The organism is Croceicoccus sp. Ery5 (assembly GCF_020985325.1).
Taxonomy (GTDB): Bacteria; Pseudomonadota; Alphaproteobacteria; order Sphingomonadales; family Sphingomonadaceae; genus Croceicoccus.
The window spans coordinates 3447068-3674719 of record NZ_CP087587.1 but is presented as its reverse complement, the minus strand read 5'-3'; the positions used below and the strand labels follow the sequence as shown (position 1 = coordinate 3674719).

Below are 227652 nucleotides of genomic sequence, written 5' to 3'. Positions count from 1 at the left end.
CGCGCGGGTTTCGGCGGTGGGGGCGGCGAAGGGATCGCGGATGCGGGCGGTGTTTGCAGGCCGTTCAGGGTTACAAAGGTGACACGGCGTAACCCGGCTGTCACCCTACCAAACCCCGCAGGAATGCGCGGGTTTTCAGCGGCCCGGCGACACATCGGCGGTGCGGACAAATCGACGGTTTGAAAGAGCCATGACGCATGGCTGCGCCGCGCATGCCATTGCCCGATGGCCGCGATGTAGGACAGGAAAATGCGACGCTGGCAGTGTTTGGCGTCGACGGTCGCGGCGGCGATCAGCGTAGCACGCGCGGGCCCGATCCGTTCTCGCCCCATTTGTCGCCCGCGTTGTAAAGCGCGCATCGTTTCAGGCTGAGGCAGCCGCAGCCGATACAGCCGTCCAGATCCTGCCGCACCTTTTCCAGCCGCGCGATCTGGTCGTCGATGCGCGTGCGGATCGCGCCGCTGATGCGCGCCCAGTCGCGCGTGTCGGGCGTGCGGCCATGGGGCAGGCTGGCCATCGCCTCGGCAATCTCACCAAGCGAGAGGCCCAGCCTTTGCGCGATCAGGATAAAGCTGAGGCGGCGGATGTCGGCGCGCAGGAACCGGCGCTGGTTGCCGCCGGTCCGCAACGGCTCGACCAGTCCCTTCGCTTCGTAAAAGCGGATTGCCGACACGCTGAGGCCGGTGCGTTGCGCCAGTTCGCCGATGGAAAGCAGATCGTTCGGATTCATCGATCAGTGTCATAGGGAAATCGGACCTTGATCTCAACTTAGCTTGAGGTTGCATGGTGAGGCCGTCGCAGATTTTTGCAGGAGGCGATTATGACGATGGCACGGCTTGAACACGTGAATTTCTCGGTCAGCGATGTCGAAAAGACGGCGCTGTTTCTGGAACGGCTGACCGGCTGGCACCGCCGCTGGGAGGGGCCGTCGATCAACGGCGGCTATACGATCCATCTGGGCGGCGACGATGCCTATGTGTCGATCTATTCCAATCCCGCCGTGGCGGGCGGCTTTGCGAATGGCGCGCCGATGAACCATATCGGCATCGCGGTCGACGATCTGGCCGCCGCCGAGGAATTGGTCGCGGCAGAGGGTTTCGAGCCGTTCAATCACAGCACCTATGACCCCGGCCCGCGCAGCTTCTACTTCTTCGACAGCGACGGCATCGAGTTCGAGGTGGTGCAGTACGAAACGCCGCCCGCGACGTAAGCCGAGCATTGCGAAGCAAGCGGAGGCTTAGGGCGCCGGAGGCGGCGCCCTCGGCCGACGACCGCGCGGGCCACAAGGTCCGCGCGTGTCGTTCGACGACACAGCCGCGGCTTCGCCGTGGCTGCGGCAGCTTTCGGGCGCTTGGTTTTTACGCGCTAATGACCGGAATGGGGTGGTTAGCTGCCGGTAGCACCCTCGCGAGGCACTATTTCGGACACAAGAAGAATAGGGCCGCCGGTGTAGTGACAGTATCCCATGACCATCATTGCGCCGGGCCATTGTGTTTCACATTCCCCGACACGCCCCACAAATTCAGTCTTTGAGGGTTCCGCTGGTGGTTCGCCAATATTCTCCCATTGGGCGTATAAACCGACCCGCTTTCCCGAAAGGCGGTCGGACGTGAATGCACGGCTGGAATTGGCCTGCTTTGGTGAGCCAAATAATGCACGGCCATACCAATACCCCTCAACCACGACGCATTTGCCTCGGATCGCATTGAAGTCTTTGGCGAGGGTTGTGAATTTTATCCGCAACGCATTGTCGCGGTTGCAGTCAGACGGATTAGACCACGCATTCACAATGATGTCGTCACTAGGTGCCGGATCGGCTTCCTGTGCCGAACCAGCTACAGTGCTAGTCAGGCACGCGATAGCTGCAACAATCCCGATCACCTGAACTGTCATAGTCCGACGCTATCATATGTGCCAACGTCCACAAACGGTCGCTAGCAGAAACCCCGCTTCCAGCCGACACCCGCCGGAAGCGGCCCTGCAACCTCAATCGATAAACAACAGCGCGGGCGTTTCCAGCAGGCGTTTCAATGCCTGAACGAACATGGCCGCTTCATAGCCGTCGACGATGCGATGGTCGAAGCTGGAGGAGATGTTCATGACCTTCCTCGTCACGATCTCGCCGTTCACGCGGGTCAGCTTTTCGCTGATCTTGTTGGGGCCGACGATCGCGGTTTCGGGCGAATTGATGATCGGCGTGGTGGTGACGCCGCCGACAGGCCCAAGCGAGGTAATGGTGATCGTCGATCCGGTCAGCTCGTCGCGGCTGGCCTTGCCGTCGCGGGTGGCGGCGGACAGGCGGGCAATTTCCTCGGCGCATTTCCACAGGTCCATGGTCTCCGCGTTTTTCAGCACGGGAACCGCAAGCCCCTTGTCGGTCGCGGTAGCGATGCCGCAATGGATCGGATTATGCTGGCGCAGCACGCCCGCCTCATCGTCGTAATGCGCGTTGCAATGCGGGAATTCGGGCAATGCCTTGACCAGTGCGCGCACGAAAAAGGGCAGGATGGTCAGCTTGGGCTGACCCTCTTGCCGCGCGGCATTCAGCGCATTGCGGGTGTTTTCCAGCTCGGTGACGTCCACTTCCTCGACATAGGTGATATGCGGGATGCGGCGCCATGCGTCCTCCATGCGCTGCGCGATCTTGCGGCGCAGGCCGATCACCTCGATCTCGTCCACGCCCGCGCGGGCGGCATAGCGGTCGTCCCCGCCTGCCAGATAGCGGTCGATATCCTCGGGCGTGATGCGTCCGTTGCGGCCCGATCCGCGCACGCGTTCCAGATCGATGCCCAGCTTTGCCGCGCGGCGGCGGGTGGCGGGGGCAGCCAAAGGAAATCCGGAAGGCGGGAAGCCTGCCGGCGCGGTGCGTGTCGCAGAGGGTGCGGGCGCGGGCCTGGTCTTTGCGACGGGGGGCGGTGCCGGTGCCGGTGCCGGTGCGGGCGTGGGCGCGGGTGTGGGGGCCGGAGCGGGCGCGGGCGTCGGCGTCGGCGCAGGTGCCGACGCGCTGGCATTGCCTTCGCCCTCGACCTCAAGCTCGACCAGAACCGATCCCACGGCGCGCATGTCGCCGACCTTGCCGTGCAGCGCCACGACCTTGCCGCCGACCGGCGTGGTCATGTCGACGGTGGCCTTGTCGGTCATCACGTCGCACAGCGGATCGTCCTCGGCAATCTCGTCACCGATCTTGATATGCCATTCGACGATCTCGGCCTCGGCCACGCCTTCGCCGATGTCGGGCAGGCGGAAGTGATAGATACCCATCAGCGGTACTCCACGGCAGTCTTTAGGGCCTCGGCAAGGCGGATCGGGCCGGGGAAATAATCCCATTCGAACGCATGCGGATAGGGCATGTCATAGCCGCAGACGCGGGCGATGGGCGCGCGCAAATGGTCGAAACAGCGTTCCTGCACCAATGCCGACAATTCCCCGCCGAACCCGCCAAAGCGCGATGCCTCGTGCAGGATGACGCAGCGGCCCGTCTTTTTCACCGACCGCACGATGGTGTCGATGTCGAGCGGGACGATGGAGCGCAGATCGATCAGTTCCGCATCCACGCCGCTGTCGTCGATCCCTGCCTTCGCCACATGGACCATGGTGCCATAGGCAAGCACGGTCGCCTCGCGCCCTTCGCGCAGCACGGCGGCCTGTCCCAGCGGAACCGAATAATGATCCAGCGGCACCTCGGCGCTGGGGTCGCCCGAATTGGCCCATGTCTTCAGCTCTTCGTCGGGCCGCCCGAAAAAGGGTCCGTTATACAGGCGCTTGGGTTCGAGGAAGACGACCGGATCGTTGCTTTCGATGCTGGCGATCAGCATGCCCTTGGCGTCATAGGGGTTCGACGGGATCACGGTTTTAAGGCCCGTGACATGGGCGAAGATCGCCTCGGGGCTCTGGCTATGCGTCTGCCCGCCGAAAATGCCGCCGCCATAGGGAGTGCGCACGGTGATCGGGGCCCAGAACTCGCCATTGGAACGGTAACGCAGCCGCGCTGCCTCGCTCACCAGCTGGTCGTATGCAGGCAGGATGTAATCCGCGAACTGGATTTCGGGCACGGGGCGCAGGCCGTATGCGCCCATGCCGATGGCGCTGCCGATGATGCCGCCTTCGGTCAGCGGCGCATCGAAACAGCGTTTGAGGCCGTGCTTCGCCTGCAAACCCTCGGTCACGCGGAAGACGCCGCCGAAATAGCCGACATCCTCGCCAAAGATCAGCACGTCCTCGTCGCGGCCCAGCATCACGTCCAGCGCGCTGTTCAGCGCCTGGATCATGTTCATCTTCTTCGATCCGGTCTCGGCAATGCCCGCCTCTACGGCGGCATCGTTCACGGAAGGCTGGTTCTCTACCATCTCAATTCCTCCCGTCCCGGCGTTGATGAAGTTCGGCGCGCTGTTCCTTCAGCCTCCAGTCGAGCTCTTCGAACACGTCCTCGAACATCTCGTCGATGGGGGGCTTGGACTGGCCCAGCGTGCCGATGGCCTCGGCTTCCTTGACCGCGATTTTCACCTTTTCCTTCAGCTCGGCTTCCAGCGCGGCGTGCCTGTCCTCGTCCCATTCGCCCAGCGCGACCAGATGGTCCTTCAACCGCTTGACGGGATCGCCCAGCGGCCAGTGCTTGGCCTCGTCCTTGGGGCGATAGGCGCTGGGATCGTCCGAAGTGGAATGCCCCTCGGCGCGATAGGTGTAGAATTCGATCAATGTCGGCCCGTTATTGGTCCGCGCGCGTTCGGCGGCCCATTGCGTCGCGCCCCACACGGCAAGGAAGTCGTTGCCGTCGACCTTGATGCCGGGAAAGCCGTAAGCGAGAGCCTTGGCCGCAAAGGGCAGGCGTTCGGGCGCGGCGAAACCGGCGAAGCTGGAAATGGCATACTGGTTGTTCGTCACGCACAGGATCGTCGGCGCGCGATAGGCAGCGGCAAAAGTCATCGCCTCGTGGAAATCGCCCTCGGCCGTGGTGCCGTCACCGACATAGGCGAGGCTGATCTTGGTGTCGTTCTTGTAGGCAGACGCCATCGCCCAGCCCACGGCATGGACGAAACGCACGCCCAGATTGCCGCTGATCGAATAGAAATCATAGTCGCGCGCCGAATGCAGGATCGGCAGCTGCTTGCCCGCCAGCGGATCCTCGGCATTGCTGAAGATCTGGTTGCACAAAGTCGTCAGCGGATAGTTGCGCGCATGCAGCCACGCCATGGCGCGATAGGTGGGGAAGAACATGTCCCCCTTGTCCAGCGCCATCGACTGCGCGGCGGCAATCGCCTCCTCGCCCGTCGATTTCATGTAAAAGCTGGTCTTGCCCTGCCGGTGCGCGCGGAACAGGCGGTCGTCGAAGGCGCGCGTCAGCATCATCGCGCGCAGCCCCTTGATCAGCGTGTCGGCACCCAGCTTGGGGTCCCACGGTCCCACGGCCCGCGCCTCGTCGTCCAGCACACGGATCAGCTCGTACGGCAGATCGCGCATATTGCTTTCGTGTTCGGCAATATCGGGGCGCCGCACTGCACCCGCCTCGCCGCGGTTCACGTGCCGGAAATCGATTTCCTCACCCGGACGCGACGGCGGTTCGGGGATGTGGAGTTCGAGCTTGGGGAGATTCGTCCCCTTAAGATCGGAATGGGCCAAATTATCCTCTCTCAGCATTTTTGCTCATCATCGTGCCCGAAAAAGCAGAAGAATGAAATTTTATAACTGAGTAATTATATTACCACGATTTCGCAGCCGGTTCAATCGCGGCGGTCAGCGCCGGGTATTATGGTGGGCGGACATTATGGAAGATAGCGCATCAGCGCCCCTCCGGTTCCGAAGGGGCTTTGCCTCTCAGCCGTGCGGGCGCAGTTCGAAGCGTGCGCCGCGCGTGGTGGGGGCCAGCCGCAATTCCATTCCGTGGCGTTCGGCAATCGCGCGCGCCAGCGCAAGGCCCAGCCCCGCGCCTTTCTGGTCGCTCGACGCGTTTTCGCCGCGGCCAAAGCGTTCGAAGATCGTTTCGCGAAATTGCGCCGGCACGCCCGGCCCGTCGTCGGCCACCGCGATCAGCGGCGCGCCATCGGGCCTGCGCATGACGATCAGCCGCACCCGCCCGCCCGACGGCACATATTTGAACGCATTGTCGAGCAGGTTGGTAATCAGGCGCGAGATCTGGATCTCGTCCCCCTGCATCGTCACCCCTGCCTCGGCCTCCAGCCGGAAATCATGGCCGGTATCCTCGGCGCTGGCGGTGTAGAGATCGGCGATATTTTCGGCCAGCGCGCTGACATCCACTTCGGCAAGCCCCTGCGGATCGCCGCGCTGAGCCTCGCTATGCGCGATATCCAGCAGCGATTCGAGCGTGGTGACGACCTGCCTGATCTCGCCGCGCGCCGCGACCAGCCGCTCGGTCGTTTCGGCATCGGGGTCGCGCGCCTGTTCCTGCGCCTGGATCGCGCGGATCAGGCGGTTGTCCAGATGCATCAGCGGCGTGCGCATTTCATGGGCGATCTGGTCGGTGGTGTCGCGCTGTGATCGCGCCAGCCGCTGCAGGCGTTGCAATGCCTCGCCCGAATGGCGGGTCAGTTCCCCGATCTCGTCCGTGTCGCGCTGCCCGTCCGACAGCGCGGCCAGCTTGCGCGGTTCGGGGTCGCGAAAGGCCGCATTGATCAACTTGACGCGGTCGGACAGGCGGCGCGCGGTGATATAGCCCGCGACACCCACCGCCATCACCACGAACAGGCCCCCCGCGACGAAAGACAGGCCGATCTGGTTCAGCTGGATGATGGTCCACCCCGTCTCGCGCGCGGCGAGCAGGCGCATGCCGCCCGGAAAATTCACCGCGCGGGCAAAGGCGGGCCTGCCGCCCGACAGGATGATCGTGCCCGCCTGTGTCTGTTCGTCCGCGAATCGCGGCCATTGCGCCAGATCGCCCGCCAGCCGGTGCCCGTCGATATCCAGCAGCAGGAAATGGCTGCCCGTGCCCGCGGGCCGGTCGATATCGGCGCTTTCCTCGATATGGGCGATCAGCTCGCCCCGACCGCGTGCGGCCAGAATATCGGACATGTGGCGGATATCGGCGTCGACATTCCACTGCACCGTGGCGTCGGACATCTGTTCGAACTTGGTCGTGACCAGCCAGCCCAGCACCAGCACCACCGCGATCGAAACCGCGATCGCCCATGCGACCAGCCGCGTGAAGATCGAATCGAGCAGTGATACCCGTTGCAAGCGCGCCCCCGTAAAGGACGGCCGTGGTCTAACGGCCGTCGAGCAGACGGTAGCCGGTCCCCCAGATGGTTTCCAGCGCGGGCGAGCCGAAACCGTCCTCCAGCTTGCGGCGCAGGCGGCCGATATTCACATCGACCACATTGGTCTGCGGGTCGAAACCCATCTTCCATACGTCGCGCAGCAGCATTTCGCGGGTGACCACATCGCCCGCATTCTCGATCATATAGCGGAAGAGTTCGAATTCCTTGGGGCTGAGCGACAGGTGCTTGCCCGAACGGAATGCCGTGCGCGCCTTGACGTGGCATTCGAACGCGCCGTGAATGATCACCGCGCTATGCGTCTGGCCCGCGGCGCGGCGATGCAGCGCGCGCAGACGGGCCAGCAGTTCGGTCGCCTCGAACGGTTTGGCCAGATAATCGTCGGCCCCCGCGTCCAGCCCCTCGGCGCGGTCGATGGTGCGGCCCAGCGCCGACAGCATCAGCACCGGCGTGCCCACGCCGCTTTCGCGCAATTGCTTTACCACGGTCAGCCCGTCGAAATCGGGCAGCATGCGATCGAGGATGATGACATCGAACTGGCCGACGCCAGCCTGCTTCAGCCCTTCCGATCCGGTCGAGGCCCAGGTCACGCGGTCGCCGCTGGCCTTCATCAGCTCCTGAAGATCGGACGCGGTGCGGTTGTCATCCTCGATATGCAAAATCTCGAGGCCGGTCTGGGCCATCCGTTTCATTCCTTCCCAAGGCAGCGGGCCGAAAGCCACGCCAGCGCGCAAGATTGGTTTGCCTGCGGCTCATAAACCGGCAGCATCATAACCGATCCCGCTTGCTCGCAATCGCACAAACTCCGACAGAAATGTAACACGGGCCGTCATACAGATGGCAGTCCCGTATTGGGGCATGGTTAACGCCACGCTGGACGCGACTCATGCTAACTGCAAATGAGAGCGGTTTGCAAGAAGCTATTGCGCAAGCCATCGCGCAAGCACGGCATCCAGCCGCACCAGCATGGCCGGATCGCGCGCATCGGGTGCGGTAATCACCGCGTGGTCCAGCGCCGTATCGACGGGCGAGGGTGCGCGGGTCGCCGGCAGGGCGGCGATGAACCGTTCCACCGTGCGCCGCGCCAGATCGCCATTGGCCTGCATTTGCGCGATCACATCCGACACTTCGACGGCCTCGTCCTCGCTGCGCCAGCAATCGTAATCGGTGACCATGCCGACCAGCGCATAGGGCAGCTCCGCCTCTCGTGCGAGGCGCGCCTCGGGCATGGCGGTCATGCCGATCACATCGGCGCCCCACTGGCGGTAAAGCCGGCTTTCGGCGCGGGTGGAGAATTGCGGCCCTTCCATCGCGAGATAGGTGCCGCCGCGCGCCACCGTGCCGCCCGCTGCCTCCACCGCATCCGCCGCCATGGCGGACAGGCGCGGACAGACCGGATCGGCCATCGAGACATGGGCGGTCAGCCCGCTGCCGAAAAAGCTCGATTCGCGGGCGAAGGTGCGGTCGATGAACTGGTCCACCGCGACGAATTGGCCGGGCGGCAGATGTTCCTGCAGCGATCCGATGGCAGAGATCGCCAGAATATCGGTGCAGCCCGACCGTTTCAGCGCGTCAATATTGGCGCGGGCGTTGATGTCGGTCGGCGGGATGCGGTGGCCGCGTCCATGGCGGGGCAAGAAACGCAGCTTCACATTGCCGATGCGCCCGAACAATATCTCGTCCGACGGCTTGCCGAACGGGCTGCTGACGGGCAGCCATTCGGCGTCTTCCAAGGCGTCGAGCCGGTAGAGACCCGACCCGCCGATTACCCCGATGGTCCATTCGCTATCCATGCCCCGCTTCATAGGACCGGCGGGGCGGGCTGGACAAGCGGCGCATTTCCCGCTTGGAGCGCGGGTGATGAGCCGATGGGACGCCATATTAACCGACAGGCTGGCCGCGCTGGACGAACGCGAACAGCGCCGCGTGCTGCGCGCGGCGGCCTTGCGGCCCGATGGCAGGCTGCTGCGCGACGGGCGGCTGGCCCTCGATTTTTCGAGCAATGACTATCTCGGTCTGGCGCTGCATCCCCTGCTGGCGCAGCGCGCGGCGGAGTTTGCGGCGCGCTTTGGTGCAGGCGCGGGTGCGTCGCGACTGGTGACCGGCACGCTTGACGCGCATCTGGCACTGGAAGCGCGCATCGCGGCGCTGAAAGGCACCGAAAGCGCGCTGCTGCTGGCCAGCGGGTGGCAGGCGAATGCCGCGCTGGTGCCTGCCCTGGTCAGGGCGATGCCCGGTGCGGCGGTGTTCACCGACCGGCTGGTTCATGCCAGCATCCACCACGGCTGCGCGGCAGCGGGGGTGCGGCAGAAACGGTTCCGCCACAACGATCTGGCCCATCTGGACGAATTGCTGACTGCCCATGCCGCTGCGCCCGCGCGCATCATCCTGACCGAAAGCGTGTTCTCCATGGACGGCGACTGCGCCGATGTGGCGGGGCTGGGCGCGCTGGCCGACCGTCACGACGCTCTGCTGGTGGTGGACGAGGCGCATGCGACTGGCGTGCTGGGGCCAGACGGCGCGGGGCTGTCGCACGGGGTTGCGGGAGTCGATATCGCCATGGGCACGTTCAGCAAGGCGCTGGGCGGGTTCGGCGGCTATCTCGCCTGTTCATCGGCCATGCGCGACTGGCTGGTCAATGCGGCGGGGGGCTTCGTGTTCTCCACCGCCGTGCCGCCCGCCGTGCTGGGCGCCGCCGATGCCGCGCTCGACCTGTTGCCGCAGATGGGGGTAGAGCGGGCGCATCTGGCGGCTTTGGGCAAGCAATTGCGCGCCGGACTGGCCCGATTGGGCATGGATACCGGCGGATCGACCACGCAGATCGTGCCTGCCATCATCGGAGCGGAAGAGGACGCGCTGCGCCTGTCCTCCTTGCTGGAGGAGCGCGGCATGATTGCCGCCGCGATCCGTCCGCCGACCGTGCCGCCGGGCACCAGCCGCCTGCGCATCGCCTTGCGCGCCAGCCATTCCGAAGACGACGTGGCGCAATTGCTGGCCGCGCTGGGGGAAGCGCGGTGAAAATTGTCTTCGTGCATGGCTGGGGATTTGGTCCCTCGCTTTGGGATGGGGTGATCGCGCATTTGCCCGACGTGGACGTGGTGCGGGCGGATCGCGGATATTTCGGGGCGCCCGAATGGCTGGCGGTCGACGGGCCGTGCCTTGCCGTGACGCATAGTTTCGGGGCGATGGCCCTGCTGGGCGATGCGCCGCAGGGCTGTCGCGGCCTGCTGGCGATCAACGGGTTCGACCGTTTTACCGCGGCGGACGGACATGCAGGGGTCCATCCGCGCGTGATCGACCGCATGATCGCGCGGCTGGAGAGCGATCCGGCTGCCGTTTTGCGCGACTTCCATGCGCGGCTGGGCAGTGCGGTTCCAGCGGGGACGCCCGATGCGGCGCGATTGCACGATGATTTGCTCGCGATGCGCGACGGCGACCGGCGAGAGGCCAGCGCGGCATGGCGCGCGCCGTTGCTGGCACTGGACGGGGCGGACGATCCGCTGCTGTTTCCCGATATGCGCGCGGCGCAGTTCGCGGCAGCGCCCTATGTGGAACGCGCCACGGTTGCGGGCGGCCATGTGCTGCCGCTGACCCATCCGGAAATCTGCGCCGCATGGATCGAACGGCTGCGGGTGGCGGCATGATGGCGCGCCGCGACGCCATCGCCCGCGCATTCGGCGCGGCGCAGGATTACGACCGCCATGCCGCCATCCAGCGCCGCGCCGCCGGGGCACTGGCCGACCGTATTGCCGCACTGGATCTGCCATCGCCCGCCCTGCTGGAATTCGGCTGCGGCACGGGTTTTCTGACACAGGCGATGCAGGCGCGCGGGATTGGCGGGCACTGGACCGTCAGCGATCTGGCACCGCCCATGGTGGAGCGGTGCCGCCAGCGGGTGAGCGGCCCCCATCTAACCTTTGCGGTTCTGGATATGGAGCGCGACGAACCGCCAGCGGCTGGCGACTATGATCTGATCACCGCCAGCCTTGCGGCGCAATGGTTCGACGATCTGGATGCGGCGGTGGCGCGGATGCTGCGCTGGGTCAGGCCGGGCGGCCATGTGCTGTTCAATACGCTGGCATCGGGCACGTTCCGCGAATGGCGCGATGCACTGGCCAAGGCGGGGGCAGGGGCAGGCACGCCCGTATATCCGTCCGTGAAGCAGATCGCCGCGATTCATCGGCAGGCGCAGGTCGCCCCGTCCGTTGCCGGGCTGCTGCACGACCGCCATGATGATGCGCGCGGCTTCCTCGCCTCGGTCAAGGCTATCGGCGCGGGCGTGCCGGCGCGGGGCCATCGTCCGGTCGGCCCTGCCGCCATGCGCGCCGCCATGCGCCATTTCGAGGATGCCGGATCGACCGCGACCTATGAAATCGTCACCTGCCATTTTCGCCGCCCGTTGAAAGACAGCAGCCCGTTGAAAGACATAGGCCTATGACCCGCCCCATCGTCATCGCCGGAACCGATACCGATGTCGGCAAGACCGTCTTTGCCGCTGCGCTGGCGGGGGCGCTTGGTGCGCATTACTGGAAACCGGTGCAGGCCGGCTTTGATCCGTTCGAGGGGAAGATGGAAGGCGATGCCGACCGCGCCGCGCGGCTGGGCGGCATTCCCGCGGATCGGGTGCTGCCCGAAATCCACCGGCTGAACACGCCCTGTTCGCCGCATCTGGCGGCAGAAATCGACGGGGTGACGATCGACCCCGCCACGCTGGCGATTCCCGAAGTCGATGGTCCGCTGGTGATCGAAATGGCAGGCGGGCTGATGGTGCCATTGACGCGCGATACCACTTTCCTTGACGTGATCGCCCGCTGGCAGGTCCCCGTCGTGCTGGTCGCGCGCACCGCGCTGGGCACGATCAACCATAGCCTGCTGTCGATCAGCGCGCTGCGCCAGCGCGGCATTCCGCTGACCGGCGTGGCCTTTACGGGTGAAGCGAATGCGGACAGCGAACGCACGATCTGCGAGATGGGGCAGGTCAGGCGGCTGGGCAGGCTCGACCCGCTCGACCCGCTAAATGCCGATACGCTGGCCGCTGCCTTTGCCGCATCGTTCGACCCGCAGGATTTCGCATGAGCCCGATCTGGCACCCCTTTACCCAGCACGGATTGAACGAGCCGATCCCCCTGATCGAACGGGCCGGGGGCGCGCTGCTTTATGGCGAGGACGGGCGGCAGATCATCGATGCCATATCGTCGTGGTGGGTGACGACGCATGGCCATTGCCACCCCCCGATCATGCAGGCGATCGCGGAGCAGGCCGGCAAGCTCGACCAGCTGATCTTTGCAGGCTTTACCCACCGGCCCGCAGAGGATGTGGCCGCCGGTCTGCGCGCGATCATGCCCGACAACCTGACCCGCGTGTTCTTTTCCGATTCGGGGTCCACCAGCGTAGAGGTCGCGCTGAAAATGGCGCTGGGCTTCTGGGCGCATCAGGGCGAAAGCCGCAGCCGCATCGTGGTGATGGAACACAGCTATCACGGCGATACCATCGGCGCGATGAGCGTGGGCGAACGCGGCGTGTTCAACCAGCCCTATGATCCGCTGCTGTTCGATGTCACCAGCATCCCCTTTCCCGCAGCCGATCCGCAGCCGACACTGGACGCGCTGGAGGCTGCCTGCCGCGACGGGGCGGCGGCGCTGATCGTGGAGCCGCTGGTGCTGGGCGCGGGGGGGATGAAGTTCTATGCACCCGCCGTGCTGGCCGAAATGCACGCCATCTGCGCGCGGCACGGCACATTGTTCATCGCGGACGAGGTGATGACCGGCTGGGGCCGCACCGGCACGCTGCTGGCCTGCGCGCAGGCGGACATCGTGCCAGACATACTCTGCCTGTCGAAAGGGCTGACCGGCGGGGCGATCCCGCTGGCCGTCACCATGGCGAGCGAGCCGGTTTACGCCGCGCATCTGTCGACCGACCGGGCGAAGATGTTCTTCCATTCGTCCAGCTATACCGCCAACCCCATCGCCTGTGCCGCCGCCAATGCCAATCTGGCGATCTGGCGCGACGAGCCTGTGCTGGATCGGGTGAAACGGCTGGAAACGCGCCTGTCCGAACGCGTCGACGCGCTGGCGGGCAAGCGGGCGATCCGCAATGCGCGGGTCAGCGGCGGTATCGCGGCGTTCGAACTGGGGGAAGGCGACGGCTATCTGTCGGGCGACGTGCCCGCGATGATGCGCCATTGCCTGGACCGCGGCGTGCTGCTGCGCCCGCTGGGCAGCACGATTTACACGATGCCGCCCTATTGCATTACCGAAGAGCAGCTGGACGCGGTGTTCGACGCCATCGCCACGATCTGAATTCTGCACTGTCCCACAAATGGACGCCCGCCGCCGGTAAGGGGTTCTAACCCCGAAGGACAGTTGGTCCGACTCCGCCATGAATCCTAGAACACCGGCGCGCAGGTCGGGGCATCGATTGACCTTGCGCATGATCCATGACCGGGGGGTTTTGAATGCGCGTACTTGTAACGGGATCGGACGGCTATATCGGCGCGATCCTTGGTCCCGATCTGATGAAGCGCGGCTTCGACGTGGTCGGCTGCGACACCGGTTTTTACGCGGCGGGCTGGCTGTATCCCTCGCCCGATCCGGTGCCGATGGCGATCCGCAAGGATATCCGCGCCATCACGGCAGAGGATCTGAAGGGTTTCGACGCGGTGGTCCATCTGGCCGAATTGTCGAACGACCCGCTGGGCCAGCACGATCCGCACATCACCTACAAGATCAATCATGAAGGCACGCTCAGCCTTGCGCGCGCGGCGCGGGCGGCGGGCATCCGGCGCTTCGTCTATACCTCGTCCTGTTCGGTCTATGGCGCGGCCAATGCCGATTACGAATTCGTGGACGAAACGACGCCGCCCAATCCGCAAACCGCCTATGCCGAATGCAAGGTCAAGGTGGAGCAGGATCTGGGCGCGATGGCGGGCGAGAATTTCGCCCCCTGTTTCCTGCGCAATGCGACGGCATACGGGGCCAGCCCGCGCATGCGGTTCGACATCGTCCTCAATAATCTGTGCGGCCATGCGATGACATCGGGCGAAATCGTGCTGACCAGCGATGGCACGCCGTGGCGTCCGCTGGTGCATGTGAAGGATATTTGCCAGGCCATCCGCCTGTCGCTGATGGCGCCCGAGGATGATATCCGCGGCCAGATCTTCAACGTGGGCGATACCGATTCCAACTATCGCATCATCGATGTGGCGACGATCGTTTCGGAAACCTTCCCCGGCTGCAAGCTGACCGTGGGGAAAAGCGATGGCGACAATCGCAGCTACAAGGTCGGTTTTTCCAAGATCAAACAGGTGCTGCCCGGGTTCCAGTGCGAATGGACCCCCGAACGCGGCGCGCGCCAGTTGCGCACCTTGTTCGAGGCGATCCATCTGACCGCAGAAGATTTCAATGCGCCGCCCTATACGCGGCTGAAGATCCTGTTGCAGAACAAGGAAAAGAAGCTCCTCGATTCAGAGCTTTGCTGGACCTTGCCGGTCGTCTGACCGGACCCCGCATCCATTGCTGCGCCGCCAGTCGATCGTGCGGCGCAGCGCCTCGTCCAGCGGGGTGCGCGCGTGCCAGCCGGTATCGCGCGCGATTTTCGAAACGTCGCCCGCGATCAGCGGAGCCTCTCCCCCGCGGTCGGGCAGCGCGCCGATGGCGACCAGATCGGGCCGCCCCATGATCGCGCCGATCCGCGTGACCAGATCGCGCAGCTTGATCGCATCGCCCGATCCCACATTATAGGCTCCCGTTACCCCCGCATCGGCCAGCGCCAGCAAGCCGCCCGCCACATCGTCGATAAAGGCAAAGTCGCGCCGGATCGTGCCGCTGGCGGTTTCGGCGGTTTCGCCACGCAGCAGGCTGTCGATCACCGAAGGCACCAGCCGCGCCGCCCCCTCGTTCGGGCCAAAGAGATAGAAGATGCGCGCCCATGCCAGCGACAGGCCGCGATCCGCACAAAGCGTGGCGGCCCTGTCATGCAATTCCGCCTTGGCCCTGCCGTAAAGCGAGGCGGGGGCAACAGGGGTGACGCCCTCCACACAGGGCGTGTCATAAGGCGCATATTCGGCGCAGCTTCCGCAGGCGGTGATATGCCGCCCGCCTGCCCGCGCGAATGCATCGAACAGCATCAGACCGGCATCGCGCCATTCGGTATTGTCGGGGGCGTCCCACATGCCGCCGGGGCGGCTGCGCGCCCATGCGGCGTGGATCAGCACAGCGGGACGGTGCCGCGCCATCAGCGCCGTGACCTCATCGCGGTTCAGCAGGTCGATGCTCTCCCATGCCTCGCCGTCTTGCGCATCGTCTGGCCGCTTGCCCAATGCCACAAAGCGCCGCCCGCCTGCCCGCAAGGCGCGCACCACCGCGCTGCCGACGAAGCCGGTCGCACCGGTGACCAGAATAAGCGTTTCTTCATGCATTCGGATTACCCCGCCAAAGGGCAGGCAGATAACCCGCATGCCCCGCCGCCACAGCTTGCATGGAATCGCCAAGGCTGGGAAAATTCAACCCGAATATTGGGGGGCACCAATGAAAGTAGTTATCCTCGCGGGCGGTCTGGGCACGCGGTTGAGCGAAGAGACGTCGGTTCGTCCGAAGCCGATGGTCGAAGTCGGCGGGAAGCCGATCCTGTGGCACATCATGCGCCATTATGCGCATTTCGGCCATAAGGAGTTCATCGTCTGCTGCGGCTACAAGGGTGAGGTGATCAAGGAATATTTCCTCAATTACCGGTCGATCAGCAGCGATTTCTCCATCGACCTCAGCAGCGGGCAGATCGATTTCCATTCCCCCTCGGAAGAGGACTGGAAGGTTACGCTGGTCGATACCGGCGCGGATTCGATGACCGGCGGGCGCGTGCGCCGCGTGCGCGACATCGTGGGGAACGAACCCTTCTGCCTGACCTATGGCGATGGCCTGTCCAATGTGCCCGTCGACCAGCTGGTCGCGTTCCACAAGGCGCAGGGCAAATGGGCGACCGTGACCGCCGTGCTGCAACCGGGCCGCTTCGGCGCACTGGGGATGAGCGAGGACGGCGCCAAGGTTACCGGATTCCGCGAAAAAGGCATGCATGACGGCGGGCATATCAATGGCGGCTTCTACGTTTGCCAGCCCGAAGTGTTCGATCTGATCGAAGGCGACAGCACGATCTGGGAACGCGGCCCGATGGAAAGGCTGGTCGAACTGAACCAGCTGACTGCGTTCCGGCATGACGATTTCTGGCAATGCATGGATACGCTGCGCGACAAGACCGTGCTGGAGGAAATGTGGGCGCAGCCCGATTGTCCGTGGCGGCAGGTCTATGCGGGGAAGCCCGCACTGGCCGAAACCATCGCCTTTCCCAAGGTGGCGACGGCCGGCTAACGCCCGTTTCGCCCGTTTCAGTCGAAGCGGGCGAAGGGATTGCCGCAGACCTGCGCGATCGACACATATTCGACCGGATCGCTTTGCAGCATGCGCTGAAAGAATGTCGATCCCAGCATGAAATTGGTCGTCACGCGGCGGACGAAGGTCTCATAGGGCCCTTGCCCGCCAAGTATCTCGTCCAGCCCGACAAAGCCTGCCACCTGCTGCATATACATCAGCGGCTTGACCTTGCTCAGATCCTCGTCCGCGCTCATGTAGTCGCTGGCAAAGGCCTCTGCCGCGCCGGGCGCGATGGGTTCGCCCGGCAGGTAATGGCGTACCAGCCTTGCGTAAAAGCTCTCGATCTCGGACGACAGGACCAGCGCGCCGCCGCCCGCCAGCACTGCCGCGCCTGCCGTGCCGCCCAGAATGGCGTTGCGGCGCGTGAATTTCGGCATGAATTTCACCATGGCCCTTACCCCGTCAGATGTTGTGCCGAACGCAGCGACAGCGCCGCCGCGGTCAGCGTGGGATTGACGCTTCCGCTTGTCGGAAAGACCGACGTGCCCACGACCACCAGATTGCGCACCGCGTGGCTGACCAGATGGTCGTCCACCACCGAATTCTCGATGCCGGTGCCCATCCGGCAGGTGCCTTGCACATGGCCCAGCGTCGGCCAGATCTTCGGCTTGCGGATTTCCTCTACGGGCAGCGGTTTCAGAATATCGGGCAGGCGGCTCATCGCATGGGCCAGCGTGTTTTGCGCATATTCGGACCAGTGGCCGAACTTCACCGCCGGCGTATCGCCGCCGTCGTCGAACACGCCGTTTTCGTACTGCATGTGATCCTCGACATACAGGCCCAGCGGCAGGCATTCGCGCCAGCGCCCCGGCGGATCGAGCCGCAGCCCGTGGTCGAAGCCGTTCTTGAAGATCAGGAATGTCGTGCCGCGATCCTTTGTCCGACCTTCCTTCAGCAGCGACAGGTTCATCGCGGTCGTCGCCGTGCCGCCGTCGTAATGCTGCAGCCCGTCGAGATAGACCTCTACATTGGCGAGCATCTTTTCGCCCAGATAGCGGCCCACCCCGTGTCCGCCGATGCCCGAACGCAGCATGATGAACGGTGACCACAGCGCATTCGCGCCCAGCACGCACAGGTCGCACGACGCCTTGTAATCGCTGGTCCCGTTGCGGAACTGCACCGATTTCACCACCCCGTCCGCCGTATCCAGCATCTGGACCTCGCTTTCGAGGCAGATCGAGACCGACGGGTGCGACAGCACATCCTCGAACCCGTTCAGCGCGTTGAATTTCGCGTCCACCGGACAAAGATGGCACCGCGAGGTAGAGCAGCAACGGTTTCGCCGCGATGCATCGGTCGCGCGCGACAGCTTGGCCGTGGGCATGGGGTAATGCAGATGATCGGCCTGCTGCCGCATCAGCCCGTCAACCGTCGTCAGGTGATGCGCGGGCTGCGGATAGGGGGCCGTGCCGGGATAATGCGCCTCCAGTTCGTCCGAACCGGCGATCAGCATGATGTTTTCGGCCTGCTGGTAATAAGGGACCAGATCGTCATAGCCGACCGGCCAGTCCACGCTGGTGCCCGTCAGCGTATGGATGCGGAAATCGTCGGGATGCAGCCGCGGGGTCAGCGCCCACCAGCAATTGCTGCTGCCGCCCAGCCCGATCGTATAGGCCCATTCCTTGTGGAATTCGCCGATATTGCGATAGGTGCTGTGATTGTCGATCGGCGCGTTCTGCAGATGGTCAAGCTGCCACTGGTGGGTGTTGTACCCGCCCTTTTCCACGATCAGCACGCGCTGGTCAGGCTTGGCTTCCAGAAATTTCTTCAGGAAAAACAGCGACCCCATGCCCGAACCGACGGTGACGACGTCCCACGCTTCGGCTGCCGCTTTTTCCGCGCTGATGAATTTCATCGTCGATCCCCCCACTGGGTCTATGGTCCGAAATCACTCCTGCCCGTTGCCACCCGATTGCGGGCATTTCCGGTGCCCGCGCTGTATTCGATGCCTTGTTCCGGTCAGCCCGCCTGCGCGGGACTGTCCTGTCGCTTGCTTTTCTGCCGCTCCGCGACTTCGGACGAAAAGACGAGGATGCCGTCCTCGGGCTTTTCGCCAATGTCATAGGGCGCGATCACATCGTCGGCCAAAGCTGCCTCGTCGCTCATCCGGCGGAAGTCGCGCAGGGCAGTGCCGGTAGAGCCATTGTCCACGTTCAGCGCGCCCAGCCCCTGCGCCACATGCTCGCCGTCGACGATGCGGAAATCGATGCTGAACCGCGTCATCCCCGTCACATTGTCCGATGTCGCATGCAGCTGGTTGGCCGAAAAGATCACGGCCCCGCCCACCGGCAGCGTCACCTGTACCGCGGCAGGATGGTCGAGCGGGGCGAAAGGCTGCGGAATGCCGCGCTTGTCCTCGCCCTGCTTGTGTTCGGCCGCCTTCAGCCTTCCGCGCGCGTTCCATGCATAGATGTTGAAATCGTCCGAGCTGTTCTCGACCCCCGTTTCCACATAATGCGGATAGAATTCCATCGAGCATTCGCGGCTCATCGCGAAGACCGGCAGCCAGAACTGGATCTGCTGCATCGGGGCGGACCACCAAGTGTCGCGATGCGGCGGCTGTTTGTGCCCCACGCCCGAGGTGAGATAGCCGTCGCTCGACACCACCCGCATGCGCGGCACATCGAGGAAGGTGCGGTCGGGATCGAAGCCCAGCTCTTCCAGATATTGCTTTTGCAGCACGCGGGTTTGCGGATCGTGGATGAAACGCGGTTTGACCGCCGCCGCGCGCGCGACGAAATCGTCGACCGACAAATGGTGCTGCGCCGTGCGCGGGTCGTGCGGGGCGAATGCCTCTTCCACCATGCGCTGCGCATGTTCGCACAGCGCGATGCTGGCAGGGGTGGGCGGCAACAGGTTCAGCTGTCCGCGATAGATCGCCTTTTCCTCATCCTCGATCGAACCGGGCAGGCCGACGGTGACGGCAATCGAATGCCGGTCGTTGGGACGTTCGCCTGTGCGGCCTGCCGGTGGCGTCATATTCATAGCAGGATCCCCTTTTGCTGCGCCGGAATGGCGGGCTTGGGCAGATAATTCGCCTCGGTCAAAGCGCGCAGGAACACGCCGATGCCCGATTTGAAACAGCGCGGCGTATCGCGGTAACGCCAGCTATTGCCGATCAGGCTGAGCCCGTTGGCGATGCGTGCGCGCGTCGCGCCGATGCGGCGGCCCTGACGGTCGACCCCGCCATAGACCATCATCTTGTCGGGAATATTGTCATAGCTTTCGATCAGCGCGGCCATTTCGGCCTGCGGGCCCATTTTTTCCTTGGCGAAATCCTTGTAAATGCCGCCGGTCGCATGCGGGCGCGTGTGCAGCATCGAGATTTCGTCGATGATCGCGGATTTATACACCGGATCGGGCATGGTGACGGTCCAGATCCGGTCCATCCCCCAGCCCGATTTCACCTTGGACAGGGTGGGCATGAAGCTTTTGAGATAATCGGTGCGGATCGCGGTCGCCATGCATTCGACAAAGTTCGAAAAGCGCAGCTTCGTCCCCTTGCATTGCAGCAGGATGGGATAGCAGAAATAGCTGTCGGCATGCAGCGAGGGCTGGGCCAGCAGCAGATCGTGCTCCGCGCAAATCTCGAAATAGCGGTTGAGGTCGGATTTGGTGAAGACCAGATCATCGTCCATGAACGCGATATAGCGATAGCGGTCCATGATGTCCGGATTGGCGGCGAGATAGCGATAGATGCTGTCCCACTTCGTCCCCTTGTCGATCGAGATCGGCAGGTCGCCGTCGGCCCCGATCTCGGGATCGTCGATCCACTGGCTGACGATAAGGTCCCAGTTGCGGTCCCCCGGCCCTTCCAGCCAGCCATGGTGGAGCGAGGTTTTGCCCCCGCGCACGAAAACGAGATTTTCTCTCGTGCTGCTCACGTCAGTCCCCCGAAACTCTGGCCGCCAGCGACGGCTGCCCCCGGCCGCCGCGATTGCAGGCGATCCAGCGCCTTTTGCGCGGCATTCTCGCCGCTTTTGAAAGCCTGATCGGTCCAGATGTAACCCCAGTCGCCGAACCGCCCGCAAAAAGCGACGCCGATCTCGTCCAGATAGTCGTGGATCAGCTTTACCGCGGCGGGGCGGTCATGGTCGAAGATGATATTGGCATAGGGCGCGACGATGGTGCTGGTATGGTTCACCTGGTCGCGCCCGTCGATCAGCCCCGCTTTCAGCAGGCCGTCGATCACCGGTTCGATATAGGCATCGGCAGGCTTGGTGCGCGGCTTCCATTTCTGGCTGAAATAGACCTCAGCCTGCAGCGCGCTGCACCCTTTGGGCGCAACATTGGGCGAGAAGTTCGACGGATAGGACAGCCGCGCAAAGCAGATATCCTCGTCATAGAAATACGTCCAGTGCGCGTCCTTGATGAACGGCTTGGTGACGCCGATGTTGACCAGCACCACTTCGGTGCAGGCGAGCTTTTCGGCGGCCGCCTTCACATCGTCGGGCGCGCCCTTGATCATCGGGATCAGGCTGGGCAGTGCGACCGACGACACCACCGCGTCATAGGGCGCCACCCGCCCGTCGCGCATCGTCAGCGTGCGGGCGACCGGATCGATTTCGGTGATTTCCGAATTCACCTGCAGGTTCGCACGGTCGCGGAAACCGTTGAGATAGGACACGAAGCCGCCATGCGTGGGATAGCGGAAATGGTCGACGTAATGCACGTCGGGCGATTGTTCGTTCAGCGCGCCGACCAGCATCTGTTCGAGGCTGGGCCTGTAGAGCCGCGGACCGAGCCAGTCGGTCGTCAGGTTCTTCGCCTCGGTCGAATGGTATTTCTTGGTATATTCCATCGGAAAGGTCCGCGCAAACGTCTCTCCGAAGGCGGCGAGCAGCCAGTCCTCGTAATTCCCGATCTTCGCTTCCTCGATCGGCGTTTTCGACGCTTCGACGAAGTCGCGGATGGACTTCATGATCAGATCGGTGGGAAGCCCGTGCAGATTGGTCTGCGCCGGATGCTTGATGAAATGGCCCTGCCAGAAATTATCGACATAGGCGCGCAGCCGTTCGAACGTGCCGCCAATGGAATCGGCGAACAGTTCCTGCAGGCGCTTGTCCTCTGTGAACGAGATATGCGGCCCTTCGTCGAACAGATATCCGTCGGCATAGGCATGGGTAGAGGTATGCCCGCCATGCACGGGGCGCTTTTCGTAAATGGTCGCGTTCACTGCCTCGCCCGACAGCGCGTGCGAGGCGCCGAAACCGGCGAAACCGGACCCGATGATGGCGATATTGGGCTTGCTTGCCACGATTGTCTGCGTCCCCGTTGTTCTGCGTTATCAGTCTTCGATCTGCGCCTTGGGGACGGGAACGATGAACTTGCCGCCCCAGTCGCGCACGGCGGCCATCTGTTCCTTGATCTCGTCCTTCAGGTTCCACGGCAGGATAAGCACATAGTCGGGCCGCGTATTCAGGATCTCGCCGGGGTCCAGAATCGGGACGCCGACGCCGGGGAAGTAACAGCCCTGTTTGGAAGGGGCGCGGTCCACTGTGTAATCGATGAAGTCGCGGTCAACCCCGCAATAATTCAGCAGCGTCACCCCCTTGGCCGGAGCGCCATAGCCGACGATGGTCTTGCCCTGTTTCTTCAGGTCGAGCAGCAGTTCGAGCAGCGCGAATTTCGTTTGCAGAATATCGGCCCGCCACGCCCGATAGGTGGCCGGATTGTCGAGCCCGTATTCCAGCTCTTCACCCCGCATCGCTTCCAGCGAAATCTCGTTCGGGCGGGCAGCGTCCTTGCGGCACACGAAAAAGCGCACCGATCCGCCATGGGTCGGCAGGTTGTCGACCGCAAAGACGCGCAGGCCCGCCGCATCGAACAGCCGTTCGGCCGCGATCAGCGAGAGATAGGAGAAATGTTCGTGATAGATCGTGTCGAACTGGCGGCCCTGCATCAGGCGGAGCAGATGCTGCACTTCGAACGTGGCGACGCCCTCGGGCTTCAGGATCGCCGCGATGCCGCGCACGAAATCGTTGATGTCGGGCACATGGGCCAGCACATTATTGGCGGTGACCAGATCGGCCTGCCATCCCCGCGCGGCCAGCGACTTGCCATAGGCCTCGGTCATGAATTCGACATCGACGTCGATGCCCAGCCGCCGCGCCATTTCGGCGGGGCCTGCGGTCGGCTCTACCCCGAAACAGGGGATGCCCGCCGCCTTGACATATTGCAGCAGATAGCCGTCGTTGCAGGCAACCTCGACCACCTTGCTGTCGGCCGTCAGCCCGAACCGTTCGATGGCCATGTCGACATAGGCCCTGGCATGCGCCAGCCATGTCGTCGAATGCGACGAGAAATAGGTGTAATCGGCGCGGAACAGCGCGTCGGCAGGCAGCACGTCGCCCGCCTGCGCCAGCCAGCATTGCCCGCACACCCGCACCGCCAGCGGATAGGTCGCCTCCGGCTCTCCGATACGGTCGTTGGGGATCATGTCGTTGGCGACGGGGCTGTGGCCCAGATCGGCCAGCACGATGTCCAGCGGGGCATCGCAATGGCGGCATGTCGCGCCGCCCTGTGCCGTACCGGTCACGCTGCCCGTTTCGGGATCGCTCTGGATCGCCGCTGCCCCGCCAATGTTCATGTTCCGATCAACCCCCCGGTTCAATGCTGGAAAACCTTCCGCCCCTGTGCGGAGCGGACTAGCCTGTCGCCGCCTCGCTATTTTCAAAGCGCTCGGTAAATCTCTTGCGGATCAGCTTGCGGGCCAGCGGCGCGGGCGCCGCCAGAACGGCCAGCACCCAGCCTGCCACGATCACCCGCTTTTTCAGCGGATCGAAATTCTTGCGAAAGACCGAACCGATCGCGTCGATCCCTGCCGTCACCCGCCCGTCGCCCGGCATGGGATGGCTTTGCGGTGCCATGCGCAGGCTGGCGGCGCGCAATTGCAGCAAATGGCGGCTGCGGCGCAGGCTGTTCGGGCGCGGCAGTTCCACGCCCAGCTTCGCGCAAATCGCCTCTGCACTGTGTTGCCGCTTCATCGCGCGCGCCACTTCACGCCCGAAATTGTCGGGCCGCGCGCCCATGTTGGAATCGTTCGCGCCATGCTGGCGATATTGCACCAGCGGTTCGACCACCGTCACCACATCGCCCATCAGCGGGGCGAGCGCGAGGCAGGTGGAATCGGTGGCATTGTCATGCTCGTCCCCGATGGGGAAGAACTGTTCCAGAAAGCGGCGCGCATAGGCGTTGGCCGACCCCGGCGGCGTGGGATATTCGGTCGAACTGCGCGCCCATGCGGTGATCTGCGCGGGTTCGGGGCGAAAGGCGAAATTGGGGATCAGATCGCCGAACGGCCGGTCCTCGGCATCGATCAGCTGCATCTGGACCTGCACCTTGGTCACTGTCGGCCCCCATGCGGCGGCCACGGCCCGCGCGAAGGCGGGGTCAAGTACATCGTCGGCATCGAGGAAGACGACCACATCGCCGGTGGACCGTGCGAAAGCCGCATTATTGGCGGCGCGCTGGCCCGCATTGTCCTGATAGACCGCAGTGATCGAACCGGCGAAGCTGTCGATCACCTCGCGCGAATTGTCGGTCGAGCCGTCGTCGACGACGATCACCTCGATGTCGGGCCAGTCCATGGCGAGCGCGCTTTCGATCGCGCGGCCCAGAAACCGGTCGTAATTGTAATTGGCGACCAGAATGGAAAAGCGCACCGGCGCATCCGTCGGTTTCGCGCCCGCATCCGAACGCACAGCGGCTGGGGCGGCAGCCGGCCCCTGCGCGGTTTCCGGATCGGGATGCACTGCAACAGACATATGCTCTTGAGTCCTTTCCAGACCCGCAGGAAGTTCGAAACCGGATTGCTGCCCCCAGCACTGCCATTCTGGCCCTTGTGCGGGTGCGACCTCAAGGTCCAATTCGATAGCTACCCCTAAGGGTCATGGCGTCGGGCGGGCGATTTTTCCGCCTTGTTAAAGGTCGAGAATCCGTAACGGATCGGCGCGGCCGCGCAACATATCGCCAAAGGCGCGCATGTTTCCTTTCAGCCGCCCGCGCCGGTCGATCAGCGGTTCGGGCCGGATGCTTTTCGCCAGATTCGCGGCCACATTCTTGGCCATCAACGTCCAGCCATGGGCCGCGCCGATGGTGCCCTTGCGCCGCAGATAGACGATATTGGCGACTTGCGAATAGCCCAGCTTCAGCCCCGATGTGCGGCCGCCGCGCGTGCCCATATGGATGCCGGTGATCGCATTGGTGCGCAGCATATGGCCGCGCCGCGCCAGCTGTTCGGTAAAGTCCACGTCTTCCTGCCAGCCGTACAAAGGCAGGTTCTCGTCGAACGACAGATCCTCGCACGCGCTCATGCGGAAGGCCATGTTGCAGCCATAGAGCCAGCTGGTCTTTTCATCGGGCTTGTCGGGGCGGGGCGCGCCCGCGTCCAGCATCGCCTCGGCTTCTTCATAGCTCAGCGCGCCGGTCTGCGCGCCGTCGGCGATCAGCCAGCCGGTCAGCCCGACCAGCTTGGGGTCGGCCACGAACAGCCCCTCCAGCTTTTCGAGAAAATCGTGCGCGACCACGAAATCGTCGTCGAAGAACACCACCGCATCGCTTTTGCCGCGCAGCAGCGACAGCGCGACATTGCGCTGGCAGCACAGGCCCTTTTTGGGCGAAACCACCGCATGTTCGGGCGGCATGTCCAGCGCCTCTACGCCCGCGATATCGTCGGGCGATGCGCCGACGACGACGATCCCGTCGGGCAGGCGCGTCTGGTGCTTGAAGCGGTCGACCACCTTGCACAGCACATCGGGCCGCCCGGTGGTGGCAATCGCCACATGGATCCGCATGGTTCAACTTCTCCGCTTGAACGCCCGTCGCCGACGGGGCCATCTCGCGCCATCAATACGCCGCGCGCAGCTGTTCTGCCATGGCGAACAAGGTCGAACCCCCAAAGGGTTAAACAAAGGGTTAAGGCTGCCCCATGGGGATCGGCCGGTTCTGTTCCGGCCCGCCCGATCCGGGAGGTAGCCTCAGGCCAGCGCCCCCTCGAACCCGGCGGCAAAGCTGTCCCAGCTCAGGCTGTCGAGATAATGCGACAGCATATCGGCATCCTTTTTCAGCACGCGGTAATGGATCACGCTGTCGATCTGCGCCGCCAGATTGCTGCCGTCGGGCTTGTAACAGGTGATCCACGGGCCGACGCTCTCACCAATTTCGCGGAACAGCGGCAGATCGGCACAAAGCAGCGCGGTCGAATGTTCCAGCACTTTCACCGCCATGCCTGAATTCCAGCATACGGTATAAGGCAGCACGATCGCCGCCGACTGCGCGATGATCGTGTCCAGCTCGTCATGGCCGGGGCGGCGGTCATCCCAGTCGATGGTGCAACCCGCCTCGCGCGCCTTGTCGATCAGTGTCCGGATCGTCGCGGCATATTCCGGCTCGTCGCAATGGCCGATGATTTCCAGCGGCGTTGCAATCCGCTGCTTTGCATAAAGCGCAAGGAAACGGTCCAGCCCCTTGTACACGCGGATATCGCCGACAAAGCGCAGCGCGGCGCGTGCCGGCGCGGCGGCGGCCGGCGTGGGTGCGTGGCCACGGAAATGCGGGTGGAACAGGGTCTGGTGGTCGGGGCTCGCCAGTTCGGGGAATTTGGCGGCAAACGCCTCGCGCGAGGAAGCGGAGAGGAACACATATTGATCGGTCAGCCACGCGCTCAACCGGCGGTTGATGCGGCGCAGCAGGCGGCGATGGCGATGCAATTCGTCGACATCATGCACGATCCGCACCACCCGCGCGCCCCGTAACTTGAGGTAGGAGAGTAACGAGAAGAACATTCCCGTGCGCACCCACGCCACCGGCAGTGAATGGGTGGTCGAGAAATGATCGGGCCAATGGATGATCACCGCATCATAAGCAGTGCGCAAATATTTGCCCGGTTCATTATCGTCCACGCGCCAGCCACGCGATTCGAGGCTGTCGGCCAACAGGCCGGGGAACGGATTCAGTTTCGACATTCCGCGGGACGGAATACTCAATGCTGCCCGATCTTTCAAAGTAAAGACCCCCTTTATTCAGCATAAGTAATCGGAATAATTGATTTTAATTCCCGTCCCAAAAATATCTCGACACAGGCCTGCGGTTTTTCCGGAGTGCCCGATATTATTTACATTCTTGTAATTTGCGATTCCGACAAGATCGGATTTCCGTTAACCACGATATAAAGTACCCCTGTTGCGAGCAACTAGCCAATAGGGGTTACCCTAGGAATCGACATCGCCCATCACTGCAACTCTTGTTACTTTTGCCAAGTTACAGGGCGGATGGCGATCACCCGGTAATTGATCAAGTAATTGACTCTGCGCCCGAAAATAACGGCGCCTCAGAAACGAAAGGGGCTTTCACGCGATGAGCGTCGAGCATCTGTCGGGTTACCAAGCGCGTGATTACGCCGTCGTCGATTACAAAATGTATCAGGATCAGGACACCGGCCTGTCGTTTCGCGGGCCCGAACCGGTGGTGGAAGGGGGCAATTACGTCACCTGCCTGGGCGCGGCGCAGACCTTCGGCTGTTTTTGCGAACGCCCGTTTCCGGCGATCCTGCAGGACCGTTTCGGCATTCCCTTCGTCAATTTCGGCTATGGCGGGGCGGGGCCGGCGTTCTTTCTGCGCCATCCCGAACTGATCGATTTCGCCAATCGCGGCCGCGCGGTGATCCTGCAGGTGATGTCGGGCCGCAGCGAAAGCAATTCGGTCTATGACAGCGGCGGGCTGGAATATATCACCCGCCGCGCCGACGGGCAAAAGCTGTCGGCGCAGCAGGCATGGGCCGACCTGCTGGCGCAGGAACCGCCGCCCGCCTTTCTGCCGCCGCCCGCGGGCAAGGCGCTGCGCATGTTCGTGGGCCCGCCGCATGTGCGCGAGATATTGGCCGAAACGCGCGCCAACTGGATCGCGAACAACCGCGAGCTGATGGACCGGCTGACGGTGCCTGTCGTCTTCTTCTATTTCTCGCGCCGCGCGCCCGATCTGCACAAGACGGGTAAGTTCGCATGGTGGTGGCAGCGCTATGACAGCGAAAACGCGATGTTCGGCGATTATCCGCAACTGGTGAACCAGGCGATGATCGATGCGACCGCGCGCAAGGCGCAGGACTACGTCCATTGCCATTCGCGCCGCGGATCGCCGCAGCCGCTGATCGACCGGTTCACCGGCGGACCCGCGCGCATCGACAATAGCGCCGACCGCAAGGACCTGTCGGTCGAGACCTATTCCGAAAACGATTATTACCCCTCGCCCGAAATGCACGAGGACGCAGCCGACCTGCTGGAGCCGGTGCTGCGCCGCAAGCTGGAGTGGCGCATTTCCAGCGGTGTGCCACAGGCGATGGCATCGTGATGCGGGGCGCTGAAAAAGGGGCGGCGCAGGGCACGCAGCGGCCGATCCTCGTCACCGGATGCCCGCGATCGGGCACCACCTTTGTCGGCAAGGTTATCGGCCAGTCGCCAGAAGTGTTCTATATCTACGAGCCTTTCAATGACGAGGCGCCGCATCATCTGGATCTGCCCGAACGCTTTGTCGCGCTGGGCGCATCGGGCGCTGAAACGGGCGGCCACGGCACCGCGCTGGACGCACAGATCGGGGATATGATCGCTTTGGGCCGTCCGGCAGTCCGCTGGCGCAAGGCGATGCAGGGCGCGCTGGAGTTCAAGGCGCGCGAACCCGATCTGGCGGGGCGGCTGGCGGCCCGCGAATTCGCCTATCGCCGCGAAAGCTTTGCGCGGGCGAGCCGCGTTTGCATCAAGGACCCGCTGGCCTTTTTCGCGGCCGAATATCTGGCCGACGCACATGACGCGCAGGTCGTGGTGATGGTGCGCCATCCCGCCAGCGTGATTTCCAGCTATCTCGCGCTGGACTGGCCATCGGAAATGGGCGCCATCGCGGGGCGCGATCTGGCGCTGGACGATGCGGCGCTGGCGGCGGAAGTGGCCGGTTTCGATCCGGCGGCACGCCCGAATATCGACGGGCTGATCCTGCAATGGCGCTTGTTCGCCACGGCCACGCTGGAACTGGCAGAAAGGCGGCCCGACTGGATCTTCGTGGTCCACGACGATCTTTGCCTTGATCCCGAAACGCATATGCGCGCGATGTTCGATGCGCTGGGGCTGACGTTCGGCGATGCGATCGCGGGCAGGCTGCGCCGCGATACGACCCATGCCGCGCCCGAATCGGTCCAGAACCACAGCCAGCACCGCCACCGCCGCAACAGCCGCGAACTGGTCGATGGCTGGCGCGACCGGCTGGAACCGGCGGTCGCCGACCGGATTATGGCCGAAACGGTGGTTTTGTGGGAGCGGGTGCAGGCGACATTACGCCCGGATTACCAGTTTGAATCGCTTGCGAAAAAGGATGGTCGGCAAAACTATTCATAAGGTCGCATTTGTCGGCACAAATCTACGCATGGGCAGTTTCTGTCGCCACTGGCAATTGTTAGGATAGCGCCGTTGCCGTCTTGAAGGCTGCGGATCTGTCCGGCAATCGCGCGTGGATGCGCTCGATAACGGTTACGGCCATGCAGGAAACATGGGCCGGAAACCTCGGGCGGCAAGACGGGGTAGCGCAAGTGTTGGATGAAGAATTTCTTGGCGCGGTCGATGCGGCCAGCCAGGACCATGAAATTATCGCGGCCTGCGTGTGCAGGAACGAATATGACCGGCTGCAATCGTGGCTGGCGCACTACCGCGCCATTGGCGTGACGTGTTTTGCCGTGATCGACAACGGTTCGGACGACGGCACCTATGAATTTCTCGCCGCGCAGCCCGATGTGATCCTGACGCAGACGACGGCCAGCTATGCGCAGTCGAATTTCGGCATGGTCTGGGTGGATCAGGTGCGCGCGCGGATCAGCCGCAAGATCTGGCTGCTCTATACCGACGCGGACGAGCAGATCGTCTATCGCGGCTGGCCCGAACGCCCGCTGACCGATCTGGTCCGCGAGGCGGAGAGCGAGGGGGCGGACACGATCTTCGCCTTTATGCTCGACATGTATCCCGACGGTAAGGTCGACGAAGGCAAGCCCGAGACGGGCCGCGATCTGGCCGAGGTCGCGCCCTTGTTCGACAGCGAATATCATTTCCGTCTGCGCCCCTGCAAACCGTGGCGGAACCCCGATGGCTGGGTCGAGGTCGTGGGCGGCCCGCGCGTGCGCCTGATGTCGAGCGTGCGGCGCGAATCGCGCAGCAACTGGCGCACATACTGGCTGCGCGGGCAAAGCGACCGCGTGCTGCCGCGCGTGCCGCGCCGTTTCCTGCCGCTGGCCTTGCGCGCGTTGCCCACGCAAATGCCGGTGCTGGCGAAATATCCGCTGGTCCGCACGCAAAGTCCGGTGCGCTATATCCATGCCCATGCGGTCGGCGGTGCGACCATCTTTCGCGAAAGCACGGTGCTGCTGCACTTCAAGTTCCTCGCCGATTTCGCCGCGCGCGTTCACCGCGAGGTGGAGCGGGGCGAGCATTACAACGGCGGGGCGGAATATGTGCTCTATGCCGACATGATCCGCCGCAACAAGGGGATGGACCTGCGTTATGACGGCAGCGTGCGGTTCAAGGGGGCCGACCAGCTGATCGACATGGGGCTGATCCGCGACCTGTCGGGTTTCGGCGATTATCCGATTCCTGCCAATGTCGCCTGACCGTCGGGATTAATCCGACTTCACGCCGCCAAATTGCGCGATGATTCACCTATTGTCATGATCCGGCTGATAATGATGCGCCGCGAATCCATGCCAAAGCTGACCAGAAAGATGTTCTGCCCATGACCAAGTTTCCCGTCCTTGTGACCGGCGGTGCCGGCTATATCGGCAGCCATGCGGTGCTGGCGCTGGTGGATCGCGGCTGGCCCGTGGTGGTGCTGGACGATCTGTCGACCGGCTTTCGCTGGGCGGTGCCCGATGGCGTGCCGTTCTATCAGGGCGACGTGGCCGACGGCGCGCTGGTAAGGCGGATTTTCGACGAACAGAAGATCGGCGCGATCATGCATTTCGCAGGATCGATCATCGTGCCCGAATCGGTCGAAAACCCGCTGAAATATTACGACAACAACACGGGGAAGAGCCGGAACCTGATCGCTTCCGCGGTCGAGGCGGGAATCCCCCATTTCATCTTCTCGTCCACCGCCAGCGTCTATGGCGAGGCGGAGGCGAAGCCTTTGTCCGAAGATGATCCGATCCAGCCCTTCAATCCCTACGCCATGTCCAAGGCCATGACCGAGCGTGTGCTGGCCGATACCGCCAGGGCGCATGACATGAATTATTGCGTGCTGCGCTATTTCAACGTGGCGGGCGCCGATCCTGCGGCGCGCAGCGGCCAGTCGGGCGTCGGCTCCACCCATCTGATCAAGGTCGCGCTGGAAGCGGCGCTGGGCAAGCGCAAGGAAGTGGCGGTCTTCGGCCTCGACTATCCGACCCGCGACGGCACGGGCATCCGTGATTATATCCATGTCAGCGATCTGGCCGCCGCCCATGTCCATGCGCTGGAGGCCCTAATTGCCGAGCCTGCGCGCAACCTCACCATGAATGTCGGCTATGCCAAGGGCTTCTCCGTGCTGGAAGTGCTGGACGCGGTGGACCGGGTGGTCGGCACGCCGGTGCCCCGCCGGATGGAAGGGCGCCGCGCGGGCGATGTGCCGGCGTTGCTGGCCGACAACTCCCGATTGCTTGCCACCACGCCCTGGCGGCCCGCGTTCGACGATCTGGAGCAGATCATCACCGACGCCTTGCGGTGGGAGACGAAGCTGCAGGCGATGCGCGATGCCGAAAGGGAACGCGAAAACGCCTGATTCGCGCCGTTTCGCGGGGCGGCGGGCGCTTTCCCCGCTTGACTCGGCGGGCTGCGCCCCCTAACGGGCCAGCCTTGATTTTCGCCCGCCCGCGCCCCGTTGGCGTAGCAGGCGGGGCATTCACGCTTTTACCGGATAGATACAATGAAGATTCGCAACAGCCTCAAGTCGCTGAAGGGCCGTCATCGTGACAATCGCGTGATTCGTCGCCGTGGCCGCACCTATGTGATTAACAAGACCAACCGCCGCTTCAAAGCCCGCCAAGGCTGAAGTCGGGCCGTCATTCCGCCTGCGCGGGCTGCGAACGGCCGTCTGCTGCGCTTCCGGTGCTCACGTACTAAAGTACGCTGCGCGCCGGTTCTCGCAGCCAGCCATTCTCGCTCCGCCCAGCCGAAATGCCGACCCAACTTCACGTCGGTCTTCTGCCGCGATGCGTTTGCGACCCGTCCATTGCGTCGTTTTCGACGTTGGGCGGGTTCTGTTTCGTTGGGACATGCGCTGTCTGTTCGGGCAGCTGGTCGACGATGCGGATGCGCTGGATTATGTCCTTGGCCATGTGGTGACCGAGGAATGGCATTTCGAACATGACGCGGGGCGCGACCTTGGCGAGATGGTGGCAGAGCGCAAGCTGCTGTTCCCCGAACATGCCGCGCTGATCGATGCCTATGCCACGCGCTTTGTCGAAACGATCCCCGGCCCCGTTCCCGGCTCGCTGGAGCTGGTAGAGCAGCTGGACAATCGCGGCGTGCCGCTGTTCGCCATTACCAATTTCGCCGATTCGTTCTGGAAGCAGTTCCGCCCGACCCAGCCGGTGTTCGACCGGTTCCGCGATATCGTCGTGTCGGGCACCGAGAAACTGGCCAAGCCCGCCCCCGCGATTTTCGATCTGGCCGCCGCGAGGTTCGGTATCGATCCGGCGGGCGCGCTGTTCATCGACGACAATGAAGCGAATATCGCCAGCGCCGAACGTCTGGGCTGGCAGGTCCATCATTTCCACGATGCCCCCGCGCTGCGCGACGATCTGGCGCGGCGGGGATTGATCGCGCGCTGATCTTCATGCCCCTCTTTCCTGCTGTGCCCGCCCGCGATAAAGCCACCATGGCATGACCCGATTTACCGTCAACGACCGGCCGGTCCAGTTCCTGATGGACCCTGAAACGCCGCTTTTATGGGCGCTGCGCGATGCGGCGAACCTGACGGGCACCAAATATGGCTGCGGCAATGGCGATTGCGGCGCCTGCACCGTGATCATCGACGGAGAGGCGATCCGGTCCTGCCTTGTCAGCATTGCCGAGGTCGAAGGCCGTTTCGTCACCACGATCGAGGCGCTGTCGGGCGACCGTTCGCATCCGCTGCAACAGGCGATGGTGGCCGAAGGGGCGATCCAGTGCGGGTTCTGCACGCCCGGCGTGGTGATGGCGGGTGCGGCGCTGCTGGCGCGCAATCCGCGCGCGGGGCGCGAGGAAATCGCGCAGTCGGTGCGCAATCTGTGCCCGTGCGGTGCCGGTCCGCGCATCATCCGCGCCATCGAACGCGCGGGCCGCGCCATGCGGCGGCGCGAGAATCTGGAAACCCTGCCAGCCCCCGGCATCGATCCGGCAGAGGCGGCGCAAGTGGTGCCCGCGATCAGCGCGGCGACCCCTGCCAATACGGAGGACGAGGAATGAAGGCGACCATCTGGCACAACCCGAAATGCGGCACGTCGCGCAAGACACTGGCGATTCTGGAAGAGGCGCCCGATGTCGAAGTCACCGTCATCGAATATCTGAAAAACCCGCCGACGGCGGCCAGGTTGGCGCAGCTGTACAAGGATGCGGGCATCAGTCCGCAACAGGGCCTGCGCCTGCGCGGCACCGATGCGGAAGATCGGGGCCTGCCCGATGCCGACGATGCGACCGTGCTGGCCGCGATGGCCGCCGAACCGGCGCTGATCGAACGCCCGCTGGTCGAAACCGACAAGGGCGCGCGCCTGTGCCGCCCGCAGGACAAGGTGCACGAGATTCTGTAATCCGCCATCCTCTGGCTGCGTCGTGACGGTCGGGCGGTTGTCAGCCTGTGTTCAATTCACCGACGCAAACTTGCAATAAAGTCCGGCATTTGCCACGCCATGGGCAGGACAGATAACAAGCCTCGCGAGGGCGCAGCATTTCATGAATTCTACCGACTTGGCGGATAGCTCCGCGGTTTCCCGTGCGAAACGGCGGATCGGGCACAAGCTTGGACCGTGGGCCGTTTTCTTTAAAGGCTTTGTCCAGCATCCGGTGATGGTCGGTTCGATCATCCCGTCCTCGCGCTTTACGATCAACCGCATGCTGGCCCGCACCGACTGGGACCGCTGCAAGCTGTTCGTCGAATATGGCCCCGGCGTCGGCACGTTCTGCCAGCCGGTGCTGGACCGGCTGCGCCCCGATGGCGCGCTGATCGTGATCGATACCAACCCGCTTTATATCGATTATCTGAACCGCACGATCCACGACCCGCGCTTTACCGCCGTGCTGGGGTCGGCGGCCGATGTCGAAAAGATCGTGCGCGACCACGGGCATGACGGCGCGGATTACGTGCTGTCGGGCCTGCCCTTTTCAACGCTGCCCGACGGGGTGGGGCCGGCCATCGTCGATGCCACCCACCGCGTGCTGAACAGCGGCGGGGCGTTTCTGGTCTATCAATTCTCGGCCGCGGCGCGCGATTTCATGGCCAAGAGATTTAATCGGATCGATTCCGATTTTGAACCCCTGAACATCCTGCCGTGCAAGCTGTTCTGGGGGCACAAGGACTAGGCGCACAAGTTCGGTCAGCTTGGCCCCGTCAGCCTGCCCCGTCAGCCTGCCCAGTCAGGATGGCCCGGTCAGGATGGCCCGACCGGCGCCAGTTGCCGCCACGCGGCGGTCAGCACCACGGCGCTGAGCAACGAGAAGCAGGCCGCCACCACGCTGCCGAAAAGCGCGACCGCGATCCCACCTGCCTCTGCGCCGCCGATCACCGCGACAAGGGCGGCGGGAATGCTGGTGGCGACCAGATAGATCACCGTCGTCGCCAGCATCAGCAGCAGGAAAAACAGCAGCAGGCGCGATGCATTGCCCTTTGTCGCGTGCCAGCTGCCGGTAATCGCATCGAAGGGATTGCGCGTGCCGCCTGCGGCCACGATGGGCGATATCAGCATGGTGCGCGCATAGATCCACATCGCGAACGCCAGCGCAGGGATCAGCGCCAGCCCCGCCATCGCCTCTCCGCCGATGGCGGCAAAGGGCATCAGCAGCAGCAACATGCCCAGCCCGACGCCCGCGCCCACCACCAGCTGCGCGCCGACCATGGTGGGAAGCGCCTTTAACCCCGTGACCATTGCCTGTTTCACCGTGGGCCGCCCCGCGCCCGCGATCAGCGCAATCACGGCCAGCAGCCCCGCGCCCTGCACGATAAAGCCCAGCAGGATCAGCGGCCACCACACGGCATAGATCTCCAGCAGCGCCTTGCCCGCCGCGTTCCCTTCCAGCCCCGGCGGCGGGGCGGGCAGCATGAAATCGACTGCCAGCTGCGGCAGCAGAAAGAACAGCCCCGCCATCACCAGCAGCACCTGCCGGTTGGCGCGGATCACGTCGACGGCGCTTTTCCATGCGGCATTGGCATCGAAACGCGGTCGAACGGGGCGGGGTGCAGACGGGGGAAGTTGCGCGCTCATAATGCTCTTGATTGGCATGGCATTCGGGTCCACGCAACGCGCATGGCCAGTCTGACCGACAAGAAATCCCCTGCGCTTCCTGCCGATATCGAATGGCGCCGCGAAACCGCGCAAATTCCCTATCGCGAGGCGCTGGCCGCGATGGAGGCGCGCAACCGCGCGATCCACGAAGGGAGCGAGAGCGAGCTGATCTGGCTGCTGGAACACCCGCCCGTCTATACCGCGGGCACCAGCGCGAAGGACGACGACATGCTCGACCCGCGTTTCGACGTGGTCAAGGCGGGGCGCGGCGGGCAGTTCACCTATCACGGGCCGGGCCAGCGCATCGGCTATGTGCTGCTTGATCTGTCGCGCAGGGCACGCGACGTGCGCGGTTTCGTCCATGCGCTGGAAGGCTGGGTGATCGGGGCGCTGCACGATTTCGGCGTGGAAAGCTGGCGGGCCGAAGGGCGGATCGGCATCTGGACCCGCGATATCGACGGGACAGAGGCCAAGATCGGCGCGATCGGCGTGCGCGTGCGCCGCTGGGTCACGATGCACGGATTTTCGGTAAACATCGCGCCCGATCTTTCGCATTTCACCGGCATCGTCCCTTGCGGGATCAGCGAATATGGCGTGACCAGCCTGCAGAAGCTGGGCCTGAACATCAGCATGGAGCAATTCGATCAGGCGTTGCTGCGGCACGGGCAGGAATTTCTGGCCGCGCTGGACCGCGCCTGTCCCAGCGACTAGCGATGCACAGCATGACCCGAACGCGAATCATTGTGGCCCTGACCTGCGCCGCCCTGCTGGCTGCTTGCGAGAGCGAGCCCGAGCGGGCCGCGAACGATAGCCGTGACGCGGGCGGAGAGGTTCTGGAAGGCACGATCAGCGACGAGATGATCCAGCTGGACCGGCTGCAATCGCAGGGCGATCCGGAAGAACCGGAAGACGCGGTAGAGGGTTCCGAAGCCACGGAACCGGCGGGCGGGGACGTGAACGACGGGGACGACGGGGACGGGGCGGCAAGCGCTGTGCCCGACGAAGCCGGACCGGCCGGTACCGACGGCGAAACCGCCACACAGGCAGCGCCCGCCGCGTAATCGCGGCCAGCACCGGCACGGACCCGGCACCGGCAGATATGGACGATACCGACAATCGCACGGGCCGGTTCATCCGGCTTGCCCTGCTGATCGCGGCCAATGGCGTGCTGGCGCTGGGGCCGTGGCTGGTGCGGCTGGCCGACACGGGGCCGGTGGCGGCGGGATTCTGGCGGCTAACGCTGGCATTGCCGCTGGTCGCGCTGCTGGCGTGGAGAGAACCGTCGGGCAGGCCGCCGCTGGGGCGTGCAGGCTTTGCGCTGGTGGTCGGCGCGGGGATATTCTTCGCGCTCGATCTGGCCAGCTGGCATCTGGGGATCGAACGCACGCGGCTGGGCAATGCGACCTTGTTCGGCAATGCGGGCAGCGTGATCCTGATCGCATGGGGCCTGATCGCCGCGCGGCAGCGCCCGCGCATGGCCGAAATGGGCGCGGTAACGGCGGCGCTGGTCGGTGCGTTCCTGTTGATGGAAGGCTCGCTGCAGATCTCGCACGAAAATCTGGTCGGCGATCTGTTCGCCCTGCTCGCGGGGCTGTTCTATGCCTTCTATCTGCTGATGCTGCGCAGCGTGCGGGCGCGGATGGGGCCGTGGGGCATGCTGGTCATGGTGATCGCATCGGGCGCGCCCGTCGCCTTATTCGTGGCGATCGCGCTGGGAGAGGCGATCTGGCCGCAGAACTGGACCCCGCTGCTGGTGCTGGCCTTTAGCAGCCAGGTCGTGGGGCAGGGCTTGCTGATCCGCTCGCTGTCATGGTTCAGCCCGGTGGTGATCGGCCTTGCCCTGCTGACGCAGCCCGCGATTTCGGCGCTGGCAGGCTATCTCGCGTTCGGAGAGGTGTTGTCGGTTCAGGACGTGCTGGGCATGGCGCTGATGGGCGCGGCGCTGGCGCTGGCGCGTGCGGCGGAACCGCGCGGCGGCGGCGCGCGACCCTATAAACCGCGGCCCTAGGCCCCGGTTTCAGCCCAGCGCGCGCAGAAAGCGGCGGTGGCGGTCCTGCAATTCGTCCAGATCGGGGCCCGACAGGGCGGTTTCGGCCTGCGCCAGCAGCCGGTTCCCTTCATCGCGGATGATGCCGCGCCGCTTGTCGCTGCGCATCGCCTCGGCACAGTTTTCCAGCGCGTCGAACATGCAAAGCGCGGCCTTGCGGCTGGTCGCCACGGCCGAACGCGCCGCGCCGAAACCCGCACCGACATAGCCCGCAATGCCGGTCGTCAGCGGGACGATCCGTGCCTCGTCGCGGTTCGTTTCTTCGTCATTGGCCGATTCGCGCAGCACCCGCGTGCCCAGTTCCGCCGTTGCCGCGCCGATCCAGTGCAGCGCGGTCATCGCCGTGAACGGATCGTTGATGCCGGGTGAAAGGGCGCGCAGGGCAATCTCGACCAGCTCGTCCAGCAGGAACCGCAAGTCCTGTGTCGGCGTGCGCAGGCCCGACAGGACGAAGCAGTCGCGCACTTGTCCCGCGATGGCGTCGTTCCCGCCCATATTGGCCAGCCCTGCCAGAGCTCGGGGCGGGTGGATGAAATCGCCTGCCTCGACCAACAGCACGATGCGGCCGTCATGGTCGCGGGCAATATCCTCCAGCCCGTCGAAATCGATAATCTCGATATAGCCGGCGCGTTCGGCCCGGACCCGGGTATCGGTGTCGATATCGGGCGCATCGCCATCGTCCCCCTCACGCGGGAAGCGGCGCCGGATCTGGCGGATGAGGCGCTTGCCGATATCTTCCAGCACCGTGTTGATGCGGATCGAATCGGGCACGTGGTTGAGGAAATAGACCAGCACCCCGATCGACATCAGCATCAGCGCGATGGCGACCAGCAGCGATAATTGCGGCACGAAACCGGGCAGCGCATCGCCGCTGGCGCCAAGGACGGGTGCCTCGTCCTCGCGCCGCACCACGCGCAGCACCATGACCGCATAGACGAAGGTGCCGATGAAGGTGGCAAGCGACAGCTGGTTGCCCTTGTCCTCCATGAAATTGGTCAAAAGGCGCGGGCCATAGGTGCCGCTGGCATAGGATACGGCGACGATGGTGATCGAAAACACCGTGGCGGCAACGCCGATGGTGCTGCCCGCGATGACCTGCAACATGTCGCTGGCGCCGCCGGGGCGGGCGGGGACCAGCCAGTCGCTGCTGGCCAGAATATCGGCGGCACGCCCGCGATCGAGCGCAACGGTCCCCAGCGCGAGGAAAAACGCGAGCACCGAAAAGATCGCCGGATAAAACCAGTAGCTGGCGTTGATCCGGCTCCAGATCGAAAGAAGGCGGGCGGTCATCGCATGATGAACGCGCCGCCGCGCTTATGGGTCCGGTATGATCTGATCGGAAGTGCCGAACACTGCCGTTTCGCGCAGGCCCGTGCTGTCGATCCGGCCGCGATGCATGCCGGGCGTGTTGAACGCGAATCCGGTGCTGCCATCGGGCGCGGCCACGATCACCCCGCCATCGCCGCCCAGCGCGCCGACTTCGCCGATGACATGGTCGGCGGCCTGCTGTGCGGACTCGCCCCTGAACCGCATGCGCGCGCAGATCTCATGCGCGACGCCCAGACGGATGAAATATTCCCCCGCGCCGGTCGCGGAAACGGCGCAGGCGCGGTCGTCGGCATAGGTGCCCGCGCCGATCACCGGCGAATCGCCCACGCGGCCCCAGCGCTTGCCGGTAAGCCCGCCGGTAGAGGTCGCGGCGGCGACATGGCCCTGCGTATCGACGGCCACCGCACCGACCGTGCCGTATTTCAGGTCCGCGTCGAACCAGTCCTCGCCAGATGCGACGCGGTCACGGAATTCCTGCCATTGGCGGCGGCGTCCCTCGGTCGCGAAATAGGCGGGATCGACCTGTTCCAGCCCCTGTTCCTGCGCAAATATATTCGCGCCGTCGTGCGACAGGAACACATGCGGGCTGTTCTCCATCACTGCCCGCGCGGCAGTGACGGGGTTTTTTGTGGTCAGGATACCCGCGACCGCGCCCGCCATGCGGGTCTCGCCATCCATGATCGCGGCGTCCAGTTCGTTCTTCCCCTCGAACGTAAACACCGCGCCGCGGCCCGCGTTGAACAGCGGATCGTCTTCCAGCATCATCACCGCCGCCTGCACCGCGTCCATCGACGTGCCGCCATCGGCCAGAACCGCGCTGCCGGCTTCCAGCGCCTTGTCCAGCGCGGCGCGATATTCGGCGACCTGCTCGGGCGAATAGCGTTCGGGCGTCAATACGCCTGCGCCGCCGTGAATCGCCAGCGACCAGCGGGGGGTGTCGGTCATGGTATCCTCTTGTGCATGGGCCGTCGCGGCACCCGGCGCCGAAAGCAGGGCGGCCAGAATAGCGACGGCCTTGAATATCGGAGGCATTACGCCCGCCCCAGATCGCCCTTGCCGATCGTGCCCGACGCCATCTCGATCATCTTGTCGAGGCTCTGCTTCGCCTTCAGCCGCAGGCCTTCCTCGATCTCGATCCGCGGTTCCAGATCGCGCAGCGCCAGATAGAGCTTCTCCATCGTGTTGAGCGCCATATAGGGGCAGATATTGCAGTTGCAGTTGCCGTCCGCACCCGGCGCGCCGATGAAGGTTTTCTCGGGCAGCGCGGTTTCCATCTGGTGGATGATATGCGGCTCGGTCGCGACGATCAGCGTATCCCCTTCCATCGTCTTGGCATATTGCAAAATGCCGCTGGTCGACCCGACGTAATCGGCATGGTCCACGATATGCGGTGGGCATTCGGGATGCGCGGCGACGGGGGCGTCGGGGTGCTGTTCCTTCAGCTTCAAAAGCTCGGTCTCGCTGAACGCCTCGTGCACGATACACACGCCCGGCCACAGCAGCATGTCGCGGTCGAACTTGCGGTTGAGGTATCCGCCCAGATGCCGGTCGGGACCGAAGATGATCTTCTGGTCCTTGGGGATCTGCGCAAGGATCGTTTCGGCCGATGAGCTGGTGACGATCACGTCGGACAGCGCCTTAACCTCGGTGCTGCAGTTGATATAGGTCAGCGCGATGTGGTCGGGATGCGCTTCGCGGAACGCCCTGAACTTTTCGGGCGGGCACGAATCCTCAAGGCTGCAACCGGCATCCAGATCGGGCAGCACCACGATCTTTTCGGGGCTGAGGATCTTGGCGGTGTCGGCCATGAACTTGACGCCGCAGAATGCGATCACATCGGCATCGGTCGCGGCGGCCTTTTTCGACAGTTCCAGCGAATCGCCGACGAAATCGGCAAGATCCTGCAATTCCGGCTTCTGGTAATAATGCGCGAGGATCACGGCATTGCGCTCCTTGCGCAGCCGCTCGATCTCGGCACGAAGGTCGAGGCCGGTCAGAGATTCGGGGGGCTGGGCAGTCATCAAAGGCTCCTTAGCGTAATGCCTGGGCCCCAGATGGACTGCCCGCCCTTTCAGTTCAAGCAGATTGGGCGCGGCATCACATCGCCATGCCGGGCGGCATGAACGCTTCCATCGGGCGATCCGCACCCGGCGTGCCGGCCACGAACTGCTGCGTAAAAGCGATGCCAAAGTCGGAATAGGCCACAAGATCGGCCAGAACCTGCGATGCCAGCAATGTGCCGATGCCCCGCAGCCATGCGGGATGGATGCGGCCCGACACCATCCTGTCGCGAATCATGCCGATGGCGGGCCAGATCAGCACGATCGCCAGATTGACATGCCACGCATGCGGCATGGCCAGCGGCATCGGCAACAGGCGGCCCAGCCCGGGCCCCGTCAATATCGCAAACCCGACCAGCATCAGCCGCCGGTGCCAGCCCGCGTGCCGCCGCACTTTCAGCGCGGCAAAGGTCAGCCCGGCAAAACACAGCAGATGGGCGGGATTGGAAAACAGGAACTGGTTCTGATCGAAAAAGAACGGCCCGCCGGTGCGCTGCATCACCGTGACGATCAGCATCAGCCCAACCGCCACCATCAATGGCACCCAGCCGAACGCGACCATGCCCAGCCGGCGGTGCCATGCCGCATTGTTGCCTGCGATCAGGATCGATTGCGCCAGATACAGGCCGATCCATGCAAAGGACACGAAAGCGTGAATGTGAAAGATCGGCGGCACGGCAAAGCTGGACCGCCCCATCGCCAGATGCAGTGAAAATCCGGCGACGATCGTAAAAGCCATGGCCAAAGCCATCGCCATATGAAACCGGCGATCGGCCATTTCGGGCGATCGTGCCGGCATTTCCATGATCGGTGAAGTCGCCATCTTGGCCAACCCCTCTCCTGTACTCGACCCGGCGCGGCTTTTACGCCTGTCGGGGCCGAAACGGAAAGATCAGTTGGTCAGATGCCATATGTCGTTGGTGGAATCGGCTTCCCCGCGATTTTGCAGTTCGGTCAGATGCGCCAGCACCGACATGCCCGCCGCGCCGACCAGCCGCGAATCGAGCCCGACATACATCGCCGCGACCATTTCGGGGATCGATTTGGGCCCGCCGTCCAGCAGGCGGCGGATCTGCCGCTCGCGCTGGCGGCGGTGGCCGATCATGCCGCGCACCAGCTGGCGCGGTTTGGTGACCGGCGCGCCATGGGCGGGGTAATAGATGCGGTCCTCCCGCTCGTACAGCAGCTCCATGCTGGCCATATATTGCCCCATGTCGCCATCGGGCGGGATCACCACCGTGGTCGACCAGCCCATCACGTGATCGCCGGTGAACAGGGCCCCCGTCTCCTCCAGCGCAAAGCACAGATGGTTCGACGTATGGCCGGGAGTGGCAATAGCGGTCAGGGTCCAGCCGTCGCCCGCCAGTCGCTCGCCGTCGTGCAGCACGCGGTCGGGCGTATAGCTGGGGTCGAACGGGGCGTCGCCGCGCGGGCCGATGCTTTCCAGATTAAGCGCCGCGCAGCCGATGACCGGCGCGCCGGTACGGGCCTTTAGCGGGGCGGCGGCGGGCGAATGGTCGCGGTGGGTATGCGTGCAGCAGATCGCCGCCACGCGCCTGTCACCGATGGCCGCGACCAGCGCGTCGATATGCGCCGCCTCGTCCGGACCGGGATCGATCACGGCGACATCGCTGCCACTGCCGACCAGATAGGTCTGCGTGCCGTGCAGCGTAAAGGCGCTGGGATTATCGGCCAGCACGCGGCGGACCAGCGGTTCCAGCGCGATCGCGGCGCCGACGGGCGGGGCGGGTTCGGTCTGCGTTGCCATGGGGGGGATATGGGGGTGCGGCGCGCGACTGTCGAGCGGCCAGTGGGGCAGGCCCTTAGCTCTGCACGGACGCCGTACCGCAGGCGCTGCATCCCGGGTCCTTCATCACGCGTATCGTGCGCAATGCAGGTTTCAGCCCGTCGAACAGTTGCAATCGCCCGAATTGCGGATCGCCCAGCGCCGCAACACCGGCAACCGCGATCCGCACGGCCATCATCGCGCCCATGCTGCCCGCCATGCCGGTAAAGGCACCCAGCACGCCATCGGCGGCGCAAGTGTCGCAATCCTCGGCATCGAAGGCATCGCCGACCCAGCAGCGATAGCAGGGCTGATCCGGCAGATGCCCCGCGAAATTGGCCATTTGCGCCTGAAACCGCCCCACGGCGGCGCTGGTCAGCGGCTTGCCCAGCCGGACACAGGCGTCCGACACGGCCAGCCGAGTCGCGAAATTATCGCAGCCATCGAGAATCTGTCCCGCATCGCCCAAGAGGCTGGCGGCATTGCCGCCATCGATGCGCGCGCGGACCGGCGTGACCTGCAAGGCGGGATCGAAGCGTCGCACCCATGCGGCGGCGGCTTCGGCCTTGGGCTGGCCCAGATCGCTTTCGGTAAAGATCGTCTGGCGCTGCAGATTGCTCGGCTCGACCAGATCGTCGTCGATGATGGTGATGCGTCCGAAACCCGCAGCGGCAAGATACTGGATGGCGGGCGATCCGATCCCGCCCGCGCCGATCACCGCGATATGCGCCGCCGCCAGCGCCGCCTGACCCGCGCCGCCCAGTTCGGGCAGCACGATATGGCGGGCGAATCGGTCGAGGCGGTCCGGATCGGTGACCGAATAGGCCGGATCGGTAACCGAACGGGGCGGTATTTCGTGCGAAGGCGCGTCCATGGCATGCCCTTGCATCCGCCGCGCGCGAAGGGCAAGTGCCGCCCGCACGGGACGATCGTCGCAATGTGCGGCAATCCTTGACGATTCGCCCTGCCGTCGCTATGCGGCGCGCTTTCCGTGGAACCGGCCCCGTTGGGGGGCGGCGATTCCGTGCGGATTTCATTTACGGATTTTCGGGCTGCTCGGGCTTTCGGGCTCACAGCCGCCAACCGGTCTTGAACCAATAGCGGGCTGCCCGTCAGCCGAGAAGGAATATACGAATGGCCAATACGCCGCAGGCGCGCAAGCGCATCCGCCGCAACGAGCGGCGCGCCGAAGTGAACGGTAACCGCATCAGCCGCATCCGCAGCTTTGTGAAGAAGGTCGAGCTGGCCATCGCCAGCGGCGACAAGGCAGCAGCCACCACCGCCCTCGCCAGCGCACAGCCCGAGCTGGCCCGCGGCGTGGCGCGCGGCGTGCTTCACAAGAACACCGCTTCGCGCAAGATGAGCCGGCTGACCAAGCGCGTCGCCGCTCTCTGATCGGGGCGCTCTGATCGGGGCGCGTCGATTCGCCCGCTTCCTTGCCGGCGCCGCGCAATGCGTGGTGCGTCAAGGAAATCGGGCTGAGTCGCGAAGCTTTCACATTCCGCAGTTCGCCAAGGGGTGATTCGGACCGAATCGGTCCCGCCCGCGCAGCGAAATTGCCGCCGAAGGGCCGGAGATGTTATCTCCGGCCTTTTGTGTTGCGCTGCGGCAAGACCGGCAAAAAATTGCTGCACTGCACAATTTGACGGTTAATCCACGATTCGGACGCGGTGAACCGAGTGCTTGCCGCCAAAAAACCGCGCATTTCAGCCGTTTAATTCAGAAGCGTAGCGTTTCTGCGGTATTGCACGAGTCAACTGGCTTTATTTCAGATTTTTTACCTGTCCACCCTTGCCGCTTTGCCCTCCACAGCCTTAGAAACTGACTCGCCGGTCAATTCATGGGCGGCACCACTAGACAACGCAGATTCATCTTCCTGCCGTTAGGGGTCGGCAGAGGACTGTTGAGCCGTGCCGGTTTCAAAGGCATGGTGTCGGAATCGATTTGGCAATCACTTCGGTTCCGCGTTTTCTACGAGGTGCTCCTTATTGTGACCGGCATGATGAAATGGGCATTCAGGACATGGTTCGAGGGTCGGGCCATGTTCGGGGGGCCGGCAGGGTTCGAAGTCGGGATCGGAGCAATATGGTCATGGGACGAACGGGGGCAGGTCCGCTGGCGAGCGGCTTTTCCGCTCAGCAAAATCCGGGGCCCAAACAAACGGGTCAGAACAAGGCGGTGCGCGGGCCAATGGACAGTGAAGTGAATAATCTGATGGCGGAAGAAGAGCGTGAGGCCCTGGCGGCGGACTGGTCGGACATTTGCGTAGGGCTGCGCAAGGATCTGGGCCAGCAGTTGTACGGCCAGTGGATCCGCCCGATCGAGCTGGGCAATTTCTGCCGCGAGACGGGGACGCTCGACCTGTACCTTCCCACCGAGTTTTCGGCCAATTGGGTGAACGACCGGTTTTCGGACCGCTTGTCGCTGGCATGGAAGATCGCGCGCAGCGAAGTGCGCAATGTGCGCATTTCGGTCCATCCCGGCCGCCGCAAGCTGCCCGAACTGCATGTCGGCCCTGCCGCCGCGAACGATCACACCCCCGCGCCGACCAATCCCGCCGATGCGATCGCGGAACTGGGCAGCGCAGGGCTCGATCCCACGCTGACCTTTGCCAGCTTCGTGACCGGCGAAGGCAATGTGCTGGCCTATAATGCCGCGCAGCGCATGGCCGCCTCCGAAGCGCCGCAATTCTCGCCCCTCTACCTCAAGGCCGCGACGGGGCAGGGCAAGACGCATCTGCTTCACGCGATCGGCCACCAGTTCGCGGCTGCGAAACCGGGTAGCCGCATCTTCTATTGCTCGGCCGAGCGTTTCATGGTCGAGTTCGTGCAGGCCCTGCGCCAGAACCAGATGATCGAATTCAAATCGCGCCTGCGCGGTTTCGACATGCTGCTGGTCGACGATATCCAGTTCATCATCGGCAAGGCGTCGGCGCAGGAAGAGCTGCTTTATACGATCGATGCGCTGCTGGCCGAAGGCAAGCGGCTGGGCTTTGCCGCCGACCGCGCGCCGCAAGCGCTCGACGGGGTGGAACCGCGCCTGTTGTCGCGCCTGTCGATGGGTCTGGTCGCCGATATTCAGGCTGCCGATATCGACCTGCGCCGCAAGATCCTCGAACATCGGCTCACGCGGTTCACGTCGAACGATGTGCCCGACGATGTGATCGAATTCCTTGCCCGCACGATCAGCCGGAACGTGCGCGAGCTGGTGGGCGGCCTCAACAAGCTGATCGCCTATGCGCAGCTGACGGGGCAACCGGTGTCACTGAACCTTGCCGAGGAACAGCTGACCGACATCTTGTCGGCCAACCGCCGCCGCATCACCATTGACGAGATTCAGCGCACGGTCTGCCAGTTCTACCGGCTCGACCGCAGCGAGATGGCGTCGAAGCGCCGTGCCCGCGCCGTGGTGCGTCCGCGTCAGGTGGCGATGTATCTGGCCAAGGTGCTGACCCCGCGCAGCTATCCCGAAATCGGACGCAAGTTTGGCGGGCGCGACCATTCGACCGTGATCCATGCCGTCCGCCTGATCGAGGATTTGCGCACGCGCGATGCCGATATGGACGGCGATGTGCGCAGCCTGCTGCGTCAGCTGGAAAGCTGAACCCGCCAGTTGCACGAATGACGGGGGCGGTGCTCGCAATCGGCGGGTGCCGCCCCTATTTCATGTGCCTTATGCCTTTGTCCGCCCATGCCTGAACTTCCCGAAGTCGAAACCACGATCCGCGGGCTTGCCGGATTTCTGGAGGGCGAGACGATCGCGCGTATTGCCGTCAACCGCCCCGATCTGCGCCGCCCGTTCCCGCCCGAACTGGTGCAGGTGATGACGGGCGCGGTGGTGACGCATCTGTCGCGCCGCGCGAAATACGGGCTGATCCATCTGGATCGGGATCAAACCGCGATCTTCCATCTGGGGATGAGCGGCCGCTGGCGGATCGACCCCGCCGAAATCGGCAAGCACGATCATCTGGTGCTGGAAACGGGGGCCGGACATGTTCTTGCCCTGAACGATGCGCGGCGTTTCGGTTCGGTCGATCTGGTCGCGGGCGATCCGTTGACGGCATTCGCCCCCTTTGCCGCCATGGGGCCCGAACCGCTTGGCCCCGACTTTACCGCTGCCTATCTGAAGGGTGCGCTGGCGGGCAAGGTTCCGGCGATCAAGCTGGCCCTGCTGGACCAGCGGATCGTGGCAGGTCTGGGCAATATCTATGTGTGCGAGGCGCTGCACCGCGCCGGCATCCGCCCCGACAAGCCCGCAGGCCGCGTGTCTCTGCCCAAGCTTAAGCTACTGGTCCCCGCGATCCGCGATGTGCTGGGCGAATCGATCGCGGCGGGCGGATCGTCGATGCGCGATTATGCGCGGCCCGATGGCGAGCTGGGCTATTTCGCGGCCAGCTGGCGCGTTTACGGGCGCGAGGGGCAGCCATGCCATTGCGGCGGCACGGTCGAGCGATTCGTGCAGGGCGGGCGATCCACCTTCTGGTGCCGCCAATGTCAGCGCTGAATCGCATCGCTTTTCCTTTGCCCCAGGCAGATTAGGCCCTAAACCGCCCGCCATGACGGATATCAGCCCCAAAACGGCCTCTTTCGGCTATGAGGAAATCCCCGAAGACGAAAAAATCGCCCGCGTCGGCGCGGTGTTTTCGGGCGTGGCCAAAAAATACGACATCATGAACGATGCCATGTCGGGCGGCATGCACCGCTTGTGGAAGGACCGTTTCGTGCGCCGCGTCAAACCGCGCGGCGGGGAACGCATTCTCGATATGGCGGGCGGCACCGGCGACATTGCGTTTCGCATGGCCGATTCGGGCGCGGACATCACCGTGTCCGACATTAATCAGGACATGCTGGACGTCGGCCTTGAACGCGCGGTGAAGCGCGGCCTTAATGATTTCGTCTGGTCATGCCAGAACGCCGAGGCGCTGTCGTTTCCGGATCGCAGTTTCGATGCCTATACGATCGCGTTCGGCATTCGCAATGTCACCCATATCGACCGCGCTCTGGCCGAGGCATATCGCGTGCTGAAACATGGCGGGCGGTTCTTCTGCCTTGAATTTTCGACCACCGAATGGCCGGGTTTCAAGGAAATCTACGATCAATATTCGCACAGGCTCGTGCCCCAGATCGGCAAGATGATCGCAGGGGACGAGGACAGCTATCGCTATCTGATCGAATCGATCCGCCGCTTTCCGACCATGCCCGAATTCGAACGCATGATCGGCAATGCGGGTTTCGTGCAGACGAAGGTAGAGCCGATCATGGGCGGGCTGGTCGCGATCCATTCGGGCTGGAAGATCTAAGAAGCCCGTGACCAAACCCGCCACCCATATCTACCGCCTCCTCAAATGGGGCCGCATCCTTGCGCGGCACGGCGCGCTGCGCATTGTCGAGGATCATCCGCAAACACCCGGCCCCGTCCGCCGCCTGTGCCGGATCGCGCGCTTCGGGACGATCCAGCCCAAACAGCCCCAATATGCCGCGGCGTTTCAGGACATCGGCCCCGCCGCGATCAAGCTGGGCCAGACGCTGGCCACCCGCCCCGATCTGGTGGGCGAGGAAGCCGCGCGCGATTTGCTGACATTGCAGGATTCGCTGCCGCCCGTGCCGTTCGACCGGATCGCCGCGGCCATCGAGGCGAGTTTCGAGCGGCCATGGACCGATCTGTTCGATTCGATCGGGGAAACGCCCGTCGGCGCGGCCAGTATCGCGCAGGTGCATCGCGCCATTACCAGGGACGGCCGCACCGTCGCCGTCAAAGTGCTGCGCCCCGGCATTCGCGAACAGTTCAGCCGCGACATCGACACCTATGAATGGGCCGCCGCCCATCTGGAAGCGCTGGGCGGAGAGGCGAAACGCCTGCGCCCGCGTCTGACCATCGCCAATTTCAAGCGCTGGACCAATCGGGAGCTGGATTTGCGGCGCGAGGCGGCAAGCGCGTCGGAACTGGCCGACTCGATGCATGCGGTGGCGGGTTTCGCCGTGCCCGGGATCGACTGGGACCGCACCAATGGCCGCGTGATGACGATCGAATGGATCGACGGCATCAAGATGTCGGACCGCGAGGCCTTGCTGGCTGCGGGTCACGATTTGCAGGATATCGCGCAAAGGCTGGTGCTGGCGTTCCTGCGGCAGGCGATCAGCGGCGGGTTTTTCCATGCCGACATGCATCAGGGCAATCTGTTCGTGCAGGCCGACGGCACCATCGTCGCCATCGATTTCGGCATCATGGGCCGCATCGACCGCCGTGCGCGGGCATGGCTGGCGGAAATCCTCTATGGGCTGACCACGGGCAATTACCGCCGCGTGGCCGAAATCCATTTCGAGGCGCAATATGTGCCCAGCCACCATTCGGTCGACGAATTCGCCACGGCCCTGCGCGCTGTGGGCGAACCGATGCGCGGCAAGCCGGTCAGCGAACTGAGCGTCGGCCAGATGCTTGACGGGCTGTTCGCGATCACGCGCGATTTCGACATGCAGACGCAGCCGCATCTGTTGCTGCTGCAAAAGACGATGGTGATGGTCGAGGGGATCGCAACCCAGCTGTATCCCGGCATCAACCTGTGGGATGTCGCGGCGCCCTTCGTGCGCGAATGGATCCGCGACGAGCTGGGGCCGGAGGCCGCGATTGCCGAACGCATCCGCACCGATACACAGACATTGCTGCGCATCCCCGACCTTGTCCGTCGCATCGAAGAGCAGTTTCCGGCCAAGGGCGGCGCGCCCGAACCGCCGCCGCTGGCCGATGTGGAGCTGATCTGGGAACGCCGCGCGCGCAAGAAGGTGCAGGGCGGCGCATCGCCGATGCCCTATGTGCTGGGTGCTGGCATCGGCGGCGCGGCGGTCTATGCTGCGATGATGATGGGCTGGATCGGATAGGAGCGAACAGGTGGCACCGCGAAAGATCCTGCTGATCGTTGGCGGCGGCATCGCGGCCTATAAGGCGTGCGAGCTGGTTCGCCTGATCCGTAAAGGCGGCGCGGAGGTGACCTGCGTGGTCACCGAAGGCGGCCAGCATTTCGTGACTCCGATGACGCTGGCGGCCCTGTCGGAAAAGCCCGTTTACACCACCTTGTGGGACCTGAAGAACGAGGCGGAGATGGGCCATATCCAGCTGAGCCGCGAGGCCGATCTGGTGGTGGTCTGCCCCGCGACGGCCGATCTGATGGCCAAGATGGCGGCGGGGATCGCCGATGACCTTGCCACCACGCTGCTGCTGGCCACCGACAAGCCGGTGATGGCCGTGCCCGCGATGAATGTGCGCATGTGGGACCATCCCGCCACGCGCCGCAATGTGGCGCAATTGCGCGCCGACGGGGTGACGGTTCTGGAACCCGACGAAGGGCCGATGGCCTGCGGCGAATTCGGCGCGGGTCGCTTGCCCGAGCCGGAAGGCATCTGGCAGGCGATCACCCGTTTCGGCGAAGTCGATCCGCTGAGGGGCCAGCCCGATTTCGCGGGCGAAACGCATCGTCCGCTGCATGGCCGCCACGTCCTCGTCACCGCAGGCCCCACGCATGAGCCGATCGACCCCGTCCGCTATATCGCCAACCGGTCGAGCGGGAAGCAGGGCTTTGCCATTGCCGCCGCTGCCGCCGCGGCGGGGGCGCAGGTCACGCTGATCGCGGGGCCGGTCCATCTGGACACGCCGCCGGGCGTCGACCGCTATGACGTCGAATCGGCGGTCGAAATGCTGGAAGCGGTGGAACAGGCGCTGCCTGCCGATGTGGCGATCATGGTCGCCGCCGTCGCGGACTGGCGCGCCGCCGACCGGTCGGCGCAAAAGATCAAGAAGGACGGTTCGGGTCAGGTCCCGCCGCTGCCGCTGGCCGTGAACCCCGATATTCTGGCCAGCGTCGCCGCATCGCCAGCCCGCCCGCATCTGCTGATCGGTTTTGCAGCCGAAACCGACCATGTCGTCAGCCATGCGCAGGCCAAGCGGCTGCGCAAGGGCGCGGACTGGATCGTCGCCAATGACGTATCGGGCCCGCCCGGAAGCAGCGTTATGGGGGGCGACAGCAACACGGTCCATCTTGTCACCGGCGACGGGGTAGAGGACTGGCCCGCCATGCCCAAGGACAAGGTCGCCGCCGCTTTGGTCGAGCGGATTGCCGCGCATTGCAACAAGGACGCCGAATGATGAAGCCGCACGACCCCGTACCCGTTCCCGTGATGCGCCTGCCCGGCAATGACGATCTGCCGCTGCCGTCCTATGCGACCGAGGGTGCGGCGGGGATGGATGTGATTTCCGCCGAGGACTGGATCATCGCGCCCGGAGAGCGTGTGGCTGTCGCCACCGGCCTCGCCGTCGCCATTCCCGAGGGGTTCGAGATCCAGATCCGCCCGCGTTCGGGGCTGGCGCTGAAGCACGGGATTACCGTGCCCAATACGCCGGGCACTATCGATTCGGATTATCGCGGCGAGTTGAAGGTGATCCTGATCAACCACGGTCAGGAACCCTATGAGGTGCAGCGCGGCGACCGGATCGCGCAAGCGGTGCTGAGCCCCGTGGTGCGCGCCAGCTGGCTGAAGGTGGAGCATCTGGACGAGACGAAGCGCGGTGCAGGCGGTTTCGGCTCCACCGGCTTCGGTTCGGCGGAAGTCAGCCCGATCAAGGGCGATCAGGACTAGATTTTGCCAAAAGGCCCGGCCGCCCCTCAGTAACGTCGGCCCTGCGCCCTTCTCTCTGACGCTGGGGCCTAACGGCCGGGCAAGTCATGCGGGGCGGGTGTGGCCTCATAACAGATGAGTCCGCCCCGAGGGAAACGCTTCGCCCCGACGCATGAGGCCGTCGGGGACGAATCGCCCTGCTTCTATAGGAAATGCGCGCTTTCCCGACCCTGAACGGTCAGAATGCGGGGAACGGTCAGAATGCGGGGAGCGTTCAGTCCAGCGAGCGAACCTTTTTCGACCCGTCTTCGGGCGCGATCGAGATACGCACGGTTTCGCCCGACTGGCCGGGGAAGTCGGTGAACATCGCATCGACCAGATTGGGCACCAGATATTGCAGCCGGTTCGATGTCGACACCGCCTCTGCCTTGCCCTCGAACAGGCGTTCGCCCGACACGCGATTGTCGATCTTCATATCGATGCCGCTGGTATAGACGGTATAGCTGCGCACATCGGGGCCGCCCGCGAAGAACGGATCGTACCAGCCATAACCCCATGCCGACCGGTAATAGGGGCGGCGGCCATAGAAACCGCCGTACCACGGGCTGAAATAGGGATCGCGATAGAAACCGGCGCCGGTCGTCGTCACCTTTTCGCGGCCCGTATCGACGCCATAGTCAAAGCTGACCAACAGATCCGCCGTTTCGGGCGATGCCTGCGTATAGCCCAGCTGCGTCATTTCCTGCGCGACATAACCCGCATATTGCGAGAATTCGAGGCCGCCCTTCAATGCCGGATCGTCGGCGACGACGGCAAAGCTCATCCCCTGTGGCGCGGGCAATTGCGCCTGAAAGCGCGAGACATCGGCCTTGAACGGCGTGGAGCAGGCGGCGACGCCCGCGACCAGCAGCGGTGCGGCCAGCATTTTGGCCCAAAAGCCGAAACGGGCGGTCTGTCGCGGGGATGTCATCGACTTGCTCTCCAATTGCAGTCCACGGGCGCCGGTCCGCTGCCAATATCGCGCAGGACGCCGCAAATCTTGCACATCCTGTAGCGATTCGCCGGTGAACGAAAGTTGAATATCGACTTTCAAACGCCCGACAAGCTTCGCTGTTTCATGGCCTTAGGCGCACATGGCCTAACGCAGCAGCCCCAGCGCTTTATACGCCCCCGCCAGCGTCGGTGCCGCCGCCTCGCGCGCCTTGGCCGCGCCGCGCGCCAGAATGGCGTCGATCTGCTCCACATCGCTCTTCAGCTCGTTGAAGCGGGCGGTCACGGGGCGCAGATGTTCGACCAGCAATTCGCCCAGCGCGGGCTTGAACTTGCCGAAACCCTCGCCGCCGAAATCGGCCAGCACGCCCGCAACCGTGTTGTCGGTCAGCGTGGCATAGATGGCGACAAGGTTCAGCGCCTCGGGCCGGCCAGCCAGCCCCGCGGGCTCCGACGGCAGCGGTTCGGGATCGGTCTTGGCCTTCTTCACCTTTTTCATCACCGTGTCGGGATCGTCCGACAGGTTGATCCGGCTCATATCCGAAGGGTCCGACTTGCTCATCTTCGATGTGCCGTCGCGCAGCGACATGATGCGCGCCGCATCGGGCGGGATGATCGGTTCGGGCAGGGTGAATAGCGGTGCGTCTTCGGTGCAGAAGTCGTTGTTGAACTTTTGCGCAATGTCGCGTGCCAGTTCCAGATGCTGTTTCTGGTCCTCGCCCACCGGCACATGGGTCGTCTGGTACAGCAGCACATCGGCAGCCTGCAGCACCGGATAGGTGAACAGCGCGGCGCTCGCCCCCTCGCGGTTCTTGCCCGACTTGTCCTTGAACTGCGTCATGCGGTTCAGCCAGCCCATGCGCGCCGTGCCGTTCAGCAGCCATTGCAGCTCTGCATGGGCGGGAACCTGCGCCTGGTTGAACAGCACCGATTTCTTGCTGTCGATCCCGCATGCCGTCAGCGCGGCGGCCATGGTGCGCGTGTTCGCCGTCAGCGCGGCTGGATCGTGCGGCATGGAAATCGCATGCAGATCGGCCAGGAAGAAAAAGCAGTCATGCCCGGCCGCCGCCGCCTCGTCCTGCATGCGCACCCAGTTGCGGATCGCGCCGAGGTAATTGCCGAGGTGAAGATTGCCGGTGGGCTGGATGCCCGAAACGATACGCATGAAAACTGCCTTTTTGGGATTATTCCGATAGGTCGACGGGCTTGGCCGGTCGCTTGCGCCGTAGCTGCGCGATCAGGTCTTTGTCGAGTGCGCCGATGATCCACGCCACCGCGAAGAACACGAAAGCGCCCGCGCCGACCAGCGCGGCCAGCGACCAGACCCGTTCGATCACGCTGGCGCCATAGCGGTCCGCCATCAGCGGCACGATCAGCCACAGCACCGCACCCATGGCCGCCGTCGCCACCAGCTGCCGCGCGATCCGCCCGCCCAGTTTCGCGGTGAAATGGAACCAGCCGCGCATCTGTAACACGGTATATAGCGTCAGCACGTTCAGCGTGGAGGTGATCGCCGTCGCCGCCGCCAGCCCAACGATGCCGTAACGCGGCACGACATAGAAATTGATCGCGATATTCACGGCCAGCGCACCCGCCGCGATCCACACCGGCGTCTTGGTGTCCGACCGGCTGAAAAAGGCAGGCTGGAACACTTTGACAAGCACATAGGACGGCAGGCCCGCGACCAGTGCCATCACGATATTGCCCATGATAAGGCCATCGTTCGCCGTCATCTTGCCGCCGACGAAAAACGCCGTGGTGAAGGCAGGGGCGCAGATCGCCAGCGCCACGGCGGCAGGCAGGGTAAGAAGCGTCGCCATCTCGACCGCATTGGTCTGTAGTCGCTGCGCCTCGCGCGTGTCGCCGGTCTGGATATGGCGTGCCAGCATCGGCAGGATCGCGGTGCCCAGTGCAATGCCGACAATGCCAAGCGGCATCTGGTTCAGCCGGTCGGCCAGTTTCAGCAGCGTCAGCGAGCCTTGCGGCAGGCTGGTGGCGAAGAACGTGTCGACGAACTGGCTGATCTGATAGATGCCCGCGCCGAAGGTGGCAGGCAGGATCAGCATGCCAAGCCGCTTTACCTCTGGCGTGAAATGGGGGCGGGTGATTTTCAGCGTTACCCCCGCCTTGCGCACGGCCCAGACCATATAGGCCAGCTGCACCGCCCCCGCGGCAGGAACCGAAATGGCAAGCGCGGTGGCGATATCGGCATCGCTACCGCCGTGATGCCCGATATAAAACCCCGCACCCAGACCGGTAATCAGCACGATATTCAGCAGCACCGGCACGAAAGCACCGGGCGCAAAGCGCGAGCGCGCGTTCAGCAGGCCCGACAGCATGGCCACAAGGCTGACCAGCGCGAGATAGGGAAAGGTCACGCGGCTGAGCATGACCGACAGCTCGAATTTGCCGGGCACCTCTTGATACTCGCGCGCGAGCAGCCACACGATTCCCGGCATCGCCAGCATGGCCAGCGCCGAAAAGCCCAGCAGCACCCAGACGAATACCGACAGCGTATCGTTCGCGAACCGGTTCGCCGCCGCCTCGCCCTCTTCGGAATGGAGGCGGTGCGAATACATCGGCACGAAGGCGACCGAGAAGGCCCCTTCGGCAAACAGGCGGCGGAAGGTGTTGGGCAGGATGAATGCCAGCTGGAACGCGTCCGCCGCTGCCCCCGCGCCCAGCACGCGGGCAAGCAGCATGTCGCGCGCAAAGCCGAACACGCGGCTCAGCGCGGTGAGCCCTCCGATCGTCCCGACATTGCGGACGAGGCTCATATATTAAGGCTTTTCCGGCTCGCGGTTCAGGCCTGACCGGCGAACGGCTGTTCGCCCGCCTGACGGCGCTGTTCCATCTGTTGCTGGTAAAGCCCCGCGAAATCGATGGGGTCGAGCAGCAGCGGCGGATAGCCCGCATCGCGCACGGCATCGGCCACGACGCGGCGCAGGAAGGGGAACAGGATGCGCGGCGCTTCTGCGAACAGGAACGCATGGCCCTGCGCTTCGGGAACGTTGCGAATGCCGATCAGGCCGCAATAGGTCGCCTCGACGATATAGGCCGTGCCCTGCGCCGCCTTGGCCGTGCAGGTCACTTTCAGCGCGACTTCGTGCACCTCGCCGTCGATCTGGTTCGACTGGATGTTGAACTGCACGTCCAGCTGCGGCTGGTCGTTCCACTGATAGCTTTTCGGCGCGTTCGGGTTTTCGACCGACAGGTCCTTCACATATTGTGAAATCAGCCCGATGGCGGGCTGGTTGTCGGTGCCGTTGCCTGCGTTGGTGCCAGCGTCCAGATCGGTCAGGATATTGCCTTCGTCGGCCATGATGTCTTTCGTTTTCCGATTGCGGTCGGCGCGCCCCTCGCGCGCCCGTGTCGGTTGCGGCGCGTAGCATCGCGCGGCGGCGCGGGCAACCGGCCAGCGCCGGAGGGCGCGAATTGGCAGCAAGCGCCAGAGGGCGCAAATTGGTGGCCAGCGCCGGAGGGCGCAAATCGACAACATGCGCCAAGACGCGAAAATGCGCCCGTTTTGCGCCGGATCGGTCCGGTCACCGGTTGTTCACCCTGTTTGTATATTTGTGTTTGTTGCCTATTTAAGGCAGGTTCGCCTTTCATGCCGGCGATGGGGCCGGCCCAATGCTTAATTACGGATGGATCACTCGTGATCGTCGAAATCGTCATTCTCGCCATGATCGCCGCCTTTCTGGGCCTGCGTCTCTATTCCGTCCTCGGCCGCCGTGCCGAGCATGAGGAGGAGATGCTGGGCCGAATGCCGCATACGCCCGAGGCGCAGGCACCTTCGCCGCGCTCGCAAGCGGCGGACGGCACCGGCGCGGCGGACGACCGGCAGCTTCCCGGGCTGGAACGCGCGCTGGCGGGCATTCCGCTGGGCGCGCAGCGCGCGGTGCGCGAGATTGCGAATGCAGACCGCCGCTTCACGCCTGTCGCCTTTATCGAGGGCGCGAAGAGCGCGTATGCCATGATTCTGGAAGCGTTCTGGAAGGGTGACCGCGAGACTTTGAACGAGCTGTGCGACGATGATGTCTATGCCAGCTTCGTCGCCGCGATCGATGCGCGCGAAGCGGCCGGCGAATCGGTCGAGAATCGCCTGATCCGGATCGAGGAAGCGGAAATCGTCGGCGCCGATTTCGATCATCCGATGGCGCGCATCACCGTGCGTTTCGCATCCGATATTGCCGCCCTGACCAAGGACAAGGACGGGAATATGATCGCGGGTTCGCTCGACGATGCGATCCAGTCGCGCGATGTCTGGACCTTCAGCCGCAAGGTGACCGCGATGCGTCCCGACTGGCTGCTCGACGAAACCGACGAAGGCTAAGCCCGCGGGGCTGGCGGGGGGACAGACCGTGCCGCGCAATCGGGCTGCGCCTGCTGCCGCTTTATTGCTTCCTGCCATGGCGCTGCTGGCCGCTTGCGCCGGTTCGCCGCCCGAACCCGTTCCCCCGCCCGCGCCCGACAGGGCCGCCGATGCCGCGCTGGATGCTGGCCCTGCGGTCAGCACCATGGCGCTGGAACCCGGCGATGCGGCGGCGGCGCTTGCTTCCTTTGTCGAAAGCTGCCCCAAGCTATTGGTCCGCACCGATGCCAGCGGGCTGACACGGGCCGAAGACTGGCGCGCAGCCTGCGATGCAGCGCGCGTCTGGCCTGCCGCCACAGCGCGCGATTTCTTTGCAGGCTATTTCGAATCGGTGCGGGTCGCGCAGGGTGACGGGTTCCTCACCGGCTATTTCGAACCGCAGATAGAGGGCGTGCGCGAAAAGGCGGCAGGCTATGACGTGCCCGTCTATGGCATGCCCGCCGATCTGGTGCGCCAACCCGGCTATACGGGCGAAGGGCGTGCGCCTTTGGGCCGTGTGACCGATGACGGGCGGTTCACATCCTATTACGAACGGTCCGAGATCGTCGCGGGCGCGCTGGACGGACGCGCGCCGGTGATCGGCTGGGCGAAAGACCCGATCGATTTCTTCTTCCTGCAGATTCAGGGCTCCGGCCAGTTGCGCGCACCCGATGGCAGCGTGATGCGCATCGGCTATGCCGGTCAGAACGGGCGCGAATATGTCGCCATCGGGCGCGTGCTGCGCGAACGCGGCGTATTCCAGCCGGGCGAGGCGACGATGCAGGGCATTGTCGACTGGTTGCGCGCCCATCCGGACGAAGCCGAAGAGGTGATGAGCGCCAATAAAAGCTGGGTGTTCTTTCGCGAGCTGACCGGTGATGGCCCGCTGGGCGCGCTGGATGTGCCCGTTCGTCCCCATGCCAGCGTCGCCGCCGATCCGCGCTTCGTGCCGTTGGGCGCGCCGGTCGTGATCGATGCCGACCATGACGGCGATCGGTTCGGGGCGGACGGCATCTGGATCGCGCAGGATACGGGCGGCGCGATCAAGGGCGCAAACCGGCTGGACACGTTCTGGGGCGCGGGAGAGCGCGCGAAAGAGATCGCGGGCAGCATGTCGAGCGAGGCCGAAGTCACTTTGCTGCTGCCGCGCGGCACGCTGGCGCGGTTGGGTGCCGCGAGGCGATGAGGCGCCGCCAGCGCGAATTGGATGCAGAAGAGCGACGGGCATGGGCGCATCTGGCCGCCACCGTCACCCCCATGCCCGGCCGCAAACGGCCCGAAACGCCGAGGAAAGCGCCGGAGCAACCGCCGCCGCCGCCCAAACAGGCGCCCAAATCCGCATCGCGTTTGAAATCGCCCCGCCCGCAGCGCGCAGCGCCCCCGCCGCCTCCCCCACCGCGCGTTCCGGACGAAAGCGGTGGCGGGCTGGATCGCGGCTGGGACCGCAAGCTGGGGCGCGGCACGATCGACCCCGATTTCACCATGGACCTGCACGGGCTGGGGCTGGACGCGGCCTATCGCAGGCTGGAAGCGGGGATGACGCAGGCCATCGCGCAACAGGCCCGCGTGCTGCTGGTGGTGGCAGGCAAACCCCGTCCCGTCGATGCGGCGGACAGGGGCAGCAAGCGCGGCGCGATCCGCGCAAAACTGCTCGACTGGCTGGCGGCCGGTCGTCATGCCGGACAGATCGCCGCCATACGCAAGGCCCATCCCCGCCACGGCGGCGCGGGCGCGATCTATATCATTCTGAAACGCCAGCGATAACGGGCGGTCAGTCCATCCCCATGCTCCACGCATGGCCGAACTGGATGTAGAAGATCGCGCCATCCGGCCCGAACGCCACATCCATCCCCGCATCCACGCCCAGCTTGCGCGCGATGCGATAGCGGAAGCCCCCGCCGCCCGCGAATACCGCGCCCGAATCTTCGAAGAACTTCGACGATCCGGCATAGGCCGTGCCATAGCCCGCAAATCCGACGACCGACCAGCGCGGGAACAACTGGCGCGTCACCTCGACTTCCGAACTCCATGCCGTGCTGCCCTGATAGCGGCCCGCCTGCACCCCGCGCAGATCGACCGAAGGCGCGAAAAACGACGGGAAATCGCCGCGCGCGGCATCCACCTCGGTCTTGGCGCCCAATGTCCATTTTTCGGCGAGCGGATAGAATGCATAGACATCCGCGTCATAGATTTCGAAATTGCGGTCGCTGCCGAAACTGTCCGAATTGAACTTGCCCTCGACAAAGGCGTTGAACCCGCTGCGCGGCGTGACCGCATTGTCGCGGCTGTCGAAATGCATGCCAAAGCCCAGCGCGCCGGTCGTCAGCTTGCGTTGAAAGTCGGACGGGAAATCGTCGGGCACGCCCTCTATCGCGGGCAATTCCACGCTGGTCTTCAGCCCGCGAAAATCGACGATCGGCCCCAGCGAAAAGCGCGGATCGGCCAGATGCAGCCGTGCCGATCCGAAAATGCCATATTGGTATTTGTTCGTATATTCGATCCCGTCGGGCGCAAAGGCGGGATACATGTCGAGCGATATTTTCCCGTGCCCGATCCCGAATTTATAGGAAACGCGCCCGTCGAATGCCTGTCCCGACTGGAAATAGCCGATACCGTATGACCCGTTTCCCGTCTTGATGCCGCCCAACATGCGCCGCGTGGTGCGTTGCGGCTGGCCGGGAGTCATGTCCACGAATTGCGCCACCACGCCGAAACCGCCGTCGACTGCCGGTTCGGTGATGATCACGGGCATGGGAAAAAACCCGCCCGTCATCAGGCTTTCGGAAAAGTCGAGCTTGCCATCCTCGTCATCGTAGAACGGGTCGAGGAAGCCGCCATGCTTGCTGCCATGCGGCTGATCCACCGGTGCAGGTGCAGGCGGCGATATCTCACCCTCGGCAGGGGCGTCCTGCGCCAGAGCGGGTTGCGCCATCAAGGCCAGCGCCGCCACCAGAAAAACCCGATTCAGCCTGCGCCCCACACCAAACACCCATGCCTGCATCGCCGCGACCGGCGGCGTTCCGGCAGGCAGGATAGCGCGGCGCATGGGCGCGAATATCGGGGTAAGCCCCGATGCGGCCTGTTTTATGCAAGCAAAAGGGGCGCCCCGCCAATCGGCAGGACGCCCCCGATGATAGCGCGGCCGGTGCCGGATCAGGCCGGTTGCGGTGCCTGTTCCGCCTGCGCGATCTGGTCCGCCGGCTCGGTGCGGATCAGATAGTCGAAGGCCGAAAGCCCTGCCGTCGCGCCCTGCCCCATCGAAATGATGATCTGCTTATAGGGCACATCGGTCGCGTCGCCCGCCGCGAACACCCCGGGCAGGTTGGTCGCGGCTCTGGCGTCGGTCACGATCTCGCCGTGCTTCGACAGTTCGAGCCCCGAATCCTTCAGCCACTCGGTATTGGGCACCAGACCGATCTGCACGAACACGCCCTGCAATTCGACCTTGTGAAGCTCGCCCGATTCGCGGTCCTTGTATTCAAGGCCCGACACACGCTCGCCATCGCCGAGGATTTCGGTCGTCGCGGCAGAGGTGATGATGTCGACGTTCTTCATCGACCGCAGCTTGTCCTGCAACACCTGATCGGCGCGCAGCTTGCTGTCGAATTCGATCAGCGTGACATGGCCGACGATATTGGCCAGATCGATCGCCGCCTCGACGCCCGAGTTGCCGCCGCCGATCACCGCGACATGCTTGCCCTTGAACAGCGGGCCATCGCAGTGGGGGCAATAGGCAACGCCCTTGTTGCGATATTCCATCTCGCCCGGCACGCCCAGATTGCGCCAGCGCGCACCGGTCGTCAGGATCAGGCTGCGCGCTTTCAGCGATGCGCCATTAGCCAGCTTCACCTCGTGCAGTCCGCCCGCTTGCGATGCGGGGATCAGCTTTTCCGCCGTCTGCAGGTTCATCACGTCGATGTCATACTCGCCGACATGTTGTTCCAGCGCGGCGGCCAGCTTGGGCCCTTCGGTATAGGGGACGGAAATGAAATTCTCGATCCCCATGGTGTCGAGCACCTGCCCGCCAAAGCGTTCGGCCGCGATGCCGGTGCTGAAACCCTTGCGCGCGGTATAGACCGCTGCCGAGGCACCGGCAGGGCCGCCGCCGACGACGAGCACTTCGAACGCGTCCTTCGCGGCGATCTTTTCGGCCTGCTTTGCGGTTGCACCGGTGTCGATCTTGGCAAGGATTTCCTCGACACTCATCTTGCCGCTGGCGAACATCTCGCCATGCAGGAAGGTGGCGGGCACGGCCATCACGCCGCGCGCGTCGACTTCGTCCTGAAACGTCCCGCCCTCGATCAGGGTGGCGGTGATGCGCGGGTTATACAGCGCCATCAGGGTCAGCGCCTGCACCACGTCGGGGCAATTGTGGCATGACAGCGAGAAATACATCTCGAAATCGAAATCGCCTTCAAGACGCTCGATCTGTTCCAGCACTTCGGGCTCGACCTTGGGCGGGTGGCCGCCTGCCCACAACAGGGCAAGGACGAGCGAGGTGAATTCGTGGCCCAGCGGGATACCGGCAAAGCGGACCCATTTGGCGGGATCGCTGGCGCGGCGGATGATAAAGCTGGGCTTGCGGTCGTCATTGCCGTCGAAAGAGGCGCTGACCTTGTCGTTCAGCTCTGCGATTTCGTTCAGCAATTCGCGTGTGTCGTCGGACTTCTTCCCCTCGCCGAGCGAGGCGACGAGTTCGATCGGCTCACGCAGATTGTCGAGATACTGCTTAAGCTGCTGTTTCAGATTGGCTTCAAGCATGGCGGGGGCCTCCTGTTTCACATATTCTGGACGCAAAAGCGGCCCGGACGGCGGGACCATCCGGGCCGCTCCGCTTTTCGTGCCCCTTCACGGGAAGAGGGCGTGTGTTGGATCAGATCTTGCCGACGAGGTCGAGCGAGGGAGCGAGGGTCTCGCTGCCTTCTTCCCACTTGGCGGGGCAGACCTGGCCGGGGTTGTTGCGGACGTACTGGGCAGCCTTGATCTTGCGGACCAGTTCCGACGCGTTACGGCCAACGCCTTCGCAGGTGATTTCCATGATCTGGATCACGCCATCGGGATCGACGACAAAGGTCGCGCGGTCGGCAAGGCCCATTTCCTCACGCAGCACGCCGAAATTGTTCGACAGCGTGTGCAACTGGTCGCCCAGCATCGGGAACTGGATCTTGCCGATCTTTTCCGAAGTGTCGTGCCATGCCTTGTGGCTGAAGTGGGTGTCGGTCGAAACGCCGTACACTTCCACGCCCATGCCCTTCAGCGTTTCGTACTGGTCGGCCAGGTCTTCCAGCTCGGTCGGGCAGACGAAGGTGAAGTCGGCGGGGTAGAAGAAGAAGACGGCCCAGTTGCCCTTCACGTCGGTGTCGGCAACGTCGAAGAAGTCCTTGCCGGCCTGAAAAGCGGTGGCCTTGAACGGCTTGATCGTGCTTCCGATGATACCCATGCGGTGTTTACTCCATTGGTGTTTGCCGGGATGCGATAGTGCACCACGGACGTGAATTTCCGTTGCGAGACACCAGATAGGCGCTGCACCCGCGAACCCCAAGCGGAGAAAGCCGATAAGTTTGATAGAATTATTCAATGAAACGGAATTAATCGGTTTACCCGATCAATTGCACGATCCGTCAGCGGCAATTTCCGGCGTCGCCGCGGATGCTTCGTTTCAGGATTTTCGCAATTGCAACAAAGGCTTCACCCGCATTGCGCGCGATGCAGCAGGAAATGATCGGCCAGCGTCAGGGCCATCATCGCTTCTACCACCGGCACGCCGCGCAGGCCCACACAGGGGTCGTGACGGCCCTTGGTCACGATCTCACCCTCGGTAAAACCGTCCGAATCATCGCTTCTCCTGATTGTCGGCACGGGAATCAGGATCGAACTGGTCGGTTTGAACGCCACGCGCAGGCGCACGGGCTGTCCGGTGGAAATGCCGCCCGCGATTCCGCCTGCGTGATTGGCATCGAATGTCACCCCGCCCTGTGCAGGCCGCATCGGATCGGCGTTTTCCTCGCCCGACAGGCGTGCGGCCTCGAACCCGTCGCCAATCTCGATCCCCTTGACGGCATTGATGCCCATCATCGCGGCGGCCAGATCGGCATCCAGCTTGCCATAGACCGGCGCGCCCCAGCCCGCTGGCACGCCCGTCGCCTCGCACGTCACGACCGCGCCCAGCGACGACCCCGCCTTGCGCGCGGCGTCGAGCTTTTCGGACCAGCGGGCGACGGCGGCGGCATCGGGGCAAAAGAACGGATTGGTCGGGATCAGCGCGGGATCGAAACGGGCCGGATCGATGGCATCGCCGCCCATTTCCGACACCCATGCGCGGATCGTCACGCCCGGGATGATCTTGCGCGCGATCGCGCCTGCCGCGACACGCGCGGCGGTTTCGCGGGCGCTGGACCGGCCACCGCCGCGATAGTCGCGAAAACCGTATTTCGCGTCATAGGCGTAATCGGCATGGCCGGGCCGATAGCTTTGCGCGATGTCCGAATAATCCTTGGACCTTTGATCGGTGTTTTCGATCATCAGGCTGACCGGCGTGCCGGTGGTGCGCCCCTCGAACACACCCGACAGGATGCGCACCTCGTCCGGCTCGCGCCTTTGGGTGGTAAACCGGCTGGTGCCCGGGCGGCGCGCGTCGAGGAAGGGCTGGATATCCGCTTCGTCCAACGCGATCTGCGGCGGGCACCCGTCCACCACCGCGCCCAGCGCGGGTCCGTGGCTTTCGCCCCATGTGGTGAAACGCAGCACGCGGCCGAAACTGTTGACGCTCATGACTGTCCTTCCTGTCCGGCCCTATTCATCCGTTGCGCGCAAAAGTCCACCTGCCCTATCGGCGGCGGCACACGAAAATGACGCGAAAGGCAGCATGATGAGCACGATTCTATATGGCATCCCCAATTGCGACACGGTGAAAAAGGCGCGCAAATGGCTGGAGGGCGAGGGGATCGATTATGCGTTCCACGACTATAAAAAGGCCGGTGTGCCGCAAGATCATCTGAAAGCATGGATCGCCGACATGGGCTGGGAAGCGATCCTGAACAAACGCGGCACCACGTTCCGCAGTCTGTCCGACACGGACAAGCAGGATATCGATGCCGCCAAGGCAGAGGCGCTGCTGATCGCCAATCCGTCGATGATCAAGCGGCCCGTGGTGGAATATGACGGCGGCCTGCTGGTCGGGTTCAGCGATAAGGAATGGGCTGCCGCGATAAAAAAATAATGCGAGGCACTCGCAATACGATCCATCCGCCCTATATGCGGGACGAATAATGGATCAAAGGAAGCCCATGGCCCGCCCCGAACCGCGCACGCTCGCCCTCCTGTCTCGCACTCAGGTTACGCCCCATATGGTGCGCTTGCGATTGGGCGGTCCGGGGTTGGCCGGCTTTCCGCAAGGGTCCGAAGGCGGCTATGTCAAACTGCGCCTGTCAGAGGGCGGCGATGGCGCAAAGCCGGTGGTGCGGACCTATACCATCCGCCATCAGGGCGAGGACGGGCTGGATATCGACTTCGTCGTCCACGGACTGGATCACGATACGCCCGGTCCGGCGGTCAGCTGGGCGCTGAATGCCGCGATCGGCGACACGATCAAGGTGGGCGGACCGGGGCCAGCCAAGCCGCTGCCCGAAGCCATGGACCGCTATCTGGTGGCGGGCGACATGACCGCCTTGCCCGCGATCTCGGTCAATCTCGAATCGCTGCCCGCCGATGCGCGGGGTGCTGCCGTGATCGAAATCCAGCACGAAGACGACCGGCAGGACATCGCCGTGCCCCAGGGGTTCGCGATCCACTGGCTGGTCAATCCGCATGCGGGCAATGATCCCGAACTGCTGCTGCGAACAATGCGCGGACTGGGCTGGCAGGACGGCGAAACCTATGCATGGGTTGCCGCCGAATTTTCGACCATGCGTGCCCTGCGCGATTATTTCCGCATCGAACGCGGGCTGGGTCCCGACCGGCTCTATGTCTCCAGCTATTGGAAACAGGGCGAGGACGAGGATAACCACCGCGTAACCAAGCGTGCCGATCTGGACGCGGTGGGCTGACCGCTTAACCCTTTCCCCGTCTTGCCTTTTGTGCCAGTCCGATCGCTGGACTGACAGGGGAAGGGTCGCACCATGAAATCACTGAAACTCGCCGCCGCGGGGCTTGCATTGGCCACCGCCACCATTGTCGTGCCGGCCTATGCGCAGGACGCGGCAGCAGAGGCCGCCCCGCTTGACCCTGCGCGCCTTGCAGCGGCGCAAAAGATGGTCGCCTATTTGCTGCCCGACGGTTCCTATGCGCGCATGATGGAACAGAGCATGGACCAGATCGTCGCCATGTCGATGAATTCGGTGATGGACCTGCCGATGCGCGATCTGGCCGCGCTGGGAGGAGTGAGCGAACAGGACCTTGCCAGTGCTGGCGAGGGAACGATGCGCGAGATGATGGCGATCCTCGACCCCCATTTCGAAGAGCGGCAGACCCTGTCGATGCGCGCCATGATGTCGGCCATGACCGGCGTGATGACATCGATGGAGCCCAAGATGCGCGAGGGATTGGGCGAAGCCTATGCCGCGCAGTTCACCACTGCCGAATTGAACGAGATCACGCGCTTTTTCGAAACGCCCGCTGGCGGGAAATATGCGGCCAGCGCGATGATGGTCTATATGGACCCTGCCGTGATGGCGCGGATGCAGGAAATGGTCCCCGCGCTGATGCAGGAAATGCCCGCCATCATCGAAGAGACCAAGCAGGCGACCGCCCATTTGCCCCCGTTGCGCTCGGTGGACGAGCTGACCGAGGACGAGCGAGAGAAGCTGGGCGGGATGATCCGCGAGGATTAGGCCCGCCGCGCCGTGACGATATAGTTCAGCGCCAGATCGTCCGAAATCTCAAGCCCGCGCAGGGGCGAAAAGGCGATGCCCCTCGGCTCGTCCATCTTTAGCCCTGCGGCGGACAGCAATTCGCGCAATTCGTCGGGCGTGACGAAGTCGTCCCAATGATGCGTGCCGCGCGGGACCATGCCCATCCGCTCGGCCCCCTCGACCAGCAGCAGTTTCGACCGCGTGGTGCGATTGGGGGTCGACAGCACCATCAGCCCGCCGTCGGCCAGCCGTTCCTGTAACTGGTGAACGAAAGCGCCTTTGTCGGCCACATGCTCGATCACTTCCATCGATGTGACGAGGTCGAACCGCCCTTCATCCAGCGATGCAAGTTCCCCCGCGTGATAGGCGATGTCCAGCCCGCCCGCGGCGGCATGGGCGCGGGCAGCCCCGATATTTTCGGCCGCGGCATCGACGCCGGTCACCGCCGCGCCCAGCCGGGCCAGAGGTTCGCACAACAGGCCCGCGCCGCAGCCCACATCCAGCGCCCGTTTGCCCGCCAGCGGATGGCGCGCGCGTATATCGCCGCCCCAATGCAGATCGATGGCATCGCGGATAAAGCCCAGCCGCACGGGATTCAGCCGGTGCAGCATGGCCGACGACCCCTTGGGGTCCCACCAGTCCGCTGCCAGCGCGCCGAAATGCGCGGCCTCTTGCGGCCGGATCGTATTGGCCGGCAGACTGGTTACAGGTGATATTGTTGCATTGCCCATGCCATCCCCTTAACAGCGCGCCATTCGAACGGCCAGCATTCGCATGGCCCCACTCGCAAACGGACAGGAAGAGGCGAAGCATTTGGCGCGCATCGTGATGAAATTCGGCGGCACCTCGATGGCGGGGACGGAGCGGATCCGTCGCGTCGCCAATATCGTGCGCCGCCAGCAGGCCGCAGGGCACGAGGTGGCGGTCGTCGTCTCTGCCATGGCGGGCGAGACCGACCGGCTGGTCAATTTCTGCCGCGAGGCGAACCCGCTGTACGATCCGGCCGAATATGATGTGGTGGTCGCGGCGGGCGAACAGATCACCAGCGGCCTTCTGGCGCTGACCCTGCAGGCTTTGGGCTGCAAGGCGCGGTCGTGGCTGGGCTGGCAGCTGCCGATCCATACCGACAATGCCCATGCCAAGGCCCGCATCGGCGAGATCGAGGCCGATGCCGTCATCGCCAGCATGCAGGCGGGCGAGATTGCCGTGATTCCCGGCTTTCAGGGCCTTGCCGAGGATGGCCGCGTGGCCACGCTGGGACGCGGCGGCAGCGATACCAGCGCGGTCGCCGTGGCGGCGGCGGTGAAGGCGGACCGCTGCGACATCTATACCGATGTCGACGGCGTCTATACCACCGACCCGCGCATCGTGGCCAAGGCCCGCAAGCTGAAGGCCGTGACGTTCGAGGAAATGCTCGAACTCGCCTCGGTCGGGTCCAAGGTGTTGCAGACCCGTTCGGTCAGCCTTGCGATGAAGGAAAAAGTACCCGTTCAGGTGCTGTCGTCATTCGTCGACGACGATGCGCCACTTGCTGATGAATTGCCCGGAACGCTGATCGTCAGCGAGGAAGAGCTTGAAGGACTCGACATGGAAAGCCAGCTGATCACCGGCATCGCCGCCGACAAGAACGAAGCCAAGGTCATCCTGACCCGCGTGCCCGACCGCCCCGGCGCGGTGGCCAGCGTATTCACCCCGCTCGCGGCGGCGAATATCAATGTCGACATGATCATCCAGAACGTGGGCCGCGAAAAGGGCGAGACCGACGTGACCTTTACCGTGCCCAGCGCCGATCTGGTGCGCACGCAGGCCCTGTTGGAAGAGCATAAGCCGCATATCGGCTTCAACCGCATCATCACCGACCCCAAGGTGGCCAAGATTTCGATCGTGGGCGTCGGCATGCGCAGCCATGCGGGCATCGCCAGCACCATGTTCAAGGCGCTGGCCGACCGCGGCATCAATATCCAGGCAATCTCCACCAGCGAGATCAAGGTATCGGTGCTGATCGACGAGGATGAGACCGAACTGGCCGTGCGTGTGCTGCACACGGCCTATGGCCTCGATTCGGTCGACGACGCGGCCTGAGCCATTGCCAGCGCGGATTCGTGACGAGCGCGAATCCGATGCGGGCGCGATCGCCAGCCTGATCGAGCGCGCCTTCCTGACCGCGAAACACGCGGGCGGGAACGAAGCTGCGATTGTCGCCGCCTTGCGCGCCGCCGATGCGTTGAGCGTCTCCTTGGTGGCGGAAAGCGACGGTATTCTGACAGGCCATGTCGCATTCAGCCCCGTTCTGATCGACGGGCGCGATATGGGCTGGTTCGGGCTGGGCCCGCTGGCCGTGGCGCCCGAACACCGGCATCACGGCACGGGCGCGGCGCTGGTGCGCCAGGGGCTGGCGCGCCTGCGGGCGGCAGGTGCGTCGGGCTGTGTGGTGCTGGGCGATCCGGACTATTACGCGCGCTTCGGCTTTGCTCCCGACCGGGCGCTGGTCTTGCCCGATGTGCCCGCTCCGTATTTTCAGGCTCTGCGATTCGACGATGCCGAAGGCGCGGGCATCGTCGCCTATCATCCGGCATTCACTGGCTGACCGCCAAACGAAAACCCCCGCCGGACTTGCGCCAGACGGGGGTCTTGGTGATTTGCCGGTCGCAGCCGCTTATTCGGCGGGTGCTGCCTCTGCCGGTGCTTCTGCCTCGGCGGCTTCGGTCGCGTCGGCGGCGACTTCGGCTTCGGTCTCGGCAGCCACTTCGGCGCCTTCTTCACCCTCTGCCGCTTCGTCGGCGGGCGCTTCTACCACTGCGGGCAGCGGCAGGTTCGAACCCATGGTGTTCAGATAGGCGATGATATTGGCGCGGTCTTCGGGATTGCTCAGGCCAGCAAAGCTCATCTTGGTGCCGTTTGCGAAATTGCGCGGGCTGGTCAGCCACGCATCCATATTCTCGAACGTCCAGGTGCCGCCATGGCCCGACAATGCGGAGGAGAAGGCGAAGCCCGCCTTACCCTGACCGATCGGCTCGCCCATCGTGCCATAAAGATTGGGGCCGATCCCGTTCGGTCCGCCCTGATCGATGGTGTGACATGCGATGCACTTGGCGAACACCGCCTCGCCCTTGGCGACATCGGCGGTCGACAGCAGCATGGCCAGCGACGGCCCCTCGGCGCCGCCCTCTTCCTCGACGCCCTGGATCACGTAACCCAGCTCTTCCGGCCGCTCCATGTCGAAAATCTGGCCGCTGATGCTGGAAAGGCCGAGGGCGACGACGCCGCCGAACAGGGTCCAGCCGAAGATGGTATTGAGCTTGCCGTCCATCAGAGAAAATATCCGTCTGCGAGTGCGTGCTAGAAAAGCGTAGGTATCGATTGGGGCCGATATGGCTCGCGCGCCGCTCTAAATAAGGGTTTGCCGCATGACAAGGGCGTTTCATGCCCTAATGCGATTCCTCCCCTTGCTTAACCCACTTGGCACGGGCGCGGCGAAGCCGTAACGGCTGGCCCCATGAACGCGCCCGTATCCCAGAAAGCCAGCCCCTATGCCGCTCCGGCGATGGCGCTGGTCAGCAAGATGACCCGTGCCGCCCTGGCAGAGCCGGAGCGCGCGGTATCGTTTCAGGGCGCGCCGGGCGCGAATTCGCATATCGCCGCGCTGGAATACGATCCCGACTGCCTGCCGATGCCGTGCTTTTCCTTTGCCGACGCGATCGACGCAGTGAAAGAGGGGCGGGCCGCGCGCGCGATCATCCCGATCGAGAATTCGCATAATGGCCGCGTGGCCGATATCCATTTCCTGCTGCCCGAATCCGGCCTTGCCATCACGGGTGAGCATTTCATGGAAATCCATCACAATCTGATGGGCCTGGGCGACGGGCCGTTCCGCGCGGTGATCAGCCATCCGCAAGCCTTGGGCCAGTGCCGCCACCGGCTGCGCGCCGACGGGCTGGTGGGCATGGATCACGCCGACACGGCGGGTGCGGCGGCGACCGTTTTCGAACAGCAGGACCCCGGCCTTGCCGCCATCGCGCCCGAAATGGCGGCGGGGCTGTACGGGTTGAAGATCGTGGCCCGCGATATCGAGGATGCGCATGACAATATGACGCGCTTCGTCATGCTGGCGAAGGACGGGCTGGACCCGGCGACCATTACCGGCCCTGCAATGACCACTTTCGTGTTCGAAGTGCGCAATATCCCCGCCGCGCTGTACAAGGCGCTGGGCGGTTTCGCGACCAATGGCGTCAATATGACCAAGCTGGAAAGCTATCAAAAGGGCGCCGCATTCGCCGCGACCGAGTTCTATGCCGATATCGTCGGCGCGCCGGGCCAGCCCGCTGTTGACCGCGCATTGGAAGAGCTGGGCTTTTATTCAAAGCATTTGCGGATTTTGGGCAGCTATCGCCAGGCGCGTCCGCGCGGTTGATTGCGCGCCGATAACGGGTCGCGGGTCATCCGCCGCGCTTGCGCCTAGCCGCCGATCAGGAACCAGACCAGCGCGCCCGTCATGCTGATGACTGCGCCGACCATCCGATCGGTCCATGTCGTGCGATAGGGCGCTGACCGCGCCTGCATTGCGGCAGGCGCGGGCTGTTCGGGCGTAGATCCGGTTTCGATCCAGATGGCGCCTTGATCGATAGTCGTATCGACCGGCCCCGCAGCCTCCGGATCGGTGAAGGCAAGATCGTCAGGGAAGTCGCGCTGCCGCATCACGGTCATGGTCATGATGCGACAGCGCGATCAGGACTGTTGTCGCGCCACCCGTCCATCCCCCAACGGCGGATGTCGCGCCATGTCAGTTGCGATAAAATCGCGCAGGTCCTGCTCTCTGACATGAAATAATACTATAAACGCTGGCTGAACGTTGGCATCATCCAAATTGATGATATGGCAAATTTGAACTATCGCACAGTGAAGTTATCATTCCGATTCGGGGACGGAATATACAAAAGTTAATTGACCATATTTACGACAGTCTGGTCGATGAAGAGGTTCTGGCCACCCTGCCGCAGCGGATTGCGGACGAAATGGGCACGCGCAGCGCGCTGATCCAGGCATGGGGACGCGATGGTTCGGTGCGGCTGTTGTACAGCAACAGCCATTATTCCGACGAAATGCTCCATCATTATGTGGTGGAAGGGTTCAACCGGCTGGACCATTGGGCCGAGGTGCTGTTCCACCCCGACCGGCTGGACAGGGGCGTGGCGCGCTCTACCGAATTCATTTCGACAGAGGCGCACCGGCTGACCGATTTCTATAACGAGTTTTTTCGACGGTTCGGCGACGATCCCGGACAATGCCTGGGCGGGGGCTTCAGCTTTCCGCAGGACAGCGCACTGGGCATTGCGGTGCATCGCGCCATCGACGAGGCTGAATTCGACACGAACCATGTCACGCGGATGCAGGAAATCGCCGGTCACGTGGCGCGCATGATGCGCGCGCGCGACCGGATGCATGACGCAAGGCTGCATTCCGATCTGCTGGAAGCCTCGCTCGACACTATGGGCGCGGCCATCGTCATGCTCGATGCGTCGGGCAAGGTGAACTTTGCCAATGCAAAGGCGCGCGAACTGGACGAGCGGTCGGAATGTATCTCGCTGGCCGGCGGACGGGTCATGCTGCGCTCGTCCCGCGAAAACCAGCGTTTGCAGGCGGCCATCGCTTCGCGCCACCGTGTCGGCGGCAGCGGCGATGCCTTTGCCTGCTGCGCGGATCGCGGCCAGTCGTGGCGCATCCACGTGCTACCTTGCCAGCGCGGCGGAGTCAGCGGCTGTATGGTGATTGTCGAGAATGGCCTTATCCCGATGGACATGGGGCGGCGCCTGCAATTGCTTTATGGCCTGTCGCCTGCCGAAAGCCGTGTGGCGATGGGCATTGCCGAAGGGCAGAGCGCGGCGGAACTGGCATCGACCCTGCTGGTCAGCCCTGCCACGGTGCGCACCCAGATCCGCCATGTTTTCGAAAAGACGCAGATCAGCAAGGCAACGCAATTGTCGCGCCTGATTGCATCGCTGCCGCCGGTGCCGGCCGTCTGACGCAGCAATCCACGGGGACGCTTGCGATGGAAGATTTTCGCCTGCGCGATGCCGCGGTTGCCGATGCGGCGGCGTTGTCGGCATTGGGGCGCAGCAGTTTCGACGCCGCCTTCGGCCACCTCTACCGGCCCGAGGATCTGGCGGGATTTCTGGATACCGCGCATGATCCGGCGGCCGTCGCGGCAGAGATCGCGGACCCTGCCTTTATCCACCGGCTGGCCGTGGACGCGGACGATAGCCTGCTCGGCTATTGCAAGCTGAACGCGGTCAGCGCCTATGCCGGATATTCCGATGCCACCGCGCCGATCGGCCTCAGCCAGCTTTACACCGATCCGGCGCTGACGGGCAAAGGGCTGGGCGCGGCGCTGATGGACTGGGCGCTGGATACCGCGCGTGACCGCGGGGCCGATGCGGTACAGCTATCGGTGTGGAGCGAAAATTTCGGCGCGCAGAAGTTCTATCAGCGATACGGTTTTACCAAGATCGCCGATATCGATTTCTGGGTCGGCAGCCACCGTGACGACGAATTCCTTTATGAATTGCGGCTATAGGCTGCGGGATGCGAACCCTCACAGCCATTTCCAGCGCCAGAATAGGTAAAGCTGCACGGCCAGAATCGCGCTGCACAGGGCGACCACTTCCCAGAATGCATTGCCGTCGTTGACCCCCGGCATGCCGCCGACATTGATGCCCAGCAGCCCCGTGACAAAGCCCAGCGGCAGGAAGATGCCCGCCACGATGGTCAGCATATAGGTCGCCTTTTCGCTGCTGGATGCGGCGCGGGCGCGGATTTCGTCCTGCATCACCACCGCGCTTTCCTTGGATATGTCGATATCGTCGAGATAGCGGCGCAGCCTTTCGATGGTCTCGGCAATCTCGCGACGGTCGTGATCCTCAAACCAGGCGGGGGCGTCGCGGCTGATGCGTTCCAGCGCTTCGTGCTGCGGGCTCATATGCCGTTTCAGCGCAAGGCAATTGCGGCGGATCGTGGTGATCTGGCCCAGCATCTCTTCGGCATCTTCGTCGGGGTCCTGATCTTCCAGCGCGTCCAGATGATCGTTCATATCGACGATGGAACGGCTCATCCGCGCGATCATATGCTCGGTCAGCGCCGTGATCAGCGATCCCGCGTCGGTGGGGCCGATGCCCCGGTCGATCTCTGCCAGAGTGTCGCGCGGGGTCTGCAGCCTTTCGCGGCGCAGCGTGATCAGCCGCCGCCCGTCGCACCATAATTGCATCGAGACCATGTCTTCCGGCTCGGCATTCGGATTGAAATTGATCCCGCGCAGCGTGGCGACCAGGGTCTGCCCTTCGCGAAAGGCGCGCGGGCGGGTGCGGTCGCTGACCAGCAGTTCGGCGGTGGGTTCGGAAAGGCCGATCACCCCTTCCAGCCAGTCCTGCACGCCGGGCTGGTTGCGGCAGATATGCATCCACAACACCTCCAGCGGGCGCGCCGGATCGGGCTGCCAGTCCCGCGCTTCTTCCCACTCGATCCTGCGCCCGCCACCCGCGCCGTCGAGCACGCGGGCGAACAGCAGTGCATCCTCGCCCGTCTGGTCGTCGTAAAGCTGCTCTTCCAAATCCGTCTCCTTGACCGGCGATTGATGGCGGATCAGCGCATTTGTGGCAAATGCGTCTTTGCCCCGTAAAGGAAGCGGTTGTATAGGCGGGCCCATGTCCACAGACAGCATCGCAGCAATCCGCCCATGGCGCATGATCGACCGCCGCAAAAGCCGCCAGATCATGGTGGGCCGCGTACCGGTCGGCGGCGACGCGCCGATCAGCGTGCAGACCATGACCAACACGCTGACCAGCGATGCAAAGGCGACGATCGACCAGATCCGCCGGTGCGAGGATGCGGGCGCGGATATCGTGCGCGTGTCCTGCCCCGACGTCGAATCGACCGCCGCGCTGCGCGAGATCGTGCGCGCCGCGGATGTGCCCATCGTCGCGGACATCCATTTCCATTACAAACGCGCGCTGGAAGCCGCCGATGCGGGCGCGGCATGCCTGCGCATCAATCCCGGCAATATCGGCAGCGACGAACGCGTGGCCGAGGTGGTCCGCGCGGCCAAGGCGAACGGCTGTTCGATCCGCATCGGCGTGAACGCAGGCAGTCTTGAGAAGGACTTGCTGGAGAAATACGGCGAGCCTTGTCCCGAGGCGCTGGTCGAATCGGCGCTCGACCATATCAAGCTGCTGCAGGACCACGATTTCCATGAATACAAGGTCGCGGTGAAGGCCAGCGACGTGTTCCTTGCGGTCGCGGCCTATCAGGGGCTGGCCGACGCGGTCGATTGCCCGTTGCATCTGGGTATTACCGAGGCGGGCGGCCTGATCGGCGGCACAGTCAAATCGGCGCTGGGCATCGGCAATCTGCTGTGGGCGGGCATCGGCGATACTTTGCGCGTCTCCCTCTCGGCAGAGCCGGAAGAGGAAGTGCGCGTCGGGTTCGAAATTCTGAAGGCGCTGGGCCTGCGCACCCGCGGCGTGCGCGTGGTATCCTGCCCGTCCTGCGCGCGGCAGGGTTTCGACGTGATCCGCACCGTTCAGGCGCTGGAAGAGCGTTTGCAGCACATCAAGACGCCGCTGTCGCTGTCGGTACTGGGCTGTGTCGTCAACGGTCCCGGCGAGGCGCGCGAAACCGATATCGGCATTACCGGCGGCGGTAATGGCAAGCATATGGTCTATCTGTCGGGCGTAACCGACCACCATGTGCAAAGCGCCGACATGCTCGATCACATCGTCCGGCTGGTCGAGGCGAAAGCCGCCGAGATCGAGGCGCAAGCAACCGACGCGGGCAAGGCCGCCGAGGCTGCCGAATAAGCAAGGGTTTTACCCTCGCTTAAGCATGGCGTGCCTATGGTCGGGGCATGAGCATGCACAAGGTTTTCTGGATCGGTTTCGCCGCCTGCGCCGTGGGCGCGTTCATGACGGGCATGCCCGAACCGGACGACGCCGGCGAAGGCGGCACGGCGCCCGGAGCGTCGCTGATGGCCGCACCCGCGCCTGCCGCCGCGAATGACGGCTGGGGCGGCGGCGATATCCGGCTCGACCGCCGCGGCGACGGACATTTCTATGCGCAGCCGTCCATCGGCGGGCGGCAGCTGGACGTGATGGTCGACACCGGTGCCAGTTTCGTCGCGCTGACGGGCGACGATGCGCGCGCGGCGGGCATTTACTGGAACGAGGCGGACATCCGCCCTGTCGCGCGCGGGGCCAGCGGCATGGTCGAAGGCGTGCCGGTGATGATCGACCGGATCGAACTGGGCGGCACCGAAATGCGCGACGTAGAAGCAGCCGTCATTCCCGATGGGCTGCCGGTCACACTGCTTGGGCAAAGCTATTTGCGGCGTTTCGACAAGGTCGAGATCGAGGGCGATTCGATGATTCTGTCCCGCGACTGAGCGTTTTTGCGCAAACGGGTAAAGAACATCGGTTAACTTTGAAGCCAGACCCTGTTTGGTATAGATAGTAATCATGAAGAATCGAACCGAACAAAATTCCCTGACGTCCGGTTTGGACAGGAATCGCGCGACTGGCGGGGCTGTATCGCGCCGCGCGGTGCTCGGCGGCGCTCTGGTTGCGGGGGCCGCGCTGGCCGCACCCGCGCGCGCTTTTGCCAGCGCCAGTCCGCTGACGCCGAACCAGCGCCGCGTTCTCGACGTGGCCAGAGACCAGATGGACCGCGCGGGCGATGTGCTGTGGCGCCGCGATATCGCGGGGATTGCCGATTTCGGCGTGCATTCGTCCGTCCCGCGTTTCCACTTCGCCAATGTAGAGGCAGGGACGGTGCGCAGCTTCCTTGTCGCCCACGGCACGGGTTCCGATCCGGAGCATGACGGCTGGCTCAATAATTTCTCGAACACGCCGGGTTCGAACGCGACCAGCCGCGGCGCCTATGTCACCTATGAATGGTACAAGGGCCGCTATGGCACCTCGATCCGGCTGGGCGGGCTGGATCAGGACAATTCCAATGCCCTGCCGCGCTATATCGTCGCCCATTCGGCCGATTACGCGACCAAGGCGCATGTCGAACGCTGGGGACGGCTGGGCCGCTCCAACGGTTGCTTTGCCATGGACCCCGCCGATTTTAACGAGGCATTGTGGAACCTTTCGGGCGGCCGGCTGCTTTACGCCGACCGCCTCGGGATCAGCTGACCGGAACCTGCGGGCCCGGCCGGGGGCGCATCAGGCACCCGGTGCTTCGATCGGAACGATGGCCTCGTCGGTCACATGCTGGCCGGTCTTCACCTTGCGCGGCGCGGCAAAGCTCGCCAGCACCGGTTCGTCGCGGCCATAGATATCGTCGAAGCTGCGCATCACCCCGTCAATGTCGCGGGCCATGGTGAAATAGGTGATATAAACGGGCAGCTCCTTCTTCAGCTCGACCCGCGTATATTTGCGCGAATTCGCGATCTCGACCGCTTCCTCGCTCGACAATCCGCCAAGGCCCTTGGCAAGGATCATGGCAAGCTTCATCGCGTTTTCTGTCCGCACGCAGCCATGGCTCAACGCGCGGCCGCTGTTGTTGAACAGCGATTTCGACGGCGTATCGTGCAAAAAGATCGCATGCGGGTTCGGCATGTCGAGCTTCATCAGGCCCAGCGAATTGCCGGGGCCGGGCTGTTGCACCACCACGGTCATGCCCGCTTCGGTCTTGTATGCCTTATACCCGTTATTGCGTGCATAGGACGGGTTGTTCAGAACGCGCGCGCCCAGACCCTCGCCCACCACGATCGATTGCGGCACGGTCCATGTCGGGTTGAAGATCACGCCCTCGACCGTTTCGGCCAGCTGCGGCGTGGCCGTGCGCCCGGGCTTCCCCACGATGGTGCGGAACGAGGTATGGACCTTGTTATTGATCACCAGCCGCAGCTGGTATTCGGGCACATTGGTCAGCAGATAGTTCTTGCCCAGATCGCGGCCCAGCCAGCGCCAGCGGTCCATATTGGCGCGAATCTTGGCGCGCGCCGCCTTGTCCCCCTCGCTCGTTTCCAGCAGCATCTGCTTGAGCACGGCATAATCGGGATGCACGGGGCTGAGCGAATCGAGCGCGGCCACGATCCCGCCCGTCTGGCCGCCCGCGGCAAGCGCGTCCTGCAGCAACGGCTTGATCGGGTGCAGTTTCCAGTCGGGATCCTCGACGAACCATTGCGCGCGCGAATCCATTTCGGTCCGCCCGTCGCGCAGATCCTCGGCCACCCATGTGAACAGGCGCGTCGCGGTTTCGTTCAGGTCCTTGCCCGCGCCCCTGGCGATGGCGGCCTGCAACGTGTCGGGCTGGTAATCCCTGGGGAACAGCCCTTCATTGCCGATCGCGCGGATATAGCTCAGCAGCGCTTCGGCCTGCGCCACCTGCCAGACGGGGGCGACGGTGAAATAATCGGTCGGGATTTCCTGAATCACCGGTGCCGAAGTCATATCCGTGGGCACTTGCCGGGCCTGATTGGCGGGGGCCTGCTCCTCGGGAAGCAGCGGCTTGGGCTGCGAATTGGCGGGTACGGTCTTTAAAGGCGCGGTTTGGGCCAGCGAGGCGGCAGGCATCGCCAGCGCCCCGGCCCACAGCGCCGCGCCCGCCATCGCGCGGGCGGCATGGCGGGTCTTGGTCGAACGGCAGTCGGTCTTGTTAAAAATCATCGCGATTTCCCGGGCGGGCGATCCGGCCATCCGGTCCCCTCTCTCTTCCATGTCGATACCACGCTTCGGCGTCCTGACCGATACAACGCATGCATCCCCATGGGGTTTCGGCCCCGCTAATCCTCTTTTTCGGCTTTCGCCATGCTGAATCGTGCGCCTGTGCGGCATTTCATGGCAAGATTCGCCTTTTCTACGCCTTGACGAAACGGGCGATCCGGCCCATCGCCGCCGCAAATATTTCGCACCTGCAAACCCGCGCTTGCGAGCCGTTCTTAACTGGCTTCGGCGCGGTCAGATCTGAAGGGAAAGGTCACCCATGACTTCTATCGGCAAGGACACGCTTGGCACCCGCTCGACGATGAGCGTCGGGGGCAAGGAATATGCTTTCTACTCGCTGGCCAAGGCAGCGGAAAAGCTGGGCGATGTTTCGAAGCTGCCCTTCTCGCTGAAGGTGCTGCTGGAAAACATGCTGCGGTTCGAGGATGACGGATTTACCGTGTCTGCCGACGACGCCAAGGCCATCGTCGACTGGCAGAAGAACCCCAAGGCGCCGCACCCCGAAATCCAGTATCGCCCAGCGCGCGTGCTGTTGCAGGATTTCACCGGCGTTCCCTGTGTGGTCGATCTGGCGGCGATGCGCGATGCGATTGCGAAGCTGGGCGGCGACACGCAAAAGATCAATCCGCAGGTTCCCGTGAACCTCGTCATCGACCACTCGGTCATGGTCGATGAATTCGGCCACCCCAAGGCGTTCGAAAAGAACGTCGAGCTGGAATACCAGCGTAATGCCGAGCGTTACGACTTCCTCAAATGGGGCGCGAAGAGCCTTGATAATTTCTACGCCGTGCCCCCGGGCACCGGCATCTGCCACCAGGTAAACCTGGAGCATATCGGTAAGGGCGTGTGGACGTCGAAGGACCCGTCGGGCGCGGACATCGCCTATCCCGACACCTGCGTCGGCACCGATTCGCACACCACCATGATCAACGGCCTTGGCGTTCTGGGCTGGGGCGTCGGCGGGATCGAGGCCGAGGCCGCGATGCTGGGCCAGCCGGTTTCTATGCTGATCCCCGAAGTCGTCGGCTTCAAGCTGACTGGCGAGATGGCAGAGGGCATCACGGCGACCGACCTCGTCCTTACCTGCGTGCAGATGCTGCGTGAAAAGGGCGTGGTGGGCCGCTTCGTCGAATTCTACGGCGAAGGCACGGCCAAGCTGTCGCTGGCCGACCGCGCCACCATCGCCAATATGGCGCCCGAATATGGCGCGACCTGCGGCTTCTTCGGCATCGACGACAAGACGCTCGACTACATGCGCCTGACGGGCCGCGATGAAGACGCGATCGCGCTGGTCGAAGCCTATGCCAAGGAACAGGGCCTCTGGTTCTCGCCCTCCAACCCCGAGCCGATCTTCACCGACACGCTCGAACTCGACATGGGTTCGGTCGTCCCCTCGCTTGCAGGGCCCAAGCGTCCGCAGGACAAGGTCGCGCTCGACAAGGTGGACGAGCTGTTCAACACTGACCTCGAAAAGCTGTATAAAAAAGCGTCGGCCCAGCGCGTTCCGGTCGATGCAGCAGGCCATGACATCGGCGACGGCGACGTGGTGATCGCCGCGATCACCAGCTGCACCAATACCTCGAACCCGTCGGTTCTGGTCGCTGCCGGTCTTGTCGCCAAGAAGGCGCATGAAAAGGGCCTGACCCCCAAGCCATGGGTGAAGACCTCGCTCGCACCAGGGTCGCAGGTCGTGACCGACTATCTGGTGAAGGCCGGCCTGCAGGATCACCTCGATGCGATCGGCTTCGACCTCGTGGGCTATGGCTGCACCACCTGCATCGGCAACTCGGGCCCGCTGGCGGAACCGATCTCGAAGGCGATCAACGGCAATGACATTGTTGCCGCCTCGGTCCTGTCGGGCAACCGCAACTTCGAAGGCCGCGTGTCGCCCGACGTGCGCGCCAACTTCCTCGCATCGCCGCCGCTCGTCGTCGCCTATGCGCTGAAGGGCACCGTCACCGAAGACATCACCGAAACGCCGATCGGCACCGGTTCGGACGGCAGCGAAGTCTATCTCAAGGACATCTGGCCGACCAATTCGGAAGTGGCCGACGTCATGGCCGGCGCGATCAGCCGCGACATGTTCCAGGCCCGCTATGCCGACGTGTACAAGGGTGACGAGCACTGGCAGACGATCGACGTGACGGGTTCGGAAACGTACCAGTGGCGCGCCGGTTCGACCTATGTCGCCAACCCCCCGTATTTCGAGGGGATGAGCATGACCCCCGCGCCGGTGAACGACATCATCGACGCCAAGCCGCTGGCGATCCTGGGCGATTCGGTCACCACCGACCACATCTCGCCCGCAGGTTCGATCAAGGAAGACAGCCCCGCGGGCCGTTACCTGAAAGAGCATCAGGTCGCCAAGGCGGACTTCAACAGCTACGGTTCGCGCCGCGGCAACCATGAAGTGATGATGCGCGGCACCTTTGCCAATATCCGCATCAAGAACGAAATGGTCCCCGGCGTCGAAGGCGGCGAAACCGTCTATAACGGCGAGCAGATGGCGATCTATGACGCCGCCATGAAGCACAAGGCCGACGGCACCCCGCTGGTCGTGATCGGCGGCAAGGAATACGGCACCGGCTCGTCGCGCGACTGGGCGGCGAAGGGCACGATCCTCCTGGGCGTTCGCGCCGTGCTGGTCGAAAGCTTCGAACGTATCCACCGCTCCAACCTTGTCGGCATGGGCGTGCTGCCCCTGCAGTTCAAGGCGGGTGACACGCGCGAAACGCTGGGCCTGACCGGCGACGACAGCTTCACCATCGAAGGGCTCGACAGCCTGAGCCCGAGCCAGGACATCACGGTAAAGGTGACCCGCAAGGACGGTTCCACCTTCAGCTTCGACGTGCTGTGCCGCATCGATACCGCGAACGAGATGGAATATTACCGCAACGGCGGCATCCTCCATTACGTTCTGCGCAAGCTGGCTGCCGACTGAGCCTGACGGTTCGGCCGAACGAAAAAGGGGCGGCTCTCTTGCGAGGGCTGCCCCTTTTCTTTTGGCCCTTTTCTTTCGGCCCTTTTCTTTTGGCCTTTTTTCCTTTGGCCTCTTTGCCTCAACCTTATGTGTCAGCCGCCCAACGCGATGCCATAGCGCGCCTTGACGGCGGCCAGTTCGCCCTGCGCGCCTTCGATTGCCTTGGCGACACAGGCCTGCTCCTCGCTTGACGGAGCGGCGGAGTTGTCGGCCCGCACACAGACCTTGCGGGCGGCGCGACGGATCTGGCGCTGTAAATTGGCGATGCTGTCGCTGCTCGCGAAATCCTCGTCGGTAACTTTGACGCGCACGGTGCGCGTATCGGTTTCCTGCGCCATGGCGGGGGCAGTCAGAGCGGCCGATGCGCCCAGCGCAAGGGCAAATGCTGCAATTCGCATGATGATCCTTCCTCTTCTGTCGAGCGCTTTGCGGCTCTTGTCGAAGTGAAGAATAGGCTGCGCGTAACAGGCCCGCCGCTGCGGATCGACGGAATTGCCAACAGGGTCTGCCAATCGCCAACCGGCCCGACGAAGCGCGCAAACCGCCCGCCGAACGACCGTCAATCGTCGAACAGACCGCCCGGCGGAGCGCCCTGTTGCGGCGGGACCAGCCCCAGATGCTGCCAGCCGCGATCGTTCAGGCAGCGTCCCCGCGCCGTTCGGGCGACAAGGCCAAGCTGGATCAGATAGGGCTCGATCACTTCCTCGATCGTGTCGCGCGGTTCGGACAGGCCCGCGGCCAGCGTCTCGACGCCCACCGGCCCGCCCTTGTAGATATCGGCGATCATGTGGAGATAGCGCCGGTCCTGCGCGTCGAGGCCGAGCGAATCGACCTCCAGCCTTGTCAGCGCGTCGTCGGCCAGCCGGTCGGTAATGGTCGGCGCGCCCGCGACATCGGCGAAATCGCGCACGCGGCGCAGCAGGCGGCCCGATACGCGGGGCGTGCCGCGCGACCGCCGTGCAATTTCCCGCGCGCCGCCGGGATCGATCCCGATATTGAGCAGCCGCGCCCCGCGCGACACGACGCTCTCCAGTTCCTCCACCGTGTAGAAATTCAGCCGCACCGGAATGCCGAAACGGTCGCGTAATGGCGTGGTCAGCAGCCCCTGCCGCGTGGTCGCCCCCACCAGCGTGAAGGGCGGCAGGTCGATCCGGACGCTGCGCGCCGCCGGACCCTCACCGATAATCAGGTCGAGCGCGCGATCCTCCATCGCGGGATAGAGCACTTCCTCGACTACGGGGTTCAGGCGGTGAATCTCGTCGATGAAAAGAACGTCGCCTTCTTCCAGATTGGTCAGCAGCGCGGCCAGATCGCCCGATTTGGCGATCACGGGCCCGCTGGTGGCGCGAAACCCCACGCCCAGCTCGCGCGCGACGATCTGTGCCAGCGTGGTCTTGCCAAGGCCGGGAGGGCCGAAGAACAGCACATGGTCCATCGCCTCGCTGCGCGACTTTGCCGCTTCGATAAAGACGCGCAGGTTTTCGCGCGCGGCTTGCTGGCCGACGAATTCCTCAAGCGTCTTGGGACGCAGCGCCGCATCCGGATCGTCGGGCTGCCGCTCGGGCGAATGGAGGGGGACGGGGTCGGTCATCAGAACGGGTTCAGCGTATAGCCCTGCTGTTGCAGCAAAGCATGGGCAGTCATTGCCGACAGCGCCATTTCGACGCCAGGGAGCAATTCTTCCCTTGCAATGCCCATTGCGGCGGCGCTTTGCCCGCACAAGATCACGCGTACGCCCTTTTCCACCAGTGCCGAGACGATGGCGGCATTGGCGCTCTCCGTCCCGTTCTTACGTTTGGCATAGGCATCCGATGTCAGCACATCGACACCCGCGCCGCCATGGACGACGACCGCAAGCCGGATGCTCCCTTCCGGAACGCCGCTTCGCACATGCATGTTATAGAACCGCGCCAGCGATACCAAACCGCGATTGGCTTGACCGTCGGGCGCAGCCTCGGTCAGGTCGAAGGCAACGTTGAACTCCGTCCCGTCGGGTATCGGCATGTCGCTCTCCACCTTGGCGACGGGGCCGAAGGGAAAGACGGGGCCGGGGGTCATGCCTGCGGGCAAATCCTGCGCGGCGGCAGGCATGGCGATGGCTAGCAGCGGCAATAGCAACAGATTTCGCATACAGGGCTCCTAGCTCGCCGCCTTCTTCAATGCCGCGCGGATCAGTGCGCTTTCGCTGGCATCCGGCCCCAGTTCGCCCTGCGCTTCGGCCACGGCCTTGGCAGCGATGGCGGGCTTGAATCCCAGATTTTCCAGTGCCGACACAGCATCGGCGCTGTTCCCGCCGACAGGCGCGGCGACCATGCCGCCCGCCCCGGCCACGACCGGCATGCCGCCTGCCTTTTCCTTCAACTCGTTCACGATGCGGCCTGCCAGTTTCGGCCCCACGCCGTTCGCCCGCGCGACCATCGCGGCGTCTCCGCCCGCGCAGGCCTGCTGCAACTCCTCGGTCGAAAGCGCCGATAGAATGGCCAGCGCCACTTTCGACCCCACGCCCTGCACGCCGTGGAGCAGGCGGAACCAGTCCCGCTCTGCCCCTTTGGCAAAGCCGATCAGGCGCATGTCGTTCTCGCTTACTTGCAGGTCGGTATAGACCGTGCAGATCTCACCCTTCTCGCCCAGCGCCGATAAGGTGCGTGCCGAACAATGGACCAGATAGCCCACGCCGCCCACGTCGATGACGGCCCAATCCGTGCCGGTTTCGTCCAGCCTGCCTGCAAGTTTGGCGATCATGCTTGCTGCCTAGCGTTGTTTCTGCTTTGTTTCGAGGGGGGAACCGATTCAACCCACAAGCCTTCTGTAAAAGGGCCCGATGTGCACTGGCCCGATCCTCACAGTCAGGGCGAAAGGATGGCGACATGGCAGGCGGATGGTCGCGCGATGGCGCGGTGCAGGACCAGATCGACGATACGGTAAAGGATGCGGTCGCGGGGGCGCGGGCGCGCATGCCGGCGGGCGAAGGGCTGGAATATTGCGAGGAATGCGGCGAGCGTATTCCCGACAAACGGCGCGCGGCATTGCCCGGTGTGCGCACCTGCGTACCCTGCCAGACGCAGACAGACCGCACCATCCGCCACAGCGCGATCAACCGGCGCGGCAGCAAGGACAGCCAGTTGCGCTGATCCGTCTAAAGAATGCCGTTTCCGGTGCCGGAATACCCTCAGGCGATGCCGCGCTGCCTGCCGTCGGTTCCGTCGAACAGCGCCAGCACCGAACGGGCCTGCGCCTGCTTGGTAAATTCGCGCCGCGCCTTGCGGATCGTGCCCTGTGACAGGCGGGTGCGTTCGGCGTCGTCCGACAATTGCACCATGGCGTCGGCAAAGCCTTCGACATCTTCGAAATCGACCAGCAAGCCGTTATCGCCCTGCTCGATCTGGTCGAGCGCGCCGCCACCGGGCGTGCGGATCGGCACCAGACCGGTCGCCATGCCCTCAACCACGACCAGCCCGTACCCTTCCACCCGGCTGGGCAGGATAAAGGCATCGCTCGCCCAGTAATAGCTGAGCACATCGGTTTTGAACCCGTCAAAGCGGAACATGGCCTGGTCGCCATCGGATTGCAGCGCGTATTCGCGGATTTCCTGCTCTTCGGCGGCGGTGCCATTGCCGATCAGAATGGCTTTCAGCGGGCGGTCGATGCGGGTGGCGGCAAGGCGGGCGGATTGCACCAGAATGTCGATGCCCTTGTTCCAGCTGATCCGCCCGACTTGCAGGCAGACGAAATCGCGCGCTCCGATGCCCAGCCGCTCGCGCGCGCTGGCCCGTTCGGCCGGTGTCGGCGGGCGAAAGCGGGCCTCGTCGATGGCGCCGACGACCTTGCGGATGCGCCGCGCCGCCGGAGGGCATTCCGCGGCCAGCTGGGCGCGCGTTTCCTCGGACAATACGACGATCGCGTCCACTGCGCAGACCGACACCACGATCCGCGCGGGCAGCGACAGCGAGGCGCGGGTCTTGCCCACGATATCGGCCTTTCCGGCATGGAACGACGGGTGATAGGTCGCCACCACCGGCACGCGCGCCAGCAGCCGGATCGCCTTACCCCACATGATCATGCCCAGCCCGTGCACGTTCACGCTGTCGATCGCATGTTTGCGCATAAAGGCGCGGATCGTGCGCCATTGCGACCATGTCGGGCGTCCGGCGAGGTCGGGGATGCACAGCACATCGTCGCACAGGCGGTCCAATTGTCCCACGCGGTCGGCATCGGCACCGGCGGCGATCACGCGGCTGGTCACGAAATGGACCTTGCAGCCCTGTTCCCTCAATCCTGCGGCCAGCGTCATGCAATAGGAGAAGATCCCGTCATTGCAGTCGGTCTTGCGCATCAGGAACATGACGTTGCGGGCCTGCCGTGCGACGGGCAGGCGCGGCTTTGCCGTGCCGGCGACGGGCCGGCCCTTGGCCAAGGTGCTCATGACTTACCCCCGTAGTCATCATGCGCTGCCGCGACTCGAAACGGGCGGCGCGATGGGGGCAAGGATCACCCTCCCCATGGCGTTCGCGCAACAAGATTACGCAAGTGCAGCATGGGAATTTAGGGGGATGCGATGGTTAACGGCTGAAAACTATAGCGTTCTTGTCAGATGCGCATGCGCAATCGCGACGGCCAGAGCGTCGGCGGCGTCCGATCCGGCGATGGCAACGCCGGGAAGCAGCACCTTCAGCATCGCCTGAACCTGATTCTTGTCGGCGCCGCCCGTGCCGACGACCGACTTTTTCACGACCTTGGCGGAATGTTCGTGAACGGCAAGACCGGCCGTGCCGCAGGCCGCCAGCACTGCGCCGCGCGCATGGGCCAGTTTCAGCGTCGATTGCGGGTTCTTGTTGACGAACACTTCCTCGGCGGCGGCGACATCGGGGCAATGAACCCTGATCACCTCGGCCAGCGCCTGCTGCAATGCGGCAAGGCGAAACGACATCTCGTCCCTGCTGCTGGTCGGCACCTGCCCGTTGGCAATATGGCTGAGGCGCGATCCCGATTTGCGGATCACGCCCCAGCCGGTGCAGGTCAGCGAAGGGTCGAGGCCCAAGACGATCATCGGCGCCCTGTCATGCAAGGACCAGGAAACAGGGGCGGTCAGGCCCCGATCTTCTCCATGATCTCGTCCGAAACCTCGTAATTGCCCCAGACGGTCTGCACGTCGTCGTCGTCGTCCAGCGCGTCGACCAGCTTGAACAATGTGCCCGCGCTATCCTCGTCCACTTCGACGGTGATGTTGGGCTTCCATGCCAGCTTGACGTTCTCGGCCTCGCCCAGAACCTTTTCGAGGGCGCCCGCCACTTCGTGCAGCGCTTCCATCTGGGTCCAGATGGTGTGGCCGTCCTCGCTCGATTCGACATCGTCGGCACCAGCCTCGATCGCGGCTTCCAGCACCTTTTCCTCGTCACCGGCAGAGGCGGGATATTCGATCAGGCCCAGCCGTTCGAAGCCGTGGGCGACCGCGCCCGCGGTGCCCAGATTGCCGCCGTTCTTGCTGAACGCGGTGCGCACATTGGTGGCGGTGCGGTTGCGATTGTCGGTCAGCGCCTCGACGATCAGGGCCACGCCGCCCGGGCCATAGCCCTCATAGCGGATTTCCTCGTAATCGTCGCCTTCGTTCGCCGATGCCTTGTCGATGGCGCGCTGGATATTGTCCTTGGGCATCGACTGGGCCTTGGCGTTGTTCACGGCAAGGCGCAGGCGCGGGTTCATGTCGGGATCGGGCGTGCCCATCTTGGCGGCGACGGTGATCTCGCGCGACAGTTTCGAGAACATGGCAGAGCGCTTTTTGTCCTGCGCGCCCTTGCGATGCATGATGTTTTTGAATTTGGAATGGCCGGCCATTGCCGTTCTCGTCCTCGGGTCGTTTTGTCGGTAAGGCGCGCCCTTACAGCAGGGGAGAGGGGCAGGGCAAGCGCGGCGGTTCGCAGGATAGGGGCACCCTGCCTCGGTTGACAAAGGTGACATGCACCGCGCGGCCTGTCACCCGTTGCCAAGGCGCGGTTTCATGCGGCTTTGCGGCCCATTGGTTGACAGCTTGGCGGATCGGGGAGAATGCACGGAAGGAAAGAGCGTTTCCGGCCTGCGATGGCGGATTGTCCGTCAGTAGGAAAATAAAGGCCAGTAGGAAAATAAGGGCGCGATAAGGCAGGGGTTCCGGTTGCATGACCATCGGCAAGATCGACCATATCAATATCAGCACGACCGACCTTGCCGCGACGGTGGCGTTTTTCCGCGACATGCTGGGCCTGATCCCGACCGATCCGCCGGGCATGGACCCCGCGCTGAACAGCTGGATGATAAACGAAGAGGGCGAGGCGCTGGTCCATATCAACACGCGCGAGCATGAGCGCGAGGCAGGGCCGATCAACCATGTCGCCTTTGCCTGCACCGGCTATGACGACTATCTCGCCCGCCTGAAAAGCGCGGGATACGACGTGGCCGAAAGCGACCGCTGGGACGTGGCGAAACTGCGCCAGATTTTCGTATTCGGTCCGGAAGGGTCGAGGATCGAACTGAATTTTCGGGAGCCGCCTGCGAACTAGCTCGCAGAACTGATTCACCAAAGGCGGCGACCCGGCAGACGGTACCGAAGGTCCCTAGGCCGAAGCGGCCCGTTTGACGTAACAGCCAAAGCCGTCTCCGAACCACTGCCTAAAGCAGTTTCTGCCACCAGCTGACATCGCGCCAGTCTTCCAGCTTCCAGCCGACTTCGCGGTAGATGCCGACCTGTTCGAACCCGAAAGATCGGTGCAGCGCGATGCTGGGGTCGTTGGGCAGGGAAATCCCCGCAAAGGCGGCGTGATAGCGTTCCTTCAGCATGGGCATCAGCGCGGAATAGAGCGCGGTGCCGACACCGCGTCGCGCCATGGCGGGATCGACATAGACCGCCACGTCGCAGGACGAGCTATAGGCGTCGCGCGTGCGGTGGGGGCTGCCATAGGCATAGCCGATCACTGCCATGCCGCGCACCGCGACCAGCCAGCCATAGGTGCCGCCATAGGCGTTGATCCGCTTCAGCATCTCGCCCGCCGAAGGCGGTTCGGTTTCAAAGCTGATCCATGTATCGGTGACGAACGGGGCGTAGATCGCGGCGCAGGCGGCGGCATCGTCTGCCCGCGCGCGCCTGATACGGAAATCGGTCAAGCTGCTATCAGTCCAGAATAACGGCAGTGCCCGACACGCTGACCATCAGCATGGAGCCGTTCTGGCCCAGCACTTCGTAATCGATGTCGACGCCGATCACCCCGTTGCCGCCCAGCGACAAAGCCTCTTGCCGCATTTCAGCGAGGGCTTCCTTGCGCGCGCGGGCCAGCACTTCCTCGTACTTGCCCGAACGCCCGCCGACCAGATCGGTGATCGAGGCGAAGATGTCGCGGAACAGGTTCGCGCCGACGATCACCTCGCCCGTAACGATGCCCAGATAGTCGCGCACCGTGCGCCCTTCGACCACGGCGGTGGTGGTTACCAGCATGCCGCCGCCATCGCCGCGATTGCTCCAGGGATTTGCCATCGTTCCGGTCTCCTCATCCAACGGTCGCACCGGTTACTAGCCTGTCGCATGAATGTGACAAGCCACCGGCCCGACCAGAGGAATTGTGCCAGCGATCAGCCGATGCCCAGAGCCGCCTTATAGGTTTCGAGGATCAGCTCCATCTCGCGGCGGTCGTCGGCGTTCATCTTACGCAGGCGGACGATCTGGCGCATGATCTTGACGTCATAGCCCACGGCCTTGGCTTCGGCGTAAACGTCGCGGATGTCGTCGGCGATGCCCTTCTTCTCTTCTTCAAGGCGCTCGACGCGCTCGATCAGAAGGCGCAGGCGATCGTCGGTGGTTTCGGCTTCGGCCATCGGTCAGCTCCGGTGAGAATCGGTTGGGAGAATCGTAAAGAGCGGGCCTGATAGGCAGGGCGGCGCGCGGGGTGAAGATGCGCGCCCGCGAAAATTGTGCCGCGCGTGGATAAGTGGCGCATCAGGATGTGTATCAGGGCAGGGCGCTGCGCACCTTGTTGAGGGCAAGGCTGCTTTCCATCCGGTCCAGCTGTTCCTGTGTGGCCGGGGTCTGGTGGTTGGCCTTCCACTCTTCCATCGGCATGCCGTGGATCAGTTCGCGCGCCGCTGCCTTGTCGCCGGGAAAGCCCGCGTCCTGTATCCAGTCGGCCAGGCAATTGCGGCAGAACCCCGCCAGCCCCATCAGTTCGATATTCTGCGCATCGTGGCGATGGCGCAAATGGCGGACCAGCCGGCGGAAGGCGGCGGCGGCAACATCGTCGGGCAGCAGGTCAAGCTGGTCGGGATGCGGGGTATCGGGCATGAAATTCACTCCAGTTTCGCAATTCGCGTGCATCAGCCCGTATCATGGCTTGCGCCTGACCCGCATGGGCCATTAGGTGCAGGCTGAACCCGTCCTTCCCATAGCAATAATCGGGCAATCGACCTTGGCCAAAATCGAACCGCGCGACCGCAAGGTCAAGATCCTCGCCACGCTGGGCCCTGCCAGCGCCAATCCCGACATGATCGCCCGGCTGCACAAGGCGGGCGCCGATGCGTTCCGCATCAATATGAGCCATGCGGACCACGAGACGCATGCCAGGACCTTTGCCGCGATCCGCGAGTACGAGGCGAAGGTGGGCCAGCCCATCGGCATTCTGTGCGATCTGCAGGGGCCCAAGCTGCGCGTCGGCAAGTTCGATTGCGGACGCGCGGTGATCCCGCATGGCCGCCATTTCACGCTGGACCGCAATCCCGAACCGGGTGACGAGACGCGCGTGCAATTGCCGCATCCCGAATTGTTCGGCCTGCTGCAAAAGGGGCAGCGTCTGCTGCTCGACGATGGCAAGCTGCGGCTGCGCGTGATCCGCGCGGACGAGAACGAGATCCTGTGCAGCGCCGAGGTGGGCGGGGTGATTTCCGACCGCAAGGGCGTGAATATCCCCGATGCCGAAGTGCCGATCCCCGCGCTGACCGACAAGGATCGCCGCGATCTGGCGTTCGCGATCGAGCAAAAGGCCGACTGGATCGGCCTGTCCTTCGTTCAGCGGCCCGAGGATCTGGCCGAGGCCCGCCGCCTGATGGGCGGCTATGGCGCGCTGATGGCCAAGATCGAAAAACCGCTGGCCGTGCGCCATCTGGACGAGATTCTGGAGATGTCGGACGGGCTGATGGTCGCCCGCGGCGATCTGGGCGTGGAGCTTAATCCCGAAGAAGTCCCCCCGCTGCAAAAGCGCATCGTCCAGCAGGCGCGCAAGGCGGGCAAGCCTGTCGTCGTGGCGACGCAAATGCTGGAATCCATGATCGAAAGCCCCGCGCCGACCCGTGCGGAAGTGTCCGACGTCGCCAATGCGGTTTACGACGGGGCCGATGCGGTCATGCTGTCGGCCGAAACCGCCGCGGGCCAGTGGCCCGAGGAAGCCGTCACCATCATGCACCGCATCGCACGGCAGGTGGAACGCGACCCCGGCTATGACGAACGTATCTCGCTGGGCAAGGTCGAACCCGATGCGACCACCTCGGACGCCTTGGCAGAGGCTTGCGCGTCGATCGCCCGTGCATTGAAGATTTCGGCGATCAGCGTGTTCACCTCGTCGGGATCGTCGGCCCGCCGCGTGGCGCGCGAGAGGCCGCGCGTGCCGCTGCTGGTGCTGACCCCGTCGCTGATCACCGCGCGGCGCGTGGCATTGCTGTGGGGCGCGCATGCGGTGCGAACCAAGGATATCGGCAGTTTCGAAGAGATGATCGCCAAGGGCAAGCGCATGGCTCTGCGCCACGGTTTCGGCAGCGCGGGGGCAAAGCTGGTCGTGCTGGCGGGCGTGCCGTTCGGCAAGCCGGGGGCGACCAACCTTTTGCATGTGGTGACATTGCAGGGCGACGAGCTGGCGAAGCACAAGCCGGAAGGCGCGGCTTCTTGACGCGGGCTGGCGTGCGCCGCATTGCGCGGGCATGAAAACGCGCCTTTTCGTTTCCGACAATGCCGCCGCGGTCCACCCGCATGTGTGGGATGCGATGCGCGCCGCCGATGCGCCCGACATGCCCTATGACGGGGATGCGCTGTCGCAGGCGCTGGATGCGCGTTTTTCGGCCCTGTTCGGGCGCGAATGCGCGGTTGTCTGGACGGCGACCGGCACGGCGGCCAATGCGCTGGCGCTGGCCTGCCTGACCCCGCCCTATGGCGGGATCGTGTGCCATTACGACGCCCATGTCGAAGCGGACGAGGCAGGCGCCCCCGAATTCTTCACCCACGGGGCCAAGCTGATGCTGGCACAGGGCGAAGGGGCCAGGGTTACGCCCGCCACCATTGCCGCCGTGATCGACCCCATCCGCAGGGACGTGCACCGCGTTCAACCGGTGACGCTGGCGCTGACGCAGGCGACCGAGCAGGGCGAGGCCTATAAGCCCGACGAACTCGCCGACTTGACCGGTTTTGCGCGCGAAAGGGGCCTGCGCGTCCATCTGGACGGCGCGCGTTTCGCCAATGCGGTGGCGCATCTGGGCTGTTCGCCTGCCGATGCTGGCCCCGCCCATGGCATCGACAGCCTGAGCTTTGGCTTTATCAAGAACGGCGGGCTGGGGGCCGAGGCGCTGGTCCTGTTCGATCTGTCGCTGGCGGACGAATGCCGCCGCCGTCACAAGCGCGCGGGACAATTGCAGTCCAAGGGGCGCTATATGGCGGCGCAGCTTCACGCCATGCTTGACGACGATATCTGGCTGGAGAACGGCCGCGCGGCGAATCGTGCCGCGCAAACCATCGCCCGCGCCGCGCCCGACCGGCTGATCGGCAAGGTGCAGGCGAACGAGATATTCATGACGCTGTCGGCGGCGGAGCGCGGCGTTTTGCGCGAACAGGGCTTCGTCTTTTACGACTGGTCCGACACATCGGCCCGCTTTGTCACCGCGTGGAACACATCCGCCGGGGATGCGGGCGCGCTGGCGCAGGCGCTGGCAGCCCTATGACCGGCGCGTCAGGCGAAACGGCCGCGCCCTCGTTGCTGAAACGATGGGGGCCGTTCGTCCTTGTCACCCTGATCTGGAGCTCGACCTGGCTGGTCATCAAGGACCAGATCGGGCTGGGAACGCCCGGCTGGTCGATCGCGCTGCGCTTTGCCATCGCCACCGTTTGCATGTTCGCCCTGTGCGCCATTCGCGGCGATGGCTGGCGGCTGGAAAAGGGCTGGCTGCCGGTCGTCGCCATTGTCGGGCTGTGCCAGTTCATGGGCAATTTCCAGCTGGTCTATCGCGCCGAAATCTATCTGACATCGGGCATTGTCGCGGTGTTTTTCGCCCTGTTGCTGGTGCCCAATGCGATCCTTGCGCGGTTGGTGCTGGGGCAGCGCAGCTCTCCGCGTTTCGTGCTGGGATCGGCCATCGCGATTGCGGGCATCCTGCTGCTGTTCGTGCACGAATACCGCACCGCCGGGATCAGCGGCGGCGTGGTGGCCGGCATCGTGCTGGCCACGCTGGGCATGCTGGCCGCATCCATCGCCAATATCACGCAGGCGACCCCCGCCGCGCATCGCCAGCCCTTCATGCCCCTGCTGGCATGGTCGATGGCGCTGGGCACGATCGTCGATGCCGTCATGGCCTATGCGATGGAAGGGTGGCCGGTATGGCCCGACGGCTGGCGCTATTACGCGGGGGTAGGATATCTGGCCATCGTCGGTTCGGTGGCGACCTTCCCGCTCTATTTCGGGCTGGTGCGCACCATGGGCGCGGGCCATGCCGCCTATGTCGGGGTGGCGGTGCCGCCGATCGCCATGCTGCTGTCCACCGCGTTCGAGGGATACCGTTGGAGCGCGATGGCAGCGGGCGGCGTCGTGCTGGCGATGATCGGCCTGTTGATCGCGATGCGCACAAGGCCCAAGCCGCGCGGCGACGATGGCAAGGCCGAACCCCCGCTATCCGCCGAAACCGCGATCCGCGAAGCAGGCGAGTAACCCGTCGCGAAAAGTGGGAAAGCGCGGTTCCCAGCCCAGCACGCGCCTTGCCTTACCATTGGCGACGCGGCGGTTCTCGGCATAAAAGCCGCGCGCCATGGGCGACAGATCGGCCTGTTCCAGCGTTTGCATGGGGGGCGGGTTCACGCCCAGCAGGCGACAGGCTTCGACGATCACATCGTTCTGCGGGCAAGGCAGGTCGTCGGCCAGATTATAGGCACCGGCGGGTGCGTCCTGTTCCAGCGCCATCGCCACCCCTTGCGCGATATCGTCGACATGCACGCGGCTGAAAACCTGATCGGGAATGTCGATGCGACTGGCGCGCCCTTCGCGCACGCGGTCCAGCGCGCTGCGACCCGGTCCGTAAATGCCCGGCAGCCGGAACACCCGCGCGCCCAGCGCCAGCCATGCCGCATCCGCCTCGCTGCGGGCGGAACGCCGCCCCGTGCCCGTCGGCGCGCTTTCGTCGACCCATGCGCCGCCCGCATCGCCATATACGCCGGTGGAGGAGAGATAGCCGGTCCAGCCGGTAAAGCCCGCCAGCGCCTCTGCATAATTGTCCAGCACCGGATCGCCGCCGCTCTGCCGGTCGGGCGGGACGGAGGACAGCACCGCATCGACATGATCCAGTGCAAAGCGGATCGCATCGCGGTCGGCAAAATCCAGCCCGCCGTCGCGCCCCGTCGCCTCCACCGCCCAGCCAAGCGGTTCAAGCCGCGCCGCAATGCGTTTCGCCGTATAGCCAAGGCCAAAGATCAGGAGTCTCATACCCACTAGCTAGGGGCGGCTGGCCGCGCTGCGTAGGGGCAATCGGGCCGGTGGATGCGATTTTCCTGCGGATAGAGGGCGCACGGGTCAGAAACCCCTTGTGTAACGGCCTGCAAACCGCATCTAACACGAATTATGGATATCGCGCGCAACCCCACATCGATCCCCGGCAACCCCGAACTGGCCGACGCGGCTGTTGAACCTGCCGCCCCCGAAACGATCCGCCGTCTGGATTATACGCCGCCTGCATGGCTGGTCCCCGAAATCGCGCTGGATTTCGATCTGGGGGTGGAACTGACCAAGGTGCGCGCCACGCTGAAAGTGGAACGCAACCCCGATGCCGCCGCAGACCAGACGCTGCATCTGTGCGGCGATAATATCGCGGTGATGGAATTGCTGGTCGACGGCAAGCCTGCCGAGGGCTGGAGCATGAGCGGATCGAACCTGCTGCTGCCCTTGGCGGGAGAGCGGCACGAGGTGACGGTCGAAACGCATCTGCACCCCGCGACCAACAGCCAGCTGATGGGCCTGTTCGCATCGAACGGGATGCTGTGCACCCAGTGCGAGGCGGAGGGGTTCCGCCGGATCACATTCTTCCCCGACCGGCCCGATGTCATGTCGCGCTATACCGTCAGGATGAGCGGGCCGAAGGCGGAGTTTCCGATCCTGCTGTCGAACGGCGATTGCACGGCGAGCGGAGAGGGTGAGAACGGCACCCATTGGGCCGAATGGACCGATCCGTGGCCGAAACCGTCCTATCTGTTCGCGCTGGTCGCGGGCGATCTGGTGGCGCGCAAGGACACATTCACCACCATGAACGGGCGCAAGGTGGATCTGGCCGTCTGGGTCCGTCCGGGGGACGAGGATCGCACCGAACACGCGATGCGCTCCCTCATCAACTCGATGAAATGGGACGAGGAGGCGTTCGGCCGCGAATATGACCTCGACACGTTCAACATCGTTGCCGTGTCCGATTTCAACATGGGCGCGATGGAGAACAAGGGCCTCAACATCTTCAACACGCGCTATATCCTGGCCGATCCCGATACCGCCACAGACGGCGATTTCGACGCGGTCGAAGGCGTGGTCGGCCATGAATATTTCCATAACTGGTCGGGCAATCGCGTCACGTGCCGCGACTGGTTCCAGCTGAGCCTGAAAGAGGGCTTTACCGTGCTGCGCGACCAGATGTTCAGCGCCGACATGGGCAGCGAGCCGGTGAAACGGATCGAGGATGTGCGCATCCTGCGCGCCGCCCAGTTTCCGGAGGATTCGGGCCCGCTGGCGCATCCGATCCGGCCCGATTCCTATCAGGAAATCAGCAATTTCTATACCGCGACCGTCTATAACAAGGGCGCGGAAGTCATTCGCATGATGCACACCATGGCGGGTCCCGAACGCTTCCGCGCGGGCAGCGACCTGTATTTCGAACGCCATGACGGGGAGGCCGCGACCTGCGAGGATTTCGTCAAGGCGATGGAGGATGGCGCGGGGCTGGACCTGTCGCAATTCCGCCTGTGGTACGAACAGGCCGGCACGCCGCGCGTGACTGTCGCGATGAAGCATGACGCGGCGACCGGCACGGTCACGCTGGACGTGAAACAGCTGGTGCCGCCCACACCCGGCCAGCCGGTGAAGAAGCCGATGCCGATCCCGCTGAAGATCGCGCTGTTCGACCGCGATACCGGCAGCCATGACGGCGAACGCATGCTGAACATCACCAAAGCGGCGGAGAGCTTTACATTCGGCGGGTTCGCCAAACCCCCCGTGCTGTCCGCCAATCGCGGCTTTTCCGCGCCCATCCAGCTTGAGAGCGAGGCGACCGACGCCGACCTTCAATTCCTGGCGGCGAAGGATGACGACAGCTTTGCCCGTTACGAGGCTTTGCAGCAGCTGTTCACGCGCGAATTGCTCGGCGCGGTCGAAGGCGGGCCGGACGAGACGCGCCGCGCCGCGATTGTCGAGGCGATGGCCGCCGTGATCGACGATACGGCCATCGACGACATGATGCGCGGCGAGCTGCTGATGCTGCCCGCGATCAATTTCCTGATCGAGCTGGCCGCGCCCGCCGATCCGGTTGCCCTGCACGAAGCGCGCGAACGGTTGAAGGCCTATCTGGGTACGCGGCTGCGCGACCGGCTGACGGCGCTGCACGACCGTGCATCGACCATTCCCTATTCGCTGGAGGCGGACAGCCGCGGCGCGCGCAAGGTGAAGACGCAGGCGCTGATCCTGCTGGCCGCTGCGGATGTGGCGGAAACGGCAAAGCGGGCAGAGGCGCAATATCGCGCGGCGGACAATATGACCGACAGGCAGGGCGCGCTGGCCGTGATCTCGGGCCTCGACGTTCCGGCGCGGGGCGAGTTGCTGGCCGATTTCCATGCGCGATACGCGGGCAATGCGCTGGTGATCGACAAATGGTTCGCCATTCAGGCCAGCGCCCTGCGCAGCGACGTGCTCGACGCGGTAGAGGCATTGGCGGGTCACGAAGACTTCACCATGAAGAACCCGAACCGCGTGCGCGCGCTTTATATGACGATGGCGGGCAATCCCTCGGCCTTTCACGACGCCAGCGGGCGCGGCTATCGCATGATCGCCGATCTGGTGCTCGCTCTCGACCCGATCAACCCGCAGACGGCCGCGCGTTTCGTGCCGTGGCTGGGCCGCTGGCGCAAGATCGAGCCGGTGCGCGCCGAGCTGATGCGGGCAGAGCTGATGCGCATGGCGGCGGTCAGGTCCCTGTCCAAGGATGTGCGCGAACAGGTGACCAAGAGCCTCGACACAAGTGCCTGACATCATCACCGCCGCCCCGCTGGCGGGCGTGCCGCACGGCTTTCTGGGTCGGCGTGGCGGAGTGTCGGCGGGGCCCTATGCCTCGCTGAACGTGGGCACGGGCTCGCCCGACGATCCCGCTCTGGTCGAACGCAACCGGCGGATCGCGGGCGATGCCGTTCTTGCGGGGGCGGCACTGGCCACCGTCTATCAGGTGCATTCCGCGCTGTGCGAGACTGTGACCGCGCCATGGCCGTTGGACGCGCGGCCGCATGCCGATGCGATGGTCACCGACCGGCCCGGCGTGTTGCTGGGCATTCTGACAGCCGATTGCGCGCCGGTGCTGCTGGCCGACCGGCAGGCGGGCGTGGTCGGCGCGGCCCATGCCGGATGGAAAGGCGCGTTCGGCGGCGTGACCGACAGCACCATTGCCGCGATGGAGGCGCTGGGCGCCGACCGCAGCCGGATCGCCGCCGCCGTCGGCCCCTGCATCGCGCAGGCAAGTTACGAAGTGGACGATGGCTTCCTGAACCGCTTTGTCGAGGCGGACGGGACCAACGAGCATTTCTTCAAGCCCGGCAGACCCGGCCACCAGCAATTCGACCTTGCCGGCTATGTCGCCGCGCGCCTGGCGGCCGCGGGGGTCGGCACGGTGGCGATCACGGGGCACGACACGCTGGCGGACGAGGAGCGCTTCTTCTCCTATCGCCGCGCGACCTTGGCCGGAGAGGATAGTTACGGGCGGCAGATCAGTCTGATTGGAGTAACGAGCTAGTCTGGTCAGGCGTATCTCGCCGTGCCTTCCAAAAACGGATGCGAAGTCCGAACTTATGCAAGACCCAGCGTATGGCTATTACGAGCAGCGTGACGGGCACCAGCGCCGTAAGAATATAGATCAGGACGGCAACCGTTGTGCCCAATGTCGTGCCTATCGATCGCAGCGCGGTGACCACTGGCCGGGAGAAGCCCAACTGCGTTTCGCCGAACTCCGGCTGATACTCGATTTTAACGTCACTATAATGGATGCGGTTACGATCCCGCTTCAGTTTTGAGCGCGTCGCATCGATATCCTCGTTCACTTCGGCAATTGCCTGCTCTGCCTTGACGAGTTCAGCTGCCGAACCGGTGCTATTGCGCAGGACTGCGGTTAGTTTGTCGCGCAAAACAAGGCGAGATTGAAGCCGCGCCTCGGTATCGATGATGCTTTCTGACAGGTCCTCGCCGTCGCGCACAGAAGAGACAAGCTCGCCGCCAAGCTGCTCGACCGGTTCGATAAGCGCCTCTTTGAACGCTCCGGCTTGCGATGATGCAACTTGCAGTTTGACTTCGCCAAAACCGTCCCAGTCGCTATTGGCTTGGGAAATACGTAAAACGCGGCATTCAGGACCCATCGCTTCACACAGCGCTGAATGAGCTTGCTGCAATTCGGTAATACGGTCCTTGGCGATCCGAAAACCGAAACCGTAAGAATAGGCAATTTGCGTATCGCCGGTTGCTACGGTTTTTTGGTCAGCAACGGTGGTTGAACCGGTTTCGGTCGCATCTGTATGTACGATCGAAGACTGTGCATCCGGTGCATCTTCCCCGAACAGGTCTGGACCGGTTGCGAGGGCCTCGCGGAAGCCGAAACTGTTCGAGGGCATATCGCCATTCACAGGGTCGATTTCAGCGACGAGCGCCCGGGCGGAAGTGTCGGTTTCGGCTTCCCCGCAAGCTGCCAACAAAACGAGCGAAATCAATGCAAAAATGCGGCTTTTCATCCTGCCCCCAATTCCGATCAGCCATGCATATTTGCAGGTAAGGCCAAGTTTGCAAGCCGAACCGGCAGTCTGCCCCCCCCCTACAGCCCCCCGAACGCCTCCAGCATCCGCGCCCATGCCCGTTCCGCTTCCATCTCGGCATATTTCGGACTGTCGAGCACGGTCCAGCCGTGGTCGGCGGGATAGACAGTGATCTCGGCCTTGGCGCCGGCGGCCTCGGCGGCGGTTTGCAGCGCGTCTTTGGCGTCGGGCTGTTTCGCATCGTCGTCCTGCGAGATGCACACCAGATACATTGCGCCAGCCTGCATGATCCGGTGCGGGCTGGTCGGGGCGTCGGTGACCAGACCGCCGCCATGCATCGATGCAGCGGCCTTGACCCGTTCGGGCGCGGCGGCGGCGGCGTAAAAGGTCCACGAACCGGTCATGCAATGGCCGTTCGCACCGATCCCGCGCGATGTGTCCACCGCATCCTGCGCGTCGAGCCATGCGACAAAGGCCTTGCTGTCCGCCATCACCGCCTCGGGCGTGTTCTTTTCGCGCCACGGGCCGACCTTGGCAAAGCCTTCCTCGCCCATAAAGCTGGCGAAATCGGCAAATTGCTGGCCCTTGACCGACCGGTAATAGGGATTGGGATGCAGCACCGCATAGCCCGCCGCCGCGAGCCGCTGGGCCATTTGCTGCGAGGCGGGGCGAACGCCCGCAATATCGGGCCACATGATGATCGCGGGATGCGCGCCCTGTGCGGGGCGATAGAATGTCGCGTCCGCCGTGCCCGCAGGGGTTGCAATGGCGACTTCGCTGCGCAGCACGCCCGATGCGCCCGGAACACCATCGCCCGCCTGTGCCGGTTCACCGGCGGAGGTGCAGCCTGCCAGCACCGCCGCGCCGCCCAATGCGGCAAAGCTGCGGCGATTCATCGCGCCCGGTGATCGGGCCATATCGGCCAGCTGGCGTTCGTCGCACATCGTCAATCTCCTCGCACCTGTCCCGTCGGGCGCGAGAATAGGCGAGGGTCGGCCAGAAGCAACCGGCCTTTCGGAATTGCCTTACCGGCGGGAGAGGGCGGCCTCGCTCTCGTCCAGCAGGCTGGCGATGATGTCGGCGACGGGCTCCTCGGCCTTGACCATGCCGACCGACTGGCCCGCCATCAGCGACCCGTTCTCGATATCGCCGTCGATGACCGCGCGGCGCAGCGCGCCCGCCCAGTAATGTTCGATCTGCAATTGCGCCTCGATCATGGGGATGCCTTCGCCGTCGAGCAATTGCGCGACTTCGCGCTGCTTCGCGGTGAACGCCTCGGTCCCCTTGTTCTTCAGCGCGCGGACGGGGATGACGGGCAGGCGCGGATCGACCTGAACGCTTGCCACCGCATCGCGGGCACCGGCGCGGAAGAACGCCTTTTTGAAATCGGGATGCGCGATGCTTTCGGTGGCAGCGGCAAAGCGCGTTCCCAGCTGCACGCCCGCCGCGCCCATTTCCAGATAGCCTGCGATCGCCTCGCCCCGACCGATGCCGCCTGCGACGAAGACGAGGTGGTCATTCGCCAGTTCGGGCAGGAATTCCTGCGCCAGAACGCTGGTCGACACGGGGCCGATATGGCCGCCGGCCTCCATCCCCTCGATCACCATGGCATCCGCGCCCGAACGCAGCAGTTTCTTGGCCAGCGCCAGCGTGGGTGCGAAACAGATGACCTTGGCACCAGGCCCATGGGAGGATCCGGCCTTGATCGCCTCGACACTGCCCTTGGGCGGCAGGCCGCCTGCCAGCACGACATGGCCGACCGAATGTTTGGCACATACCTCGATCAGATCCATGATCTGCGGGTGCATGGTGATCAGGTTCACGCCGAAAGGCTTGCCGGTCATCGCCTTGGTCGCGGCGATCTCGGCGTCGAGCAATTCGGGTGTCATCGCGCCGCACGCGATCACGCCGAACCCGCCCGCATTGGAAATGGCCGAGACAAGGTTACGCTCTGAAACCCAGCTCATCGCGCCGCACAGGATCGCATATTCGCTGCCAAGGAATTCCGCACCGCGCGCCATCAGCGCCTGTGTTTTGGTGTGGCTGGTCATATGTCTCTTGCGTCCTTGCCTGCGGCGTAAAAGGGGTTGCGGGGCTTTAGGCAGGGCGCGGGCGATGGGCAAGGGTGATTGGGGGCAAGAGCCTGGTCGTACGGCGCAAGCCGATTCGGCTGGCAAGTTCCGGCAAAGCGGATAGAGTTGGCCAAAACAATAACAGGCCACGCGCCAAACACAGGAGAGCATGCCATGTTCGTCAAATTCACCGCCACGGACCGGGTGCCCGTCATCGTCAATGCCGCGCAGGTCACCTTTATCTCCGAGGTGGAGGAAGGCACCCGCATCCGCTTTTCCGAGAACCGCAGCGTGACCGTGGTGGAACCGCTGGCCGAGGTGATGGAGCGGCTGGATCACACCATGCAATTACCCGCCGGTTAGCGACCGCGGGCGAGCCGCCGGATCAGACGTTGCGATCCGCGGGCGTGCCCTTGCAGCCTGCCGCGATCACATACCATTCCGAACTGTCCTTGCGGCTGGCAGGCGGCTTGGCGTGTTTGACGCTGGTGAAATGGCGCTTCAGTACTGCCAGCAGGGCCGTATCGGTGCCGCCTGCAAAGACCTTGGCGACGAAAGTGCCCCCTTCGGCCAAGGTGCGGATCGCGAAATCGGCGGCGGCCTCGACCAGTCCCATGGTGCGCAAATGGTCGGTCTGTTTGTGGCCCACCGTATTCGCCGCCATGTCCGACAGCACCAGATCGGGCGCCTCGCCCAGCGCTTCCGTCAACATGTCGGGGGCGGCGTCGTCCATGAAATCCATCTGGAAAATGGTCACGCCGGGCAGCGGTTCGACTTCCAGCAGATCGATGCCGACGATCCTGGCCTGCGGGCATTTCTTGGCGACCAGCTGGCTCCACCCGCCCGGTGCAATGCCCAGATCGACCACCGCGCGCGTGCCTTTCAGCAGGCCGAATTTTTCGTCCAGCTCGGCCAGCTTGAACGCGGCGCGGCTGCGGTATCCTTCGGCCTTGGCCTTGGCGACATAAGGGTCGTTCAATTGCCGCGCCAGCCAGCGCGCGCTGCTGGCCGTGCGTTTCTTGTTGCTTTTCAGCTTCTGGCGGTCGCTTCCCGATCTGCTCATGCGCGTAGTCTCATGCCTGCGGGCCTTACAGCGGGTGTTCGCGGTGGGGAAGGGGCGGCCTTGAATGCCCATGGGTGCCGCCCATCAGCGACCGCAGGATGCCTTCGCGAATGCCGCGGTCGGCCACGCCCAGCCGCGTCGCGGGCCACAGGTCGAGGATGGTTTCAAGGATCGCACAGCCCGCCACCACCAGTTCGGCACGGTCGTGCCCGATACAGGGCAATTGCGCGCGCTGCCCCATGTCCATGCCCGAAAGCTGACTGGCGATGTCGCGCATCGCGCCGGCGGGCACGATCAGCCCGTCGACCGCCTGCCTGTCATATTGTTCCAGCCCCAGATGCACGCTGGCCAGCGTGGTCACCGTGCCGCTGGTGCCCAGCAGGCGGGGGCCGTTCTCGTTCTCCTCTCGCGGAATGTCGCGATGGGGGTCGAGCCGCGCCGAAAACTCGCTGAAACTGTCGGCCACCTGTTGGCGCATTGCGGCATAGCGGGCCAGTCGCGCCCCGTCGCTCTCGCCATCGGGGGCGGGGAAGCTTTCGGTCAGCGAAACGACGCCCCATGGCACCGATTGCCAGTCCATGATGCGCGGGACGACATCGCCCGTTTCGATCAGCACCAGCTCTGTCGATCCGCCGCCGATGTCGAAGATCATCGCGGGCCCTTCGCCGCGTTCCAGCAGGACGTGGCAGCCCAAAACGGCCAGTCGCGCCTCTTCCTGCGCGCTGATCACGTCGAGCACGATTCCCGTTTCCCGGCGCACACGGTCGATAAAATCCTGACCGTTGGCGGCGCGACGGCAAGCCTCGGTCGCGACGCTGCGTGCCAGATGCACATTGCGGCGGCGCAGTTTCTGCGAACAGACTTTCAACGCACCCAGCGCCCGCTCCATCGCCTCGTCCGACAGCCGCCCGCTTTGTGCCAGCCCTTCGCCCAGACGGACGACGCGGCTGAATGCGTCGATCACCATGAAATTCTCACCCTGCGCGCGGGCGATCAGCAGGCGGCAATTATTGGTGCCAAGATCGATCGCGGCATAGGCCTGCCGCGATGCGGGAGCCTGATGCAAAGGGGCAGCGTTTGCCGAACGCGCCGGTCGGGGCGCATCGGCAGAACGTCGTTCCGACGGCTGCTTGCCATTCTTGCGGGACGGTGCGCGGCCGTTCGGCCTGACATCTCTGCCTTTCGCGCCATCCCTGCTTTTTACGCCGGCAGCGGGACCCGATTTGCCCTTGCGGGCCTCTCTGTCCGGATCGGCGTGGGCACGGCGACGACCGCGCCTGCTGCGCCGATCCCCGTCATGCGATGCCGGCGGAAGCGATTCCGCCATGTTTCGTAACTTTCCAAATTCACATCGACCGCGCCGGTAAAGGGTGGCGCGGGGGACCTGAAACCGATGCTAACGGCCGCAATGCACGCTGGCAAGCGCGCCGGACGGTTGCAGCGAAACGCCGGACCGTTCGGGCCCTCGCGACGGACCGCGCTATTGGCGGCGCGACAGGGGGCCGGACGCACCAGAATCCCGGTTGACCCCGCGCCCACCCCGCGCTAATGGCCCGCCCTCTCGGCGCAAGCCCGATGATGCCCCGTCGTCTAATGGTAAGACTACGGACTCTGACTCCGTCAATTGAGGTTCGAATCCTCACGGGGCATCCAGCTTTCCTGAAATCGTTGAAAATCCGAGCCTTTCTGGGCCATCGTCGCGTGCGTGTGACACACAACTGTCGCACACGACCGTCTCCGATCATCACCTAACTGTCTCTGATCGTTCGGGAATCTCCGTCGCCAACTGTAGCACACGACTGTCGCACATTGGTTCTAATCATAAGTTTCGAGGGCTCTGGCGGCGGGGTGCCGTTTATCAATATCGGGTCAGGGTTCCTGTCGATCTCGTCTCGGTCATCGGACGCTCGCACATTAATCGTTCGTTGAAGACCACTTCATTGCGCGAAGCACAGCGTGCGATGATGGCAATTGGCCATGATCTCGAACGGTTCTTCGACAGTGCGCGTAGTGGCAACGCTAATGCGGGTGGGCTCAATGAGGCCGTTGAATTATCGCCGTCGATGTCCGCCCAATCACCCCCGCATGAAATCACGCTGCGCGAAGCGTATGATGCCTACCTTGCCGATCCATCGCGGCGAGCGTCGCCTAAATCGCTACTGGCTTATCAAACCGTTGGCGATGTGATCATGGCCCTCATCGGTCCCGATGTTCCCTTGCGGGCGATCACGCGCACGGTCTGTCGCGATCTGATGACCGACCTGACCAAACTTCCGCGCAATGCGAAAAAGCGATGGCCCAGCCTCGATGCCCGCCAAGCTATAGCCAGAGGCCAAAAGGAGCGTCTTCCCGCGGTCAGCATTGCCAACATCAACGGCCACCTGAACAAGTTCTGCGCGATGCTGAATTGGTCCGTTCGCGAGGAGTTGCTCGACAAGAACCCTGCTCTCGGCCTTCGCTTGCCAGACGCCGTTCAAGCGAAGGATAAGCGCAGGCCGTTCAGCGCGGAGCAACTCGGCCAGATTTTCCACGCACCGCTGTTCAGCGGCTGCGTGGACGACGAGCATGGCTACGCCAAGATTGGCCCCAATCGTCCCCGCCGCGCTCGATTTTGGGTGCCGCTTATAGGTCTTTTCACGGGCGCTCGGCTCAATGAAATCTGCCAGTTGGATACGCATGATGTCCGAAAAGTCGAGGAAATCTGGTTCTTCGTCGTCACTTTTCCAATAATCCCTATAGGTCAGTGTGATGCGCTGTCTAACTTATAGACGGGGTTAGACACGCCCTTCCCGTATGCCTTGCTCTCGGTGCGTTAACCCTCGTTAGTTCAGCGCGGTCAGCCGGTCCTTCCAGCGGTTGATCTGATCCGAGGGACCAGCCCATGCGGCTTCGCCAGAAAGCCTGGCTACGAACAGTCTGTCATTCCAGGCGAGACAGGATGGGAGCTTGTTGCGGACCTGAGCTGCAAAAGCAGACTCGATACGACCGTTTCGCTTGCTTGAATCCGCGACGCCCCATTTCAGGGGAAGCTTGCTTGCTATGGGGTCCGTAAGGCGACAGACACGTCAACCTTCTATATTTGAAGAAACGAATTTTCGAAGGATGCGCAAGGCTTGCAAAATTTGTCCGATGCCCAGCTGGTTGCCTCAGGGCCGCAACATTCTTCGCCATTGGTTTCCGTGGTCATTCCGATGTTCAACGCTGCGAGAACGATTGAACGCACGTTGGCGAGCGTACGAGAACAGACGCATCGCAATCTAGAAATTCTGATCGTCGATGACGGTTCCACAGATAACAGCCTTGCGATTGCCAAACGTCTAGCAGCGGACGACCAGCGCGTCAGGATCATATGCCAATCGAACAGAGGTGTTGCGAGCGCCCGGAACGCCGGGATTGCGGCATCGAGCGGTGCCTTCGTTGCCCCAGTTGACGCCGATGATCTCTGGCATCCTGAGAAGACAGCGTTGCAGTTGGCTGCAATGGCCGGACCTGACGGAGTGGATGACCCGTCTATCGGACTCGTCTACTGTTGGTATTCGATCATCGATGGTGACGATATTGTCCGAATCGATGATTGCCGAAGTACTGCTGAAGGCGATGCGCTCGAGGCGATGGCATCGCGCAACATCGTAGGCCACGGCAGCGGCGCCTTGATGCGTCGGGAAGCCGTGATACGGGCAGGCGGCTATGATACTTCGCTCAGGGAGCAAAATGGCGAGGGATGCGAAGACTATAAGCTCTATTTCCAGATTGCGGAGCATTATCGCTTCGCACTCGTGCGCCAATGCCTGGTCGGGTATCGCGAAACGCGTGAGAATATGTCGAGCGACCCACGGAAGGCCCTACGCTCGCGGGCTCTGTGCGTACCCGAACTTCTTGCCCGGCACCCTGACCTGGAGGCCAGGTTTCATCAGGGAAAGCTACGGATAATGCGCTTCATGCTCGGGCGGGCATTGCGCACCGGCAATGTGGGGGATGCGGCGTTTCTACTGTCTGGAATGCTGCGCACAGACCCTTTTCTGGCGCTGGCGAGCCTCGGCGAACTGGCCAAGGGCCTGTTCCGCAGAACGCTGCGGACAGGAACGATGCGAAGGCCATTTATATCGGAACTTCCGCACGATTGATTTGCTTCACCTATCCGTAAGTTCCCTGCACTTCAGAACGATATTTTCGTAAGAGACGAGACGGTCTAAGTGCGGATATCGGCAGGGCAACATCCGTTCAACGGGAAAACAGGTACTATGTTGAAGCGCGGGTTAAAGAGAACGGCACATGCACTTCTACCTAGGCCGTTCTATGACTGGCTGCTCAAACAATCGGGACGTTCCTATACGCCCCCTGTTGGTTCGGTGAAGTTTGGAGACTTTCGACGAACCGAGCCGGTCAGCCGCGATTATGGCTATAGCCGCGGACGTCCGATCGACCGCTATTATATCGAAAACTTTCTAGAGGTGCAGGGTGACCAGATCACAGGTCAGGTGCTGGAAATTGGCGAGCGCACCTACACCGAGATGTTCGGCAAGAATGTTGCGCAATCCGACATGCTGCATGTCAACGATGTGGAAGGCGCAACCTATGTCGACGATCTAACCTATGGTTCGTCCATCCCCAGTAATTGCTATGATTGCGTAATTCTGACGCAAACCTTGCACTTGATTTTCGACATGAAGGCTGCGCTGCGCACGATCTACCGGATACTTAAACCTGGTGGCGTCTTGCTTTGCACCGTGCCCGGCATAACCCAGGCCGCCGACGGGGACTGGAACGAATGCTGGTACTGGGCGCTAACCAGCAATTCGGCACGCAAGCTGACCGAGCAAGTCTTCCCGCGTGACAATGTCCAGATCGACTATTGGGGAAATGTGCTGGCCGCGACCAGCTTCCTGCAGGGACTTGCCGAAGAGGAGCTAACCCGTGCCGAACTGGATCTGGTCGATCCGGAGTATCAGGTCACCATTGCGATCACCGCTCGTCGCGGCGATGCTTCAATCGCGGTGGGGATGACGGACAAATGGGACTACAAGGGGCAGAGTAGCGCTCCATATGATGACGAGACGAGCTATAAGTTGGGAGTGGCATTTCTCGATGGCCACGGCGATATCGAGGATTGGGGGTGCGGAACCGCTTTTGCCAAGAAATTCGTGTCAGAAAGTGGCTACATCGGTGTGGACGGCAGCCAGAGCGATTTTGCCGACGTGAAGGCCGAATTGCAGGATTATCGTTCAAACGCTGACTGCATCTTCGTGCGCCACGTGCTGGAACACAACTGGGGCTGGCGGGCTATCTTGACCAATGCTCTGGCATCGTTCCAGAAGCGTATGGTATTAATCCTCTTCACTCCTATGGGAGAGAGTGAAATGCGCCTGGATGGCGACGGGCTTATTCCTGACCTGCAATTGCCGCGGAATGAGGTAGTGAGCTTTCTAGCAGGCTTTAAGGTGCACGAAGAGCAGATCCGTTCGGCAACGCAGTATGGCCAGGAAACGATCTTCTACATTGAGAAATAGCGCCGCCTTTCGCTACGCTCGGCAGGTAGTTCGCCCTGCGCGCCGCATCCTAAGCGGGAAGGGTGCTGCCAGCGCTGGCGTGCTGATGTACCACCGTGTCGCGAGCGAGCCACACGACCCGTGGAATCTATGCGTCAATCCGGACCGTTTCGCGGAACAAATGGAAGTGATTGCCCGCTTCGATGCGCGTATTGATCTTGCCGCACTGGCCCGCGCTGACGGCTATGACCGACAGGGCCGCCGCCTCGCCGTGACCTTCGACGACGGATATATCGACAATATCATTCGCGCTCTGCCAGTGATGGAGCAATTCGAGATCCCGGCAACTTTCTTTGTCGTGGCAGGAGCGCTGGGGCGAAACCGGGAATTCTGGTGGGACGGGTTGGAACGTGCGATCCTTTGGGCCGGATCGTTGCCCGACACGCTTGCGATCGATCTGTCGGGCCGGGTTTTCGAGTTCGAGCTAAAGAAAGAAGATGACTTCTTTCCTGAATGGCGGGCCGATCAACATGACGCGCAGACTTCGCGGCAAAAGCTGTTTCTGGCGCTCTGGGCCGAGATTGTGAAGCTGGCGCCCGACGAGCAGGATGATGCGGTCGATAGGCTGTTGGTTTGGGCCAAGAAGCCGATAGACGCCGCGCTCGACCGTGTTGCGGCCAGCGCCGAGGATATTGCGCGCCTTGCCGATCACCCGCTGATCCGCATCGGTAGCCATACGGTGAACCACGTCTCGTTGCCCGATCTCTCGGCAGGAACACAGTGTGACGAAATTGAACGTGGCCACGGGATTCTGGAGGAGCTTCTCGGACGAAGGATCGACCGATTCTGCTATCCTTATGGCCGCTATAACGACAGCGCGCGCCAAATTGTGAAGGGATTGAACGTCGATTTCGCCTGTACGTCGCGCGAAGGTGTCGTGACAAATCGCTCAGACCGACTTGCCCTGCCTCGCATGCAAGTATGCAATCTGGATGGCGAGTGCTTCACCCGGTGGCTGCAAAGCGAACACGGCCTGATTGCCGGACGGGCATCTGTGCACTAATGGACGAAGGCTCACTCGTTACCTGCGTTATGATCTTCCTCAATGGCGAAAAGTATATCGCCGAGGCCATCGACAGCATTCTCGCGCAAACCTACCGAAACTGGGAGTTGGTGCTGGTCGATGACGGGTCGACAGACGGTGCAACCTCGATCGCGCAGAACTATGCGCGGCGACACCCCGTCCGGGTCCGATATATCGACCATCCCGGGCACCAGAATCGCGGGATGAGCGCATCGCGCAACGCGGGGGTGCGGGCAGGACGGGGCCAATTCGTGTCTTTTCTCGATGCCGACGATGTCTGGCTTCCCGACAGGCTTGAGAAATTCATCAAGGTCGCAGGTCGTTTTCCCGAAGCCGGCATGATCTATGGCCCGACGCTTTACTGGTACAGCTGGGCTGAAGAGCGCGGCGTTGCTTCGCCGGTAGAAGGTCAGGCCGATTTCGTCGGCCATCTTGCCCTGCCGGTTGATCGCCTGATTCCGCCGCCCGTTGCGATGCGGCGCTTCCTGACTGCCATGGGTGGCTGCCTTCCGGGCATATGCAGCCTGCTGATCCGCCGCAATGCCTATGACGATATTGGCGGTTTCGAATCTGAATTCCGTGGGCTCTACGAGGATCAGGTCTTTCTATCGAAAATGACGCTGGCTTACCCGGTTGTCGTCATCGCTGAAGTGCTGGACAAATATCGCCAGCATTCCGAATCCTGCTGCTATCGCAGTGCCGAGTCTGGCGAATATCACGCCGACGACTACCATCCGGCCCGTTTCACCTATCTCGAATGGCTGCGGACATATTGCCGGACGAATGGCATTGCTGACGCAGTGATCGACCGAGAGATTCGAAGGCAGACGAGGCCCTATCGCTGGCCCATCATTATCCATGCGAGACGCTTTGCAACGAGGTTCGGAAAGAAGGGTAAGGCTTATTTGCAGCGCGTTCTACCCGCCCGGGTTACGCGGAGGGCGCAATCGGCGTTGGACCGGATGCGTGACAGGCGACGTGACCTACGTGCCCGGGAGCAAGCGGCCAGCGCGAAGGACGATTTCTAGGAACGCCCCTTATCCGCCCTCGACAGCCACCCGACGGCGGAACTCCTGCATCTTCACCATACTGGCAAAAAGTTCTCCAGCTTGCAGCAGTTGGTCGGGGGAGCCTTGCTCTACGACTTTACCATCACCGAGCACGACAACCCGGTCGGCCCGCATTGTTGCGCTGAGCCGGTGAGAGATGAGCACGATCGTCCGCTTGCCGTGGAGGCCTTCGATGACCTCGAGAATTTCATGTTCAGTCATGGCGTCGAGCGCATTGGTCGCTTCATCGAGGATGAGGATGCCATCGTCACGCAACAACGCGCGAGCGAGTTGGATCCTCTGCCGTTGGCCGCCCGACAGCAGGACACCCCGTGTACCGATCTGCGTATCGAGACCATAGGGTAGCGAGGCGATGAAATCATAAATCTGGGCAGCGCGCGTGGCCCGTTCGATGGCGGCATCGCTGGCATCCGGTTTGCCATAGGCGATATTCTCGCGCAGACTTCCCGAAATCAGGTCTGTGTCCTGACCTGCGATCGACAATCTGGACCGCCACCAGTCAAGGTCGAGTTCGTCAAGCGAAACCCCGTCGACGGTGACACGACCCTGATCTGGATCATGAAAGCGGAACAGCAAATTGGTCAGCGTCGATTTTCCCGCACCTGATGAGCCGACAATGGCCGTTGTCTGACCGAACGGAATTTCGAGCGTGAGCGCTTCGAGAGCATTGCGCCGCTCATTCGATTTCCCTGCGTAGGAAAACGACACACAGTCGAAACGTACGCCTTGCCTTAGCGCGGGCAGTTGCCTGCCGCCCCGGCTCCGGCCTGACCATTGGGGAAGGTCCAGCAAATTGGTCACCGCTTCTACCGAGGCAGTGAGCGTCTGAAGATGCGTGCGAGTCTCGTCGAATTGTTTCACATGCGGCTGTACCCGGTGCAGCAACGCAAGGAATGCGATGAGGGCCGCCCCGCTTACGCCGATGCCGATAGCCGCGAAGATAATGCCCGCGAAAATGATCGCATATAGTACCTCTTGAAGTCCCGATGCCAGATTGGCCAGATTGCCCACGCGCAGAGAAAGGCCAAACAGCCTGGTGGATGCCCTGTCATAGGCGCGCTGTGCATCGTTCTCCCGGCCGAAGGCGCGGATCATACGCATGCTGTCGAATAATTCGGTTGAACGATTGTAAAGATCCTCGCTCGCCTCGATCATTTGATGGCCCATGCGACGCATGCGCGCGTCGAACAGCCGGCGCAGAGTCGAAATGGCTGTCACCAGTACCGCGACCAACAAGGTTAGCTTCCAAGACAGGAAAAGCAGGATCGCGGTGAACGACAGCACCATGCAAAGATTGGTGAACAAGCCGAAGATACTGGTAATTGCATCAGTCGTGTTCCACGCTTCTCCGTCCAGCGTGTTGAGCAACTTGCCATTGTCATTGGTGCTAATGAACTGAAAGTCGGAACCAAGGAGGTTGGCAAAGATTCTCGACCGGATCTGATGGCTGATTGTTCCACTCATCCATGCGACGATGTATTGATCGCAGAACATCAACACGGACCGAACCGTCACCAGCCCCACGATCAGGCCAGCGATCAGGAACAACCGGTTATCGGGGCCGGCCAACAGGGCAAGACGATCGAGCATGCCAACCAGGCTGCCGGCATCGTCGGCGACAAAGCCCTGATTCTCGAAAATCGTGGTCAGCAGCGGAATGAGCAAGGTGATACTGAGTCCGTCCGCCACCGACGACAGAATGCTGATCACCACCAGAAGCAGGGATTGCACGGGATACTGGCGAGATGCCTGTGCTAGCCATCGAATGATCGACTTATTCATCTGGGAATGGCGCTCCGTTCAATCTCTCAGTTCCACGCTACATCAGACGCTCACAGCTTGTTTGAGTGATGTCTGGTCTGGCTTTCCGGCGATTTTCCCGAACGTCCGGCAGAATGCAATCGGCGCATCAGGTGACCTCCTCGGCCATGTTTGATGCGTCGTGACGCGAATGATACGAATTTTTGGTAGGTTCAGCATCTACCAATGCTGTGATAACGCAACATACAGTGACGTTTAGGCATGAAAAGCGTCTTGAATTTTGTCGGGGCGACGCAAATGACATTTGAAGCGCGAGGCTCTGTCGCAGTCATAATACCGACGTTCAATCACACCGCTTTTTTGGGCGCAGCCATCGAAAGTGTGCTTGCTCAAACGCGCCCCGCTGACGAGATTATCGTGATCGACGACGGCTCGCAGGATGATCCCACTGCAGTAGTTGCAGCCTATAAGGGTGTGCGGATCGTGCGGCAGGCCAATGCCGGTCTGGCCGCGGCGCGTAACAGGGGGATCGAGGAGACGCGATCAGCATCGCTCATGTTTCTCGATGCCGACGACAGGCTGAAACCCGATGCGATAGCGCTTTCTCTTCAGAGCCTGGGCAAGTCTCCCGGCGCGGCGTTTGCCTATGGAGGGTATGAACTGGTCTATCCGGGCAAGCTGCGGCGCCGAGCAAATTATCATCCCGTACACGAGGACGCTTTTCCAGCTTTCCTCCGCATCAATCCGGTCGGTATGCATGGCACTGTGATCTATCGACGCGAATGTCTCAATGCCGTTGGCGGATTCGATCCTTCGTTAAGGGCCTGCGAGGATCACGACCTCTACCTGCGGCTTGCCGCGCGATACAAGGTCGCCTGCCGGCCCGACGTGCTGGCAGAGTACTGGCACCATGGGGGCAATATGTCGCACGATCCGGTCACGATGCTGCGCTGGTCAGAGCGGGTTTTTGAAGCCCGACGCGGGGAGGCTGGCGCGGCTGGTCTACTGGCAGACCTCGAAGCGGGAAAGAACTGGGCACGCGACTTCTATATCGGCGTCTGGATCGGCCAGCTTCAAGCCGGCAGCTACCGGCAATCGGTCCGGCGTGGCGCGGCGCTCGCCAGCATGGCTCCCGCAACGATGTTTACGGTTTTGTGGAGCCGGTTGCACAAGAAGCTGAGCGGCGCGTGAACAAAGTGTCTGCGCCCTGATGGAGGATATCGCCTTGAGTTCGGCGTCGACGCAATCTTGCAGTGAGGGCTGAACCTCGTGGCACTTCGGCTGGCATTCGTTATCAATTCGATCGGGAGCGGCGGTGCGGAGCGCGTGCTGGACATCTTGTTGCGCAACCGCCCCGATTGGGCTGCTGATTTTGAAATCCATCTGATCATTCTCGATGAAGAACCGAAGATGCGGGCGATGGGCGAGGTCGACAAGGTTCACGTGCTCGACGGTCGCGGCAGCCTGCTGCGCAGCACCCGCCAATTGCACCGCCTGCTGGACGAGATCGCTCCCGATCTTGTCGTTTCTTTTTTGATCCGCGCAAGTCTGACGGCGGCCAGCTGGCGTTGGCGAAAAGGGTCGGCACCCGTCGTGGTCTGCGAGAGAATGCATACGAGCTCACATATTGCCGGCCGCTATGGCGCGATTAAAAGTTTGGCGCTGCGCGTGGCGATCAGGTTTTCCTATGGTTGGGCCGATCGTGTGCTGGCCGTGTCGCGCGGCGTCGCCGCGGACCTGGCGGAAAATTTTGCGGTACCCAAGGACCGCATTGCGATTGTTCCCAATCCCTACGATCCGAACGCAATTGCAGAAGCGGCAAAGGCGGAACCGGCGGTCGACCTGCCATCATCCTATATTGTCGCAGTGGGGCGTTTGGTGGCTGCAAAGGACTTTGCCGTACTGATCGAGGCTTTTGCCGATGCCCGGCCCCAACTCAAGGGATTGCAGCTGGTCATTTTGGGCGATGGGCCGGAGCGCGATGCGCTGACAGTGCAAATTCACCGATCCGGGCTGGAGGGGATGGTCCATCTGCCGGGTTATCTCGCCAATCCATTGTCGGCCATGGCGCGGGGGCAGTTTCTGGTTTCCGCTTCCCGCAATGAGGGGTTTCCCAACGTCATTGCGGAAGCGATGGCGCTGTCGCTGCCGGTCATTGCGACCGATTGCCCATCTGGACCTGCCGAACTGTTGCAGGGAAATGCAGGGGCGCCGGGTACGGTCGTCAAGGCGCGTGCAGGCTTGGTCGTGCCGATGGGCGACCGGCGCGCTATGTCATTGGCCATGGGCATGCTTGCTATGGATATGGAGCTTGCCGCGGAGCTGGCCCAGGCTGGCCGCAGGCGCATTGGCGATTTCCCGCAGGAAGAGGTCGTAGCGCAATATTGGAGCGTTTTCGGAGAATATCTCGGGAGAGCAGGGTGAATTTCCTGGACCACACTCAAGACATGGCATCCAGCTCTTCGAAAAGTGCTGCGTAATTATCGATCATACCGCCTAGATTGAAGCGTGAAAGCCATGCCTCGTCCAGATGAGGGCGGAACTCCTCGTAATCCGGCTGTGTCATGATGCGGGCAATCTTTGCAATATCTCCCACAGGGAAATAGCACTGATCGGGCAGACCGAACTCGCGATGCTGGGGCAGGTCGGAAAGAGCCATCGGGACGCCCGCGCTTAGTCCTTCGAGCACGACCAGCGCAAATCCTTCCATTTGCGATGGGTGCATGAAGAGTGCGGCGTTGCGGTAGAGATGGCCCAGCGCTTGCCCATAACGGGCACCTGCTAGAATGACCCCATTCTTTTGCAAGTCGCCAATGCCGCTCGCGCGCGCGGTGTCGCCAACCGTATTGCCCACAATGACGAGTGGCAGGGCATCGTGTCCTAGCGTTTGGCGCGCGTCGACAAGATCCTGAAATCTCTTGGTCTTATCGATCCGTCCGACGGCAAGAATGTACCGTCCGGGCTCAATTCCCAATTCGGCCAGTATGTCGCTCCTTTCTCCGTCGTCCAGGAAAGGCTGCGCCTCCACGCCGTGAATTATGGTATAGATTCGATCCGCAAATCGGGGATACCGCGCCGTAATATCGTCGAAGCTTGCCTGGCTGACGCAGACGACACGATGGGCGAAGCGGCAGCTGAGATATTCGCCAATCTTCAGACAGGAGGCAATGATCCAGTTCCACTTCGGTCGATCGTAATCGCGAGCATGTATCGTGACGATCACTTTCAACCCCAGCAACCTGACTAGCGGAGTCCATATCCCCGGACCGATCGAGTGAATGTGAACAATATTTGGGCGAAAGCTGTATCTCGCATGGAGAAGCGAAAACAGCGTGTGAAAGAATGCTTCCGCTGCCTTCATTCGAGGTGCCCAAAGGCTCTTGACCAAGAGGTTTTGCGCGTACGCGGCGGAAGGCTGATGATAGTCCGCACGCTCATAAACCCGGATTGTCCAATCAGGGCGTTTGCTTGCCAAAGATGGATAGAGATTGCGGCAATGGGTTTCGATTCCACCAACTATGTTGCCCATGCCCCGGAGGCCGACAACCGCAATGGATACCATTCTTAGGCTCCTCAACCCGTGCTGCGAGTTAGTCGGCAAATCGCAGATGCATCATCCTTCGAATGCGGCACTCTTTTAATATGGCGCATTAACTGTAGGCAGGACAATAAAGCACCGAAAGGCGTACCAAAATGGCAAGTTCGGTGGATACAGCATATTGATTGGTCCCTTGCGGTCGCGTTGGACCAATCCCCACACCAATGACGGCTGCGTGACGGTAATCCGGCAGGCTGACCCCGATCTGTCACTGATTTGTCCTAAGTCTGACGCAAATCCTGCCTAGAGGACCCGACCGGACATCAGGCTTCGGCCGATCGGAAGGGATCTTTACATCATGCATCATCGTATCGCGCTGCTCGCAGGGGCGGCCAGTGCCGTTATTGCCGCGGCGAGCCCCGCATTCGCGCAGGATCAGGCGGCGGAGGGCGAAATCGTCGTCACCGGCCAGCGCGCGCAGCAGGAACGCGGGATCGCGGCAAAGCGCGATGCGCTGGGCATTGTCGAGGTTGCCGCATCGGACAATATCGGCCGCCTTCCCGACCGCAACGTGGCCGAAGTGGTCGAACGCTTGCCCGGTGTGGGCGTGCAATACGATCAGGGCGAAGGGCGCTATGTCGCCATCCGCGGCATTCCGTCATCGCTGAACGGCTATGCGCTGAACGGCTTCGAAATCGGCAATCCCGACGGCAACACCCGCGCCCTGCCGCTCGACATCATCTCGGGCGCTTTGCTTAACCGGTTGGAAGTGACCAAGGTGCGCACGCCCGACCTGCTGGGGCAGGGGATTGGCGGCACGGTCAATCTGGTGCCGCAAACCGCGTTCGATTACGCCAAGCCCTTTATCGTTACCGGCAGCGCGCAACTGGGTTTTCAGGAACTGCGCGACGAGGATCATCCGGTGCAGGCCGACCTGACCGTGGGCGGCGTGTTCGGCAGCGAGGGGCAATTCGGCATCCTGCTGGGCGGCAGTTATTCCGACCGCACTTTCACCAGCTATGGCATCTATCCTGACGACTGGTTCGAGGTCGAGGGTGCGGCGCGTGGCGGCATGCCGACCAATATCAAATATACCGACTATCGCCTTAGCCGCGAACGGATCGGCGTGTCGGGATCGTTCGATTATCAGGGCGGCAATACCGATCTTTATCTGCGCGGCTTTTATTCGCGCTTTACCGAGGACGAGTATCGCCAGCGTTTCCGCCTCGACTTCTCGGACGGGGCGGTGTTCGACGCGGGCGGGCTGACCGGCACGTCGGACGATACCGAACAGCGCAGCGATCTGCGGCTGGAGTACAAGGAAAAATCGGTGCTGGTCGGCATGGCCGGCGGCGAAACGCGGCTGGGTGACATCACTATCGGCTATGGCGCAGCGCGCACCCATAACGAGGTGATCGAGCCGAACGACAGCTGGCAGTTCCGCGGCAATCCGGGCGATGTGACCTTTGACTTCACCGACCGGCTTTATACCGTCACGCCGGTCGACGGCTATCTCGCGCCCGCAGACCTGAGCTTTCGCAGCTATGGCCATCAGGACCAGTTCGGGGACGAGGATATCTGGCAGCTGCGCGCCGACGTTCAGTACGATCAGGCTTGGGGCTTTGCGAAATTCGGCGTGAATGCGCGGCTGACCGACAAGGGCTTCGACGACGAATCGGTCAGCTATGCGCGCAATGCCGCGCCCGACCGGTTTACGCTGGAGGGCTTGGCGGGCGACGATGTGATCGTCAGCCCCGGATCGAACCGCGATTACCTTGTCACGCCGACCATCGACGCAGATCTGATCCGCGCCTTTACCGATGCCAATCTTTCGGGCCCGCTGTTCGTTCTGGACGAGGAAGGCACGCTGGCCGATCAGGTCCTGTCGGATTACCAGCTGGATGAGGATGTGCTGTCGGCCTATGCGATGGCGAATATCGAATTCAGCGATGCGCTGGCGCTGACCATCGGTGCGCGGGTCGAACATACGAAGCTCGACATCACCGGCTATCGACTTGAGAACGAGGTCGATGTCGTGCCCGCCAGCGACAAGCGCGATTACACCAATGTGCTGCCCACCGCGATCCTGCGCGTGACGCCTGCCGACGATGTGGTCATGCGCCTGTCCTATTCGCGCAGCGTCGGGCGGCCCGATTATACCGACCTCTCGCCGGGCGGAGAAATGGGCTATGTCCAGCTCGACAATGGCAATTACGACGGTTCGCTGTCACTCGGCAATTCGGGGCTGGACCCCTATGTCGCCGACTCGCTCGACATGATTTTCGAATATTACTTCATGCGCGGCGGCCTGGTGTCGGCGGGCGTGTTCGCCAAATGGATCGACAATCCGATCTTCAACCGCAGCCTTACGCAGGAAAACGTCGAATTCGGCGGGCGCTTTTACGAAACGCTGGAATTCAGCCAGCCCGAAAACGCGTCGAGCGGCGAGATCATGGGTCTGGAACTGGCATGGCAGCAGCAGTTCACCTTCCTGCCCGGCCTGCTGTCGGGTCTGGGCGCGAATGCCAATGTCACCTTCCTCGACGGCAGCCTGAGTGTTCCCGGGCGCGGCAACACGCCCTTCCCCGAACAATCGGACCTGCTGTGGGGCTCGCAGATATTTTACCAATATGGTCCGGTCGAGGCCTCTGTCGGCTATCACCACACGGGCCGCGCGCTGATCGGCATCGCCGGCGATCCGGTCGAGGATCAGTATAACGACGATCTGCGGCGTCTGGATGCCAAGGTCTCGGTCGATATCGGCGATCATTTCACCGTGTTCGCACAGGGCCAGAACCTGACGGACGAACCGACGCGCCAGTATCAGGGCGGCATCCGCGACTGGGTGATCCAGCAGGAACGCTATGGCCGCGCCTATTGGCTGGGGGCATCGTTCCGCTATTGATCGCGGTCTGATCGCCGGTTGCCAGCCGGTGCAATCGAAGCATGGCCCAGCCCAATCGAGGCATGGCGCAGCCCGCGGCTCGCTGCTATGGGCGCGCCATGCTTACGATTGACGGCGTCACCGTCCGGCTTGGTGGCCGGCCCATCCTCGAACGTGCCAGTGCCTCGATCCCGCAGGGTGCGCGGGTCGGGCTGATCGGGCGCAATGGCGCGGGCAAGTCCACGCTGATGAAAGCGATCATCGGCGAGATCGAGCCCGACGACGGCGAGATCGCCAAGCCCAATCGCGCCCGCCTTGGCTATATCGCGCAGGAAGCGCCCAGCGGTACGACCACGCCGGAAGAGGCGGTGCTGGCCGCCGATACCGAACGCGCGCAATTGCTGGAGGAAGCCGAGACCTGCACCGACCCCGACCGGCTGGGCGACGTGCACGACCGGTTGCTCGCCATCGATGCCTATAGCGCGCCCGCGCGGGCGGCGAAGATCCTGTCGGGCCTTGGCTTTGACGAGGATATGCAAAAGCGCCCGCTCGACAGTTTTTCGGGCGGCTGGAAGATGCGCGTGGCGCTGGGCGCGTTGCTGTTTTCCGAGCCTGACGTGCTGCTGCTGGACGAGCCGTCGAACCACCTCGACCTTGAAGCGACCTTGTGGCTCGAAAATTTCCTCAAGGCCTATCCCGCGACCGTGCTGGTGATCAGCCACGAACGCGACCTGCTGAACAAGGTGGTCGATCACATCCTGCATCTGCAGGGCGGGCAATTGACGCTGTATCCGGGCGGTTACGACGCGTTCGAGAAACAGCGCGCCGAACGCGCCGCGCAGCTGGCCGCGGCCAAGGCCAATCAGGATGCGCAAAGGGCGCGGCTGGCCGATTATGTCGCGCGCAATTCGGCCCGCGCGTCGACCGCGAAGCAGGCGCAGTCGCGCGCCAAGATGCTGGCGAAAATGCAGCCCATCGCCGCGCTGATGGAAGACCCCTCGCTCAGCTTCGATTTCCCGTCGCCCGAAGAGCTGCGCTCCCCCATGATCACGCTCGACAATGCGGCCGTGGGGTATGAGGAAGGCAAGCCCGTCCTGCGCCGCCTTGGCCTGCGGATTGATGCGGACGACCGCATCGCCCTGCTGGGCAGGAACGGCAACGGCAAGACCACTTTCGCCCGCCTGCTGGCCGCGCAATTACAGCCGCAGGAAGGGGCGATGAACGCCTCTGGCAAGATGAAGGCGGGCTATTTCACCCAGTATCAGGTGGAGGAACTGCCCAGCGATTCCACCCCGCTGGAACTGATGACCCGCGCGATGGAGGGCAAGACCCCCGCCGCCGTGCGCGCGCAGCTGGGGCGGTTCGGCTTTTCGGGCAATCGCGCCACCGCGCAGGTCGAAACCTTATCGGGCGGCGAGCGTGCGCGGCTGGCGCTGGCGCTGATCACCCGCGACGCGCCGCATCTGCTGATCCTTGACGAGCCGACCAACCACCTTGATGTCGATGCGCGCGAGGCGCTGATACAGGCGCTCAACGATTATGCGGGGGCGGTCATTCTGATCAGCCACGACCGGCACATGGTGGAACTGACCGCCGACCGGCTGGTGCTGGTCGATGACGGCACGGCGCGCGAATATGCGGGCAGCATGGACGATTACATCGATTTCGTGCTGGGCCGGAACCAGCCGAAAGAGAAGAAGGCCTCCGCCACCAAGCCCGCTGCCAATTCGTCGAAATCGCGCGCGCAGGCGCGTTTCGTGAAATCGGAACTGGCCAAGGTCGAAAAGACGATGGCGAAGCTGCAGGGCCGGATCAGCGAGATCGACCGCGCCATGTATGAACCCGCCAATGCCGCCCCCGAATGGGCCGATCGCACGATGGGCGACCTGCTGGAACACCGCGCGCGTATTGCCGGAGAATTGCAGGGCGCCGAGGCCGAATGGCTGGCGCTGGGCGAGAAACTGGAAGAGGCCGAAGCGGCTTAGCCAGCCAGCGTCCAGCGCAATGTCTCGCCCGCGAAATAGGGCACCACGCAGGTTTCCCCGTCTCCCAGCGTGGCGGGGACGGGGTTGTCGGTGCGGGTCAGGGCGATCGTCCCTTCGTTCACCGGCAGTCCGTAGAATGCAGGTCCGTTGAGCGAGGCGAATGCCTCGAACCGGTCCAGCGCGCCTTCTTCGTCGAACACTTGCGCATAGGTTTCGATGGCAAAAGGCGCGTTGAAGATGCCCGCGCAGCCGCAGGCGTTTTCCTTGCGCCCGATTTCATGCGGCGCGCTGTCGGTGCCAAGGAAGAACTTCGCCGATCCCGAAACGCCCGCCTTGCGCACGGCCAGCCGGTGCTTTTCGCGCTTGGCGATGGGCAGGCAGTAATTGTGCGGGCGGATGCCGCCGACAAGGATCGCGTTGCGGTTGATGATCATGTGCTGCGGCGTGATGGTCGCGGCGATATTCGGCCCGCTGCCTTCGACGAAATCCACTGCCTCTGCCGTGGTGATATGTTCCAGCACGATCTTCAGCGCCGGATAATCGCGCGCCAGCGGGGCCAGCGTGCGTTCGATGAACACCGCCTCGCGGTCGAAGATATCGACGTCGCCATCGGTCACCTCGCCATGGATCAACAGCGGCATGCCGATGCGCTGCATGGTGTCCAGCACGCCGGTCAGCTTCATGATATCGGTGACGCCATGGGCCGAATTGGTGGTGGCATGCGCGGGATAAAGCTTGCACGCGGTAAACACACCGCTGGTAAAGCCGCGCTCTATTTCCGCCGGATCGATCCCGTCGGTCAGATAGCAGACCATCAGCGGGGTGAAATCCGTACCCGCGGGCAGCGCCGCCATGATCCTTTCGCGATAGGCCTGTGCAGCCGCGACCGTGGTGACCGGCGGGGTCAGATTGGGCATGATGATCGCCCGCCCGAACTGCCGCGCGGTATAGCCTGCCACGGCCTGCAACATCGCGCCGTCGCGCAAATGGACATGCCAGTCGTCGGGGCGGCGGATCGTGATCGTATCGGTCATGCCCCGTCCCCTAGCGGCTTGGCGCCTGCCCGTCGATGGGGTGAAAGCGGCAGGGCAGTTAGGCGATGAAGTCGGACGGGGTCAGGCGCACGGCGCACCCCTTTCGCAGGGTCACATTTTTGCTGCCCGCGCCTGCGCGGACAATGCGTGCGCCATCCAACTCGGGGAAAATCGTCGCGCTGGCCAGTCGTCCCTCCGCCCATACAAGGTCAAGCTTGCACGCGCCGCGCAAACGGATGCCTGTGATGCTCCCTTCCGGCCATGATGCGGGCAGCGCGGGCAACAGGGTGATGCGCGACCCGTCGCTTTGGGCCAGCATCTCGATGATCCCTGCCGCACCGCCGAAATTGCCGTCGATCTGGAACGGAGGATGCGCGTCGAACATATTGGGATAGGTGCGGCCCGGCGAAAGCAGATCGATCAGGATCTTGTGCGCGCGGGCCTTGTCGCGCAGCCGCGCCCACAAATTCAGCCGCCAGCCCAGCCCCCAGCCGGTCGCATCGTCGCCCCGCCGGTCCAGCGACACGCGCGCCGCCGCCGCCAGATCGGGCGTGTCGACCGGATTGATCTGAAGGCCGGGGTACAGGGCATAGAGGTGCGAGACATGGCGGTGGTGCGGATCGGGGGCATCCGCGTCCCAGTCGAACTGCCATTCCTGCAATTGCCCGCCCTTGCCGATGCGGTCGGGCGGCAGGCGCCTTGCCATGGCCTCCATCTCTTTCGCCAATGCCTCGTCGCGGCGCAAATGGCGGGCGGCGGCGGCGGTGCGCGCGAACAGGTCGCGCAGAATCTGGCTGTCCATCGCGGGCCCGGCGCACAATGTGCTGCCATGTCCATGGTCGTTTTCCGGCGAATTCGACGGATTGGTCACCATGAACCCCGTGCGCGGATCGGGGACCAGCGTGTCGAGGAAAAAGCGTGCCGATCCCGCCATCAGCGGGAAGATGCGGCGCAGATAAGCGTCGTCGCGCAGATAGTCCCAATGGTCCCATAATTGCACCGCCAGCCATGCGCCGCCCGTGGGCCACAGGCCGGTGCGCGCATGATCGATGGGGCCGGATGCGCGCCACAGATCGGTGTTGTGATGGGCCACCCACCCGCGTGCGCCATACATGTCGCGCGCGGTTTTCGCGCCCGAGATGGCCAGTTGCTCGACCAGATCGACCAAAGGTTCGAAACATTCGGGCAGATCCGCCGACTGGGCGGGCCAGTAATTCATCTCGGTATTGATGTTGATCGTATATTTCGACTGCCACGGCGGCTGGTTATTGTCGTTCCAGATGCCTTGCAGATTGGCGGGCTGCGTGCCGGGGCGGGAGCTGGAAATCAGCAGATAGCGCCCGAACTGGAAATAGAGCGCGGCAAGCGACGGGTCCTCGCCATTGGCGGCATGTTCCAGCCGCTGGTCGGTGGGGCGAGTGGCGCGCGATCCCTGCGGCAGGGTGAGGGACACGCGGCGGAACAGGCGGCGGTGTTCGTCGACATGGGCGCGGCGCAAATCCTCCAGCGACAGGCCCTGTGCGGCGCGCAGCCGCGTGGCGACGATGGCATCGGGATCGCCCGACACATCGCCCGGAGCGACAAAGCTTGTCGCGGCGGCAAGGCGCAGTTCGATGCGCTGGGCGCCGCGGATTTGCAGTACGGGGTCAAAGGCGCGGATCGTGCCGCCATGCGCCAGCGCCTGACCCTGCGCGGTAAAGCGCAGGCCGCCCGGAATGCCGCGATCCTCGTTATTTTCACCCCGCATGGCGATCAGGCCGCTGTCGCCTTCATTGTCGCGGGCGGTAATCTTTGCGCGCTGGCCGGTGGCGAGCGCGATATCGGCAGACAGCGGCGCGCCATCGGCATGGATCGCCATCACCAGCATCTGGTGAACCGGCGATATGAATATCTCGCGCGTATAGGACACGCCGCCTGACGTGAACCGCGTCACCGCCGTCGCGCTGTCGAGATCGAGCGAACGGCGATAATCGCTGGCCGATGTCTCGTTCACGTCGGTCAGGTCAACGAACAGATCGCCCAGATCCTGAAACGCCATTTCGCGCATCGGCACGGCCTGAACCTCGGCATCGGCCAGCGCCTCCGCCTCGGCATAGCGGCCCGCGAAGATCAGTTCGCGGATGCGCGGCAGGGCGGCCTTTGCCCGGGGGTTCACATTGCCATAGGGGCTGCCGGACCAGAGCGTATCCTCGTTCAGTTGCAGCCGTTCGCGCTTGATCCCGCCGAACACCATCGCGCCCAGCGATCCGTTGCCCAGCGGCAGCGCCTCGGTCCATTCGCGGGCGGGCTGGTTATACCACAGCAGCGGCGCGGCGGTCCGGGTCGGGCCGGCGGTGCTGTCCTGCTCCTGCGCGGCGGCGAAACCGGCGCGCGACAGCAGCGCGGCCGTCATCCCCGCCTGCAACAGGCCCCTGCGGCTGAGATCCATCGCATCCAATCCCCATTTGTCATATGTCAGATAACAGCTTTCATATTTGCCAGTCAGAAGCAAGCAGGGATATCGGAGTGGCGGATGACAGAACCGTCGCCACGCGCTACTATGCGCGGTGTCGATGTCAGGAGAATGCATGTCCGCCGCCGCCCCCAAGCTTTACCGCGCGATCATCGATGAATTGCGTGCAGAGATTGTCAGCGGCAAATACCGGCCCGGCGACCGCCTGCCGCCCGAGCGCGAACTGGTGGAGCGGTTCGACGTCAGCCGGTTGACCCTGCGCGAGGCGATTATCGGCATGGAAATCATGGGGCTGGTCGAGGCGCGTCGCGGTTCGGGCGTCTATGTGATCGAACAGGCGGACGATCGCTTTGCCACTTCCGAACTCGACATCGGGGCCTTTGAACTGACCGAGGCGCGCCGCATGGTCGAGGGTGAGGCTGCCGCACTGGCTGCGATCAATGCACAGGCAGACGATATCGCGGAATTGCGCGAGATTCTGGACCGCATGATCGCCGAGAACCGCGAGGAAATGCACGACGAGATTGCCGATCGCGAATTCCATATGCGGATCGCGCAGACCACCGGCAATGACGCCATCGTGCTGGTGGTCGAAACCTTGTGGGACGTGCGTCACCGGTCGCCCCTGTGCGAAAACATGCTGGAAAAATCGCGCCGGTCGGGCGTGAAGCCGCGCATCGACGACCATCGCGCGATCATCGATGCCATTGCCGATGGCGATGCCGCCGCCGCGCGCAAGGCAATGCGCGATCATCTGGGCCGCGTGGTCGAAAACCTGCTTGTCGCGACCGAGATGGAAGCGATGGAGCGGGTGAAGGCCGAGGCCGCCGAATTGCGCGACCGCGCCCGCCGCTTCGCCGCGATGTAGGCGGGGCGCAAAAACGCAGTGCAGGCCATGCGGGCTTGCGTCGCGAATATATCTGTGCAACCTGTCTGATAACATTGGCCGGACCACCGGCCTCCATCATGTTTCGGAGATAGAGGTGCCCCAGGCAACAAGCGGCCAGCCCATCGCGGCGAATGAAAGCGGTGCGGCCAAGGCGACCATCCGTGCCGCGCGCGTGATCGTGACATGCCCCGGTCGCAATTTCGTGACGCTGAAGATCGAGACCGATCAGGGCGTTTATGGGATTGGCGATGCCACGCTGAACGGACGCGAACTGTCGGTCGCCGCCTATCTCAACGATCATGTCATTCCCAATCTGATCGGCCGCGATGCCCAACGGATCGAGGATATATGGCAATTCCTGTATCGCGGCGGATACTGGTCGCGCGGGGCCGTGGCGATGACGGCGATCGCCGCCGTTGATACCGCGCTGTGGGACATCAAGGCCAAGATGGCGGGCATGCCGCTTTACCAGTTGCTGGGCGGGCGTTCGCGTGATGGCGTGCTGGTTTACGGCCACGCCAATGGCGAGGATATCGAACATACGGTCGATCAGGTCGGTGCCTATATCGACATGGGCTATCGCGCGGTGCGCGCGCAAAGCGGCATTCCGGGCGTCAAGGGCGCCTATGGCGTAGGGCGCGGCGACCTGTATTACGAACCCGCGGACGCGACCCTGCCGACCGAGACCTTGTGGTGCACCACCAGCTATCTGAACCATGCGCCCAGGCTGTTCCGGAAACTGCGCGATGTGCATGGCCCCGACATCGAATTGCTGCACGACGTTCACCACCGCCTTTCCCCGATCGAGGCGGCGCGATTGGGCAAGTCGCTGGAACCGTTCCGCCTGTTCTGGATGGAGGACGCGACCCCCGCCGATAATCAGGACGCGTTCCGCCTGATCCGCCAGCACACCACCACGCCGCTGGCGGTGGGCGAAATCTTCGCCTCTATCGCCGATTGCCGCACTTTGATCGAAGAACAGCTGATCGACTATATCCGCGCCACGGTCGTGCATGCGGGCGGGATCACCCATTTGCGGCGGATCGCCGATCTGGCGGGGCTGTACCAGATCCGAACCGGCTGTCACGGAGCGACCGATCTGTCGCCCGTATGCATGGGCGCGGCGCTGCATTTCGACACATGGGTGCCCAATTTCGGCATTCAGGAATATATGCGCCACACGCCCGAAACCGATGCGGTGTTTCCGCACGACTATCATTTCGCCGACGGCTATCTACACGCGGGCGAAACGCCGGGCCATGGTGTTGACATCGACGAGGAGCTGGCCGCCAAATACGAATATCAGCCCCGCCAGTTGCCCGTGGCGCGCCTGCGGGACGGTACGCTGTGGAACTGGTGAAGGCGCAATATGCCCGTCGTCTGACCCTTGCCCTTGCCGCCGTGCTGGCGGTGCTGCTGAGCCCGCTGACGGCGCAGGCACGCAGCGAGCAGGTGATCGAGGGGGCGTGGCGTTCGATCCTGTTCGAAACCGGACCCGAAGGCGGCGTGGCCGCCGATGCCGATATCGCGTTCCAGCAAGCCGGATTCGACGATAGCGACTGGCAACGCGTGGAAGTCCCGCACAACTGGCAGGGCTATGCCTATGCGCGGCAGGTACGCAACGGGTCGCTGCATGGCAGCGCGCTTTATCGCAAGGTGCTGACCCTTGCGGCCCCCGCCGCGGACGAACGGATCGCGCTGCGTTTCGAGGGGGTCAGCGCCTATGCCACCGTCTGGCTGAACGGCATTCCGGTCGGGCGGCACGGCGGCGGGCTGGTCGGTTTTACGCTGGATGTGACCGATGCAGTGCGCGACGGGGCAAACCTGCTGGCGGTGCGCGCCGACATGCCCAAGGGGATCGATGATCTGCCATGGGCGCCCGGCGACGATCAGCCGGAAAACGGCTTTTCCGAAGGCTCGCAACCCTTGGGCATTTTCCGGCCGGTCCATGTGGTGCGCACCAATGCGCTGCATATCGCGCCTTTCGGCATTTACGCATGGGGCGGGCTGGACGACATCGACGCGCAATCGGCGCGACTGACCGCGCGGACAGAAATTGCCAATGCATCGGGCCGGTCGCGCGAATTTACCGTGCTGGCACAGATGATCGCGCCCGATGGCACGGTCGCGGCGGAAACCCGATCGCGCCGAACTCTGGCGGCAGGGGCGGTGGGGCAGTTCGAAATGGCGCTGCCTGCCATCGCCAATCCGCAATTATGGTCGCCCGACCGTCCGGTGCTCTATCGCCTGCGGTCCAGCATCATGGCCGATGGCAGGCTGATCGACCGGCAGGAAACCGATTATGGCATCCGCACCGCCGAATTGCGCGCCGATGCGGCGGGCGGGCGGCGGCTGTTCGTCAACGGCCAGCCGGTGTTCCTGCGCGGCGTGGCCGAATATGAACATCTGCTCGGCAATTCGCATGCCTTTACCGGGGCGCAGGTCGATGCGCGCATCGAACAGGCAAAGGCAGCGGGCTTTAATGCGTTCCGCGACGCGCATGTGCCGCATAATCTGCGCTATGGCGACAAGATCGCTGCCGAAGGGCTGATGTGGTGGCCGCAATTCAGCGCGCATAACTGGTTCGACAATCCCGCCTATCGTGCCAATTTCAAACGACTGCTGGCGCAATGGGTGCGCGAACGGCGCAATAATCCCGCCAATTTCATGTGGGGCCTGCAGAACGAGAGCCAGATCCCCGCCGAATTCGCGCAGGAAGCCATGGCGATCATCCGCGCGCTCGATCCCACCGCCTCGGTCCAGCGGCTGATTGTCACCTGTAACGGGGGCGAGGGGACCGACTGGAACGTGCCGCAGAACTGGTCGGGTACCTATGGGGGCGATCCCGACCAGTATGCCGCAGAACTGGCGAAACAGGGGCTGGTCGGTGAATATGGCGCATGGCGCTCGCTGGGCCTGCATGGCGAGGCATCGGACGATCCCGACGTCTGGACCGAGAATCGCATGGCCGCACTGATGCAGAAAAAGGCGCGGCTGGCCGATAGCGTCGCGGACCGTGCGGTCGGGCATTTCCAATGGCTGCTGACCACCCATGAGAACCCTGGTCGCCCGATGCGCGGCGACGGCACGCAGATTTTCGACGGCATCCGGCCGCTCGACCATGTCGGCCCTGCCAATAACAAGGGGCTGATGACCCTGTGGGGCGAGCCGATCGATGCGTTCTATATGTATCGCGCGCGGCAGGTGGCGGGCAGCGCGCAGCCCTTTGCCTATATCGTGTCGCACACATGGCCCGACCGCTGGACCGGCCCCGACATCAAATCGGGGATCGAGGTCTATTCCAATTGCGATACGGTGGAACTGTTCAACGATGCGTCGGGCAGTCTTTCGCTGGGGCGTCGGCGGCCCGATGCGGACCAGCGCTTTGTCTGGAACGGCGTGGCCGTCAGCTATAATGTGTTGTTGGCGCGCTGTTTCATGGGCGGGAAAGCCGTGCACGAAGACCTCGTGGTGCTGAACAATCTGCCGGCCGCGCCCGATGCGGCTGCGTTGGTGCGCGATCCCGCGCCGGTCACCGCGGCCGAGGCGGGGCGGCACTATCTCTATCGCGTCAATGCGGGCGGCAAGGGTTTTGCCGATGCCGACGGGCAGCTGTGGCAGGGCGACCGCCACTTTGTCGAGGGCGCAGACTGGGGCTGGACCAGCTGGGCCGACCGGTGGAGCGCCATCGAACCCGCGCTGGGCAGCAGGCGGATAACGCATGATCCGGTCGAAGGCGCGCGCGAACAGGCCCTGTTCCAAAGCTTCCGCTATGGCCGCGGGGATCTGCGCTACCGATTTGCCGTGCCTGACGGGCGCTATCGCGTGACGCTGTATTTCGTGGAGCCATGGTACGGGCGTGCCGCCATCGATGCGCGCGGATGGCGCCGGTTCGATGTTGCCGTGAATGACCGTGTGGCGATCCGCGAACTGGATATTTTTGCGGAGGCGGGTTTCGGACACGCACTGGTCAGGACGGTCGATGCCGACATAACCGGCGGCTGGCTGACCGTGCATTTCCCGCGCGTGGCGGCAGGGCAGGCGATCCTGTCGGGCATTGCCATTTCATCGGACCGCGCGGGGACCAATGCGCAGCCGCTGGCCTCCGCTCCGCAGGGCACCCATCTGATCTCATCGGTGGCGGGCGGCGTGGCGACGCGCTTTCTGGACAATGGCGATCCTGTGTTCGCATCGGGGGCGGAACGCTGGACCGGCCTGCCCTTTACCCTGCTCGACCGCGATTTCGTGCAGCCCGACCGTGCCGGCACGGCCAGCGCCAGCGTGACTCTGCGTATCCGTAGCGAGCTTTATCTTGCGCTGAGGACGGGCGAGGCGGCACCGCGGGGCTGGCAGGAAGGCGAGCTTGGTGCCGCCATGGCGCGGGTTGGCGGGAATGGCACAACCATCACCCCGTTGCGCTTTGTCATGCGCACGGCGGAAGCGGGCGAGACGGTGGCGCTGCCATCGGACAAGCCGCTGATCGTAAAGCGCCTGCTGCCATCTCCCTATGCGCCAGGTAATTTCACCTTTGCCAAGAACAGGGGCCTGCACGAAGCCGAAAGCGAAAAGGCCGAGCGCCGGAATGCGGGGATCGCCAGCGTGGTGCAAGGCTATGGCGGTCAGGGCTATGCCGTCATGGGCGCGGGCGAGGCGGGGATCGAGTGGGATGTCAGCACCGGCATCGCGGGCAAGCACGGCTTCCGCCTGCGCTATCAATTGCCCGAAGGTGCGGCGGCGCGCAGCGCGACATTGGTGCTGCGCGACAGCAGCGGCATCGACATGGCGCGCGTGACGCTGGAGCTGACTGCGGGCGAGGGATGGCAGGAGGCCGATGGCTCGACTGCTTCTGCCGTGAATGCGGGCGATTACCGCCTGCGGCTGACCGTACCCGAAGGCGATGGCCTGCTGGTCGATTCCGTCACCATGGATTGACGGCTTCGGCCAGCGTCCCACGGGCCAGCGTCCCACGGGCAATCGTGCCGTGCCATTCCCGCGCCGGCCAAATATATCAGATATATTGTTGGCGCTTTTGCGGCCAATCGTTGCGATTGGTCTAAAAACTGCCTTGACTAATATGTCAGAACACATAACGCGTAAGACATAATATCTTTTGGCGCACATCAAGAATGCGCCGGTCTATCCGGGAGAGAAATGTGTCTGACAAGATGCGACTGATGACGTCGAGCGCGTTGCTGGCCATGGGCCTTGCCCTGTCGCAAGGGGGTTTTTCGCAAACGGCGCTTGCCCAGGATGCCGCCCCTGCTGGCGAGGGGGACGGGTCCGAGATCGTCGTCACCGGCCTTCGCGCATCGTTGCAGAACACGGCGTCGACCAAGCGCAATTCCAACCAGATACAGGATTCGATCCTGGCCGAGGATATCGGCAAGCTGCCCGACACCAATATCGCCGAAACGCTGCAGCGTATTCCCGGCGTCCAGATTTCGCGCAATACGCGCGGCGAGGGCAATGCCTATGTCGTCCATGGGCTGAAGCAGGTGATGACCACGGTGAACGGCCGCCAGCTGTTCGGCACCACCAACCGCACTGCGCTGCTCCTCGATTACTCCGCCGATATCCTGTCGGGCGTCGATGTGTTCAAGACCGCCACATCCGACCAGATCGAGGGCGGGCTGGGCGGGCTGGTCAATATCCACACGGCCCACCCGTTCGATTTCGACGGCCTGCATGTCGCGGGCACCGGCTCGCTTGCCTATTCGGAATTTCAGGACAAGGTGGGGCCGCGCATTTCCGGCGTGGTGTCGAACCGCTGGAGCACCGGCGCGGGCGAATTCGGCCTGCTGCTGGGCGGGCAATATGAACGCTATTACTCGGCGGGCTATCAGGCATCGACCAACGGCTATGCCGACAATACCACCCTGTTCGATGTGGACGGCGACGGTTCCACCGGCGGAGAGGGCGATGTCGTCACCCTGCCGGGTCAGGTGCGCATGCGCTATGAAACCGGCGACCGCGAACGCTCCGCACTTTATGGCGCGGCGCAATGGGCGCCCAACGATACGCTGACGATCCATGCCGACGCGCTCTATACCTATTCGGGCGGCCATTCGTTCACCCAGCAGCTGGCCATCAACACCGGCAGCACGACGGGAATCGGCACGCCCGTGTTCAAGGACGGCAGCACCGTGCTGCAGGATTTCTCGCTGGCCGATCCGCGCGTGCAATCCGCGGTGGGCGCATCGGACAACCCCTATGACACGGTGAATTTCGCGGCCGGCTTTACCTATACCGACGGGCCATGGACGATCAGCGCCGAAGGCTCCTACGTGCGCAGCGAGGGCCCGTTCTATTACCGCAACGGCACGCTGACCGGCTATGCCGAAAGCGCCGACTTCTCGCTGGCGGGCGATACGCCCGACGTGGCGATCAATGGCTTCGACCTCAACGATCCGGCGTCCTATCCGTCGACCGGCTATTACGAATACGGCACCTCGCAATACGGGCGTGAGCCTTCGATGCGCGCCGATCTGACCTATGAACTGGATGGCGGGCCGATCACCGCGCTCAAGGCGGGTGTCCGCTGGGCCGAGCATCGGGCGATCTACGATTTCTATTTCGTCAACGGCAATGCGATCACCCAGCCGGTGGGCGACGTGACCGGACTGACCCCGAACGATCTGTTCACCGATCAAAAGGCGTCCACCAACCAGTGGCTTGCCTATAAGGGCGGCATCTTCAAGGATGCGGAGCGGGCCCGCGCGCTGTTCGGTCTGGCGGCGGGCGATCCCGCCCCCAATCCCGCCAACCATTACGATTATACAGAAGAGACCATGGCCGCCTATGTTCAGGCGCAATATGCGCTCGACCTCGGCGCGCTGCCGATCGACGGCAATATCGGCATGCGCTATGTCCGCACCGACGGCGAGCAGACCGTGCTGGTCCAGAACGACGAGGGTGAATACGAACCTCTGTCGGGCGGATCGCCCTATGACAACTGGCTGCCCAGCGTGAACATGCGGCTGAAATTCACGCCCGACCTGTTCCTGCGCCTTGCCTATTCCAAGGCGATCACCCGTCCCGATTACGGCAATCTGTCACCCGCCGTGCTGCTGAACCCCGTCAACCTGACGGGCAGCGGCGGCAATCCCGATCTGCGCCCGACCAAGGCGGACCAGTTCGATGCGTCGCTGGAATATTATTTCGGCTCCGCCAATTACGCCTCGCTCGCGCTGTTCCAGAAGAATGTCACCGGCTTTATCCAGACATTCTATGACGAGGAAACGATCGACGGCGACGTTTACCAGATCTCGCGCCCGCGCAACAGCAATGACGGCAAGATCCGCGGCTTTGAAATCGCCTATCAGCAGTTCTTCGACTTCCTGCCCGGCGCGCTGAGCGGGCTCGGCTTTCAGGGGAACTATACCTATGTCGATTCGGCGCTGGAACAGATCGGCCTGCCCGGCAAGGTGCCTGCCGACCAGCTGTCGAAGCATGCCTATAACCTGACCGGCATATACGAAAAGGGACCGGTTTCGATCCATGTTTCGTATAACTGGCGGTCGAAGAGCGTGCAGACCAATTCGGCCGCGGAAAACGGCACGGTGTGGAACGCACCGCAGGAATCGCTGGACCTGTCGGGCACGTTCTACATCACCGACTGGCTGTCGGTAAAAGCCGATGTGGTGAATGCGACCGCAGCCTATCAGAACCAGTATTATGGTACGCCGCTGCGGCCCAGCCTGTCGAACCAACTCGACCGGACCTATCAGCTGGGCTTCCACGTCAATTTCTGACGCGGTCCGCAGTGGCGGGCCCGATTTGCGGAACTGCCGCCTGGCAGGCTCCCACGGGGCCGAAGGAACCCTCCCCCTTCGGCCCCATCTATGGCACGGGGGCATGATGCGACACGCATGGATCATGTTGGCCGCTGTTGCGGCCTCAACTGCCGCCTTCACCCCTGCCATCGCGCAGCCGCACGGCAATTTCGACGAAGCGGCAGTGCCCGCCTATCGCTTGCCCGATCTGCTGGCGATGCAGGATGGCACGCCAGTCCGCTCGGTCAACGATTGGGAAACAAGGCGCCGCCCCGAATTGCTGCGCCTGTTTGCCGACAATATCTTCGGCCACGCCCCGCCCGCTCCCGATGCGATCCGTTTTGTCGTCACCGATCAGGCGCAGGACGCGCTGGACGGCATGGCGATCCGCAAACAGGTCACCGTCCTGCTGAACGGCAAGGAGGACGGGCCGCAATTCAGCGCGCTGCTCTATCTGCCCGCGCATGCCGACGGGCCGGTACCAGTGTTCGCGGGGCTGAACTTCCACGGCAATCAGGCGGTCGCCGACGATCCGGCCATCGCCATCACCCCGGGCTGGGTGGCTGCGCCGGGCGACGGCATCGTCAAACATCGCGCGACAGCGGCATCGCGCGGGATCGAGGCGGGGCAATGGCCGCTGCGGCAGATCCTCGCGGCGGGCTATGGCGTGGCGACGTTTTTTCCGGCCGATATCTATCCCGACGGCGACGACCGGTTCGCGCAAAGCATCCAGCCCTTTTACGGCACCAACCCGTCCTATCCCGCGCATTGGGGGGCGGTTGCCACATGGGCGTGGGGGTTGGGGCGGCTGGCCGATTACCTTGTCACCGATCCGCTGGTCGATCCGTCGCGGATCATCGCCATCGGCCATTCGCGTTATGGCAAGGCGGCATTATGGGCCGCGGCGACCGACCGGCGCTTTGCCATGGTGGTGTCGAATAATTCGGGCAATGGCGGCGCTGCCCTGTATCGGCGCCGCTTCGGCGAGACCATCGGCGTGATGAACGATTACTGGTTCGCCCCGCGCTTCAAGACCTATGCCGCGCGCGAGGACGAGCTGCCCGTCGATGCCCATGCGCTGATCGCGCTGATGGCCCCGCGCCCCACCTATATCGCCAGCGCGAGCGAGGATTTGTGGGCCGACCCCAAGGGCGAATTTCTGGCGGCGCGGGCGGCGGGCGCGGCCTATCGCCTGTATGGCATGGAAGGGCTGGGCGATGCGCCAATGCCCCCTGCCGGAAAGCGGATCGGCAAGCGGGTGGGCTATCATTTGCGCAGCGGCCCGCATGACATCACTGCCGGCGACTGGGACGCCTATATCGCCTTCGCCGACCGCGAACTGGCCGCACGGCAGGACTAAGGCCCTGCCTCGGCGCGCTTGGGGTTTTTCCCGATGGCATGCGTCCGGCCCCCTGTTGCAGTCTTGATGTGCCGATTACCGGCGCGCGGCCCGCGTGCCGGTTTCGCAGAACGGGGGAACAATCAGATGAAATCCATGCTTCGTGTTGCCGCGGGGGCGACGGCCATGCTCGCCGCCATGCCGCTTTTTTCCGCACCGGCGCTGGCCCAGCCGGCTGCGGCAGAAATCGATCGGATCGACCGGTTGGTGATGGCTGATAGCGACAGGCTTACCGCGATATTCAAGGATATTCACCAGAATCCCGAACTTGCCTTTGCCGAAACCCGCACGGCCGGGATCGTGGCGAGCGAACTGCAGGCGCTGGGCTTTGAAGTGCAGACCGGCATCGCCGAAACGGGCGTCGTCGGCATATTGCGCAATGGCGACGGTCCGGTGGTGATGTACCGCGCCGACATGGACGCCAATGCCGTGGCAGAGGCCAACGACCTGCCGTATAAAAGCACTGTCCGTGTAACGCGCGATGACGGGACCGAGGCACCCGTTGCCCATATGTGCGGCCATGATGCGCATGTGACATGGATGCTGGGCATGGCGCGCGCGATGACGCAGATGAAAGAGGCGTGGTCGGGCACTCTGGTGCTGGTCGGCCAACCCGCGGAAGAACCGATTACCGGCGCGCAGGCGATGATCGATGCGGGCATGTACGAAACCCATGGCGTGCCCAAACCCGATTATTTCATCGGTATCCACACCGCACCCTTGCCCGTGGGAACAGTGGTCAGCGCGCCGGGACCCTTGATGGCGGGAACCGATCAGGTCGACATCCTGTTCAAGGGCATCGGCGGTCACGGGTCGATGCCGCAGATGACGAAGGACCCCGTGCTGATGGCCGCGCTGGCCGTGGTGGAATTTCAGGCCATCGTCAGCCGCACCGTAACACCGCAGGAAACGGCCGTGCTGACCGTCGGATCGATACAGGCCGGATCGGACAATAATGTCATCCCCGCCACCGCACTGCTAAAGGCCAATCTGCGCTGGTACAGCGAAGCGACCCGCCAGCAGATGCTGCGCGGCATCAAATCGGTGAGCGAGGGCCTGGCCCGCACCTATGGCATGCCCGAAGACCAGATGCCCGACATTACGATGAAGGGCAGCTCGACGCCGCTGGTGAACGATGCGGACCTGTCCGCGCGTTTGGGCGGCACCCTGTCGGACGTGCTGGGCGAGGATGCGGTGATTCAATCCTTTCCGCCTGCGACGGGTTCGGAAGATGTCCATCTGCTGCTTGGTCCCCACACCGATGTTCCCTTTACGCTGCTGGTGGTCGGCGTGGCGGATCCAGCGGCCTATCGTCAGGCAGTCAGCGAAGGGAAGCAGTTCCCCTTTTCGGCGCATAATCCCAATTTCATGGTCGATCTAAAAGCCATTCCCGAAGGCGCGCGCGTGGCCACGATATCGGTGTTCGATCTGATGCGGCCGGAAGCGCCGTAATCGTCCCGACGGCGGCATCGCGCCCGAACCGCCCGCCGGTGCGCCGCAGGCGAACTGGCTGCCAAGTCCCAAGGGCAAGGGATTTTCGCTGACCTTCCGCACCTATGTGCCAAGGGACGTCGTGAAATCGGGCGGTTGGTTTCCGCCCGCGCCTACTGTCGTTTAGGACGGCGCCAACGCCCCCGCGATGATTGCCGCCGCGCTTTGCCGGTAAGCGCGGTGCACAGCACCCTCTCGCCAAAACGCGCGGCTTTATCCGCGCGCCCCGATAAGAGCGGGGAGGGGGAGACGCTGCGATGGAACTGTCGGGAAGCCGGTCGATCAAGGCTCCGCGCGAAGCGGTTTGGGCGGCGCTGAACGATCCCGATGTCTTGCGCCGGTCGATCCCCGGTTGCCAGACCCTCGACCCTGCGGGCGAGAATGCGTTCAACGCGGTGGTCGAGGTCAGGATCGGCCCCATTGGCGCCAGTTTCAAAAGCACCGTCCGGCTGGAAGATATCGACGCCCCCGTCCGCTATCGCATCGTGGGCGAGGGGAAGGGCGGCATGGCGGGCAATGCCAGCGGCAGTGCCGTCGTCGAACTGGCCGAAGAGGGCGGCGGCACGCAGCTTTCCTATCGCGTGGCGGCGGAAGTCGGCGGGCGGCTGGCGCAACTGGGCGGGGCGGTGATCGACGCGACCGCGCGGCGGCTGGCGGACCAGTTCTTTGCGCGGTTCGAACAGGTGGTAACGGGCGATGTCGCTGCGGATGCGCCGCCCGCCGCCGCCAGTGGCGCACCGGCCGCGGTGACGGGCACAGCGCCGTTCCCCTGGGGCTGGATCATTGCGCTGGTCGCGGTGGCGCTGGCGGCTTTTCTGGCAGGCGGCGGCGCGTTGTCGGGGACGGGCGATGGCGGCGTGCTGGCAGCGGTCTTGCTGCTGGTCTTTGCCACCGCGCTCGGCTTTGAATTCGGCAGACGGCGATGAAACCCGCCCCCTTCGATTACGAACGGCCCGCGACTTTGGAACAGGCCTGCCGCCTGCTGGCCGAGGCGGGCGGCGGCGCAACTTTGATCGCGGGCGGGCAGACATTGATGCCGCTTTTGAACCTGCGGATGAGCCAGCCCTTCGTGCTGGTCGATCTGTCGGCCATTCCCGAACTCTGCGGCGTGAAGCGGGTAGGGGGCGGCACGGCGATCGGCCCGATGACGACGCAAAGCGCGGCCATGAACGACCCGCTGCTGCGCGGTCATGTGCCCCTGCTGGCACGCGCGCTGGCCCATGTCGGCCATCACCAGACGCGCAATCGCGGCACGATCGGCGGATCGATCGCCTTTGCCGAGCCTGCGGCGGAAGTGCCCGCAACCGCGCTGGCGCTGGATGCCGTTCTGACGCTGCAATCGCTGCGCGGCAGTCGCGAGATTGCGATGCGTGATTTCCTGCTTGGCCCCTATCTCACTGCGCTGGAAGCCGACGAGATCGTTACTGCCATCACCATTCCCGATCCGCCCCCGGGCAGGGCGCTGCCGGTCTTTACCGAAGTGGCCCGCAGGCCGGGCGATTTCGCCCTCGTCGGGCTGACGAGTCAGATCGTGCTGGACGGCGACAGGATTGCCGCCGCCAGCCTTGCATGGTTCGGCATGGGGCCCACCGCCTTGCGTGCTGTGCAGGCAGAGGCGGCGCTGAACGGCGCGGCGCTTGGCGATATTGACGCCGTTGCCATCGCCGGACTGGCAGTCGCGGACACGCAGCCCTTTGACGACAAGGCGGCCAGCGCAGCCTATCGCACCACGGTCGGGCGCAGGATATGCGCCCGCGCCATCCGCGAACTGGCCGCGCAAGGGGTTCCGGCATGAGCGAACATCGCGTCACCATGACCATCAATGGCCGCGTGCATGATGCGCAGGTCGAGGCGCGGCTGTCGCTGGCCGATCATCTGCGGCAGGGTGCGGGTTATACCGGCGTGCATCTGGGCTGCGAACATGGCGCGTGCGGGGCCTGCACGGTGATTGTCGATGGCAAGGCCGTGCGATCCTGCCTGATACTGGCCGTGCAGGCCGACGGCGCGGATATCCGCACGCTGGAAGGGCTGGCCGCGCCCGATGGCTCGCTGCATCCGGTGCAACGGGCATTGAGGGACGAACATGGCCTGCAATGCGGGTTCTGCACCCCCGGCGTGGCCATGACCCTTGCCGCGCTGGTCGAAGGGGATGCGAAACCCGCGGCAAACGAGCTTGAGACAGCGATCAGCGGGCATTTGTGCCGCTGCACCGGCTATCAGGGCATCCGCCGCGCGGCGCGCAGACTGGCCGAAGAAGACGCGAAGGAAGGCAGCGAATGAGCACCGATCCGCTTGCCCTGCACGCGGGGACGGGCGCGACCCGCTATGTCGGCAAGCGCGTGCCCCGCAAGGAGGATGCCCGCCTGCTGACGGGGCGTGGCCGCTTTGTCGACGATGTGGTGCTGCCCGGCATGCTGCATTGCGCCTTTGTGCGCAGCCCGATTGCCCATGGGGCGATCCGCGGCATCGATACCGACGCTGCCATGGCGCTGGCGGGCGTGACGGCGATCTATACGCAGGCCGATCTGGATGCGGTGCCGGTCAGGATGCTCAGCTTCTTCCTTGCGCCGCTGGAAATTGCGATCACCCCGCTCGCCAATGAACGCGTTGCCTATGCCGGAGAGCCGGTTGCGCTGGTCGTCGCCGCCAGCCGCGCCATTGCCGAGGATGCCGCATCCCTGGTCGAGGTCGATTACGAACCGGCCGATCCCGTGGTCACCATGGCCGATGCAATGCGCGCGCCGCCGATCCATCCCGATGCGGACGACAATATCGCCGCCGAAATCGGGGACGAGATGGATGACGGTCTGGCCGCGATTTTCGAACGCGCCCCGCACCGTATCGACCACCGGGTTACACATGCCCGCGTATCGCAATCGCCGATGGAAACGCGCGGGATCGTCGTTTCGCCCGACGGGCCGGAAGAGTTGACCCTGCATATTACCTGTTCCAGCCCGCATATGGTGGCGCGCTGGGTGTCGATGGCGCTGGGCCTGCCCGAAACCGCGATCCGCGTGTTTGCAAGGGACGTGGGCGGCTCCTTTGGCCTTAAAAACCACCCGTGGAAGGAAGAATGCGCCGTCATCGTCGCAGGCCTGCTGCTGGGCCGCCCGCTGAAATGGATCGAGGACCGGTGGGAAGCATTGACTGCCTCGTGTCAGGCGCGCGAGCAGGAGATGACCCTTTCGCTCGCCTATGACGATGGCGGGACATTGCTGGGCAGCTATGCCGATTATGCGGTCAATAATGGCGCATTTCCGCAAGGGGCCGACGCGAACATAGCCGTGCAGATGTTCCTGTGGTCCTGTTACCATATGCCCGCCCACGGCTTCACCGCGAAGGGCTGGTTTACCAATACCAACGGGCTTGCCGCCTATCGCGGGCCGTGGGCGATGGAGACATTGATCCGCGAAACCGCGCTGGACCGGATCGCGCATGTTCTGGGGCTGGAGCCGGTGGAACTGCGCCGCCGCAACCTGATCCGGCGGGCTGAACTGCCTGTCACCAGTGCGATGGGCGTGCCGGTCGACGATATCAGCGCAGCCGAATGCCTCGACCGGCTGATGGAAGAGATCGACCTGCCCGCCTTTCGCGCGCGGCAGGCACAGGCGCGCAAGGAGGGCCGCTATATCGGTCTTGGCATCGCGACCTATGTCGAACCGACCGGGGCGGCAGGCAGTATTCCCGTTTGCACCGGCGAGCTGGCGCAGATCCGCATCGAACCGACCGGCAAGGTTTCGGCCACGCTTTCCACCCACAGCCAGGGCCATGGCACGGCCACCACCATGGCGCAGCTGATCGCGGAGGAACTGGGCGTACGATACGAAGACGTCACCGTGTTCGAGGGGGATAATGCGGGCGGCGGGTTTTCTCCCGGTGCGACGGGCAGCAGACAGGGCGTGATCGCGGGCGGCGCTGCGATCGAGACGAGCCGCATTCTGGCGGGCAAGCTGCGCCAACTGGCCGCCCATCTGCTGAATGCCAGCCCCGATGCGATCCGCGTGGAGGATGGCATGGTCAGCGTGGAGGGCGCGGCGGAAATGGCGCGCCCCTTGGCTGAAATCGCGGCCATCGCCTATGGCGAGCCCGACCGCTTGCCGCCCGACATGACCAGCGGGCTGGAAGCGCAGCATCGCTATCAGCCTCCGCCAATGACCCTGACGAGCGCCGCCCATGCCGCGATGGTCGAGGTGGACGCCGATACCGGCCTTGTCACCATCACCCGCTGGGTATCGGTGGAGGATTGCGGCACGGTGATTCATCCCGCCGTGGTCGAAGGGCAGATCGCGGGCGGGCTGGCGCAGGCGATCGGGACGGTTTTGCTGGAGGAAATGGCCTATGACCCGCAGGGCAATGCCACGGCGGCGACATATAAGGATTATCTGATCCCGACGATCCACGATGTGCCGCAATTCGAATTCGTGCACGCCAATATCCCCTCGCAAACAACCGGCGGGATGCGCGGCGTGGGCGAGGGCGGGGCCATCATCGGGCCGCCCACGCTGGTGAACGCGATTGCCGATGCGTTAAGGCCTTTTGGCGAGGTGCCGGTCAATCTGCCGCTGACGCCCACACGGCTGATGAGCGTGATCGAGGGGCGCGACCTGTCTGCCCCCGAACCGGTGCCCGCTTCGACGGCAACGGTCGATCCCGCCCCCGCAATGCCGCGCGGCACATCGGGCGATGCGATGCAGGTCGATCCTGCCGCCGCGATCATGCCGGGGGGAAGCGCGGCGGCGCTGGCGCAGACCGCCAGCATCGACGGCGAATATGACATGGTCCTGTCCACCCCGATGGGCCCGCAGGACATGGTCATGCGTCTTGCCCGCGACGGCGGGACTGTCACGGGCGAGCTGAGCAGTCCCGAAGGGGCGATGGAGTTCGCCGGTGCCTATGACGCGGGGCGCGTGACATTCGACCTGAAAGTCACCAAGCCGATGAAGATCACGCTGAAATACGACCTGACCGTCACGGACGGGAATGTCGCCGGAACCTGCAAGATGGGCATTTTCGGCAAAGCCAGGGTAAAGGGCAAAAGGCGCTAGTTCCGCTTTTTGCCCGTCAGTCCGAAGGTGCCGAAGGGCCCGCTCTTGGTATCGCCTTCCATCGTGCCGCTTTTCACCAGCACGTCATAGCTGACATCCATTTCCATCGGCCGGGTGGCCTTGCCCGCGAATTGCGCGCGGCCTTTCACCACGCGCCCCTGCACGTTCATGTCGCCCTGATCCGATTCCACCCGCCCCGTCAGCGCCGCGCCATCGGCCTGCAGCACCAGCACGGCGGCCTGATCGCCCAGCGGGGTCGACACGGTAATATCCCACGTGCCCGCATAGGCCTCGGGCGGCGCACCGCCGCTGGCTGCCTTGCGCGCGGCGACGGCCTTGCGCTGTGCGGCCTCTGCCGGAACCTGCCGCGAACGGGCGCGCAGGTAATGGCGGATCGCCTCGACATCGGTGGGCGACATGTCGGGATAGGGCGGCATGCCATTGGCCCGCAGCGCCCCGCCCAGCACCATGGCGAACGCCTGCCGGTCGGTAATCAGCGGCGAATAGCGCAGATCGGGCGCGGCCCCGCCGCCCACCGCATTATAGCCGTGGCAGGCAAGACATCCGGTGATGCCGTAAAGGATCGCTCCGCGTTCCGCGATTTTCGGATCGGGCGTGAAACCCGCATCGGCGGGCAATGCGCGCTCTGGCGGATCGGCGGGCCGGTAATCGTCGGTCCCGTCCAGCGCGAAGGTCAGAACCTGCCGCTGCAACAGATAATCGGTGCGGTAATCGGCATTGCCCAGCGACATGACGCCCGCACCATTGCCGCCCATGCCGGTAATGACCGAGATATATTGCTTGCCGTTCACCGCATAGGAAATCGGCGGCGCGACGATGGGCGCGGTCGTCTTCCAGCGCCACACTTCCTCTCCCGTCCGGGCGTCATAGGCGGCCAGAGTGCGATCGACGCGCCCCTGAAACACCAATCCGCCCGCGGTCGCCAGCACGCCGCCCGGCCATGAACCGGGCAGATCGACCCGCCATGCCTCTTTCTGCGCGACAGGGTCCCATGCCATCAGGCGGCTGGTGCGGTTGAGCGGATCGTCAAGGTCCACTTCGGGCAGCATGTTGACGCCGATGCCCAGCCCGAGTTCGCCCCCGCTGTCGCCGCTGCCGATCAGCGCGCCCTGTTCGATGACGGGGATATAGACAAGGCCCGTGCGCGGCGAATAGGCCTGCGGCAGCCAGTTGTGCGCGCCCGTGGGTCCGGGCCAGATCTCCACCATGCCCTTTTGCGTTTCATAGCGGGCGACGGCTGGATTTTCGACCGGCCGCCCGTCCTGGCCGATGCGTTCGGCCCATGTGACCTTTGCAATCTTTTCGGCCGACAGCAATTCGCCCGTCGCGCGGTCGAGCACATAGAAGAACCCGTTCTTGGGTGCCTGCATCAGCACCTTGCGCGGAGTGCCGCCGATCTCGATCGTGGCCAGCGTCATGTCTTGCGTGGCGGTGCAATCCCATTGTTCGGCGGGGCAGACCTGATAATGCCAGCGATAGTCGCCGGTATCGGCATCGACCGCGACGACGGAGGCGAGGAACAGATTGTCCCCGCCGCCGGGTGAGCGTTTCAGATGCGCATAGGGAAAGCCGTTCCCGATGCCGAGATAGACAAGGCCCAGATCGGGATCATAGCTGAAAGCGTTCCATGCGGTGCCGCCACCACCTACCCCGTACCAGTCGCCCTTCCACGTCGGCGCGGCAATTTCCATCGCGCGGTTTTCGGGCGGCAGGGCCGGATCGCCCGGCACGGTGTGGAAACGCCACGCCAGCTTTCCGGTATCAAGGTCATAGGCCGACACCCAGCCGCGGATCGCCGACACATCGGCCCCGCCGTGCCCCACGATCACCTTGTTCCCGAACACGCGCGGCGCACCGTTCATGTTGCGCGGCTCGTCCGCGGCGAAATCGCGGGTCTTCCAGATTTCCCGACCGGTTTTCGCATCCAGCGCCACCACGAAGCCATCGGTGGTGCCCAGCAGCACCTTGCCCTTTGCATAGGCGATGCCCTTGCTGCCCCAGCTGAAATGCAGCGGCATTTGTGCCCTTTGCCGCGTGCCGCCGTCATATTCCCATACAAGCGCGCCCGTCGCCGCATCCAGCGCGCGAATATGCGAATGGCCGGTGGTCAGGAACAGCTTCCCCTCTGCCGCGACGGGAGAGGACGCGCTGTACCCCGGTTCCAGATCGACGTGCCAGGCCAGTTTCAAATCGCCCACATTATCCGTGTCGATCTGCGTCAGCGGGCTGTAATGCTGTTCGCCCGATGTGCGGCCGAAACCGGGCCAGTCGTTCGGGTCGGTGATGGCGGTGGGATCGTCGGGGTGCGCGGGCTTGTCTCCGCATCCGGCCAGCGCCAGCGGCAACGCCATGGCTGCCATAACCAGCATCTTTCGCAAGCCCGCCATAATCGCATGCCCCTCCAAGGCGTTTTGTGCGGGCGATGCTATGGCGGGACGGGGCCGGTGCAATCGGGGCGGGGCACATATCGCTCGCCCGATCCCCTTGCGGGTGGCGGGGTGGGCACCCCATATCGGCGGGGCGGGCAGGGCGCATTGCGGGCCGACAGGGCAGGCTTGGCGAAACGGCGCATGCGTGGCAGACCGGAAAGAAAACAAGGCGCAAACGGCATCGGTCCGGCACGCGCATGATGGAGATAGAATGAACGATCGCAAGGAACCGCCGGTGGAGCCGGGTAAACCCGGCCCGCACGGCAAGCCCGAGGCCGCCGACCGCGAACTGACCCCGCGCAAATTCTACAAGGCAGAGGACGAGGCCGCATTCAGCGAGGCTTCGCCCACCGACACGGTGCAGACGCGCCACCCCGCCTATCGTCTGGCGTTTCAGGATACCGATTTCCTGCTGCGCGAGGATTTGCGCCCCGTGCGCTTTCAGCTTGAGCTGTTGAAGGCCGAAACCATGCTGGAAGAGGCCGGCGTCGGTTCGACGCTGGTCATCTATGGATCTGCCCGCATCCCCGCACCCGACAAGGTGGACGAGATGCTGGCCGAAGCAGACGGCGACAAGCGCGGCCGCAAGGTCGTCGAAAATCTGGTCGCCAAGGCCAAATATTACGACGAGGCACGCCGCCTTGCCTATATGGCCAGTTCCTGCGCGGTGATCGAGGACGGACAGCGGCAATTCGTCGTCACGTCGGGCGGCGGACCCGCCATCATGGAAGCCGCCAATCGCGGCGCGACCGAGGCGGGGGCCGAGAGTATCGGCCTCAATATCGTCCTCCCGCACGAGCAGGCGCCCAATGAATTCGTCACCCCGCGCCTGTCGTTCCAGTTCCATTATTTCGCGCTGCGCAAGATGCATTTCCTGCTGCGCGCCCGCGCGGTGGCGGTGTTCCCCGGCGGCTTTGGCACATTCGACGAATTTTTCGAGCTGCTGACGCTGGTCCAGACAGGCAAGATGAAGCCGATCCCGATCTTCCTGTTCGGCAAGGATTTTTGGACGAAGGTCGTCGATTTCGACGCTCTGGCCGACGAAGGTGTGATCAGCCGCGACGATCTGAAGCTGTTCCGCATCGTCGAAACCGCCGAAGAGGCGTGGGAACGGATCGTCGGGTTCTACAAGCTGTCGTGCCCCGTCACCGTGCCGATCCCCGAGAAAATGGCCGTCGGTTCCGAAGCCTGAAGCCGGACCGCCTGTTGCCCCAGCGGGCCGTTGCCCCGACCCAGTTGGGGGGCGGCCAGCATGGCGGCGCGGGTGAAGGCGCGGGCCTGTTCAATCGCGGGCAGCAGGTCCAGCCCCGCGCCAAGGCCGGTGGCGATGGCGCTGGCCAGCGTGCAGCCGGTGCCATGGGTGTGGCGCGTATCGATGCGCGGGCTTTGCCAGGACAGCGGATCGCGCTCCGGCCGGTACAGCGTATCGGTTACCGGATCGTCCAGCGCATCCCCGCCCTTGGCAAGGAAGGTGACGCCCTTGGCCGTCAGCGCAGCGGCCCCGCCCAGAGCCTCCAGTTCGGGGACATTGGGCGTGGTCAGCGTTGCCAGCGCCATCAGCCTTTCAAACGCCGCAATCGTGGCATGATCCGCCAGCACCGCGCCTGTCGTCGCCACCATCACCGGATCGAAAACGACGGGCGCATCGACGCCATCCAGCAAATCCGCCACAGCTTCGGCAATCGCGGGCGATCCCAGCATGCCGATCTTCACTGCGTCGACGCCGATGTCGCCCAAGCAGCTTTGCGCCTGTGCCACCACCATCTCGGGCGGCAGCACTTCCACCGCCTGAACGCCCAGCGTGTTCTGTGCGGTGATCGCGGTGATCGCCGTCATCGCGTGGCCGCCCAGCATGGTGATCGTCTTGATATCGGCCTGAATGCCCGCCCCGCCCGACGAATCCGAACCGGCGATGACCAGAATGCGCGGTGTCGTCATTTGCGGGCCAGATGGGCTTGCACGTCCTTGCTGCGCGTCGGCCGGTCGGCCAGCTCGCCGTCGCAATTCGGGCATGTGTCGTCCAGCGCTTCGGCGCATGGGGCGCAGAATGTGCATTCCATGCTGCAGATGAACGCACCATGCGCCTCGGCAGGAAGGGGCTCTCCGCAGCGTTCGCAGGCCACGCGCATCTCCAGCATCAGGCGTCTCCGACCGCGTCGCAGATCGCATCCACCACGCTGTTCACCTCGCCCGCGTCGTCGCCTTCGGCCATGACGCGGATCAGCGGTTCGGTGCCCGATTTGCGGATCACCAGCCGCCCGCGTCCCGCCAGCTGCGCCTCGGCATCGGCGATCAGCCGTTTGACCGCGTCAGTCTCAAGCGGGTTGCCGGTGAAACGCACGTTTTTAAGGACCTGCGGCACCGGATCGAAAAGATGCAGCAGCTCGCTCGCCCGCTTGCCCGAAGCGACCAGTGCCGACAGCACCTGCAACGCCGCCACCGTGCCATCGCCCGTGGTCGCATGGTCGAGCAGGATCATATGGCCCGATTGCTCGCCCCCCACGTTGAACCCGCCGCTGCGCATTTTTTCCAGGACATAGCGGTCGCCCACCGCCGTGCGGACCAGCGACAGCCCCTCGCCTTCCAGAAAGCGTTCGAGACCCAGATTGCTCATCACCGTGGCCACGACGCCGCCGCCGCGCAGCCGCCCGTCGCGGTTCCAGTCGCGCCCGATCAGCGCCATGATCTGGTCGCCGTCGACGGTCCGGCCCTTCTCGTCCACCACGATCAGCCGGTCGGCATCGCCATCCAGCGCGATGCCGATATCCGCCCCTTCGGCCACCACCCGTTCCTGCAATGCCCTGGGGCTGGTCGATCCGACCCCGTCATTGATGTTGAGGCCATTGGGCTCCACCCCCATGGCGATCACCTCTGCGCCCAGTTCCCACAGCGCGGGGGGCGTCACGTCATAGGCTGCGCCATGCGCGCAATCGATCACGATCTTCAGCCCGTCGAGCCGCGTTTCGTTGGCCAGCGATCCCTTGACCGCGTGGATATAGCGCCCTCTCGCATCGTCGATCCGGCGGGCGCGTCCGATGTCTTTCGACGCCACCAGCAATTGTTCCTGATCCAGCATCATCTCGACCGCCAGCTCGTCCTCGTCCGACAGCTTGAAGCCGTCGGGGCCGAACAGCTTGATGCCGTTATCCTCGAACGGATTGTGGCTGGCCGAAATCATCACGCCCAGATCGGCGCGCATGGATCGCGCCAGCAGGGCGACCGCGGGCGTCGGCATCGGGCCCAGCAGCACCACATCCATGCCCACGCTGGTGAACCCCGCGACCATCGCGCTTTCCATCATATAACCCGACAGGCGGGTATCCTTGCCGATCACCACGCGATGCTTGTGGTCGCCGCGCAGGAAATAGGTGCCGGCCGCCTGCCCCACCTTCATCGCCATGCTGGCGGTCATGTTCCCGCTGTTGGTGCGGCCGCGAATACCGTCGGTGCCGAAATATTTCCGTCCCAAGTCGAATGCCTTTTCGATCTGCTGCGAGCCCTTATGATGGCTGGCATCTTGCGCGCGGGGCCGCGCATTGTCATGGAACACTCCATGTCACTTGGCGGGCGCGCAGGAAAGGGCCCTATCATTCCCCACGACGCGAAACCGCATGCCGCCATGCTGGAAACCCCCGAAATCCGCATGCCCACATGGCTGACGCTGGGCGGGCTGCTGGCGGGTATCGCGCTGGGCGTGTTGCTGCGCGGTTCGGCGGCGGAAGCATGGATCGGCACGGTTCTGGGGCCGGTGGGGACCTTGTGGCTCAACGCGCTGCAGATCACCATCGTGCCGCTGGTCGCCGCGCTGGTGGTGACGGGCATGATGCATATGGCCCGCGCGGCACAGGCAGGACGCATGGCGGCGCTGACCTTGGGCACTTTCGCGGCGCTGCTAGTGACCGGATCGGTCATGTCCGCGCTGGTTACACCCGCCTTGCTGCGCATCTTTCCCGTCCCCGCGGGTGTGGCCGACGGGTTTGCCGCCGATCTGGCGGGGGTAGAGGCGGGGCCAGTGCCTGTCTTTGCGGATTTCGTCACCTCGTTCATTCCGACCAATATTTTCGCCGCGGCCTCGCAAACCGCGATGATACCGGTGGTGATCTTTGCCGCCACTCTGGCACTGGCGGCGACGCGGCTGGGTCCGGTGCAGCGCGATGCGATCGCCCTGTTCTTTGCCAGCATCGCCAATGCCATGCTGGTGATGATCGGCTGGGTACTGCGGATCGCGCCGCTGGGTGTGTTTGCGCTGGGCGCAAAACTGGGGGCCAGTACGGGGCTGGGCGCCATCGCGACACTGGGCCATTACGTGCTGACCGTGTCGGCCATCGGCTTCGTCATCTTCATCGGCGCGTATGGTCTGGCAGCCTTTCGGGTCAAGGCAGGCCTTGGCGCTTTTGCGCGCGCGGTTTTGCCTGCGCAGGCAGTGGCGCTGTCGACGCAAAGCTCGCTCGCCAGCCTGCCGCCGATGCTGGCGGCGGCACGGCGGCTGAACATCGCAGAGGATACCGCCGATTTCGTGCTGCCCATGGCGGTCACCGTGTTCCGCGCGACCAGCCCTGCGATGAATCTGGCGGTCGCGATCTATACGGCCCATCTGATGGGGGTTGAGATCACGGCGGGAACCCTTGTGGCAGGCTTCATCGTCGCCTCGCTCACCACTCTGGGCGCACCGTCATTGCCGGGGTCGATCAGCTTCGTGTCCTCCATCGGGCCGATCGCCATTGCCATGGGCGTGCCGGTCGCGCCGCTGGCCATTCTGGTCGCGGTGGAGATGTTGCCCGATATCATGCGCACCATCGGCAATGTGACGATGAATGTCGCGGTGACGGGCGCGATCGACCGTAATGCCCCCGCGAAACCGGTGCCAGACGCATGAAACTTGCCCGATCCGGTCAAATTAGTCCGGATTGCAACCCCATCGGCCCTTGTGAATTGATGTATCGAGCCCCAAGTCACCCCCGCGAGATTAACAGGAGAAAACCAATGGCGATTGCCTTTCCCGACCTTCCCTATGCCCATGACGCGCTGAGCCCCGCGATTTCGGACACCACGCTGCAAACGCATCACGGCAAGCATCACAAGGCCTATGTCGACAAGACCAACGCCGCCGTCGAGGGTACGCCGCTGGCCGAAGCCACGCTGGAAGAGATCATCGCTGAGGCCGATGCCAAGAAGAATGCGGGCCTGTTCAACAATTCGGCGCAAAGCTGGAACCATGCCTTCTACTGGCATTCGATGTCGCCCGCCGGCGGCGCGCCCTCGGGCGATCTGGCTGCGGCCATCGACGCCGCTTTCGGTTCGGCCGATGCGCTGATCGAAAAGCTGCAGACCGCGGGCGCGGGCCATTTCGCCAGCGGCTGGGTGTGGCTGGCCGCCGACAAGGACGGCAAGCTGTCGATCGAGGAAACGCATGACGCGGGCACGCTGGCCATTGGCGACAAGAACCCGCTCCTCACGCTCGACGTGTGGGAACATGCCTATTACCTCGACCACAAGAATGTGCGTCCCGATTATCTGAAGGCGGTATCGATCGGCCACATCAACTGGGACTTCGCGGCGGAAAACTATGCGCGCGGCACGACCTGGGCCTATCCTTCGGCCTGACCGCCGGGATTGGTGCAAGACTGAAAAGGGGCCGGGCGGAAACGTCCGGCCCTTTTTTCATTGCGGGCGCTATTCGGGCTCGTCCCCGTGCGGGTGCACGAACAAGGGTTCGCCGAACAGGAAACCGACGATGTTCGGGTGGCCCAGATGCTGGAAGATCGCGATCAGCGTGATCAGGATCGGCACCGACAGCAATGCGCCTAGCACGCCCCAGATCCATGTGAAATAGCTGATCGCGATCAGGATCAGCACCGGATTGACGGTGAAACGTTTGCCAAGGATCGCGGGCGTCACCATATTCGCCTCTACCCCGTGCAGCGCCAGATAGGCCCCGGCGGGTACAAGGCCGAGGAACACGGTTTCCGCCGTGCCCATGCCGACCAGCAGCAGAATCCCCGTCATGATCAGCGGCCCGACATAGGGCAGGAAATTCAACAGCGCGGCCAGCCCGCCCCACATGACCGGCGCATCCAGCCCCAGCGCCCACGCCCCCAGCGCGGCGACCACGCCGACGCCCAGATTGATAAGCCCGACGGTAAGGATATAGCTGGCCACCCGGTCCTGCACGTCGCGGATCGCGCGGGCCGCGCGTAGCGATGATGTGAACTCCGCGCGTTCCAGCAGCAGGCGGCGGCGCAGGCGCACGCGCGCCTCTATCATGAAGAACGCCATCAGCAGGGTCAGCAGCGTTTCGAGCACCAGCATCGGCGTCGCCAGCGCCAGCCGCTCCACCATCGATGGTGTGGCCAGCACAACCTCGCGCGTGGAACTGCGCCCTGCCAGCCTGCCGACGCGCTGGTTCAGCTCGTTGATCCAGTCGAGCTGACCGCGAAACTGGGTGAAGGTTTCGTCGATAGAGGCGACAAGGACGGGAACGCGGTCGAACAGGGCGATCGCGGGGTTCAGGATCGTTGCCAAAGCCGTGACGACGATGGCGATGAACACGATCACCGCCATAAAGGACGCGATGATATTGGGGATGCCCATGCGCGCAAGACTGTCGGCCAAAGGCGACAGCACGATGGTCAGCACCAGTGCCGTCACCAGCGGCAGGAACAGCACCGACCCGATGGACAGCACGAAGGGCAGGGCGAGGAACAGTCCCAGCCCGAGGATCAGCAAAAGCGCCGACGCCAGCCGGTTCAGGTCGCGCGAGACCCAGATGACCGTGCGGTTCGTTTCGCCGTCATGATCGGTGCGGTCGATGAAAATCGGTTCGGCGCCGGTTTCGGCGCGTGCATTCTTATTATCAACGGAATCGTCCATGGCGGCCCCCAACCCGCTCTGATTCCCGCGATCGTGCAAGAATCAGCTGTTCCCGTTTACCTGCGGTTCGGCCATCTCGTCGAGTTCGCCCATGATCGCATTGTGCGCAACTGCATCACCGGTCGACCGCTGCGGGATATCGCCGTCGTCCAGCATGGCATTCAGCGCGGCACGGGCGCGGCCCACGCGGCTTTTGATCGTGCCCACGGCGCAGCCGCAAATCTCGGCCGCTTCTTCATAGGAGAAGCCGCCCGCACCGACCAGCAGCAAAGCCTCGCGCCGCTCGGGCGGCAGGGTCAGCAGCGCGCGATGCATGTCGGACAGGTGCAGCGGCCCTTCCTGTCCGGCAGGGGCGGTCAGGATGCGTTCCGCCACCGTCTCATCGTAATCGGCGCGGAAACGGTTGCGGCGCATATCGGTCAGATAGGCGTTGCGCAGGATTACGAATGTCCAGGCGCGCATCGATGTGCCGGGCTGGAACCGCTCTTGCGCGGCCCATGCCTTCATCAATGCTTCCTGAACCAGATCGTCGGCCAGATCGGGCCTGCCGCACAGACCGCGGGCAAAGGCGCGCAGATGCGGGATCACCTCGGTCAGTTCGCGCTTGAATTCGCGGGCGCGCTCCGCCTCGCTCATCACCTGTGTATCGCCGGTCTGCGCGGCGTCGGAAGCCTCGGACATCAGGCGCCCGCACCCTTGGTGCCGGCAGGTTTGGTCGATGCGTCCTTGGCGTCGGCGGGATCTTCCTCGTCGAACTTGGACAAAAGATCGCTGAAACTGTCGGGCAGGGGTTCCTCGACGACCGAATCGTAAAGCTGGCGCAAGCCAGTCGCCCAGTCGGGGCGCTTGCGGCTGCGCATCGGTTCGTCTGACATCTGTTCCTGTTTCACCCTGCTCTGACCTGTCATTCCATCATTTCGCCATCGGGGGCGGCAAACCTGCGGGTCCGCCAGCACGCCCGTTCAATTCCTGCAGCGCCGGATAAACATGGAAAGCGGCCCGATACAGCCGTTCCCCCAAGCCGTGAACCCTGACGCCCGCCCCGCTCACACCGGCATGATCGCCATGTTTTTATCGGGGGCCTGAAGTCGGGAACGAAACTGGTTGCGGTTGGTTCCCGCTGGAACAAAAGTTTACGCGACCCGTTCGATCTTGCCTGCTTGAATATGCAGGCGACCGGCGGCATCGCCGGGGCACAAGCGGCGGATCGGGCGGATCTTCTGCAGCCGAACGACACAAGGGGCGTTCCGATCGCCGACGGAGTGAAACAGGGGTTAGGGCCTGCGGGGCTGCAAGCGGGCGGACCGCAAGGCAGCGGGCTGACGCGGGCAGAGCGGCGGATGGGCGGAACCCTGCGCTGGTTCTCGCGCTTTCCGCGCGCGTTGCCGCTGGCCATTTTCATCACGATTTTCGCCATGACCCTGCTGGGCGTCTGGGCGATCGAGCGGGCCGAAAGCGATGCGCGCCGCGCCGATCTGGAACAACTGGCGGTGGAAGCGGGTGCCGCGCTGGAACGGCGGGCCAATGCCAATGCCGCCTATCTGCGGTCGGGCGCGGCTCTGTTCGCCAGCCAGGACAGCGTGCCCGTGCCCATGTTCCAGACCTTCGTCGGGCAATTGCGGCTCGATTCCAATTTCCGCGGCGCCGACGGCATCGGCTGGGCCGCGCGGGTGAACACCGGCGACATCGCAGCTTTCGAAAACAGGATGCGCGAGGTCGGCGTGGCCGATTTCGCGGTCCACCCCTTGCCGCGCGCCGATCAGGCCTATGCGGTGCCGGTCACCAATCTGCAGCCCGAAACCGAACGCAACCGCCGCGCGCTGGGCTTTAACATGTTTTCCGAACCCGTCCGCCGCGAAGCGATGATGGAGGCAGAGGATAGCGCCCGCCCCACGGCATCGGGCCGCGTGGTGCTGGTGCAGGAAGGCGACGTCGATGCCGCAGGCTTTCTGGTCTATATGCCCGTGTTCCACACCGGCGCAGACGGGATGCGCGAATTGAAGGGCTATATCTACAGCCCGTTCAATGCGCAGGATTTCGTCGATTCCGCGATGCAGGGCATGGAAAACCGCGCTGTGCAAATGGCGATATACGACGAGACGGTTGCGCCCGACCGGCTGATGGCGCAGCGCGCCACGGGCGAAGCCGGGGGTGAGAGCGTACGCAAGATCGTGCAGATCGCCAATCGCGAATGGGTGCTGGAACTCCATTCGCTGCGTCCCGCCACGCTGAGCCAGCTGTCGCTGATCGCGCTGATCGCGGGCTTGATCTGTTCGACGCTTGCGCTGGCCATTGCGTGGTTGCTGACGCGGCAGGCGGTAGAGGCGCGGCAGGTGATCGAATTGCTGGAAGAACAGGCCGCGATCCGCAATTCACTGACCCGCGAACTGAATCACCGCGTCAAGAATACGCTGGCCAATGTGCTGTCGATCGTATCGCTGACCCGCCGCCGTGCCGATTCCATCGACAATTTCGCCGAATCGCTCGACGGGCGCATCCGTGCGCTATCGGCTACGCACGATCTGCTGACGCAGTCCGAATGGGGCACGACGCCCGTCCGTTCGGTGATCGAGGTGGAGATGGCCCCCTATGCGCAAGGGCGCGATGCGGTGGTCGAAATGAACGGCCCGCATGTCGAACTGGCGCCCAACGATGCGTTGTCGATGGGGCTTGCCATTCACGAGCTGGCGACAAATGCCGCCAAATATGGCGCGCTGTCGACGGCCGAAGGCAAGGTAGAGGTCGACTGGGATATGGTTTCCGACGATCTGGTGCGGGTCCGCTGGCGCGAGAGTGGCGGGCCCGAGGTTTTGCAGGACCGCAAGCGCGGTTTCGGCACCGATCTGATCGAAAAAATCGTCGCCCATGAACTGCGCAATCCGGTCGAGCTGGTGTTCGAGCCGACGGGCGTGCGCTGCACCATGCTGATCCCCGTGCGCTCGCGCAGTGAATTCGTGCTGCGGGCCAAGCGCATGAAACAGCGCATCGACCGCGCGCAGGCCTGAACCGTACGGGGCTGGCAAGGCGGCCGCCGCATCGTCCACACAGTTCCCACGACCAAAGCAAAACGCCCGAAGATCAAGTGACCTTCGGGCGTTCGGGCGTGACCTGTTTGTAACGGGTTACGGCAGCGGGCGGCTCGATCCGAAGAACAGCGCCTGGCTGATCGCGGCGCGTACCGTGCTTTCCTGAAACGGCTTGGTGACAAGATAGGTCGGCTCGGGCCGGTCGCCCGTCAGCAGGCGTTCCGGATAGGCCGTGATAAAGATCACCGGTACCGATCCGATGGAGAGAATGTCGTCCACCGCGTCGAGGCCGGAGGACCCGTCGGCCAGCTGGATATCGGCCAGCACCAGTCCCGGCATCGATTCCGCGATCACCGCCTGCGCCTGCGTGCGCGTGGCGGCAGTGCCGCAAATATCGTGGCCCAGCGAGCGGACGAGATCCTCAAGCTGCATCGAAATCAGCGGCTCGTCCTCGATAATCAGAACGCTGGTCGCGGATTCGCGGTCGATCTCGCTCACCGCTTCCTGCACCAGAGCCTCGACCTCGCCTTCGGTCAGGTCCATGATCTCGGCCGCTTGCGGGATCGAAAAATCCTCCAGCGTGGTCAGCAGCAAGGCTTGCCGGTTGAGCGGCGTGATGACCGATAGACGTTCCTGCGCGGCGGTTTCATGGTCGCCGACCATGTCGTCGCCGTCTGCGACCTGCAAAAACGCGCTCGACCACAGCTTGCTGAAAGCGCGGTAAAGCGGCACCCGGCCGCCTTCGGCAAGGCTTTCCTTCAGTTCGGAATCGGCAAGGATCGCCTCAAGCGTGGCGCGCACAAAGGCGTCCCCCGTGCTTTGCGATCCGGACAATGCGCGCGCATAGCGCCGCAGATATGGAAGATTGGCGGCAACCTTGGCCCCAAGAGACATGAAAACCCTTCCCTATTTGGCAGTTCCGGCATCAACGAACACGCATCGCTTCGGTTCCCGAGGCGATGGAATGCTTCGCGTGATGAATCATAAGTTATTGCGATGAACCGTGGAAACAATATGGAAAGCGATGAAATTTCGCTGATAGCCGTGCAGCCGGGGAGGGCCGAGCGACATGATGACGGGAACCGCAACAACTTCGTGCATCAGCTGCCCTTTGGCCGATTGCCCGGGTTTGCGGGATTCGGGCGCCGAACGCCGGCGCGAGATCCAGACGTTCAAGCAGGGCGAAATCGCGCTGCAGCGCGGCGGGCAGGTTCTGACGCAGGGCACCAAAAGCACCGAGATCTATACGGTGCTGTCGGGCGTGCTGATCCGGTTCCGCCTGATGGAGGACGGGCAGCGGCAGATCATCAACTTCCTGTTTCCCGGCGATCTGATCGGTCTGCAATCCATGCTGGACGAACCGATGACGCATGGGGTGGAGGCATTGACCCCCGCGCGGCTGTGCGTGTTTCCGCGCGACCGTTTTCTGAACTTTGTCGGACGCAACCCTCAACTGGGTTATGACATCATATGGCTGGCCGCCAAGGAAGAGTCCGCGCTGGAGGAACATCTGGTTGCGCTGGGCCAGCGCAATGCGCGTGAACGGATTGCCTATCTGGCGCTGTTCCTGTTGAAGCGGGCCGAGGGGACCTGCCTTGCCGGATCGGACCACCGCGTCGAATTGTCGGTCACGCAGGGGCAGGTGGCCGATATGTTGGGCCTGTCGCTGGTGCATACCAACCGGTCGATGCAAAGCCTGCGGCGGGACGGGCTGGTCCGATGGTCGCTGAATGCGATCGAGATCCCCGATCCCGAGGAAGTGAGCCGGTTCGTGCGATACGATCCCAGCCTGTTCGCGCCGCGACCGTTCTTGTGACGTATCGCTTTGTTTCAGAGTGTTTCTGTAAAAGAATCATTTTAAAACAAACATATATGAAAAAACTTGCGGCAATCGCAAAAAATTCGACCGCGCCATGGAACCGCTTGGCTGGCGGTTCATTATAGGCTTGTCACCCACCGAGACCCCCTCCCGTCCAAAGCGGTTGGTGATACGATCCCGAAAGGCCTTCGCCCCACCCAAGGGGGCGGAGGCCTTTTTACTTAGGTTGCGGTTGCGGTGGAACAGGCGACCCCGGATTTCCGCGAGGCAGGCTGTATATCAGTCATGCGAAATGGCGCCGCGCAGGCGTTGCAGCAGCCCGGTGCGGCGCGTGTCGCGCACCGCCTCCAGCAGCGCTTCGGGGGCATAGGGCTTGACCAGCACCTTGCCCATTTCCTTGATCGCGGGCGGGATCGCTTGCGGATTGCCGGTCGAAAACACGATGCGCGGCACCTGCGGACCCAGTTCGGTGACCAGCTCGGCCACTGCCCAGCCATCGTCGCGGTCGACCAGATGCACGTCCAGCACCAGCACATCGGGCCGTTTGCGTTCCAGCGCGGCCAATGCCTGACGCGTGCTCGAACAGACGATCACCTCGGGCGATCCGCCGCCCAGCAGGATATCTTCGAGTGAAAGCGCGAGAATGGGATCGTCCTCGACAACCAAGGCGGTACCGATCCGGTAATCGGTATCCCTGGCAGATGTGGTCGTCATGGACGGCGCTTCCCTGAACATGGCCGTGCGCGAACGGAAACGGCGGCGGCTCTTGCTATATCATCACTCGGTCTGCGGGCGGGAGGAAATGCACGGGTTACCTGCGTCATCGCCGCCCCAAAGCAACGCGCAACAGGACTGGCAGGTTCCCGTGCGATGCCGCGAGCATGCGGCCTGACGGGCGGATCAGCCGACCAGCGCCTTGCCATAGATCGTATATTCGCGGTTGACCGTGGCGTCGATCGCCTCGGCAATGGCGTTCATCCCCTGATTATCGTCGAGGATCCAGCCGATCTCGCCCCGCTTCGATCCGTATTTTACCACGGCCTCGCGCCGGATATATTCGATCATCATAAAGGCCAGCTGACTGGCCAGACGCGAGCTTTGCAAATGCTTGCGCACGCCCATCAGCGGCACACGCATATCGGCGGGATAGGGATGGCGCAGCCAGCGCAGCAGCTTGATCCAGCCGAACGGGAACAGCTTTCCGCCAATCTCCTTGATCGGGCGGTTAAGGTCGGGCAGCGTCATCATGAAGGCGACCGGCTCGCCCTCGTACTCGGCCACGCGGATCAGGTCTTCGAACACCAGCGGTTTCAGCTTCTTGCCGGTATGCGCGACCTCTGCATCGGTGATGGGCACGAAACCCCAATTGCCCGACCATGCATCGTTAAGGATGTCGAGGATCAGCGCCGCTTCCTCGTCGAACCGGCTTTTATCGACCTTGCGGATACGGATCTTGTCGTTCTTTTCGCCCGAGGCGATGATGCGCTGGATCAGCTTGGGATATTCGACCCGCACGTCGAGGTCGAAGGTGCGCAGCATCTTGGCCGCTTCATATCCCAGCGCCTCGATCCATGGCTGATATTGCGGCTTGTCATGGCCCATCATCACCATGGGCGGATGATCGTGGCCCAAAGTCAGCAGGCCGGGTTCTTCCCAGATCGACAGGGAAATCGGCGCCAGCACGCGGGTCATGCCCTGATCGCGCAGCCATTGTTCTGCCGCGGCGATCAGCGCGTGGCAGACCGCTTCGTCCTCCGCCTCCAGCAGGCCCCATTGGCCGCAGCCGGGGCCAAAGCCCTGCTCCACCGGCATTTCCAGCGCCAGCCGGTCGATATGGGCTGAAATACGCCCCACGACGCGGCCGTCGCGGCGGGCCAGAAACAGCTGCACATCGGCATGCTGGAAAAACGGGTTCTTCGCCGGATCGACGAGCTCCGCCGCTTCGGACCGCAGCGGCGGTACCCAGTTCGGATCGTCCGCGTTCAGCCTGTAGGCGAGATCGGTGAATTGCTTGCGACCGGCCTTGTCTGCCACCGGCGCGACGGTGATCTCACCCATTGTAATGGCAGTCCTCAGCCGATGGTGTTCTTGGAGGCGTTCGGGTCGAAACCCTCCTTGCCCTTGACCCGGCGGCGCGGATGGCCCGACGCAATGCCGCCCGACAGATCCTTCACATAGGGCCATTTTGCGGCCACCGCCTCGTCATAGCCGAGGTTGAAGACCGTGGCCGAACGCTTGGGCCGGTCCTTCTTTTCGTAATAGGTGCCGAGAACGCGGTCCCAGAAATAATTCGTGATGCCGTAATTCCCGTCCTCGTCGAAATAATGATGTTCGACGTGGCGCTGCTTCATATGCTGCACCCATTTCCACTTCGGCTTGAAGGCCAGATGCTGGATGCAATGCATGAATTCGTAATAGCAGGTCGTCAGCAGCCCGCCCGCGAACGCAGCCGCCGCGCCCCCGATCCCGCCGATGGCATAGCCGATGGGCGCGGTCGCAAGGAAGATCGTGGGCACGGTGGTATGCAGCGCGCCGAACAGCACTTCCAGATGGTTCGGATCCTGATGATGGTCATAGTGAATCCGCTTCCACGTGCTGGCCAGCGGCTTGATCTTGTACATCCACTGACCGTGCAGCACATATTGGTGCAGCAGGTGCCACACCAGCGGATAGACAACCAGCGCCACCGCGAATGCCGCCAGCGCGCGCAGCGGCGTGGTGGGATACAGCGCGAAAGCGACCACGCACAGCGTCGTCAGGCCCAGATAGGCGACGATGGTGTAATGCTGGAAATAGGCGACGATCAGCTGGCGCAGCGTCATGCGGTCCAGATAATGGGACCTTTTCCAGAAGGGGAGCTTTTCGGTGCCGTCCCCGTTTGCCTTGGCGGTCGGAGTGGCGGTGTTGCTGTTTGCCATGTCTAAATGCTTTGTAGCGGACAGGCGGGTTTGACCCGCAATCGTCCCGGAACGCGCGGCCCTTAGCACAGTCGGCACCGCGCTGGCCAGCAAGGGCAGGCAGGGCGACTGTGCAAGAGCCGCGCGGCGTAACTAAGATGCAACGGCTGAATATCAACTGACTGGCATGTCGGCGCCTGATTGCCGCGAACCCCTGATTGCCGCGAACCAAGACAAAGGGCCGCACGGTTGCCCGCGCGGCCCTTCGGTCATGCCGTGAACCGGATTATTCGGTTTCGACCGCCACCGACGGATCTTCGTCGATATCGACGGTGGTGGTGGTGTCGCCATCGGTAACGGTGGCGTCCATGCCGTCGGTGTCGATCACCACGCTGTCGCCGTCGGCTTCACCCATGGCGTCGGTGGCGACGGGCTCGGTCATCGCGGGTTCTTCCATGGTCTCATCCTCGACCACGACGGTATCGGCGGGCTCGCTACAGGCCGACAGGCCAATCACGGCAATCGAGGCGAGGGCGGGCAGTACGATCTTCTTCATTGCAGCGTCTCCATCAAATAAGGCGCAATTGTGGCAAAGACGCCCCAGCCGCCCGATGGTTCCGCGTATGGATGAAAAAGCGTTCCTATTCCTCGGTCTTGAGCAGCACGGTCTCACCGATCAGCGCGAACAGCAGGAACGGTGCCCAGGCCGCCAGAAAGGGCGGATATCCACCAAAATTGCCGATGGCGATGGCCGCATTATCGACCACGAAATAGGCAAATCCCAGCGCCATGCCGGTGACGGCGCGCACGAACAGCTGCCCCGACCGCGCCAGCCCGAATGCCGCGACCGCCCCCAGCAAGGGCATCAGCAATGCCGACAGCGGGCCCGAAATCTTGTGCCACCATTCGCCGCGGATTTCCTGCGTCCGCCGTCCCGCCGCTTCCAGCGCATCGATGGATTCGGTCAGGTCGATCAGGTTTTCGGACTGCGCATCGACCTTGCTGATCGCGATTTCGCGCGGAGTAATCCCCTCTGCCACAACCGCAGAGGCGTATTTTTCCTGCTTGGCAGTGGCGATATTGAACCGGACCGGATTTTCCAGCCGCCACCCCGGATTGGCATAGGTGGCACGATCGGCGCGCCATTGTTCGGACAGCATCAGCTGCGGGTCGCGGCGATACCATGTCACCCCGATCAGCTGCATCGAATTGCCCGTGCCCACGGCCGATCGCGCGGCCAGAATGGCATCGCCCTCGGCCAGATAGATATTGCTGCGCGTCTTCTCCCCTGCCGGGATCGCGCCATATTCGGCATCTTCCCATGCCGACAATGTGGCGGTGGCGCGCGTCACCACGCGTTCGTTGAAGACGAAACTGCCGACCGACACGATGGCCGCCGTCGCCACCAACGGGGCAAGGATCTGATGCGCCGACAGCCCTGCGGCCTTCATCGCGATCACTTCGCTGTTCTGGTTCAATGTCGCCAGCGTGATGATCGTTGCCAGCAGCACCGAATAGGGGAGGAAGCGCGCAATCAGCTGCGGCACGCGCAGGGTGACATAGGTCCATAATTCGCCCTGCCCGTTGCCCGGCGCGGCCAGAATATCGCCGCTGGTGCCCAGAAGGTCGAGCATCTGCAGCACCAGCACCAGCATGGCGAGCACCGCGAAAATGCGCACCGCGAACATCTTGGCCAGATAGACCGTCAGCCGCTTGGACGGAAAGAAATCAAGCCGCACGCGATTGCTCCGCATCGTGGGCCGCTTTGGCGCGGGCGGCCAGTTCGCGGTTGCCGGTGAAACGCAGCAGGCGGAAAAACACGGTCAGCTTCTTGGCCACCACGGCAGCGCCCTTTTCCAGCCAGCCGATCGCCTGACCACCGGGGACATAGGCGACGCGCCAGTACATCCACGTGATCAATGCCGCAAACAGCACAAAGGGCACCCATAGCGAGATGATCGGGCTGACCAGCCCCAGCGCCGCGACGTCTTCGCCATACTGGTTCACCTTGTGATAGGCGACCACCATCACGATCGAAACGAACACGCCCAAGGTCGAGCTCGACCGTTTGGGCGGGATCGCCAGCGACACCGCGAGGAAGGGCAGAAGCAGCATCATCACCACTTCGACCAACCGGAAATTCAGGCTGGCGAGCGTCTGGTTGCGCACTTCTTCCGATACTTCCTTGTTCCAGCCGAAATGCACCAGCTCGGGCAGGATATATTCTCGCTCCGCCCCGCCGCGCGTGCGGAAACGTTCGATTTCGGGCAGATCGATGGGGAGGTCATAGCTGGCGAAACTGAGCACGCGGGGCGTGGGGATCGATGCCTGATCCTGCACGATGGTGCCGTCGGTCAGGCGCAGGATAATCGTGTTCGGCTCTTCCTCGTTCGCAAGGAATTGCCCCTGCCGTGCCGAAATCGACAGCATGTCGCCATCGGGCTGCGTCACGCGGGCGAAAATGCCGCCCAATTCGCGCCCGTTATCGCGGCTTTCCTCGATCCGGAGGGCGGTGCGATCCTCCAGCGTGGTGAATTCGCCCACCTTGATCGACGCGCCCAGCGCGCCCGATTGCAGTTCGAACGACAGGCGCGAATAATCGTAACGCGCCACCGGCTGCACGAAATAGACGAGCAGGAAATTGAGCCCGACCAGCACCAGCGTGATGATGAACGGCACGCGCAGCAGCCGCGTATAGCCCAGCCCGACGGCGCGCATCACATCCAGCTCTGAACTTGTCGCCAGCTTGCGGAATGCGAACAATATGCCCAGCATCAGGCCCAGCGGTATCGCAAGGCTCATATATTCGGGCAGCAGGTTCGCCAGCATGCGGAATATCACGCCGATCGGGCCGCCTTCGTCGGCAACCACCTCGAACAGGCGGAGCATCTTGTCGAGCACCAGCAGCGAGGCCGCAAGCGCCAGAGTCCCCAGCATCGGCATCAGCACGAGCTTGAAGATATAGCGGTCGACGTCGGTGATGAAGTTCTTGAACAAGTCCGGTCGGGCTTTCGGATGATTATGATCGGGCTGACATTGCGCCCGCCATAATAGCATCGGGCCGGAAGGTCACGTCCCAGACGCGACCGGTGCGATCAATCCTTTTCCAGCGTGCATTGCAGCGGATGCTGATTCGCGCGGGCGAAATCCATCACCTGGTTCACCTTGGTCTCGGCAATTTCATACGGGAACACGCCGCACACGCCCACGCCGCGCTGATGCACATGCAGCATCACGCGGGTCGCCTGCTCCATGTCCATCCGGAAATAGCGCTTCAGCACCATGACGACGAATTCCATCGGCGTGTAATCATCGTTCAGCATCAGTACTTTGAACTGGCTGGGCTTCTTCGGCTTGGCGCGGGTGCGCGTGGCGACGCCGACCTGTCCGGCACCGTCGCCGGTTCCGCTATCGTCGTCACCTTCATTGCCGTCCCCTTCGTCGCCGCAAACAGGTGCGGGCCTGCGCGCATCGCGGGCCAGCCGCGATGCGGGTTCGAAAGGGACAGGGGAATCGGATCGGAAAGCCATCATCACGCCCCAGAATATCGTATCGCGGGCCCGGCATACAAGAGGGCCGTACAACAGGGCCCTATAAGCGGGCTTTGCAACAGCGCCCCGCAAGGCCGCCGCGTACCGGCATCAAACGGAAAGGGCCGGATGCGGCAATGCGCATCCGGCCCTTTCCTGTATCGCGCACCCGTTCGGGCGCGCTGCCGATCGTGCGATCAGGCAGCCTTGATCTTTTCCATGGCAAGGCTGACGCGCGTCGACAGCGGCTGCGTCGCGTCATTGGCCAGCTTCAGCATGGCTTCGGTGTTCTTCGACGACATGGCAACGGCCTTGTCGAAGTTCTTGCGCAGCAGGGCGCTCTGCAGCTGGAAGAAATCGGTCGGCGACTTCACCGATGCCATTTCCTTGACCTCGGCGGTCAGCGATTCGAACTCGGCCTTGCTGTCGGCAACGGCGGCCTTGCCCATTTCCTGCATGCCGGCGGCGAAAATCTTGCTCGATTCGAACAGGGCTTCGAAATTGCCCTTGGTGAACTCGCCTGCTTCCTTGAACATCTCGCTGCCCTTTTTGTAGGCGTCCTGCGACTTGGTGGTCATTTCCGACATCGCATTCTGGAACGACTTGGTCATCATTTCTGCATCGGTCATTGTTACGAACTCCTGGGTGAACTGTTTTATTTTTGCTGGCGCAACGGGGGTAAATGCGACCGGCTTTACGGGGGCCGGTTTGGCCGGGGTCTTGGCGACCAGCGGCGCCTCCTCCTTGGGGCCGGGAACGGGTTTGGTCGCGGGCTTGGCCGCAACCTTGGCTGCAACGGGTGCGGGCTTCTTCACGACCGGTTTCTTTGCGGCAGGCTTGCTGGCGACCGGCTTTTTCGGCACCGCCTTTTTCACGGCAGATTTCTTGACCGGCGCTTTCTTCGGTGCGGCCTTTTTGGCAACCGGTTTGGGAGCCGCAGCCTTGGCCACCGGTGCCGGTTCCGCCTTTGCGGGTGCCGGTTCGGCCGCCATTACCGGCTCGGGAGCCTTCGCCGTTTCGGGCGCTTTCGCCACTTCCGCCGCCTGCACCGGCTCGGGCTTTTTGGCCGGAGCCTTTACGGCAGGCTTCTTCGCAGCGGGTGCCTTTTTCGCAGCCGCCTTTTTGGGCGCGGGCTTCTTCGCCTCTGCCTTTGCGGGCGGCGTCTTGGCCGTATCGTCAGCCAGCTTCCCAGCCGCAGCCTCATAGGCCTTGGCCGCGTCGCTGTCCTGCTTGTCGTCTGCCATGGCAAACACCTTTGCGTTTCGGGTCCGGGGGATTCTCCCTTGCGCCGATCCGGAAAAGCTGGCCCGCATAAGGGGCCCGGCGCATGCATCGCATTTCCAGCGATGTTGCGCTGCACAATAAACAATGGAGCCTTTGAAGTCAAAGGTTTTTGTGCGCTGCACAAAAAGCGGCATCAAGGGTGCAGCATAAAATCCGAAACCCGATTCGGGTCACGATGAAACATGCGCCGTTTTCAGCCCCTTACGTAACGTCCCGGCGCGTCCTCGATCACCGTATCGCCGCGTCCGCCGGGCTTGCGCTTGCCGGTCGCATTGGTTTCGCCATCGTCAAGATCGCGAATCCAGCCCAGCCAGTGATTCCACCAGCTGCCGGGATTCTCCACTGCCTGTTCCACGAACGAATCGAGTGTCGCCGGCAAAGCGCGCGCGGTTCCGCTCTTGCCTTTTGCCTTGCCGGTTCGCGCACGGTTATCCGGCAGGGTCCAGTATTGATATTTCTTCGCCTCGGGCGGGTTCACCACGCCTGCGATATGACCCGATCCGGCCAGCATGAATTCCATCGGTCCGGAAAACTGCCGGGTCATCTTCCACACGCTTTGCGGCGGGGCGATATGATCCTCGCGACCCGCCTGAATATAGCATGGCGTCTCGACCCGGCGCAGATCGATGGGCGTGCCGTTCAACGTAATCGCATCGGGCACGACCAGCAGGTTCTGGTGATAGAGCTGTCGCAGATATTCGCGGTGAAAGCGTGCGGGCAGGTTGGTGCCGTGCCCGTTCCAGAACAGCAGGTCGAAGGGCTTGTAATCCTCGCCCAGCAGATAGTTGTTGATGACATAGGACCACAACAGATCGGGGCTGCGCAGCAGGTTGAAGGTCAGCGACAGATAGCGCCCGTCAAGGAAACCCTCGCTGGCCAGCGTATCGACCGCGGCCATCTGCTGCTCGTCGATAAAGGCCTTCAACTCGCCCGCTTCGGAAAAATCGACCTGCGCGGTAAAGAACGTGGCCGAGGCAACCTTCTCCGCCTCGCCCCGCCGCGCCAGCATGGCGAGCGTTGCGGCCAGTGTAGTGCCCGCCACGCAATAGCCGATCGTATGCACCGCAGGCACTTTCAGCCGGTCGCGCACCACGTCGATCGCCTCGGCCTGCGCGGCGACGTAATCTTCCCAGCCGACGTCGGCCATCGACGCATCGGCCGATTTCCAGCTGACCATGAACGTGCTGATCCCGTGATCGAGGCACCATTTCACAAAGCTCTTCTTTGGCGAGAGGTCGAGGATGTAGAACCGGTTGATCCATGGCGGAAAGATCACCAGCGGCACATCCAGCACCTTGTCGGTGACGGGCGTATACTGGATCAGCTGGAACAGCCGCGATTCGTAAACGACCTTGCCGGGTGTCGCGGCGATATTCTCGCCGATGATAAAGGCCTTGTTATCGGTGTGGGTCAGCTGCCCCGCCTGAAGATCGGCGATGAAATGGGACATACCCTTCACCAGATTTTCGCCGCCGGTTTCCAGCGTGCGTTCGATCACGACGGGATTGGTCAGCGGGAAATGCGCAGGGCTCAGCGCCTCGGTCAAAAGGCGGGTGAAAAAGGCCAGCTGCATCTTGCGCTCGGGGGGCAGCCCCTCGGCCTTGGCGGCGGCGTCCATGATCTGTTCGGCGGCCATCAGATAGGCCTGATGCAGCATCGCGAACACCGGATTGTCGCGCCACAGCGGATCGGCAAAGCGCCGGTCCGAACGCGGCAGATCGAGCAGCCCGGCCGGTTCGCCCTCCTTGCCGGTGGCCAGCATGAACTGGCCGATCATGGTTTCCCATAATGCCAGAATATCGGTGAAGATCTGGCTGCCCGCATCGCCGTCGGCGGGCATGAACTGCGCCATCCATTGGCCCGCCATATCCATCCAGCGCGACGGATCGGCCATGCCGCTGGCGGCAAGGGCGGGGTTCTCCCGCGCGAAATCCTGCCACATGGCGACCAGCCTTGCGGTCACCGCGTTCCAGTCGGTGGCCGGTCCGGCGGTCTGGCCGGCGCCCTGACCGGCGCCCTGTCCGGCCGGCGCCGCGCCTGCACCGGGTTTCTCATCCGTCTTCGGCGGCGCGGTCGCGGGCAGGAACGCATCCAGCATTTGCTGCGCCGCTTCGGATTGCAGCGCGATCATCTCGCGCAGCGGGCCGTCCATCAGCTCGGCAAACGGACCTGCCAGCAGAGAGGGCGGCAGGGTCGCGGTTTCGACAAGATCTTCCGGCGGGACAATATCTTCAGGCGGGACAGCATCGGGCGAAGCCTTGGCGGCATTCTGTTTCGGCTTGCGCCCGGGCCGCTCTGCCTTGGGTCCGTCAGCCGGTTTGCCGGTCTTCGGTCCGCTTCGCTGCTTCGTGGCCATGGCATCCTTCCCGAGGGTTGCGCGTGTCTGTCGCCGATAGCTTAGTCTGATGCGGCTTGCGCAGCAAAATGGCAACAGCATCATGGGTTTTGCGTAACATCGCGGCGCGAATTGCCTTGCGGCGGGAATATTCTGCAAGCATGGGCAACATCGGCGCGGGCCCGAAGTTTTCAGCCGCGCATCAATGCCAATGGACAAGAGAGAGATGAGTCAGGACTTTTACCGCATCAAACGCCTTCCCCCCTATGTCATCGCAGAGGTGAACGACATGCGGGCCGCGGCGCGTCGAGCGGGCAAGGACATCATCGATCTTGGCATGGGCAATCCCGACCTGCCGCCGCCCGCCCATGTGATCGACAAATTGTGCGAAGTCGCGCGCAAGCCCGACGCCCATGGCTATTCGCAGTCAAAGGGCATTCCGGGGCTGCGCCGCGCACAGGCGAATTATTATGCCAACCGCTTCAACGTAGAGCTTGATCCCGAGCGTGAGATCGTCGTCACCATGGGGTCCAAGGAAGGGCTGGCCAGCCTCGCCACTGCGATCACTGCGCCGGGTGACGTCGTGCTGGCGCCCAACCCGTCATACCCGATCCACACTTTCGGCTTCATCATCGCGGGCGCGACCATCCGCGAAGTGCCGACCACGCCGGACGAACGGTACTGGAAGGCGCTGGAATCCGCGATGCGCCACACCGTGCCGCGCCCGACCGTGCTGATCGTGAATTATCCGTCGAACCCTACGGCGGAGACGGTCGACCTTGCCTTTTACGAGCGGCTGGTCGCATGGGCGAAGGAGAACAATGTCTATATCGTCTCCGACCTCGCCTATTCGGAGCTATATTACGACGGCCATCCCACGCGCTCGATCCTTGAAGTGCCGGGGGCCAAGGATGTCGCGGTCGAGTTTACGTCGATGTCCAAGACCTACTCCATGGCGGGCTGGCGCATGGGTTTTGCCGTGGGCAACCGCGAGTTGATCGCCGCGCTAACACGCGTGAAAAGCTATCTGGATTACGGCGCGTTCACACCCATCCAGGCGGCGGCCTGCGCGGCGCTGAACGGGCCGCAGGACATCGTCGAAAAGAACCGCCAGCTGTATCAGGCGCGCCGCGACGTGATGGTCGAGGCGTTCGGCCGCGCGGGCTGGGACATTCCTCCGCCGCCTGCGTCGATGTTCGCATGGGCGCCGCTGCCGCCCGCGCTGAAAGACATGGGGAGCCTGGAATTTTCCAAGCAATTGCTCACCCATGCCGAAGTCGCGGTCGCACCGGGCGTCGGCTATGGCGAGCAGGGCGAGGGTTTTGTCCGCATCGCCATGGTGGAAAACGAACAGCGTCTGCGTCAGGCCGCCCGCAACATCAAACGGTGGTTCCGCACGATGGGGATGAACGTCTAGATCAGGGCTTGCCCGATCCTTTTTGCCCTTCTGCCCGAATTGCATGATTGTCATGCGGGCAGAAGGGCGCTAGGGGCGCTTTCCTTACACCACAGCCCTTACGCATCGACGTTAGAGCATCAGGGGCCCGATGGCGGAGTGGTGACGCAGCGGACTGCAAATCCGTATACGCCGGTTCGATTCCGGCTCGGGCCTCCATCTTTCTGCCGGGCATGCTTTCTGCCAGGCATGGGGCGCAAAGCCTAAAGGCCGAGGGGCTGGATCTCGCGGATCAGGTCGATCAGCAGTTTGAGCGCGGTGGGCACCTGCCGCCGGCTCGAATAATAGGCGTGGAACCCCTCTCCGGACGAGGCCCAGTCACCCAGCACCGGTTTCAGCCTTCCCGCCGCGATATGCGGGCGCAGCACCGGTTCCGCGCCATAGATGATGCCCACGCCCGCGCAGCCCAGAGACATGGCGATCTGGCTTTCGTCGATAGTAACCGGGCCGGGAGTGGCGATGGCCAGTGCTTCGCCCGCGCGTTCGAATTCCCATCGGTAGTGCTGGTCGTTCCCCAGCCTGATCCCTATGCAGCGATGATGCTGCAAATCGGACGGATGCGCCGGTTCGCCAAAGCGCGCGCAATAATCGGGTGATGCGGCGGCAATCCATGCGATATCGGCCGACAACCGGCGCGCGATCATATCCTCGGGCACGGTGCCGCCATAGCGTATGCCCGCGTCGTAACCCTCTGCGATGACATCGACCAGGCGGTTGTCGACGCTGATATCCACTTCCACATCGGGATAACGATCGACGAATTCGGGCATCACCGGTCCCAGCAACAGCGGTGCGGCATCCTCCAGCACATTGATCCGCACGCGGCCCGCCGGCGTGTCGCGCAAGCGGTCGAGATTGGCCGATGCCTCTGCGATCAGGGCAAGCGGATCATCAATCGCGGCAAACAGGTCCTCGCCCGCAGCGGTCAGCGTGACGCTGCGGGTCGTTCTGTTCAGCAATCGCACGCCGCGCCTGTCCTCCAGCGCGGACATCGCATGGCTCAATGCCGAGGGCGTAACCCCCATCTCGCGCGCGGCCTTGCGAAAGCTGCGGTGGCGGGCGATCGCCATGAAATAGGCGAAGTCGGCAAGATCGGATCGCGATAGCTGCATCGCAGGCCTTATCCGATTGTTGAGCCCTGCTCACAAGCGCAATGTATGCGGAGCTGCTTATCCCGCCCGGCTTCGCAGCCTATTTCAATCTCAGAAAAGCCCCCATGACGGGCGCAAGGCAACAAGCAGGAGGCAATGATGCGCAGCACCGCGATCGTCGTGGCCATCGCCGCCACGACGGCCATACCGACAGGCGCAATGGCCCTGCAGGAAGGACAACAGACCATGACCATCACCCGCAGGCAGGGCCAGCAGTCCATCGAAGGTCCGGCCGAGAATTTCACGGGCAAGGCGACGATCACGGGCATGTTCGCGCGCGAGGCGCCTTCGCGCATGACGGGCGCTATCGTCCGTTTCGAACCCGGCGCGCGGACCGCGTGGCATAGTCATCCGTTGGGCCAGACGCTGATCGTGACCGAAGGGACCGGCTGGACCCAGATCGCGGGCGGCGGAAAATATGAATTCCACGAAGGCGACATCCTCTGGTGCCCTGCCGATAAAAAGCATTGGCACGGCGCGACCCCGCATCAGGGCATGACCCATATCGCGCTGCAAGAATCTCTCGACGGAACGAATGTGACATGGATGGAGAAGGTTACCGACGAGGAATATCTGGCCGATCTGGCCGACGACCAGCCTGCCGCGGACTGACCGGCATGCCGCATGTGATCGTCAAGCTGTGGCCGGGCAAGTCGGACGCGCAGAAACGGCAGCTAAGCGATGCCATCGTCACCAGCGTCACCGATGTGCTGGGCTATGGCGCGGAATCGGTTTCGGTCGGTTTCGACGAGGTCGCGGTAGCGGATTGGGACAGGGTGGTCTTTCGCCCGCTTGTCGCGGACCGCTGGGACAGCCTGACGCAAAAGCCCGGATACGGCCCGAAGCCGGACTGCTGACAGGCAGGTTCCGGTACGGCCACCCCTCATCCCCCACAAGATTACGAGACTGTTTTATGATCCTTCAGGAAAATTACACGCTGAACAACGGTGTCGCCATTCCCCGGCTGGGCCTTGGCACATGGATGATCGACGATGACAAGGCGGCCGACGCCGTCCATGCGGCAGTCGATGCCGGATACCGCCATTTCGATACCGCGCAGGCCTATGGCAACGAACGCGGTGTCGGTGCGGGCCTGCGCGACTGCGGCTTGCCGCGCGATGCGCTTTTCGTGACGACCAAGCTGGACGCGGGGATCAAGGATTTCGCGGCTGCGCGTGACGCGATCGACGGTTCGCTCGTGGCACTGGGGCTGGACGAGATCGACCTGATGATCATCCACAGCCCGCAGCCGTGGGACCGGTTCCGCAACGGAGAGCGCTTTGCCGAGGGGAACCTGCAGGCATGGCGCGCGCTGGAAGAAGCCTGTGCGGCGGGCAAGATCCGCGCCATCGGGCTGTCGAATTTCGAACAGGCCGATATCGACAATATCCTTGCGAATGGCAGCATGCGCCCCGCAGTGAACCAGATACTTGCCCATGTCGGCAATATGCCGTTCGAGCTGATCGGGTATTGCCGTGAACGGGATATATTGGTCGAAGCCTATTCGCCGATCGGTCACGGCGAAATCCTGCACAATGCCGAGATTGCGGCCATTGCATCGAATTATGGTGTGGGTGCGGCGCAATTGGCGATCCGCTTTTGCCTGCAACTTGGCCTCTTGCCGCTGCCCAAGACGGCGAATCCGGCACATATGCGCACCAATGCCGATCTGGATTTCACCATTTCCGACGCGGATATGGACGCGTTGAAGGCGGTGAAGCCGGTGCGCGACTATGGCGAATCGAACATGTTTCCCGTGTTCGGCATCCACGCCCGGGCATAATTGGCGGATTGCGGGCCTGCGCCGCCGGTCAGTGGCGCAGGCTCAGCAGCGAATCCATCAGCCCGTCTTCCGCGCTGGAGCAGATGCCCAGCACCACCGCCTCGTCACAGCCTTCGCCCACGACATACGCATGGCCCATCGACGAATCGATATAGAGGCCCTGCCCCTCGTCCAGTTGCACCGGATCGTAGAATTCGGTGTGAATCTCGACCCTGCCTTCCAGCACATAGATGAATTCCTCGCCCTGATGGCGGATCAGCTCGCCGAATTCCTTGGCGCTGCGTGCGCGGATGCGGGTGAGGATGGGGATCATCCGCTTCTGCTTCAGATCGGTGCACAGATAGTGATAGTCGTAATTCTCGGTCGTGACCCGCGCGGCGGTTTCCAGCGTGCCGATGCTGCGGCGGCCGGTCACTTGCGGTCTGGCATCCTCGGGCTCTTCGTAAAACAGGTCTGCCATGCGGATGTTCAGCCGCTGGCTGACCTGCTGCAGCTTGTCATAGCTGAGCGTCAGCCGGTCATGCTCGACCTTTGACAGGGTAGAGACCGGAATCCCCGAAGCCGCGCTCATTTCCTTGAGCGTCCAGCCGTGCCTTCCCCTGATCCCCTTCATGACCTGTCCCAGCGTCGGCGGCTTGATCGAAGGCTTTGATGTTTCCGGCATCGCGATTCCCTATTTGACAATTTTCCAATCAGGATCATTATGGCCCTGATTGGAAAATTCTTTGGATATATTGGTAGTGTCTCGTACGCCCCGCCGCAAGGCATGGTGATCAGCCTTGATCGGGATGGTTTTGGCGAAGCGGGATGAAGCCGGCATAGCGTGGGGGTTCACATGCGGGTTTTGATCGGGTTTTCACTGGCCGTCGCGGCGCTGCTGTCTGCGCTGGTCGCCGGACCGCTGGCGGCGCAGGCCACGGGCGAAACGCCCGAAAAGGCACCCGTTACAGGCGTAAACGCATCGCCCGCCACGCCGCTTTCCGCACCCGTCGCGATCGACCGTGCCGATCTGGAAGCATGGCTTGACGGCTATATGATGAACGCACTCGATCGCGGCCGGATTGCGGGCGGGGTTGTCGTCGTGGTCGACCGAAACGGGCCCATCCTCGAAAAGGGTTACGGATTTTCCGATCTGGAAACCCGCAGCCCCGTCACGGCAGACGGTACGCTGTTCCGTCCCGGCTCGGTGTCCAAGCTGTTTACGTGGACCGCGGTGATGCAGCTGGTCGAGGAAGGAAAGCTCGACCTTGACGAGGATGTGAACAGCTACCTCGACTTCACGATCCCGCCTTTCGACGGGCAGCCGATTACCCTGCGCCACAGCATGACCCATACGCCGGGATTCGAGGAATCGCTGCGCTATCTGATCGGCACCGATCCCGACGGCATGATCCCGCTGGACGAGCTGATGCCCAAGGCGCTTCCCGAGCGCGTTTTCGCACCCGGCACGACGCCTGCCTATTCCAATTACGCCACTGCGCTGGCGGGCTATATCGTGCAGCGCGTCAGCGGCATGGCATTTGACGATTATATCGAAGCGCGCGTGCTGAACCCACTGGGAATGGCGCATTCCAGCTTTCGCCAACCGCTGCCCGATCGTCTCGCGCTGATGATGTCCAGGGGTTATCCCAATGTCTCGGGCAAGGCGCAGCCTTATGAGATGGTGTTCCCCGCACCAGCGGGCAGCCTGGCCGCGACCGGTTCGGACATGGGGCGGTTCATGATCGCCCATCTCAACGATGGCGGCGTGCTGCTGAGGCCCGAAACGGCGCGCATCATGCATGATTACCGCGCGCCGGGTATCGGCCCCCTCAATCGCATGGCGCTGGGCTTTTACGAACAGCACGCCAATGGCCACCGCGCCATCGGTCATGGTGGCAACACGCAATGGTTCCACAGCTATCTCTGGCTGTTCGAGGATGACGGCATCGGCCTGTTCGTTTCGATCAACTCGGGCGGCGTGAACGGCAGCAACGGGGCGCTGACCCACGGGCTGTTCCACAAGTTCGCCGACCGCTATCTGCCCGGCAAAGACATGGCGGACACGCGCGTCGACGATGCGCAGGCGCGCCGGCATGCCGCGCAACTTGCCGGCCATTACGTCAGCAGCCGTGGCTCCTTCACCAATTTCATGAGCATTGCGGGCCTGCTGGGCCAGACCGAGATCGTCGCCACGGCCGATGGCTCCATCGCATTGCCGGCGCTGGAAAACGGGGGTTCGGTGTCGCGTAAATGGGTCGAGATCGAACCTTTCGTCTGGCAGGATCTGAACAGCGGGGAAAAACTGGCGGCCGAGTTGCAGGACGGCAAGGTGCTGCGCGTCAGCATCGACACCGCATCGCCCTTTACCGTGCTGGTACCGGCCAGCGCGGGGATGAATGCCGCATGGCTGCTGCCTGCGCTGCTGGCCGCCATCGCGCTGGTCGCGATCGCCGCCATCGGCTGGCCGGTGCGCGCCTTGGTGCGCCGCAGGTTCAAGGGCGAGTTTCCCTTCACGGGCAAGGAAGCGGCCGGTTATCGCCTGTCGCGCATCCTTGCATGGATCGCGCTGCTGGCCGTCGGCGGATGGCTGCTGCTGTTGCAGTCGATCGATAATGACTGGTCGAACGCCAGTGGCCCGATGGACTGGCTGATCCAGCTGCTGCGCGTTGTGACCCCGCTGGCCTGCATCGGGCTGATCGCGGCTTCGGGCTGGCATTTCTGGCTCTGCCTTGCGGGCAAGCGCGGCTGGGGAGCGAAACTGGGCGCGCTGCTGTTGCTGCTGGCGGCGCTGGTGCTGGGCTGGGTCGCGCTGCGCTTCAACCTTTATGGCCTGTCGATGGTGTACTGATGACCATTCGTGCCCAGACCGCGTTGACCCTGACATTAAAGGTCGAGCGTTTCGCCTATCGCCAGCCGTTCCGCATTTCGGGTCATGTCTTCACCGAAACGCCGGTGCTGGTCGCCGAAATCGGCAATGGCCGCCATACCGGGCGGGGTGAGGGCGCGGGCGTCTATTACCTTGGCGACGATATCGATCACATGCTGGCCGAAGCGGAACGCGCGCGACCGGCAATCGAAACCGGTATCACGCGCGAAGGGTTGCAATCGCTGATGCCTGCGGGCGGGGCGCGCAATGCCATCGATTGCGCCTTGTGGGATCTGGAAGCGAAAACCACCGGCAGACCTGCGTGGCAGGCGGCAGGGCTGGGGCCGCCGCGCGTGCTGAAAACCACGCTGACCCTTGGCGCGGATACGCCCGATGCCATGGCAAAGGCAGCGATGGAGCTGGATCCCTATGCGCCAGTCAAGGTGAAGCTGACCGGCGATCTGCACGACGATGTCGCGCGCCTGCAAAAGATTCGCGCGGCCCGCCCGCGTGCATGGATCGGCGTCGACGCCAATCAGGGCTATCGCCGCGACACGCTGGAACGGCTTCAGCCGATGCTGGTCGATTGCGACATCGCCATGCTGGAGCAACCCCTGCCTCGCGGGGAAGAAGCCGGGCTCGATGGGCTGAAGCGCAGGCTGCCCTTCGTTGCCGATGAGAGCGCGGTGACTCTGGCCGATGTGCCCTCGCTCGCGGGTCGGTTCGACGTGGTGAATATCAAGCTCGACAAATGCGGCGGACTGACCGCGGCGCTGGCCATCGCCGAAGAAGCCCGCCGGTTGGGGCTGGGCGTCATGGTCGGCAATATGATGGGCACCAGCCTGTCGATGGCCCCGTCTTTCCTGTTGGGACAATTATGCGACATCGTCGACCTCGACGGGCCGACATTCCTTGCAAAAGACCGCGATCCCGGCGTTATTTATCATTTGGGAACAATCGCTTGCCCGCCATCTATCTGGGGATGAAATCATTTGTCCTGATTGGGTTGACAATTTTCTGATCAGGACAAATACTGCCATTTCAGGGTAACAAATGGCGGATAGGCATGAGCGGTTTTTCGCGGATGACGCGCCGGAATTTCGTGGCGAAAAGCACCGGTGCGGCACTGGCGGCGCCGATGATCGGCCGGAGTGCCTATGCCTTCACTGCGGCACCGGATCGTGTCTATTCGCGCAGGGCCGTCGATCTTGTGGCCGCGTCGCTGGTTATCGACATGCTGGCCCCGCTCAAGATCGATATCAGCGACAGCTATTACACGCGCGAGATGCCCGCGGGGGACAAGGACGAATTCCGCGGCTGCGGCATCACCGGCTTTCACAATGCATGGGGCATCGGCGGTCCCGATGCCTATCAGGACGTTCTGGCCAATTTCGCAGGCTGGCAGGGTTTCGCCGCGCGCAATGCGGATATCTTCTCGGCTGCGGGCAAGGTCGGGGATCTGGATGCGGCCAAGGCTGACGGCAAATGCTGCGTCATCATGGGCATCCAGAATTCGGAACATTTCCGCAGCGTAGAGGATGTCGCCTTCTTCCACGGTCTGGGCCAGCGCGTATCGCAGCTGACCTATAATGCGCAGAACCTGTTGGGATCGGGCAGCACCGAACGGGTGGACGGCGGGGTCACCGATTTCGGCGCGGCGATCATCGCCGAAATGGAAAAGACCGGCATGCTGGTCGACACCTCGCATTGCGGAGACCGGACGACGCTGGACGCGATCGATATCGCATCGGGTCCGATCGCGATCACCCATTCCAATTGCCGCGCGCTGGTCGATCATCCGCGGGTCAAAACCGACGAGGCGATCCGCGCGCTTGCCGCCAAGGGCGGGGTAATGGGAATCAGCGGGGTCAGCATGTTCATCAAGGACCGCGACCCGACCACGATCGGCGATCTGGTCGACCATATCGACCATGTCCGCGACCTTGTGGGGATCGACCATGTCGGCATCGGGTCGGACGCCGATCTCAACGGTTATGACGATATGCCGCCCGACCAGTATGCCGCGCTGAAAGCGTCGTACAAGGGCAGCTATGCGTTTCGCGACAAGATCGACGTCGCCGGTTTCGACCATCCGAAAAAAATCTTCGACCTCACCGAAGAGCTTATCCGCCGCAACTATACCGACGAGCATATCGCCCTTGTTCTGGGAGGGAACTTCCGGCGGCTGCTCGCCACGGTCTGGCGCTGATGCGCGCCGCCGGTTTTTATCGAAAAGGGGATCACATGGCACTTACCCGCAAGACGGCTTTTATCGCATGCACCGCTTTGACCTGCGCGGCAGCGCTGCCCGTAACGGCGCATGCACAGGACGCCGCCGAGGCCGAAACGCAGGGACAGGGCGGCAATGCCATCATCGTCACCGCGCAAAAGCGCGAACAGCGCCTTGTCGACGTTCCCGCCGCGATCAGCGTGGTCGGGGCCGAGGATCTCGAAAAATTCCAGGCGGCATCGCTGGTCGATATCGCGGGTTTCGTGCCCGGCCTGCAGATCGACAGCGGCGGCACGCCCGGCCAGTCCACCATCAGCCTGCGCGGTATTGCAGCGCTGGGCGCCAGCCAGACGGTCGGGGCCTATATCGACGAGGCTCCGGTCGGCTCGTCCACGCTCTATGCCCGCAGCGCCGAATTCTCGACCGATCTGCTGCCCTATGACATCGAACGGATCGAGGTGCTGAAAGGGCCGCAAGGCACGCTTTACGGAGCCAGCTCGATCGGCGGCCTGCTGAAATATGTGACCCGCGATCCCGACCTCAACACCATGGAAATCCGTGGCGGCGGCGACCTGTTCACCATCGCCGATTCGGGCGATCTGGGCTATGCCGCGCGGGTCGGCATCAACATGCCGGTGATCGAAGGACAACTGGCCGTGCGCGGCAGCTATTCCTTCCGCCATACGCCGGGTTACATCGACGACCTGGGTGCGGGCGGCGATGACGTCAACAAATACGACCAGCAAAGCGCCCGCATCGCGGCGCTGTGGGAACCCACCAGCAATTTCTCGCTCGAAGTGGCGGGCATGTGGCAGAAAACCGACGCCGACGGCTATTCGGTAACGCGCTTCGACATTCCCGAGCCTTACCTGTCGAACACCGAACAAGTGCCCTTTGGCGCGCTGGAACCGCTGGGCGACGGCCGTTCGATCGACGATCAGCTGCCCAGCCTGTTCCAGAACGAGATTACCTATCTGACCGCCACGGCCAAGCTGGACCTTGGCTTTGCCGATTTCCTGTCGGCGACCAGCTACTCCGACAGCACGACATACCAATATGGCGATTATACCGACGTCTATGGCGTGCTGATCCCGCTGGTCACCGGCCAACCGGGTGTGTCGGCGTTCTACATCACGCTGGATCTTGAGAAATTCACGCAGGAATTCCGCGTCAGCGCACCCGACGGCAATGCGCCGCTGCAATGGGTTCTGGGCGGCTTCTATACGCATGAAAAGAGCGGCAATCTGCAGACCGTCACCGCGCAGGACCTGAACCTTGACCCCATTCCGGGCGTCGATCCGCTGGCGCTGGCAGGCTTGCCGTCGACCTATGACGAATATGCCGTCTTCGGTCAGGCCAGCTATACTTTTGCCGAAGTGTTCGAACTTGGCGGCGGGCTTCGCTGGGCGCGTAACGAACAGGATTTCCGCCAGATCAGCTCCAGCGCGGTGGGGCTTGTGCCCGAAGCCGACGATCCGGGCAGCTCGGCCGAGAGCGTGTGGACGTGGTCGGCATTCGGCCGCTACGAAGTCGCGCCGAGCGCCTCACTCTATGCCCGCGCGGCAACCGGATATCGCCCCGGCGGTCCGAACGTGATTCTTCCCGATACGCCCACGCAGGTCGATGCCGATACGCTGACCAGCTATGAAGTTGGCTTCAAGGCCGATCTGGGCGGCAATCTGGCCAGCGTCGACATGGCACTGTTCCAGATGGACTGGAACGACATCCAGCTCAGCGTGTCGAACGACAGCGGAGTCAGCTATTTCGACAATGCGGGCAAGGCGCGGGCACGCGGCTTTGAATTCGGCGGCAGCATCCGTCCGGCAGAGGGGCTGAGCATCGCCCTCAACGCCGCCTATACCAAGTCCGAATTGCGCGAGGATGCGCCCAGCGGTGTCGGGGCAAAGGGCGACCGCCTGCCCAATATCCCCGAATTCTCGGTGAGCTTCGGGCCGCAATATGCGTTCGGTCTCTCGGGCGATTGGGAAGGGATCGTGGCGGGCAATATCCGCTATGTCGACGACCGGCTGACCGGCGCCGAAACGGCGGTCAACACGCTAAGCCTGCCCGACTACACCACGCTCGACCTGTCGCTGGCGGCGACCAACAATGTGTTCACCGTCCGCGTCTATGCCCGCAATGTCACCGACGAGGATGCCTATCTGTCAGGCGGCATCGCGCGCACCGGCTTTGGTGAGCGCAATTACGGCTGGGCCGTGCCGGTTCAGCCGCGCACCGTGGGCGTCGCCCTCGACCTGCGCTATTGATCGTGGAGGCCGCGATTCTGGCACCCGCATTGGACAAGAGCGGTGGCGGGCACAGCCTGCCATCGCCCTATCTCCTGTTTCTGGGCGACACGACCGATCGCAGCTATGCCAAGACTGCTCTTGGCCTTGCCGATTGGGCGCCCGAACGCTGCATCGGGGAACTGGCAGTGGCGGGCTGCACGGTCACGACGGGGCTTCCCGCTATGACGCCCGCACAGGCGGCAGCGGCAGGGGTCAGGGCGCTGGTCATCGGTGTCGCCAATCCGGGGGGCGTTGTGCCAGACAGCTGGTTGCCCGCGCTGGTCGACGCGCTGGAGGCGGGACTGGACCTTGTCAGCGGCATGCATATGCGGCTGGCCGACCAGCCAGTGCTCGCTCAGGCAGCGCAGCGCACTGGCAGGAAACTGATCGATATTCGCGTGCCCCCTGCGGGCATTCCCGTCGGCAACGGCCGCAAGCGCACGGGGAAGCGCTTGCTGGCCGTGGGAACCGATTGCGCGGTGGGCAAGAAATACACCGCCCTCGCGCTGCATCGCGCCTTCGTCGAGCGCGGCATCGACGCCGATTTCCGCGCAACGGGACAGACAGGCATCTTGATCGCGGGCGGCGGCATGCCGATGGACGCGGTCATTTCCGACTTCGAGGCGGGGGCCGCCGAAATCCTCAGCCCCGATGCACCCGCAACCCATTGGGACGTGATCGAGGGGCAGGGTTCGCTGTTCAATCCCGCCTATGCCGCCGTGTCGCTGGGGCTATTGCACGGTAGCCAGCCCGATGTGTTCGTCGTATGCCACGAAAACGCGCGCAAGGTGATCCTTGGCATGGAAGATTTCGCCCTGCCGGCAATCGAAGAGGTGATCGACATGACGATCCGTCTGGGCAGCCGGACCAATCCCGCGATACGCTGCGGGGGGATCAGCATCAATACCAGCGATCTGGACGCAGGTGCCGCCGCCGACCTGCTGGCGCGCGAAAGCGACCGTCTGGGCCTGCCCGCTGCCGATCCGCTGCGCGGGGGCGCTGCATTCGATGCCTTGGTCGGCAACTGTCTCGGGTCGGCAAGTGTCGGGCATGATTGACGCGTTGTTATGACCAAACGGGCCGCCATGCAGGGCGAAGGCTGGTTCGCACGCTTTCTGCTGCCCGGTTTCGCGCTCAAGGCGGTGATCATCGGCGGCGGCTATGCCACGGGTCGCGAACTGGCCGAATTCTTCCTGCCGGCAGGCCCCGTCGGCGGGCTGACCGCGATGCTGGCGGCAACCTTGGTGTGGAGTATCGTCGCCGCGCTGACCTTTGCCTTTGCGCAGGCGATGCAGGCGTTCGATTACCGCAGCTTTTTCGCACAGTTGCTGGGCCCGCTGGGCATCGTGTTCGAAATCGCTTTCCTGTTGTTCGTGGTACTGATCCTTGCGGTGTTCGGCGCTGCAGCGGGCGCGATCGGCGCGGCGACGCTGGGCTGGCCCGAATGGGCCGGTTCGCTGGCGCTGGCCGCCGCGATCCTTGCCGTCACCGCATCGGGCAGCGACAGCGTGGAACGGCTGTTCCGCTATGCCTCTTTCCTGATCTATGCCGTGTATGCCGCCTTTATCGTTCTGGCGCTGACCCGTTTCGGCGACCGCATCGGAACGGCGCTGGCCACATCGCCCCCGCCGCAAGCAGGCTGGCTGGAAGGCGGGGTCAGCTATGCGGCGTATAATATCGTGGGCGCCGTGATGATCCTGCCGGTGCTGCGCCATCTGACATCGCGCCGCGACGCGCTGGTGGCGGGCGCCATTGCGGGACCGCTGACCATGCTGCCCGCGATCCTGTTCTTCATCGCCATGGCCGCATTCTATCCCGCCATCGGCAACGAAGTGCTGCCGTCCGATTTTCTGCTGCGCCAGATGGGCGTGCCCGCCTTTGCGCTGCTGTTCCAGTTGATGATCTTCCTGGCCCTGGTCGAAAGCGGGGTCGGCGCGGTCCATGCGATCAACGAACGCATCGCCCATTCGCTGCAATCGCACGGGCGACCTGCGCCGGCGCTGTGGGGGCGCAGCCTGATCGGGGCGGCGATCCTTGCGGGCTGTATGTTCGTCGCCTCGCACATCGGCCTCGTCGATCTGATCGCCAGCGGCTATCGGTTTTTCGCCGTGGTCTTTCTGGCGGTCTTTGTGCTGCCCCTGCTGACCATCGGCGTATGGCGGATGGTCCGGCACGACGAGCAGCCCGCCCTGCAACCCGCGACCGATGGAACCGCGCCATGATCCTGCTCCGCCTTCCGATTATTGTCATGGCCACGGCCCTTTCGCTGGGCGCCTGCGCCACGACCGTGGAGGCGCCCCCTGCGTCCGTACCGCTGCACACGCGCCTGCTGACACTCGACACCCATCTCGACACGCCGCTCCATTTCGCGCGCGAAGGGTGGGATTTCGGCGCGCGCCACAGCTTTGCGGGCGATTTGTCGCAGCTTGATATTCCGCGCATGCAGGACGGCGCGCTCGACGGCGGGTTTTTTGTGATCTTTACCGAACAGGGTCCGCTGACCGATCGCGGCTATGCCGATGCGCTGGCGTTCGCGCGGGGCCGGTCCGACCTGATCGACAAGGTCGTTGCCGATCATGCCGCCGCCATCGGCCCCGCGCTGACGGCGGACGATGCCCGCAGGCTGGACGGCGAAGGCAGGCTGGTCGCGTTCAAATCCATCGAAAACAGCTTTCCGCTGGGCACCGATCTGTCGCTGCTGGCCGAATTTTACGACCGCGGCGTGCGCATGGCGGGGCCGGTGCATTTGGCCAACAACCAGTTCGCCGATTCGGCGACCGACACGCCGCATTGGAACGGGCTTAGCCCGCTGGGCCGTGAATGGGTGGCCGAAATGAACCGGCTGGGCATGGTGATCGACGCCAGCCATGCTTCGGACGCGGCGTTCGACCAGATGCTGGAACTGTCGGCCTATCCGATTATATTGTCGCATTCGGGCCTGCGCTCGGCCCACGGCCACCCGCGCAATCTGGATGAGGACCGTCTGCGCGCTCTTGCTGCAAAGCGCGGGGCGATGTGCGTGACCAGCGTCTATCTCTCCGACATCCAGATGTCCGACGAGCGCGCCGAATTGTTCGGCCTGTTCGAGAAAATCGATACGCTGTCGCCCGACGATCAGGCCGGTCTTGCCCGCCGCTGGCACGCCTTGGACCAGACCGAACGCATGTGGGCAGCCGATTTCGACGATTACATGGCGATGGTCCTGCGTGCGGTCGAAGTGGCCGGACCCGACCATATCTGTTTTGGCGCGGACTGGGATGGCGGCGCGGGGATAGACGGGTTGCAGGACATCTCGGCCCAGCCGCACATCACGCAACGCCTGAAGCAGGCGGGCTATTCCGACGAGGATATTGCCAAGATGTGGAGCGGCAATGTGCTGCGCATCCTGTCGGCGCAGGGCGCGGGGAACCGATAAACGGCACCCCGTCCGCCCGCAAATTTGCCTGACCTGTGTAATTGCGACTTGCCGCCCGCCTTTCATAAAGCTAACGGGCACCGGATCGCCGCTTTAGCTCAGTTGGTAGAGCATCGCATTCGTAATGCGGGGGCCACAGGTTCGAGTCCTGTAAGCGGCACCATTATCCTGTCTCTGGATACCCCCTAAAGCTTGAATTTCTGCGGGTTTCGGGTGATGCGCCCAACATCCGGATGGGGCATTGCACCGCCTGCATCGAACAGCGCCGCCAGTGACCCTGAGCGTACCTATCGCCTGATGTTCCCGCGAATGTGCCGGTCGCGCGGTTCTCGTCGCTGACGCTTCATGGCGAGAATACGCGCCGCCCCCATGAAAACGGCGGCATCGGTATTAGCAGCACCAGCCTTGACAGCCGGTCGTCGCCCGCGCTGCGACGGCCGGAACGGAGGGAGCGCTTTTGGGCTGCGCGCCATAGTGACAAATACCCCCTTTTCCCTAGGGACTTGCCCGATTGCGGTCGGGGTATCGACGCGCCTAATCTGCGGCGAACGGGCAGCAGGCGGGGGCGGCGGGAATGAAAACTTGGGTGCGCAGGTCGGTCATCGCGCTGGCGTCGGTGGCGGCGCTGGTGGGGCTCTATGCGCTGGCGGGCTATTATCTGGTGCCGAAAATGGTCCGCAGCATGGCGACCGACTGGACGCAGGAGGAGCTGGGCAAAACACTGACGATGGGCGAAATCGCCTTCGACCCCTTTACCCTTACGCTCGATATTGCCGATGCCGCCATTGCGGGGCCGATGAATGCGAACGGGGCAAAGCCCATGGTCGCGGCCAGCCATCTGCGTATCGACATGCAGGCGTCCTCGCTGTTCACGGGCACCTATCACCTCAAGGAATTTACGGTCGAGGCACCCTATGCCGATGCGGTGCTTTATCCTGACGGCACGCTCAATCTGATAGAGCTGATGCCCGAAACCGATCCGGACGAACCGTTCCCCTCGCTGCGGATCGACCGTTTCACCATCGACCGCGGACATCTGGACTTTGCCGATCACAGCAAGACCGACAGGCCTGCCAAGGCGCTGAAGCCGATCAGCTTTACCCTGCTGGATTTCCAGACCGACAGCAGCGACGGCGGCCAGTTCAATTTCGATGCCAAAAGCGTGCGGGGAGAGGCGCTGGCATGGCGCGGCACGGCGTCCATGGCGCCCGTTGCGTCGAAAGGCGCGCTGACGCTTGACGATCTGCAGATGGAAACCGTCGCCAAGTTCTTTGGCGATTATCTGCCGGTGGGTCTGGATGCGGGCAGCGCCAGCCTTGCCCTGAATTACGATTTCGCCTTTCGCGACGGGGCAATGGATGTGCGGGCGGATATGCCTGAAATCAGCCTGTCGGGAATGGAAATCAGCGGCAGGCCCGGCATGTTCAGCGGCGCGGTCGGCCTGGCCAGCGTGGAAACCTCTCTGCGCGGGATACGCTGGCAGGATGGCGGGATGACCGCGAAAGTGCCGATGGTCGCGGTAAAGGACCTGCGCGTCGCGGGGCCGGGCGAAAACGCGGAAAATGCCGCCATCGCCGTGCCCGAATTGCGCGTGGCCGATATCGCCATCGACCAGCCCGCATCGCGCCTGACCATCGCCAGCCTTGTGATTGCCGAACCCAGCATGGCGGTCCGGCGCGAGGCGGATGGCTCGATCAGCCTGATGAAGATGATGCCCGCATCACTACCGCAAGCCGCACCCGCACCCGCAAATGATAATGGCGCAGCAGGCTGGACGGTCGAACTGGGCGAGGCGCGGGTCGAAAATGCGCGCCTTGCGGTAGAGGATCGCGCCGTCTCCCCCGTCGCGCGGTTCAATGTCGCACCCGTCAATATCGCGGCGCGCGATCTGGGCAGCGATCTGGCGCGCGCCGCCTCGGTCGAGCTGGACGGAAAGCTCGACGGGCGCACCGCCTTTCGCGCCAGCGGCAGAGTGACCCCCGCGACGCTGGACGCCGATATCGATTTCCAGATGGCGGGCCTCTCGATCGATCAACTACGGTCCTATATGCCCGCGATGCAGGGGATGGAGGTGCGCAGCGCGCTGATGGGCGCGGCGGGCAAGATCCGCGTGGCGGGCGGCGATGCTACCAAGGCGCGGTTCAACGGCAGGATGCGGGTCGATAATCTGGCAGTCAACGATGCGGCATCGGGCGCGGCGCTGGTCGCATGGCGCAGCTTTGCGCTGAACGGCATGGATTATGCGCCCGGACGGCTGACCATCGCCAACGGCCTGCTGGTCGAGCCTGTGGGACGGGTCGAGATACTGGCCGACGGCAGTTATAATTTCACCGGAGCCACCGGTTTCGCGCCTGTCCCGACTGGCCCCGATGACCCTGCCGACGGCGATGCAGCGCCCGCCGATGCGGAACCCGCCATTGCCGTGCCGCCCGCCATCGCAAAGCCCGAACAGGCCGGCGAAGGCGTATCGCTGGTCGAATTGCCCGCATCCAACGCCACGGGCGAGAATTACCGCGTGATCGACGGGCAGATCATGCCGCAAGTGGCAGGTTTCACGTCCGCACCCGCGCCCGCGCCCGCGCCGGTAACGGCAGGCGGCGCATCGGCCATGCCCGATATGGATATCACCCTAAGGCGGCTGGATGTGCGGAACGGCACGGTGGGTTTCGCCGATTTCTCGATCGAGCCCAATTTTCAGGCGCAGATCCAGTCGCTGTCCGGCTCGCTCACCAATATCACCACCAGTCCGGGCCAGCTGACGCAAGTGGAGCTGGAAGGCTTCGTCGTCGACCGGTTCTCGCCCGCGACGATTGCGGGGACGATGGATGTGTTCGGCTATGATCGGCAAACAGACATGAACGTGGTGTTCCGCAATATCGAGCTCCCTGTCTTCAATCCCTATTCGGGTCGTTATGCGGGCTACGCCATTGCGCGTGGCAAGCTGACGGCGGAATTCACCTATCATATCCGGAACCGCGCTTTGGAAGCGGAGCATCTGGTCATCATCGACCAGCTGAAATGGGGCGATCCGACCGACAGCCAGGAAAAGGCCCCGTTCCCCGTGCGGCTTGCCGCGTCGCTGCTGAAAGACAAGGACGGGGTGATCAAGCTGGACGTGCCGGTAAAGGGCACGCTGGACGACCCGACCTTCCGCGTCGGGCCGATCATCTGGCAGATCGTGGGCAATCTGATCGAAAAGGCGATCACCGCGCCCTTCCGTCTGCTGGGTTCGCTGTTCGCAGGGGCGGAGGATGCGAAATTCGTCGATTTCGCGCCCGGCAGCGCCGAACTGCCCGCCGCTTCGGGAGAGGCGATTGCCGCCCTGTCGAAAGCCATGGCGGATCGCGAGGAACTGCAGCTGGATATCCCCGCAGGCCCCGGCATCCGCGAGGATGCGGTCGCCATCGCGGATGAGCGGATCGATGCGCTGCTGCTGGCCAAAGAGATCGAGGATGGCGCGGTGCCCGATCTTGCCAGCCTGTCGGTCGACAAGCGCTATGACCGGATGAAAAAGATCTACAAGGACCGCACCGGCAGCAAGCCGGAGCCGCCCGATTTCGAAACCGGCCTGAAAGACGGCAGCATCCCCGCGCCGGTCGACGGTTCAGGCGAGGATGCGGAGGAGCTGGATGGCGGCGATGCGCGCAAATATCTGGAAACCGACTGGATGAGAGAGGAATTGCGCCCGTCCTTCATGCCGACCGACGCCGAACTTTACGAGCTGGGCATGGGCCGTGCCCGCGCGGTGCGCGATGCGTTGCTGGCCGACGGCACGGTCGCGCCTGAACGCGTGTTCACCAACACCGATCTGGCCGTTACGGCGCATGAGGATTTTGCGCGGCTGGAATTGCAGATCAAGTGACGGGCCCTTGCGGCAGGCATGGCGGCCACCTGGCGCTGCGGGCGCGGCGTGCTATGGCGCGATGATGGCACACAGGCGGGCGATCTTGGGGGCAGCGGCGGGACTGGTGCTGGGTGGCGGTTTGCCCGCTCTGGCGAAACCGGCCCGCCTGGCAACACGCCTGCCGCCGCGCTTGCGCACGGGCGATATTGTCGCGCTGGTCGAACCGGCCAGCCCGCTGGAGGACCCGTCGCAAATCGCCGAGGTGGCCGATATGGTCCGCGCCATGGGGCTGCGCCCGAAACTGGCACCCCATGTCGGCGCGGTCGAAGGCTATCTGGCGGGCACCGACGATGAACGCGCATCCGACATCAATGCGATGATCGCCGATCCCGACGTGCGCGCCCTGTTCGCGGTGCGCGGCGGCTGGGGCAGCGCGCGTATCCTGCCGCTGATCGACTGGAACGCGGTGCGGGCCAACCCGAAACTGCTGATCGGCTTTTCCGACATCACCGGCCTGCATCTGGCCTTTGCCGCGCGCGCCGGTTTCCCCACGCTGCATGCGCCCAATGCGGGCGGCCGCTGGCCTGCGGACAGCTGGAACAGCCTGTGGTGGCTGGCCTTTGCCGGTTCGGCCCCCGTGCTGGATCTGCGGCGACATGGCGGCTGGCCACACCCCGAGTTTGAAGTGCTGTCGGACGGGGTGGCGCAGGGGCGGCTGCTGGGCGGCAATCTGTCGGTCCTGTCGGCGCTGGTCGGCACGCCATGGATGCCCGACATGTGCGGCGCGGTACTGTTTCTGGAGGATGTGGGCGAGGCCCCCTATCGCATCGACCGGATGATGAGCCAGCTTGCCCTGTCGGGCATGCTGGCAGAGGTGGCGGGCGTGATTTTCGGGCAGTGCACCAATTGCGCCGCGCGCACCGCCGACAGCGTCAGCGTGGCCGATGTGATGCGCCACCATCTGGGCGCGCTGGGCGTGCCGGTGTGCATCGGGGCCAATATCGGCCATGTGGCGAACCAGCTGAGCCTGCCGTCGGGCGCGCAAGTGCGCCTTGACGCGGGGCAGGGCACGCTGGCGATATTGCAGGCGATCGTCGCCTGACAGCGCGGCCGCCATTGCAACCGGCACCTTGCAAGCCTATGTTGCAGTGCAGCATAAACGGAGCCGCAAATGCCCCACACGGTCCATCATCTCGACGTGGCGCTTCAGGGCGGCGGGGCGCATGGCGCGTTTACATGGGGCGTGCTCGATTGCCTGCTGGAACAAAAGAATATCCGCATCGGCGCGGTCAGCGGGGCGAGTGCGGGCGCGCTGAATGCCGCGGTGCTGGCGTCGGGGCTGGCCATCGGCGGTCCGGAAGAAGCCGGACGACGGCTGTGGGCGTTCTGGAAGGCGCTGAACCGTTCGGGCCGTGACGCGGGGCCGTTGATCCCCATGGCCGAGGCATTCCCCTTTGCCTTTGAGGCAATGAGCGAATGGTGGACTGCGATGTTCAAGGACATATCGCTGCCCACATCGCCCGAATTGGGCCGTCCCGCGCAGGATATATTGCGCCGTCTGATCGATGAATTCGTCGACTTTGGCGCAATCAGATCGAAAGACGCGCCGCTGGTTTTCGTATCGGCCACCAATGCTCGCACGGGCGGGGCGCATATTTTCCGCAATGCCGATCTGTCGACCGATGCGCTGCTGGCCTCGGCCTGCCTGCCGCTGCTGTTCCCGCCGATCCGGATCAATGGCGCGGATTACTGGGATGGCGGTTACAGCGCCAATCCGCCGATCATCCCGCTGGTGCAGGACAGTGCGAACGACGATCTGCTACTGGTCACCATCAACCCGATCACGCGCGACACCACGCCGCACAGCCCCGCAGGGATCGCCAATCGCATTACCGAGCTGGGTTTCAACCAGACCCTGATCAAGGAATTGCGCGGGCTGGACCTGATGCAAAAGGCGGTTTTGCACCTGCGGCCCACGAATGGCCTGCTGGGCAGCCTGCAACGGCTGCGCATTCACGAGATTCACGATCAGCCATTATTGGCGGGGATGGAACCGGAATCGAAACTGCTGCCGGTGTGGCGCATGCTGATCACCTTGCAATGCGCGGGTCGCCGCTCGGCCAGGGAATGGCTGCGTAAAAAGGGGCGGCAATTGGGTAAGGCCAGCACGGTGGACCTGACCGACCGTTACGGGCCTTCCTAAGGGTTAGCGGGGCGCCAGACCGGGGTCCGGCGCCCGTTATCGGCTCAGGCGGCTGCCTTTTGCAGCATCCTGGGCTGCGATCTGGCGGGTTGCCCAAACCGAAGCGGCGAAGCTGACGCCGGTGCCGACGATGGCCATTGCGGTGATCATTACGGTTCTCCTGGTTGCGGCCCGATTGCGGACCCGGTGCGAATATGGCGGCGAATGGTTAAGATTTTGGCCATTCGCGTTGCGCGGGGGTCAAACGCTGTTCCTCGCTTGACCGTGCATGGCGCGATGGGCACCCCTTTTTCCCTATGCGGGAACAGGCGGACAGGCAGGACGAAACGCAGGCATTTCTGGCCGGCCTGCCGCAGCCTGCTGCCAGCCGCGGGCAGGATGTGTCGCTGGAATGGAAATGGCGCGGCCAATGGCTTGAAGGGGGGCTTGGCCACGACGATCGCGTCGCCGCGCGCCTCTATCGCGATCCTGTGCGCGAGCCGCAGGAAGTCACCCGCCTGCTATCGCCCAAGCTGCTGACGGATTTCGCCCTATGGGACGGCGGCGACACGGCGCAGCGCTGTTTGCATCTGGACCTGCACGACAATCTGCTGGTTCAGGGTGAGAACCTGCAAGTCCTTGCCACATTGCGCCGCCGTTATCGCGGCAGGGTTACGCTGATCTATATCGACCCGCCCTACAACACGGCCAGCGGGTCCTTTGCCTATAACGACCGTTTCACGCGGGCCGACTGGCTGGGCTTTATGCGCGCCCGCCTGCTGTTCGCGCGCGACCTGCTGGCGCCCGACGGCAGCATCTATGTGAACATCGACTTCAACGAGGCGCATTATCTGAAAGTGCTGATGGACGATGTGTTCGGCCCGGCCAATTTCCAGCGCGAGATTATCTGGCGCATCGGCTGGCTTTCCGGCTTCAAGACGCGGGCACGGAATTTCATCCGCAATCACGACACGATCCTGTTCTACAGCCAAGACGCGCAGCGTATGAAATTCAACAAGGCCTATCTGGGCCCCGACGATTTCGCCCCGCGCTTCAAACCGGCAGAGGCGGCGCAGTTGTCATCGCTGCTGGAAGGCGAGGGGCTGGGCAAAGCCGCCGTGCGCCGCGTGATGAAAGCCGCGCAAACCATCGGCCTGCCCGCCCGCTATCCGGTCGAGGATGTGTGGAACGCCAGCAATTACGACCGGCTGAATTCGGTCGCCATTACATCCTATGCGGGCGAAAGCGTGTCGAAACTGCTGGGTACACCCGATGTGAAGGGCCAGAAGTCCGAAGCACTGCTGAAACGCATTATCGAGGCTTCGACCGATCCGGGCGATATCGTGCTGGATTTCTTCGCCGGATCGGGCAGCACCGCCGCCGCCGCGCACAAGCTGGGCCGCCGCTGGATCGGTGTGGAGCAGATGGATTATGCGGGCACCATCACGCTGGAACGCATGAAGAAAGTGGTCGCGGGCGACAATGTCGGCATTTCGAAACGAACCGGCTGGAAAGGTGGCGGGTCGTTCGTGTTCTGCCGACTGGCCGACTGGCGCGACCGCGTGACGCAGCAGGCTTTGGCCAGACGCGCGCGCGATCTGGGCTGGCTGCTCCACGATGGCAAGGGTGGTCTGTGGGACTGGGCGGCGTTCGACATGCTGCCCGTCGCACAAAGGCGCGCGGCGCTGTCCTTGGCGCTGGCGGCCAATGCCATGCCGGTGGACTTTGCATTCGCGGACGATGCCGAACTGGCATTGCCGCCCGCCGAACGCGCGATCAACGCGGCGTTGCAGGGCTAGGGGCTTGGCGGATGGTGAGGATCGCTGGATGCAATCGTCGCCGTTTGCAGCCGCCTCAAGGATTTGATCGAAGCACCTACAGCAGATGCCCCGTCCGGTCGCGCTTGGTGTCGAGATAGCGGGCGTTGTGCGGGTTCGCGGGCAAGGCGTGGGGCACGCGTTCGGCCACGTCGATGCCCAGCGCGGCCAGCGTGTCGACCTTCATCGGATTGTTCGTCAACAATCTGATCCGCCGCACGCCCAATAGGTCCAGCATGCGCGCCGCCACCGGAAAATCGCGTGCGTCGGTCGGCAGGCCCAGCCGGTTATTGGCATCGACCGTGTCGAACCCCTGATCCTGCAGGCGATAGGCGCGCAGCTTGTTGATCAGGCCGATCCCGCGCCCTTCCTGCCGCAGATAGAGCAGCACGCCCCAGCCGCCTTGCGCCGCTTCCTTTGCCATGGCGGCCAGTGCGGCATCGAGTTGCGGGCCGCAATCGCACTTCAGGCTGCCCAGCACATCGCCCGTCAGGCATTCGCTGTGCAGCCGCACCAGCGGCACGCGGTCGGCGTTCTGCCTGCCGATGACCAGCGCCACATGCTCGCGCAGATCGTCGGGCGCCCGAAAGGCGACGATCTCCGCCTGCTCGGCCGCGTGGGTGGGCAGATGGGCGCGGGCCTGCACGGTCAGGCGGGCCGGATCCTCGAACGCGGCGATGTCGCTGGCGCTCAACTCCACCGCTTCGCCCGCAGGCTCGGGCGCGACCAGAAAGGCAGGCAATATGCCCGCGATACGCGCCAGCGCCATGGCGGCCTTCGCGGCCTCGCCCGCTTCCAGCGGTTCGGCGCGAAACGGGCCCGACAGCGGATTGGCCAGATCGCGTGAGGGATCGGCCAGTTCGCGCGCGCCCTGCAGGGTAAAAGGCTCTGCCGCGCGGATCAGTGCGGGCGCATCGGGAACGGCGGCGTCCTTCTGGTTGATCAGCTTCAGCGTCGCCGCCCGCGCGGCCGAGATCAGCAATCGCCCCGCCGCCGTGCCGCCCGCGTCATGCCCTGTTTCCGCAGGCATCAGCAGCAATGCGCCATCCCCGCCCGCGATCCGCACCGGCCAGCCATGGCGCAGCGCATCCACCGCCTGCGCAGTCCGGCGAGAGGGAGAGGGAGCGCTCATCGCGGCATCAAAGCTCGAAGCTGGTGATCAGCGGAATATGGTCCGACGGGCGCTCCCAATCGCGGCAATCGAGCAGCACGCGATGATCGCGCGCCTGCTTCGCCAGATCGGGCGAGGCCCACATGTGATCCAGCCGCCGCCCGCGGTTGGACGCCTTCCAGTCCTTGTTGCGATAGCTCCACCAGCTATAGCTCTTTTCCTCGGGCGCGACATATTCGCGGCCGATGTCGACCCAGCCGTGGGCATTCCTGAAACGGTCCAGCGCCTCGACCTCTATGGGCGTATGGCTGACGACTTTCAGCAGTGCCTTATGGCTCCACACGTCATGTTCCAGCGGGGCGACGTTGAAATCGCCGACGATCAGGCTGGGACGGTCCACCGTGTCGGCCCAGAACGCCATGCGTTCAAGGAAGTCGAGCTTCTGGCCGAACTTGGGATTGATCTCGCGGTCGGGCTCGTCGCCGCCAGCGGGAATATACACATTCTCCAGCAGCAGCCCCTTGCCGGCGCCGCCGATTTCCACGCCGACATGCCGCGCCTCGCCATTGTCCTGCCAGTCGTGCCGGGTCAGTTCGGTCAAAGGCAGTTTCGAAACGGTGGCGACACCGTGATAGCCCTTTTGCCCGTGCACCGCGCGGTGGGTATAGCCAAGGCGTTCAAAGGCGGCATGGGGGAACAGATGTTCGGCCACCTTGATCTCTTGCAGGCACAACACGTCGGGTTGCTGCTCTGTCAGAAAACGCTCGACCTGATCGAGGCGGAGGCGGACGGAATTGATGTTCCAGGTTGCGATGGTGACCATGCAGCGGGCCATAGGGCCTTCGCCATCAAAGTCCAATCGTGCAGTTGCACCGAATATGTCGCGATGGGTGACGGGATTGTCACAAGACCGACACCGTTATCGTGCAGGGGGTTCGGAACTTGGGGGACCGGAGCTTAGGGAACCGGATATGCAAAACCCCCGACCCGGGGGCATTGGGTCGGGGGTTGCCATTCGCGTTCGTCACGCTCGGCAAGATGCGGTTTGTTGGGACGGGCAACAGGGGGGAAACCCGATTCCCTCGCATCTTGTTCGGTAATTTCTACGCCCGAACGCCTGTCGATTAGATGAACGAAGCTGTTAGGGAAAGGGCCGTTCGTCGCTATACCCGCACAATTGACCGTTAATTAGCCCTAAAGAGCCTTAACGGTCAGCGTTTCTGCCTCGGACGGACGTCCTTGAATGCAAAAGTGCCGTCGCTGACGGGGATTCCATAGCGCTGGTTGTCAAGAAAGATCTTGGTGATCTTGTTCTGAGAATCGACGGAGACCCAGCTTTCCAGCTCCAGCCCGCCGGGGGCCGATGCGTTCTTGTTGAAGATCAGCGTGATCGTTCCGTATTCGGGATGCTTGGGGTCCTTGACCTGCACGCTGATCAGATCGGGATGGCGCACCGGCATCAGCCTGCCATAGCGCATCACATCCTTGTCCGGGTCGAGCAGGGCGCCCAGCGGGCTATTGCTGATCGGCCAGACCTGTTTTTGCCGGACTTCGTAATCCAGCATGGTCAGCCGCGAACCGTCGGAGACGATCAGGACGGGCACGTCCTTTTGATATTCGAAGCGGATCTTGCCGGGGCGCTTCAGCACCATCTTGCCGGTCAGCTGCTGACCGTTGCGGTCGACCTGCACGAAATCCGCGCTCATCGTCTTGATGGCACGAAGCGCCGCGACGGCGCGGGCCAGATCGTCCTGTGCCTGTGCGGAAGAGCTGGCCGCGGAAGAGTTGGCAGAGCCGGAGCTGGCAATGGCGGGCGCGACTGGAAGGGCCAGCGCGGCGGGCATGACCAGCGAAGCAGCGGCAGCAAGGGTGAGCGTGCGCCCGGGGCGAGCGTTTGAAAACATTGCGGAAATCATCCCGGTGTCATGACGTGTCGCCATTGAACCCGTGGTGAACCGGCGGGTTCCGGAATTCCGTCCGATTTTTCCGGCAGCGAATGGCCCGAAAAATGCCTGAAGACAGGAGCGCGGGCCGGCAACATCGCCGCCCGCGCGCAAGATCACTTGATCTTGGCTTCCTTGAATTCGACGTGCTTGCGAACGACGGGGTCGTACTTACGCTGCACCATCTTCTCGGTCATGTTGCGCGGGTTCTTCTTGGTCACATAGAAGAAGCCGGTATCGGCGGTAGAGACCAGCCGGATCTTGACAGTTGCGGGCTTCGCCATGGCGTATTCCTAAATATCCTAATGCGGGCAGCACCAATTGGCGTTACCGCGCGGTGTTCCGGTTCAAGTCTGAGAATCGATTCTCGTGGCAGGGCGATTGCGGTAATCCGTCGGAATCACCGGCAGGCCTTGCCAAAGCGTGGGGGCCTTTGCTGGAATTGGCGGCGCAAGTCAAGCTCTGCGCCGCATTCGGGCTGCAGGCGCGGCGATTAGCGGCCCCTTCGGCCCAGTACCACACCCGCGATCACGCCCAGCACGGCGGCCACGCCCGCTCCGCCATAAAGCCAGCCCTTGCGCGCCTTGCGCAAACGCGTCAGCGCGGCCTCATCCAGATAGAAGCCGCCTTCCGCCCCGCGAATCACGCCATCGGCGCGCATGGCATCGAAACGGTCGGCCTCGATCGGGTCGGTCGGCACGATATCGACGGCCTTGTCGGGCGACGTCGCCTGAAACGAGCGATAGCGGGACGCGACGACTTCTTCCATCTCGCGCTCGCCCCGTGCGATTTCCGCGACATTGCTGCTCATGCTGAACTCTCCCGAAACTGGTACGGCCTGAACCCTGCAGGCTCCTGCCCATCAAGCATTCGCAAGCCGCTTTGTTCCGGCGGCTTTGCAATAACGACATGGAAGCCCGGGCAACCAACGCAAAACGGCGCCGGATCGCTCCGGCGCCGCTGGAATGTGCGAAACGCGCGCTCTTATTGCGGAGCAGCGTCCATTTCGTCGGCAGCGTCTTCCATCGCGTCCTTCGTTTCTTCGCCCTGCTCTTCGATGGCGTCGGCCTGCTCGTCGGTGATCATGCCGGCATCTTCCATCGCATCGGCTTCGGCTTCGGCCTGTTCGTCAATCGCTTCGGCCTGGTCTTCCATGGCGTTCTCTGCCGGGCTGTCACAGGCGGCGAGAGCAAGGCCAAGAGCGGCGGTGCTGGCGATAGCAATGATCTTCTTCATGGTCTGTCCCCTTGAAAGGTTTCGGATTTTGTCGGTTGGCGGCCTTGGCCGTTGAACCTGACAATGAATCGGGATGGCGAAAGGTTCCGCCATCCCGACAGAAAAATTGTTATGGCCGTTAACGGACGGTGCCGCGACGGAACAGGTTGACGATTGCCAGCAGCACGACCGCGCCCAGGAACGAGAACAGCAGCGCCGTCAGGTTAAAGCCGTTCAGAATGGTATTGCCGCCGGCCACCAGACCGGCCAGAAGCGCGCCGGCGATGCCGACGACCACGTTCAGCAGGATACCCTGCTGTGCGTCGGTGCGCATGACGATGCTGGCAAGCCAGCCGATGATGCCGCCGACGATGATCATGATAATAATGCCCATCGTGAATTCCTCTTGATTGCGTTTGCCAAGGAAACGAGGGGCTGCCGGATTTGGTTCCGCCGTTACGCGTCCTGTTCGAACTGCAATGCGGCCAGACCGGCATAAAGGCCGCCACGCTCGACCAGCTGGGCATGGGTCCCGTGTTCGACAATGGCGCCGTGTTCCATCACCACGATCCGGTCCGCCGCGCGCACGGTGGCCAGCCGGTGCGCGATGACCAGCGTGGTGCGCCCTTTCATCAGCGTTTCCAGCGCGCCTTGCACCAGTCTCTCGCTCTGCGCGTCGAGCGCGCTGGTGGCTTCATCCAGCAGCAGCAGGGGTGCATCGCGCAGCAGGGCGCGGGCAATGGCGACACGCTGGCGCTGGCCGCCTGAAAGCCGCGCGCCGCCTTCGCCGATGAACGTGTCCAGCCCGTCGGGCAAGGCGCGCAGGAACTGTTCGGCATTGGCGGCGCGGGCGGCTTCCCAGATGGCCTCGTCGCTTGAATCCCATGCCCCGTAACGCAGATTGTCACGCGCGCTGGCGGCGAACAGCACGCTTTCCTGCGGCACAAGGGCAAGGCGGCGGCGAACGTCTTCGGGATCGGCGCGGGTCAGGTCGATCCCGTCCACCCGTACGCTTCCCGCCTGCGGGTCATAGAAACGGGCGATCAGCTGGAACAGGGTCGATTTGCCTGCGCCCGACGGGCCGACGATGGCCACGGTCTCGCCCGGCTCTACCGTCAGCGAGAAATCGTCGAGTGCCTTGTCGTCGGGCCGCGTGGGATAGCGGAAGGTGACATTCTGGAACGCGACCGATCCGCGCGGCGGGTAGGGCAGCGCCTGCGGCCGGGCGGGGGCGGCAATGGCGGGCCGGGTCGCCAGCAATTCGCCCAGCCGCTGCGCCGCGCCCGCCGCGCGCAGCAGATCGCCGTAAACCTCTGCCAAAGAGCCGAATGCGCCGCCGACAAGGCCCGCCGTAATGACGAAAGCTGCAATCGTGCCGCCGGTGATATGCCCCGCCTGCACGTCCAGCGCGCCGCGCCACATCAGCGCGACCAGCGCGCCCAGCACCAGCCCCATGGCCAGCGCCGTCAGCAATGCGCGCATGAAGATGCGCTTTTTCGCGGTTTCGAACGACCGCTCGACCGCACCGCCGAAACGCTGCGCCTCGCGCTTTTCCTGATTGAAGACCTGCACGATGCGGATGCCGCCCAGCACTTCGCTGACCATCGCGCCCAGATCGGCGATGCGGTCCTGGCTCGACCGTGACAACAGGCGTACGCGGCGGCCCATCAGCACTAGCGGGATCACCACGGCGGGAATCGCCAGCAGCAGCCACACAGTCAGCTTCGGGGCAAGGATGAACATATATATCGTGCCGCCGATCGCCGTCAGCGCATTGCGCAGCGCGACCGAAATGGTCGAACCGACCACCTGTTCGATAATCGCGGTGTCCGAAGTCATGCGCGAAGAGATTTCGCGCGGATTGTTCTCTTCGTAAAACGACGGGGGCAGGGTGACGAGATTGTCGTAAACCCGCAACCGCAGATCCGCGACAACGCGTTCGGACAGCCACGAGACGAGGAAGAACCGGAACGCGGTGCCGATGGCCAGCACCAGCACGAGGATCAGCAGATACTGGAACCAGCGGGTGATTTCCCCCTCGCCGAAGCCGCGGTCGATCACCAGCTTGAAGCCCGACGGGATCGCAAGCGTCGCCGCCGATGTCGTCAAAAGCGCCAATGCCGCGCCGATCATGTGCCCCGGATAGCGCCCCGCTGCGCCGATCAGCATCCATAGTGGCCCCATCGAACGCGCGGGCTTGGCATTCTTGCCGTCCGGGGCGCTTTCGTCGGCCCCGCCCGTCAGGGACGGCGATTCGCTTGCGGATCCGGTGGCTGGGGTCAGGCTGGTCGGCTCGGTCATGACAGCCGCGTAGAGGAAAGCGCGCTCCGATTGAAGCGGGTTAAATGGCTGATCCCCGTGCAATCTGCACCCGCCCCGTCCCGATCCGGAACTGCGCGCAGGATTGCTGCATTGCAACGAACCCCCGTAACGATCTAAACAAGGGCAATATCGCCCGTGCCTAGCGGGCGGAACGGCCGGTCTTGCTGCAAGGGCGATAAGGGGCTTTTGCAAGCGGCTGACGGCAAGGAGAATTGCACGTGCTCTATTCGCTTTACGAGATTCAGCAGGCCTGGCGCTCTTCGGCGACCGCGATGGCGTCGGTCACTGCGGAATGGCTGAATAATCCAAAGAATCCCGTGGGTTCGATGGGGTTCGGCCCGACGATCTCGTCCGCGTTGGAAGTGTTCGCCCATGCCGCCGAACCGCGCGGCAAACCCGCTTTCGGCATCGGCACGGTGCATATGGACGGCAAGACCCATGAGGTGACCGAGGCCGACGTGCTTCACAAACCCTTCGGCAATCTGAAGCGGTTTACCCATTCCGGCCTGCCCGCCGACCGCCCCAAAGTGCTGATCGTCGCACCGATGAGCGGGCATTATGCCACGCTGCTGCGCGGCACGGTGGAGCGCATGCTGCATAATGCAGAGGTTTATATCACCGATTGGGCCGATGCGAAGATGGTGCCCATGGCCGACGGGCTGTTCGATCTGGACGATTACATCGACTATATTATCGAGTTTCTGGAGCATATCGGCCCCGGCGCGCATATGGTGGCGGTGTGTCAGCCATCGGTGCCTGCCTTTGCGGCGACGGCAGTGATGGCGGACGACGGCAATCCCTGTCGCCCCGCCACGCTGACCATGATGGGCGGCCCGATCGACACGCGCGAAGGCCCGACCGAAGTGAACGAGATGGCGGTCAACCGCCCGATGCACTGGTTCAAGCAATATCTGATCCAGACCGTGCCGATGCATTATCCCGGCGCGGGCCGTAAGGTCTATCCCGGCTTTCTGCAGCTGTCGGGTTTCATGTCGATGAACCTTAGCAACCATATGATGAGCCAGTATGGCCTGTTCAAACATCTGGTGGCGGGCGACGGCGAAAGCGCCGATGCGACCAAGACCTTTTATGACGAATATCTGTCGGTCTGCGACATGACGGCGGAATTCTACCTTCAGACCGTGAACGCGGTGTTCAAGGAATATCTGCTGCCGCGCGGCCTGCTGACCCATCGCGGCAAGACCGTCGATCTGGGCAAGATCACCGACACCGCGATCCTGTGCGTAGAGGGCGAGCGCGACGATATTTCGGGCGTGGGACAGACCAAGGCCGCACTGGCGCTGACGCCCGGCCTGCCCGACGCGCTCAAGAAATACCATCTGCACCCCGGCGTTGGCCATTACGGCATCTTCAACGGGTCGAAATGGCGCGGTAAGATCGCGCCCGTGGTCGAAAAATGGATGGCCGATCACGCGCGCCCCAAATTGCAGGCCGTGGCTTAGGATCACGGCCTGAAAACCGCATTTGCGGTTACCGGCTGCGCGCGCGGGCATGTTCACCTTTATTTGCAGCTGTTTGCGCCCTGAATTCAGGGCGCAGGCCGATCCCCGTCTTATGCCGGCGTTTACCCTTTCCGTTTAAGATGCCTTCGCGCACTGCGGTGCATGATGGAAGAATGAACGGAATGACTCGCATAATTGCTTTCGTATTGCGTGCCGGCGGTGCCGTCGGCGGGGCCTTTGCCGGTTGGCAAATGCCGCCCGAAATCCTGACCAGCCTTTTGGCCAACGTGGGCCTTGGGCCAGAGGCGGGGGTGACGGCGGGCATGGCCGCGATCGCGCTATGCGTATTGGGCGGCGTGTTCGGCCTGCTGCTGGGTTCGGCCGTCGCGGGCGTTTTGCCCGAAGGGTCGACCGATCCTGTCGGCACGCGCGAGGAAGCGGCCGCATCGGTGCCGCGTCTGCGCCGCCATCTGGGTGAAAACAACGGCATGCCCAAGCGCGCCGGTTCGCCGCTGGAGCGTCTGTCCGCGCCGCCTGCGGGGCAGCAATTGCCCAAGCATGACCTGAGCCATATTCCGCCCGCGCCCAAGGATGACGAGATCAGCTTCGACCGGATTCCGAATACCGGCTTTTACGCCGACATCGAATCGCCGGTGCAGTTCGAGGACGATGGCGAGGATCTCGCCCGTTTTGCCGCCGCGCAGGACGAAGCGCCTGTCCGCCCCGCGCCCGATCCCGACCATGGCTGGGGTGACGAGGATGCAGGATGGGATATGCCCGATGCCGCAAGCGAACAGCCCGCCGAAGCGCCGGTCGAATCCGAAGCGGTCGAATCCGAAGCGGTCGGGCCGGAAGCATTCGAGGAAGAACCGGTCGCGGAGATCGGGGAGCAGCCCGCAGGTTTTGAGCCGGAGCCTGCCGCCTTCGCCCGCCCCGAACCCGTTTTCGAGCCCGCCATCGAGGCCGCGCCCGAACCGGCGCAGTGGCAACGGACCGAACCCGTGCCGCAGCCTGCCCCCGAACTGGCACATGCGCGCGTACAGCCGCTGTATCGCGATACCGGCCATGACGGTCACAGCGCACCGCGTTTCGCGCCGGGCCTGACCGGCGGCATGGATGCCGACTGGTTCGCGGGCGAAGCGGACGAGGAAGAGGATGCCGACGACGATGGCGCGGGTTATGGCTCGCTGATGGCGATCGGGCTTGGCAAAACGCATCAGCCGCGTCCCAATGCGCCCACGCACCGGCTGGGGGAAGCGAACCTGTCACCCATGCCCTTGCTCGACGCAAGCCGCGAACACCGGCCGATCCCGAACGGTGCCGGTCCGCAGGATTTCCGCCTGCGCGAGGCTTTGCAGGAACTGAAGCGGGTCTGAACCGCCATTCCGGCCATGCCGGAAATCGGCGGAATCCTGCGATTCAACGCCTTGCAGATCAAAGATTTCCGTCAGCAGAGTTGCAAAGACAGCTTCCTGTCGTCATTGGGGTCAAACGCGCAATAACTGCGCCTCTCAGGGGGCGGGCTGATTCGCGCATATATTCCGGGTAATGGTGCCCGGGCCCCGACAGGATAGGTGACAATGGGTTTTCCGCCGGTTCAAGGCCTCTACGACGCGCGTAACGAACACGACAACTGCGGTGTGGGTTTCGTTGCCCATATCAAAGGCAAAAAATCCAACGCGATTATTCAGCAGGGCCTGACCATTCTGGAAAATCTGGACCACCGCGGCGCGGTGGGGGCCGACCCGCTTTTGGGCGATGGCGCGGGCATTCTGATCCAGATGCCCGATGCGCTGCTGCGCAAATGGGCAGAGGGCGAGGGCAAGACCCTGCCGCCTTTGGGCGATTATGCCGTGGCCATGTGCTTCCTGCCGCAGGATGCGCCTTCGCGCGATTTCGTGGTCGCCCAGTTCGAGAAATTCATCGGCAAGGAAGGGCAGCAGCTTGTCGGCTGGCGCGATGTGCCGACCACTCTGGACGGTCTGGGCAAGACCGTGCTGGAACAGATGCCGGTGATCCGCATGGCGGTCATCGCGCGCGGCGGCAATTGCGAGGATCAGGACGCGTTCGAACGCAAGCTCCTTTCGATCCGCAAGCAGACCCAGAACCCGCTGGCGGCGCTGGCCGAAAAGCACGGGCTTCCGGGCCTGACCGAACTGTACATGCCCAGCTTTTCCAGCCGGACCATCGTGTACAAGGGGCTGTTGCTCGCCAATCAGGTCGGCAGTTTCTATGACGATCTGCGCGATCCCGACTGCACCTCGGCACTGGCGCTGGTGCACCAGCGGTTCAGCACCAATACTTTCCCAAGCTGGAAGCTGGCGCAGCCGTTCCGCCTGATCGCCCATAATGGCGAGATCAACACGGTTCGCGGCAATGTGAACTGGATGAACGCGCGCCGCCGCACCATGGAATCGCCGCTTCTGGGCGCCGATCTCGACAAGATGTGGCCCATCATCCCGCATGGTCAGTCGGATACGGCCTGCCTCGACAATGCGCTCGAACTGTTGCTGGCGGGCGGGTACAGCCTTGCCCATGCGATGATGATGCTGATCCCCGAAGCGTGGGCCAAGAACCACGAAATGGATCCGGCGCGCCGTGCATTCTATGAATATCACGCCGCGCTGATGGAGCCGTGGGACGGCCCCGCATCGGTTGCGTTCACCGATGGCCGCCAGATCGCCGCCACGCTGGACCGTAACGGCCTGCGCCCCGCGCGCTATTGCGTGACCAAGGACGATCTGGTCTGCCTCGCGTCGGAAAGCGGCGTACTGCCATTTGCGGAAGAGGACATCACCCGCAAATGGCGCCTGCAACCCGGCAAGATGCTGCTGATCGACCTTGAAGAAGGCCGCATCGTCGAGGACGAGGAGCTGAAAGCCGAACTCGCCAACGCGCATCCTTATGAAAAATGGCTGCGCGATACGCAGTACAAGCTGGAAGATCTGGACATTGTCGAGATCGAGGCCGACGACGTGCCGGTCGATCCCACTGCCGACAGCGAGCTGTTCCTGCGCCGCCAGCAGGCGTTCGGCTATACGCAAGAGGATGTGACCAAATTCCTCGAGCCGATGCTGTACAACGGTGACGATCCGATCGGTTCGATGGGCACCGACACGCCGATCGCCGTGCTTTCAAAGCGTTCGCGCCTGCTGTACGACTATTTCAAGCAGAACTTTGCGCAGGTCACCAACCCGCCGATCGATCCGATCCGCGAAGAGCTGGTGATGAGCCTGCTGTCGATGATCGGTCCGCGCCCGAACCTGCTGGGCCGCGATTCCGGCACGCACAAGCGGCTTGAAATAACGCAGCCGATCCTGACGAACAGCGATCTGACCAAGATCCGCTCGGTCGAATCGGGCCTTGACGGTGCGTTCCGTACTGCGACCATCGACATGACCTGGGATGCCGCGACCGGTGCCGAGGGGCTGGAGATGGCGATCAAGGAAATGTGCTGGGCCGCGACCGAGGCCGTGCTGGCCGACAAGAACATCCTGATCCTGTCGGACCGCGCGCAGGGGCCCGACCGCATCGCCATGCCTGCGTTGCTGGCGACGTCGGCGGTGCATCACCACCTCGTGCGTCAGGGCCTGCGCATGCAGACCGGCCTTGTCGTCGAAACGGGCGAAGCGCGCGAAGTGCACCATTTCTGCGTGCTGGCGGGTTACGGCGCGGAGGCGATCAACCCTTATCTCGCCTTCGAGACGCTGGAGAGCATTCGCGTTCACCGCGAGGCACCGCTCTCGGCCGAGGATGTCGAATACAACTATATCAAGGCCATCGGCAAAGGCATCCGCAAGGTGATGTCGAAGATGGGGATCAGCACCTATCAGTCATACTGCGGTGCCCAGATCTTCGATGCGGTCGGCCTGTCGACTGCGTTCATCGACAAATATTTCACCCGCACGGCGACGACCATCGAAGGCGTCGGCCTGGCCGAAGTCGCGGAAGAGACGGTGCGCCGTCACACGGCCGCCTATTCGGAAGAGCAGATCTATCAAAAGATGCTCGATGTCGGCGGCATCTATCAATATCGCGTTCGGGGCGAGGACCATGCGTGGACCCCCGCCAATATCGCGAATTTGCAGCATGCGGTGCGCGGCAACGACTGGTCGAACTATGAAGAGTTCGCCAGGTCGATCAACGAGCAGTCGGAACGCCTGCTGACGATCCGCGGCCTGATGGAGCTGAAAAAGGCCGACAAGCCGATCCCGCTGGACGAGGTGGAGCCCGCTGCCGAGATCGTGAAACGTTTCGCAACCGGCGCGATGAGCTATGGCTCGATCAGCTGGGAAGCGCATACCACGCTGGCGCTGGCCATGAACCGGATCGGCGGCAAGTCGAACACCGGTGAGGGCGGCGAGGATCCCAAGCGTTTCCTGCCCTTGGAAAACGGCGATTCGATGCGTTCGGCGATCAAGCAGGTGGCATCGGGCCGTTTTGGCGTGACTACCGAATATCTGGTCAATGCCGACGACATCCAGATCAAGATGGCGCAGGGCGCAAAGCCGGGCGAAGGCGGTCAGTTGCCGGGTCACAAGGTCGACAAGACCATTGGCGCCACCCGTCATTCGACGCCGGGCGTGGGCCTGATCTCGCCCCCGCCGCATCACGACATCTATTCGATCGAGGATCTGGCACAGCTGATCCACGATCTGAAGAACGTGAACCCCTCGTCGCGCATCTCGGTGAAGCTGGTGTCCGAAGTGGGCGTCGGCACGGTGGCTGCGGGCGTGTCCAAGGCGCGTGCCGATCATGTCACCATCTCGGGCTATGAAGGCGGTACGGGCGCGTCCCCGCTGACGTCGCTGACCCATGCGGGAAGCCCGTGGGAAATCGGCCTTGCCGAAACGCAGCAGACGTTGCTGCTCAACGATCTGCGTGCGCGGATTGCGGTGCAGGTCGATGGCGGGCTGCGCACGGGCCGCGACGTTGCCATCGGCGCGCTGCTGGGCGCGGACGAGTTCGGTTTCGCCACCGCGCCGCTGATCGCGGCGGGGTGCATCATGATGCGCAAGTGCCACCTCAATACCTGTCCGGTGGGCGTGGCGACGCAGAATCCCGAACTCCGCAAGCGCTTCACCGGCATGCCCGAGCATGTGGTGAACTATTTCTTCTTCGTCGCCGAGGAACTGCGCCAGATCATGGCCGAAATGGGCTTCCGCACGCTGGAGGAAATGACCGGGCGGGTCGACCGCATCGATATGAAGCGCGCCGTTTCGCACTGGAAGGCGCATGGTATCGACCTGTCGAAACTGCTGCATCAGGTAAAGCCGGTCGAAGGGCACGAGCTGTACCGGACCGAAACGCAGGATCACGGGCTTGAGGCGGCGCTGGATCAAGACCTGATCAAGGCGGCGGCCCCCGCGCTGGAAAAGGGCGAAAGCGTCCGGATCGAGCGTGCGATCAAGAACGTGAACCGCACCGCGGGCACCATGCTTTCGGGCGAGGTCGCCAAGAAATACGGCCATGCAGGCCTGCCCGACAACACGATCCGCGTATCCTTTACCGGCGTCGCGGGGCAGAGCTTTGCCGCATGGCTTGCGCATGGCGTGACGCTGGAACTGACGGGCGATGCCAATGACTATGTCGGCAAGGGCCTCTCGGGCGGCCGCGTGATCGTGAAGCAGCCCGACGGCATGGACCGCGATCCGACGAACAACATCATCGTCGGCAATACCGTGCTTTACGGCGCGATCGCGGGCGAGGCGTTCTTTAACGGCGTGGGCGGCGAACGTTTCGCGGTGCGCAATTCGGGCGCGATCGCGGTGGTCGAAGGCACCGGCGACCATGGCTGCGAATATATGACCGGCGGCACCGTCATGGTGCTGGGCCCCACGGGCCGCAATTTCGCGGCGGGCATGTCGGGCGGCATCGCCTATGTCTATGACGAGGACGGCCAGTTCGCGAAGCGTTGCAATACCGAGATGGTCGAGCTGCGCGAGATTGCCGCGACGGACGAGGACGTGCCCCACGCGGCGCGACCGCAACAGCGCGGCCAGTCGGTCAATGATTTCGGCATGGGCGATCCGCTCTATTTCGATGCGCAGCGGATCAGGGTGCTGCTGGAACGCCATATCCTGCACACTGACAGCAGCCGCGCAAAGGCGATCCTCGACGATTTCGACAATGCGGTCACCCGCTTCGTCAAGGTGATGCCGCGCGATTACGAGAATGCACTGAAAATGCTGGAAACCGAACGGCTTGAAGCCGAATCGGTCGCGGCGGAATAAGGGAGGCACGCATGGGTAAGGAAACGGGCTTCCTGGAACTCGACCGCCAGGATCGCACTTACGAGGCGCCGACCGAGCGTCTCAAGCACTATAAGGAATTCGTCGTTCCGCACGATCCGCAGGCCCTTCAGGGGCAGGCGAGCCGCTGCATGAACTGCGGTATTCCCTACTGCCACAATGGCTGTCCGGTGAATAATATCATCCCGGACTGGAACCACCTTGTGTACGAGGGGAACTGGAAGGAGGCGCTGGTCAACCTGCACTCCACCAATAATTTCCCCGAATTCACCGGCCGCGTCTGCCCCGCACCTTGTGAGGCAAGCTGCACGCTGAACATCGTGGACCAGCCGGTGACCATCAAGTCGATCGAATGCGCGATCGTCGACAAGGGCTGGCAGGAAGGCTGGATCGTTCCGCAGCCGCCCGAGAAGAAGACCGGCAAGTCGATTGCCGTCGTCGGTTCGGGTCCGGCGGGCATGGCCTGCGCCCAGCAACTGGCGCGGGCGGGCCATTCGGTGACGCTGTTCGAAAAGAACGACCGTATCGGCGGGTTGCTGCGCTACGGCATCCCCGACTTCAAGATGGAAAAGCACCTCATCAATCGCCGCGCGGCGCAGATGGAGGCCGAAGGCGTCTCGATCCGCACCAGCACCGAGGTGGGCGTCGATATTTCGATGAAGACGCTGAAGGAAAACTTCGACGCGGTGGTGCTGTCGGGCGGCGCCGAAGAGGCGCGCACGCTGGATATTCCGGGTTCGGAAATGAGCGGGGTGCGCCTTGCCATGGAATTCCTGACCCAGCAGAACAAGCGCAATGCGGGCGACAGCGAGGAACGTGCAGCCCCGCGCGGCACTCTGGTCGCGACCGACAAGCATGTCATCGTGATCGGCGGCGGCGACACGGGCTCCGACTGCGTCGGCACCTCGAACCGTCAGGGCGCTGCCAGCGTCACCCAGATCGAGATCATGCCCAAGCCGCCCGAGCGTGAGGACAAGGCGATGACGTGGCCGAACTGGCCGCTGAAATTGCGCACCTCGTCCAGTCACGAGGAAGGCGTCGACCGCGACTGGGCTATCCTGACCAAGCGCGTGGTGGGCGAAAACGGCAAGGTGACGGGCCTCGAATGCGTCCGCCTCGAATGGGAAGGGCGCGAGATGAGGGAAGTGCCGGACAGCACTTTCACGCTCAAGGCCGACCTGATCCTGCTGGCCATGGGCTTCGTCGGCCCGCGCAAGTCGGGCATGCTCGACCAGGCGGGTGTCGAATATGATCCGCGCGGCAATGTGCTGGCCGATACGGTCAGCTACAAGACCAGCGACGACAATGTTTGGGCGTGCGGCGATATGCGGCGCGGGCAGAGCCTTGTCGTCTGGGCCATCCGCGAGGGCCGCCAGTGCGCGCGTTCGGTGGACGAGGCGCTGATGGGGGTGACCGACCTGCCGCGTTAATTGCGGCAGGGCACCGCTTTACCAATCGATCGGATCACGTCCGTTTTCGCGCAAGAACGCATTGGCGCGGCTGAACGGGCGCGATCCAAAAAAGCCGCGATGCGCCGATAGCGGGCTGGGGTGCGGGCTTTCGATCACCAGATGGTGCGAGGACGATCCCAGCGCGGCAATGCGCCGGGCCTTTTGCTGCGCATGGCTGCCCCACAGGATGAACACGCTCGGCGTGTCACTGGCGGCCACGGCTTCCACGCAGGCATCGGTGATGGCATCCCAGCCGCGTTTCGCATGCGATCCGGCCCTGGCGGCCTCCACCGTCAGCGTGTTGTTGAGCAGCAGAACGCCCTGCTGCGCCCAGCGTGTCAGATCGCCGCCCGTGCGCGGTTCGACGCCCAGATCGCTGGCGAGCTCCTTATAGATATTGCGTAGCGACGGCGGCAGCCTCACCCCGTCGGGCACCGAAAAGGCCAGCCCGTGCGCCTGCCCCGGCCCGTGATAGGGGTCCTGACCCAGGATCACGATTTTCACCTCGTCCAGCGGCGTCAGGGCCAGCGCGGCCAGCCGTTGGCCGCGCGGCGGATAGACCGTGCGCCCCGCCGCTTCCTCTCCCTTGAGCCATGCGTCCAGCCTGCGCGCTTCCTCGCTGGCGAGAACGGGATCGAGTGCGGCAGACCAGCTGGCAGGGACGGAATCGGACATGGCTGCTACGATAGCGGCCGGGGCGCACCGGCTACCAGCCCTCAACCTGTCGCTTTCCCCTGCGCAGCGGCGCTCTCGCCCCTTTCCCAACGGTGCAATCCCCCCTAAGGACGGGCCATGACAGTCTATCTCCACGAAGAAGACCTGCCCGAAGGCGTGCTCGCGCCCGGGCCGATCGCCGTCGACACCGAGACCATGGGCCTTATCACCCCGCGCGACCGGCTGTGCCTTGTTCAGATCAGCGACGGGCAGGGGGACGAACATCTCGTCCGCTTTCGACCCGACAGCCCTTATAACGCGCCCAATCTGTGCGCCGTGCTGGCCGACCCGTCGCGAGAGAAATATTACCATTTCGCCCGCTTCGATCTGGCCGCGATCCAGTATTATCTGGGCGTGATGGCCGCACCGGTGTTCTGCACCAAGATCGCCAGCAAGCTGACGCGCACTTATACCGACCGGCACGGGCTGAAGAATCTGGTCAGCGAATTGCTGGGCAAGGACATTTCCAAACAGCAACAGTCGAGTGACTGGGGCGCGCCCGAACTGAACGAGGCGCAGCGCGAATATGCCGCCAGCGACGTGCGCTATCTGCACGACATGGTCGCCATCTTCCGCGAAAGGCTGGAGCGTGAGCATCGCACCGGCATGGCGCAGGCCTGTTTCGACTTTTTGCCCGCCCGCGCGCTGCTGGACCTTGAAGGTTGGGCCGACAAGGACATCTTCAGCCACGAGGCATAAGGCCCGAAGGTTGTTGCGATAGTCGAACCCCATGAGCGTCGAGGCCACCATTGTCCGCCACAAGCGCCGCGAGCAGGCCGCGCCGGGCGGGTCGCATGACCGGCTGATCCATTTCCTGCTGGTCGCACTGCCCGTGTGCATTGGCGTGCTGGTGGCGCTGATGGTGCTGGCGCCCGTGGCATCGCAGGGAGAGGTGAGCTTCCTGCTCGACCGCAATCAGGTCGAGTTGACCGAGAACCGCATGATGGTCGATAATGCGATGTATCGCGGCGCCGACAATCGCGGGCGGCCCTTTTCGGTGCAGGCAGGCAGCGCCCTGCAACGCACCAAGGAGCGCGGACTGGTCGAGATGAACGATCTGACCGCGCGCATGTTGCTCAACGAAGGGCCTGCCGTGCTGACGGCGCAGAACGGCACCTATGACCTTGATGCCGACAGCGTGCGTTTTCCCGGCGCCGTCAATTTCACGGCGGCCGACGGCTACCGCATGATCGCACGCAATGTCTCGGTCCTGCTGGCCGACAAGAAAATCATGGGCGACGGGCGCGTCAACGGGCGGGTGCCGTCGGGCACATTCTCGGCCGACCGGCTGGAAGGCGATTTACAGGCGCGCACGGTTTCGCTTATCGGCAATGCGCGGCTTCGGATGGAGCCGGGGGCGCTGAATGCGCGGTGACGGAAAGATCATGACGAACAAGACCATCACTCTCCGCAAGATCGCGATGCGCGGCGCCATCGGCTTTGCCGTAACGGCGGCGGCCCTTCTGGGCGCGCAGCAATTGTCGGCACAGGCGATTGCCGGTTTCAATTCGCGCCAGCCGGTCGATTACGCGGCAGACCGGATCGAATTGCAGGACCGTGCCGAACGGGTCGTGCTGTCGGGCAATGTGGTGGTGAACCAGGGCGATCTGCGGCTGACGGCGGCGCGCACGATCGTCGATTACACCAATACCGATGCGCTGCGGATTCAGCGCATCACCGCCACCGGCGGCGTATCCGTCACGCGCGGCAGCGAGAATGCGCGCGGCAATGTCGGCGTCTATGATTTCAACCGCCGCACCATCACGCTGGTCGGCGATGTGGCGCTGCGGCGCGGCACCGACACGCTGAACGGCGGGCGTCTGGTGATCGATCTGAACACCGGCGTGTCCAGCGTGGATGGCAGCGCGGCGGGCAGCTCCTCTGCGGTGGGCGGCACGACCAATTCGCGCGGCCGCGTTTCGGGCAGCTTCTCGGTCCCCGAAAACTGATTTCCTGAAGATCAGCGGCGCGCGCCGGCGGCGCGGGCAATCTCGGTACAGCCTGCCGCGAACAGCAACGGCGCGGCCTGGCTGTCGGCCAGCAGGGCGCGGTGCAGCGCGATCAGCCGGTCGCTCAGCCGCGCCAGTTTCGGCCCGTGCCATTGCTGCAGCTGGCGCGAAATGGCGGCGCGTTCCTTGAAGAAGATGCGCGGATCGTTCTCGACCGCCTTGGCGACATTTTCGCCGGGGCGGATGCGCGCGGCGATCTGCGTCAATTGCGCAACCCGCCGCTCCATCGCCAACACCGTGCCGACAGGGTTCAAACCGTGCTGGCGGAACCGCGCCAGCTCGTGCGGCAGGCGGACGACATCGCCCGAGATGACGGCATCGACCAGCGGCATCATGCCGTCGTCCTCGGTCTCCGCGCCGATCGCGTCAATATCCTCTGCGCTTACGCTGCGCGGCGCATGGCTGTCGGCATCCAGATAAAGCGCCAGTTTCTGCACCTCTGCAGCGGCCATGCGCGTATCCAGCGCGACGGATGCGGCGATTCTCTGCGCCAGTTCGGCGCCCATGCGCAGCCCCGCCCCATCGGCCAGCCTGCGCACCTCTGCCGTGACGGACCGCAGATCGGGCGGATAGAACATCACCACCAGCGCATCGTCGCGCTTTTCCAGCAGCTTGGCACTGCGCGACTTGTCGGTCGCGCTGCTGGCGATGACGATAACCGGCCAGCCATCGGCCAGCTCGGCCTCGCTCGCATCGGTCAGGATTTTCAGCGCGTCATGCGCTTCCTCGCCATTGGCGCGCACGATGATGTGGCGCATGTCGCCGAACAGGGACGTAGAGCGCGTCTCGTCCGACAGGCGGACCGGATCGCGTTTCAGCTCGCTGCCTTCGATTTCCACCCGCTCGCCCGCATCGGGCAACAGTTCCACGATGCGCGCCGCCGCGCCATGCGCGCCCGCTTCGTCCGGACCGCAGAAAAAGAAGACCTTGACCGAACCGGCAGCGCGCGGTGCGGTCTGGGCGAACTTGCTGCTATTGATCTTCAACTTGGGGCTGCATTTGCTGGCGCAGGGTGGTCGACACGCGGGTCACGATGCTGTCTGCGACATCATCGGTCAGATTTTCCAGCGCGGTCTGTTCGGCGGCGATGGTCGCATATTCGCTGGATACCACGTCGATCCCTGCATCGGCCCCGTCGGTTGCATCCAGCAAGGTTTCGCCGCTCGCCAGATCGACAAGGCGATAGCGCGCGCGCAAGGTGCGGCGTTCGCGTCCGATGGTGTCGTCGCCCAGCAGACCAAGGCCGGTCAGCTGATCGTCAAGCACGACATCCAGCCGATAGCGGGCGGAGCCGCCGCCATTGCCCATCCGCTGGTTCAGCGCATCGCGCATCAGCCAGCCGCTCTGCCCCGGAATCGGCGCGACCTCGACCGCGGACAGGCCTTGCGCCACCGCGCCCGATCCGCCGCCCGCATAGACGGGTTCCAGCGAACAGCCACCCAGAACCGGTGCCATGACGGCACCAAGGATCAGGGCAGGCAGCAGGGCGGATTTGCGCATCAGATGACCAGATTGATTCTATATAACCAGATTAACAAGGCGATCGGGCACCACGATAACCTTGCGGATCTCGGCCCCTTCAAGGTTACGCTGAACCTTCTCGCTGGCAAGCGCAAGCGCCTCCAGCTCTTCCTTGGGCAAGCCCTTGGGCACGGTCAGCGTGTCGCGCAGCTTGCCCCTGACCTGCACGGCGACGGTCACCTCGTCATCGACCAGCAGGGCGGGATCGACGTCGGGCCATGCGGCCTGCGCGACCAGTCCGGCCTGTCCGGCATTCGCCCATGCTTCTTCGGCCAGATGCGGCATCATGGGCGAGACAAGCTTCATGATCGCAAGGATCGCCTCGCTCCGACTGGCGGACGGGGGCGCCTTTTCGACCACGCCCGTCAGCTCGTAGATACGCGCAACGGCCTTGTTGAAGGACAGCGCCTCGATATCCTCGGCCACGGCGGCGACGGTCTGGTGCTGCTTGCGGGCGACGGCCTTGTCGTCGCCGGTGGCAGCGGCATCGTACTGGCCGAACAGGCGCCACAGGCGCTGAACGAAACGGCCGCATCCCTCGATGCCTGCTTCGCTCCACGGCAGATCGCGTTCGGGCGGGCTGTCGGACAGCATGAACCAGCGCACTGCATCGGCGCCGTATTGGGCAATGATCTCGTCCGGGTCGACGACGTTCTTTTTCGACTTGGACATCTTGATCACGCGGCCGACATCGACTGCGTCACCGCCATCGACCAGTACCGCCCCGTCGCTGCTGCGGTTTACTTCTGCAGGCGAGTAATAGACGGTGCGGCCATCAACCTCGCGGCTATAGGTCTCATGCGTGACCATGCCTTGCGTGAACAATTGCGCAAAGGGTTCGGTCACGTCGATCAACCCGCAATGGGCCAGGGCGCGCGTCCAGAAACGGGCATAGAGCAGATGCAGGATCGCATGCTCGATCCCGCCGATATACTGGCCAACCGGCAGCCATTGGGCGATCTCGTCCTTGTCGAACGGCTTGTCGCCCGGCTGGCTGGCAAAGCGCAGGAAATACCACGAGCTGTCGACGAACGTGTCGAGCGTATCGGTTTCACGCCGCGCCGCGCTGCCGCATTTCGGGCAATTGGTGTGCTTCCACGTCGCATGGCGTTCCAGCGGGTTGCCTGGCGTCTTGAAATCGACGTCCTCGGGCAGTTTTACCGGCAGCTGGTCTTGCGGAACCGGCACCACGCCGCAGGCATCGCAATGGATGAACGGGATCGGCGTGCCCCAGTAACGCTGGCGCGAAACGCCCCAGTCGCGCAGGCGGTATTGCGTCTTGGCGACGCCCCAGCCGTCCTCGCCCGCGCGGATGATGATCGCGGTCTTCGCTTCTTCCACCGGCAATCCGGTCAGGAAACCGGAATTGACGATCACGCCCTCGCCAGCCTCAGCCTCGCCATCGAAAGGCTTGTCGGCATCGGCCAGGGTGGGCGCGACGACGCGGGGGATGGGCAGGCCGTATTTGGTCGCGAATTCAAAGTCGCGCTGGTCGTGACCGGGGACTGCCATGATCGCGCCGGTGCCGTAATCCATCAGCACGAAATTGGCGATCCAGACCGGCAGGTCCTCGCCCGTGAACGGATGCGCGACTTTCAGGCCGGTGTCGTAACCCAGCTTTTCCGCCGTCTCCAGCTCGGCCGCGGTGGTGCCGCCCGCGCGGCATTTCTCGATGAATTCCTGCGCCTGATGGTCGGTCGCGGCGACGGCATGGGCGATCGGATGCTCTGCCGCGATGGCGACAAAGCTGGCGCCGAAGATCGTGTCGGGCCGGGTGGTATAGACCTCGATCGTCTCGTCGAAATTGCTGCCCTTGAAATGGGCCTGCAGGCCGGTCGATTTGCCGATCCAGTTTTCCTGCATCAGCCGGACCTTTTCAGGCCATTTGTCGAGGGTCGACAGACCCTCCAGCAGCTCGTCCGCGAATTGGGTGATCTTCAGGAACCACTGGCTCAGCTTGCGCTTTTCAACCAGCGCGCCCGAGCGCCAGCCGCGTCCGTCGATCACCTGCTCGTTCGCCAGCACGGTCATGTCGACCGGATCCCAGTTCACCGCCGATTCCTTGCGGTAAACCAGCCCCGCTTCATACAGCTTCAGGAACAGCGACTGTTCCTGCCCGTAATATTCCGCGTCGCAGGTCGCGAATTCGCGGCTCCAGTCCAGCGCAAAGCCCAGCCGCTGCAATTGCGCCTTCATGTTGGCGATATTGTCGCGCGTCCAGCCGCCGGGGTGCACGCCCTTTTCCATGGCGGCATTTTCGGCGGGCATGCCGAATGCGTCCCAGCCCATCGGGTGGAGCACTTCGTGCCCTGTCATCGCCTTGAAGCGCGCAAGCACGTCGCCCATCGTGTAATTGCGCACGTGCCCGATATGGATGCGCCCCGAGGGGTAGGGAAACATCTCCAGCACATAGGTTCTGGGCTTGGTGCTGGCGCTGTCGGCGCGGAAAATCCCCGCCTCGTCCCAGGCGCGCTGCCAGCGTCCGTCGGCGCTGGACGGATCGAAACGCTCTTCACTCATCAGTTGCAAATACCTGCTTGGATCAGCCCATCAACGCATCGCGGCGCATTTCACGCGCGCGGGTGAGGATAATGTCTTCAAGCTTTTGCACCGTCGCGGCCTGCACCGGCGCGCCCACCCACTGGCCGCCGCTCATCACCTCGCGGCTGGCGTTCACGCGCAGCGCATCGGCGCGCAGATCCTGATCGAGGATCGAGACGGTCACCTTCATGCGTTCGGCCGGATTTTGCGGGTTGGTGTACCAGTCGGTCACGATGACGCCGCCATTGCTGTCGGTTTGCAGCATGGGCATGAACGACAGCGTGTCCAGGCTGGCGCGCCACAGATAGGCGTTGATGCCGATGGTGGTGACATTTGCCGCCGCCAGATCGGTTTCCACCCGCTTGCTGTTCCCGCCGCAAGCCGCCAGTGCGGCGATCATTCCCGCCGCCAGAACGGCACGGGCGGAAAGGCGGCGCAGATTGGCGGCGTCTGCGAGTTGCACGGGGGTCGCGGTCATGATGCGAAATTCTTCCTGTTCTGCTTGCTCTGGCCCGAATGCGCATGATGCCTGTCGGTGACGCGCATCGGGCAACGCGCGGCTGCTCTATCACCGCGATTGCACGGCGGGCAAGCTTTCAGCACCACCCTTTATGACACTGTGCTGAACGGGGGCCGGAACAGGGGCCGGAACAGGGGCTGGAACGGGCAGTCATTTGCGGCGCGAAAAGGGCCCGGGAAGGCGGACCCCGCGGGGCGATCGGTCGGCAGCGGTCCGCGTGACCGCCCGCTCCGGCGAAAGATTTTGCACCGGCGCATAAAAATGGCTGTCGATTTCATGCAACAGCAACAATCAAGAGTCATGCGGGCGCCGGTAAATCGCTTTGCAGCCATTGCTTTTTCGATTTATACACAGCTTCGCATTTCGCATCTTGCGTTCGGCCCATCGAGTCGCCGCAAATCTTGCGAAAAACGCCTTGGCGGCATTGCAATCGTTACCTCCGGCGGGGTCCGGACTGGTTGCAGGGCGGTTAAGGTCAAGGTCAGGCGGTTTGTGGGAACCGTCTTTCGGATAAGGATCCTTTATCGGCCACGCGCCGTTGCAGGATCGCAGGGAAATGGATTGAGGTAATTGTGACCGTGTCGGTGGGGGCTCTTACAGGAAAGCGCGTTGCGCGGGCGGCAATGGCCGCTGCGGCAGCCTGTGCCTTTCTGGCCGCGCTGCCGCCAGCCGTCGCCGCCGTTTCCGATCTTGTGGCTGCCGAAGATTCGCGCCGTTCGCTCAGCATTGCGGCGGGTGGCGATCTGGGCGGCTTTACCCCTGCTTCGGCCGATCCGCGCCTTCTGGCCTCGCTGAATGCCATTCGCGAGGGGCAAAAGGGCGATGCCGGCATGTTCCGCTTTACGCCCGCGGGCGTAAAGGAAGCGTCGAGCCGTGCGGTCACCGTGGCGGTGCGTGTCGATTCGCAAATGGCCCGTGCGGCCTCAATGCGGAAATCGGCTGGCCCCGATGCCGGATTGAACGTGGCGGGTGTTGCGCCGGTTGCTTTCAACCTTGGCATGGCGCGCGGCTATCAAAGCTTTGCGCAGACGGCGAAGATCGCCGATGCGGTCGAACCGGGTCTGCGCAAAAGCTATCTGCCCGAAGGCGTGCGTGAAATCGACGCGCCCGATCTGTCGCGCTTTACGCCGGCGAAGAAGAAATCGGGCGACAGCCGTTTCGGCGGTGTGGTCGAACTGAATGACGGCGCGGTCGCGGGCCGTGCGCCGCGCACTTTCGCGGATGGCGAGCAATCGGTCGACGTCAGCGGTTCCTATCGCGTGACGGGCAATCTGCGGGTGACGGCCGGTGTCCGCTATTCGGCAGAGCGTGAGCGTCTGGCGCCGCTGGCCGACGGGCAGCAGGACAACCAGTCCGTCTATGTCGGAACGCGTTTCCGCTTCTGACCCGGGCTTTCCGCCCGTTTTTCCGCCCGTTTTCCGCATCTCCATCCGATTGTCGCACGCGCGTAAAATCCCTGTTGCACCGATGGTTAAGGCGGAGTTGCAAATCCGCTTGCCGCCTCTCCGGTCACTGCCTAGGCTGACTGGCGGAGAGGAAGGAGCGTTGAAGGGGAAGCTAGAATGAGCAGAGTGGCAGTCGTCACCGGCGGTACGCGCGGTATTGGCGAAGGGATCAGCCTCGCGCTGAAAGACATGGGCTATACGGTCGTCGCCAATTTTGCGGGCAACGAACAAAAGGCGCAGGAATTTACCGAACGCACCGGTATTCCCAATTACAAGTTCGACGTTGGCGACCACGATGCGGTCATCGCGGGCTGCGCGCAGATCGCGTCCGACATTGGCGACATCGATATCGTCGTGAACAACGCGGGCATTACCCGCGACGGCGTGCTTCACAAGATGAGCTGGGACGACTGGAACGAGGTGATGCGCATCAACCTTGGCGGTTGTTTCAACATGGCCAAGGCGACCTTTCCCGGCATGCGCGACCGGAAATGGGGCCGCATCGTCAATATCGGTTCGGTCAACGGTCAGGCCGGCCAGTACGGGCAGGTCAACTATGCCGCCGCGAAATCCGGCATCCACGGCTTTACCAAGGCGCTGGCGCAGGAAGGTGCGAAATATGGCGTGACCGTCAATGCGATCGCGCCGGGCTACATCGATACCGACATGGTCGCCGCCGTGCCGCAGCCAGTGCTGGAAAAGATTATCGCCAAGATTCCGGTCGGCCGCCTTGGCCATGCGGATGAAATTGCCCGCGGCGTCGCCTTTTTCTGTGCCGAGGAAGCGACGTTCGTCACCGGATCGACGCTGTCGATCAACGGCGGCCAGCACATGTATTGATTCGCCGCCATCCGCCACGCGCGGAACGGCCAAGACAAAAGGGGCAGGCACTTCGCAGTGCCTGCCCCTTTTTTTATTCCAGCGCTTGAACGCTGCGTCAGGCGGGTGCCTCAGGCGGCCTGGGCCTCGGCGCCCGGATCGCGCAGCACATAGCCGCGGCCCCAGACCGTCTCGATGTAATTGTCGCCGTTGCACGCGGTCGACAGCTTTTTGCGCAGCTTGCAGATGAAGACGTCGATGATCTTCAACTCGGGCTCGTCCATCCCGTTATAGAGGTGGTTGAGGAACATTTCCTTGGTCAGCGTCGTGCCCTTGCGCAGCGAGAGCAGTTCCAGCATCGCATATTCCTTGCCGGTCAGATGCACGCGGGCGCTGTCGACTTCCACCGTCTTGGTATCGAGATTGACCGAAAGCTTGCCGGTGCGGATCACCGATTGCGAGTGGCCCTTGGAACGGCGCACGACAGCGTGGATACGGGCGACCAGCTCTTCGCGGTGGAACGGCTTGGTCACGTAATCGTCGGCGCCAAAGCCAAAGCTGCGCACCTTGGAATCCATCTCGGCAATGCCCGACAGGATCAGAACCGGCGTCTGCACCTTGGCGACGCGCAGCTTTTTCAGCACGTCGTAACCGTGCATGTCGGGCAGGTTCAGGTCGAGCAGGATGATGTCGTAGTCATACAGCTTGCCCAGATCGAGCCCCTCTTCACCAAGGTCCGTCTGATAGACGTTGAAACCCTCGGTCGTGAGCATCAGTTCGATAGCCTTTGCCGTCGTCGGCTCGTCTTCGATCAGCAGGATACGCATATGGATTTAGCCCCCTTCGTGGTCGGCCGGTCCACCCTGTCGGACGCCAACCGTAAACGCGATCTTCAATTAACCATACGAAAGGTGACCCAGAAAGGTTAATAAAGCTTAAAAGAGCTTAACGGAAAATTTTGAGTCATGATTGCAACAGTTTCCCGTGCGGAATCGCTGTTTCGAATCGCGGCGGGCATTTTCCGAATCAATGATGGCAACGATCGGAAGCGATACGCCTGCATTCAGCCCGCGCGGGCCAGCGCCTTTTGCCGCCGCCTCTGTACCGACGATCCGAGCCCCGCCGCCTCGCGGTATTTGGCAACCGTGCGGCGGGCAATTTCGTAACCCTGTTTCTTCAACTCTGTAACCAGCGCATCGTCGGACAGGATTGCATTGGCAGGCTCTGCATCGATCAGCGCCTTGATCGCTGCCTTCACTGCCTCTGCCGATGCGGCACCCTGATCGCCGCCGTCGCCGCCTGCTGCCGATGCGCTGACCCCCGATGCGAAGAAGAAGCGCAATTCGAAACAGCCGCGCGGGCAATGCAGGAATTTGTTCGCGGTCACGCGGCTGACGGTCGATTCGTGCAGATCGGTCGCCTCGGCAATCTCGCGCCGGGTCAGCGGGACGAGGGCGGAAACGCCGCGACGAAAGAATCCCTCCTGCCGCTTCACGATCTCGCGCGCGACAGTCAGGATCGTGCGTTGCCGCTGGTCCAGCGCGCGGACAAGGCGATTGGCATCGGCCAGTTGCTCGCCCAGCCAGCTGGAGGCTGCCTTGTCACGGCAAGAAGGGCTGACCCGCGCGTGATAGGCGCGGTCGATCACCAGTCGCGGCAGATTCTCGCGGTTGAGCGAAACGAGCCAGCCGACCGCCCCGTCGCCCCTGACCAGCACATCGGGCACTACCGGCGGCGCGGCCTCGACGCCGAACACATGGCCAGGTCGCGGGTCGCAACTGCGGATATCGGCGATCATCTCGGCAATATCCTCGTCATCGGCGCGGCACATGCGCTTCAGCTGCGCCAGATTGCCGCGCGCCAGCAGGTCGAGATTGGCAAGCAGCAGCCGCATGCACGGGTCGAGCCGGTCGCGCTCCGCCAGTTGCAACGCGATGCATTCGGCCAGATCGCGCGCGCCCACGCCAGTCGGCTCCAGTGACTGCACCAGTCGCAGCGCCGCTTCGGCATCCGTGGGCGAGACGCCAAGGTCGCGGGCCAGTTCTTCCAGAGGCACGGTGAGATAGCCAGCCTCGTCCAGCCGCCCGATAATCTGCCGCGCGACAAAGATCTGAACTGGCGAGCCATGCGCCATGCACAGCTGGTCCTGCAGATGTTCGCCCAATGTGGGGCCGCTGTCGCCGGCGAAATCGCTTCCGAAGTCGCCGTCGAACGAACCGCCGCCCGACGCTGCGCCTATCCCGGCGAAATCGCCCGTATCGCGGTCGCGGTCCAGCATTTCGGGCGCGATATCCAGCGCCGTATCGCCGCCTGTGGAGCCTGCCTCCGCCGGTTCCTCGGCCTTGGGCTTGACCTCTTTCTCACCCTCCTGCCCCGAAACGCGCAGCAACGGATTGGCGGCGGCGGCGTCCATCAGCACCGCTTCCAGTTCCAGATTGGAAAGCTGCAACAGGCCGATCGCCTGTTTCAGCTGCGGCGTCATCACCAGCGATTGCGACTGCCGCAGATCGAGGCGGGGTGCCAAAGTCATGGGGCGGTATGGATCGTCATTCGGTGCGGCCCGTTCACGTCAAAGCGTAAAGCCTTCGCCCAGATAGAGCCTGCGCACATCGTCATTGGCGACCAGATCCTCCGGACTGCCCGCGAACAGCACTTGCCCGCCATAGATGATCGCCGCGCGGTCGACGATTTCCAGCGTTTCGCGGACGTTGTGATCGGTGATCAGCACACCGATACCGCGGTTTTTCAGATCGATCACCAGATCGCGGATATCGCTGATCGACAGCGGATCGATACCCGCAAACGGCTCGTCCAGCAGCATGATCGACGGCTTGGCGGCAAGGGCGCGGGCAATTTCGCACCGGCGGCGTTCGCCGCCCGACAGCGCCATGGCAGGGCTTTCGCGCAGCCGCGTCAGCCCGAATTCGTCAAGCAGCCGCTCCAGCTCGCGCGAGCGGCTGGCCGCGTCGGGTTCGGACAGTTCCAGCACGCAGGAAATGTTCTGTTCCACCGTCATGCCGCGAAAGATCGATGTTTCCTGCGGCAGATAGCCAAGGCCCAGAATGGCGCGGCGATACATCGGCAGGTTGGTGATGTCCTCTCCGTCCAGCAGGATGCGGCCCGAATCGGGCTTCACCAGACCCATCACCGAATAGAAGCATGTCGTCTTGCCCGCGCCATTGGGACCAAGCAGGCCCAGCACCTCGCCCTTGGCCACGGTCAGCGAGATGTCGGACAGCACCGTGCGCTTGTCATAGCTTTTGGCGATCGACACCACTTCCAGCCCGCCCTGAGGCACGGGCGGGGCGGCGGTTTCGGCCGGATCGACCGAGGGGTCGAGCGTGGTCTGCGTATCGATGACTATGCTCCTGCCGCCAGTGCGGCGAAAATGCCGGTGCGGCCCATATGGGCGCGCTATACGGCCCCCTCAATACCATCTTGCCGATACGATTGAAGCCCCGATCCTGCCGATAGTGGATGAATTGGCAGGGTATTTGCATCCGGTTTGACCCGTATCGCCGCCTTGCGCCCGCCCTATGCCAGCCAATCGGCCCGGCTTGCCCTCTTGCCCCGCGCACCCTATCCGGCGGGACGATGACGGGGAATTTGCAATGTTGACGACGGATCAGGCCAAGGATTTCTGCGCGCAGCTGGTGGCCAGGGCGCAGGCCATGGGCGCGGACGCGGGCGATGCGGTCTATCTGGGCAAGGGGTCGCAATCGGTGGAAATCCGGCTTGGCGCGCTGGAAAGCGTCGACCGGTCGGAGGCCGAGCATCTGGGTCTGCGCGTATTCGTGGGCAAGCGGAGCGCTACGGTCGGGACCAGCGCCCTCGATCCCGCTTCGCTGGACGAGCTGGCCGAACGCGCCGTGGTCATGGCCAAAGGCGCGCCCGAGGATCCCTATGCGGGACTTGCGCCCGAAGAACTGCTGATGCGCGATGCGCCCGTCGACCTCGATCTGGTCTCCGCTGCCCCCGCGCCCGAAGAATTGCGCGCGATCGCAATGGAGATCGAGGATGCCGCCCGCGCGGTCGAAGGCGTGACCAATAGCGAGGGGGCCAGCGCGTCATACGGTCGCGGGATCGTCGGACTTGCCACCAGCCACGGTTTTGCCGGTGCCTATGAACAGGCCAGCCATGTCCGGTCGGGCGCGGTTGTCGCGGGCGAGGGCAGCGGGATGGAACGGGGCATGGCGTGGCGCATGGCGCATCATGCCGAAGACCTGCTCTCTCCGGCCGAAATCGGCCGTATGGCAGGCGAACGCGCGGTTGAACGGCTGGGGCCGGGCACGATGAAAAGCGGGCCCATGCCCGTGGTGTTCGACCGGCGCGTCGGCCGTTCGCTGATGGGCCATCTGGTCCATGCCATTTCGGGGTCGGAAATCGCGCGCGGCGCCAGCTTTCTTGCCGATTGCGAAGGCAAGCCCGTGTTCCCGGCAGGCATCACCATTACCGACGACCCGCTGCGCCCGCGCGCCATGCGCTCGCACCCGTTCGATGGCGAGGGTCTGCCCGTCGCGGCCAGCCGCCTTGTCGACGGCGGGGTGCTGACGGGCTGGCTGCTCGATTCGGCATCGGCGCGCAAGCTGGGACGCCAGCCGACGGGCCATGCGGCGCGCGGCGGTGGGGGATCGCCGGGCGTATCGGCCTCCAACATCACCCTGCTGGCCGGACAGGAAAGCGTGGCTGACATGATCGCCGATATTGCCGACGGCGTCTTGGTGACCGAGGTAATCGGCATGGGCGTCAATGTCGTCACCGGCGATTACAGCCGCGGCGCATCGGGCTTTCGCATCGTGAACGGCGAGATTGCGGGCCCGGTTGCGGGAATTACCATTGCCGGTAACATGAAGGATATGTTCGCGAATATGCGGGCCGCCGACGATCTGGACTTTGTGCAGGCGATCAACGTGCCCAGCCTGCGGATCGATGGCATGACGGTCGCGGGATCATGACGATAGCGGGGGATTGAGATGATGCGGCGCAGTTACGGATTCCTCGCTGCGCTGCTGTTGATCCTGCCATCATTGCCCGCAGGTGCGGCGGCGATCCTGACGGGGGGCGGCGACGATGCGCCTGCCGAAACCGTGGAACCGGCAGCCACCGGCGCGATCGAGGCCGAGCGCGACGCGAATGAGGACGAGCGGATCGCCGAGCGCATTCGCGGCATTTTCGCGGCGATTGCGGCGCTTTCGCATATCGAGGTTACGGTCCAGCAAGGCGTCGTCACGCTGACCGGCACGGTCGCCAGCCCCGAACAGGTGGAACAGGCAGGTGCCATCGCGGGCCGCGTGGCGGGAGTGGTGACGGTCGACAACCAGATCGAGCGCGATGTCGCCGTATCCTCCAATGTCGCCCCTGCGATCGAGAATATCGTCTCCCAGTCGCGCGGCGTTTTGCGGGCGCTTCCCCTGTTCGGTGTCGCGCTGGTAGTGGCGGGACTGGTCATTGCCTTCACCCGCTGGCTGGCGCGGCGCAAATCGCTGTGGGCGCGGCTGTCGCCCAATCTGTTCGTGGCCGAATTGCTGGCCAGCGCGGTGCAATTCGTGGGCGTGTTGTTCGGCATCTATCTGGCGCTGAAAATATTGGGCGCGACGGCCCTGCTGGGCGCCTTGCTGGGCATCGGCGGCGTGATCGGCATCGCCATCGGTTTCGCGGTGCGCGATACGATCGACAATTACATCTCGTCCGTCATGCTGTCGCTGCGCCAGCCGTTTCGCGCCAACGATCATGTGGTGATCGGCGATGACGAGGGGCGTGTGGTGCGCTTGACCAGCCGTGCGACGATCCTGATGACGCTGGACGGCAATCATCTGCGCATCCCCAATTCCACCGTGTTCAAGGCGGTGATCCTGAATTACACGCGCAATCCGCAACGGCGGTTCGATTTCGATCTGGGCATCGATGCCGACGACGATCCGGTGGATGCGATGGAAACGGGGATCAGGGCACTGGCCGCGCTGGATTTCGTATTGAACGATCCCGAACCCACCGCCCGCATCATGGAAGTGGGCGATTCGAATATCGTGATCCGCTTCCTTGGCTGGCTGGATCAGGAACAGACCGATTTCTACAAGGGCCGCAGCCTTGGCATACGCGCGGGCAAAATCGCGCTGGAAGATGCGGGTTTTGCGCTTCCCGAACCGATCTATCGCCTGCGCATGGACCCGCGCAGCGCGCCCGTCACCACGGTCGGCCCGTCTACGCAGGACGATGCGAAGCCAGCGGCCAAAGAACCGCGCCAGCGCAGCATTTCGCAAGAGGATCTGCGCCCCGAAAGCCACATCGCCGAGCTGGTCGAGCGCGAGCGGGCCGCGACCGGCGGGGACTTGCTCGATTCGGGCCGCCCGATCGAATAGGCGCCGCCCCATCGACCGGACAAAGCAAAAGGGCCGCCCGAACGAACAGGCGGCCCTTTCATTAATTACGGTCCGGAAGGATCAGGCCGATTTCGCGTCGTTGGCGCGTTCGATCGCTTCTTTGATCACGCGGCGGGCTTCTTCTGCGCCGCCCCAGGTGCCGATGCGCACCCATTTCTCGCTTTCAAGGTCCTTGTAGTGCGTGAAGAAGTGCTCGATCTGCTTCAGAACGATCTCGGGCAGATCGTCGAGCTCTTCCACCTTGGTGTAATAGGGGAAGGTCGAATCGACCGGCACGCAGACCAGCTTTTCGTCGCCGCCATGCTCATCCTCAAGATTCAGGACGGCGATGGGGCGGGCGCGGACGACGCAGCCGGGAATGAACGGGCTGCGCGCAACGACCAGCGCGTCGAGCGGATCGCCATCGGGCGACAATGTGTGCGGGACAAAGCCGTAATTGGCGGGATAGCGCATCGGCGTATGCAGAATGCGGTCCACGAACAGGGCGCCCGATTCCTTGTCGAACTCGTACTTCACAGGCTCGCCACCGGTCGGAACCTCGATCACGACATTGAGGCTGTTGGGCGGATTGTCGCCGGTGGGGATCATGTCGATGCGCATGGGTTTTCTTGCCTTCGCTGTTCTGATCGTCTGGTCGGGGCCGATACGCTGCGATGCGCCATACCGGACCCGCCGTTGCAGGATTGCCCGCGCGCTCTAGCGCCGCAGGGCGTCGCAGCCAAGGGGGTTAACCCCGCTTGGCCATCGCCTCACCGAAATGCCGCAGCTGCGAATTAACGCCGGGGCGAGAGGAATTCGTCCAGCAGGGTTTCACCCTCGCCCTTCTTTACCAGCCAGGGCCAGCGCAGTCCGCCGGTATAGTCGATCGACACGGTGCGATAATCCTCGCCCCGCTTGACCAGCAGCTCGATCGGCGAACCGTCCTTGGCCTTGGTGATCGCGGCCTGCATCGCATCGGCGGAATAGGCCTTGCCATTGACCGCCTGAATGGTCTGGCCTGCGACGATATCGTTCTTAAAGGCGATCCCGTCCCACAACACGCCGCGCACCTTGCCGTCGCCATTTACCGACATGCCCAGCGAGTAATACAGGTTCAGATAGTCGTATTCGGTCTGGATGCCCGCGCGGAAGGGATTGGGTTCGTCCTTGAACACCAGCTCGTACCCGCCCAGTTCGATGCCCTTTACCGGAGCGGGCGCGCCCGGCGTATAGACGCGGTCGCGCAGGAATTTGGCCCAGTCATAGGCATAGACGCTGTTCAGATCGGCGACGAGATCGTCGAAGCTGTATGTCTTTTCGCCATAATCGCCGTTCTGCGCGGCGAAAAAGATCTTGGCGAAATCCTCCAGCGATTTCGCGCCCTTGGTCTTGGTGCGGATCATCATATCCGCTTCCAGCCAGATCAGCGCGCCTTCGTTATAATATTCCTCTCCGCGAGAGAAGGAGGAGAAGGGCTTGGATTTGCGGTTGGCCGTGATCGGATCATAGGCGGTGTCGATCAGCGCGCGCCATGCTCGGCCCGGATCGGCCTCGGCATAGCTGCCCGCCGCATCGGCAATCTCGCCCAGCGTCAGCTCTTTGGTGTTGAGGCCCGAACGCGCGGCCAGCGGCAGATCCCAATATTGGGTCATGCCTTCATAGACCCACAGCAGATCGTTGCGCATCGGCTGCCGGTAATCGGGCGTCCAGGTCAGCGCGGGGCGGCGGAACTTGCCGTTCCAGCTATGCACCAGCTCGTGCGGGATGACATCGACGGAAAAGCCGTATTTGTCGGGATACTTTCCGCCTTCCGCGCTTTGGCCGCCTTCCCAGCTTTTGAATGTGCCCGGGTCCAGCGTGATTTCGGTGGAACGGTGATGTTCCAGCCCGATGCCGCCCAGATCGTCGGACAGGGCGATCAGGAATTCGTAATGGTCGAACGGGCGCGATCCGAACAGCAGGTCCGATTCGGTCATCATCGCCTTCATCGCGTCCAGCTCACCCTCGGGCATGACCAGATCGCCGGGATCGTGGGCGAACGCCTCGATCGTGACCTTGTCCGCGATTTCCCAGCTCTTGTGATACTTGCCCGCAAAGATCGGGCTGTCGACCAAAGTCTGGTAATCGGTTTCGGCAAAGCTGACGACATCGCCCTTTTGCGTCTGCCCGTCGAGCGCGGTGGCGGTGGCCCAGCCCGCAGGCATGGTCACGCGGGGCTTCACCCTGATCTGGCGGACATAATGGCCCGCGGGATACAGCGTCATCTGGTTGAACTGCAGGTTCATCAGATCGTCGGTCATCACCACGCGCCCCTCACTGCCGGTGACGGGCGAGGTATAGACCAGCTCTGCGGTGACTTCCTTCGCGCCATCGGGCAGGAAGACGTGGAAGGCATAGACTTCGACATTATCGCGGCTCCACGCGACGGGCCTGCCATCGACGAGGAAGCGGATGCCGTTCAGCGCGTCGATCGTGCCGTCGGGGCCGTGATGGCCGGGCAGCCATTCGGGATAGAGCAGCGTCAGCGTCTTGGTGCCCGCGGCGACGGGGATCACCTGTTTCGTGCGAAACACGCGATGCGCCAGATCGGTCGCGTCGATGTCGATCTGGATCGTCCCGCCATAGGGCGTGTCGACCGCATCGGGCACGCTGGCCGCGACGGGCAGGGCCGTGGGCGCAGAGCGGACCGCCTGCGCATGGGCGGGCGTGATCGAGAGCGGAAGGACGAGAGCGGATGCGAGCAGAGCGGCGCGCGCGCGTAGCGTGATGGTGATCATGGCCGGATGAATTGGCGGCTCATCGTATCAAATGCAACCTTCATCGCAGGCGCCTACGTCATTTGGCCCAAGCGGGCCGCGGGATGCACGATGTCTTTTCACCTTGCCGCCTTGGCGCTAAGGGCGCTGGCCTATGAGCACCGATACGCCACCCTCTGGTACCAAGACCCCGCAGGCCATTCGCGGCACACAGGATATTTTCGAGGAAGCCGAAAGCTTCGCCTTTGTCGTCGAGACGTTCGAGCGTTTGCGCAGGCTCTATCGTTTTCGCCGCGTCGAGATGCCGGTGTTCGAGAAAACGCCCGTCTTCTCGCGCTCTCTGGGCGAAACGACCGATGTCGTGTCCAAGGAAATGTACAGTTTCGAGGATCGCGGCGGCGAATCGCTGACGTTACGGCCCGAATTCACCGCAGGGATCGCGCGCGCCTATCTGACCAACGGGTGGAAGCAATATGCGCCGGTGAAGCTGGCGACCCACGGCCCGCTGTTCCGCTATGAACGCCCGCAAAAGGGGCGCTATCGCCAGTTCCACCAGATCGATGCCGAGATCATCGGCGCGGCCGAACCGCAGGCCGATGTCGAACTGCTCGCCTTTGCCGACCAGTTGCTGAAGGAGCTGGGCATCGCGGACGGGGTGACGCTGCAGCTGAACACACTGGGCGATGCCGACAGCCGCGACGCATGGCGCGCCGCGCTGGTCGAGTATTTCGAGGCGCATCGCGCCGAATTGTCCGAGGATTCGCAGGACCGCCTGCAGCGCAATCCGCTGCGCATCCTCGATTCCAAGGACCCGCGCGACAAGGCCTTCGTCGCCGACGCACCGCTGATCGACGATTATCTGTCGGGTGAGGCGCAGGATTTCTTCGGCGCGGTGACCGGCGGGCTGGACGCGGCGGGCGTCGCATGGACTCGCGTGCCATCGCTGGTGCGCGGGCTCGATTATTATCGCCACACCGCGTTCGAATTCGTGACCGACCGGCTGGGCGCGCAAGGCACCGTGCTGGGCGGCGGGCGCTATGACGGGCTGATGGAAGCGCTGGGCGGCCCTCCGACGCCTGCGGTCGGCTGGGCCGCAGGGATCGAGCGTCTGGCGATGCTGGTGGGTGATCGCGGCGACGATGCAGTTGCCGATGCCATCGTCGTGGCCGAAGACGATGCCGTCATCGGCGATGCCATTGCCGCCATCGGCAGGTTGCGCCAAGCCGGCATCTCCGCCGAAATGATGGCGAGCGGCAGCCCCCGCAAGCGGTTCGACAAGGCAGTCAAGATCGGGGCCGGTGCTATTGTCGCCTTTGCGGTGCGCGATGGCGAGGTCGCCCGCCGCATTCGCGCCGATGATGGCGTGACCGCGCGGATCGAGCAGGCTCTGGCGAACTGATCGACGCATGAACGTTTCCGACACCCGCCTGTCCCAGATCGCGCAGCGCTTTGCCGAGCTTGAGGCGCGGCTGGCGTCGGGCACTCTGGAGGGTGACGAATTCGTTGCCGCCAGCCGCGATTATGCGGAGCTGGAACCCGTCGCTCGCGAGGCGGCGGGCGTTGCCGCGATGCGGGCCGAACTGGCCGAACTGCGCGACATGCTGTCGGACCCCGAGATGAAGGCGATGGCCGCCGACGATATCGACCGGATCGAGCGCGAATTGCCCGATGCCGAGGCGAAGCTGGCGGTTGCCCTGCTGCCGCGCGATTCCGCCGACAGCCGCCCCGCCATGCTGGAAATCCGTGCGGGCACCGGCGGCGACGAAGCGGCGCTGTTCGCAGCCGACCTGTTCCGCATGTATGAACGCTATGCATCGGAACAGGGCTGGAAGGTCGAGACGATCAGCGCCAATGCCAGCGACATCGGCGGCTTCAAGGAAGTGGTCGCCAATGTCAGCGGGCAGGGTGTGTTTGCCAGGCTGAAATTCGAAAGCGGCGTGCACCGCGTGCAGCGTGTGCCTGTCACCGAAAGCGGCGGGCGCATCCACACCAGCGCCGCCACCGTGGCCGTTCTGCCCGAACCGGACGAGGTCGATGTGCAGATCGACCCCGGCGACCTGAAGATCGATATCTACAGGGCCAGCGGCGCGGGCGGGCAGCACGTCAACACCACCGATTCGGCGGTGCGTATCACCCATTTGCCCAGCGGCATCGTGGTGACGCAGCAGGACGAGCGCAGCCAGCACAAGAACCGCGCCAAGGCGATGCAGGTGCTGCGCGCGCGCTTGTACGAGAAAATGCGCGACGAAGCCCATGGCGAGGAGGCCGAGGCGCGCAAGGCCATGGTCGGCAGCGGCGACCGTTCCGAACGCATCCGCACCTATAATTTCCCGCAAGGGCGCGTGACCGACCATCGCATCGGGCTCACTTTGCACAAGCTGCCCGAAGTGCTGGAAGGCCCCGGCCTTGGCGAACTGGTCGATGCGCTGATCGCCGAGGATCAGGCCAAGCGCCTCGCTGCCCAGAATGGATAAGGCGCATGCATGATGCGCATGGCTGATGTCGCCGCTGCGTTGCGCGACGGCGCGGCGCGGCTTGCCCCCGTGACCGATGCCGCGCGGCTGGAGGCCGAATGGCTGATGGCGCATGCGCTGGGCTGTTCGCGGTCCGATCTGTTGCTGCGCCATATGGCCGAAGCCGCGCCGGATTCGTTCGACGCGCTGGTCACGCGCCGTGCGGGCGGCGAACCGCTTGCCCATGTGACCGGCGGGACCGAGTTCTATGGCCTGCCGCTGCGGGTCACGCCCGATGTGCTGGTTCCGCGCTCCGACACCGAATTGCTGATCGAGCTGGCGCAGGAAGCGCGGGCAAACGCCGCACCGCAACGCGTGCTCGACTGCGGAACGGGGTCGGGCGCACTGCTGCTGGCGGCCTTGTCGGTTTGGCCCGAGGCCCGCGGCAGCGGGATAGAACGCAGCCTTGCCGCGATCGAAGTCGCGCGCGCCAATATGGCGGCGCTGCAAATGCACAGCCGCGCCGAAATCATGGCCGGGGACTGGACGCAGACAGGATGGGCGGACGCATTGGGCCGGTTCGACCTGATCCTTGCGAACCCGCCCTATATCGCGACCGCCGATCCCGATCTTGCCGCCGATGTCGCCGCCAGCGATCCGCATCAGGCCCTGTTCGCGGGCGATGACGGGCTGGACGATTATCGCTTGCTGGTCCCCGCGATGCCGACGCTGTTGGCAAAGGGCGGCGTAGCGCTTTTCGAGATCGGGTCGCGGCAGGCCGAAGCGGTCATCGAACTGGCGCAATCGGCGGGATTGCGCGCCCGCGCGCACAAGGATCTGGCCCATCGACCACGCGCCGTCGCGATGTGGTCCGCGATCTGACACGTTTCGGGGCATAGCGGGTAAAAACACTTGGCACTGACCTGATTTGTCGATAGTCCTACCTGTGACGAGCGATCGGAGGTCGATTTTCTCATCGCTTTTCACTCCTCTTTATCTGTGAGCCCGCGGCCGCTTTTATGCGGTTTCGGCATGACAGAGGGGGCGGTCTGACGCTTTGAAGAGCGTTATGCCGCTGAAAGAGGGGGCTTACTCGACGCATTTGGTGTCGGGTTTTCCGGCTGAGTTAGCGACGCGAGCGGCAAATTCCGCAGCGCGCCGGACAGAGGAAAGAACTCAATTGAACAGCAATCGTGGCAATAACCGCCGCCGTGGCCGTAATAACAACCGGTCGCAGGGTGGCGGACAGCATCTAAACCGGATCGACAGCCGGGCACGTGGCAATGCGCCGCAGCTGCTCGACAAGTATAAAAAGCTTGCCGAGGAAGCGTCGCGCAACGGTGATCGTGTCCAGGCCGAATATTACTTGCAGTTCGCCGACCATTATTTCCGCGTCATCGCCGACGGCAAGGCCCGTCAGGACGAGCAGCGCCAGAAGCGCGAAGATGCGCGCGGCGATCGCGATTCGGACGACGATACGAACGAGGACGAGTACGACAATCGCGGCAACGACAGCGACCGCGAACCGCGTTCGCGCCGCGAATCGTCGGACGACAACCCTTTCGTGCGCGACAATCGCCAGCGCCGTTCGCGCCGCCAGCGCGATGACGAACAGGCCGCCGACAATGACGAACCCGAGGATTCGGTGAAGAATTCGGGTGGTCTCGATCCCCAGGCTCTGCCGCCTGCGATCGGCGATACGGGCAGCGACGATGCGCCGGCCGAAAAGCCCAAGCGCACGCGCCGTCCGCGCAAGCCCAAAGTGGCCGAATCCGAAGCGGCCGGCGGCGACGATAGCGACATGCAGCAGGCCGTAAACGGCTGACACTGACGCGGGCGGGCACGGCGATGCAGATGGCGAAAGCCGTGTCCCTGCCTGCGCGCATCAAACCGCTTGCCGATGCGCGCTGGTTCCGGCCAGCCGCAGCCCTGGCATGCGGGCTTTTCGCGGCAACGGGCTTCGTGCCGCTGGGCTGGTGGCCACTGGCGCTGGCGGCGCTTGCCGGATTGATGGCGCTGGGCTTCACCGCGCCGAATGCGGCCAAGGCGTTCCGCACCGGATGGCTGTTCGGTCTTGGCCATTTCACGCTTGGCCTTAACTGGATTGCGACGGCCTTTACCTATCAGGCGGCGATGCCCGTCTGGCTCGGCTGGGTCGGCGTGGTGCTGCTGTCGGGCTTTCTGGCCATTTTTACCGGCCTGATCGTGCTGACGGCATGGGCAACGGCTGTGCATGGCCGCGACCGGCTTTCCCCCGCCGCTTTCCTGTTCGCCTTTGCGGCGCTGTGGATCGGCGGTGAATTCCTGCGCGCCACAATATTCACCGGTTTCGCATGGAACCCGCTGGCCGCAATCGCGCTGGGCGGGTTCGACCGGCCGGGACTGGCGGTAACCGCGCAATTTCTTGGCACCTATGCGCTGTCGGGGCTGGTCGTGCTGCTGGCGGGGTGCTGGTGGCTGGCGGTTCGGCATTATCGCCAGCCGCTGGTCGCAGGTGTTTTGGCCCTATTGCCAATCGCGATGATGCTGGGCCCCTGGCCCGTCGTTGGCCAGCGCGCGGGCACTTTGCCGTTCCGGCTGGTGCAGCCCGACATCCGGCAGGAAGTATTGAACGAGCCGCAATGGTACGAACGCCATTTCGTCAAAACCATCCAGCTTTCAGGCGTCGAGCCCGACGATGATCGCACGCGGCTGGTGATCTGGCCCGAATCGGGCGTGCCCGACTATCTGCGCGAAGGCTATCCCGAACGCTATTACCGGCAGGCGACCTTTGCCGCCGATCCCACCATTGCCCGTGCGCGCATCTCGACCCTGCTGGGGCCGGGGGCCTTGCTGCTGACGGGCACGATCGATCTGGTGATCCCGCCCGGCGGTAACCGGGCGACGGGTGCGGAAAATGTCGTGACCGCAATCGGACCGGACGGAGAGATCGCTGGCGGCTATGCCAAGGCGCATCTGGTGCCGTTCGGCGAATATCTGCCGCTGCGCCCCTTGCTGGAGCCGGTCGGGTTGACGCGGTTGGTGCCCGGCACGTTGGATTTCCGTGCCGGTCCGGGGCCCCGCACGCTCGATCTGGGCCGTTGGGGCAAGGCGGGCATCCAGATCTGTTATGAAATCGTGTTTTCGGGAGAGGTGGTCGATCCCGACCACCGTCCCGATTACATTATGAACCCGTCCAACGATGGGTGGTTCGGTGCATGGGGGCCACCGCAACATCTGGCGCAGGCGCGGCTGCGTGCGATCGAGGAAGGGATTCCCGTCCTGCGGTCCACCACCACCGGAATCAGCGCGGTGATCGATGCGGGCGGCGTGGTTCGCGCCCATGTCCCGCGCCATACCGCCGCGGCGGTAGAGGGCAAGGTGCCCCCCGCGCTGGCACCCACGCCCTTTGCCCGGTGGGGACTTGCCCTCTCTCTGGGATGGGGCGTGCTACTATTCGGGATCGCGCTTGTTGCCTTGCGGCGGCGCGGGGTTTAATGCAGATATAAAGAACTCTTTATACGTGCATCGGGTCGTTTACGGCCTTTCAGATACCGGGAAAATCCATGCGTCAGAACTTCCTCTTCACTTCGGAAAGCGTATCCGAAGGCCATCCCGACAAGGTTTCGGACCAGATTTCGGACGCCATCGTCGATCTGATGCTGGCCAAGGACCCCGAGGCGCGCGTCGCCTGCGAAACGATGACGACGACCCAGCTGGTCGTGCTGTCGGGCGAAATCCGCTGCAAGCCGATGTACGATCTTTCGCGCGAGGAGTGGAAGTTCAACAATTACTGGGCCCCCGGCGCGCGCGATGAAATCGAAAGCGCGGTGCGCCGCACGGTCAAGGAAATCGGCTATGAACAGACCGGCTTCCACTGGGAAACGCTGACGTTCGAAAACCACCTGCACGGCCAGTCCGCCGAAATCGCGCAGGGGGTGGACGCCGACGAATCGACCAACAAGGACGAGGGGGCGGGCGATCAGGGCATCATGTTCGGCTTTGCCTGTGACGAGACGCCCGATCTGATGCCCGCCACGCTGGATTACAGCCATAAGATCCTGCAGCGTCTTGCCGACGACCGCAAATCGGGCGCGGCCCCTTTCCTTGAACCTGACGCCAAGAGCCAGGTGACACTGCGGTTCGAGGACGGCAAGCCTGCCGCCTGCACCGCAATCGTCGTTTCCACCCAGCACAAGCCCGGCTATCACACCGGTGAGAAAGAGGCGGAGCTGAAAGCCTATGTAAAGCAGGTGGTGGCCGATATCCTGCCGCACAATCTGCTGTCGGACGAGACGGTCTATCACATCAATCCCACCGGCGCGTTCGAGATTGGCGGACCCGACGGCGACGCGGGCCTGACCGGCCGCAAGATCATCGTCGACACCTATGGCGGCGCGGCCCCGCATGGCGGCGGTGCGTTTTCGGGCAAGGACCCGACCAAGGTGGACCGTTCGGCGGCCTATATCGCGCGCTATCTGGCGAAGAACATCGTCGCCGCCGGTCTGGCCACGCGCTGCACGATCCAGCTGTCCTATGCCATCGGTGTGGCGCACCCGTTGTCGATCTATGTCGATACCCATGGCACGGCGGCGGAGGGCGTTACCGATGCGGCGCTGGAAGATGCGATCCGCAATATCGAATCGCTGGGCGGATTGACCCCGCGCGGTATTCGCACCCGTCTGCAACTGAACCGGCCGATCTATCGCACCTCTGCCGCCTATGGCCATTTCGGGCGCAAGGCGGCTGACGGCATGTTCCCGTGGGAACAGACCGATCTGGTCGAAGAGCTGAAGGCCGCGATGGCGGCCCCCGTCACTGCCTGACCTTTCCGGCGCGGCGGAAACGCAGCTTTTATTTTCCTACGGGCGTTTCGCCATGCAGCAGGGCGGCTTCCAACAAGGAGCCGCCCTTCCCATGCCCAGCTATCCCGCCAAGCCCTATAACCCCGCTGCCCCCGACCTGACCCCGCGCATCATTGCCGAACTGATCGCGCATGAAGGGATCGTCTGCGAAGCCTATCGCGATTCGGTAGGCGTGTGGACGTGGAGTGTCGGCCTGACCGATGCGTCCGGTCACAAGGTGGAGCGGTACAAGGATAATCCGCAAAGCCTGTCGCACTGCATGGCCGTCTTCGTCTGGGCGCTGCGCCGCCAGTATCTGCCCGATGTGCTGGCCGCATTCGGCACGCACCAGCCCGCAGAGCATGAGCTGGCCGCGGCGCTTTCGTTCCACTGGAACACCGGCGGAATCGCGCGGGCCGAATGGATGCGGCTGGCCATGGCGGGCGACCGCACGGCTGCACGTCCCGCCATGCTGAACTGGGCGAAACCCGCTTCGCTGCTGGGCCGCCGCCGCAAGGAGCAGGCGCTGTTCTTCGACGGTATATGGAGCGAGCAGGGCAGGGCGATGGTCTATAGTGTCGCCAAGCCGTCCTATAGCCC

Annotated in this window: 205 protein-coding genes and 3 tRNA genes (1 of these 208 running past the window's edge); 112 read left to right on the top strand and 96 right to left on the bottom strand. The window is 63.7% G+C overall.

Annotated features, from left to right (window positions below; all coding sequences use genetic code 11):
- Positions 1-292: 292 nt before the first annotated feature.
- Positions 293-730, bottom strand: coding sequence for a redox-sensitive transcriptional activator SoxR (gene soxR, locus LOZ74_RS17370; RefSeq protein ID WP_230292233.1), 438 nt, complete (start codon positions 728-730; stop codon positions 293-295).
- A 90-nt stretch (positions 731-820) separates the two neighbouring features.
- Here soxR and LOZ74_RS17365 point away from each other — a divergent pair, with 90 nt between their 5' ends.
- Positions 821-1210, top strand: coding sequence for a VOC family protein (locus LOZ74_RS17365; protein ID WP_230292232.1), 390 nt, complete (start codon positions 821-823; stop codon positions 1208-1210).
- Positions 1211-1386: 176 nt separating this feature from the next.
- On the opposite strand, the gene LOZ74_RS17360 is transcribed toward LOZ74_RS17365, so the two are convergent.
- The 7 genes from LOZ74_RS17360 to LOZ74_RS17330 all read right to left on the bottom strand — a co-directional run bounded on the left by LOZ74_RS17360 (position 1387) and on the right by LOZ74_RS17330 (position 9019).
- Positions 1387-1893, bottom strand: coding sequence for a hypothetical protein (locus tag LOZ74_RS17360; protein ID WP_230292231.1), 507 nt, complete (start codon positions 1891-1893; stop codon positions 1387-1389).
- Positions 1894-1986: 93 nt separating this feature from the next.
- Positions 1987-3261 (bottom strand): dihydrolipoamide acetyltransferase family protein, encoded by a 1275-nt coding sequence (locus tag LOZ74_RS17355; RefSeq protein WP_230292230.1) that lies wholly within the window; start codon positions 3259-3261, stop codon positions 1987-1989.
- The gene (locus LOZ74_RS17350) at positions 3261-4274 is read right to left on the bottom strand and encodes an alpha-ketoacid dehydrogenase subunit beta (protein ID WP_230293946.1); all 1014 of its coding nucleotides are present in this window, start codon (positions 4272-4274) and stop codon (positions 3261-3263) included. The genes LOZ74_RS17355 and LOZ74_RS17350 overlap by 1 nt, the downstream gene beginning before the upstream one ends.
- A 73-nt stretch (positions 4275-4347) precedes the next feature.
- Complete coding sequence (locus LOZ74_RS17345; RefSeq protein ID WP_370638849.1) at positions 4348-5634, bottom strand: thiamine pyrophosphate-dependent enzyme; 1287 nt, start codon at positions 5632-5634, stop codon at positions 4348-4350.
- A gap of 177 nt (positions 5635-5811) precedes the next feature.
- Positions 5812-7188, bottom strand: coding sequence for a HAMP domain-containing sensor histidine kinase (locus LOZ74_RS17340; RefSeq protein WP_230292228.1), 1377 nt, complete (start codon positions 7186-7188; stop codon positions 5812-5814).
- 28 nt (positions 7189-7216) lie between these two features.
- Entirely contained in the window at positions 7217-7909 is a 693-nt protein-coding gene (locus tag LOZ74_RS17335) for a response regulator transcription factor (RefSeq protein ID WP_230292227.1), read from the bottom strand.
- Positions 7910-8146: 237 nt separating this feature from the next.
- Entirely contained in the window at positions 8147-9019 is an 873-nt protein-coding gene (locus tag LOZ74_RS17330) for an S-methyl-5'-thioadenosine phosphorylase (RefSeq protein ID WP_230292226.1), read from the bottom strand.
- Between the two features lie 67 nt (positions 9020-9086).
- On the opposite strand from LOZ74_RS17330, the gene LOZ74_RS17325 reads away from it, so the two are divergent.
- From LOZ74_RS17325 to LOZ74_RS17300, 6 genes are all read left to right on the top strand, one after another.
- Positions 9087-10244: an 8-amino-7-oxononanoate synthase gene (locus LOZ74_RS17325; RefSeq protein WP_230292225.1), complete on the top strand. Its 1158-nt coding sequence runs from the start codon at positions 9087-9089 to the stop codon at positions 10242-10244.
- Positions 10241-10870 (top strand): alpha/beta fold hydrolase, encoded by a 630-nt coding sequence (locus tag LOZ74_RS17320; RefSeq protein WP_230292224.1) that lies wholly within the window; start codon positions 10241-10243, stop codon positions 10868-10870. Before LOZ74_RS17325 ends, LOZ74_RS17320 begins: the two co-directional genes overlap by 4 nt.
- Entirely contained in the window at positions 10840-11664 is an 825-nt protein-coding gene (locus tag LOZ74_RS17315; RefSeq protein WP_230292223.1) for a methyltransferase domain-containing protein, read from the top strand. The genes LOZ74_RS17320 and LOZ74_RS17315 overlap by 31 nt, the downstream gene beginning before the upstream one ends.
- Complete coding sequence (bioD, locus tag LOZ74_RS17310) at positions 11661-12302, top strand: dethiobiotin synthase (protein ID WP_230292222.1); 642 nt, start codon at positions 11661-11663, stop codon at positions 12300-12302. The genes LOZ74_RS17315 and bioD overlap by 4 nt, the downstream gene beginning before the upstream one ends.
- Positions 12299-13525 carry an adenosylmethionine--8-amino-7-oxononanoate transaminase gene (locus LOZ74_RS17305; protein ID WP_230292221.1) on the top strand — a complete coding sequence of 409 codons (1227 nt, stop codon included), beginning with the start codon at positions 12299-12301 and terminating at the stop codon, positions 13523-13525. The genes bioD and LOZ74_RS17305 overlap by 4 nt, the downstream gene beginning before the upstream one ends.
- A 155-nt stretch (positions 13526-13680) precedes the next feature.
- Positions 13681-14721, top strand: a complete 1041-nt coding sequence (locus LOZ74_RS17300; RefSeq protein ID WP_230292220.1) for an NAD(P)-dependent oxidoreductase — start codon at positions 13681-13683, stop codon at positions 14719-14721.
- Here the strand turns inward: LOZ74_RS17300 and LOZ74_RS17295 are convergent.
- The gene (locus tag LOZ74_RS17295) at positions 14689-15642 is read right to left on the bottom strand and encodes an NAD(P)-dependent oxidoreductase (protein ID WP_230292219.1); all 954 of its coding nucleotides are present in this window, start codon (positions 15640-15642) and stop codon (positions 14689-14691) included. The genes LOZ74_RS17300 and LOZ74_RS17295 overlap by 33 nt on opposite strands.
- A 109-nt stretch (positions 15643-15751) precedes the next feature.
- Here LOZ74_RS17295 and rfbF point away from each other — a divergent pair, with 109 nt between their 5' ends.
- A complete protein-coding gene (rfbF, locus tag LOZ74_RS17290) occupies positions 15752-16585 on the top strand; it encodes a glucose-1-phosphate cytidylyltransferase (protein ID WP_230292218.1) in 834 nt (277 codons plus the stop codon).
- Positions 16586-16602: 17 nt separating this feature from the next.
- On the opposite strand, the gene LOZ74_RS17285 is transcribed toward rfbF, so the two are convergent.
- The 9 genes from LOZ74_RS17285 to LOZ74_RS17245 form a co-directional block, all read right to left on the bottom strand.
- Positions 16603-17037, bottom strand: a complete 435-nt coding sequence (locus LOZ74_RS17285; protein WP_230292217.1) for a hypothetical protein — start codon at positions 17035-17037, stop codon at positions 16603-16605.
- Positions 17038-17042: 5 nt separating this feature from the next.
- Entirely contained in the window at positions 17043-18503 is a 1461-nt protein-coding gene (locus LOZ74_RS17280; protein WP_230292216.1) for a GMC oxidoreductase, read from the bottom strand.
- Positions 18504-18607: 104 nt separating this feature from the next.
- Entirely contained in the window at positions 18608-19633 is a 1026-nt protein-coding gene (locus tag LOZ74_RS17275) for a hypothetical protein (protein WP_230292215.1), read from the bottom strand.
- Positions 19630-20532, bottom strand: a complete 903-nt coding sequence (locus tag LOZ74_RS17270; protein WP_230292214.1) for a DUF707 domain-containing protein — start codon at positions 20530-20532, stop codon at positions 19630-19632. The genes LOZ74_RS17275 and LOZ74_RS17270 overlap by 4 nt, the downstream gene beginning before the upstream one ends.
- Positions 20529-21905 (bottom strand): NAD(P)/FAD-dependent oxidoreductase, encoded by a 1377-nt coding sequence (locus LOZ74_RS17265; RefSeq protein ID WP_230292213.1) that lies wholly within the window; start codon positions 21903-21905, stop codon positions 20529-20531. The genes LOZ74_RS17270 and LOZ74_RS17265 overlap by 4 nt, the downstream gene beginning before the upstream one ends.
- A gap of 30 nt (positions 21906-21935) precedes the next feature.
- Positions 21936-23237: a class I SAM-dependent methyltransferase gene (locus LOZ74_RS17260; RefSeq protein WP_230292212.1), complete on the bottom strand. Its 1302-nt coding sequence runs from the start codon at positions 23235-23237 to the stop codon at positions 21936-21938.
- Between the two features lie 58 nt (positions 23238-23295).
- The gene (locus LOZ74_RS17255) at positions 23296-24414 is read right to left on the bottom strand and encodes a glycosyltransferase family A protein (protein WP_230292211.1); all 1119 of its coding nucleotides are present in this window, start codon (positions 24412-24414) and stop codon (positions 23296-23298) included.
- A 156-nt stretch (positions 24415-24570) separates the two neighbouring features.
- Complete coding sequence (locus LOZ74_RS17250; protein WP_230292210.1) at positions 24571-25443, bottom strand: glycosyltransferase family 2 protein; 873 nt, start codon at positions 25441-25443, stop codon at positions 24571-24573.
- A gap of 183 nt (positions 25444-25626) precedes the next feature.
- Complete coding sequence (locus LOZ74_RS17245; protein ID WP_230292209.1) at positions 25627-26613, bottom strand: hypothetical protein; 987 nt, start codon at positions 26611-26613, stop codon at positions 25627-25629.
- A 391-nt stretch (positions 26614-27004) separates the two neighbouring features.
- On the opposite strand from LOZ74_RS17245, the gene LOZ74_RS17240 reads away from it, so the two are divergent.
- The 9 genes from LOZ74_RS17240 (at position 27005) to LOZ74_RS17200 (ending at position 34209) form a co-directional block, all read left to right on the top strand.
- Positions 27005-27994 carry a DUF6473 family protein gene (locus tag LOZ74_RS17240; protein ID WP_230292208.1) on the top strand — a complete coding sequence of 330 codons (990 nt, stop codon included), beginning with the start codon at positions 27005-27007 and terminating at the stop codon, positions 27992-27994.
- Positions 27994-29028 carry a sulfotransferase gene (locus tag LOZ74_RS17235; RefSeq protein ID WP_230292207.1) on the top strand — a complete coding sequence of 345 codons (1035 nt, stop codon included), beginning with the start codon at positions 27994-27996 and terminating at the stop codon, positions 29026-29028. Before LOZ74_RS17240 ends, LOZ74_RS17235 begins: the two co-directional genes overlap by 1 nt.
- Positions 29029-29144: 116 nt before the next feature.
- Positions 29145-30287 carry a glycosyltransferase family 2 protein gene (locus LOZ74_RS17230; protein ID WP_230292206.1) on the top strand — a complete coding sequence of 381 codons (1143 nt, stop codon included), beginning with the start codon at positions 29145-29147 and terminating at the stop codon, positions 30285-30287.
- A gap of 122 nt (positions 30288-30409) precedes the next feature.
- Complete coding sequence (gene galE / locus LOZ74_RS17225) at positions 30410-31432, top strand: UDP-glucose 4-epimerase GalE (protein ID WP_230292205.1); 1023 nt, start codon at positions 30410-30412, stop codon at positions 31430-31432.
- A gap of 144 nt (positions 31433-31576) precedes the next feature.
- Positions 31577-31702: a type B 50S ribosomal protein L36 gene (ykgO, locus tag LOZ74_RS17220; protein WP_004210176.1), complete on the top strand. Its 126-nt coding sequence runs from the start codon at positions 31577-31579 to the stop codon at positions 31700-31702.
- Positions 31703-31862: 160 nt separating this feature from the next.
- Positions 31863-32483, top strand: coding sequence for an HAD family phosphatase (locus LOZ74_RS17215; protein ID WP_230292204.1), 621 nt, complete (start codon positions 31863-31865; stop codon positions 32481-32483).
- Between the two features lie 52 nt (positions 32484-32535).
- Positions 32536-33099 carry a (2Fe-2S)-binding protein gene (locus tag LOZ74_RS17210; RefSeq protein WP_230292203.1) on the top strand — a complete coding sequence of 188 codons (564 nt, stop codon included), beginning with the start codon at positions 32536-32538 and terminating at the stop codon, positions 33097-33099.
- Positions 33096-33440: an arsenate reductase (glutaredoxin) gene (gene arsC, locus LOZ74_RS17205; RefSeq protein WP_230292202.1), complete on the top strand. Its 345-nt coding sequence runs from the start codon at positions 33096-33098 to the stop codon at positions 33438-33440. Before LOZ74_RS17210 ends, arsC begins: the two co-directional genes overlap by 4 nt.
- A gap of 142 nt (positions 33441-33582) precedes the next feature.
- The gene (locus LOZ74_RS17200) at positions 33583-34209 is read left to right on the top strand and encodes a class I SAM-dependent methyltransferase (protein ID WP_230292201.1); all 627 of its coding nucleotides are present in this window, start codon (positions 33583-33585) and stop codon (positions 34207-34209) included.
- A 68-nt stretch (positions 34210-34277) separates the two neighbouring features.
- On the opposite strand, the gene LOZ74_RS17195 is transcribed toward LOZ74_RS17200, so the two are convergent.
- Entirely contained in the window at positions 34278-35108 is an 831-nt protein-coding gene (locus LOZ74_RS17195; RefSeq protein ID WP_230292200.1) for a hypothetical protein, read from the bottom strand.
- A 42-nt stretch (positions 35109-35150) separates the two neighbouring features.
- On the opposite strand from LOZ74_RS17195, the gene lipB reads away from it, so the two are divergent.
- From lipB to LOZ74_RS17180, 3 genes are read left to right on the top strand one after another with little or no spacing between them, the layout of a single operon-like run.
- Positions 35151-35840: a lipoyl(octanoyl) transferase LipB gene (gene lipB / locus LOZ74_RS17190; RefSeq protein WP_230279688.1), complete on the top strand. Its 690-nt coding sequence runs from the start codon at positions 35151-35153 to the stop codon at positions 35838-35840.
- 11 nt (positions 35841-35851) lie between these two features.
- On the top strand, positions 35852-36190 hold the full coding sequence (locus LOZ74_RS17185) for a hypothetical protein (protein ID WP_230292199.1): 339 nt from the start codon (positions 35852-35854) through the stop codon (positions 36188-36190).
- Positions 36191-36228: 38 nt separating this feature from the next.
- The gene (locus LOZ74_RS17180) at positions 36229-37137 is read left to right on the top strand and encodes a DMT family transporter (RefSeq protein ID WP_230292198.1); all 909 of its coding nucleotides are present in this window, start codon (positions 36229-36231) and stop codon (positions 37135-37137) included.
- Between the two features lie 9 nt (positions 37138-37146).
- On the opposite strand, the gene LOZ74_RS17175 is transcribed toward LOZ74_RS17180, so the two are convergent.
- From LOZ74_RS17175 to LOZ74_RS17150, 6 genes are all read right to left on the bottom strand, one after another.
- Positions 37147-38466, bottom strand: coding sequence for a DUF2254 domain-containing protein (locus LOZ74_RS17175; protein ID WP_230292197.1), 1320 nt, complete (start codon positions 38464-38466; stop codon positions 37147-37149).
- Positions 38467-38490: 24 nt separating this feature from the next.
- Positions 38491-39450 carry an isoaspartyl peptidase/L-asparaginase family protein gene (locus tag LOZ74_RS17170; protein WP_230292196.1) on the bottom strand — a complete coding sequence of 320 codons (960 nt, stop codon included), beginning with the start codon at positions 39448-39450 and terminating at the stop codon, positions 38491-38493.
- 86 nt (positions 39451-39536) lie between these two features.
- On the bottom strand, positions 39537-40526 hold the full coding sequence (gene nadA / locus LOZ74_RS17165; protein WP_230292195.1) for a quinolinate synthase NadA: 990 nt from the start codon (positions 40524-40526) through the stop codon (positions 39537-39539).
- 76 nt (positions 40527-40602) lie between these two features.
- The gene (locus tag LOZ74_RS17160) at positions 40603-41388 is read right to left on the bottom strand and encodes a hypothetical protein (RefSeq protein ID WP_230292194.1); all 786 of its coding nucleotides are present in this window, start codon (positions 41386-41388) and stop codon (positions 40603-40605) included.
- Between the two features lie 69 nt (positions 41389-41457).
- Positions 41458-42333, bottom strand: a complete 876-nt coding sequence (locus LOZ74_RS17155) for an MBL fold metallo-hydrolase (protein WP_230292193.1) — start codon at positions 42331-42333, stop codon at positions 41458-41460.
- 55 nt (positions 42334-42388) lie between these two features.
- Positions 42389-43225: a HesA/MoeB/ThiF family protein gene (locus LOZ74_RS17150; RefSeq protein ID WP_230292192.1), complete on the bottom strand. Its 837-nt coding sequence runs from the start codon at positions 43223-43225 to the stop codon at positions 42389-42391.
- A 260-nt stretch (positions 43226-43485) separates the two neighbouring features.
- Between LOZ74_RS17150 and rpsT the strand changes: the two genes are divergently transcribed.
- From rpsT to dut, 8 genes are all read left to right on the top strand, one after another.
- Complete coding sequence (gene rpsT / locus LOZ74_RS17145) at positions 43486-43746, top strand: 30S ribosomal protein S20 (protein WP_230279696.1); 261 nt, start codon at positions 43486-43488, stop codon at positions 43744-43746.
- A 181-nt stretch (positions 43747-43927) separates the two neighbouring features.
- Positions 43928-44176, top strand: a complete 249-nt coding sequence (locus LOZ74_RS17140; RefSeq protein WP_230292191.1) for a hypothetical protein — start codon at positions 43928-43930, stop codon at positions 44174-44176.
- 365 nt (positions 44177-44541) lie between these two features.
- Positions 44542-45954: a chromosomal replication initiator protein DnaA gene (dnaA, locus tag LOZ74_RS17135; RefSeq protein ID WP_230292190.1), complete on the top strand. Its 1413-nt coding sequence runs from the start codon at positions 44542-44544 to the stop codon at positions 45952-45954.
- Positions 45955-46041: 87 nt separating this feature from the next.
- Complete coding sequence (gene mutM / locus LOZ74_RS17130) at positions 46042-46854, top strand: bifunctional DNA-formamidopyrimidine glycosylase/DNA-(apurinic or apyrimidinic site) lyase (protein ID WP_230292189.1); 813 nt, start codon at positions 46042-46044, stop codon at positions 46852-46854.
- 52 nt (positions 46855-46906) lie between these two features.
- Entirely contained in the window at positions 46907-47650 is a 744-nt protein-coding gene (locus LOZ74_RS17125) for a class I SAM-dependent methyltransferase (RefSeq protein WP_230292188.1), read from the top strand.
- Between the two features lie 7 nt (positions 47651-47657).
- Positions 47658-49226: a 2-polyprenylphenol 6-hydroxylase gene (gene ubiB / locus LOZ74_RS17120; RefSeq protein ID WP_230292187.1), complete on the top strand. Its 1569-nt coding sequence runs from the start codon at positions 47658-47660 to the stop codon at positions 49224-49226.
- Positions 49227-49236: 10 nt separating this feature from the next.
- Positions 49237-50487 (top strand): bifunctional phosphopantothenoylcysteine decarboxylase/phosphopantothenate--cysteine ligase CoaBC, encoded by a 1251-nt coding sequence (gene coaBC, locus LOZ74_RS17115; protein ID WP_230292186.1) that lies wholly within the window; start codon positions 49237-49239, stop codon positions 50485-50487.
- A complete protein-coding gene (gene dut / locus LOZ74_RS17110) occupies positions 50484-50978 on the top strand; it encodes a dUTP diphosphatase (RefSeq protein ID WP_230292185.1) in 495 nt (164 codons plus the stop codon). Before coaBC ends, dut begins: the two co-directional genes overlap by 4 nt.
- 253 nt (positions 50979-51231) lie before the next feature.
- On the opposite strand, the gene LOZ74_RS17105 is transcribed toward dut, so the two are convergent.
- The 4 genes from LOZ74_RS17105 to secB all read right to left on the bottom strand — a co-directional run bounded on the left by LOZ74_RS17105 (position 51232) and on the right by secB (position 55269).
- Positions 51232-51927 (bottom strand): DUF4136 domain-containing protein, encoded by a 696-nt coding sequence (locus LOZ74_RS17105; RefSeq protein WP_230279703.1) that lies wholly within the window; start codon positions 51925-51927, stop codon positions 51232-51234.
- 168 nt (positions 51928-52095) lie between these two features.
- A complete protein-coding gene (gene trpS, locus LOZ74_RS17100; protein WP_230292184.1) occupies positions 52096-53112 on the bottom strand; it encodes a tryptophan--tRNA ligase in 1017 nt (338 codons plus the stop codon).
- A 19-nt stretch (positions 53113-53131) separates the two neighbouring features.
- The gene (gene murJ / locus LOZ74_RS17095) at positions 53132-54724 is read right to left on the bottom strand and encodes a murein biosynthesis integral membrane protein MurJ (protein ID WP_230292183.1); all 1593 of its coding nucleotides are present in this window, start codon (positions 54722-54724) and stop codon (positions 53132-53134) included.
- A gap of 26 nt (positions 54725-54750) precedes the next feature.
- A complete protein-coding gene (gene secB, locus LOZ74_RS17090; RefSeq protein WP_230292182.1) occupies positions 54751-55269 on the bottom strand; it encodes a protein-export chaperone SecB in 519 nt (172 codons plus the stop codon).
- 336 nt (positions 55270-55605) lie between these two features.
- On the opposite strand from secB, the gene LOZ74_RS17085 reads away from it, so the two are divergent.
- Genes LOZ74_RS17085 through LOZ74_RS17075 form a run of 3 tightly spaced genes read left to right on the top strand, consistent with a single transcriptional unit; the run spans position 55606 to position 58065 of the window.
- Positions 55606-56283, top strand: a complete 678-nt coding sequence (locus LOZ74_RS17085) for a Tim44/TimA family putative adaptor protein (protein ID WP_230279707.1) — start codon at positions 55606-55608, stop codon at positions 56281-56283.
- A 28-nt stretch (positions 56284-56311) separates the two neighbouring features.
- A complete protein-coding gene (locus LOZ74_RS17080) occupies positions 56312-57487 on the top strand; it encodes a murein transglycosylase A (protein ID WP_230292181.1) in 1176 nt (391 codons plus the stop codon).
- A complete protein-coding gene (locus LOZ74_RS17075; protein ID WP_230292180.1) occupies positions 57484-58065 on the top strand; it encodes a Smr/MutS family protein in 582 nt (193 codons plus the stop codon). The genes LOZ74_RS17080 and LOZ74_RS17075 overlap by 4 nt, the downstream gene beginning before the upstream one ends.
- 7 nt (positions 58066-58072) lie before the next feature.
- On the opposite strand, the gene LOZ74_RS17070 is transcribed toward LOZ74_RS17075, so the two are convergent.
- From LOZ74_RS17070 to aroC, 4 genes are all read right to left on the bottom strand, one after another.
- The gene (locus LOZ74_RS17070) at positions 58073-59347 is read right to left on the bottom strand and encodes a BamA/TamA family outer membrane protein (RefSeq protein WP_230292179.1); all 1275 of its coding nucleotides are present in this window, start codon (positions 59345-59347) and stop codon (positions 58073-58075) included.
- A 107-nt stretch (positions 59348-59454) separates the two neighbouring features.
- Positions 59455-61062, bottom strand: coding sequence for an alkyl hydroperoxide reductase subunit F (gene ahpF, locus LOZ74_RS17065; protein WP_230292178.1), 1608 nt, complete (start codon positions 61060-61062; stop codon positions 59455-59457).
- A gap of 112 nt (positions 61063-61174) precedes the next feature.
- Positions 61175-61741, bottom strand: a complete 567-nt coding sequence (ahpC, locus tag LOZ74_RS17060) for an alkyl hydroperoxide reductase subunit C (RefSeq protein WP_230279712.1) — start codon at positions 61739-61741, stop codon at positions 61175-61177.
- 248 nt (positions 61742-61989) lie between these two features.
- Positions 61990-63072: a chorismate synthase gene (gene aroC, locus LOZ74_RS17055; RefSeq protein ID WP_230292177.1), complete on the bottom strand. Its 1083-nt coding sequence runs from the start codon at positions 63070-63072 to the stop codon at positions 61990-61992.
- 97 nt (positions 63073-63169) lie between these two features.
- Here aroC and LOZ74_RS17050 point away from each other — a divergent pair, with 97 nt between their 5' ends.
- From LOZ74_RS17050 to LOZ74_RS17040, 3 genes are all read left to right on the top strand, one after another.
- Positions 63170-63520, top strand: coding sequence for an ArsC family reductase (locus LOZ74_RS17050; protein ID WP_230293945.1), 351 nt, complete (start codon positions 63170-63172; stop codon positions 63518-63520).
- Positions 63521-63587: 67 nt separating this feature from the next.
- Complete coding sequence (locus tag LOZ74_RS17045) at positions 63588-64346, top strand: siderophore-interacting protein (protein ID WP_230292176.1); 759 nt, start codon at positions 63588-63590, stop codon at positions 64344-64346.
- A gap of 72 nt (positions 64347-64418) precedes the next feature.
- A complete protein-coding gene (locus LOZ74_RS17040) occupies positions 64419-65129 on the top strand; it encodes a DUF2059 domain-containing protein (protein ID WP_230292175.1) in 711 nt (236 codons plus the stop codon).
- On the opposite strand, the gene ubiG is transcribed toward LOZ74_RS17040, so the two are convergent.
- Positions 65126-65881 (bottom strand): bifunctional 2-polyprenyl-6-hydroxyphenol methylase/3-demethylubiquinol 3-O-methyltransferase UbiG, encoded by a 756-nt coding sequence (ubiG, locus tag LOZ74_RS17035; RefSeq protein WP_230292174.1) that lies wholly within the window; start codon positions 65879-65881, stop codon positions 65126-65128. The genes LOZ74_RS17040 and ubiG overlap by 4 nt on opposite strands.
- A gap of 97 nt (positions 65882-65978) precedes the next feature.
- On the opposite strand from ubiG, the gene LOZ74_RS17030 reads away from it, so the two are divergent.
- Positions 65979-67232: an aspartate kinase gene (locus LOZ74_RS17030; RefSeq protein ID WP_230281888.1), complete on the top strand. Its 1254-nt coding sequence runs from the start codon at positions 65979-65981 to the stop codon at positions 67230-67232.
- Between the two features lie 4 nt (positions 67233-67236).
- A complete protein-coding gene (locus LOZ74_RS17025; protein WP_230292173.1) occupies positions 67237-67737 on the top strand; it encodes a GNAT family N-acetyltransferase in 501 nt (166 codons plus the stop codon).
- A gap of 69 nt (positions 67738-67806) precedes the next feature.
- Here LOZ74_RS17025 and LOZ74_RS17020 read toward each other — a convergent pair whose 3' ends face one another.
- Positions 67807-68460, bottom strand: coding sequence for a cytochrome c family protein (locus tag LOZ74_RS17020; RefSeq protein WP_230292172.1), 654 nt, complete (start codon positions 68458-68460; stop codon positions 67807-67809).
- Between the two features lie 186 nt (positions 68461-68646).
- Here LOZ74_RS17020 and LOZ74_RS17015 point away from each other — a divergent pair, with 186 nt between their 5' ends.
- Positions 68647-69561 (top strand): prephenate dehydratase, encoded by a 915-nt coding sequence (locus tag LOZ74_RS17015; RefSeq protein WP_230292171.1) that lies wholly within the window; start codon positions 68647-68649, stop codon positions 69559-69561.
- 44 nt (positions 69562-69605) lie between these two features.
- Here LOZ74_RS17015 and LOZ74_RS17010 read toward each other — a convergent pair whose 3' ends face one another.
- Positions 69606-69860: a hypothetical protein gene (locus LOZ74_RS17010; protein WP_230292170.1), complete on the bottom strand. Its 255-nt coding sequence runs from the start codon at positions 69858-69860 to the stop codon at positions 69606-69608.
- Between the two features lie 302 nt (positions 69861-70162).
- On the opposite strand from LOZ74_RS17010, the gene LOZ74_RS17005 reads away from it, so the two are divergent.
- Together LOZ74_RS17005 and LOZ74_RS17000 are read left to right on the top strand one after the other, a co-directional pair.
- Positions 70163-71170, top strand: coding sequence for a helix-turn-helix transcriptional regulator (locus tag LOZ74_RS17005; RefSeq protein WP_230292169.1), 1008 nt, complete (start codon positions 70163-70165; stop codon positions 71168-71170).
- Between the two features lie 26 nt (positions 71171-71196).
- A complete protein-coding gene (locus LOZ74_RS17000) occupies positions 71197-71721 on the top strand; it encodes a GNAT family N-acetyltransferase (RefSeq protein ID WP_230292168.1) in 525 nt (174 codons plus the stop codon).
- A gap of 18 nt (positions 71722-71739) precedes the next feature.
- On the opposite strand, the gene LOZ74_RS16995 is transcribed toward LOZ74_RS17000, so the two are convergent.
- Positions 71740-72750, bottom strand: coding sequence for a zinc transporter ZntB (locus tag LOZ74_RS16995; RefSeq protein ID WP_230292167.1), 1011 nt, complete (start codon positions 72748-72750; stop codon positions 71740-71742).
- Between the two features lie 94 nt (positions 72751-72844).
- On the opposite strand from LOZ74_RS16995, the gene ispG reads away from it, so the two are divergent.
- The 3 genes from ispG to LOZ74_RS16980 all read left to right on the top strand — a co-directional run bounded on the left by ispG (position 72845) and on the right by LOZ74_RS16980 (position 75331).
- Positions 72845-73996, top strand: a complete 1152-nt coding sequence (gene ispG / locus LOZ74_RS16990) for a flavodoxin-dependent (E)-4-hydroxy-3-methylbut-2-enyl-diphosphate synthase (protein ID WP_230292166.1) — start codon at positions 72845-72847, stop codon at positions 73994-73996.
- Between the two features lie 47 nt (positions 73997-74043).
- On the top strand, positions 74044-74577 hold the full coding sequence (locus LOZ74_RS16985; protein WP_230292165.1) for a TIGR02281 family clan AA aspartic protease: 534 nt from the start codon (positions 74044-74046) through the stop codon (positions 74575-74577).
- 112 nt (positions 74578-74689) lie between these two features.
- Positions 74690-75331, top strand: coding sequence for a murein L,D-transpeptidase catalytic domain-containing protein (locus LOZ74_RS16980; RefSeq protein WP_230292164.1), 642 nt, complete (start codon positions 74690-74692; stop codon positions 75329-75331).
- A gap of 30 nt (positions 75332-75361) precedes the next feature.
- Here LOZ74_RS16980 and LOZ74_RS16975 read toward each other — a convergent pair whose 3' ends face one another.
- Positions 75362-76810 (bottom strand): L,D-transpeptidase family protein, encoded by a 1449-nt coding sequence (locus LOZ74_RS16975; protein WP_230292163.1) that lies wholly within the window; start codon positions 76808-76810, stop codon positions 75362-75364.
- A gap of 316 nt (positions 76811-77126) precedes the next feature.
- On the opposite strand from LOZ74_RS16975, the gene acnA reads away from it, so the two are divergent.
- On the top strand, positions 77127-79808 hold the full coding sequence (gene acnA / locus LOZ74_RS16970; protein ID WP_230292162.1) for an aconitate hydratase AcnA: 2682 nt from the start codon (positions 77127-77129) through the stop codon (positions 79806-79808).
- A 131-nt stretch (positions 79809-79939) separates the two neighbouring features.
- Here acnA and LOZ74_RS16965 read toward each other — a convergent pair whose 3' ends face one another.
- The 4 genes from LOZ74_RS16965 to ruvA all read right to left on the bottom strand — a co-directional run bounded on the left by LOZ74_RS16965 (position 79940) and on the right by ruvA (position 82589).
- Positions 79940-80245 (bottom strand): UrcA family protein, encoded by a 306-nt coding sequence (locus LOZ74_RS16965; protein WP_230279727.1) that lies wholly within the window; start codon positions 80243-80245, stop codon positions 79940-79942.
- Between the two features lie 161 nt (positions 80246-80406).
- Positions 80407-81438, bottom strand: a complete 1032-nt coding sequence (gene ruvB / locus LOZ74_RS16960) for a Holliday junction branch migration DNA helicase RuvB (protein WP_230292161.1) — start codon at positions 81436-81438, stop codon at positions 80407-80409.
- Positions 81438-81977, bottom strand: coding sequence for a DsrE family protein (locus LOZ74_RS16955; RefSeq protein WP_230292160.1), 540 nt, complete (start codon positions 81975-81977; stop codon positions 81438-81440). Before LOZ74_RS16955 ends, ruvB begins: the two co-directional genes overlap by 1 nt.
- Before the next feature lie 9 nt (positions 81978-81986).
- Positions 81987-82589: a Holliday junction branch migration protein RuvA gene (ruvA, locus tag LOZ74_RS16950; RefSeq protein WP_230279730.1), complete on the bottom strand. Its 603-nt coding sequence runs from the start codon at positions 82587-82589 to the stop codon at positions 81987-81989.
- Positions 82590-82714: 125 nt separating this feature from the next.
- Between ruvA and LOZ74_RS16945 the strand changes: the two genes are divergently transcribed.
- Positions 82715-82978, top strand: a complete 264-nt coding sequence (locus LOZ74_RS16945) for a DksA/TraR family C4-type zinc finger protein (RefSeq protein ID WP_230279731.1) — start codon at positions 82715-82717, stop codon at positions 82976-82978.
- A 38-nt stretch (positions 82979-83016) separates the two neighbouring features.
- Here the strand turns inward: LOZ74_RS16945 and LOZ74_RS16940 are convergent, their stop codons facing one another.
- The 3 genes from LOZ74_RS16940 to LOZ74_RS16930 form a co-directional block, all read right to left on the bottom strand.
- Positions 83017-84270, bottom strand: coding sequence for a glycosyltransferase family 4 protein (locus tag LOZ74_RS16940; RefSeq protein ID WP_230292159.1), 1254 nt, complete (start codon positions 84268-84270; stop codon positions 83017-83019).
- Between the two features lie 150 nt (positions 84271-84420).
- Entirely contained in the window at positions 84421-84894 is a 474-nt protein-coding gene (ruvC, locus tag LOZ74_RS16935) for a crossover junction endodeoxyribonuclease RuvC (RefSeq protein ID WP_230292158.1), read from the bottom strand.
- A 38-nt stretch (positions 84895-84932) separates the two neighbouring features.
- Positions 84933-85679 carry a YebC/PmpR family DNA-binding transcriptional regulator gene (locus LOZ74_RS16930; RefSeq protein WP_230292157.1) on the bottom strand — a complete coding sequence of 249 codons (747 nt, stop codon included), beginning with the start codon at positions 85677-85679 and terminating at the stop codon, positions 84933-84935.
- A gap of 320 nt (positions 85680-85999) precedes the next feature.
- Here LOZ74_RS16930 and LOZ74_RS16925 point away from each other — a divergent pair, with 320 nt between their 5' ends.
- Positions 86000-86380 (top strand): VOC family protein, encoded by a 381-nt coding sequence (locus LOZ74_RS16925; RefSeq protein ID WP_230292156.1) that lies wholly within the window; start codon positions 86000-86002, stop codon positions 86378-86380.
- A 109-nt stretch (positions 86381-86489) separates the two neighbouring features.
- Here LOZ74_RS16925 and LOZ74_RS16920 read toward each other — a convergent pair whose 3' ends face one another.
- From LOZ74_RS16920 to LOZ74_RS16905, 4 genes are all read right to left on the bottom strand, one after another.
- Positions 86490-86981, bottom strand: coding sequence for a GNAT family N-acetyltransferase (locus LOZ74_RS16920; protein ID WP_230292155.1), 492 nt, complete (start codon positions 86979-86981; stop codon positions 86490-86492).
- Positions 86982-86988: 7 nt separating this feature from the next.
- Entirely contained in the window at positions 86989-87309 is a 321-nt protein-coding gene (locus LOZ74_RS16915; RefSeq protein WP_230281890.1) for a heavy metal-binding domain-containing protein, read from the bottom strand.
- Positions 87310-87443: 134 nt separating this feature from the next.
- The gene (locus LOZ74_RS16910) at positions 87444-87686 is read right to left on the bottom strand and encodes a DUF2312 domain-containing protein (protein ID WP_230279736.1); all 243 of its coding nucleotides are present in this window, start codon (positions 87684-87686) and stop codon (positions 87444-87446) included.
- A gap of 133 nt (positions 87687-87819) precedes the next feature.
- Entirely contained in the window at positions 87820-88149 is a 330-nt protein-coding gene (locus LOZ74_RS16905; protein WP_230292154.1) for a DUF1244 domain-containing protein, read from the bottom strand.
- 124 nt (positions 88150-88273) lie between these two features.
- Between LOZ74_RS16905 and pyk the strand changes: the two genes are divergently transcribed.
- From pyk to LOZ74_RS16890, 3 genes are read left to right on the top strand one after another with little or no spacing between them, the layout of a single operon-like run.
- Positions 88274-89743, top strand: a complete 1470-nt coding sequence (gene pyk, locus LOZ74_RS16900; RefSeq protein WP_230292153.1) for a pyruvate kinase — start codon at positions 88274-88276, stop codon at positions 89741-89743.
- A gap of 31 nt (positions 89744-89774) precedes the next feature.
- Entirely contained in the window at positions 89775-90785 is a 1011-nt protein-coding gene (locus LOZ74_RS16895; protein WP_230292152.1) for a low specificity L-threonine aldolase, read from the top strand.
- Positions 90782-91765, top strand: a complete 984-nt coding sequence (locus tag LOZ74_RS16890) for a DMT family transporter (protein WP_230292151.1) — start codon at positions 90782-90784, stop codon at positions 91763-91765. The genes LOZ74_RS16895 and LOZ74_RS16890 overlap by 4 nt, the downstream gene beginning before the upstream one ends.
- Here the strand turns inward: LOZ74_RS16890 and LOZ74_RS16885 are convergent.
- Entirely contained in the window at positions 91727-92533 is an 807-nt protein-coding gene (locus tag LOZ74_RS16885; RefSeq protein WP_230293944.1) for an SDR family NAD(P)-dependent oxidoreductase, read from the bottom strand. The two genes, LOZ74_RS16890 and LOZ74_RS16885, sit on opposite strands and share 39 nt — an antisense overlap.
- A gap of 135 nt (positions 92534-92668) precedes the next feature.
- On the opposite strand from LOZ74_RS16885, the gene pepN reads away from it, so the two are divergent.
- Both pepN and pgeF read left to right on the top strand, forming a co-directional pair.
- Positions 92669-95326 (top strand): aminopeptidase N, encoded by a 2658-nt coding sequence (gene pepN / locus LOZ74_RS16880; protein WP_230292150.1) that lies wholly within the window; start codon positions 92669-92671, stop codon positions 95324-95326.
- Positions 95319-96080, top strand: coding sequence for a peptidoglycan editing factor PgeF (gene pgeF / locus LOZ74_RS16875; RefSeq protein ID WP_230292149.1), 762 nt, complete (start codon positions 95319-95321; stop codon positions 96078-96080). The genes pepN and pgeF overlap by 8 nt, the downstream gene beginning before the upstream one ends.
- Here pgeF and LOZ74_RS16870 read toward each other — a convergent pair.
- The 3 genes from LOZ74_RS16870 to LOZ74_RS16860 all read right to left on the bottom strand — a co-directional run bounded on the left by LOZ74_RS16870 (position 96055) and on the right by LOZ74_RS16860 (position 99137).
- The gene (locus tag LOZ74_RS16870) at positions 96055-97065 is read right to left on the bottom strand and encodes a DUF4349 domain-containing protein (protein WP_230292148.1); all 1011 of its coding nucleotides are present in this window, start codon (positions 97063-97065) and stop codon (positions 96055-96057) included. The two genes, pgeF and LOZ74_RS16870, sit on opposite strands and share 26 nt — an antisense overlap.
- Before the next feature lie 80 nt (positions 97066-97145).
- Positions 97146-98030 (bottom strand): dienelactone hydrolase family protein, encoded by an 885-nt coding sequence (locus tag LOZ74_RS16865; protein ID WP_230292147.1) that lies wholly within the window; start codon positions 98028-98030, stop codon positions 97146-97148.
- A gap of 81 nt (positions 98031-98111) precedes the next feature.
- Positions 98112-99137 carry a nitronate monooxygenase family protein gene (locus tag LOZ74_RS16860; RefSeq protein ID WP_230292146.1) on the bottom strand — a complete coding sequence of 342 codons (1026 nt, stop codon included), beginning with the start codon at positions 99135-99137 and terminating at the stop codon, positions 98112-98114.
- A 195-nt stretch (positions 99138-99332) separates the two neighbouring features.
- On the opposite strand from LOZ74_RS16860, the gene LOZ74_RS16855 reads away from it, so the two are divergent.
- Entirely contained in the window at positions 99333-99521 is a 189-nt protein-coding gene (locus LOZ74_RS16855; protein WP_230279747.1) for a hypothetical protein, read from the top strand.
- Positions 99522-99543: 22 nt separating this feature from the next.
- Here LOZ74_RS16855 and LOZ74_RS16850 read toward each other — a convergent pair whose 3' ends face one another.
- Positions 99544-100221: an RlmE family RNA methyltransferase gene (locus tag LOZ74_RS16850; protein WP_230292145.1), complete on the bottom strand. Its 678-nt coding sequence runs from the start codon at positions 100219-100221 to the stop codon at positions 99544-99546.
- Between the two features lie 25 nt (positions 100222-100246).
- Positions 100247-101548, bottom strand: a complete 1302-nt coding sequence (locus LOZ74_RS16845; RefSeq protein ID WP_230292144.1) for a Ppx/GppA phosphatase family protein — start codon at positions 101546-101548, stop codon at positions 100247-100249.
- A 252-nt stretch (positions 101549-101800) separates the two neighbouring features.
- Between LOZ74_RS16845 and LOZ74_RS16840 the strand changes: the two genes are divergently transcribed.
- The 6 genes from LOZ74_RS16840 (at position 101801) to LOZ74_RS16815 (ending at position 107819) form a co-directional block, all read left to right on the top strand.
- A tRNA-Gln gene (locus LOZ74_RS16840) sits at positions 101801-101874 on the top strand.
- Between the two features lie 11 nt (positions 101875-101885).
- Positions 101886-102989, top strand: coding sequence for a DUF6538 domain-containing protein (locus LOZ74_RS16835; protein ID WP_370638919.1), 1104 nt, complete (start codon positions 101886-101888; stop codon positions 102987-102989).
- 354 nt (positions 102990-103343) lie between these two features.
- A complete protein-coding gene (locus LOZ74_RS16830; RefSeq protein ID WP_230292142.1) occupies positions 103344-104345 on the top strand; it encodes a glycosyltransferase family 2 protein in 1002 nt (333 codons plus the stop codon).
- A 225-nt stretch (positions 104346-104570) separates the two neighbouring features.
- Positions 104571-105728, top strand: a complete 1158-nt coding sequence (locus LOZ74_RS16825; protein ID WP_230292141.1) for a methyltransferase domain-containing protein — start codon at positions 104571-104573, stop codon at positions 105726-105728.
- 160 nt (positions 105729-105888) lie between these two features.
- Positions 105889-106770, top strand: a complete 882-nt coding sequence (locus tag LOZ74_RS16820) for a polysaccharide deacetylase family protein (RefSeq protein WP_230292140.1) — start codon at positions 105889-105891, stop codon at positions 106768-106770.
- Positions 106770-107819, top strand: a complete 1050-nt coding sequence (locus LOZ74_RS16815; RefSeq protein WP_230292139.1) for a glycosyltransferase family A protein — start codon at positions 106770-106772, stop codon at positions 107817-107819. Before LOZ74_RS16820 ends, LOZ74_RS16815 begins: the two co-directional genes overlap by 1 nt.
- 9 nt (positions 107820-107828) lie before the next feature.
- On the opposite strand, the gene LOZ74_RS16810 is transcribed toward LOZ74_RS16815, so the two are convergent.
- A complete protein-coding gene (locus LOZ74_RS16810; RefSeq protein ID WP_230292138.1) occupies positions 107829-109643 on the bottom strand; it encodes an ABC transporter ATP-binding protein in 1815 nt (604 codons plus the stop codon).
- Positions 109644-109883: 240 nt separating this feature from the next.
- Here LOZ74_RS16810 and LOZ74_RS16805 point away from each other — a divergent pair, with 240 nt between their 5' ends.
- Together LOZ74_RS16805 and LOZ74_RS16800 are read left to right on the top strand one after the other, a co-directional pair.
- Positions 109884-110813 carry a glycosyltransferase gene (locus LOZ74_RS16805; protein ID WP_230292137.1) on the top strand — a complete coding sequence of 310 codons (930 nt, stop codon included), beginning with the start codon at positions 109884-109886 and terminating at the stop codon, positions 110811-110813.
- Between the two features lie 78 nt (positions 110814-110891).
- Entirely contained in the window at positions 110892-112046 is a 1155-nt protein-coding gene (locus tag LOZ74_RS16800) for a glycosyltransferase (RefSeq protein ID WP_230292136.1), read from the top strand.
- A 16-nt stretch (positions 112047-112062) separates the two neighbouring features.
- On the opposite strand, the gene LOZ74_RS16795 is transcribed toward LOZ74_RS16800, so the two are convergent.
- Positions 112063-113184, bottom strand: a complete 1122-nt coding sequence (locus LOZ74_RS16795) for a glycosyltransferase (RefSeq protein ID WP_230292135.1) — start codon at positions 113182-113184, stop codon at positions 112063-112065.
- A gap of 334 nt (positions 113185-113518) precedes the next feature.
- On the opposite strand from LOZ74_RS16795, the gene LOZ74_RS16790 reads away from it, so the two are divergent.
- Positions 113519-116065 carry a TonB-dependent receptor gene (locus LOZ74_RS16790; RefSeq protein WP_230292134.1) on the top strand — a complete coding sequence of 849 codons (2547 nt, stop codon included), beginning with the start codon at positions 113519-113521 and terminating at the stop codon, positions 116063-116065.
- Positions 116066-116163: 98 nt separating this feature from the next.
- On the top strand, positions 116164-118029 hold the full coding sequence (locus tag LOZ74_RS16785; protein WP_230292133.1) for an ABC-F family ATP-binding cassette domain-containing protein: 1866 nt from the start codon (positions 116164-116166) through the stop codon (positions 118027-118029).
- Here the strand turns inward: LOZ74_RS16785 and pyrC are convergent.
- Together pyrC and LOZ74_RS16775 are read right to left on the bottom strand one after the other, a co-directional pair.
- Positions 118026-119063 (bottom strand): dihydroorotase, encoded by a 1038-nt coding sequence (gene pyrC, locus LOZ74_RS16780; RefSeq protein WP_230292132.1) that lies wholly within the window; start codon positions 119061-119063, stop codon positions 118026-118028. The two genes, LOZ74_RS16785 and pyrC, sit on opposite strands and share 4 nt — an antisense overlap.
- Before the next feature lie 58 nt (positions 119064-119121).
- Positions 119122-121491, bottom strand: coding sequence for a glycoside hydrolase N-terminal domain-containing protein (locus tag LOZ74_RS16775; RefSeq protein WP_230292131.1), 2370 nt, complete (start codon positions 121489-121491; stop codon positions 119122-119124).
- A gap of 139 nt (positions 121492-121630) precedes the next feature.
- On the opposite strand from LOZ74_RS16775, the gene LOZ74_RS16770 reads away from it, so the two are divergent.
- The 11 genes from LOZ74_RS16770 to LOZ74_RS16725 all read left to right on the top strand — a co-directional run bounded on the left by LOZ74_RS16770 (position 121631) and on the right by LOZ74_RS16725 (position 138111).
- The gene (locus LOZ74_RS16770) at positions 121631-122383 is read left to right on the top strand and encodes a FadR/GntR family transcriptional regulator (protein ID WP_230292130.1); all 753 of its coding nucleotides are present in this window, start codon (positions 121631-121633) and stop codon (positions 122381-122383) included.
- A gap of 178 nt (positions 122384-122561) precedes the next feature.
- Positions 122562-123764 (top strand): D-mannonate dehydratase ManD, encoded by a 1203-nt coding sequence (gene manD, locus LOZ74_RS16765; protein WP_230293943.1) that lies wholly within the window; start codon positions 122562-122564, stop codon positions 123762-123764.
- A complete protein-coding gene (locus tag LOZ74_RS16760; protein ID WP_230292129.1) occupies positions 123752-127336 on the top strand; it encodes a malectin domain-containing carbohydrate-binding protein in 3585 nt (1194 codons plus the stop codon). Before manD ends, LOZ74_RS16760 begins: the two co-directional genes overlap by 13 nt.
- A gap of 221 nt (positions 127337-127557) precedes the next feature.
- On the top strand, positions 127558-130155 hold the full coding sequence (locus tag LOZ74_RS16755) for a TonB-dependent receptor (protein WP_230292128.1): 2598 nt from the start codon (positions 127558-127560) through the stop codon (positions 130153-130155).
- A gap of 103 nt (positions 130156-130258) precedes the next feature.
- Positions 130259-131536, top strand: coding sequence for a hypothetical protein (locus tag LOZ74_RS16750; protein WP_230292127.1), 1278 nt, complete (start codon positions 130259-130261; stop codon positions 131534-131536).
- 126 nt (positions 131537-131662) lie between these two features.
- Entirely contained in the window at positions 131663-133027 is a 1365-nt protein-coding gene (locus LOZ74_RS16745) for an amidohydrolase (RefSeq protein ID WP_230292126.1), read from the top strand.
- 16 nt (positions 133028-133043) lie between these two features.
- A complete protein-coding gene (locus tag LOZ74_RS18350) occupies positions 133044-133193 on the top strand; it encodes a DUF1214 domain-containing protein (RefSeq protein WP_370638918.1) in 150 nt (49 codons plus the stop codon).
- Positions 133194-133323: 130 nt separating this feature from the next.
- On the top strand, positions 133324-133992 hold the full coding sequence (locus LOZ74_RS16740; protein WP_230292125.1) for a CoxG family protein: 669 nt from the start codon (positions 133324-133326) through the stop codon (positions 133990-133992).
- The gene (locus tag LOZ74_RS16735; RefSeq protein ID WP_230292124.1) at positions 133989-134861 is read left to right on the top strand and encodes a xanthine dehydrogenase family protein subunit M; all 873 of its coding nucleotides are present in this window, start codon (positions 133989-133991) and stop codon (positions 134859-134861) included. Before LOZ74_RS16740 ends, LOZ74_RS16735 begins: the two co-directional genes overlap by 4 nt.
- A complete protein-coding gene (locus tag LOZ74_RS16730) occupies positions 134858-135346 on the top strand; it encodes a (2Fe-2S)-binding protein (protein WP_230292123.1) in 489 nt (162 codons plus the stop codon). The genes LOZ74_RS16735 and LOZ74_RS16730 overlap by 4 nt, the downstream gene beginning before the upstream one ends.
- A complete protein-coding gene (locus tag LOZ74_RS16725; RefSeq protein ID WP_230292122.1) occupies positions 135343-138111 on the top strand; it encodes a xanthine dehydrogenase family protein molybdopterin-binding subunit in 2769 nt (922 codons plus the stop codon). Before LOZ74_RS16730 ends, LOZ74_RS16725 begins: the two co-directional genes overlap by 4 nt.
- On the opposite strand, the gene LOZ74_RS16720 is transcribed toward LOZ74_RS16725, so the two are convergent.
- Complete coding sequence (locus LOZ74_RS16720; protein WP_230292121.1) at positions 138108-140492, bottom strand: PQQ-dependent dehydrogenase, methanol/ethanol family; 2385 nt, start codon at positions 140490-140492, stop codon at positions 138108-138110. The genes LOZ74_RS16725 and LOZ74_RS16720 overlap by 4 nt on opposite strands.
- Before the next feature lie 280 nt (positions 140493-140772).
- On the opposite strand from LOZ74_RS16720, the gene LOZ74_RS16715 reads away from it, so the two are divergent.
- Entirely contained in the window at positions 140773-141753 is a 981-nt protein-coding gene (locus LOZ74_RS16715) for an LOG family protein (RefSeq protein WP_230292120.1), read from the top strand.
- On the opposite strand, the gene thiD is transcribed toward LOZ74_RS16715, so the two are convergent.
- Genes thiD through glmM form a run of 3 tightly spaced genes read right to left on the bottom strand, consistent with a single transcriptional unit; the run spans position 141687 to position 144030 of the window.
- Positions 141687-142499: a bifunctional hydroxymethylpyrimidine kinase/phosphomethylpyrimidine kinase gene (thiD, locus tag LOZ74_RS16710; protein WP_230292119.1), complete on the bottom strand. Its 813-nt coding sequence runs from the start codon at positions 142497-142499 to the stop codon at positions 141687-141689. The genes LOZ74_RS16715 and thiD overlap by 67 nt on opposite strands.
- Positions 142496-142699, bottom strand: a complete 204-nt coding sequence (locus LOZ74_RS16705; RefSeq protein WP_230292118.1) for a DUF1272 domain-containing protein — start codon at positions 142697-142699, stop codon at positions 142496-142498. The genes thiD and LOZ74_RS16705 overlap by 4 nt, the downstream gene beginning before the upstream one ends.
- Positions 142699-144030: a phosphoglucosamine mutase gene (gene glmM, locus LOZ74_RS16700; RefSeq protein ID WP_230293942.1), complete on the bottom strand. Its 1332-nt coding sequence runs from the start codon at positions 144028-144030 to the stop codon at positions 142699-142701. The genes LOZ74_RS16705 and glmM overlap by 1 nt, the downstream gene beginning before the upstream one ends.
- Positions 144031-144180: 150 nt before the next feature.
- On the opposite strand from glmM, the gene LOZ74_RS16695 reads away from it, so the two are divergent.
- Both LOZ74_RS16695 and LOZ74_RS16690 read left to right on the top strand, forming a co-directional pair.
- Positions 144181-145437 (top strand): dicarboxylate/amino acid:cation symporter, encoded by a 1257-nt coding sequence (locus LOZ74_RS16695; RefSeq protein WP_230292117.1) that lies wholly within the window; start codon positions 144181-144183, stop codon positions 145435-145437.
- A 107-nt stretch (positions 145438-145544) separates the two neighbouring features.
- On the top strand, positions 145545-146165 hold the full coding sequence (locus LOZ74_RS16690; RefSeq protein WP_230292116.1) for a superoxide dismutase: 621 nt from the start codon (positions 145545-145547) through the stop codon (positions 146163-146165).
- 69 nt (positions 146166-146234) lie between these two features.
- Here LOZ74_RS16690 and LOZ74_RS16685 read toward each other — a convergent pair whose 3' ends face one another.
- Genes LOZ74_RS16685 through LOZ74_RS16675 form a run of 3 tightly spaced genes read right to left on the bottom strand, consistent with a single transcriptional unit; the run spans position 146235 to position 148306 of the window.
- Positions 146235-147431: an AI-2E family transporter gene (locus tag LOZ74_RS16685; RefSeq protein ID WP_230292115.1), complete on the bottom strand. Its 1197-nt coding sequence runs from the start codon at positions 147429-147431 to the stop codon at positions 146235-146237.
- 42 nt (positions 147432-147473) lie between these two features.
- A complete protein-coding gene (locus LOZ74_RS16680; protein WP_230293941.1) occupies positions 147474-148067 on the bottom strand; it encodes a sigma-70 family RNA polymerase sigma factor in 594 nt (197 codons plus the stop codon).
- Positions 148068-148111: 44 nt separating this feature from the next.
- The gene (locus LOZ74_RS16675; protein ID WP_230292114.1) at positions 148112-148306 is read right to left on the bottom strand and encodes a NepR family anti-sigma factor; all 195 of its coding nucleotides are present in this window, start codon (positions 148304-148306) and stop codon (positions 148112-148114) included.
- 291 nt (positions 148307-148597) lie between these two features.
- Here LOZ74_RS16675 and LOZ74_RS16670 point away from each other — a divergent pair, with 291 nt between their 5' ends.
- Entirely contained in the window at positions 148598-150436 is a 1839-nt protein-coding gene (locus tag LOZ74_RS16670) for a CHASE domain-containing protein (protein ID WP_230293940.1), read from the top strand.
- Positions 150437-150553: 117 nt separating this feature from the next.
- Here the strand turns inward: LOZ74_RS16670 and LOZ74_RS16665 are convergent, their stop codons facing one another.
- Positions 150554-151351: a response regulator gene (locus LOZ74_RS16665; protein ID WP_230292113.1), complete on the bottom strand. Its 798-nt coding sequence runs from the start codon at positions 151349-151351 to the stop codon at positions 150554-150556.
- Positions 151352-151526: 175 nt separating this feature from the next.
- Between LOZ74_RS16665 and LOZ74_RS16660 the strand changes: the two genes are divergently transcribed.
- Positions 151527-152273 (top strand): Crp/Fnr family transcriptional regulator, encoded by a 747-nt coding sequence (locus tag LOZ74_RS16660; RefSeq protein ID WP_230292112.1) that lies wholly within the window; start codon positions 151527-151529, stop codon positions 152271-152273.
- Positions 152274-152555: 282 nt separating this feature from the next.
- Here the strand turns inward: LOZ74_RS16660 and LOZ74_RS16655 are convergent, their stop codons facing one another.
- The 9 genes from LOZ74_RS16655 to LOZ74_RS16615 all read right to left on the bottom strand — a co-directional run bounded on the left by LOZ74_RS16655 (position 152556) and on the right by LOZ74_RS16615 (position 162343).
- Positions 152556-152990, bottom strand: coding sequence for a response regulator (locus tag LOZ74_RS16655; protein WP_230292111.1), 435 nt, complete (start codon positions 152988-152990; stop codon positions 152556-152558).
- 186 nt (positions 152991-153176) lie between these two features.
- On the bottom strand, positions 153177-154334 hold the full coding sequence (locus tag LOZ74_RS16650) for an N-acetyltransferase (RefSeq protein WP_230292110.1): 1158 nt from the start codon (positions 154332-154334) through the stop codon (positions 153177-153179).
- Between the two features lie 14 nt (positions 154335-154348).
- Complete coding sequence (locus LOZ74_RS16645) at positions 154349-155098, bottom strand: sterol desaturase family protein (RefSeq protein WP_370638917.1); 750 nt, start codon at positions 155096-155098, stop codon at positions 154349-154351.
- 361 nt (positions 155099-155459) lie between these two features.
- Positions 155460-155729, bottom strand: coding sequence for a hypothetical protein (locus tag LOZ74_RS16640; protein WP_230292108.1), 270 nt, complete (start codon positions 155727-155729; stop codon positions 155460-155462).
- 85 nt (positions 155730-155814) lie between these two features.
- Complete coding sequence (lptG, locus tag LOZ74_RS16635) at positions 155815-156912, bottom strand: LPS export ABC transporter permease LptG (RefSeq protein ID WP_230293939.1); 1098 nt, start codon at positions 156910-156912, stop codon at positions 155815-155817.
- Positions 156902-158116, bottom strand: coding sequence for an LptF/LptG family permease (locus tag LOZ74_RS16630; protein WP_230293938.1), 1215 nt, complete (start codon positions 158114-158116; stop codon positions 156902-156904). Before LOZ74_RS16630 ends, lptG begins: the two co-directional genes overlap by 11 nt.
- A gap of 152 nt (positions 158117-158268) precedes the next feature.
- The gene (gene clpS, locus LOZ74_RS16625) at positions 158269-158703 is read right to left on the bottom strand and encodes an ATP-dependent Clp protease adapter ClpS (RefSeq protein WP_370638916.1); all 435 of its coding nucleotides are present in this window, start codon (positions 158701-158703) and stop codon (positions 158269-158271) included.
- A 197-nt stretch (positions 158704-158900) separates the two neighbouring features.
- Entirely contained in the window at positions 158901-159947 is a 1047-nt protein-coding gene (locus LOZ74_RS16620; protein WP_230292106.1) for a phasin family protein, read from the bottom strand.
- A gap of 233 nt (positions 159948-160180) precedes the next feature.
- On the bottom strand, positions 160181-162343 hold the full coding sequence (locus tag LOZ74_RS16615) for an alpha/beta hydrolase (RefSeq protein ID WP_230292105.1): 2163 nt from the start codon (positions 162341-162343) through the stop codon (positions 160181-160183).
- 205 nt (positions 162344-162548) lie between these two features.
- On the opposite strand from LOZ74_RS16615, the gene LOZ74_RS16610 reads away from it, so the two are divergent.
- Positions 162549-163739 (top strand): LL-diaminopimelate aminotransferase, encoded by a 1191-nt coding sequence (locus LOZ74_RS16610; protein ID WP_230292104.1) that lies wholly within the window; start codon positions 162549-162551, stop codon positions 163737-163739.
- 124 nt (positions 163740-163863) lie between these two features.
- A tRNA-Cys gene (locus LOZ74_RS16605) sits at positions 163864-163937 on the top strand.
- Positions 163938-163981: 44 nt separating this feature from the next.
- Here the strand turns inward: LOZ74_RS16605 and LOZ74_RS16600 are convergent.
- Complete coding sequence (locus LOZ74_RS16600) at positions 163982-164890, bottom strand: LysR family transcriptional regulator (protein WP_230292103.1); 909 nt, start codon at positions 164888-164890, stop codon at positions 163982-163984.
- A gap of 135 nt (positions 164891-165025) precedes the next feature.
- Here LOZ74_RS16600 and LOZ74_RS16595 point away from each other — a divergent pair, with 135 nt between their 5' ends.
- From LOZ74_RS16595 to LOZ74_RS16585, 3 genes are read left to right on the top strand one after another with little or no spacing between them, the layout of a single operon-like run.
- Entirely contained in the window at positions 165026-165541 is a 516-nt protein-coding gene (locus LOZ74_RS16595) for a cupin domain-containing protein (protein ID WP_230292102.1), read from the top strand.
- Positions 165542-165546: 5 nt separating this feature from the next.
- Positions 165547-165786: a tautomerase family protein gene (locus LOZ74_RS16590; RefSeq protein ID WP_230292101.1), complete on the top strand. Its 240-nt coding sequence runs from the start codon at positions 165547-165549 to the stop codon at positions 165784-165786.
- A gap of 56 nt (positions 165787-165842) precedes the next feature.
- Positions 165843-166712, top strand: coding sequence for an aldo/keto reductase (locus LOZ74_RS16585; RefSeq protein ID WP_230292100.1), 870 nt, complete (start codon positions 165843-165845; stop codon positions 166710-166712).
- 28 nt (positions 166713-166740) lie between these two features.
- Here the strand turns inward: LOZ74_RS16585 and LOZ74_RS16580 are convergent, their stop codons facing one another.
- Complete coding sequence (locus LOZ74_RS16580) at positions 166741-167376, bottom strand: helix-turn-helix domain-containing protein (RefSeq protein WP_230292099.1); 636 nt, start codon at positions 167374-167376, stop codon at positions 166741-166743.
- Positions 167377-167547: 171 nt separating this feature from the next.
- Between LOZ74_RS16580 and LOZ74_RS16575 the strand changes: the two genes are divergently transcribed.
- The 12 genes from LOZ74_RS16575 (at position 167548) to LOZ74_RS16520 (ending at position 185318) form a co-directional block, all read left to right on the top strand.
- Entirely contained in the window at positions 167548-169542 is a 1995-nt protein-coding gene (locus LOZ74_RS16575; protein WP_230292098.1) for a serine hydrolase, read from the top strand.
- Positions 169542-170546, top strand: a complete 1005-nt coding sequence (locus tag LOZ74_RS16570) for a dipeptide epimerase (protein ID WP_230292097.1) — start codon at positions 169542-169544, stop codon at positions 170544-170546. The genes LOZ74_RS16575 and LOZ74_RS16570 overlap by 1 nt, the downstream gene beginning before the upstream one ends.
- Positions 170547-170626: 80 nt before the next feature.
- Entirely contained in the window at positions 170627-171769 is a 1143-nt protein-coding gene (locus LOZ74_RS16565) for a dipeptidase (protein ID WP_230292096.1), read from the top strand.
- 35 nt (positions 171770-171804) lie between these two features.
- The gene (locus tag LOZ74_RS16560) at positions 171805-174057 is read left to right on the top strand and encodes a TonB-dependent receptor (RefSeq protein ID WP_230292095.1); all 2253 of its coding nucleotides are present in this window, start codon (positions 171805-171807) and stop codon (positions 174055-174057) included.
- Between the two features lie 2 nt (positions 174058-174059).
- Entirely contained in the window at positions 174060-175136 is a 1077-nt protein-coding gene (locus tag LOZ74_RS16555; RefSeq protein WP_230292094.1) for a DUF1611 domain-containing protein, read from the top strand.
- Positions 175137-175145: 9 nt separating this feature from the next.
- Entirely contained in the window at positions 175146-176300 is a 1155-nt protein-coding gene (locus tag LOZ74_RS16550; RefSeq protein ID WP_230292093.1) for a hypothetical protein, read from the top strand.
- On the top strand, positions 176297-177493 hold the full coding sequence (locus LOZ74_RS16545; protein ID WP_230292092.1) for a dipeptidase: 1197 nt from the start codon (positions 176297-176299) through the stop codon (positions 177491-177493). Before LOZ74_RS16550 ends, LOZ74_RS16545 begins: the two co-directional genes overlap by 4 nt.
- A gap of 87 nt (positions 177494-177580) precedes the next feature.
- Positions 177581-177656, top strand: a tRNA-Thr gene (locus tag LOZ74_RS16540).
- A 411-nt stretch (positions 177657-178067) separates the two neighbouring features.
- Complete coding sequence (locus LOZ74_RS16535) at positions 178068-181355, top strand: DUF748 domain-containing protein (RefSeq protein ID WP_230292091.1); 3288 nt, start codon at positions 178068-178070, stop codon at positions 181353-181355.
- A 61-nt stretch (positions 181356-181416) separates the two neighbouring features.
- Entirely contained in the window at positions 181417-182439 is a 1023-nt protein-coding gene (locus LOZ74_RS16530; RefSeq protein WP_230292090.1) for an LD-carboxypeptidase, read from the top strand.
- Positions 182440-182508: 69 nt separating this feature from the next.
- The gene (locus tag LOZ74_RS16525) at positions 182509-183540 is read left to right on the top strand and encodes a patatin-like phospholipase family protein (protein ID WP_230292089.1); all 1032 of its coding nucleotides are present in this window, start codon (positions 182509-182511) and stop codon (positions 183538-183540) included.
- 296 nt (positions 183541-183836) lie between these two features.
- Positions 183837-185318 carry a site-specific DNA-methyltransferase gene (locus LOZ74_RS16520; protein WP_230292088.1) on the top strand — a complete coding sequence of 494 codons (1482 nt, stop codon included), beginning with the start codon at positions 183837-183839 and terminating at the stop codon, positions 185316-185318.
- Between the two features lie 76 nt (positions 185319-185394).
- Here LOZ74_RS16520 and ribA read toward each other — a convergent pair whose 3' ends face one another.
- From ribA to LOZ74_RS16480, 8 genes are all read right to left on the bottom strand, one after another.
- Complete coding sequence (gene ribA, locus LOZ74_RS16515) at positions 185395-186468, bottom strand: GTP cyclohydrolase II (protein ID WP_230292087.1); 1074 nt, start codon at positions 186466-186468, stop codon at positions 185395-185397.
- 7 nt (positions 186469-186475) lie between these two features.
- Positions 186476-187270, bottom strand: coding sequence for an exodeoxyribonuclease III (gene xth, locus LOZ74_RS16510; RefSeq protein ID WP_230292086.1), 795 nt, complete (start codon positions 187268-187270; stop codon positions 186476-186478).
- Positions 187271-187658: 388 nt separating this feature from the next.
- The gene (locus LOZ74_RS16505) at positions 187659-188351 is read right to left on the bottom strand and encodes an outer-membrane lipoprotein carrier protein LolA (RefSeq protein WP_230292085.1); all 693 of its coding nucleotides are present in this window, start codon (positions 188349-188351) and stop codon (positions 187659-187661) included.
- Between the two features lie 155 nt (positions 188352-188506).
- Complete coding sequence (gene rpmG, locus LOZ74_RS16500; RefSeq protein WP_066764720.1) at positions 188507-188674, bottom strand: 50S ribosomal protein L33; 168 nt, start codon at positions 188672-188674, stop codon at positions 188507-188509.
- Positions 188675-188883: 209 nt separating this feature from the next.
- Complete coding sequence (locus LOZ74_RS16495; RefSeq protein ID WP_230279820.1) at positions 188884-189201, bottom strand: hypothetical protein; 318 nt, start codon at positions 189199-189201, stop codon at positions 188884-188886.
- A gap of 173 nt (positions 189202-189374) precedes the next feature.
- Positions 189375-189626, bottom strand: a complete 252-nt coding sequence (locus tag LOZ74_RS16490; RefSeq protein WP_230279821.1) for a hypothetical protein — start codon at positions 189624-189626, stop codon at positions 189375-189377.
- Positions 189627-189744: 118 nt separating this feature from the next.
- On the bottom strand, positions 189745-189999 hold the full coding sequence (locus tag LOZ74_RS16485; protein ID WP_230279822.1) for a GlsB/YeaQ/YmgE family stress response membrane protein: 255 nt from the start codon (positions 189997-189999) through the stop codon (positions 189745-189747).
- 62 nt (positions 190000-190061) lie between these two features.
- Entirely contained in the window at positions 190062-191789 is a 1728-nt protein-coding gene (locus LOZ74_RS16480) for an ABC transporter transmembrane domain-containing protein (protein WP_370638915.1), read from the bottom strand.
- 356 nt (positions 191790-192145) lie between these two features.
- On the opposite strand from LOZ74_RS16480, the gene LOZ74_RS16475 reads away from it, so the two are divergent.
- The 4 genes from LOZ74_RS16475 to LOZ74_RS16460 all read left to right on the top strand — a co-directional run bounded on the left by LOZ74_RS16475 (position 192146) and on the right by LOZ74_RS16460 (position 201071).
- On the top strand, positions 192146-193390 hold the full coding sequence (locus tag LOZ74_RS16475) for a polyhydroxyalkanoate depolymerase (protein ID WP_230292084.1): 1245 nt from the start codon (positions 192146-192148) through the stop codon (positions 193388-193390).
- A 182-nt stretch (positions 193391-193572) separates the two neighbouring features.
- A complete protein-coding gene (locus LOZ74_RS16470; RefSeq protein ID WP_230292083.1) occupies positions 193573-194766 on the top strand; it encodes a hypothetical protein in 1194 nt (397 codons plus the stop codon).
- A 204-nt stretch (positions 194767-194970) separates the two neighbouring features.
- Positions 194971-199623 carry a glutamate synthase large subunit gene (gltB, locus tag LOZ74_RS16465; RefSeq protein ID WP_230292082.1) on the top strand — a complete coding sequence of 1551 codons (4653 nt, stop codon included), beginning with the start codon at positions 194971-194973 and terminating at the stop codon, positions 199621-199623.
- 11 nt (positions 199624-199634) lie between these two features.
- Positions 199635-201071: a glutamate synthase subunit beta gene (locus tag LOZ74_RS16460; RefSeq protein WP_230292081.1), complete on the top strand. Its 1437-nt coding sequence runs from the start codon at positions 199635-199637 to the stop codon at positions 201069-201071.
- A gap of 18 nt (positions 201072-201089) precedes the next feature.
- On the opposite strand, the gene LOZ74_RS16455 is transcribed toward LOZ74_RS16460, so the two are convergent.
- The gene (locus LOZ74_RS16455; protein WP_230292080.1) at positions 201090-201767 is read right to left on the bottom strand and encodes a uracil-DNA glycosylase; all 678 of its coding nucleotides are present in this window, start codon (positions 201765-201767) and stop codon (positions 201090-201092) included.
- A 117-nt stretch (positions 201768-201884) separates the two neighbouring features.
- Here LOZ74_RS16455 and LOZ74_RS16450 point away from each other — a divergent pair, with 117 nt between their 5' ends.
- From LOZ74_RS16450 to LOZ74_RS16440, 3 genes are read left to right on the top strand one after another with little or no spacing between them, the layout of a single operon-like run.
- On the top strand, positions 201885-202505 hold the full coding sequence (locus LOZ74_RS16450; RefSeq protein ID WP_230292079.1) for a ribonuclease D: 621 nt from the start codon (positions 201885-201887) through the stop codon (positions 202503-202505).
- A 31-nt stretch (positions 202506-202536) separates the two neighbouring features.
- Positions 202537-203181, top strand: a complete 645-nt coding sequence (lptC, locus tag LOZ74_RS16445; protein ID WP_230279829.1) for an LPS export ABC transporter periplasmic protein LptC — start codon at positions 202537-202539, stop codon at positions 203179-203181.
- A gap of 10 nt (positions 203182-203191) precedes the next feature.
- The gene (locus LOZ74_RS16440; RefSeq protein ID WP_230279830.1) at positions 203192-203755 is read left to right on the top strand and encodes an LptA/OstA family protein; all 564 of its coding nucleotides are present in this window, start codon (positions 203192-203194) and stop codon (positions 203753-203755) included.
- An 11-nt stretch (positions 203756-203766) separates the two neighbouring features.
- Here the strand turns inward: LOZ74_RS16440 and holA are convergent, their stop codons facing one another.
- From holA to LOZ74_RS16420, 4 genes are read right to left on the bottom strand one after another with little or no spacing between them, the layout of a single operon-like run.
- Positions 203767-204801, bottom strand: a complete 1035-nt coding sequence (gene holA, locus LOZ74_RS16435) for a DNA polymerase III subunit delta (protein WP_230292078.1) — start codon at positions 204799-204801, stop codon at positions 203767-203769.
- Complete coding sequence (gene lptE / locus LOZ74_RS16430; protein ID WP_230292077.1) at positions 204788-205315, bottom strand: LPS assembly lipoprotein LptE; 528 nt, start codon at positions 205313-205315, stop codon at positions 204788-204790. The genes holA and lptE overlap by 14 nt, the downstream gene beginning before the upstream one ends.
- Positions 205316-205333: 18 nt before the next feature.
- A complete protein-coding gene (leuS, locus tag LOZ74_RS16425; RefSeq protein ID WP_230292076.1) occupies positions 205334-207856 on the bottom strand; it encodes a leucine--tRNA ligase in 2523 nt (840 codons plus the stop codon).
- A gap of 22 nt (positions 207857-207878) precedes the next feature.
- Positions 207879-208277 (bottom strand): DUF3576 domain-containing protein, encoded by a 399-nt coding sequence (locus LOZ74_RS16420; RefSeq protein WP_230281898.1) that lies wholly within the window; start codon positions 208275-208277, stop codon positions 207879-207881.
- Positions 208278-209020: 743 nt separating this feature from the next.
- Here LOZ74_RS16420 and LOZ74_RS16415 point away from each other — a divergent pair.
- Both LOZ74_RS16415 and phbB read left to right on the top strand, forming a co-directional pair.
- Complete coding sequence (locus LOZ74_RS16415) at positions 209021-209782, top strand: hypothetical protein (RefSeq protein WP_230292075.1); 762 nt, start codon at positions 209021-209023, stop codon at positions 209780-209782.
- A gap of 177 nt (positions 209783-209959) precedes the next feature.
- Positions 209960-210682, top strand: coding sequence for an acetoacetyl-CoA reductase (phbB, locus tag LOZ74_RS16410; RefSeq protein ID WP_230292074.1), 723 nt, complete (start codon positions 209960-209962; stop codon positions 210680-210682).
- A gap of 110 nt (positions 210683-210792) precedes the next feature.
- Here phbB and ctrA read toward each other — a convergent pair whose 3' ends face one another.
- The 3 genes from ctrA to lptB form a co-directional block, all read right to left on the bottom strand.
- Entirely contained in the window at positions 210793-211488 is a 696-nt protein-coding gene (ctrA, locus tag LOZ74_RS16405; protein ID WP_230279837.1) for a response regulator transcription factor CtrA, read from the bottom strand.
- 236 nt (positions 211489-211724) lie between these two features.
- Positions 211725-213191 carry an RNA polymerase factor sigma-54 gene (gene rpoN / locus LOZ74_RS16400; protein ID WP_230292073.1) on the bottom strand — a complete coding sequence of 489 codons (1467 nt, stop codon included), beginning with the start codon at positions 213189-213191 and terminating at the stop codon, positions 211725-211727.
- Positions 213192-213230: 39 nt separating this feature from the next.
- Positions 213231-213959 carry an LPS export ABC transporter ATP-binding protein gene (gene lptB / locus LOZ74_RS16395; RefSeq protein ID WP_230279839.1) on the bottom strand — a complete coding sequence of 243 codons (729 nt, stop codon included), beginning with the start codon at positions 213957-213959 and terminating at the stop codon, positions 213231-213233.
- 313 nt (positions 213960-214272) lie between these two features.
- On the opposite strand from lptB, the gene LOZ74_RS16390 reads away from it, so the two are divergent.
- Together LOZ74_RS16390 and LOZ74_RS16385 are read left to right on the top strand one after the other, a co-directional pair.
- Positions 214273-215616, top strand: a complete 1344-nt coding sequence (locus tag LOZ74_RS16390) for a TldD/PmbA family protein (protein ID WP_230292072.1) — start codon at positions 214273-214275, stop codon at positions 215614-215616.
- Positions 215617-215634: 18 nt separating this feature from the next.
- Positions 215635-217020: a mechanosensitive ion channel family protein gene (locus LOZ74_RS16385; protein WP_230292071.1), complete on the top strand. Its 1386-nt coding sequence runs from the start codon at positions 215635-215637 to the stop codon at positions 217018-217020.
- An 81-nt stretch (positions 217021-217101) separates the two neighbouring features.
- On the opposite strand, the gene ppa is transcribed toward LOZ74_RS16385, so the two are convergent.
- Both ppa and LOZ74_RS16375 read right to left on the bottom strand, forming a co-directional pair.
- Positions 217102-217641: an inorganic diphosphatase gene (ppa, locus tag LOZ74_RS16380; RefSeq protein ID WP_230279842.1), complete on the bottom strand. Its 540-nt coding sequence runs from the start codon at positions 217639-217641 to the stop codon at positions 217102-217104.
- A 173-nt stretch (positions 217642-217814) separates the two neighbouring features.
- Positions 217815-219797, bottom strand: coding sequence for a M61 family metallopeptidase (locus LOZ74_RS16375; RefSeq protein WP_230292070.1), 1983 nt, complete (start codon positions 219795-219797; stop codon positions 217815-217817).
- A gap of 133 nt (positions 219798-219930) precedes the next feature.
- Here LOZ74_RS16375 and hisS point away from each other — a divergent pair, with 133 nt between their 5' ends.
- The 7 genes from hisS to LOZ74_RS16340 form a co-directional block, all read left to right on the top strand.
- Positions 219931-221175: a histidine--tRNA ligase gene (gene hisS, locus LOZ74_RS16370; protein WP_230292069.1), complete on the top strand. Its 1245-nt coding sequence runs from the start codon at positions 219931-219933 to the stop codon at positions 221173-221175.
- 7 nt (positions 221176-221182) lie between these two features.
- Positions 221183-222250, top strand: coding sequence for a peptide chain release factor 1 (gene prfA / locus LOZ74_RS16365; protein ID WP_230292068.1), 1068 nt, complete (start codon positions 221183-221185; stop codon positions 222248-222250).
- A 9-nt stretch (positions 222251-222259) separates the two neighbouring features.
- The gene (gene prmC / locus LOZ74_RS16360) at positions 222260-223111 is read left to right on the top strand and encodes a peptide chain release factor N(5)-glutamine methyltransferase (protein WP_370638848.1); all 852 of its coding nucleotides are present in this window, start codon (positions 222260-222262) and stop codon (positions 223109-223111) included.
- Positions 223112-223409: 298 nt separating this feature from the next.
- Positions 223410-224054, top strand: coding sequence for a DUF4167 domain-containing protein (locus LOZ74_RS16355; protein ID WP_230292067.1), 645 nt, complete (start codon positions 223410-223412; stop codon positions 224052-224054).
- A gap of 29 nt (positions 224055-224083) precedes the next feature.
- Complete coding sequence (lnt, locus tag LOZ74_RS16350) at positions 224084-225706, top strand: apolipoprotein N-acyltransferase (RefSeq protein WP_230292066.1); 1623 nt, start codon at positions 224084-224086, stop codon at positions 225704-225706.
- A gap of 68 nt (positions 225707-225774) precedes the next feature.
- Positions 225775-227034, top strand: coding sequence for a methionine adenosyltransferase (gene metK, locus LOZ74_RS16345; protein ID WP_230292065.1), 1260 nt, complete (start codon positions 225775-225777; stop codon positions 227032-227034).
- A gap of 91 nt (positions 227035-227125) precedes the next feature.
- Positions 227126-227652, top strand: the 5' portion of a protein-coding gene (locus LOZ74_RS16340) for a lysozyme (protein ID WP_230292064.1). The gene runs 217 nt beyond the window's last position; 527 of the gene's 744 nt are visible here — the first part of the coding sequence; the start codon lies at positions 227126-227128; its stop codon lies off the right edge, out of view.

What these genes read in the sequence shown, in the direction of transcription:
- soxR (WP_230292233.1), bottom strand. Translation starts at nt 730, where the DNA reads ATGAATCCGAACGATCTGCTTTCCATCGGCGAACTGGCGCAACGCACC.
- LOZ74_RS17365 (WP_230292232.1), top strand. Translation starts at nt 821, where the DNA reads ATGACGATGGCACGGCTTGAACACGTGAATTTCTCGGTCAGCGATGTC.
- LOZ74_RS17360 (WP_230292231.1), bottom strand. Translation starts at nt 1,893, where the DNA reads ATGACAGTTCAGGTGATCGGGATTGTTGCAGCTATCGCGTGCCTGACT.
- LOZ74_RS17355 (WP_230292230.1), bottom strand. Translation starts at nt 3,261, where the DNA reads ATGGGTATCTATCACTTCCGCCTGCCCGACATCGGCGAAGGCGTGGCC.
- LOZ74_RS17350 (WP_230293946.1), bottom strand. Translation starts at nt 4,274, where the DNA reads ATGAACATGATCCAGGCGCTGAACAGCGCGCTGGACGTGATGCTGGGC.
- LOZ74_RS17345 (WP_370638849.1), bottom strand. Translation starts at nt 5,634, where the DNA reads ATGCTGAGAGAGGATAATTTGGCCCATTCCGATCTTAAGGGGACGAAT.
- LOZ74_RS17335 (WP_230292227.1), bottom strand. Translation starts at nt 7,909, where the DNA reads ATGGCCCAGACCGGCCTCGAGATTTTGCATATCGAGGATGACAACCGC.
- LOZ74_RS17330 (WP_230292226.1), bottom strand. Translation starts at nt 9,019, where the DNA reads ATGGATAGCGAATGGACCATCGGGGTAATCGGCGGGTCGGGTCTCTAC.
- LOZ74_RS17325 (WP_230292225.1), top strand. Translation starts at nt 9,087, where the DNA reads ATGAGCCGATGGGACGCCATATTAACCGACAGGCTGGCCGCGCTGGAC.
- LOZ74_RS17315 (WP_230292223.1), top strand. Translation starts at nt 10,840, where the DNA reads ATGGATCGAACGGCTGCGGGTGGCGGCATGATGGCGCGCCGCGACGCC.
- bioD (WP_230292222.1), top strand. Translation starts at nt 11,661, where the DNA reads ATGACCCGCCCCATCGTCATCGCCGGAACCGATACCGATGTCGGCAAG.
- LOZ74_RS17305 (WP_230292221.1), top strand. Translation starts at nt 12,299, where the DNA reads ATGAGCCCGATCTGGCACCCCTTTACCCAGCACGGATTGAACGAGCCG.
- LOZ74_RS17300 (WP_230292220.1), top strand. Translation starts at nt 13,681, where the DNA reads ATGCGCGTACTTGTAACGGGATCGGACGGCTATATCGGCGCGATCCTT.
- LOZ74_RS17295 (WP_230292219.1), bottom strand. Translation starts at nt 15,642, where the DNA reads ATGCATGAAGAAACGCTTATTCTGGTCACCGGTGCGACCGGCTTCGTC.
- rfbF (WP_230292218.1), top strand. Translation starts at nt 15,752, where the DNA reads ATGAAAGTAGTTATCCTCGCGGGCGGTCTGGGCACGCGGTTGAGCGAA.
- LOZ74_RS17285 (WP_230292217.1), bottom strand. Translation starts at nt 17,037, where the DNA reads ATGGTGAAATTCATGCCGAAATTCACGCGCCGCAACGCCATTCTGGGC.
- LOZ74_RS17280 (WP_230292216.1), bottom strand. Translation starts at nt 18,503, where the DNA reads ATGAAATTCATCAGCGCGGAAAAAGCGGCAGCCGAAGCGTGGGACGTC.
- LOZ74_RS17275 (WP_230292215.1), bottom strand. Translation starts at nt 19,633, where the DNA reads ATGAATATGACGCCACCGGCAGGCCGCACAGGCGAACGTCCCAACGAC.
- LOZ74_RS17260 (WP_230292212.1), bottom strand. Translation starts at nt 23,237, where the DNA reads ATGAACATTGGCGGGGCAGCGGCGATCCAGAGCGATCCCGAAACGGGC.
- LOZ74_RS17255 (WP_230292211.1), bottom strand. Translation starts at nt 24,414, where the DNA reads ATGTCTGTTGCAGTGCATCCCGATCCGGAAACCGCGCAGGGGCCGGCT.
- LOZ74_RS17250 (WP_230292210.1), bottom strand. Translation starts at nt 25,443, where the DNA reads ATGCGGATCCATGTGGCGATTGCCACCACCGGGCGGCCCGATGTGCTG.
- LOZ74_RS17245 (WP_230292209.1), bottom strand. Translation starts at nt 26,613, where the DNA reads ATGTCGAAACTGAATCCGTTCCCCGGCCTGTTGGCCGACAGCCTCGAA.
- LOZ74_RS17240 (WP_230292208.1), top strand. Translation starts at nt 27,005, where the DNA reads ATGAGCGTCGAGCATCTGTCGGGTTACCAAGCGCGTGATTACGCCGTC.
- LOZ74_RS17235 (WP_230292207.1), top strand. Translation starts at nt 27,994, where the DNA reads ATGCGGGGCGCTGAAAAAGGGGCGGCGCAGGGCACGCAGCGGCCGATC.
- LOZ74_RS17230 (WP_230292206.1), top strand. Translation starts at nt 29,145, where the DNA reads ATGCGCTCGATAACGGTTACGGCCATGCAGGAAACATGGGCCGGAAAC.
- galE (WP_230292205.1), top strand. Translation starts at nt 30,410, where the DNA reads ATGACCAAGTTTCCCGTCCTTGTGACCGGCGGTGCCGGCTATATCGGC.
- ykgO (WP_004210176.1), top strand. Translation starts at nt 31,577, where the DNA reads ATGAAGATTCGCAACAGCCTCAAGTCGCTGAAGGGCCGTCATCGTGAC.
- LOZ74_RS17215 (WP_230292204.1), top strand. Translation starts at nt 31,863, where the DNA reads ATGCGTTTGCGACCCGTCCATTGCGTCGTTTTCGACGTTGGGCGGGTT.
- LOZ74_RS17210 (WP_230292203.1), top strand. Translation starts at nt 32,536, where the DNA reads ATGACCCGATTTACCGTCAACGACCGGCCGGTCCAGTTCCTGATGGAC.
- arsC (WP_230292202.1), top strand. Translation starts at nt 33,096, where the DNA reads ATGAAGGCGACCATCTGGCACAACCCGAAATGCGGCACGTCGCGCAAG.
- LOZ74_RS17200 (WP_230292201.1), top strand. Translation starts at nt 33,583, where the DNA reads ATGAATTCTACCGACTTGGCGGATAGCTCCGCGGTTTCCCGTGCGAAA.
- LOZ74_RS17195 (WP_230292200.1), bottom strand. Translation starts at nt 35,108, where the DNA reads ATGAGCGCGCAACTTCCCCCGTCTGCACCCCGCCCCGTTCGACCGCGT.
- lipB (WP_230279688.1), top strand. Translation starts at nt 35,151, where the DNA reads ATGGCCAGTCTGACCGACAAGAAATCCCCTGCGCTTCCTGCCGATATC.
- LOZ74_RS17185 (WP_230292199.1), top strand. Translation starts at nt 35,852, where the DNA reads ATGACCCGAACGCGAATCATTGTGGCCCTGACCTGCGCCGCCCTGCTG.
- LOZ74_RS17180 (WP_230292198.1), top strand. Translation starts at nt 36,229, where the DNA reads ATGGACGATACCGACAATCGCACGGGCCGGTTCATCCGGCTTGCCCTG.
- LOZ74_RS17175 (WP_230292197.1), bottom strand. Translation starts at nt 38,466, where the DNA reads ATGACCGCCCGCCTTCTTTCGATCTGGAGCCGGATCAACGCCAGCTAC.
- LOZ74_RS17170 (WP_230292196.1), bottom strand. Translation starts at nt 39,450, where the DNA reads ATGACCGACACCCCCCGCTGGTCGCTGGCGATTCACGGCGGCGCAGGC.
- nadA (WP_230292195.1), bottom strand. Translation starts at nt 40,526, where the DNA reads ATGACTGCCCAGCCCCCCGAATCTCTGACCGGCCTCGACCTTCGTGCC.
- LOZ74_RS17160 (WP_230292194.1), bottom strand. Translation starts at nt 41,388, where the DNA reads ATGGCGACTTCACCGATCATGGAAATGCCGGCACGATCGCCCGAAATG.
- LOZ74_RS17155 (WP_230292193.1), bottom strand. Translation starts at nt 42,333, where the DNA reads ATGGCAACGCAGACCGAACCCGCCCCGCCCGTCGGCGCCGCGATCGCG.
- LOZ74_RS17150 (WP_230292192.1), bottom strand. Translation starts at nt 43,225, where the DNA reads ATGGACGCGCCTTCGCACGAAATACCGCCCCGTTCGGTTACCGATCCG.
- rpsT (WP_230279696.1), top strand. Translation starts at nt 43,486, where the DNA reads ATGGCCAATACGCCGCAGGCGCGCAAGCGCATCCGCCGCAACGAGCGG.
- LOZ74_RS17140 (WP_230292191.1), top strand. Translation starts at nt 43,928, where the DNA reads ATGTTATCTCCGGCCTTTTGTGTTGCGCTGCGGCAAGACCGGCAAAAA.
- dnaA (WP_230292190.1), top strand. Translation starts at nt 44,542, where the DNA reads ATGGACAGTGAAGTGAATAATCTGATGGCGGAAGAAGAGCGTGAGGCC.
- mutM (WP_230292189.1), top strand. Translation starts at nt 46,042, where the DNA reads ATGCCTGAACTTCCCGAAGTCGAAACCACGATCCGCGGGCTTGCCGGA.
- LOZ74_RS17125 (WP_230292188.1), top strand. Translation starts at nt 46,907, where the DNA reads ATGACGGATATCAGCCCCAAAACGGCCTCTTTCGGCTATGAGGAAATC.
- dut (WP_230292185.1), top strand. Translation starts at nt 50,484, where the DNA reads ATGATGAAGCCGCACGACCCCGTACCCGTTCCCGTGATGCGCCTGCCC.
- LOZ74_RS17105 (WP_230279703.1), bottom strand. Translation starts at nt 51,927, where the DNA reads ATGACATCCCCGCGACAGACCGCCCGTTTCGGCTTTTGGGCCAAAATG.
- trpS (WP_230292184.1), bottom strand. Translation starts at nt 53,112, where the DNA reads ATGCGTATCGTTTCGGGCATCCAGCCCACCGGCAATCTTCACCTCGGC.
- murJ (WP_230292183.1), bottom strand. Translation starts at nt 54,724, where the DNA reads ATGAGCCTCGTCCGCAATGTCGGGACGATCGGAGGGCTCACCGCGCTG.
- secB (WP_230292182.1), bottom strand. Translation starts at nt 55,269, where the DNA reads ATGGCCGACGAAGGCAATATCCTGACCGATCTGGACGCTGGCACCAAC.
- LOZ74_RS17075 (WP_230292180.1), top strand. Translation starts at nt 57,484, where the DNA reads ATGAGGCGCCGCCAGCGCGAATTGGATGCAGAAGAGCGACGGGCATGG.
- LOZ74_RS17070 (WP_230292179.1), bottom strand. Translation starts at nt 59,347, where the DNA reads ATGCGCCGCGCTATCCTGCCTGCCGGAACGCCGCCGGTCGCGGCGATG.
- ahpF (WP_230292178.1), bottom strand. Translation starts at nt 61,062, where the DNA reads ATGCTTGAAGCCAATCTGAAACAGCAGCTTAAGCAGTATCTCGACAAT.
- ahpC (WP_230279712.1), bottom strand. Translation starts at nt 61,741, where the DNA reads ATGGGTATCATCGGAAGCACGATCAAGCCGTTCAAGGCCACCGCTTTT.
- aroC (WP_230292177.1), bottom strand. Translation starts at nt 63,072, where the DNA reads ATGAGCGTCAACAGTTTCGGCCGCGTGCTGCGTTTCACCACATGGGGC.
- LOZ74_RS17050 (WP_230293945.1), top strand. Translation starts at nt 63,170, where the DNA reads ATGAGCACGATTCTATATGGCATCCCCAATTGCGACACGGTGAAAAAG.
- LOZ74_RS17045 (WP_230292176.1), top strand. Translation starts at nt 63,588, where the DNA reads ATGGCCCGCCCCGAACCGCGCACGCTCGCCCTCCTGTCTCGCACTCAG.
- LOZ74_RS17040 (WP_230292175.1), top strand. Translation starts at nt 64,419, where the DNA reads ATGAAATCACTGAAACTCGCCGCCGCGGGGCTTGCATTGGCCACCGCC.
- ubiG (WP_230292174.1), bottom strand. Translation starts at nt 65,881, where the DNA reads ATGGGCAATGCAACAATATCACCTGTAACCAGTCTGCCGGCCAATACG.
- LOZ74_RS17030 (WP_230281888.1), top strand. Translation starts at nt 65,979, where the DNA reads ATGAAATTCGGCGGCACCTCGATGGCGGGGACGGAGCGGATCCGTCGC.
- LOZ74_RS17020 (WP_230292172.1), bottom strand. Translation starts at nt 68,460, where the DNA reads ATGGACGGCAAGCTCAATACCATCTTCGGCTGGACCCTGTTCGGCGGC.
- LOZ74_RS17015 (WP_230292171.1), top strand. Translation starts at nt 68,647, where the DNA reads ATGAACGCGCCCGTATCCCAGAAAGCCAGCCCCTATGCCGCTCCGGCG.
- LOZ74_RS17010 (WP_230292170.1), bottom strand. Translation starts at nt 69,860, where the DNA reads ATGACCATGACCGTGATGCGGCAGCGCGACTTCCCTGACGATCTTGCC.
- LOZ74_RS17005 (WP_230292169.1), top strand. Translation starts at nt 70,163, where the DNA reads ATGGGCACGCGCAGCGCGCTGATCCAGGCATGGGGACGCGATGGTTCG.
- LOZ74_RS17000 (WP_230292168.1), top strand. Translation starts at nt 71,197, where the DNA reads ATGGAAGATTTTCGCCTGCGCGATGCCGCGGTTGCCGATGCGGCGGCG.
- ispG (WP_230292166.1), top strand. Translation starts at nt 72,845, where the DNA reads ATGTCCACAGACAGCATCGCAGCAATCCGCCCATGGCGCATGATCGAC.
- LOZ74_RS16985 (WP_230292165.1), top strand. Translation starts at nt 74,044, where the DNA reads ATGAGCATGCACAAGGTTTTCTGGATCGGTTTCGCCGCCTGCGCCGTG.
- LOZ74_RS16975 (WP_230292163.1), bottom strand. Translation starts at nt 76,810, where the DNA reads ATGATTTTTAACAAGACCGACTGCCGTTCGACCAAGACCCGCCATGCC.
- acnA (WP_230292162.1), top strand. Translation starts at nt 77,127, where the DNA reads ATGACTTCTATCGGCAAGGACACGCTTGGCACCCGCTCGACGATGAGC.
- LOZ74_RS16965 (WP_230279727.1), bottom strand. Translation starts at nt 80,245, where the DNA reads ATGCGAATTGCAGCATTTGCCCTTGCGCTGGGCGCATCGGCCGCTCTG.
- ruvB (WP_230292161.1), bottom strand. Translation starts at nt 81,438, where the DNA reads ATGACCGACCCCGTCCCCCTCCATTCGCCCGAGCGGCAGCCCGACGAT.
- LOZ74_RS16955 (WP_230292160.1), bottom strand. Translation starts at nt 81,977, where the DNA reads ATGCGAAATCTGTTGCTATTGCCGCTGCTAGCCATCGCCATGCCTGCC.
- ruvA (WP_230279730.1), bottom strand. Translation starts at nt 82,589, where the DNA reads ATGATCGCCAAACTTGCAGGCAGGCTGGACGAAACCGGCACGGATTGG.
- LOZ74_RS16945 (WP_230279731.1), top strand. Translation starts at nt 82,715, where the DNA reads ATGGCAGGCGGATGGTCGCGCGATGGCGCGGTGCAGGACCAGATCGAC.
- LOZ74_RS16940 (WP_230292159.1), bottom strand. Translation starts at nt 84,270, where the DNA reads ATGAGCACCTTGGCCAAGGGCCGGCCCGTCGCCGGCACGGCAAAGCCG.
- ruvC (WP_230292158.1), bottom strand. Translation starts at nt 84,894, where the DNA reads ATGATCGTCTTGGGCCTCGACCCTTCGCTGACCTGCACCGGCTGGGGC.
- LOZ74_RS16930 (WP_230292157.1), bottom strand. Translation starts at nt 85,679, where the DNA reads ATGGCCGGCCATTCCAAATTCAAAAACATCATGCATCGCAAGGGCGCG.
- LOZ74_RS16925 (WP_230292156.1), top strand. Translation starts at nt 86,000, where the DNA reads ATGACCATCGGCAAGATCGACCATATCAATATCAGCACGACCGACCTT.
- LOZ74_RS16915 (WP_230281890.1), bottom strand. Translation starts at nt 87,309, where the DNA reads ATGCTGGTAACCACCACCGCCGTGGTCGAAGGGCGCACGGTGCGCGAC.
- LOZ74_RS16910 (WP_230279736.1), bottom strand. Translation starts at nt 87,686, where the DNA reads ATGGCCGAAGCCGAAACCACCGACGATCGCCTGCGCCTTCTGATCGAG.
- LOZ74_RS16905 (WP_230292154.1), bottom strand. Translation starts at nt 88,149, where the DNA reads ATGCCCGATACCCCGCATCCCGACCAGCTTGACCTGCTGCCCGACGAT.
- LOZ74_RS16895 (WP_230292152.1), top strand. Translation starts at nt 89,775, where the DNA reads ATGAAAACGCGCCTTTTCGTTTCCGACAATGCCGCCGCGGTCCACCCG.
- LOZ74_RS16890 (WP_230292151.1), top strand. Translation starts at nt 90,782, where the DNA reads ATGACCGGCGCGTCAGGCGAAACGGCCGCGCCCTCGTTGCTGAAACGA.
- LOZ74_RS16885 (WP_230293944.1), bottom strand. Translation starts at nt 92,533, where the DNA reads ATGAGACTCCTGATCTTTGGCCTTGGCTATACGGCGAAACGCATTGCG.
- pepN (WP_230292150.1), top strand. Translation starts at nt 92,669, where the DNA reads ATGGATATCGCGCGCAACCCCACATCGATCCCCGGCAACCCCGAACTG.
- LOZ74_RS16870 (WP_230292148.1), bottom strand. Translation starts at nt 97,065, where the DNA reads ATGAAAAGCCGCATTTTTGCATTGATTTCGCTCGTTTTGTTGGCAGCT.
- LOZ74_RS16865 (WP_230292147.1), bottom strand. Translation starts at nt 98,030, where the DNA reads ATGTGCGACGAACGCCAGCTGGCCGATATGGCCCGATCACCGGGCGCG.
- LOZ74_RS16860 (WP_230292146.1), bottom strand. Translation starts at nt 99,137, where the DNA reads ATGACCAGCCACACCAAAACACAGGCGCTGATGGCGCGCGGTGCGGAA.
- LOZ74_RS16855 (WP_230279747.1), top strand. Translation starts at nt 99,333, where the DNA reads ATGTTCGTCAAATTCACCGCCACGGACCGGGTGCCCGTCATCGTCAAT.
- LOZ74_RS16850 (WP_230292145.1), bottom strand. Translation starts at nt 100,221, where the DNA reads ATGAGCAGATCGGGAAGCGACCGCCAGAAGCTGAAAAGCAACAAGAAA.
- LOZ74_RS16845 (WP_230292144.1), bottom strand. Translation starts at nt 101,548, where the DNA reads ATGGCGGAATCGCTTCCGCCGGCATCGCATGACGGGGATCGGCGCAGC.
- LOZ74_RS16820 (WP_230292140.1), top strand. Translation starts at nt 105,889, where the DNA reads ATGGAAGTGATTGCCCGCTTCGATGCGCGTATTGATCTTGCCGCACTG.
- LOZ74_RS16815 (WP_230292139.1), top strand. Translation starts at nt 106,770, where the DNA reads ATGGACGAAGGCTCACTCGTTACCTGCGTTATGATCTTCCTCAATGGC.
- LOZ74_RS16810 (WP_230292138.1), bottom strand. Translation starts at nt 109,643, where the DNA reads ATGAATAAGTCGATCATTCGATGGCTAGCACAGGCATCTCGCCAGTAT.
- LOZ74_RS16805 (WP_230292137.1), top strand. Translation starts at nt 109,884, where the DNA reads ATGAAAAGCGTCTTGAATTTTGTCGGGGCGACGCAAATGACATTTGAA.
- LOZ74_RS16795 (WP_230292135.1), bottom strand. Translation starts at nt 113,184, where the DNA reads ATGGTATCCATTGCGGTTGTCGGCCTCCGGGGCATGGGCAACATAGTT.
- LOZ74_RS16790 (WP_230292134.1), top strand. Translation starts at nt 113,519, where the DNA reads ATGCATCATCGTATCGCGCTGCTCGCAGGGGCGGCCAGTGCCGTTATT.
- LOZ74_RS16785 (WP_230292133.1), top strand. Translation starts at nt 116,164, where the DNA reads ATGCTTACGATTGACGGCGTCACCGTCCGGCTTGGTGGCCGGCCCATC.
- pyrC (WP_230292132.1), bottom strand. Translation starts at nt 119,063, where the DNA reads ATGACCGATACGATCACGATCCGCCGCCCCGACGACTGGCATGTCCAT.
- LOZ74_RS16775 (WP_230292131.1), bottom strand. Translation starts at nt 121,491, where the DNA reads ATGGATCTCAGCCGCAGGGGCCTGTTGCAGGCGGGGATGACGGCCGCG.
- LOZ74_RS16770 (WP_230292130.1), top strand. Translation starts at nt 121,631, where the DNA reads ATGTCCGCCGCCGCCCCCAAGCTTTACCGCGCGATCATCGATGAATTG.
- LOZ74_RS16750 (WP_230292127.1), top strand. Translation starts at nt 130,259, where the DNA reads ATGATGCGACACGCATGGATCATGTTGGCCGCTGTTGCGGCCTCAACT.
- LOZ74_RS16745 (WP_230292126.1), top strand. Translation starts at nt 131,663, where the DNA reads ATGAAATCCATGCTTCGTGTTGCCGCGGGGGCGACGGCCATGCTCGCC.
- LOZ74_RS16740 (WP_230292125.1), top strand. Translation starts at nt 133,324, where the DNA reads ATGGAACTGTCGGGAAGCCGGTCGATCAAGGCTCCGCGCGAAGCGGTT.
- LOZ74_RS16735 (WP_230292124.1), top strand. Translation starts at nt 133,989, where the DNA reads ATGAAACCCGCCCCCTTCGATTACGAACGGCCCGCGACTTTGGAACAG.
- LOZ74_RS16730 (WP_230292123.1), top strand. Translation starts at nt 134,858, where the DNA reads ATGAGCGAACATCGCGTCACCATGACCATCAATGGCCGCGTGCATGAT.
- LOZ74_RS16725 (WP_230292122.1), top strand. Translation starts at nt 135,343, where the DNA reads ATGAGCACCGATCCGCTTGCCCTGCACGCGGGGACGGGCGCGACCCGC.
- LOZ74_RS16720 (WP_230292121.1), bottom strand. Translation starts at nt 140,492, where the DNA reads ATGGCAGCCATGGCGTTGCCGCTGGCGCTGGCCGGATGCGGAGACAAG.
- LOZ74_RS16715 (WP_230292120.1), top strand. Translation starts at nt 140,773, where the DNA reads ATGAACGATCGCAAGGAACCGCCGGTGGAGCCGGGTAAACCCGGCCCG.
- thiD (WP_230292119.1), bottom strand. Translation starts at nt 142,499, where the DNA reads ATGACGACACCGCGCATTCTGGTCATCGCCGGTTCGGATTCGTCGGGC.
- LOZ74_RS16705 (WP_230292118.1), bottom strand. Translation starts at nt 142,699, where the DNA reads ATGCTGGAGATGCGCGTGGCCTGCGAACGCTGCGGAGAGCCCCTTCCT.
- LOZ74_RS16695 (WP_230292117.1), top strand. Translation starts at nt 144,181, where the DNA reads ATGCTGGAAACCCCCGAAATCCGCATGCCCACATGGCTGACGCTGGGC.
- LOZ74_RS16690 (WP_230292116.1), top strand. Translation starts at nt 145,545, where the DNA reads ATGGCGATTGCCTTTCCCGACCTTCCCTATGCCCATGACGCGCTGAGC.
- LOZ74_RS16685 (WP_230292115.1), bottom strand. Translation starts at nt 147,431, where the DNA reads ATGGACGATTCCGTTGATAATAAGAATGCACGCGCCGAAACCGGCGCC.
- LOZ74_RS16680 (WP_230293941.1), bottom strand. Translation starts at nt 148,067, where the DNA reads ATGAGCGAGGCGGAGCGCGCCCGCGAATTCAAGCGCGAACTGACCGAG.
- LOZ74_RS16675 (WP_230292114.1), bottom strand. Translation starts at nt 148,306, where the DNA reads ATGTCAGACGAACCGATGCGCAGCCGCAAGCGCCCCGACTGGGCGACT.
- LOZ74_RS16670 (WP_230293940.1), top strand. Translation starts at nt 148,598, where the DNA reads ATGCAGGCGACCGGCGGCATCGCCGGGGCACAAGCGGCGGATCGGGCG.
- LOZ74_RS16665 (WP_230292113.1), bottom strand. Translation starts at nt 151,351, where the DNA reads ATGTCTCTTGGGGCCAAGGTTGCCGCCAATCTTCCATATCTGCGGCGC.
- LOZ74_RS16660 (WP_230292112.1), top strand. Translation starts at nt 151,527, where the DNA reads ATGATGACGGGAACCGCAACAACTTCGTGCATCAGCTGCCCTTTGGCC.
- LOZ74_RS16655 (WP_230292111.1), bottom strand. Translation starts at nt 152,990, where the DNA reads ATGACGACCACATCTGCCAGGGATACCGATTACCGGATCGGTACCGCC.
- LOZ74_RS16650 (WP_230292110.1), bottom strand. Translation starts at nt 154,334, where the DNA reads ATGGGTGAGATCACCGTCGCGCCGGTGGCAGACAAGGCCGGTCGCAAG.
- LOZ74_RS16645 (WP_370638917.1), bottom strand. Translation starts at nt 155,098, where the DNA reads ATGACGCTGCGCCAGCTGATCGTCGCCTATTTCCAGCATTACACCATC.
- LOZ74_RS16640 (WP_230292108.1), bottom strand. Translation starts at nt 155,729, where the DNA reads ATGAAGAAGATCGTACTGCCCGCCCTCGCCTCGATTGCCGTGATTGGC.
- LOZ74_RS16630 (WP_230293938.1), bottom strand. Translation starts at nt 158,116, where the DNA reads ATGCCGATGCTGGGGACTCTGGCGCTTGCGGCCTCGCTGCTGGTGCTC.
- clpS (WP_370638916.1), bottom strand. Translation starts at nt 158,703, where the DNA reads ATGGCTTTCCGATCCGATTCCCCTGTCCCTTTCGAACCCGCATCGCGG.
- LOZ74_RS16620 (WP_230292106.1), bottom strand. Translation starts at nt 159,947, where the DNA reads ATGGCAGACGACAAGCAGGACAGCGACGCGGCCAAGGCCTATGAGGCT.
- LOZ74_RS16615 (WP_230292105.1), bottom strand. Translation starts at nt 162,343, where the DNA reads ATGGCCACGAAGCAGCGAAGCGGACCGAAGACCGGCAAACCGGCTGAC.
- LOZ74_RS16610 (WP_230292104.1), top strand. Translation starts at nt 162,549, where the DNA reads ATGAGTCAGGACTTTTACCGCATCAAACGCCTTCCCCCCTATGTCATC.
- LOZ74_RS16600 (WP_230292103.1), bottom strand. Translation starts at nt 164,890, where the DNA reads ATGCAGCTATCGCGATCCGATCTTGCCGACTTCGCCTATTTCATGGCG.
- LOZ74_RS16595 (WP_230292102.1), top strand. Translation starts at nt 165,026, where the DNA reads ATGATGCGCAGCACCGCGATCGTCGTGGCCATCGCCGCCACGACGGCC.
- LOZ74_RS16590 (WP_230292101.1), top strand. Translation starts at nt 165,547, where the DNA reads ATGCCGCATGTGATCGTCAAGCTGTGGCCGGGCAAGTCGGACGCGCAG.
- LOZ74_RS16585 (WP_230292100.1), top strand. Translation starts at nt 165,843, where the DNA reads ATGATCCTTCAGGAAAATTACACGCTGAACAACGGTGTCGCCATTCCC.
- LOZ74_RS16580 (WP_230292099.1), bottom strand. Translation starts at nt 167,376, where the DNA reads ATGCCGGAAACATCAAAGCCTTCGATCAAGCCGCCGACGCTGGGACAG.
- LOZ74_RS16575 (WP_230292098.1), top strand. Translation starts at nt 167,548, where the DNA reads ATGCGGGTTTTGATCGGGTTTTCACTGGCCGTCGCGGCGCTGCTGTCT.
- LOZ74_RS16570 (WP_230292097.1), top strand. Translation starts at nt 169,542, where the DNA reads ATGACCATTCGTGCCCAGACCGCGTTGACCCTGACATTAAAGGTCGAG.
- LOZ74_RS16565 (WP_230292096.1), top strand. Translation starts at nt 170,627, where the DNA reads ATGAGCGGTTTTTCGCGGATGACGCGCCGGAATTTCGTGGCGAAAAGC.
- LOZ74_RS16560 (WP_230292095.1), top strand. Translation starts at nt 171,805, where the DNA reads ATGGCACTTACCCGCAAGACGGCTTTTATCGCATGCACCGCTTTGACC.
- LOZ74_RS16550 (WP_230292093.1), top strand. Translation starts at nt 175,146, where the DNA reads ATGACCAAACGGGCCGCCATGCAGGGCGAAGGCTGGTTCGCACGCTTT.
- LOZ74_RS16545 (WP_230292092.1), top strand. Translation starts at nt 176,297, where the DNA reads ATGATCCTGCTCCGCCTTCCGATTATTGTCATGGCCACGGCCCTTTCG.
- LOZ74_RS16535 (WP_230292091.1), top strand. Translation starts at nt 178,068, where the DNA reads ATGAAAACTTGGGTGCGCAGGTCGGTCATCGCGCTGGCGTCGGTGGCG.
- LOZ74_RS16530 (WP_230292090.1), top strand. Translation starts at nt 181,417, where the DNA reads ATGATGGCACACAGGCGGGCGATCTTGGGGGCAGCGGCGGGACTGGTG.
- LOZ74_RS16525 (WP_230292089.1), top strand. Translation starts at nt 182,509, where the DNA reads ATGCCCCACACGGTCCATCATCTCGACGTGGCGCTTCAGGGCGGCGGG.
- LOZ74_RS16520 (WP_230292088.1), top strand. Translation starts at nt 183,837, where the DNA reads ATGCGGGAACAGGCGGACAGGCAGGACGAAACGCAGGCATTTCTGGCC.
- ribA (WP_230292087.1), bottom strand. Translation starts at nt 186,468, where the DNA reads ATGAGCGCTCCCTCTCCCTCTCGCCGGACTGCGCAGGCGGTGGATGCG.
- xth (WP_230292086.1), bottom strand. Translation starts at nt 187,270, where the DNA reads ATGGTCACCATCGCAACCTGGAACATCAATTCCGTCCGCCTCCGCCTC.
- LOZ74_RS16505 (WP_230292085.1), bottom strand. Translation starts at nt 188,351, where the DNA reads ATGTTTTCAAACGCTCGCCCCGGGCGCACGCTCACCCTTGCTGCCGCT.
- rpmG (WP_066764720.1), bottom strand. Translation starts at nt 188,674, where the DNA reads ATGGCGAAGCCCGCAACTGTCAAGATCCGGCTGGTCTCTACCGCCGAT.
- LOZ74_RS16495 (WP_230279820.1), bottom strand. Translation starts at nt 189,201, where the DNA reads ATGAGCAGCAATGTCGCGGAAATCGCACGGGGCGAGCGCGAGATGGAA.
- LOZ74_RS16490 (WP_230279821.1), bottom strand. Translation starts at nt 189,626, where the DNA reads ATGAAGAAGATCATTGCTATCGCCAGCACCGCCGCTCTTGGCCTTGCT.
- LOZ74_RS16485 (WP_230279822.1), bottom strand. Translation starts at nt 189,999, where the DNA reads ATGGGCATTATTATCATGATCATCGTCGGCGGCATCATCGGCTGGCTT.
- LOZ74_RS16480 (WP_370638915.1), bottom strand. Translation starts at nt 191,789, where the DNA reads ATGGGGCCACTATGGATGCTGATCGGCGCAGCGGGGCGCTATCCGGGG.
- LOZ74_RS16470 (WP_230292083.1), top strand. Translation starts at nt 193,573, where the DNA reads ATGACTCGCATAATTGCTTTCGTATTGCGTGCCGGCGGTGCCGTCGGC.
- gltB (WP_230292082.1), top strand. Translation starts at nt 194,971, where the DNA reads ATGGGTTTTCCGCCGGTTCAAGGCCTCTACGACGCGCGTAACGAACAC.
- LOZ74_RS16460 (WP_230292081.1), top strand. Translation starts at nt 199,635, where the DNA reads ATGGGTAAGGAAACGGGCTTCCTGGAACTCGACCGCCAGGATCGCACT.
- LOZ74_RS16455 (WP_230292080.1), bottom strand. Translation starts at nt 201,767, where the DNA reads ATGTCCGATTCCGTCCCTGCCAGCTGGTCTGCCGCACTCGATCCCGTT.
- LOZ74_RS16450 (WP_230292079.1), top strand. Translation starts at nt 201,885, where the DNA reads ATGACAGTCTATCTCCACGAAGAAGACCTGCCCGAAGGCGTGCTCGCG.
- lptC (WP_230279829.1), top strand. Translation starts at nt 202,537, where the DNA reads ATGAGCGTCGAGGCCACCATTGTCCGCCACAAGCGCCGCGAGCAGGCC.
- LOZ74_RS16440 (WP_230279830.1), top strand. Translation starts at nt 203,192, where the DNA reads ATGACGAACAAGACCATCACTCTCCGCAAGATCGCGATGCGCGGCGCC.
- lptE (WP_230292077.1), bottom strand. Translation starts at nt 205,315, where the DNA reads ATGCGCAAATCCGCCCTGCTGCCTGCCCTGATCCTTGGTGCCGTCATG.
- leuS (WP_230292076.1), bottom strand. Translation starts at nt 207,856, where the DNA reads ATGAGTGAAGAGCGTTTCGATCCGTCCAGCGCCGACGGACGCTGGCAG.
- LOZ74_RS16420 (WP_230281898.1), bottom strand. Translation starts at nt 208,277, where the DNA reads ATGATCGCCGCACTGGCGGCTTGCGGCGGGAACAGCAAGCGGGTGGAA.
- LOZ74_RS16415 (WP_230292075.1), top strand. Translation starts at nt 209,021, where the DNA reads ATGGCCGCTGCGGCAGCCTGTGCCTTTCTGGCCGCGCTGCCGCCAGCC.
- phbB (WP_230292074.1), top strand. Translation starts at nt 209,960, where the DNA reads ATGAGCAGAGTGGCAGTCGTCACCGGCGGTACGCGCGGTATTGGCGAA.
- ctrA (WP_230279837.1), bottom strand. Translation starts at nt 211,488, where the DNA reads ATGCGTATCCTGCTGATCGAAGACGAGCCGACGACGGCAAAGGCTATC.
- rpoN (WP_230292073.1), bottom strand. Translation starts at nt 213,191, where the DNA reads ATGACTTTGGCACCCCGCCTCGATCTGCGGCAGTCGCAATCGCTGGTG.
- LOZ74_RS16390 (WP_230292072.1), top strand. Translation starts at nt 214,273, where the DNA reads ATGTTGACGACGGATCAGGCCAAGGATTTCTGCGCGCAGCTGGTGGCC.
- LOZ74_RS16385 (WP_230292071.1), top strand. Translation starts at nt 215,635, where the DNA reads ATGATGCGGCGCAGTTACGGATTCCTCGCTGCGCTGCTGTTGATCCTG.
- ppa (WP_230279842.1), bottom strand. Translation starts at nt 217,641, where the DNA reads ATGCGCATCGACATGATCCCCACCGGCGACAATCCGCCCAACAGCCTC.
- LOZ74_RS16375 (WP_230292070.1), bottom strand. Translation starts at nt 219,797, where the DNA reads ATGATCACCATCACGCTACGCGCGCGCGCCGCTCTGCTCGCATCCGCT.
- hisS (WP_230292069.1), top strand. Translation starts at nt 219,931, where the DNA reads ATGAGCACCGATACGCCACCCTCTGGTACCAAGACCCCGCAGGCCATT.
- prfA (WP_230292068.1), top strand. Translation starts at nt 221,183, where the DNA reads ATGAACGTTTCCGACACCCGCCTGTCCCAGATCGCGCAGCGCTTTGCC.
- prmC (WP_370638848.1), top strand. Translation starts at nt 222,260, where the DNA reads ATGATGCGCATGGCTGATGTCGCCGCTGCGTTGCGCGACGGCGCGGCG.
- lnt (WP_230292066.1), top strand. Translation starts at nt 224,084, where the DNA reads ATGGCGAAAGCCGTGTCCCTGCCTGCGCGCATCAAACCGCTTGCCGAT.
- metK (WP_230292065.1), top strand. Translation starts at nt 225,775, where the DNA reads ATGCGTCAGAACTTCCTCTTCACTTCGGAAAGCGTATCCGAAGGCCAT.